194 protein-coding genes, 2 pseudogenes and 2 riboswitches (1 of these 198 running past the window's edge) are annotated in these 227,381 nt (G+C 73.6%); of the genes and pseudogenes, 101 read left to right on the top strand and 95 right to left on the bottom strand.

Annotation, left to right across the window (positions count from 1 at the left end; translation table 11 throughout):
- Nucleotides 1–2,362 carry the 5' portion of a DNA gyrase/topoisomerase IV subunit A gene (locus ACWD3O_RS10955; protein ID WP_451409120.1) on the bottom strand. 95 nt of this gene lie to the left of the window's left edge, so only the first 2,362 of its 2,457 coding nucleotides appear in the window; it begins with the start codon at nt 2,360–2,362; its stop codon lies off the left edge, out of view.
- 133 nt (nt 2,363–2,495) lie between these two features.
- Entirely contained in the window at nt 2,496–2,942 is a 447-nt protein-coding gene (locus ACWD3O_RS10950) for a hypothetical protein (protein ID WP_451415654.1), read from the bottom strand.
- A 271-nt stretch (nt 2,943–3,213) separates the two neighbouring features.
- Here ACWD3O_RS10950 and ACWD3O_RS10945 point away from each other — a divergent pair, with 271 nt between their 5' ends.
- The 4 genes from ACWD3O_RS10945 to ACWD3O_RS10930 all read left to right on the top strand — a co-directional run bounded on the left by ACWD3O_RS10945 (nt 3,214) and on the right by ACWD3O_RS10930 (nt 8,013).
- Nucleotides 3,214–4,566 carry a M16 family metallopeptidase gene (locus ACWD3O_RS10945; RefSeq protein WP_451415705.1) on the top strand — a complete coding sequence of 451 codons (1,353 nt, stop codon included), beginning with the start codon at nt 3,214–3,216 and terminating at the stop codon, nt 4,564–4,566.
- On the top strand, nt 4,563–5,951 hold the full coding sequence (locus ACWD3O_RS10940; RefSeq protein ID WP_451415653.1) for a M16 family metallopeptidase: 1,389 nt from the start codon (nt 4,563–4,565) through the stop codon (nt 5,949–5,951). The genes ACWD3O_RS10945 and ACWD3O_RS10940 overlap by 4 nt, the downstream gene beginning before the upstream one ends.
- A gap of 207 nt (nt 5,952–6,158) precedes the next feature.
- Nucleotides 6,159–6,349, top strand: a riboswitch (cyclic di-AMP (ydaO/yuaA leader).
- Between the two features lie 13 nt (nt 6,350–6,362).
- Nucleotides 6,363–7,121 carry a M23 family metallopeptidase gene (locus ACWD3O_RS10935; protein ID WP_451415652.1) on the top strand — a complete coding sequence of 253 codons (759 nt, stop codon included), beginning with the start codon at nt 6,363–6,365 and terminating at the stop codon, nt 7,119–7,121.
- A 184-nt stretch (nt 7,122–7,305) separates the two neighbouring features.
- Nucleotides 7,306–8,013 (top strand): GntR family transcriptional regulator, encoded by a 708-nt coding sequence (locus tag ACWD3O_RS10930; protein WP_451415651.1) that lies wholly within the window; start codon nt 7,306–7,308, stop codon nt 8,011–8,013.
- Nucleotides 8,014–8,181: 168 nt separating this feature from the next.
- Here the strand turns inward: ACWD3O_RS10930 and ACWD3O_RS10925 are convergent, their stop codons facing one another.
- A complete protein-coding gene (locus ACWD3O_RS10925) occupies nt 8,182–8,478 on the bottom strand; it encodes an HPr family phosphocarrier protein (protein ID WP_451409534.1) in 297 nt (98 codons plus the stop codon).
- A gap of 105 nt (nt 8,479–8,583) precedes the next feature.
- Between ACWD3O_RS10925 and ACWD3O_RS10920 the strand changes: the two genes are divergently transcribed.
- From ACWD3O_RS10920 to ACWD3O_RS10895, 6 genes are all read left to right on the top strand, one after another.
- Nucleotides 8,584–11,670 (top strand): bifunctional acetate--CoA ligase family protein/GNAT family N-acetyltransferase, encoded by a 3,087-nt coding sequence (locus ACWD3O_RS10920; protein WP_451415650.1) that lies wholly within the window; start codon nt 8,584–8,586, stop codon nt 11,668–11,670.
- A 123-nt stretch (nt 11,671–11,793) separates the two neighbouring features.
- Nucleotides 11,794–12,390, top strand: coding sequence for a DUF5998 family protein (locus ACWD3O_RS10915; RefSeq protein WP_451409535.1), 597 nt, complete (start codon nt 11,794–11,796; stop codon nt 12,388–12,390).
- On the top strand, nt 12,390–13,613 hold the full coding sequence (locus tag ACWD3O_RS10910) for an alkaline phosphatase family protein (RefSeq protein WP_451409127.1): 1,224 nt from the start codon (nt 12,390–12,392) through the stop codon (nt 13,611–13,613). Before ACWD3O_RS10915 ends, ACWD3O_RS10910 begins: the two co-directional genes overlap by 1 nt.
- 98 nt (nt 13,614–13,711) lie before the next feature.
- Nucleotides 13,712–14,362 (top strand): thymidine kinase, encoded by a 651-nt coding sequence (locus ACWD3O_RS10905; RefSeq protein ID WP_451409128.1) that lies wholly within the window; start codon nt 13,712–13,714, stop codon nt 14,360–14,362.
- A 176-nt stretch (nt 14,363–14,538) separates the two neighbouring features.
- A complete protein-coding gene (locus ACWD3O_RS10900; protein ID WP_451415649.1) occupies nt 14,539–15,405 on the top strand; it encodes an alpha/beta fold hydrolase in 867 nt (288 codons plus the stop codon).
- A gap of 64 nt (nt 15,406–15,469) precedes the next feature.
- On the top strand, nt 15,470–16,312 hold the full coding sequence (locus ACWD3O_RS10895) for an alpha/beta hydrolase (RefSeq protein WP_451409130.1): 843 nt from the start codon (nt 15,470–15,472) through the stop codon (nt 16,310–16,312).
- 251 nt (nt 16,313–16,563) lie between these two features.
- On the opposite strand, the gene ACWD3O_RS10890 is transcribed toward ACWD3O_RS10895, so the two are convergent.
- Nucleotides 16,564–17,526 (bottom strand): alpha/beta hydrolase, encoded by a 963-nt coding sequence (locus ACWD3O_RS10890; RefSeq protein ID WP_451415648.1) that lies wholly within the window; start codon nt 17,524–17,526, stop codon nt 16,564–16,566.
- Nucleotides 17,527–17,970: 444 nt separating this feature from the next.
- Between ACWD3O_RS10890 and ACWD3O_RS10885 the strand changes: the two genes are divergently transcribed.
- From ACWD3O_RS10885 to ACWD3O_RS10870, 4 genes are all read left to right on the top strand, one after another.
- A complete protein-coding gene (locus tag ACWD3O_RS10885; RefSeq protein ID WP_451415647.1) occupies nt 17,971–19,866 on the top strand; it encodes an amidohydrolase in 1,896 nt (631 codons plus the stop codon).
- Between the two features lie 180 nt (nt 19,867–20,046).
- Nucleotides 20,047–20,709 (top strand): hydrolase, encoded by a 663-nt coding sequence (locus ACWD3O_RS10880; protein WP_451409133.1) that lies wholly within the window; start codon nt 20,047–20,049, stop codon nt 20,707–20,709.
- Nucleotides 20,710–20,758: 49 nt separating this feature from the next.
- On the top strand, nt 20,759–21,283 hold the full coding sequence (locus tag ACWD3O_RS10875) for a DoxX family protein (protein ID WP_451409134.1): 525 nt from the start codon (nt 20,759–20,761) through the stop codon (nt 21,281–21,283).
- Nucleotides 21,264–22,001 carry a YoaK family protein gene (locus tag ACWD3O_RS10870; protein WP_451415646.1) on the top strand — a complete coding sequence of 246 codons (738 nt, stop codon included), beginning with the start codon at nt 21,264–21,266 and terminating at the stop codon, nt 21,999–22,001. The genes ACWD3O_RS10875 and ACWD3O_RS10870 overlap by 20 nt, the downstream gene beginning before the upstream one ends.
- A gap of 621 nt (nt 22,002–22,622) precedes the next feature.
- Here the strand turns inward: ACWD3O_RS10870 and ACWD3O_RS10865 are convergent.
- Complete coding sequence (locus ACWD3O_RS10865) at nt 22,623–23,036, bottom strand: SsgA family sporulation/cell division regulator (protein ID WP_451409136.1); 414 nt, start codon at nt 23,034–23,036, stop codon at nt 22,623–22,625.
- Between the two features lie 217 nt (nt 23,037–23,253).
- On the opposite strand from ACWD3O_RS10865, the gene ACWD3O_RS10860 reads away from it, so the two are divergent.
- A complete protein-coding gene (locus ACWD3O_RS10860; protein WP_451415645.1) occupies nt 23,254–26,103 on the top strand; it encodes an AAA family ATPase in 2,850 nt (949 codons plus the stop codon).
- A 60-nt stretch (nt 26,104–26,163) separates the two neighbouring features.
- On the opposite strand, the pseudogene ACWD3O_RS10855 reads toward ACWD3O_RS10860, so the two are convergent.
- Together ACWD3O_RS10855 and ACWD3O_RS10850 are read right to left on the bottom strand one after the other, a co-directional pair.
- Nucleotides 26,164–26,895: pseudogene (locus ACWD3O_RS10855) on the bottom strand (helix-turn-helix domain-containing protein); the annotation flags it as partial.
- A 202-nt stretch (nt 26,896–27,097) separates the two neighbouring features.
- Nucleotides 27,098–28,186 (bottom strand): helix-turn-helix domain-containing protein, encoded by a 1,089-nt coding sequence (locus tag ACWD3O_RS10850; protein WP_451415644.1) that lies wholly within the window; start codon nt 28,184–28,186, stop codon nt 27,098–27,100.
- Nucleotides 28,187–28,446: 260 nt separating this feature from the next.
- On the opposite strand from ACWD3O_RS10850, the gene ACWD3O_RS10845 reads away from it, so the two are divergent.
- Complete coding sequence (locus tag ACWD3O_RS10845; protein ID WP_451409139.1) at nt 28,447–29,529, top strand: alpha/beta hydrolase fold domain-containing protein; 1,083 nt, start codon at nt 28,447–28,449, stop codon at nt 29,527–29,529.
- Nucleotides 29,530–29,697: 168 nt separating this feature from the next.
- A complete protein-coding gene (locus ACWD3O_RS10840) occupies nt 29,698–32,466 on the top strand; it encodes an AAA family ATPase (protein ID WP_451415643.1) in 2,769 nt (922 codons plus the stop codon).
- Between the two features lie 93 nt (nt 32,467–32,559).
- Here the strand turns inward: ACWD3O_RS10840 and ACWD3O_RS10835 are convergent, their stop codons facing one another.
- The 3 genes from ACWD3O_RS10835 to ACWD3O_RS10825 form a co-directional block, all read right to left on the bottom strand.
- On the bottom strand, nt 32,560–33,531 hold the full coding sequence (locus tag ACWD3O_RS10835) for an AraC-like ligand-binding domain-containing protein (protein ID WP_451415642.1): 972 nt from the start codon (nt 33,529–33,531) through the stop codon (nt 32,560–32,562).
- Nucleotides 33,532–33,592: 61 nt separating this feature from the next.
- Nucleotides 33,593–34,498 (bottom strand): helix-turn-helix domain-containing protein, encoded by a 906-nt coding sequence (locus ACWD3O_RS10830; RefSeq protein ID WP_451415641.1) that lies wholly within the window; start codon nt 34,496–34,498, stop codon nt 33,593–33,595.
- 436 nt (nt 34,499–34,934) lie between these two features.
- Nucleotides 34,935–35,801: a VOC family protein gene (locus ACWD3O_RS10825; RefSeq protein WP_451409143.1), complete on the bottom strand. Its 867-nt coding sequence runs from the start codon at nt 35,799–35,801 to the stop codon at nt 34,935–34,937.
- A 306-nt stretch (nt 35,802–36,107) separates the two neighbouring features.
- Between ACWD3O_RS10825 and ACWD3O_RS10820 the strand changes: the two genes are divergently transcribed.
- A complete protein-coding gene (locus ACWD3O_RS10820) occupies nt 36,108–36,965 on the top strand; it encodes a sulfurtransferase (protein ID WP_451415640.1) in 858 nt (285 codons plus the stop codon).
- A gap of 45 nt (nt 36,966–37,010) precedes the next feature.
- Here the strand turns inward: ACWD3O_RS10820 and sepH are convergent, their stop codons facing one another.
- The 3 genes from sepH to ACWD3O_RS10805 all read right to left on the bottom strand — a co-directional run bounded on the left by sepH (nt 37,011) and on the right by ACWD3O_RS10805 (nt 41,081).
- Nucleotides 37,011–38,060 (bottom strand): septation protein SepH, encoded by a 1,050-nt coding sequence (gene sepH, locus ACWD3O_RS10815; protein ID WP_451415639.1) that lies wholly within the window; start codon nt 38,058–38,060, stop codon nt 37,011–37,013.
- 491 nt (nt 38,061–38,551) lie between these two features.
- Nucleotides 38,552–39,883, bottom strand: coding sequence for a D-arabinono-1,4-lactone oxidase (locus ACWD3O_RS10810; RefSeq protein WP_451415638.1), 1,332 nt, complete (start codon nt 39,881–39,883; stop codon nt 38,552–38,554).
- Nucleotides 39,831–41,081 carry an MFS transporter gene (locus ACWD3O_RS10805; protein WP_451409147.1) on the bottom strand — a complete coding sequence of 417 codons (1,251 nt, stop codon included), beginning with the start codon at nt 41,079–41,081 and terminating at the stop codon, nt 39,831–39,833. Before ACWD3O_RS10805 ends, ACWD3O_RS10810 begins: the two co-directional genes overlap by 53 nt.
- Nucleotides 41,082–41,308: 227 nt before the next feature.
- Between ACWD3O_RS10805 and ACWD3O_RS10800 the strand changes: the two genes are divergently transcribed.
- The 7 genes from ACWD3O_RS10800 (at nt 41,309) to ACWD3O_RS10770 (ending at nt 47,850) form a co-directional block, all read left to right on the top strand.
- A complete protein-coding gene (locus ACWD3O_RS10800) occupies nt 41,309–42,439 on the top strand; it encodes a ferrochelatase (RefSeq protein WP_451409148.1) in 1,131 nt (376 codons plus the stop codon).
- A gap of 170 nt (nt 42,440–42,609) precedes the next feature.
- On the top strand, nt 42,610–43,440 hold the full coding sequence (locus ACWD3O_RS10795) for an inositol monophosphatase family protein (RefSeq protein ID WP_451415637.1): 831 nt from the start codon (nt 42,610–42,612) through the stop codon (nt 43,438–43,440).
- Between the two features lie 327 nt (nt 43,441–43,767).
- Complete coding sequence (locus tag ACWD3O_RS10790; RefSeq protein WP_356133674.1) at nt 43,768–43,941, top strand: hypothetical protein; 174 nt, start codon at nt 43,768–43,770, stop codon at nt 43,939–43,941.
- A gap of 346 nt (nt 43,942–44,287) precedes the next feature.
- Entirely contained in the window at nt 44,288–44,941 is a 654-nt protein-coding gene (locus ACWD3O_RS10785; RefSeq protein WP_356133672.1) for a response regulator transcription factor, read from the top strand.
- 4 nt (nt 44,942–44,945) lie between these two features.
- Entirely contained in the window at nt 44,946–46,202 is a 1,257-nt protein-coding gene (locus ACWD3O_RS10780; protein ID WP_451415636.1) for a sensor histidine kinase, read from the top strand.
- A gap of 381 nt (nt 46,203–46,583) precedes the next feature.
- Nucleotides 46,584–46,880, top strand: coding sequence for a DUF4193 domain-containing protein (locus ACWD3O_RS10775; RefSeq protein WP_005481602.1), 297 nt, complete (start codon nt 46,584–46,586; stop codon nt 46,878–46,880).
- A gap of 244 nt (nt 46,881–47,124) precedes the next feature.
- A complete protein-coding gene (locus ACWD3O_RS10770; protein ID WP_451415635.1) occupies nt 47,125–47,850 on the top strand; it encodes a hypothetical protein in 726 nt (241 codons plus the stop codon).
- A 29-nt stretch (nt 47,851–47,879) separates the two neighbouring features.
- On the opposite strand, the gene ACWD3O_RS10765 is transcribed toward ACWD3O_RS10770, so the two are convergent.
- The gene (locus ACWD3O_RS10765) at nt 47,880–48,428 is read right to left on the bottom strand and encodes a DUF3093 domain-containing protein (RefSeq protein WP_451409152.1); all 549 of its coding nucleotides are present in this window, start codon (nt 48,426–48,428) and stop codon (nt 47,880–47,882) included.
- Between the two features lie 56 nt (nt 48,429–48,484).
- Here ACWD3O_RS10765 and ACWD3O_RS10760 point away from each other — a divergent pair, with 56 nt between their 5' ends.
- The 5 genes from ACWD3O_RS10760 (at nt 48,485) to ACWD3O_RS10740 (ending at nt 51,789) form a co-directional block, all read left to right on the top strand.
- Nucleotides 48,485–49,069, top strand: a complete 585-nt coding sequence (locus tag ACWD3O_RS10760) for a PaaI family thioesterase (RefSeq protein ID WP_451415634.1) — start codon at nt 48,485–48,487, stop codon at nt 49,067–49,069.
- Nucleotides 49,070–49,083: 14 nt separating this feature from the next.
- On the top strand, nt 49,084–49,578 hold the full coding sequence (gene dut, locus ACWD3O_RS10755) for a dUTP diphosphatase (RefSeq protein ID WP_451409536.1): 495 nt from the start codon (nt 49,084–49,086) through the stop codon (nt 49,576–49,578).
- 1 nt (nt 49,579) lies between these two features.
- Nucleotides 49,580–50,344, top strand: coding sequence for a DUF3710 domain-containing protein (locus ACWD3O_RS10750; RefSeq protein ID WP_356133660.1), 765 nt, complete (start codon nt 49,580–49,582; stop codon nt 50,342–50,344).
- A 239-nt stretch (nt 50,345–50,583) separates the two neighbouring features.
- Entirely contained in the window at nt 50,584–50,982 is a 399-nt protein-coding gene (locus tag ACWD3O_RS10745; protein WP_451415633.1) for an OB-fold nucleic acid binding domain-containing protein, read from the top strand.
- A gap of 3 nt (nt 50,983–50,985) precedes the next feature.
- Entirely contained in the window at nt 50,986–51,789 is an 804-nt protein-coding gene (locus ACWD3O_RS10740; protein ID WP_451415632.1) for a DUF3159 domain-containing protein, read from the top strand.
- A gap of 192 nt (nt 51,790–51,981) precedes the next feature.
- Here ACWD3O_RS10740 and ACWD3O_RS10735 read toward each other — a convergent pair whose 3' ends face one another.
- Complete coding sequence (locus ACWD3O_RS10735; RefSeq protein WP_451409156.1) at nt 51,982–52,650, bottom strand: potassium channel family protein; 669 nt, start codon at nt 52,648–52,650, stop codon at nt 51,982–51,984.
- On the bottom strand, nt 52,650–53,321 hold the full coding sequence (locus ACWD3O_RS10730) for an NAD-binding protein (RefSeq protein ID WP_451409157.1): 672 nt from the start codon (nt 53,319–53,321) through the stop codon (nt 52,650–52,652). The genes ACWD3O_RS10735 and ACWD3O_RS10730 overlap by 1 nt, the downstream gene beginning before the upstream one ends.
- A 243-nt stretch (nt 53,322–53,564) precedes the next feature.
- Here ACWD3O_RS10730 and ACWD3O_RS10725 point away from each other — a divergent pair, with 243 nt between their 5' ends.
- The 3 genes from ACWD3O_RS10725 (at nt 53,565) to ACWD3O_RS10715 (ending at nt 58,076) form a co-directional block, all read left to right on the top strand.
- Nucleotides 53,565–55,730 carry an APC family permease gene (locus tag ACWD3O_RS10725; RefSeq protein WP_451415631.1) on the top strand — a complete coding sequence of 722 codons (2,166 nt, stop codon included), beginning with the start codon at nt 53,565–53,567 and terminating at the stop codon, nt 55,728–55,730.
- Nucleotides 55,731–55,986: 256 nt separating this feature from the next.
- A complete protein-coding gene (locus ACWD3O_RS10720) occupies nt 55,987–57,318 on the top strand; it encodes a class I SAM-dependent RNA methyltransferase (RefSeq protein ID WP_451415630.1) in 1,332 nt (443 codons plus the stop codon).
- A gap of 275 nt (nt 57,319–57,593) precedes the next feature.
- A complete protein-coding gene (locus ACWD3O_RS10715; protein WP_451415629.1) occupies nt 57,594–58,076 on the top strand; it encodes a Dps family protein in 483 nt (160 codons plus the stop codon).
- A gap of 171 nt (nt 58,077–58,247) precedes the next feature.
- Here the strand turns inward: ACWD3O_RS10715 and ACWD3O_RS10710 are convergent, their stop codons facing one another.
- The gene (locus tag ACWD3O_RS10710) at nt 58,248–58,829 is read right to left on the bottom strand and encodes a sigma-70 family RNA polymerase sigma factor (RefSeq protein ID WP_451415628.1); all 582 of its coding nucleotides are present in this window, start codon (nt 58,827–58,829) and stop codon (nt 58,248–58,250) included.
- A gap of 236 nt (nt 58,830–59,065) precedes the next feature.
- Here ACWD3O_RS10710 and ACWD3O_RS10705 point away from each other — a divergent pair, with 236 nt between their 5' ends.
- Together ACWD3O_RS10705 and ACWD3O_RS10700 are read left to right on the top strand one after the other, a co-directional pair.
- Nucleotides 59,066–59,611 (top strand): hypothetical protein, encoded by a 546-nt coding sequence (locus ACWD3O_RS10705; protein ID WP_451415627.1) that lies wholly within the window; start codon nt 59,066–59,068, stop codon nt 59,609–59,611.
- A gap of 18 nt (nt 59,612–59,629) precedes the next feature.
- A complete protein-coding gene (locus ACWD3O_RS10700; protein ID WP_451415626.1) occupies nt 59,630–60,463 on the top strand; it encodes an alpha/beta fold hydrolase in 834 nt (277 codons plus the stop codon).
- A gap of 185 nt (nt 60,464–60,648) precedes the next feature.
- Here ACWD3O_RS10700 and ACWD3O_RS10695 read toward each other — a convergent pair whose 3' ends face one another.
- Nucleotides 60,649–63,822: a BTAD domain-containing putative transcriptional regulator gene (locus ACWD3O_RS10695; RefSeq protein ID WP_451415625.1), complete on the bottom strand. Its 3,174-nt coding sequence runs from the start codon at nt 63,820–63,822 to the stop codon at nt 60,649–60,651.
- Nucleotides 63,823–64,243: 421 nt separating this feature from the next.
- On the opposite strand from ACWD3O_RS10695, the gene ACWD3O_RS10690 reads away from it, so the two are divergent.
- On the top strand, nt 64,244–65,401 hold the full coding sequence (locus tag ACWD3O_RS10690; RefSeq protein ID WP_451415624.1) for a serine hydrolase domain-containing protein: 1,158 nt from the start codon (nt 64,244–64,246) through the stop codon (nt 65,399–65,401).
- A gap of 299 nt (nt 65,402–65,700) precedes the next feature.
- On the opposite strand, the gene ACWD3O_RS10685 is transcribed toward ACWD3O_RS10690, so the two are convergent.
- The 4 genes from ACWD3O_RS10685 to ACWD3O_RS10670 form a co-directional block, all read right to left on the bottom strand.
- Nucleotides 65,701–66,042, bottom strand: a complete 342-nt coding sequence (locus tag ACWD3O_RS10685) for a beta/gamma crystallin domain-containing protein (protein WP_451415623.1) — start codon at nt 66,040–66,042, stop codon at nt 65,701–65,703.
- Nucleotides 66,043–66,722: 680 nt separating this feature from the next.
- Nucleotides 66,723–66,938 (bottom strand): hypothetical protein, encoded by a 216-nt coding sequence (locus tag ACWD3O_RS10680; RefSeq protein ID WP_451415622.1) that lies wholly within the window; start codon nt 66,936–66,938, stop codon nt 66,723–66,725.
- Nucleotides 66,939–67,109: 171 nt separating this feature from the next.
- The gene (locus ACWD3O_RS10675; protein ID WP_451415621.1) at nt 67,110–68,519 is read right to left on the bottom strand and encodes a flotillin family protein; all 1,410 of its coding nucleotides are present in this window, start codon (nt 68,517–68,519) and stop codon (nt 67,110–67,112) included.
- Between the two features lie 60 nt (nt 68,520–68,579).
- Nucleotides 68,580–69,083: a hypothetical protein gene (locus ACWD3O_RS10670; protein ID WP_451415620.1), complete on the bottom strand. Its 504-nt coding sequence runs from the start codon at nt 69,081–69,083 to the stop codon at nt 68,580–68,582.
- 362 nt (nt 69,084–69,445) lie between these two features.
- Here ACWD3O_RS10670 and ACWD3O_RS10665 point away from each other — a divergent pair, with 362 nt between their 5' ends.
- Nucleotides 69,446–69,994, top strand: coding sequence for a Uma2 family endonuclease (locus ACWD3O_RS10665; protein ID WP_451415704.1), 549 nt, complete (start codon nt 69,446–69,448; stop codon nt 69,992–69,994).
- Between the two features lie 281 nt (nt 69,995–70,275).
- On the opposite strand, the gene ACWD3O_RS10660 is transcribed toward ACWD3O_RS10665, so the two are convergent.
- Both ACWD3O_RS10660 and ACWD3O_RS10655 read right to left on the bottom strand, forming a co-directional pair.
- A complete protein-coding gene (locus ACWD3O_RS10660; protein WP_451415619.1) occupies nt 70,276–71,025 on the bottom strand; it encodes a sensor domain-containing protein in 750 nt (249 codons plus the stop codon).
- A 14-nt stretch (nt 71,026–71,039) separates the two neighbouring features.
- On the bottom strand, nt 71,040–74,426 hold the full coding sequence (locus tag ACWD3O_RS10655; protein ID WP_451415618.1) for an FG-GAP-like repeat-containing protein: 3,387 nt from the start codon (nt 74,424–74,426) through the stop codon (nt 71,040–71,042).
- A 613-nt stretch (nt 74,427–75,039) separates the two neighbouring features.
- Between ACWD3O_RS10655 and ACWD3O_RS10650 the strand changes: the two genes are divergently transcribed.
- The gene (locus ACWD3O_RS10650; RefSeq protein ID WP_451415617.1) at nt 75,040–82,755 is read left to right on the top strand and encodes a ricin-type beta-trefoil lectin domain protein; all 7,716 of its coding nucleotides are present in this window, start codon (nt 75,040–75,042) and stop codon (nt 82,753–82,755) included.
- Between the two features lie 141 nt (nt 82,756–82,896).
- Nucleotides 82,897–83,271 (top strand): SMI1/KNR4 family protein, encoded by a 375-nt coding sequence (locus ACWD3O_RS10645; RefSeq protein ID WP_451415616.1) that lies wholly within the window; start codon nt 82,897–82,899, stop codon nt 83,269–83,271.
- A 407-nt stretch (nt 83,272–83,678) separates the two neighbouring features.
- On the opposite strand, the gene ACWD3O_RS10640 is transcribed toward ACWD3O_RS10645, so the two are convergent.
- The 6 genes from ACWD3O_RS10640 to ACWD3O_RS10615 form a co-directional block, all read right to left on the bottom strand.
- Complete coding sequence (locus ACWD3O_RS10640) at nt 83,679–84,506, bottom strand: ABC transporter ATP-binding protein (protein ID WP_451415615.1); 828 nt, start codon at nt 84,504–84,506, stop codon at nt 83,679–83,681.
- A complete protein-coding gene (locus ACWD3O_RS10635) occupies nt 84,503–85,567 on the bottom strand; it encodes a FecCD family ABC transporter permease (protein WP_451415614.1) in 1,065 nt (354 codons plus the stop codon). The genes ACWD3O_RS10640 and ACWD3O_RS10635 overlap by 4 nt, the downstream gene beginning before the upstream one ends.
- Nucleotides 85,564–86,637: an ABC transporter substrate-binding protein gene (locus tag ACWD3O_RS10630; RefSeq protein WP_451415613.1), complete on the bottom strand. Its 1,074-nt coding sequence runs from the start codon at nt 86,635–86,637 to the stop codon at nt 85,564–85,566. Before ACWD3O_RS10630 ends, ACWD3O_RS10635 begins: the two co-directional genes overlap by 4 nt.
- A gap of 41 nt (nt 86,638–86,678) precedes the next feature.
- Nucleotides 86,679–86,861, bottom strand: a riboswitch (cobalamin riboswitch).
- Between the two features lie 150 nt (nt 86,862–87,011).
- Nucleotides 87,012–87,983: an alpha/beta hydrolase gene (locus tag ACWD3O_RS10625; RefSeq protein ID WP_451415612.1), complete on the bottom strand. Its 972-nt coding sequence runs from the start codon at nt 87,981–87,983 to the stop codon at nt 87,012–87,014.
- A 151-nt stretch (nt 87,984–88,134) separates the two neighbouring features.
- A complete protein-coding gene (locus tag ACWD3O_RS10620) occupies nt 88,135–88,857 on the bottom strand; it encodes an NUDIX domain-containing protein (RefSeq protein WP_451415611.1) in 723 nt (240 codons plus the stop codon).
- A complete protein-coding gene (locus tag ACWD3O_RS10615; protein ID WP_451409185.1) occupies nt 88,854–89,237 on the bottom strand; it encodes a DUF4406 domain-containing protein in 384 nt (127 codons plus the stop codon). The genes ACWD3O_RS10620 and ACWD3O_RS10615 overlap by 4 nt, the downstream gene beginning before the upstream one ends.
- Before the next feature lie 48 nt (nt 89,238–89,285).
- Here ACWD3O_RS10615 and ACWD3O_RS10610 point away from each other — a divergent pair, with 48 nt between their 5' ends.
- The gene (locus ACWD3O_RS10610) at nt 89,286–90,044 is read left to right on the top strand and encodes a DeoR/GlpR family DNA-binding transcription regulator (protein WP_451415610.1); all 759 of its coding nucleotides are present in this window, start codon (nt 89,286–89,288) and stop codon (nt 90,042–90,044) included.
- Between the two features lie 78 nt (nt 90,045–90,122).
- Here the strand turns inward: ACWD3O_RS10610 and ACWD3O_RS10605 are convergent, their stop codons facing one another.
- Nucleotides 90,123–91,106 carry an ornithine cyclodeaminase family protein gene (locus tag ACWD3O_RS10605; protein ID WP_451415609.1) on the bottom strand — a complete coding sequence of 328 codons (984 nt, stop codon included), beginning with the start codon at nt 91,104–91,106 and terminating at the stop codon, nt 90,123–90,125.
- Complete coding sequence (locus ACWD3O_RS10600) at nt 91,103–92,050, bottom strand: PhzF family phenazine biosynthesis protein (RefSeq protein WP_451415608.1); 948 nt, start codon at nt 92,048–92,050, stop codon at nt 91,103–91,105. Before ACWD3O_RS10600 ends, ACWD3O_RS10605 begins: the two co-directional genes overlap by 4 nt.
- A 59-nt stretch (nt 92,051–92,109) precedes the next feature.
- On the opposite strand from ACWD3O_RS10600, the gene ACWD3O_RS10595 reads away from it, so the two are divergent.
- Nucleotides 92,110–93,492 (top strand): aminotransferase-like domain-containing protein, encoded by a 1,383-nt coding sequence (locus tag ACWD3O_RS10595; RefSeq protein ID WP_451415607.1) that lies wholly within the window; start codon nt 92,110–92,112, stop codon nt 93,490–93,492.
- 41 nt (nt 93,493–93,533) lie between these two features.
- Here the strand turns inward: ACWD3O_RS10595 and ACWD3O_RS10590 are convergent, their stop codons facing one another.
- From ACWD3O_RS10590 to ACWD3O_RS10555, 8 genes are all read right to left on the bottom strand, one after another.
- Nucleotides 93,534–94,283 (bottom strand): lysophospholipid acyltransferase family protein, encoded by a 750-nt coding sequence (locus tag ACWD3O_RS10590; protein WP_451415606.1) that lies wholly within the window; start codon nt 94,281–94,283, stop codon nt 93,534–93,536.
- 150 nt (nt 94,284–94,433) lie between these two features.
- Nucleotides 94,434–95,204, bottom strand: coding sequence for an SDR family NAD(P)-dependent oxidoreductase (locus tag ACWD3O_RS10585; protein WP_451415605.1), 771 nt, complete (start codon nt 95,202–95,204; stop codon nt 94,434–94,436).
- Nucleotides 95,201–96,172 carry a fumarylacetoacetate hydrolase family protein gene (locus ACWD3O_RS10580; RefSeq protein WP_451415604.1) on the bottom strand — a complete coding sequence of 324 codons (972 nt, stop codon included), beginning with the start codon at nt 96,170–96,172 and terminating at the stop codon, nt 95,201–95,203. The genes ACWD3O_RS10585 and ACWD3O_RS10580 overlap by 4 nt, the downstream gene beginning before the upstream one ends.
- A gap of 93 nt (nt 96,173–96,265) precedes the next feature.
- Entirely contained in the window at nt 96,266–97,198 is a 933-nt protein-coding gene (locus tag ACWD3O_RS10575) for a VOC family protein (RefSeq protein WP_451415603.1), read from the bottom strand.
- A gap of 4 nt (nt 97,199–97,202) precedes the next feature.
- Nucleotides 97,203–98,186, bottom strand: a complete 984-nt coding sequence (locus tag ACWD3O_RS10570; RefSeq protein ID WP_451415703.1) for an amidohydrolase family protein — start codon at nt 98,184–98,186, stop codon at nt 97,203–97,205.
- An 83-nt stretch (nt 98,187–98,269) separates the two neighbouring features.
- The gene (locus tag ACWD3O_RS10565) at nt 98,270–99,400 is read right to left on the bottom strand and encodes an FAD-dependent oxidoreductase (RefSeq protein ID WP_451415602.1); all 1,131 of its coding nucleotides are present in this window, start codon (nt 99,398–99,400) and stop codon (nt 98,270–98,272) included.
- 23 nt (nt 99,401–99,423) lie between these two features.
- Entirely contained in the window at nt 99,424–100,386 is a 963-nt protein-coding gene (locus ACWD3O_RS10560) for a cyclase family protein (protein ID WP_451415601.1), read from the bottom strand.
- Nucleotides 100,383–101,384: a fumarylacetoacetate hydrolase family protein gene (locus tag ACWD3O_RS10555; RefSeq protein ID WP_451415600.1), complete on the bottom strand. Its 1,002-nt coding sequence runs from the start codon at nt 101,382–101,384 to the stop codon at nt 100,383–100,385. The genes ACWD3O_RS10560 and ACWD3O_RS10555 overlap by 4 nt, the downstream gene beginning before the upstream one ends.
- A gap of 180 nt (nt 101,385–101,564) precedes the next feature.
- Between ACWD3O_RS10555 and ACWD3O_RS10550 the strand changes: the two genes are divergently transcribed.
- The 8 genes from ACWD3O_RS10550 (at nt 101,565) to ACWD3O_RS10515 (ending at nt 109,641) form a co-directional block, all read left to right on the top strand.
- On the top strand, nt 101,565–102,482 hold the full coding sequence (locus ACWD3O_RS10550) for a LysR family transcriptional regulator (protein WP_451415599.1): 918 nt from the start codon (nt 101,565–101,567) through the stop codon (nt 102,480–102,482).
- A 201-nt stretch (nt 102,483–102,683) separates the two neighbouring features.
- Nucleotides 102,684–103,115, top strand: coding sequence for a hypothetical protein (locus tag ACWD3O_RS10545; protein ID WP_451415598.1), 432 nt, complete (start codon nt 102,684–102,686; stop codon nt 103,113–103,115).
- Nucleotides 103,116–103,135: 20 nt separating this feature from the next.
- Nucleotides 103,136–105,481, top strand: a complete 2,346-nt coding sequence (locus ACWD3O_RS10540) for a hypothetical protein (RefSeq protein ID WP_451415597.1) — start codon at nt 103,136–103,138, stop codon at nt 105,479–105,481.
- 99 nt (nt 105,482–105,580) lie between these two features.
- Nucleotides 105,581–106,213 (top strand): hypothetical protein, encoded by a 633-nt coding sequence (locus ACWD3O_RS10535; RefSeq protein WP_451415596.1) that lies wholly within the window; start codon nt 105,581–105,583, stop codon nt 106,211–106,213.
- 29 nt (nt 106,214–106,242) lie between these two features.
- Nucleotides 106,243–106,914 carry a hypothetical protein gene (locus tag ACWD3O_RS10530; RefSeq protein ID WP_451415595.1) on the top strand — a complete coding sequence of 224 codons (672 nt, stop codon included), beginning with the start codon at nt 106,243–106,245 and terminating at the stop codon, nt 106,912–106,914.
- 182 nt (nt 106,915–107,096) lie between these two features.
- Nucleotides 107,097–107,771 carry a hypothetical protein gene (locus ACWD3O_RS10525; RefSeq protein ID WP_451415594.1) on the top strand — a complete coding sequence of 225 codons (675 nt, stop codon included), beginning with the start codon at nt 107,097–107,099 and terminating at the stop codon, nt 107,769–107,771.
- A 216-nt stretch (nt 107,772–107,987) separates the two neighbouring features.
- On the top strand, nt 107,988–108,629 hold the full coding sequence (locus ACWD3O_RS10520) for a hypothetical protein (RefSeq protein WP_451415593.1): 642 nt from the start codon (nt 107,988–107,990) through the stop codon (nt 108,627–108,629).
- 286 nt (nt 108,630–108,915) lie between these two features.
- Entirely contained in the window at nt 108,916–109,641 is a 726-nt protein-coding gene (locus ACWD3O_RS10515; protein ID WP_451415592.1) for a deoxynucleoside kinase, read from the top strand.
- Nucleotides 109,642–109,731: 90 nt separating this feature from the next.
- On the opposite strand, the gene ACWD3O_RS10510 is transcribed toward ACWD3O_RS10515, so the two are convergent.
- Nucleotides 109,732–111,120, bottom strand: a complete 1,389-nt coding sequence (locus tag ACWD3O_RS10510) for an MFS transporter (protein ID WP_451409202.1) — start codon at nt 111,118–111,120, stop codon at nt 109,732–109,734.
- Nucleotides 111,121–111,231: 111 nt separating this feature from the next.
- On the opposite strand from ACWD3O_RS10510, the gene ACWD3O_RS10505 reads away from it, so the two are divergent.
- The 4 genes from ACWD3O_RS10505 to ACWD3O_RS10490 all read left to right on the top strand — a co-directional run bounded on the left by ACWD3O_RS10505 (nt 111,232) and on the right by ACWD3O_RS10490 (nt 115,783).
- Nucleotides 111,232–111,912: an IclR family transcriptional regulator gene (locus ACWD3O_RS10505; protein ID WP_451409203.1), complete on the top strand. Its 681-nt coding sequence runs from the start codon at nt 111,232–111,234 to the stop codon at nt 111,910–111,912.
- Between the two features lie 345 nt (nt 111,913–112,257).
- A complete protein-coding gene (locus ACWD3O_RS10500; protein ID WP_451415591.1) occupies nt 112,258–113,121 on the top strand; it encodes an alpha/beta fold hydrolase in 864 nt (287 codons plus the stop codon).
- An 11-nt stretch (nt 113,122–113,132) separates the two neighbouring features.
- Nucleotides 113,133–114,842 (top strand): bifunctional 3-(3-hydroxy-phenyl)propionate/3-hydroxycinnamic acid hydroxylase MhpA, encoded by a 1,710-nt coding sequence (gene mhpA / locus ACWD3O_RS10495; RefSeq protein WP_451415590.1) that lies wholly within the window; start codon nt 113,133–113,135, stop codon nt 114,840–114,842.
- Entirely contained in the window at nt 114,839–115,783 is a 945-nt protein-coding gene (locus ACWD3O_RS10490) for a 3-carboxyethylcatechol 2,3-dioxygenase (RefSeq protein WP_451415589.1), read from the top strand. Before mhpA ends, ACWD3O_RS10490 begins: the two co-directional genes overlap by 4 nt.
- 101 nt (nt 115,784–115,884) lie before the next feature.
- Here ACWD3O_RS10490 and ACWD3O_RS10485 read toward each other — a convergent pair whose 3' ends face one another.
- Complete coding sequence (locus ACWD3O_RS10485) at nt 115,885–116,103, bottom strand: hypothetical protein (RefSeq protein WP_451415588.1); 219 nt, start codon at nt 116,101–116,103, stop codon at nt 115,885–115,887.
- Nucleotides 116,104–116,239: 136 nt separating this feature from the next.
- Between ACWD3O_RS10485 and ACWD3O_RS10480 the strand changes: the two genes are divergently transcribed.
- From ACWD3O_RS10480 to ACWD3O_RS10465, 4 genes and pseudogenes are all read left to right on the top strand, one after another.
- On the top strand, nt 116,240–117,418 hold the full coding sequence (locus ACWD3O_RS10480; protein ID WP_451415587.1) for a sensor histidine kinase: 1,179 nt from the start codon (nt 116,240–116,242) through the stop codon (nt 117,416–117,418).
- Nucleotides 117,415–118,086 carry a response regulator transcription factor gene (locus ACWD3O_RS10475; protein ID WP_451415586.1) on the top strand — a complete coding sequence of 224 codons (672 nt, stop codon included), beginning with the start codon at nt 117,415–117,417 and terminating at the stop codon, nt 118,084–118,086. Before ACWD3O_RS10480 ends, ACWD3O_RS10475 begins: the two co-directional genes overlap by 4 nt.
- Before the next feature lie 76 nt (nt 118,087–118,162).
- Nucleotides 118,163–118,495, top strand: a complete 333-nt coding sequence (locus ACWD3O_RS10470; protein WP_451415585.1) for a glyoxalase superfamily protein — start codon at nt 118,163–118,165, stop codon at nt 118,493–118,495.
- Nucleotides 118,496–118,671: 176 nt separating this feature from the next.
- Nucleotides 118,672–118,788 (top strand): annotated as a pseudogene (locus ACWD3O_RS10465) (DUF1203 domain-containing protein); the annotation flags it as partial.
- A gap of 9 nt (nt 118,789–118,797) precedes the next feature.
- On the opposite strand, the gene ACWD3O_RS10460 reads toward ACWD3O_RS10465, so the two are convergent.
- The gene (locus tag ACWD3O_RS10460; protein ID WP_451415702.1) at nt 118,798–119,490 is read right to left on the bottom strand and encodes an ABC transporter ATP-binding protein; all 693 of its coding nucleotides are present in this window, start codon (nt 119,488–119,490) and stop codon (nt 118,798–118,800) included.
- Between the two features lie 343 nt (nt 119,491–119,833).
- Between ACWD3O_RS10460 and ACWD3O_RS10455 the strand changes: the two genes are divergently transcribed.
- The 3 genes from ACWD3O_RS10455 (at nt 119,834) to polX (ending at nt 125,798) form a co-directional block, all read left to right on the top strand.
- Complete coding sequence (locus ACWD3O_RS10455; protein ID WP_451415584.1) at nt 119,834–121,387, top strand: DHA2 family efflux MFS transporter permease subunit; 1,554 nt, start codon at nt 119,834–119,836, stop codon at nt 121,385–121,387.
- A 141-nt stretch (nt 121,388–121,528) separates the two neighbouring features.
- The gene (gene ligA / locus ACWD3O_RS10450) at nt 121,529–123,607 is read left to right on the top strand and encodes an NAD-dependent DNA ligase LigA (RefSeq protein ID WP_451415583.1); all 2,079 of its coding nucleotides are present in this window, start codon (nt 121,529–121,531) and stop codon (nt 123,605–123,607) included.
- 436 nt (nt 123,608–124,043) lie between these two features.
- The gene (gene polX, locus ACWD3O_RS10445) at nt 124,044–125,798 is read left to right on the top strand and encodes a DNA polymerase/3'-5' exonuclease PolX (protein WP_451415582.1); all 1,755 of its coding nucleotides are present in this window, start codon (nt 124,044–124,046) and stop codon (nt 125,796–125,798) included.
- A 21-nt stretch (nt 125,799–125,819) separates the two neighbouring features.
- Here the strand turns inward: polX and ACWD3O_RS10440 are convergent, their stop codons facing one another.
- Entirely contained in the window at nt 125,820–126,458 is a 639-nt protein-coding gene (locus tag ACWD3O_RS10440) for a LysE family translocator (protein ID WP_451415581.1), read from the bottom strand.
- Between the two features lie 98 nt (nt 126,459–126,556).
- On the opposite strand from ACWD3O_RS10440, the gene ACWD3O_RS10435 reads away from it, so the two are divergent.
- Both ACWD3O_RS10435 and ACWD3O_RS10430 read left to right on the top strand, forming a co-directional pair.
- Entirely contained in the window at nt 126,557–127,138 is a 582-nt protein-coding gene (locus tag ACWD3O_RS10435; protein WP_451415580.1) for a sugar O-acetyltransferase, read from the top strand.
- A 185-nt stretch (nt 127,139–127,323) separates the two neighbouring features.
- Nucleotides 127,324–129,807: a tetratricopeptide repeat protein gene (locus ACWD3O_RS10430; RefSeq protein ID WP_451415579.1), complete on the top strand. Its 2,484-nt coding sequence runs from the start codon at nt 127,324–127,326 to the stop codon at nt 129,805–129,807.
- A gap of 35 nt (nt 129,808–129,842) precedes the next feature.
- Here ACWD3O_RS10430 and ACWD3O_RS10425 read toward each other — a convergent pair whose 3' ends face one another.
- From ACWD3O_RS10425 to ACWD3O_RS10375, 11 genes are all read right to left on the bottom strand, one after another.
- Nucleotides 129,843–131,087 carry a hypothetical protein gene (locus tag ACWD3O_RS10425; protein WP_451415578.1) on the bottom strand — a complete coding sequence of 415 codons (1,245 nt, stop codon included), beginning with the start codon at nt 131,085–131,087 and terminating at the stop codon, nt 129,843–129,845.
- Nucleotides 131,088–131,254: 167 nt separating this feature from the next.
- Nucleotides 131,255–131,542, bottom strand: coding sequence for a gas vesicle protein K (locus tag ACWD3O_RS10420; protein WP_451415577.1), 288 nt, complete (start codon nt 131,540–131,542; stop codon nt 131,255–131,257).
- 7 nt (nt 131,543–131,549) lie between these two features.
- Complete coding sequence (locus tag ACWD3O_RS10415) at nt 131,550–131,759, bottom strand: gas vesicle protein (protein WP_451415701.1); 210 nt, start codon at nt 131,757–131,759, stop codon at nt 131,550–131,552.
- Nucleotides 131,760–131,797: 38 nt separating this feature from the next.
- Nucleotides 131,798–132,637 carry a GvpL/GvpF family gas vesicle protein gene (locus ACWD3O_RS10410; protein ID WP_451415576.1) on the bottom strand — a complete coding sequence of 280 codons (840 nt, stop codon included), beginning with the start codon at nt 132,635–132,637 and terminating at the stop codon, nt 131,798–131,800.
- On the bottom strand, nt 132,634–133,011 hold the full coding sequence (locus ACWD3O_RS10405; RefSeq protein WP_451415700.1) for a gas vesicle protein: 378 nt from the start codon (nt 133,009–133,011) through the stop codon (nt 132,634–132,636). Before ACWD3O_RS10405 ends, ACWD3O_RS10410 begins: the two co-directional genes overlap by 4 nt.
- 5 nt (nt 133,012–133,016) lie before the next feature.
- Nucleotides 133,017–134,132 carry an SRPBCC family protein gene (locus ACWD3O_RS10400; RefSeq protein ID WP_451415575.1) on the bottom strand — a complete coding sequence of 372 codons (1,116 nt, stop codon included), beginning with the start codon at nt 134,130–134,132 and terminating at the stop codon, nt 133,017–133,019.
- Between the two features lie 5 nt (nt 134,133–134,137).
- Nucleotides 134,138–134,821 (bottom strand): hypothetical protein, encoded by a 684-nt coding sequence (locus tag ACWD3O_RS10395; RefSeq protein ID WP_451415574.1) that lies wholly within the window; start codon nt 134,819–134,821, stop codon nt 134,138–134,140.
- Nucleotides 134,818–135,114: a gas vesicle protein GvpG gene (locus ACWD3O_RS10390; protein ID WP_451415573.1), complete on the bottom strand. Its 297-nt coding sequence runs from the start codon at nt 135,112–135,114 to the stop codon at nt 134,818–134,820. Before ACWD3O_RS10390 ends, ACWD3O_RS10395 begins: the two co-directional genes overlap by 4 nt.
- 5 nt (nt 135,115–135,119) lie before the next feature.
- A complete protein-coding gene (locus ACWD3O_RS10385; RefSeq protein ID WP_451415572.1) occupies nt 135,120–135,947 on the bottom strand; it encodes a GvpL/GvpF family gas vesicle protein in 828 nt (275 codons plus the stop codon).
- A 5-nt stretch (nt 135,948–135,952) separates the two neighbouring features.
- Nucleotides 135,953–136,573 carry a gas vesicle protein GvpJ gene (gvpJ, locus tag ACWD3O_RS10380; RefSeq protein WP_451415571.1) on the bottom strand — a complete coding sequence of 207 codons (621 nt, stop codon included), beginning with the start codon at nt 136,571–136,573 and terminating at the stop codon, nt 135,953–135,955.
- Between the two features lie 30 nt (nt 136,574–136,603).
- Nucleotides 136,604–136,930: a gas vesicle protein GvpO gene (locus ACWD3O_RS10375; protein WP_451415570.1), complete on the bottom strand. Its 327-nt coding sequence runs from the start codon at nt 136,928–136,930 to the stop codon at nt 136,604–136,606.
- A gap of 147 nt (nt 136,931–137,077) precedes the next feature.
- Here ACWD3O_RS10375 and ACWD3O_RS10370 point away from each other — a divergent pair, with 147 nt between their 5' ends.
- From ACWD3O_RS10370 to ACWD3O_RS10350, 5 genes are all read left to right on the top strand, one after another.
- On the top strand, nt 137,078–137,647 hold the full coding sequence (locus ACWD3O_RS10370) for a DUF2243 domain-containing protein (RefSeq protein ID WP_451415569.1): 570 nt from the start codon (nt 137,078–137,080) through the stop codon (nt 137,645–137,647).
- Nucleotides 137,647–138,486, top strand: a complete 840-nt coding sequence (locus ACWD3O_RS10365; protein WP_451415568.1) for a cytochrome c oxidase assembly protein — start codon at nt 137,647–137,649, stop codon at nt 138,484–138,486. The genes ACWD3O_RS10370 and ACWD3O_RS10365 overlap by 1 nt, the downstream gene beginning before the upstream one ends.
- A 38-nt stretch (nt 138,487–138,524) precedes the next feature.
- Nucleotides 138,525–139,193 carry a dienelactone hydrolase family protein gene (locus ACWD3O_RS10360; protein WP_451415567.1) on the top strand — a complete coding sequence of 223 codons (669 nt, stop codon included), beginning with the start codon at nt 138,525–138,527 and terminating at the stop codon, nt 139,191–139,193.
- Nucleotides 139,194–139,299: 106 nt separating this feature from the next.
- Nucleotides 139,300–139,947 (top strand): phosphoribosyltransferase, encoded by a 648-nt coding sequence (locus ACWD3O_RS10355; RefSeq protein ID WP_451415566.1) that lies wholly within the window; start codon nt 139,300–139,302, stop codon nt 139,945–139,947.
- Between the two features lie 27 nt (nt 139,948–139,974).
- Nucleotides 139,975–140,319, top strand: a complete 345-nt coding sequence (locus ACWD3O_RS10350) for a DUF6343 family protein (protein ID WP_451409227.1) — start codon at nt 139,975–139,977, stop codon at nt 140,317–140,319.
- Between the two features lie 34 nt (nt 140,320–140,353).
- On the opposite strand, the gene ACWD3O_RS10345 is transcribed toward ACWD3O_RS10350, so the two are convergent.
- The 6 genes from ACWD3O_RS10345 to ACWD3O_RS10320 are packed head-to-tail and all read right to left on the bottom strand — an operon-like array spanning nt 140,354 to nt 146,687.
- Nucleotides 140,354–142,018, bottom strand: coding sequence for a SpoIIE family protein phosphatase (locus tag ACWD3O_RS10345; protein ID WP_451415565.1), 1,665 nt, complete (start codon nt 142,016–142,018; stop codon nt 140,354–140,356).
- Entirely contained in the window at nt 142,015–143,781 is a 1,767-nt protein-coding gene (locus ACWD3O_RS10340; RefSeq protein WP_451415564.1) for an ATP-binding response regulator, read from the bottom strand. The genes ACWD3O_RS10345 and ACWD3O_RS10340 overlap by 4 nt, the downstream gene beginning before the upstream one ends.
- A 32-nt stretch (nt 143,782–143,813) precedes the next feature.
- Entirely contained in the window at nt 143,814–145,055 is a 1,242-nt protein-coding gene (locus ACWD3O_RS10335) for an ATP-binding SpoIIE family protein phosphatase (RefSeq protein ID WP_451415563.1), read from the bottom strand.
- Complete coding sequence (locus tag ACWD3O_RS10330; RefSeq protein WP_451409231.1) at nt 145,043–145,468, bottom strand: anti-sigma regulatory factor; 426 nt, start codon at nt 145,466–145,468, stop codon at nt 145,043–145,045. Before ACWD3O_RS10330 ends, ACWD3O_RS10335 begins: the two co-directional genes overlap by 13 nt.
- Nucleotides 145,465–145,842, bottom strand: a complete 378-nt coding sequence (locus tag ACWD3O_RS10325; protein WP_451409232.1) for an STAS domain-containing protein — start codon at nt 145,840–145,842, stop codon at nt 145,465–145,467. The genes ACWD3O_RS10330 and ACWD3O_RS10325 overlap by 4 nt, the downstream gene beginning before the upstream one ends.
- On the bottom strand, nt 145,839–146,687 hold the full coding sequence (locus tag ACWD3O_RS10320) for an STAS domain-containing protein (RefSeq protein ID WP_451409233.1): 849 nt from the start codon (nt 146,685–146,687) through the stop codon (nt 145,839–145,841). The genes ACWD3O_RS10325 and ACWD3O_RS10320 overlap by 4 nt, the downstream gene beginning before the upstream one ends.
- 834 nt (nt 146,688–147,521) lie before the next feature.
- Between ACWD3O_RS10320 and ACWD3O_RS10315 the strand changes: the two genes are divergently transcribed.
- Together ACWD3O_RS10315 and ACWD3O_RS10310 are read left to right on the top strand one after the other, a co-directional pair.
- Complete coding sequence (locus ACWD3O_RS10315; protein ID WP_451409539.1) at nt 147,522–151,760, top strand: HAMP domain-containing protein; 4,239 nt, start codon at nt 147,522–147,524, stop codon at nt 151,758–151,760.
- Nucleotides 151,761–151,999: 239 nt separating this feature from the next.
- Nucleotides 152,000–154,369: a SpoIIE family protein phosphatase gene (locus ACWD3O_RS10310; protein WP_451415699.1), complete on the top strand. Its 2,370-nt coding sequence runs from the start codon at nt 152,000–152,002 to the stop codon at nt 154,367–154,369.
- Nucleotides 154,370–154,459: 90 nt separating this feature from the next.
- Here the strand turns inward: ACWD3O_RS10310 and ACWD3O_RS10305 are convergent, their stop codons facing one another.
- From ACWD3O_RS10305 to ACWD3O_RS10295, 3 genes are all read right to left on the bottom strand, one after another.
- Nucleotides 154,460–154,822 carry a hypothetical protein gene (locus ACWD3O_RS10305; protein WP_451415562.1) on the bottom strand — a complete coding sequence of 121 codons (363 nt, stop codon included), beginning with the start codon at nt 154,820–154,822 and terminating at the stop codon, nt 154,460–154,462.
- Nucleotides 154,819–156,528 carry an aa3-type cytochrome oxidase subunit I gene (ctaD, locus tag ACWD3O_RS10300; RefSeq protein WP_451409236.1) on the bottom strand — a complete coding sequence of 570 codons (1,710 nt, stop codon included), beginning with the start codon at nt 156,526–156,528 and terminating at the stop codon, nt 154,819–154,821. The genes ACWD3O_RS10305 and ctaD overlap by 4 nt, the downstream gene beginning before the upstream one ends.
- Nucleotides 156,529–156,775: 247 nt before the next feature.
- Entirely contained in the window at nt 156,776–157,432 is a 657-nt protein-coding gene (locus tag ACWD3O_RS10295; protein WP_451415561.1) for a pentapeptide repeat-containing protein, read from the bottom strand.
- A 162-nt stretch (nt 157,433–157,594) separates the two neighbouring features.
- On the opposite strand from ACWD3O_RS10295, the gene ACWD3O_RS10290 reads away from it, so the two are divergent.
- From ACWD3O_RS10290 to ACWD3O_RS10280, 3 genes are all read left to right on the top strand, one after another.
- On the top strand, nt 157,595–158,290 hold the full coding sequence (locus ACWD3O_RS10290; RefSeq protein WP_451415560.1) for a hemerythrin domain-containing protein: 696 nt from the start codon (nt 157,595–157,597) through the stop codon (nt 158,288–158,290).
- Nucleotides 158,291–158,396: 106 nt separating this feature from the next.
- The gene (locus ACWD3O_RS10285) at nt 158,397–158,873 is read left to right on the top strand and encodes a hypothetical protein (protein WP_451415559.1); all 477 of its coding nucleotides are present in this window, start codon (nt 158,397–158,399) and stop codon (nt 158,871–158,873) included.
- Entirely contained in the window at nt 158,870–160,039 is a 1,170-nt protein-coding gene (locus tag ACWD3O_RS10280; protein ID WP_451415558.1) for a zinc-dependent alcohol dehydrogenase, read from the top strand. The genes ACWD3O_RS10285 and ACWD3O_RS10280 overlap by 4 nt, the downstream gene beginning before the upstream one ends.
- A 24-nt stretch (nt 160,040–160,063) precedes the next feature.
- Here the strand turns inward: ACWD3O_RS10280 and ACWD3O_RS10275 are convergent, their stop codons facing one another.
- The 4 genes from ACWD3O_RS10275 to ACWD3O_RS10260 all read right to left on the bottom strand — a co-directional run bounded on the left by ACWD3O_RS10275 (nt 160,064) and on the right by ACWD3O_RS10260 (nt 164,480).
- Nucleotides 160,064–161,164, bottom strand: a complete 1,101-nt coding sequence (locus ACWD3O_RS10275) for a cobalamin B12-binding domain-containing protein (protein ID WP_451415557.1) — start codon at nt 161,162–161,164, stop codon at nt 160,064–160,066.
- A complete protein-coding gene (locus tag ACWD3O_RS10270) occupies nt 161,161–162,810 on the bottom strand; it encodes a PP2C family protein-serine/threonine phosphatase (RefSeq protein ID WP_451415698.1) in 1,650 nt (549 codons plus the stop codon). The genes ACWD3O_RS10275 and ACWD3O_RS10270 overlap by 4 nt, the downstream gene beginning before the upstream one ends.
- Before the next feature lie 107 nt (nt 162,811–162,917).
- Nucleotides 162,918–163,223 carry a hypothetical protein gene (locus tag ACWD3O_RS10265; protein ID WP_451409242.1) on the bottom strand — a complete coding sequence of 102 codons (306 nt, stop codon included), beginning with the start codon at nt 163,221–163,223 and terminating at the stop codon, nt 162,918–162,920.
- 18 nt (nt 163,224–163,241) lie between these two features.
- Nucleotides 163,242–164,480 carry a cytochrome P450 gene (locus ACWD3O_RS10260; RefSeq protein WP_451415556.1) on the bottom strand — a complete coding sequence of 413 codons (1,239 nt, stop codon included), beginning with the start codon at nt 164,478–164,480 and terminating at the stop codon, nt 163,242–163,244.
- A gap of 147 nt (nt 164,481–164,627) precedes the next feature.
- On the opposite strand from ACWD3O_RS10260, the gene ACWD3O_RS10255 reads away from it, so the two are divergent.
- Nucleotides 164,628–165,128 (top strand): DUF4383 domain-containing protein, encoded by a 501-nt coding sequence (locus ACWD3O_RS10255; RefSeq protein ID WP_451415555.1) that lies wholly within the window; start codon nt 164,628–164,630, stop codon nt 165,126–165,128.
- 68 nt (nt 165,129–165,196) lie between these two features.
- Nucleotides 165,197–165,385 (top strand): hypothetical protein, encoded by a 189-nt coding sequence (locus tag ACWD3O_RS10250; RefSeq protein WP_451415554.1) that lies wholly within the window; start codon nt 165,197–165,199, stop codon nt 165,383–165,385.
- Nucleotides 165,386–165,438: 53 nt separating this feature from the next.
- Here the strand turns inward: ACWD3O_RS10250 and ACWD3O_RS10245 are convergent, their stop codons facing one another.
- Both ACWD3O_RS10245 and ACWD3O_RS10240 read right to left on the bottom strand, forming a co-directional pair.
- Entirely contained in the window at nt 165,439–166,944 is a 1,506-nt protein-coding gene (locus ACWD3O_RS10245) for a DEAD/DEAH box helicase (protein ID WP_451415553.1), read from the bottom strand.
- A 290-nt stretch (nt 166,945–167,234) separates the two neighbouring features.
- Nucleotides 167,235–167,438 carry a cold-shock protein gene (locus ACWD3O_RS10240; protein WP_108952184.1) on the bottom strand — a complete coding sequence of 68 codons (204 nt, stop codon included), beginning with the start codon at nt 167,436–167,438 and terminating at the stop codon, nt 167,235–167,237.
- A gap of 321 nt (nt 167,439–167,759) precedes the next feature.
- On the opposite strand from ACWD3O_RS10240, the gene ACWD3O_RS10235 reads away from it, so the two are divergent.
- Together ACWD3O_RS10235 and ACWD3O_RS10230 are read left to right on the top strand one after the other, a co-directional pair.
- Nucleotides 167,760–168,455, top strand: a complete 696-nt coding sequence (locus ACWD3O_RS10235) for an ABC transporter ATP-binding protein (RefSeq protein WP_451415552.1) — start codon at nt 167,760–167,762, stop codon at nt 168,453–168,455.
- Entirely contained in the window at nt 168,452–170,107 is a 1,656-nt protein-coding gene (locus tag ACWD3O_RS10230; RefSeq protein WP_451415551.1) for a DUF6297 family protein, read from the top strand. Before ACWD3O_RS10235 ends, ACWD3O_RS10230 begins: the two co-directional genes overlap by 4 nt.
- A gap of 100 nt (nt 170,108–170,207) precedes the next feature.
- On the opposite strand, the gene ACWD3O_RS10225 is transcribed toward ACWD3O_RS10230, so the two are convergent.
- From ACWD3O_RS10225 to ACWD3O_RS10200, 6 genes are all read right to left on the bottom strand, one after another.
- On the bottom strand, nt 170,208–170,825 hold the full coding sequence (locus tag ACWD3O_RS10225; RefSeq protein WP_451415550.1) for a helix-turn-helix domain-containing protein: 618 nt from the start codon (nt 170,823–170,825) through the stop codon (nt 170,208–170,210).
- A 79-nt stretch (nt 170,826–170,904) separates the two neighbouring features.
- Nucleotides 170,905–172,773 carry an ABC transporter ATP-binding protein gene (locus ACWD3O_RS10220; protein WP_451415549.1) on the bottom strand — a complete coding sequence of 623 codons (1,869 nt, stop codon included), beginning with the start codon at nt 172,771–172,773 and terminating at the stop codon, nt 170,905–170,907.
- Entirely contained in the window at nt 172,770–173,609 is an 840-nt protein-coding gene (locus tag ACWD3O_RS10215; protein WP_451415548.1) for an ABC transporter permease, read from the bottom strand. Before ACWD3O_RS10215 ends, ACWD3O_RS10220 begins: the two co-directional genes overlap by 4 nt.
- The gene (locus tag ACWD3O_RS10210) at nt 173,606–174,613 is read right to left on the bottom strand and encodes an ABC transporter permease (RefSeq protein ID WP_451415547.1); all 1,008 of its coding nucleotides are present in this window, start codon (nt 174,611–174,613) and stop codon (nt 173,606–173,608) included. Before ACWD3O_RS10210 ends, ACWD3O_RS10215 begins: the two co-directional genes overlap by 4 nt.
- A complete protein-coding gene (locus tag ACWD3O_RS10205; RefSeq protein WP_451415546.1) occupies nt 174,610–176,772 on the bottom strand; it encodes an alpha/beta fold hydrolase in 2,163 nt (720 codons plus the stop codon). The genes ACWD3O_RS10210 and ACWD3O_RS10205 overlap by 4 nt, the downstream gene beginning before the upstream one ends.
- Before the next feature lie 97 nt (nt 176,773–176,869).
- Nucleotides 176,870–178,507, bottom strand: a complete 1,638-nt coding sequence (locus tag ACWD3O_RS10200; protein WP_451415545.1) for an ABC transporter substrate-binding protein — start codon at nt 178,505–178,507, stop codon at nt 176,870–176,872.
- A 279-nt stretch (nt 178,508–178,786) separates the two neighbouring features.
- Between ACWD3O_RS10200 and ACWD3O_RS10195 the strand changes: the two genes are divergently transcribed.
- Nucleotides 178,787–179,599 (top strand): peptidoglycan DD-metalloendopeptidase family protein, encoded by an 813-nt coding sequence (locus ACWD3O_RS10195; RefSeq protein WP_451415544.1) that lies wholly within the window; start codon nt 178,787–178,789, stop codon nt 179,597–179,599.
- Between the two features lie 140 nt (nt 179,600–179,739).
- Nucleotides 179,740–180,114, top strand: a complete 375-nt coding sequence (locus tag ACWD3O_RS10190) for a DUF2255 family protein (RefSeq protein ID WP_451409256.1) — start codon at nt 179,740–179,742, stop codon at nt 180,112–180,114.
- Between the two features lie 121 nt (nt 180,115–180,235).
- On the opposite strand, the gene ACWD3O_RS10185 is transcribed toward ACWD3O_RS10190, so the two are convergent.
- Nucleotides 180,236–180,652 (bottom strand): TIGR03618 family F420-dependent PPOX class oxidoreductase, encoded by a 417-nt coding sequence (locus ACWD3O_RS10185; RefSeq protein WP_451415543.1) that lies wholly within the window; start codon nt 180,650–180,652, stop codon nt 180,236–180,238.
- Nucleotides 180,653–180,813: 161 nt separating this feature from the next.
- Nucleotides 180,814–181,077 (bottom strand): DUF6087 family protein, encoded by a 264-nt coding sequence (locus tag ACWD3O_RS10180; RefSeq protein WP_451415542.1) that lies wholly within the window; start codon nt 181,075–181,077, stop codon nt 180,814–180,816.
- 280 nt (nt 181,078–181,357) lie between these two features.
- Here ACWD3O_RS10180 and ACWD3O_RS10175 point away from each other — a divergent pair, with 280 nt between their 5' ends.
- Nucleotides 181,358–182,197, top strand: coding sequence for a DUF4396 domain-containing protein (locus ACWD3O_RS10175; RefSeq protein ID WP_451415541.1), 840 nt, complete (start codon nt 181,358–181,360; stop codon nt 182,195–182,197).
- A gap of 102 nt (nt 182,198–182,299) precedes the next feature.
- Here ACWD3O_RS10175 and ACWD3O_RS10170 read toward each other — a convergent pair whose 3' ends face one another.
- Nucleotides 182,300–183,181, bottom strand: coding sequence for an NAD(P)-dependent oxidoreductase (locus tag ACWD3O_RS10170; RefSeq protein WP_451415540.1), 882 nt, complete (start codon nt 183,179–183,181; stop codon nt 182,300–182,302).
- A 95-nt stretch (nt 183,182–183,276) separates the two neighbouring features.
- On the opposite strand from ACWD3O_RS10170, the gene ACWD3O_RS10165 reads away from it, so the two are divergent.
- Nucleotides 183,277–183,639, top strand: a complete 363-nt coding sequence (locus ACWD3O_RS10165; protein ID WP_451409260.1) for a winged helix-turn-helix transcriptional regulator — start codon at nt 183,277–183,279, stop codon at nt 183,637–183,639.
- A 157-nt stretch (nt 183,640–183,796) separates the two neighbouring features.
- Here ACWD3O_RS10165 and ACWD3O_RS10160 read toward each other — a convergent pair whose 3' ends face one another.
- From ACWD3O_RS10160 to ACWD3O_RS10150, 3 genes are all read right to left on the bottom strand, one after another.
- On the bottom strand, nt 183,797–184,201 hold the full coding sequence (locus tag ACWD3O_RS10160; protein ID WP_451409261.1) for a VOC family protein: 405 nt from the start codon (nt 184,199–184,201) through the stop codon (nt 183,797–183,799).
- A 181-nt stretch (nt 184,202–184,382) separates the two neighbouring features.
- Complete coding sequence (locus tag ACWD3O_RS10155; protein WP_451415539.1) at nt 184,383–185,969, bottom strand: alkaline phosphatase D family protein; 1,587 nt, start codon at nt 185,967–185,969, stop codon at nt 184,383–184,385.
- Nucleotides 185,970–186,163: 194 nt separating this feature from the next.
- Nucleotides 186,164–186,802 (bottom strand): TetR/AcrR family transcriptional regulator, encoded by a 639-nt coding sequence (locus ACWD3O_RS10150; RefSeq protein WP_451415538.1) that lies wholly within the window; start codon nt 186,800–186,802, stop codon nt 186,164–186,166.
- Nucleotides 186,803–187,018: 216 nt separating this feature from the next.
- Between ACWD3O_RS10150 and ACWD3O_RS10145 the strand changes: the two genes are divergently transcribed.
- Nucleotides 187,019–188,590, top strand: coding sequence for an MDR family MFS transporter (locus ACWD3O_RS10145; RefSeq protein ID WP_451415697.1), 1,572 nt, complete (start codon nt 187,019–187,021; stop codon nt 188,588–188,590).
- 99 nt (nt 188,591–188,689) lie between these two features.
- On the opposite strand, the gene ACWD3O_RS10140 is transcribed toward ACWD3O_RS10145, so the two are convergent.
- Both ACWD3O_RS10140 and ACWD3O_RS10135 read right to left on the bottom strand, forming a co-directional pair.
- Nucleotides 188,690–189,730 carry an NAD(P)-dependent alcohol dehydrogenase gene (locus ACWD3O_RS10140; RefSeq protein WP_451409264.1) on the bottom strand — a complete coding sequence of 347 codons (1,041 nt, stop codon included), beginning with the start codon at nt 189,728–189,730 and terminating at the stop codon, nt 188,690–188,692.
- 60 nt (nt 189,731–189,790) lie between these two features.
- Nucleotides 189,791–190,558 (bottom strand): SDR family NAD(P)-dependent oxidoreductase, encoded by a 768-nt coding sequence (locus ACWD3O_RS10135; protein ID WP_451415537.1) that lies wholly within the window; start codon nt 190,556–190,558, stop codon nt 189,791–189,793.
- A gap of 288 nt (nt 190,559–190,846) precedes the next feature.
- Here ACWD3O_RS10135 and ACWD3O_RS10130 point away from each other — a divergent pair, with 288 nt between their 5' ends.
- Nucleotides 190,847–192,970 (top strand): SpoIIE family protein phosphatase, encoded by a 2,124-nt coding sequence (locus tag ACWD3O_RS10130; RefSeq protein WP_451415536.1) that lies wholly within the window; start codon nt 190,847–190,849, stop codon nt 192,968–192,970.
- 118 nt (nt 192,971–193,088) lie between these two features.
- Here ACWD3O_RS10130 and ACWD3O_RS10125 read toward each other — a convergent pair whose 3' ends face one another.
- Together ACWD3O_RS10125 and ACWD3O_RS10120 are read right to left on the bottom strand one after the other, a co-directional pair.
- The gene (locus ACWD3O_RS10125) at nt 193,089–194,138 is read right to left on the bottom strand and encodes a YncE family protein (protein WP_451415535.1); all 1,050 of its coding nucleotides are present in this window, start codon (nt 194,136–194,138) and stop codon (nt 193,089–193,091) included.
- A gap of 79 nt (nt 194,139–194,217) precedes the next feature.
- Nucleotides 194,218–196,206 carry a hypothetical protein gene (locus ACWD3O_RS10120; RefSeq protein ID WP_451415534.1) on the bottom strand — a complete coding sequence of 663 codons (1,989 nt, stop codon included), beginning with the start codon at nt 196,204–196,206 and terminating at the stop codon, nt 194,218–194,220.
- Between the two features lie 243 nt (nt 196,207–196,449).
- On the opposite strand from ACWD3O_RS10120, the gene ACWD3O_RS10115 reads away from it, so the two are divergent.
- Nucleotides 196,450–196,878, top strand: a complete 429-nt coding sequence (locus tag ACWD3O_RS10115) for a DUF7144 family membrane protein (protein WP_451415533.1) — start codon at nt 196,450–196,452, stop codon at nt 196,876–196,878.
- Between the two features lie 36 nt (nt 196,879–196,914).
- Here ACWD3O_RS10115 and ACWD3O_RS10110 read toward each other — a convergent pair whose 3' ends face one another.
- The 3 genes from ACWD3O_RS10110 to ACWD3O_RS10100 form a co-directional block, all read right to left on the bottom strand.
- Nucleotides 196,915–198,831 carry a glycoside hydrolase family 15 protein gene (locus ACWD3O_RS10110; protein ID WP_451415532.1) on the bottom strand — a complete coding sequence of 639 codons (1,917 nt, stop codon included), beginning with the start codon at nt 198,829–198,831 and terminating at the stop codon, nt 196,915–196,917.
- Nucleotides 198,828–199,790: a TIGR03885 family FMN-dependent LLM class oxidoreductase gene (locus ACWD3O_RS10105; protein ID WP_451415531.1), complete on the bottom strand. Its 963-nt coding sequence runs from the start codon at nt 199,788–199,790 to the stop codon at nt 198,828–198,830. The genes ACWD3O_RS10110 and ACWD3O_RS10105 overlap by 4 nt, the downstream gene beginning before the upstream one ends.
- Nucleotides 199,791–200,012: 222 nt before the next feature.
- Nucleotides 200,013–200,285: a GlsB/YeaQ/YmgE family stress response membrane protein gene (locus tag ACWD3O_RS10100; RefSeq protein WP_356129614.1), complete on the bottom strand. Its 273-nt coding sequence runs from the start codon at nt 200,283–200,285 to the stop codon at nt 200,013–200,015.
- Between the two features lie 91 nt (nt 200,286–200,376).
- On the opposite strand from ACWD3O_RS10100, the gene ACWD3O_RS10095 reads away from it, so the two are divergent.
- The 7 genes from ACWD3O_RS10095 (at nt 200,377) to mnhG (ending at nt 207,461) form a co-directional block, all read left to right on the top strand.
- Nucleotides 200,377–201,300: a PfkB family carbohydrate kinase gene (locus ACWD3O_RS10095; protein WP_451415530.1), complete on the top strand. Its 924-nt coding sequence runs from the start codon at nt 200,377–200,379 to the stop codon at nt 201,298–201,300.
- Between the two features lie 97 nt (nt 201,301–201,397).
- Nucleotides 201,398–204,340, top strand: coding sequence for a Na+/H+ antiporter subunit A (locus ACWD3O_RS10090; RefSeq protein ID WP_451415529.1), 2,943 nt, complete (start codon nt 201,398–201,400; stop codon nt 204,338–204,340).
- Nucleotides 204,337–204,771 (top strand): Na(+)/H(+) antiporter subunit C, encoded by a 435-nt coding sequence (locus ACWD3O_RS10085; RefSeq protein ID WP_451409274.1) that lies wholly within the window; start codon nt 204,337–204,339, stop codon nt 204,769–204,771. The genes ACWD3O_RS10090 and ACWD3O_RS10085 overlap by 4 nt, the downstream gene beginning before the upstream one ends.
- Nucleotides 204,768–206,288: a Na+/H+ antiporter subunit D gene (locus tag ACWD3O_RS10080; RefSeq protein ID WP_451409275.1), complete on the top strand. Its 1,521-nt coding sequence runs from the start codon at nt 204,768–204,770 to the stop codon at nt 206,286–206,288. The genes ACWD3O_RS10085 and ACWD3O_RS10080 overlap by 4 nt, the downstream gene beginning before the upstream one ends.
- Complete coding sequence (locus ACWD3O_RS10075) at nt 206,285–206,839, top strand: Na+/H+ antiporter subunit E (protein WP_451415528.1); 555 nt, start codon at nt 206,285–206,287, stop codon at nt 206,837–206,839. The genes ACWD3O_RS10080 and ACWD3O_RS10075 overlap by 4 nt, the downstream gene beginning before the upstream one ends.
- On the top strand, nt 206,836–207,102 hold the full coding sequence (locus ACWD3O_RS10070; protein ID WP_451409277.1) for a monovalent cation/H+ antiporter complex subunit F: 267 nt from the start codon (nt 206,836–206,838) through the stop codon (nt 207,100–207,102). The genes ACWD3O_RS10075 and ACWD3O_RS10070 overlap by 4 nt, the downstream gene beginning before the upstream one ends.
- Nucleotides 207,099–207,461, top strand: coding sequence for a monovalent cation/H(+) antiporter subunit G (gene mnhG, locus ACWD3O_RS10065; RefSeq protein ID WP_451409278.1), 363 nt, complete (start codon nt 207,099–207,101; stop codon nt 207,459–207,461). The genes ACWD3O_RS10070 and mnhG overlap by 4 nt, the downstream gene beginning before the upstream one ends.
- Here mnhG and ACWD3O_RS10060 read toward each other — a convergent pair whose 3' ends face one another.
- Nucleotides 207,462–207,689, bottom strand: coding sequence for a twin-arginine translocase TatA/TatE family subunit (locus ACWD3O_RS10060; protein WP_451415527.1), 228 nt, complete (start codon nt 207,687–207,689; stop codon nt 207,462–207,464).
- Nucleotides 207,690–207,917: 228 nt separating this feature from the next.
- On the opposite strand from ACWD3O_RS10060, the gene ACWD3O_RS10055 reads away from it, so the two are divergent.
- The 4 genes from ACWD3O_RS10055 (at nt 207,918) to ACWD3O_RS10040 (ending at nt 213,459) form a co-directional block, all read left to right on the top strand.
- Nucleotides 207,918–208,658: an SDR family NAD(P)-dependent oxidoreductase gene (locus tag ACWD3O_RS10055; RefSeq protein WP_451415526.1), complete on the top strand. Its 741-nt coding sequence runs from the start codon at nt 207,918–207,920 to the stop codon at nt 208,656–208,658.
- Between the two features lie 72 nt (nt 208,659–208,730).
- Nucleotides 208,731–210,431 carry a helix-turn-helix domain-containing protein gene (locus tag ACWD3O_RS10050; RefSeq protein ID WP_451415525.1) on the top strand — a complete coding sequence of 567 codons (1,701 nt, stop codon included), beginning with the start codon at nt 208,731–208,733 and terminating at the stop codon, nt 210,429–210,431.
- A gap of 146 nt (nt 210,432–210,577) precedes the next feature.
- Entirely contained in the window at nt 210,578–211,903 is a 1,326-nt protein-coding gene (locus tag ACWD3O_RS10045) for an MFS transporter (RefSeq protein ID WP_451409282.1), read from the top strand.
- 116 nt (nt 211,904–212,019) lie between these two features.
- A complete protein-coding gene (locus tag ACWD3O_RS10040) occupies nt 212,020–213,459 on the top strand; it encodes a M28 family metallopeptidase (RefSeq protein WP_451415524.1) in 1,440 nt (479 codons plus the stop codon).
- A 16-nt stretch (nt 213,460–213,475) separates the two neighbouring features.
- Here ACWD3O_RS10040 and ACWD3O_RS10035 read toward each other — a convergent pair whose 3' ends face one another.
- The 4 genes from ACWD3O_RS10035 to ACWD3O_RS10020 all read right to left on the bottom strand — a co-directional run bounded on the left by ACWD3O_RS10035 (nt 213,476) and on the right by ACWD3O_RS10020 (nt 216,702).
- A complete protein-coding gene (locus ACWD3O_RS10035; RefSeq protein ID WP_451415523.1) occupies nt 213,476–214,480 on the bottom strand; it encodes an MBL fold metallo-hydrolase in 1,005 nt (334 codons plus the stop codon).
- Between the two features lie 99 nt (nt 214,481–214,579).
- A complete protein-coding gene (locus tag ACWD3O_RS10030; protein WP_451415522.1) occupies nt 214,580–215,212 on the bottom strand; it encodes a hypothetical protein in 633 nt (210 codons plus the stop codon).
- Nucleotides 215,209–215,790 carry a hypothetical protein gene (locus ACWD3O_RS10025; RefSeq protein ID WP_451415521.1) on the bottom strand — a complete coding sequence of 194 codons (582 nt, stop codon included), beginning with the start codon at nt 215,788–215,790 and terminating at the stop codon, nt 215,209–215,211. Before ACWD3O_RS10025 ends, ACWD3O_RS10030 begins: the two co-directional genes overlap by 4 nt.
- Before the next feature lie 333 nt (nt 215,791–216,123).
- A complete protein-coding gene (locus ACWD3O_RS10020; RefSeq protein ID WP_451415520.1) occupies nt 216,124–216,702 on the bottom strand; it encodes a DUF2087 domain-containing protein in 579 nt (192 codons plus the stop codon).
- A gap of 548 nt (nt 216,703–217,250) precedes the next feature.
- Here ACWD3O_RS10020 and ACWD3O_RS10015 point away from each other — a divergent pair.
- From ACWD3O_RS10015 to ACWD3O_RS09995, 5 genes are all read left to right on the top strand, one after another.
- Nucleotides 217,251–219,788 (top strand): ATP-binding protein, encoded by a 2,538-nt coding sequence (locus ACWD3O_RS10015; protein WP_451415519.1) that lies wholly within the window; start codon nt 217,251–217,253, stop codon nt 219,786–219,788.
- A gap of 65 nt (nt 219,789–219,853) precedes the next feature.
- Nucleotides 219,854–220,582: a response regulator gene (locus ACWD3O_RS10010; protein ID WP_451409290.1), complete on the top strand. Its 729-nt coding sequence runs from the start codon at nt 219,854–219,856 to the stop codon at nt 220,580–220,582.
- Between the two features lie 85 nt (nt 220,583–220,667).
- The gene (locus ACWD3O_RS10005) at nt 220,668–221,441 is read left to right on the top strand and encodes a (Fe-S)-binding protein (RefSeq protein WP_451409291.1); all 774 of its coding nucleotides are present in this window, start codon (nt 220,668–220,670) and stop codon (nt 221,439–221,441) included.
- A 71-nt stretch (nt 221,442–221,512) separates the two neighbouring features.
- Nucleotides 221,513–223,147, top strand: a complete 1,635-nt coding sequence (locus tag ACWD3O_RS10000; protein ID WP_451415696.1) for a lactate utilization protein B — start codon at nt 221,513–221,515, stop codon at nt 223,145–223,147.
- Complete coding sequence (locus ACWD3O_RS09995; RefSeq protein WP_451415518.1) at nt 223,144–223,779, top strand: LutC/YkgG family protein; 636 nt, start codon at nt 223,144–223,146, stop codon at nt 223,777–223,779. The genes ACWD3O_RS10000 and ACWD3O_RS09995 overlap by 4 nt, the downstream gene beginning before the upstream one ends.
- Nucleotides 223,780–223,805: 26 nt before the next feature.
- On the opposite strand, the gene ACWD3O_RS09990 is transcribed toward ACWD3O_RS09995, so the two are convergent.
- Nucleotides 223,806–225,263: an aminotransferase class I/II-fold pyridoxal phosphate-dependent enzyme gene (locus ACWD3O_RS09990; RefSeq protein ID WP_451415517.1), complete on the bottom strand. Its 1,458-nt coding sequence runs from the start codon at nt 225,261–225,263 to the stop codon at nt 223,806–223,808.
- 193 nt (nt 225,264–225,456) lie between these two features.
- Here ACWD3O_RS09990 and ACWD3O_RS09985 point away from each other — a divergent pair, with 193 nt between their 5' ends.
- Both ACWD3O_RS09985 and ACWD3O_RS09980 read left to right on the top strand, forming a co-directional pair.
- On the top strand, nt 225,457–226,557 hold the full coding sequence (locus ACWD3O_RS09985; protein ID WP_451415516.1) for a glutamate--cysteine ligase 2: 1,101 nt from the start codon (nt 225,457–225,459) through the stop codon (nt 226,555–226,557).
- 166 nt (nt 226,558–226,723) lie between these two features.
- On the top strand, nt 226,724–227,194 hold the full coding sequence (locus tag ACWD3O_RS09980; RefSeq protein WP_451415515.1) for a MarR family winged helix-turn-helix transcriptional regulator: 471 nt from the start codon (nt 226,724–226,726) through the stop codon (nt 227,192–227,194).
- Nucleotides 227,195–227,381 lie beyond the last annotated feature (187 nt).

The raw sequence follows: 227,381 nt of genomic DNA, 5'->3' as shown, positions 1-227,381 counted from the left end.
CGTTCTTCTGCGTGGCGAGGGCCGGGGCCGGCCCGGCCCAGGCCAGGGAGAGGCAGTCCTCGCCCTTGAGGAAGCGCTGGCAGCGGACGCCGCCGGTGGCCCGTCCCTTGCGCGGGTACTGGTCGAACGGCGTCATCTTCGCCGTGGTCTGCACCGAGTCGTCCAGCGTGCCGCGGGAGCCGGCCACGGTGACCACCACCGCGTCCCGGCCCGGGTCCACCGCGGTGAACGAGATGACCTTGGCGCCGTCCGCCAGCTTGATGCCGGCCACACCGCCCGCCGGGCGGCCCTGCGGGCGCACCAGCGACGCCTGGAAGCGCAGCAGCTGGGCGTCGTCGGTGACGAAGACCAGGTCCTCCTCGCCGGTGCGCAGCTCGGTGGCGCCGACCACGCGGTCGCCCTCCTTGAGGGTGATGACCTCGAGCTCGTCCTTGCCCGCCGGGTAGTCCGGCACCACCCGCTTGACGATGCCCTGCAGCGTGCCGACCGCGAGGCCGGGGGAGGACTCGTTCAGCGAGGTCAGGCAGACCGGCGTCTCGTCGTCCTCGAAGGACACGAACTCGGCGAGGGGCGCGCCGCCGGCCAGGTTGGCCGCGGTGCCCGCGGGGATCTCCGGCAGGAGCGGCAGGTCGACCACGTTGACGCGCAGCAGGCGCCCGGCGGAGGTGACGACGCCGATCTCGCCGCGCGCGGTGCTCTCGGCCACGGAGACGATCGCGTCGTGCTTGACCCGCTTGGCGCCCTTCTGGGCCGGGAACGGGTCGGCGTTCGCCGTGCGGGCCAGCAGGCCCGTGGAGGAGAGCAGCACCCGGCACGGGTCGTCGGCGACCTGCAGGGGCAGGGCGGCCGGGGTGTCCGCGGACTCCAGCAGCACCGTGCGCCGCGGGGTGCCGAACTTCTTGGCGACGGCGGCGAGCTCGCCGGAGACCAGCTTGCGCAGCTCGGCGTCCGACTCGAGGATCCGGGTCAGCTCCTCGATCTCCGCGGTCAGCCGCTCCTTCTCCGCCTCCAGCTCGATCCGGTCGAACCTGGTGAGGCGGCGCAGCGGCGTGTCGAGGATGTACTGCGTCTGGATCTCCGACAGCGCGAAGCTCTCCATCAGGCGCTGCTTGGCCTGGGCGGAGTTGTCGCTGGAGCGGATCAGGCGGATGACCTCGTCGATGTCGATGAGCGCGGTCAGCAGGCCCTCGACCAGGTGCAGCCGGTCGCGCTTCTTGCCGCGGCGGAACTCGGAGCGGCGCCGCACCACCTCGAAGCGGTGGTCGAGGTAGACCTCGAGCAGCTCCTTGAGGCCCAGGGTGAGCGGCTGGCCGTCCACCAGGGCCACGTTGTTGATGCCGAAGGACTCCTCCATCGGCGTCAGCTTGTAGAGCTGCTCCAGCACGGCCTCGGGGACGAAGCCGTTCTTGATCTCGATGACCAGGCGCAGGCCGTGCTCGCGGTCGGTGAGGTCCTTGACGTCGGCGATGCCCTGGATCTTCTTGGAGCCGACCAGGTCCTTGATCTTGGCGATCACCTTCTCGGGCCCCACGGAGAAGGGGAGTTCGGTGACGACCAGGCCCTTGCGGCGGGCGGTGACCTGCTCCACGGCGACCGTGGCGCGGATCTTGAACGTGCCGCGGCCCTTCTCGTAGGCGTCGCGGATGCCGGGGAGCCCGACGATCCGGCCGCCGGTGGGCAGGTCGGGGCCGGGGATGTGCTTCATCAGCGCGTCGAGATCCGCGTTCGGGTGGCGGATCAGGTGGCGGGCGGCGGCGACGACCTCGCCGAGGTTGTGCGGCGGCATGTTGGTCGCCATGCCGACCGCGATGCCGGAGGCGCCGTTGACCAGCAGGTTCGGGAAGGCGGCGGGCAGCGCCACCGGCTCCCGTTCCTGGCCGTCGTAGTTGGGCTGGAAGTCGACCGTGTTCTCGTCGATCGACTCCGTCATCAGGCTGGTCGCGTCGGCCATCCGGCACTCGGTGTACCGCATGGCGGCCGGCGGGTCGTCGTTGCCCAGGGAGCCGAAGTTGCCGTGGCCGTCGACCAGCGGGACCCGCATGGAGAACGGCTGGGCGAGGCGGACCAGGGCGTCGTAGATCGACGTGTCGCCGTGCGGGTGGAGCTTGCCCATGACCTCGCCGACGACGCGGGCGCACTTGACGTAGCCGCGGTCGGGGCGCAGGCCCATCTCGTTCATCTGGTAGACGATGCGCCGGTGCACCGGCTTGAGGCCGTCCCGCGCGTCGGGCAGGGCGCGGGAGTAGATGACCGAGTACGCGTACTCGAGGAAGGAGCCCTGCATTTCGTCCACGACGTCGATGTCGAGGATCCGCTCCTCGAAATCGTCGGGCGATGCTGTCTTCGTGCTGCGGCGGGCCATCGCTGCCGGGCTCCTTCACGGTCTTGCGAGCATGAACGGGGGACTGTCGCGCACCATTGTGGCCCTCGCCGCCGACAGCTCGGACCGCGCCCCCCGCCGGCGACCGCGCGGTGAGCGGGGGGCGCGGGTGATTTCAGTCCCGGCGCAGGGTGTCGATCACGCCACCCCACTCGGGCCCGTCCCACGCGATGGAGACGGCGGTTCCGTCCGACTTGATCTTCAGGGTGCCCTGGGTGCGCTCGGGGTCCGGCTCCGCGCAGTCCAGGGTGATCCGCGGCTTGTCGGTGTTGACGCCCTCGAGCGTGCCGGCGCAGGCGAGCTCGCCGGTGGTGGCGACCTCGGTGCCGGTGATCTCGAGGGTGTCCAGGGGACTGTCGTTGACGGTCCGCCAGGTGCCGTCGATCCCCTTCTCCGCCGGCGCGGGCTGCGAGGACTCCTCGGCCCGCGGGGACTCCTCGGTCCGCGGGGAGGACGCGGCGCTCCCGCCCTTCGCCGCCTCGTCGTCGCCGGAGCCTCCGCATCCGGTGAGCAGCACGGCGCCCGCGACCAGGGCGGCGGTCACGGTCAGGGCCTTGCGCATCGGAACGTCCTTTCCTGTCCCGCGGCGGGGACGTCGGGTCGGTGGGCGCCGCCCATCCCAGCACACTCCCGCGCCCGGCAGGGAGCGGGGTCCGGGCCCCGCGGCGGAGCGCGTCGCCGGATCGGGCGGCAATGTGCCGGACCGGGAACCGGGCGGTACCCCGCCACGGTTGCATACAGTGACAGGCAGTTCGCACTCTCAGCGTTCTCAGAGTTGTCAGCGTTATCAGCGTTATCGGTTCCGAATGTTCGACGCGATCGAAGGGACGTACATGCCCATGGGTCACACGGCCACAGCCGAGGCAGGCTCAGGAGGCCTCACCGCTACCGAGCACCGCCTCGCCAACGGGCTCCGGGTGGTGCTGTCGGAGGACCACCTGACCCCGGTCGCCGCGGTGTGCCTCTGGTACGACGTCGGCTCCCGGCACGAGGTCCGGGGCCGCACCGGCCTCGCCCACCTCTTCGAGCACCTGATGTTCCAGGGCTCGGCCCAGGTGAAGGGCAACGGGCACTTCGAACTGGTGCAGGGCGCGGGTGGTTCCCTCAACGGCACCACCAGCTTCGAGCGCACCAACTACTTCGAGACCATGCCGGCCCACCAGCTCGAGCTCGCGCTCTGGCTGGAGGCCGACCGGATGGGCTCCCTGCTCACCGCCCTCGACGACGAGTCGATGGAGAACCAGCGCGACGTCGTCAAGAACGAGCGCCGCCAGCGGTACGACAACGTCCCCTACGGCACGGCGTTCGAGAAGATCTTCGCCCTCGCCTACCCGGAGGGCCACCCGTACCACCACACCCCGATCGGCTCGATGGCCGACCTGGACGCCGCCACGCTGGAGGACGCCCGCGCGTTCTTCCGCACCTACTACGCGCCGAACAACGCGGTGCTGTCGGTGGTCGGCGACATCGACCCGGAGCAGACGCTCGCCTGGGTCGAGAAGTACTTCGGCTCCATCGCCTCCCACGACGGCAAGCCGGCCCCCCGGGACGGCGCGCTGCCCGAGGTCATCGGCGAGGAGATCCGCGAGGTCGTCCGCGAGGAGGTCCCGGCCCGCGCGCTGATGGCCGGCTACCGCCTCCCCGAGGACGGCACCCGCGCCTGCGACGCCGCCGACGTGGCCCTGACCATCCTGGGCTACGGCGAGTCCTCCCGGCTCTACAACCGGCTGGTGCGCCGCGACCGTACCGCGGTGACGGCCGGCTTCGGCCTGCTGCGCCTGGCGGGCGCCCCGTCACTGGGCTGGCTGGACGTCAAGACCTCCGGCGACGTGGAGGTCCCGGTGATCGAGGCCGCCGTGGACGAGGAGCTCGCGCGGCTCGCCGCCGAGGGCCCCACGGCCGCGGAGATGGAGCGCGCCCAGGCGCAGCTGGAGCGCGAGTGGCTGGACCGGCTCGGCACGGTCGCCGGCCGCGCCGACGAACTCTGCCGCTACGCCGTGCTGTTCGGCGACCCGCAGCTCGCCCTGACCGCCGTCGGGCGCGTCCTGGAGGTGACGCCGGAGGAGGTCAAGGAGGTGGCCAAGGCCCGGCTGCGCCCCGACAACCGCGCGGTGCTGGTGTACGAGCCGATCACCCCGGAGGGCGCGGACGAGGCCGCCGACGAGAACGAGGAGGAGGCCAAGTGACCGAGCTGGCCACGATGGAGTTCCACCCGATGCCGCAGGCCGGCGAGCCCAAGCCGTGGGCCTTCCCCGCCCCCGGACGCGGCGCGCTGGACAACGGCATGACGGTCCTGCACTGCCACCGCCCCGGCCAGCAGGTCGTGGCGGTCGAGGTGCTGCTGGACGCGCCGCTCGACGCGGAGCCCGCCGGACTGGACGGCGTCGCCACCGTCATGGCGCGCGCCTTCGCCGAGGGCACCGACAAGCACTCCGCGGAGGACTTCGCCGCCGAGCTCGAACGGTGCGGCGCCACGCTGGACATGCACGCCGACCACCCCGGTGTGCGGGTCTCCCTGGAGGTGCCGGTCTCCCGGCTGCCCAAGGCCCTCGGTCTGCTCGCCGACGCGCTGCGCGCCCCCGCGTTCGCCGAGGACGAGGTGTCCCGGCTGGTCCGCAACCGGCTCGACGAGATCCCCCACGAGCTGGCCAACCCGGCCCGCCGCGCCGCCAAGGAGCTCTACAAGGAGCTCTTCCCGGCCGGGTCGCGGATGGCGCGCCCCCGCCAGGGCACCGAGGAGACGGTCGGGAAGATCGACGCGGCCGCGGTGCGCGCCTTCTACGAGCGGCACGTCCGCCCCGCCACCTCGACCGCCGTGGTGGTGGGCGACCTCACCGGCGTCGACCTCGACGCCCTGCTGGCCGAGACCCTCGGCGCGTGGACGGGCTCCCCGGCGGACCCGCACCCGGTGCCCGCGGTGACGGCGGACGACACCGGCCGCGTGGTGATCGTGGACCGCCCGGGCTCGGTGCAGACCCAGCTGCTCATCGGCCGCACCGGTCCGGACCGGCACGACCGGGTGTGGCCCGCCCAGGTGCTCGGCGCCTACTGCCTCGGCGGCACGCTCACCTCCCGGCTGGACAAGGTGCTGCGGGAGGAGAAGGGCTACACCTACGGCGTCCGCTCCTTCGCCCAGGTCCTGCGCTCCGCGCCCGACGGCTCGGGCGCGGCCCTGCTGGCCATCAGCGGCTCGGTGGACACGCCCAACACCGGCCCGGCGCTGCAGGACCTCTGGCAGGTGCTGCGCACGCTGGCCGAGGGCGGCCTGACCGACGCCGAACGCGACACCGCGGTGCAGAACCTGGTGGGCGTCGCCCCGCTGAAGTACGAGACGGCGGCCGCCGTGGCCGGCACCCTGGCCGACCAGGTGGAGCAGCACCTGCCGGACGACTTCCAGGCGACGCTCTATCAGCAGCTCGCCGCCACCGGCACCGTGGAGGCCACGGCGGCCGCGGTGAGCGCCTTCCCGGTGGACCGCCTGGTCACGGTCCTCGTCGGCGACGCCGCGCAGATCGCCGACCCGGTCCGCGACCTGGGCATCGGCGAGGTGACGGTGGTCCGCGCGGAGTAGCCGCCCGTACAGGCCGGTTCGGGCCCCGGTGACCGATCTGGTCGCCGGGGCCCGCTTCGTCCCGTTCAACGGGCGTTGCGTGGGGAAGAGTCCGGTTTGCCCTGTGGGATGCGCTACAAAAGCCTTGATCCGTTTGTGATCCGAATGATCACGCCATTAGCTTCGGTCCGGCTGTCCGCCACACTTGTGCGCCGCGCCCGCGGCGCCGGGCAGTCATCGCCTAATCCCCGTACGGCGCGAGCCAGGGGAGCCGGGGACCCACAAGCGGCAACCCCTGGGGTGAATCGGGCGCCTTCCGCACGGCGCGCGCACAACGCGCGCACGGGGGGAGACGCCCGTAGGAGACCTTCCTGCTCCGAACCCGACAGCTAACCCGGCAGGCGAGAGGGAAGGAAAGGACTCAGCCACTTCATGGCGTTCAACTGCGCCTCCGGCAGGCACCGTCGTCCCGGCCGGACCAGCCGCACCACCGCCGGCCTGGCAGGCCTCGCCGCTCTCACCACCACCGGCGTCGTCGGCACCCTGGCCACTCCCGCCTCCGCCGCCGAGACGTCCGCCGCCGAGACCTCCGTCAACGAGACCACCGGCCTGCTGCCGGTCGTCACCATCGGCGACCGCGTGGCCGACCAGATCGACGAGCAGGCCGAGGCCCAGGAGCGGGCGGCCGCCGAGAAGGCCGCCGTCGAGAAGGCCCGCAAGGAGCGCGAGGAGGCCGAGCGCCGCGCCGCCCGCGAGGCCGAGCGCGAGCGCCTGCGCCGCCTCACCATGTTCGTCAGCCCCATCGCCGGCTCCTACGTCTCCACCGGCTACCAGGCCGGCGGCGCCGTCTGGTCCTCCGGCAGCCACACCGGCGTCGACTTCCACGCCGCCGCCGGCACCCCGGTCCGTTCGGTGGGCCGCGGCACCGTGGTCGAGGCCGGCTGGGGCGGCAGCTACGGCTACCAGGTCGTCATCAAGATGCACGACGGCACCTACACCCAGTACGGCCACCTGTCCTCGGTCAGCGTCACCCCCGGCCAGGCCGTGACCCCCGGCGCGCACATCGGCCGCTCCGGCGCCACCGGCAACGTCACCGGGCCGCACCTCCACTTCGAGGCGCGGATGACCGCCGAGTACGGCAGCGACATCGACCCGGTCGCCTACCTCCGGTCCCACGGCGTGAACCTCTGACGCCACCCGCACGCGCGAAAGCCCCCGCCCCGGTTTCCCGGGCGGGGGCTTTTTCGTCGTTCCGGAAGGATTCCGGGCGCACCGGGCGGGCCTCGGCCAAAAATTCCCCGCCCGCGGGGCCTTCCCGTCGGAAATCGCCGTCGATTGCCTTAGAGTCAATTCATTCATCGAGGCGGAGGTCGGCATGCGTATTCCCGCGCATTCGGTATGCACGGCGATCCGGGACGACATCGTCGCAGGCGTCCACGAGCGGGGAAGCCGGCTGACCGAGGAAGTGCTCGCCCGGCGCTACGGGGTCTCCCGGGTCCCGGTCCGCGAGGCGCTGCGCACCCTGGAGGCGGAGGGCTTCGTGGTCACCCGGCGCCACGCCGGGGCCTGTGTGGCCGAGCCGACCGAGCAGGAGGCCGCCGACCTGCTGGAGATGCGGCTGCTGCTCGAGCCGCTGGGCGCCGCCCGGGCCGCGCAGCGCCGCACCGAGGCCCACCTCAAGGTGCTCCGCGGCCTGGTCAGGCTGGGGCAGGAGCGGGCGCGGCGGGGCTACGGCGAGGACCTGCGGTCCTTGGGCGGCTGGTTCCACGAGACGCTCGCGCAGGCCTGCGGCAGCGGCGCCCTGACCTCGTCCCTCACCCAGCTGCGGCACAAGATCGCCTGGATGTACTCGGTGGACCCGCTGCCCGCCCCCACCGAGACCTGGGCCGAGCACGGCGCCATCGTCGACGCCGTGGCCCGGGGTGACGGCGAGCGGGCCCGGCAGACGACCGCCCTGCACACCGAACGCTCGCTCGCCCTGCACCGGCTCCGCATTCCCGGCCAGAACCGCGGAAACGCGGTGCGCCCGGACGTGGTGAGGACTTCGCAACATGCCGTAAACACGGGCGGCCTCTCCACTTAACACCGAGGCCGTATACAAGAGCGGAGGAATTCGATTCCGCATGCCGATTTCTACGGCCCGAGGTGTTTCCCGGGGCTTTCGCGTGCCCGGAAATGCGGGCGGCGCGCACGGCCGAGGGAAAAGCGGCGTTCCGGTCGGCGTTCCGGCCGGTGTTCCGGGCCGACGAGTTCACGGCATCGCGTATCCCGGCCCCCTCGGCGGAGGCTCCGACACCAGCTCCGCGAGACGGCGCAGCACCGCCTCGGCGCCCTCGCCCTCGCAGGACAGCACGATCTCCTCGCCCCCCTGCACCCCCAGGCCCAGCACCTTCAGGATCGACGCCGCGCTCACCGGCCCCGCCCCGGCCCCGTCCGCCCGGGCCACCCGCACCGGCAGCCCCGACTCCTGCGCCGCGCGCACGAACCGCGCCGCCGGCCGCGCGTGCAGCCCGTCCGGCCCCGCCACCCTCACCCGCCGTTCGGCCATCTCCGGCACCTCGCCCTCCTCCTTCTGCTCGTCGTGCACCTGGTCGTGAACCTCGGGGCCCTCCGGACCCGCGCCCGAAGCGGCCACGCGCCGTAGGCTTGCGGCATGCAGAGCCCGTCGGACCGTCACGAGTACCCCGCACACTGGGAAGCCGACGTCGTGCTCCGCGACGGCGGCATCACCCACGTCAGGCCCATCACCGAGGACGACGCGGAACGCCTGGTCAGCTTCTACGAGCAGGTCTCCGACGAGTCGAAGTACCTGCGGTTCTTCTCCCCGTACCCCCGCCTGTCCGCCAAGGACGTGCACCGGTTCACCCACCACGACTACGTGGACCGGGTCGGCCTGGCGGCCACCGTCGGCGGCGAGTTCATCGCCACCGTCCGCTACGACCGGGTCGACGCCACCGGCATGCCCGCCTCCTCGCCCGCCGACGAGGCCGAGGTCGCCTTCCTGGTGCAGGACGCCCACCACGGCCGCGGTGTCGCCTCCGCGCTGCTGGAGCACATCGCCGCCGTCGCCCGGGAACGCGGTGTGCGCCGCTTCACCGCCGAGGTGCTGCCCGCCAACACCAAGATGATCAAGGTGTTCACGGACGCCGGATACGCCCAGAAGCGCAGCTTCGAGGACGGCGTGGTCCGCCTGCACCTCGACCTCGAACCCACCGACCGCTCGCTCGCCGTCCAGCAGGCCCGCGAACAGCGCGCCGAGGCCCGCTCCGTGCGGCGGCTGCTCGCCCCGGGCTCGGTCGCGGTCGTCGGCGTGGGCCGCGGCCGGGGCGGCGTGGGCCGCAGCGTGCTGGAGCACCTGCGCGACGGCGGCTTCACCGGCGCCCTCCACGCCGTCAACCCGTCCTTCCCCGAGGACCTCGCCGAACTCGACGGCGTCCCCGCCCGCCGCTCGCTCGCCGGGATCGACGGGCCGGTCGACCTCGCCGTGGTCGCCGTCCCCGCCGACCGGGTGCCCGAGGTCGTCGACGAGTGCGGGGCGCACGGCGTCCAGGGGCTGGTCGTCCTCTCCGCCGGATACGCCGAGCTGGGACCGGAGGGGCGGGAACGGCAGCGTCAACTGGTGCGCCAGGCGCGCGCGTTCGGCATGCGCGTGATCGGGCCCAACGCGTTCGGCGTGGTCAACACCGCGGCCGACGTCCGGCTCAACGCCTCCCTCGCGCCCGAGATGCCCCGCGCCGGACGGATCGGCCTGTTCACCCAGTCCGGCGCCATCGGCGTCGCCCTGCTCTCCCGCCTCCACCGGCGGGACGGCGGGGTCACCGGCGTCACCGGCGTGTCCACCTTCGTCTCGGCCGGCAACCGCGCCGACGTCTCCGGCAACGACGTCCTCCAGTACTGGTACGACGATCCGGAGACCGACGTCGCGCTGATGTACCTCGAGTCCATCGGCAACCCGCGGAAGTTCAACCGGCTGGCCCGGCGCACCGCCGCCGCCAAGCCGCTGGTCGTGGTGCAGGGCGCCCGGCACAGCGGCGTGCCCCAGGGCCACGCCGTGCGCGCCACCCGGCTGTCGCACGACACCGTCTCCGCGCTGCTCCGCCAGGCCGGCGTGATCCGCGTCGACACCATCACCGAACTGGTCGACGCCGGACTCCTGCTGGCCCGTCAGCCGCTGCCCGCCGGACCGCGGGTGGCGATCCTCGGCAACTCCGAGTCGCTGGGCCTGCTCACCTACGACGCCTGCCTCGCCGAGGGCCTGGAACCGCTGCCCCCACTGGACCTCACCACCGCCGCCACCCCCGACGACTTCCACCGCGCGCTCTCCCGTGCCCTGGCCGACCCCGGCAGCGACGCCGTGGTGGTCACCGCCATCCCCCGCATCGACGAGGCGGCGGGCGACGGGGGCACGGCGGCGGACGCCGCGCTCGCCGAGGCCCTGCGCACCGCGGGGGCCGAGGCGCCGGACAAGCCCGTCCTGGTCGTCCACGTCGAACTCGGCGGGCTGGCCGAGGCGCTCTCCGCCGCCGCCGTCACCGCGCCCCAGGCCCGGGCCGCCGCGGGAGCGCGGCCGGAGGACGCCGCGCGGACCCCGGAGTCCGGGGAGACGGCGCCGGCGGGGGACGGCGCCCAGCAGCCGAACGCCCCGCAGGAAGGTGCCCGGCGGGAGAGTCCCCCACAGCCCGACGAGACCCGTCTGCGGCTGATCCCCGCCTACCCCGCCGCCGAACGCGCCGTCCGCGCCCTGGCCGAGGCCGTCCGCTACGCCGACTGGCGCCGGGACGCCGCCGAGGCGGGCCGGGTGCCCGAGTTCGAGGACATCGACGAGAAGGAGGCCGCCTCCTTCATCGCCACCCTGCTCGCCGACGCCCCGGGCGCCGCCGCGACCGGGCCGGCCGCCACGACGGGGCCGGCCGCCGGCACCGGGTTCGCCGTCGGTACGGGGGCCACCGTCGGCGCCGGGCCCACCGTCGGCACAGGGGCGGGGCAGGACGCCCGAGCGGGGCGGCCCGACGCCGAGGCAGCGCGGCCCGGCGCCGGGGCGGGGCCCGACGCCGGCGTCGAGCTGGGCCCCGAGGAGACCCGCGCCCTGCTGCGCCGCTACGGCGTCCCGGTGCGCCGCGCGGTCCCCGCCGGCTCGGCCGACGAGGCCGTCGCCGCGGCCCGCAGGATCGGTTATCCGGTGGCCCTGAAGACCACCGCCCCGCACCTGCGGCACCGCGCCGACCTCGGTGGCGTCCGGCTCGACCTGGCCGACGAGGAGCAGGTCCGCCGCGCCTTCGCCGAACTGGCCGACCTGTTCGGCGGGGCCGAGCAGGTCCGTCCGGTGGTCCAGCAGATGGCGCCGCGCGGTGTGGACACCCTGGTCCGCGCCGTGATTGACCCCGCCGCGGGCCCGGTGCTCTCCTTCGGCCTGGCCGGCGCCCCCTCCCAGCTCCTCGGCGACCTCTCGCACCGGCTGATCCCGGTCGCCGACCGCGACGCCGCCGCCATGATCCGCTCGGTGCGCACCGCGCCGCTCCTCTTCGGCTGGCGCGGCGCCGCCCCGGTGGACACCGACGCCCTGGAGCGGCTCCTGCTGCGGGTGTCCCGCCTGGTCGACGACCACCCCGAGGTGGTGGCCGTCACACTGGAGCCGGTGGTCGTCGCCCCCCGCGGTGTGAGCGTGCTCGGCGCCTCGGTACGACTGGCGCACCCGCCCGCCCGCGACGACCAGGGACCGCGTACGCTCCCGCAGTACTGACCGGTCCCCCGACCGGCCCCCCCGACCGGCCCCGCACCGGACCCCCGCCCGGCCCGCACGCCGCGCGACGGGGCGAACCGGACCGCTCCAGGGCGGTCCGGGCAGTCCGTGCGCCGCCGTAGGATGGACGTCATGGCCAAGACCAGTACGACGACCCAGGGGCTGCGCGCGGCGATCGAGCGCAGCGGCTACTACCCGGCCCTCGTGGCCGAGGCGGTGGAGTCCGCCGTGGGCGGCGAGCCCGTCCGGTCGTTCCTGGTCCATCAGGAGACCACCTTCGACGCCAACGAGGTCCGCCGCCATGTGACGGTGCTGGTGCTCACCGGCAACCGCTTCATCGTCAGCCACACCGACGAGCAGAACGCCGACAGCACCTCCCCGTCCCCGTACGCGACGACGTCCACGGAGTCGGTGAAGCTGGAGAAGATCTCCTCCGTGGTGGTCAGCCGCGTCGTCTCCGACCCGGAGACCTACACGCCGGGCCGGCTGCCCCGCGAGGTCGTGCTGACCATCGGCTGGGGCGCGGTCGCGCGCCTCGACCTCGAGCCGGCCGCCTGCGGCGACCCCAACTGCGACGCCGACCACGGCTACACCGGCAGCTCCACCGCCGACGACCTCTCCCTGCGCGTCAGCGAGGCCGGCGACGGCCCGGAGACGGTCGCCCAGGCGCTCGCCTTCGCGCAGGCGCTCTCCGAGGCGATCGCGGACAACGGCCGTTGATGTCCCACGCCGCATGGGACGACTGGGAGCGGGCCAACGCCGCCGCCGTCCCCGGTCACCCGGAGCCGCTCCCGGTGGCCTCCGCGCCCGTCCCCGAGTACGGCAGCGGCTCCCTCGCCGACCTGCTGCCCACCCTGGCCGCCGGCATGGGCGTGCCGGGGCTCACCCCGGCCATCACGGAACTCGCCCCCGCCGACCGGGCGTGCGTCTTCCTCGTCGACGGCCTCGGCTGGGAGCAGCTGAAGGCGCACCCCGAGGACGCGCCCTTCATGAACTCCCTGCTGGCCTCCTCGCGCGGCGGCACCGGCCGCCCCCTGACGGCCGGCTACCCGGCGACCACCGCCACCTCGCTGGCCTCGGTCGGCACCGGCCTGCCGCCGGGCGCCCACGGCCTGCCCGGGTACACGGTCCGCAACCCGGAGACCGGCGCGCTGATGAACCAGCTCCGCTGGAACCCGTGGACCTCCCCCGCGCTCTGGCAGCCCCACCCCACCGTCTTCCGCATGGCCGAGGCGGCCGGCGTGCACGCCGCGCAGGTGTCCTCCCCGGCCTTCGAGACCACGCCGCTCACCCAGGTCGCCCTCAGCGGCGGCACCTTCCACGGCCGCCTCGCGGGCGAGGAACGGATGGACCTCGCCGCCGAGCAGCTCGCCGCGGGCGACCGGGCGCTGGTCTACACGTACTACTCCGAGGTGGACGGCGCGGGGCACCGGTTCGGCATCGACTCCGACACCTGGCGCGGGCAGCTCGCCTACGTCGACCGCCTGGTCCAGCGCCTCGCCGAGCAGCTTCCGCCGCGCAGCGCCCTCTACGTCACCGCCGACCACGGGATGATCGACGTGCCGTTCGACGAGGAGCACCGGATCGACGTCGACGAGGACTGGGAGCTGAAGGCCGGCGTCGCGCTGCTGGGCGGCGAGGGCCGCGCCCGGCACGTGTACGCGGTCCCCGGCGCGGCCGGCGACGTCCTCGCCGTCTGGCGCGAGGTGCTCGGCGAGCAGTTCTGGATCGCCTCGCGGGACGAGGCGATCGCGGCCGGCTGGTTCGGCCCGCACGTCGACGAGCGGGTGTACGAGCGCCTCGGCGACGTGATCGCGGCCGCCCGGGACGACGTGCTGCTCATCGCCTCGGAGCGGGAGCCCAAGGAGTCGCTGATGGTCGGCAACCACGGTTCGATGACGCCCGCCGAGCAGCTCGTGCCGCTCCTGGAAGTCCGCACCTGACGGCCGCCGCCGTCACCCGCCTCCCACCCGCCACCCCCGCCCCCCGCACGCTGACCGAAAGGCGCTCGACCTGTCATGCCAGAGCCGGTGTTCCGCTGATGTCCGAGCTGGTGTTCTTCTCCGGGACGATGGACTGCGGAAAGTCCACCCTGGCCCTCCAGATAGACCACAACCGCTCCGCCCGCGGGCTGGAAGGGCTGATCTTCACCCGCGACGACCGGGCCGGCCAGGGCAAGCTGTCCTCCCGCCTGGGCCTGGTGACCGACGCGGTGGAGGCGGGGCCCGGCTTCGACCTGTACGGCTTCGTCGTGGACCGGCTGCAGCGGGGCGGCCGGGTCGACTACGTGATCGCGGACGAGGCGCAGTTCCTCGCCCCGGAACAGGTCGACCAGCTGGCGCGGATCGTGGACGACCTGGAGATGGACGTCTACGCCTTCGGCATCACCACCGACTTCCGCACCCGCCTCTTCCCCGGCTCCCAGCGGCTGATCGAGCTCGCCGACCGCGTCGAGACCCTCCAGGTCGAGGCGCTGTGCTGGTGCGGGGCGCGGGCCACGCACAACGCGCGCACGGTGGGCGGCGTGATGGTGGTCGAGGGCGAGCAGGTCATGGTGGGCGACGTCGCCCACCAGCCGGGTGAGATCGGTTACGAGGTGCTGTGCCGGCGTCATCACCGCCGGCAGATGACCGGTGCGACGGCGCGGGCGGCCTCCCTCTCGCCCGACGTGCTGCCGGTGAGCTCCGCCTGACCGTCGCCGTCGCCGTCGCCGCCGGCCCTCTCCTCACGCCCTTCTCCTGACGCGATCGGCCCGCCGCCGCGATCCTGCAGCAGCGGCACAGTGCTGTGCGTTCCTGGGCAACTGCCCCTCTCCGGCCCGACCTAGCGTGCTCCTGACGGTCCGTGACAGAGCCGAGGAGTGGGCATATGACGAACGAGTTGGGGATCACCCGCCGGGGGATCGTGGTGGCGGGGGCCGCCTCCGCCGCCGCGGCGGGCCTGGGGATGGTCGCCCCGGCACAGGCCGCGCCGGGGCCGTCGGCCAGGCCGTCGCCGGAGGCCGGGGCTGGGGCCGACGGGCACGGATCGCCGCTGATCGTGCTCGTGCACGGCGCGTTCGCGGACGGCTCGAGCTGGGCGCCGGTCGCGCGGCGGCTGCAGGACGCCGGTCACCGGGTACGGGTCGTGGCGAATCCGCTGCGGGGCCTGCCGGTGGACGCGGCCCATGTCAGAAGCGTCCTGGACGCCGTCACCGGACCGGTGGTGCTGGCCGGGCACTCCTACGGGGGCGCGGTGATCACCGAGGCGGCGGCCGGCGCGGCGCAGGTGAAGGCGCTGGTGTACGTGGCGGCGTTCGTGCCCGACGCCGGTGAGGTGCTGGGCGAACTGGCCGCCCGCTTCCCGGGGTCCGAGCTCGAGCCCGCCCTCGTGCCGGTGCCCGCCCCGGCCGCCGACGGCACCCCGGGGGCCGACCTGTACATCCGGGAGGACCGCTTCCGGCGGGTCTTCGCCGGTGACGTGCGCGAGGACACCGCCCGGCTGCTCGCCGCCGGCCAGCGGCCGCTGTCGGCCTCCGCGTTCGGCGACCGGGTGACGGCCGCCGCCTGGCGGACGATCCCCTCCTGGAACCTGGTCGCCACCCTCGACCGGGGCATCCCTCCCGAGCTGCAGCGGTTCCAGGCACGGCGCGCCGGGTCGCACACCGTCTCCGTGCCGAGCTCGCACCTGCCGCTCCACAGCCGCCCCGGCGACGTGGCCGGGCTGATCCGGGCCGCCGCCCGGACCGTCGCCTGACCGCCCCCGCCCGCACCGCGCCCTCCCTTCCCCTCCCCGCCAGCAGCCCACCCTAGGAACAGGCATGCCGACATCACATGACCTCGAACAGATCGACGCCGTCAACGCGAGCGGGCGCCCCCCGGTCGTCTTCGTCCACGGCCTGTGGCTGCTGCCCAGCAGCTGGGACCGGTGGGCGGAGGTCTTCGCCGAGGCCGGATACGCCCCGCTGACCCCGGGCTGGCCCGACGATCCGGAGACCGTGGCGGAGGCCAACGCCCACCCGGAGGTGTTCGCCGGCAAGAGCGTGGGGCAGGTCGCCGACCACTTCGCCGACGTCATCGGCCGCCTGGAGCGGCGGCCGGTCGTGGTGGGGCACTCGTTCGGCGGGCTCATCACCCAGATGCTGGCGGGCCGGGGGCTGTCCGCGGCGTCCGTGGCCATCGACCCGGCGCCGTTCCGCGGTGTCCTGCCGCTGCCGGTCTCCTCGCTGCGCGCGGCGAGCGTGGTCCTCGGCAACCCGGCCAACTACCACCGCGCCGTGCCGCTGACGTACGACCAGTTCCGGTACTCGTTCGCCAACGCGGTCGACGAGGCGGAGGCCAAGGAGCTGTACGAGCGGTTCGCCGTGCCCGCGCCGGGCGAGCCGCTGTTCCAGGCGGCGTTCGCGAACGTCAACCCGTGGACGGAGGTGAAGGTGGACACGCTGGCCGCCGACCGGGGCCCGCTGCTGGTGATCTCCGGCGAGAAGGACCACACCGTGCCATGGGCCATCGCCAACGCCTCCTACCGCCGGCAGGCCCGCAACACCCACGCGGTCACCGAGATCGTCGAGATGCCGGGGCGGGGCCACTCCCTCACCATCGACAGCGGCTGGCGCGAAGTGGCCGGAACGGCGCTGGAGTTCGTCCGGCGGTTCGCGGACTGAGCCCGCCCCCGCTCCACGAGGCCGCGCGCGGCGGACGCCAGGCGTCCCCCGCCCGCGGCCTCCCGGCATGCGCCCGAGGGCGCGCGCCCATACCGCGCGCGCCCGTACGCCGCGTGTCCGGCGTCGCGCGCGCCGGCCGCCGCCGCACGGTGCCCGAGGCCGCGCGTCCGACGCCCCACCGGGCAGCCGGGAGCACCGACGGCCGCGTGGACGGGGGCTGCCCGTCCGCGCGGCCGTCGGCGTGCGCGGGCTCAGTCCCGCCCGTGGAGCGCGGTGCGCAGGGTGTCGACGGCCATCCGGATGGCGCCCTCGGCGGCCTGGGTGCCGCGCAGCGCGTTCAGCATCACGAAGTCGTGGATCGCGCCCTGGAACCGCACCGCGGTGACGGGGACACCGGCCTGGCGGAGCTTGTCGGCGTAGGCCTCGCCCTCGTCGCGCAGCACGTCGGCCTCGGCCGTGATCACCAGCGCCGGGGGCAGGCCGGCGAGCTGCTCGACGGTGGCCCGCAGCGGTGAGGCGGTGATCTGCGCGCGTGCCTCCTCGTCGGTCGTGTACTGGTCCCAGAACCACTGCATGCCGTCGCGGCGCAGGAAGTAGCCGGTGGCGAACGTGTGGTACGAGCCGGTGTCGAAGGCGGCGTCGGTGACCGGGTAGAACAGCACCTGCTGCCGAAGCGGGATCCCGCCGCGCTCCTTGGCCATCAGGGTCAGCGCCGCGGTCATGTTGCCGCCGACCGAGTCCCCGGCCACCGCGACACGGTCGGCGTCCAGCCCGTGGGCGGCGCCCTCGGCGACGATCCACCGCGCCACCGTGAAGTTCTGCTCCACGGCGACCGGGTAGCGGGCCTCCGGCGACAGGTCGTACTCGGGGAAGACCACGGCCGCGCCCGCGCCGACGGCCAGTTCCCGCACCAGACGGTCGTGGGTGTGGGCGTTGCCGAAGACCCAGCCGGCGCCGTGGATGTAGAGGACGACCGGCAGGGTCCCGCGGGCGCCAGCGGGCCGGACGACGCGCACGCGGACGCCGTCGGTGGGTCCGCCGGGGACGGTCACCCACTCCTCGTCGACCTCGGGCTTGTCGATCTCGCCGGACTGCACCTCGTCGACGGCCTTGCGGCCCTCCGCGGGCGGCAGTTCGAACAGGTAGGGAGGCCGCGCCGTCGCCTCGGCGAAGGCGGCGGCCGCGGCTTCCAGCACGGGTCGGGTCTCGGACACGGAGGACTCCTCGGGGTAGCGGGGTAGCGGGGTAGCGGGGTAACCGGGTTCTGGCGTCCGGTGCCGGGCACGCCGGCCTCGGCGGCACGCGCGGGCCTGGCCCGCGCACGGCGCGACCGGGGAGCGCCGCTCGCCCCACGCTAGGCAGGCGGGGCCCGCGCCCGATTGCCCCAAAGCGCACGGCGACTTCTCCCTGGGCGCACGCTCCGCGGCGGTGCACCACCGAGCAACTCGTCGTGCACTTCCGGGACATGCGCGGCCCGTCGACCGTGTTTCGCTCCTGTCGCAGGCACCGGACGAAGCCGCTTCCCGGCGGCTTCCGCCGACCGGTGTCCGCCGCTCCGCCGACCGTGTCCGCCGCCGCGCGACCGCGTCGTCGCCGGCGCAACGCCCCCGTTCCGCCGCCGCGTCGTCGCGGCACGCCCCTCCCGAGGAGTTCCAGAGATGTCGACCATGCCCGTCGGCGGACTCGTTCCGCTCGCCGAGGAGAACGCGGCGGACCTCGTCGTCCGCAACGCGAGGATCCACACCGGGGACCCGGCCCGCCCCCACGCCGAGGCGATCGCCGTACGGGACGGCGTCGTCACGGTCGTCGGCGACGACAAGGACGTGGCCGGCTCGGTCGGGCCGCGGACGCGGGTCGTCGACGCGCTCGGACGACGGGTCGTCCCCGGCCTCAACGACGCCCACCTGCACGTCATCCGCGGTGGCCTCAACTACGTGCTGGAGCTGCGCTGGGACGGCGTGCGCAGCCTCCGCGAGGGGCTGCGGATGCTGCGGGAGCAGGCCGCCCGCACACCGAAGGGCCAGTGGGTCAGGGTGGTGGGCGGCTGGTCGGCGGAGCAGTTCGCCGAACGCCGGCTGCCGACGCCCGCGGAGCTGAACGCCGCCGCCCCCGACACCCCCGTCTTCGTGCTGCACCTCTACCAGTCGGCCGTGATGAACCGCGCCGCGCTGAAGGCCGCCGGCTTCACCCGGGACACGCCCGACCCGAAGGGCGGCCAGATCGTGCGCGGGCGGGACGGGGAGCCCACCGGCATGCTGCTGGCCGCCCCCAGCGCCCTCATCCTCTACTCGACGCTGGCCAAGGCGCCGACGCTGGAGGGCGAGGACCGCAAGACCTCCACCCGCCACTACCTGCGGGAGCTCAACCGCTTCGGCCTGACCTCGGCGATCGACGCCGCCGGCGGCTTCCAGAACTTCCCCGACAACTACGCCACCGTCGTCGAACTCGCCGAGGCCGGGCAGCTGTCGCTGCGCATCGCCTACCACCTGTTCCCGCAGACGCCCGGCCAGGAGGTCGACGACCTCGCCCGCTGGATCGCGACCGTGCGGCCCGGGGACGGCGACGCCTGGCTGCGGCTCAACGGCGCCGGGGAGAACCTCACCTGGTCGGCGGCCGACTTCGAGAACTTCGCCGAGCCGCGCCCGGAACTCGCCGACGGCTACGAGGCGCAGTTCGAGAAGGCGGTCCGGCTGCTGATGGAGAACGGCTGGGGCTTCAGGCTCCACGCCACCTACGACGAGACCATCCGCCGCGACCTGGCGGTCTTCGAGAAGCTCGCCGCGGACGGCCTCTTCCCCGCCGGGAACCGCTGGCTGTTCGACCACGCCGAGACCGTCTCCGCCGAGAGCCTGGACCGGATCGCCGCACTCGGCGGAGCGGTGTCGGTGCAGAACCGGATGTCCTTCCAGGGCGAGGTCTTCCTGCGCCGCTACGGCCCCGGCGCAGCCGCGGACGCCCCGCCGGTGCGGGCCATGCTGGACCGCGGTCTCACCGTGGCGGCCGGCACCGACGCCACCCGGGTCTCCAGCTACAACCCGTGGGTCGCGCTGCACTGGCTGGTCAGCGGCCGCACCGTCGGCGACCTGGCGCTGCGACCCCCGTCCAACCGGGTCGACCGGCGGACCGCGCTGGAGATGTTCACCCGCGCCGGCGCCGCGCTCACCGGCGAACAGGACGTCAAGGGGCGACTGCGCCCCGGCTGCTACGCGGACCTGGCGGTGCTGTCCGACGACTACTTCACCGTGCCCGAGGACGAGATCCCGCACATCGAGTCCCTGCTGACCGTGGTCGGCGGCCGCGTCGTGTACGCCGCCGCGGACTACGAGGGCATCGACGAGGAACTGCCGCCCGTCAGCCCCGCCTGGAGCCCGGTGACCCGCTTCGGCGGCTACCAGGCCTCGGGGCGTGCCCAGGCGCTCTCCGCGGGCGTCCGCCAGGCCGCGGCGCTCGGCGAGGCCGTCTCCGAGTCGCGGGAACACCGGCGGTGGCGCGAGGAGCGCGGTCTGGCGCGGGCCGGCGCGGTCACCCCCTTCGACCCCTGCTTCGACCTGTGAGCGCCCCCACGGAGCACGGCGCGAGACGCCGCCCGCGGTCCGTGCGCCACCCCTGATCCCCGTCCGCGCGCGGACACCCTTCGCGTGCGGACGGACACCCACGGCGCGGACCGGCCGGTCCGCGACCGCACTCACCACCTCACCGCACCTCACCTCACCATCGAGAAAGGCACCATCCCCATGGTCAACATCGCCGACGTCACCGCTGCCCCCAGCCCCGACCTCCTCACCCCGGACAACTGCGCGGTCCTCTTCGTCGACCACCAGCCGCAGATGTTCTTCGGCACCGGCAGCGGCGACCGCACCGCCATCATCAACTCCACCGTGGGCCTGGCGAAGGCCGCGAGCGTCTTCGACGTGCCCGTCGTGCTGTCGACGGTGGCCGCCGAGAGCTTCTCGGGCCCGCTGATGCCGCAGCTCGCCGACGTCTTCCCCGACCACAAGATCATCGACCGGACCACGATGAACGCGTGGGAGGACGTCGACTTCGTCGAGGCGGTGAAGGCCACCGGCCGGCAGAAGCTGGTGTTCGCGGGCCTGTGGACCGAGGTCTGCGTGGTGCTGCCGGTGCTCTCCGCCATCGCCCAGGGCTACGAGGTGTACGTGGTCACCGACGCGTCCGGCGGCGTCACCCCGGAGGCGCACGAGCACGCCGTCCAGCGCATGGTCCAGGCCGGCGCGGTCCCGGTCACCTGGGTGCAGGTGCTGCTGGAGCTGCAGCGCGACTGGGCCCGCACCGAGACGTACGTCCCGGTCGGCGACGTGGTCAAGGCCCACGGCGGGGCCTACGGCCTTGGCATGGTCTACGCCCAGTCGGTCATCGGCGCCCACGCCGCCGGCTGACCGGCGGCGGAACGGCACTCGGCACTCGGCTACGGCAGGCGGGAACGTGATGGACGCTGGACTGTTGATCCTCCGGCTGGTGGTGGGCCTGCTCATCGCCGGGCACGGGGTGCAGAAGGTGAGCTTCCACCTCGGAGGCGGGGGCCTGGCGGGCGGGACGGAGGAGTTCCGCCGCGACGGGTTCCGCGGCGGCCGGCTGACGGCGCTCGCCGCGGGGGCCGGCCAGATCGGTTCCGGTCTGTTCCTGGCCGCCGGGCTGCTCACCCCCCTGGCCGCGGCGGTCGCGGCGGGAGTCATGACCGTCGCGGTCACCGTGAAGCGGCCGAAGGGGCTGTGGGTGCAGAACGACGGCTACGAGTACCCGTTGGTCCTCGTGGCCGTCACCGCCGCCCTGGCCCTCACCGGGCCCGGGCGGTGGTCCGCGGACCAGCTGCTGGGCCTCACCTCCTGGCCGCTGTGGGCGGCGCCGGCCGCCGTCGTGGCCGGTCCCGGGAGCGGGCTGCTCACCCGCCTGGTCCTGCACCGGCCGGCGACGGCGGGGGGAGGGGCCGGGCGTGCGCGGGCTGCTGGGTGACGCCTTCCGCACCCTGTGGCCGCGGGGCGAGGAGACGCACGGCCCGCTGCCTCCCCTCCTGCTGGCGCTGACGGTCGCCACCGGGCTGGTGGACGCGGTGAGTTACCTGGCGCTCGGCCACGTCTTCGTCGCCAACATGACGGGCAACGTGGTGTTCCTCGGCTTCGCCCTGGCCGGGGACGCCGAACTGTCGGCCCTCGCGCCGGTGGCCTCGACGGCTGCCTTCCTCCTCGGCGCGCTGGCCGGGGGCAGGCTCGGTACCCGGTTCGCCGGGCACCGGGCCCGCCTGCTGGCGGCGGCCGCGGCCGGGGAGACCGCGCTGGTCGCGGCCGCCGTGGTCGCGGCGGCCGTCGCGCACGGCCGGGTGACCCCGGGCGTCCAGTACACGCTGATCGCGTTCCTCGGGCTGGCGATGGGGCTGCAGAACGCGGTCGCCCGCCGCCTGGGCGTCCCCGACCTCACCACGACGGTGCTGACGCTGACCCTCACCGGTCTCGCCGCGGACTCCGGCCCGGCCGGGGGCGAGGCGCCACGTCCCGGCCGGCGGGTGCTGTCGGTGGCCGCCATGTTCCTCGGCGCGCTGACGGGCGGGGCGCTGGTCCTCGCCGGGCACCTCGTGGCCACGCTCGCGCTGACGCTGGCGCTGCTGGCGGCCGTCGCCGCGGCCGCCCACCGGTACCGGTCGGCCGACGCCGCCTGGGTCCGGCCGCGTCCCTGACCCGCGCCGCCCCGGCGGCCGGCCGCGACGGGACGCCACCGCGCGGAGGGGCCCAGCACCTGACGGGTGCCGGGCCCCTCCGCCGTCTTCGCGGTCCCTCCGCTGTCCTCCGCGGCCCTTCGGCCGTGCCGCGTGGCGCCTCCGCCGCGTGGCGCCTCCGCCGTGCGGCGTGGCGCCTGCGGGCCGTCCCTCGCGGCCCGTTCGCTCTGGCTGCGTGGCCCTCCGCTGTCCTTCACGGCCCTTCGGCCGTGCCGCGTGGTGCCTCCGCCGTGCTGCGTGGCCCCTGCGTGCCGTCCCTCGCGGCCCGTTCGCTCTGGCTGCGTGGCCCTCCGCTGTCGTTCACGGCCCTTCGGCCGTGCTGCGTGGCGCCTCCGCCGTGCCGTGTGGCCCCTGCGCAGTCCTTCGCGGCCCGTTCGCCGGCTGCGTGGCCCTCCGCTGCCCTTCGTGGCGCCTCCGCCGTGATGATCGCGGCGCTTCGGCCGCGCTGCGTGGCGTCATCCGCCGTCCGTCGCGGCCCCGCGCCGTCCTGCCGTACCTCGCCGCCCCGCCGTCGTCCGCCGTCCGTCGCGGCCCCGCGCCGTCCTGGCCGGCCCTCGCCGCCCCGCCGTCGTGGGGCGGCGCTCAGTCGCGGTCCGCCATGAGGTCGGCGATCACGCCCTCGAGGTCGACGTGCCGTCCCTCCGTGCCCGGCGGCACCAGCCGGCCGGTCCGGCTCAGGAACGCGGTGACCGCGGGCGCGGCGATCTCCAGCACAGCCGCGCCCGCCCTGGACCGCACGACCACCCGCACCCAGGAACGGCGGTCGCGCCGGTGCGGCGACACGAGGACGTCCCCCGCGCCCGCCGGCCTGCGCACCCCCTCCGCCAGCAGGCTGCGGGCGAACACCCAGTGGACCGCGTCCGGGCCGGGCGCACCGACGGACAGGCGCACCGCGTACGGGTCCGTCCGGTCGTAGCGCAGTTCCGCCGTCAGCGGCGTCGGCGGCACGTCGTCCACGACCACGTGCACGACGACCTCGTGCAGGACCTGACGCACAGGGCACCCCCATCGCTCCCGCGCCGGCAGGGCCCGGGGATTCGTCTCGTGCCGTCACGGTAGGGCGCCACCTGGCCGGTTCTTGCCGTCGGACGAACGGGATGTTGTCCCAGAGGGACGAGAGGGACGGGCCCGCGAACCGCCTCCCCGCAGCCGGCGGAGGACACCGGGGCCCGCGGGTACAGTGCACCTCGGTGCGACCGGGGGAGGCGTGCGGATGTCGGGGGCGGGCGAACGCGAACTCGTGGGACGCGGGCGGGAGCTGGCGCTTCTGGACGGGGTGCTGGAGGCGGTCCTGGAGGGTTCCGGCGGCTTTGCGGTGACGCTGCGGGGCGAGGCGGGCATCGGCAAGACGGCCCTGCTGGGCTGGACCACGGCCCGGGCGCGCGAGCGTGGCTTCGAGGTGCTCGCGGCGGTCGGCTCGGTGGCCGAGGCGGAGCTCGCCTTCGGCGCCTTCCACCAGATCGTGTGGCCCCTGCTCAGGCGTCCCACCGCGGTGCCCGACCGCGGGCGGGAGGCGCTGGAGTGCGCGACGGGACTGCGGGACGGCGAACCGCCCGGCGGCGTGATGCTCGGCGGGGCGGCGCTCGACCTGCTCGCCGAGGCCTCCCGGGAACGCCCGCTGCTGATCACCGTCGACGACCTGCACTGGGTCGACACGTCGAGCGCGGCGGTCCTCGCGTTCCTGCGACGGCGCATCAGCACCCTGCCGGTGGTCATGGTGAGCGCGGGGCGCGACGAGGGCGCGGCCGCCGAGGCGCGGGGCGCGGACCTGGTGCACGTCGGCGCCCTGGAGCACGGCGCCGCCGAGACCCTGCTGCGCAGCACCCATCCCGGCCTGTCGGAGGCGGAGTCCACCCGGGTGCTGGAGGAGGCGCGCGGCAACCCCCTGGCGCTGATGGAACTCCCGCGGCGGCTCCACCCCGAGCCCGGCGGCGTCCTCGCCCCCCTCGGGCACCCCGACGGACCGCGGCCCCTCGGCGACCGGCTGGAACTGCTGTTCACCGACCGGATCATGGCGCTCTCGGCCGACGCCGCGCTCACCCTGCTGCTCACCGCCCTCGGCTCCGCCACCGCCTGGGACGGCGTGGCCTGGCTCGGCTCGGCGCCGGGCCTCGACGCCGAGGCGGTCCTCGCGGACATCGAGGCGAGCGGCCTCGCCCGGCTGGACGACCGGGGGACCCTCTCCTTCCGCCACCCCCTGGTCAGCAGCGCCGTCATCTCCCTCGCCTCGCCGCAGGAACGGCGCAGGGCCCACGGCATCCTGGCCGAGGGCCTGGACGCGGACGATCCGCGCCGCCCCGTGCACGAGGCGCTCGCCGCCGTGCGGCCCGACGAGTCGCTCGCCCGGCGGCTGCAGGAGGCCGCCCGCGGCCTCGCCCGGCGCGGCGGCGACGCCGAGGGGGCGGCGCTGATGGACCGTGCGGCCGCGCTGAGCACCGAACCCGGGAGCCACGCCGAACGCCTGGTGTGGGCCGCCGTGATGTCGGCGCGCGGCGGACGGCTCGCCCACGCCGCCCAGTTGGTCGAGGAACTGCGACGGCTCACGATCCCGGCGGACTTCGCCCCGCTGTTCGCCTTCGCCGTCGTGTACGTCGACCAGAGCCACCTGGTCGACTTCGAGTCGTCGTTCACCCTGCTGCCCGAGGCGCTGGAAGCCCTCTCCCGGACCGGCGCCGAACGGTTCGACGGGCTGGCCGAGCAGATGTACTTCAAGCTGCTGCTCGCCACCGCGTACACCGGCGACCCGCGCGGCAGGCGGGCGCTGGACCGGTACGCGGACGAGGTGTCGCCCCTGGCCCGGCTGTGCGCCCGCGCGTGGCGGGACCCGGCGCGCACCGCGCACGGGGTGATCGGCGAACTCGAGGCGCTCACCGCCGCGATGAGCGCGGAGCAGGAGGCCGGCGCGTCCTGGCTGCTGCTGTGGACGGCCTCGGCGGTGGACGCCGCCGACGAGAAGCTGTGGCGCCGATCCACCGGCGAGCACACCTACGCCACCACGGGGTCGATCGCCAAGGCCCGCCTCCACCACGACTTCCTGCGCGGCCGCTGGGAGAGCGCGCCCGAGTGCCTGCAGGAGGCGCAGGCGGCGGACGCCCTCGGCTACCACTGCAACGCCCTGCTGTTCCGGCACTACTACGCGCACGTCCTCGCCGGCCGGGGCGACGAGCGGGGGCTGCGGGAGATCGACGAGCGGATCCGGCCGGCGGCCGAGGCGGCCCGGATGCGCTTCGTCACCGACCACCTCACCCACCTGGGCGCCCTCGCCGCCCTGGCGCACGGGCGGGCCGCCGACGCCTACCGCGTCCTCGCCCGGCTCACCCCGCCGGGAACGCTGCCGGACGGCATGGCCTGGTTCCACCTGCCGTTCCTCGACCTGGTCGACGCGGCCGTGCGCACCGGACGCACCGAGGAGGCCCGGGCGCACGTCGCCGCGGGCCGGGCGGCCCGGATGGCCGGGATGTCACCGCACCACGCCTTCCTGCTGGCCGCCGCGGAGGCCCTGGCGGCGCCCGAGGAGGAGGCCGAGGCCCGGTTCCGCGCCGCGTACGCGGTGCCCGGGGCCGAGCAGTGGGTCTTCCCCATGGCCCGCCTGCGGCTGGCCCACGGCGCGTGGCTGCGCCGACGCCGCAGGGCCGAGGCCGCGCAGACGCTGCGGCGGGCCCGGGAGACGTTCCTCCGGCTGGACGCCGGCCCCTGGGCCGACCGCTGCGCGGAGGAACTGGAGGCGATCGGCGACCCGGCCGCGGCCCGGGACGGCGGGCCGGCGGCGCTGACCGGCCAGGAACTGCGCATCGCCCGCCTGGCCGGGACGGGACTGACGAACAAGGAGATCGGCGTACTGCTGCAGCTGTCCCCGCGGACCGTCGCCGCCCACCTGTACAAGATCTTCCCCAAGCTGGGCATCACCTCACGGGCGGCCATCTCCCGCGCCCTCGGCGACGACCGCGGGCACGAGCCGGGCTCCGCCCGGGGGCACGGCGGCGACGAGCGGGGGCACGACGGCGGGGACGAGCGGGGGCCCGGCGGCGGGGGCGGGCGGGGGCGCGACCGGCTGCCCGGCTGAGGTGACCCCGTCGGCGGGCCGCACGCCCGCCGTCGTGGCCCGCAGGTCCCGCCAGTCCCGGGGCGAGACGCCGTAGCGGGCGCGGAAGGCCCGGCTGAAGTGGGCCGCGTTGACGAAGCCCCAACGGGCGCCGACCGCGCCGACCTTCGTCCGCCGGCCGTCGCCGCGGCCGAGTTCGCGCCGCCCCTCCTCCAGCCGGCGCGTCTGGATCCAGGCGCTGAGCGTCTCGTCGCGGACCTCGAAGAGCTTGTGCAGCCGCCGGACGGAGACGAAGTGGGCCGCCGCCACCGCCGCGGGGTTCAGCCCCGGGTCCGCGAGGTGTTCGTCGACCCAGCCGCGCACCCGGCGCAGGAGTTCCGCGTCCCCGTCCGCCGGCTCCTGCTCGGTCGCCTCGACGACCAGCGCGGCGGTCAGGTCCGCGAGCTGGTTCCGCAGGCGCACCGCCGCGCACTCGGTCCAGGCGTCCGCCTCCCGTCGCGCGAGGGCGAGCAGCAGCAGGCGCAGCAGGGAGGCGGTGCCCCGGGTCGCGTCGTAGGTCCGGCCGCAGGCGTGGGCGAGGCGCTCGTCGGGGCACAGGAGGTGGGGCCGCGGGAGCGACAGCACGGCCACGGCCGCAGCGGCCGTCCCGGTGCCCGCCGGCCAGGGCCGGGCCGAGTCGGCCAGGAGCAGCCGGCCCGGGGCGAACCGGCCGCCGGCGACCGGGCCGTCCGCGCGCTGCCCGGCCGCGGGGGCGTCACCGAGCGGCGCGCAGACGAGGATCCGGCGTTCCCCGGACGCGTGCGCGGCATCCATGACCTCGATGCCCGGCAGGACGTCGAACGGGAGGCGGTTGAGGCGTGGCGCGGGCGCGGGGGCGGGACGCGGCGGGCACGGGGCCGCCGTTGCCGTTCGGGCGGAGGGAATCTGCATGACGTACTCCCCGGCGGGTGGGCGAGCTGGACGGACACGACGTCCGCCCATCCACCGTCGCCGCTCCCGGCAGCGGTCATGTAGGTCATGTGACCGGCTGCCGGGGGAACAGGGCCGGATCGGCCGTCTCCGTCACCGGGACCGCCCGCCGGACGCCGCCCGCCGCGACCGGCGGCAGGGCCGGACCACGGGGCCCGGGGAACACGGGGAGCCCGGTGAGCCCGGTGAGCCGCCACTGCCGGGGCGGCACCCCGAACACCTCCTTGAAGGTCCGGCTGAAGTGGGCGGGACTCTGGAAGCCCCAGCGCTGCGCCACCGCGGAGATCGTCGGGCTGGCCCGCCCCCGCCGGGCCAGCTCACCTCCGCACTCCTCCACCCGGCGCTGCCGGATGAGCCGGCCCACCGTCACCCCCTCGCCCTCGAACAGCCGGTGCAGGTAGCGCACCGATATGTGGTGGACGGCGGCGATCCGCTCGGGGGAGAGGCCCGGATCCGCCAGGTTCTCGTCGATGTAGCGGCGGACCAGCGTCACCAGGTGGTGGCGGGAGTCCCCCGGAGGGACGTCGTCCTGCGGAAGTGCCTCGTCGGCGAGGAGCGCGAGGGCCTCCACGGCGCTCCCGGCCAGCAGTTCCGCCACGGCGGGCGGGACCTGGCGTGCGGTGTGCGGCAGTTGCTCCAGGAAGGGGGCGAGGAGCATCGCCGTGCCGGTCTCCCGGCCGACCGCGCGGCCGGTGATCCCCGCGGCCCGCTCGGCGGACAGCCCCAGAAGACGCTCCGGCAGCACCAGCAGCAGCATGCCGAACGGTTGCCGCTGCTCCAGCGAGAACGCCCGCCGCGGGTCCACGAAGGCGAGGTCCCCGGGGTGCAGGGCGGCGCTCCGCCCGTCCTGGGTGAGCGTCGCGGCGCCAGGCCCCTGCACGGCGAGGGCCACCCGGTGCACGGGGGCCCCGGTGACGAGCCGTGGCGTGCGGTGCACCCGCACCGGGCCCGCCGCCACGGACAGCAGGCTCACCTGGCCGAGCCGGGCCACGGCCGCGGTGGCCTCCGCGCCGGCCGGGGCACGCCACTCGTACCGGGCGGGGGCGACCAGGGCGTCGAAGCGGTCCTGCCAGGAGGCGGGCGCGGCCGGTACGGCACCGGGTCCCGCCGTGGGCCGTTCGGGCCTCTCCTCCATGCGCGCTCCTCACGTCGTCGTACCGGCCCTCGGCTCCACCCTGGGGGCGGCGGACCCGGGGCATCTAGGTCATTCGACGTGCCGCCGCGCGGGCCGGGCGCGCATCGGTACCCGTGCGGATCGGACCGGCTCGGGCAACAGGTGTGCGCGCAGCGGCATGTCCCGTTCACCCAGGTCGGCCGTCCGCCGGGGGCCGGGCCCTAGGGTGGTGCTCCGGTAGCCGTCGATCCGGGCGTCGCGCCCGCGCGCAGGAGTCACTCGTGGACCATCGCTCCGAACCGCCGCCGGTCCTCGAACGGCCGGTTCAGGCCTTCGCCGACGCCTACGGCACCGACACCTCCGGCACCGACGCCCGCGACACCGAGGCCTACGGCACCGGCACCGGCGCCCGCGCCACCGCGGCTCCCGGCGACCGCGACGCGTCCGCCGACCACCGGGCGCCCGGCGACCGGGACCGGGCGCGCGACGCGCGCGACGCGGGCGACCGCACCGCCGCGCTGCTCGGCGAGGCGGAGAGGTCCCCCGACGTCGACGAGGAGTGGCTGGCCCTCCCCGGAGACGACGGCGAACGCGTCCGGGTGCGGATCCTGCGCCCGGCCGGCGCGGAGGAGGCCCTGCCGGTCGTCCTCTACCTGCACGGCCTGGGCGGGGTCCGGACCACGGCCGGCGCCCACCAGCGGCTGCTGGAGGACGTGGTCCTCGGCGTGGACGCGGCCGTCGTCGTCCCCGAGTACGACCTCGCGGGGACCGCCCCGCATCCGGTGGTGCTGGAGCAGGCGTACACCGTGCTGCGCTGGATCGCCGGGCACGGCGCGGAGTGGCGCCTCGACGGCTGCCGGGTGGCCGTCTACGGGGTTTCCACCGGCGCCAACCTGGCCGCCGCCCTCGCCCTGCTCGCCAAGGAACGCGGCGACGTCGACCTGCTGTACCAGGTGCTGGTCTGTCCCGTGGTGGACGCCGGCATGGGCACCGCCTCGCACCGGCTCTTCGCCAGCGGTTACGTCGTCGGCGGCGCGGCCCTGCGCGCCTTCTGGCAGCGCTACCTCCCCGACGGCGCGCCGCGGGCCGCGGCCACCGCCTCGCCCGCCCGGGCGACGGCCGACCAACTGCGCGGCCTGCCACCCGCGTTGGTGCTGACCGCCGAGGCCGACGCGGTACGCGACGAGGGCGAGGCGTACGCGGCGCGGCTCCGGGCGGCGGACGTGCCCGTCGTGTCCGCGCGCTACCAGGGCACGATCCACGGCTTCGTCCTCTTCGACCCGCTGCGCCACAGCTGGGCGAGCCGCGCGGCCCGCGTGCAGACCCTCGACACCCTGCACGTCGCCCTGCACCGGGCCTGGTGAGGGCCCACCCCCCGGTTTCCGTGCTGTGCCCGCACGGTTCTTGCCCCTGCCCGCAGCGCCCGGGACGGCGGGGCGCCGCACGCCTAGCGTCGGAGCCGGAGCCGGAGCCGGTGAGCGGGTGGCTCCGGAGGTGAGGTGCGGGTGCGGCCGGCGGAGGGGTGCGGGCCGATGGGAGGACAGGCCGGCGAGGACGACGGGACGCTGGTGGGCCGCGACGCGCCGTGGGGCGTCCTGCGGGAAGCGGTGCGGGAGGTGGCGGACCGCGGCCGTGCCCTGTGGCTGCGCGGAGAGGCCGGTCTCGGCAAGACCGCCCTGCTGGAGCGGGTGGCGGCGTTCGCCGCGGAGTCCGGGCTGCGGGTCCTGCGGTTCGCCGGCTCCGAACAGGAGGCCGACCTCGCCTTCGGCGTGCTGCACCAGCTGGTCTGGTCGCTGCCCGCCGGCCACCGGGACGCGCTGACCGACTCCCAGCGGCTGGCCCTCGAACGCGCCCTGGGGACGGAGCAGGGGGAGGCCGAGGGCGGACTGGCCGTGGCGGCGGCGACCCTCGCGCTGCTGGGCCGGGCCGCCGAGGACCGGCCCGTCCTGCTGGTCGTGGACGACCTGCAGTGGGTGGACGCGTCGAGCGCGCGGATCCTCTCCTTCGTGCAGCGCCGACTGGCCCCGCTGCCCGTCGTCATGGCCGTGGGCCTCCGCACGGAAGGGGCACTGCCCGGTCCGTCCCGCCTGGACAGCACGGGCGCGCGCCTGCTGGACCTGGCCCCGCTGACCGACGCGGAGGCCACCGCGCTCCTGGAGCGGCGCCACCCCGAGCTGGGCACGGAGGCCCGGGCCCGGCTGCTGCGCGAGGCGGCCGGCAATCCGCTGGCGCTGGTGGAACTGCCCGCCCAGCTGGACCGCTCGCACCGGACGGGGCGGCTTCCGCTGCCGGAGGACCTGCCGCTCGGCGAACGCATCGAACAGGCGTTCGCCGCGCGCCTGGTCGTGCTGGAGGAGCCCACCCGCCGCCTGCTCCTGCTGTGCGCGCTGGCCGGACCCGGGCAGCAGCCCGTGCGGCTCGCGCTGGAGGCGGCCGCCGCCGCGGGCGAACCGCTCCCGGAGACCGCCCTGGAACCGGCCGAGAGGGCCGGGCTCGTGCGCCTGCAGCACGCCCGGCTGACGTTCGGCCACCCCCTGGTGCGGGCCTGCGTGGTCCGCGCGGCCTCCGCCGCCGAACGCCGGCGCGCCCATCGCGCCCTGGCGGCGGCGCTGCCCGACGACGAACGCCGGGACGCCCACCTGGCGGCGGCCGCGATCGGCCCGGACGAGGCCCTGGCCGGGCGCCTGGAACGGGCGGCCGAGCGGACGGCGCGGCGCGGCGGGCACCCGGAGGCCGTGACGCTGCTGACCGGTGCCGCGCGGCTCAGCCCTCACCGTGACCGGCGCGGCGCCCGGCTCACGGCCGCCGCCCACACCGCGTCCGTCGCCGGCCAGGTGACGCTCGCCGCGGACCTGCTGGCCGAGGCCGAGGCCACCGGAGCGCCGACGCGCGGCGACCGCGCCCTGTGGGACTTCACGGACGCCTACGTGCGCTTCCAGCGCGACGGCGACCTGACCCGCGCCGCCGAGGTCCTGCCCGACGTCCTCGCCGCCTTCCGGGGCGGCGAGGACACGGCCGCGCTGCACGGTGCCGCCCGCTTCCTGCTCCACCTCACCGCCACCTGCTCCAACCGGCCGTCGCTCTGGGAGGCGCTCGAGGAGGAGCTGCCGCACTCCCCGCCCGCGACCCGCCTCTCCTTCGACGTCTGGCACGACCCGGCCGCCGGCGGGCACGGCGGCGCCGAGCGGCTGCGCGCCCTCGTCGCGCCGCTCACGCCCCGGCAGGAAGGCGCGGACGCCTGGCCGCTGCTGTGGATCGCCGCGGCCCTGGACGAGGTGGACGAGCACGCCCAGCTGTGGCACCGCCTCGCCCAGCAGGCGCCCTACCTGACCCAGGCCTACGTGGACAACGCCACCTGCCTGGACGACTGGGTCCGCGGCCGCTGGGACCGCTGCCTCACCGTCGCCCGCAAGGGCGCGCGGACGGCCCGGGAACGCGGCTGCGGCTTCCACGCCCGGATGTTCCTGCACGCGGAGGCCCGCGTGTACGCCGGACGCGGGCAGCGGGACGCGCTGGAGGCCGTCGCCGGGCGGATCGAGCCCTGGGCCCGCGCCCGCGGGCAGTCCTACCTCCTGCGGCGCCTCACCGGCATGCGCGCCACCTGCGCGCTGACCCTCGGCGAGTACGACACGGCCTTCGCCCTGGCGGCCTCGCTGACCCCGCCGGGCACCTTCCCGGCGGAGGAGCCCCACCCCCACCACGTCCTCCTCGACCTCGTCGAGGCGGCCCTGGACACCGGCCGCCGGGCCGCGGCGCTCGCCCACGTGGCCGCGGCCCGCGCCCGGCGCCTCGGCGAGATCTCCCCGCACCACGCCTTCGTGCTGGCCGCCGCCGAGGCCGTCACGGCCGGGGACGACGAGGCGGACGACCTGGCCCGCGCCGTTCGGGCGATGCCGGGCGCGGAGAAGTGGCCGTTCGAGCTGGCCCGGGTGCAGCTGCGCCACGGCCGGTGGCTGCGGCGCCGGCACCGGCCCGAGGAGGCCCAGGAGCACCTGCGGGCCGCCCACGCGGTCTTCGGCCGGCTCGCCGCCGGGCCCTGGCAGCGCAGGGCGGCCGAGGAGCTCAGGGCCGCCGGGGCGGTCGTCGCCAGTGCCCGTCCCGCGGGGGAGTGGGGGCTGACCGCGCAGGAGGCCCGCATCGCGCGGCTGGTCGCGTCGGGGCTGACCAACGGGGAGATCGCCGAGCGGCTGAAGGTCTCGCCGCGGACGATCGGCACCCACCTCTACAAGATCTTCCCCAAGGTCAACGTCTCCTCCCGGGCCGCCCTGGCGCACGCCGTGCGGTCGGCCGACGACCGGTGAGCCGCGCCCGCCCGACCCCCGGCCCCCGACCCCCGGCCCCGGCCCGCGGCATCCGCGGCCCCCGGCATCCCCGGCCCGCGGCCCGTGGGTCCCTCAGGCGCCGGGCTCCCCGCGCCCGTGACGGCGGAACTCGCGCGGCGACATCCCGTACGCGGCGCGGAACCGGCGGGCGAACCAACTGGCGTCGGTGATGCCGCAGCGGGCGGCCACGGCCGCCACCGTGAGCGTGTCGTGGCGCGGCGAGGCCAGCAGGGCGCGGGCCGCCCCGAGCCGCTCGGCGATGATCCACTGCTCCAGGGCGACGCCCTCGCGCCGCAGCACCTGGTACAGCTGACGCACCGACACGGAGCACGCCGCCGCGATCCGCTCGGGCGTGAGGCCCGGGTCGCCCAGGTGCTGCCGTGCGTAGCTCATCGCCCGGGTGAGCACGGTCTCGCCCATGACCGACCGCACCGCCGTGTCGTCCCGGTCCCGCGCGGCGGACACCAGCAGGGCCCGCACCAGGTCGGTGGTGCTCCGCGCCAGCGCGTCGGCCGCGGGGTCGGCCTCCAGCCGGCCGGGGTCGCGCCACAGCTCCCGCAGGTGGCCCAGCACCAGGTCGTGCAGGGGGCTGGCCCGCAGCCGCAGGGTCGCCTTCGCCACCAGCTCCACCGGCAGGGCGATGTCGTCGGCGTCGATGAGCATCACCTGCGAGGCCCCGTCCCCGGACCAGCCGTAGACGCGGGGCACCAGTTCGTGGAAGACGGTGACGTCACCCGGCCCGAGCAGCTGCTGCCGGCCGCACATCTCCGCCCGCCCCACCCCCCGGCGCTGCAGGGAGACCGAGATGCCCGGCCTGCTGCGCTGCCGGCGCATGTGCCAGTCCGTCCGGTGCAGGGAGAAGCCGGTGTTGCGGGTGGACAGCAGGGGCAGGCCGCCGACCCACCACGCCTCCATCCGCGCCCGCACGCCTCCGTGGGGCTTCTCGTGCACGATCCGGTTGGGCACGTTGTCGTTGGTCAGGGCGTGGTGGAAGGCGTCGACGCGGTCCTCCGGAGCCACGGTGTCGAGGTCCAGCAGCAGCATGGTGCTCCCGTGTCACTGGGTGTCTGTTGTCGGCGAGGTGGAGCGGTGACGGGGCGGCGGGTCAGGAGCGCCCGGGCCGCCCGGAGCGGGCGAGACGCCGCCAGGCGCCCGGGGAGATTCCGTAGTCCTCGCGGAACCGCCGGCCGAAGTGGCTCGCTTGGCCGAAGCCGCGGCGCCGCGCGACGGCCTCGACCGTGAGGCCGTCGCACGCCGCGGAGGCGAGGTCCTCGTGGGCCTGTTCCAGACGCTCGGTGATGATCCACTGTTCGAGGCTGGTCCCGGCACGCCGGAACAGACCGTAGAGACCGCGCACCGAGACACCGTGCTGCCGCGCGATCATCTCCGGGCCCAGCGCCGGATCCGCCAGGTGCTCGCGGACGAACGCCCGGACGCGGGTGAGGAGGGTGTCGTCCGCCACCGAACGGCTCAGCGGCGGCCGGTCGTCCGCGGCGGCGGACACCAGCAGCGCCCGCACCAGCCCGACCGTCGCCCGGGCCACGTCCGGGGCGCCGGGGTCGGCCGCGACCGCCCCGGGATCCCGCAACAGATCCGCCAGGTGCCGGTGCACGACCGGGTGGAGCGGGCAGGCCTGCAGACGCGGGGCCGCCTTCTCCCCGCACGCGACGGAGACGCCCAGGCGGTCGAGCGGCACGAGCAGCCCCGACGCCGTCCTCCTGCCGGGCCAGGCGCACCGGTGCGGAACCGCCGGGTCGCACACGTGGACGTCGAGCGCTCCGGCCGGCTGCCGTCCACCGGGGACCTCGCGCCCGCCCGCCCCCGTGGTCCGCAGCCCGACGCCCAGCACCGGACCGGTCTCCCGCCGGACGTGCCGCCCGGTGCGCGCCGGCCGGGAGCCGGTGCTCCACGGGGCGAACAGGATCAGGCCGTCGAGGTCCCACACCTCGCCCCGGACGTGCGGACCTCCCGGCGGGGAGACGGGCGACGCGTCCCTGTCCGGAACCACCATGGTCTCTCCCCCGTACGCGCACGATGGGCGACTGAATACCCCAGGCGCGGTTCGGCGCGCAAGACGGCGGCGCGGGGGTCCGCCGCCGTCGGGGTCGGGGTCGGGGCCGGGCAGGCTTCCGCGCGGGGAGGTGCCGCGCCGGCACCGGCGGACGGAGCACCCGCGGGAGATGGCCGGGACGCGCGAACTCCGTGCGCGCAGCGGGGACTTCGCCGCCGTGACGGCACGCGACGCCGCATGGAGCGGCGCCCTCACCCCTCGGACCGCCGCACCCGCGTCCGGGCCCGCCCTGACGCCCGGCCCGCTGCCGAGCGGGCGCGGGCACGGGCACGGGCGCGGCGCGGGCGCGGGTCCGGCGCGGGCGGGCGGTTACGCGGGTGCGGCGGGGGCGAGGGCGGGGACGCGGGTGAGGCCGAGGCGGGCGCCGGGCCTCCGGTCAGCCCGAGCCGACGCCCGTCTCCGGCGCCGTGCTCGTCGCCTCCCGGAGGCGGCGGGCCGGCGGGGTGAGCAGGCCGAAGAAGGTGCCCTCGGGGTCGGTCAGCTGGACCGAACGGCCGTCGGGACCGTCGGCGGGCGGCCGGGTGATCCGCCCGCCGAGTTCCACCGCACGGGCCGCCGCGCGGTCCACGTCCTCGGCGGCGAAACAGGCCAGCCAGTGCGCCCCACCACCGCGGTGGACCGACGGGCCCACGCCCCGGATGCCGAGGACCGGCCGGCCCGCGTGACGCAGCACCACCCGCTCCGCGACCGGCGAGGGGGCGCTCTCCCGCCGCAGGCCGAAGACCGTCTCGTAGAACTTGGCCGCGAACGGCGCCTCCGCCACCACCAGTTCGAGCCAGGTCGGGGAGCCCGGGCGGTCCGGGGCCGGCGGCGGGTAGGCGGGCGGCAGGCGGCGCACCCCGAACACCGCGCCGGACGGGTCGGAGCAGAACGCCAGACGTCCGCCCTCGGCGTCGTCCAGCGGACCCACGCCCACGGTGCCGCCGCACTGACGGATCGCCAGGGCCGCGCCGTCCACGTCGTCGGCACCGAGGAAGGGCGTCCAGACGCTGGGCAGCCGGACACCCGAGGGCAGCAGGCCGATGCCGGCGACCGGGCGGCCCTGGGCCGTGGCGATCAGCTCGTTCCCGCGGTGGCGCGTGCCGGGGAGGAACTTCCAGCCCAGCAGCGGGCCGTAGAAGTCCCGGGCGAGGCCCAGGTTCCGCGTCATCAGACTCACCCAGCAGGGCGCCCCGGGGGCGCCCGGTGCGCGTCCGGTGGTGGAGAAGTCGCTCACGTCGGCCGCCCCCGTTCTGTCCGTCATCGGTCTTTTCATGGTTTCCGTACCCCTTTTTCCGGGGAGTCGGAGGGTTCTGTCTTCTCGGCGGATCCCCGCCCCGGGCCGGAACATGCACCGCTGTTACGCGCGCTGTTCACCTCTGTACGCCGTCCGCACGCGCTGTGCGCGAACGTGCGCGGTGCGTGACCGAAGCCGCCGTGGCGGAGCAGCGTAGCCAACGCGGCGCGGTGTGGCCATCCGGGGCCCCGTCCGGCGTGGCGTACGCAGGGGCCGACCGCTCCGGGCGGGAGCGGCCCGCCGGTTGGCCGGGGCGGCGGCGGGTCGGGCAGGATGCGGGGCATGAACTCTGCACTGGTGACGGCCGCCGAACTGGCCGGACTGCTGGACGGCCCGACTCCTCCCGTGCTGCTCGACGTGCGCTGGCAGTTGAGCGTCGCCAAGGCGAACGGGGAACCCGGGTTCGACGGACGTGCCGAGTACGAGCGCGGGCACCTGCCGGGCGCGGCCTACGTCGACCTGGACCGGGAGCTCGCCGGGCCGCCGGGGGAGGGTGGCCGCCACCCGCTCCCGGACCTCGGCGTCCTGGCCGCGGCCCTGCGCCGGGCCGGGGTGTCCGCGGGGCGGCCGGTCGTCGCCTACGACGGAGGTATCGGCTGGGGCGCGGCTCGGGCGTGGTGGCTGCTGCGGTGGGCCGGCCACAGGGACGTGCGGGTGCTGGACGGCGGCCTGCCGGCCTGGCGCGGGCCGCTGGCGGAGGGGCCCGGACCCGCGCCCGAGGAGGGCGACTTCGTGCCGGAGCCGGGAGGCATGCCGGTGGTCGACGCGGCGGGTGCCGCCGAACTCGCCCGCGGGGGCCTGCTGCTGGACGCGCGGGCGGGGGAGCGGTACCGGGGGGAGGTCGAGCCGGTGGATCCGGTCGGCGGTCACATCCCCGGCGCGGTGTCCGCGCCCACCTCGCTCAACACGGGCCCCGACGGCCGGTTCCGGCCGCTGGGCGAACTGGCCGCTCACTACGCCGAGTTGGGCGCGGCGAAGGAGGGTGCCCGGGTGGGCGTCTACTGCGGCTCGGGCGTCTCCGCGGCGCAGGAGGTCCTGGCGCTGGAACTGGTGGGCATCCGGGCGGCCCTCTATCCCGGTTCCTGGTCCGAGTGGGTCACCGACCCCTCCCGCCCGGTCGCCAGGGGCTGAGCACACCGTCCGGCCGACGCGGCGCGCGCGTCGGCCGGGAGGCGGCTACTCCGAGTTCTTCTTGCGGCGCGTGCCGAAGACGATCTCGTCCCAGCTCGGGACCGCGGCCCGGCGGCCCGGGCGGACCCCGTCCGCCTCGGCCTGCCGGTCGGTCGCCCCGATCAGACGGTCACGGTGGCTGCTGACCGCCCGCGGCATCAGCACGTCCGCGTAGGCGGAACCCGCCCCCGCGGACGCGGCCGGCGGTTCCTCGACGTCCGGCTCCGTGTCGGGTCCGTCGGCCCCGTCTCCGGGCCGCTCCGGCACCACCAGGTCGCCCCGGAAGCTCGGCACCGCCTCCAGCAGGCTGGTGAGCGAGTCCCCGCTCTCCTCCACCGGATCCGACGGCTGCGCCTGCGCCGGCACCACCGCGCGCTCCGGCCGGTCACCGCGGTCCCGGTCCCTGTCCCGGTCACGGTCGCGGTCGCGCGGCAGGCGGGCGATCCGCGGCACAAACGGGTGCGCCGGCTCCGCCGGGCCGAGGTCGTCGGACTCGCCGATCAGCGACCGCGCCTCGTCGTCCACCGCGGTGACCAGGCGGCGCGGCGGGTCGTAGGTCCAGCTCGCCGTGTGGGGCTCGCCCGCCACGCGGTAGACCAGCAGCACTTCCCAGGTGCCGTCGTCCCGGCGCCAGGAGTCCCACTGCACCGTGTCCTTGTCGGCGCCGCGCAGCAGCAGCCGCTCCTGCACCGCCTCGCCCAGCGGGGGGCCGGTGTTCTCGCCCGGGCGTCGCACCGGGGTCTTGCGGGCGCGCTCCGCCATGAAGGCGCGCTCGGCCAGCACGGGGCCCTCGAAACGCCTCACCCGGTCCACCGGGATGCCGGCCAGCTGGGCGACCTCCTCCGCGGTGGCACCCGCCCTTATACGGGCCTGGATGTCGCGGGGGCGGAGGTGGCTCTCCACCTCGATCTCGATCTGTCCGAGACGGGGGCGGTCGCCGCGTACGGCGGCGCGCAGCCGTTCGTCGATCGGAAGCGTGTACTCCGTGCTGTCCGCAGCCTTGAGCACCAGCCGTGTGCCGTCATTGGAGACGGCCACGACACGCAGTTCGGGCATGGGGACCTCCCGGGTGGTGCCTGCCGACGTCACGTGCGTCGCTGCTTCCGCTAGTCGAGTGTGGCCTGCCCGGGTGCAGCCTGCCACAACCTTGCCGAGTTGCCCGGCGTGTCGGGCGCCGGGCCCAGGCACACCGCCATGGCACGGTTACCTGTTTGCAACGTCAAGTGACCCACATCGGTCACCCTGCGCACCAGCCTCCCTCCCCGGCGCTCCTGACGGATCGCGGGCGCCCAGGCGGGAGTCCGGACCCAGGGCTCTGAACACTACTCCATTTGGGCCACGTGCGTGGATTGGCGCGCCGGTCGAATCGGGGCGGGTCGCCCCAAGATCGCCTCGGCCCGACGCTTCAAGGGCCGCAAGGCCCTTGCAACGTGGCGCAGTTCACGCCCCGGTCCACGCCCCTGATCCCTGCCCCGTCCCGCCGGTTCCAATCACCCGCACCGCCGCGGGCCCGCCGGACCGGTCACCGAAGGTCCGCCCCTCGGCCGCTACTCGCCCAGTACCCGCCTCAGGTAGTCGTTCTGGAAACGCCGGTCGGGATCCAGCCGGTTCCGCAGTTCCCGGAACTCACCGAAACGGGGGTAGACCCCGGAGAGGTACTCCGCGTCCCTGCTGTGGACCTTGCCCCAGTGCGGACGGCCCTCGTACGCGGTGAAGATGCGTTCCGCCATGGTGAAGTAGGCCTGGTACGGGGTCCCCTGGAACATGTGCACGGCTATGTAGGCGCTGTCCCGGCCGGAGGCGGTGGACAGCGGTATGTCGTCGGCGGGCGCGGTGCGGACCTCCACCGGGAAGCTGATCCGCAGCCCCGACCGGTCGATCATGGACCGCAGTTCGCGCAGCGCGTCCACCACGGCCTCCCGCGGCAGGGCGTACTCCATCTCCACGAACCGCACCCGGCGCGGTGAGGTGAACACCTTGTACGGGATGTCGGTGTAGGTGCGCGAGGAGAGCGCGCGGCTGGACATCCGCGCGATCGCCGGTATGGCCGCCGGCACCGCCCGGCCGAACCGGTTGACCACCTCGAAGACGCCGTTGGACAGGAACTCGTCCTCGAACCAGGCGCCCGCGCGCCCCAGCGGACGCGGCGGGCCGGGGCTGCGGTTGTTGCGCTTGGTGTTGCAGTTGCCGGTGTGCGGGAACCAGTAGAACTCGAAGTGCTCGTTGCCCGCCCAGAGTTCCTCGAAGGAGGCGGTCACCCGCTCGAAGCTCATCGGCTCCTCGCGGGCGGTGAGCAGGAAGACCGGCTCCACCGCGAAGGTGAGCGAGGTGACCACGCCCAGGGCGCCCAGGCCGATCCGCGCCGCGGCGAACACCTCGGCGTTCTCCTCGCGGGAGCAGGTGAGCACCGAGCCGTCGGCGGTGACCAGGTCGAGGGCGACCACCTGCGCGGCGATCGAGCCGGACTGCCGCCCGGTGCCGTGGGTCCCCGTGCCGACGGCACCGGAGACCGTCTGCTCCATGATGTCGCCCATGTTGGTCAGCGACAGCCCCTCGCCGGCCAGCGCGGCGTTCAGCTGCTTCAGGGGGGTCCCGGCACCGACGGTCACCGTGCCCGCATCCCGGTCGATGCGGTGCACCCCGGCCAGCCGTTCGGGCCGGAGGAGCACGCCGTCGGTGGCCGCGGCCGCGGTGAAGGAGTGGCCGCTGCCGGCCGGCTTCACCCGCAGTCCCCGCTCCGCCGCCCGGCGCACCGTCTCGGCGACCTCCTCGGCGCTGCCGGGGGAGGCCTGTTCGGCGGGGCGGGCGCTGACGTTGCCCGCCCAGTTACGCCAGGTTCCGCTCTGCCTCGCCCGCGCGCTCGCCGTGCTGTTCGACAACGGTGCCTCCCCGCCACGGAGCCGGCCTGAGGAGCCGGCGGTATCCCAGGAAACCGACCGCCACCGCGACGGCCCCGGCGACCGCCGGAACCACGTACCCGGTCCGCGCCCCGGCCGCGTCGATCACCAGACCGGCCGCCGAGGAACCGAGCGCGACGCCGACCGCCAGGCCGGTGCTGATCCAGGTCATGCCCTCGGTCAACTGCGCGCGTGGTACGTGCTGCTCGATCAGGGACATCGTGGTGATCATCGTGGGAGCGATGAAGAGGCCCGCGACGAACAGCGCCACGGCCAAGAACGGCAGGTTCCCGACCAGTTGGAGGGGGATCATACTCGCGGCCATCGCACAGACGCCCACCAGCCAGCGCCTTTCCGGACGGCCCTGCACGCGCAGCACGCCGAAGACCAGTCCGGCGGCGCAGGAGCCCGCCGCGTACACCGCCAGCACCAGGCTGGCCGCCGACTTGTGGCCCAGCTCCTCGGCGAAGGCCACCGTCACCACGTCCACCGCGCCGAAGATGGTGCCCGTCGCCACGAAGGTGACCACCAGGACCTGCAGACCGGGGGAGCGCAGGGCGCTGCCCCGCACGTGCTCCTCCGGCGGATGCGGCCGCGGCTCGGTGGCGCGCTGAGAGGTCAGCCAGAAGACGCCGGTCGCCAGGAACACCGCCGCAAGCAGCGGCCCGGACTCCGGGAACCAGGCGGTGGACAGGCCGATGGAGACGATCGGGCCGACGATGAAGCACACCTCGTCGATCACCGACTCGAAGGAGTAGGCGGTGTGCAGCAGCGGGGTGCCGCGGTAGAGGACGGCCCAGCGGGCGCGCACCATCGAGCCCAGGCTCGGCACGCAGCCGATCAGCGCGGCGAAGACGAACAGTGTCCAGTCCGGCCAGCGGAACCGGGTCGCCAGCAGCAGGCCGGCCGCCCCGGTCAGCGCCACCAGCACCGCCGGGCGCAGCACCCGGCTCTGCCCGAGGCGGTCGACCAGCCGGGATATCTGGGGTCCTAGGAGGGCGGAGGAGAGCGCGATGGTCGCCGAGAGGGCGCCGGCCAGTCCGTACCGGCCGGTGACCTGGGAGATCATGGTGACCACGCCGATGCCCATCATGGACAGCGGCATGCGCCCGACGAGTCCCGCGGCGGCGAAGCTGCGGGTGCCGGGAGACGCGAAGAGGGCGCGGTAGGGCGTGGGCACGGGCTCTCCGGGGAAAAGGGGCGTCGCGGCCCTGGTCACGAAGTGGTTGGCCGATACAGCTTACGGCTGTTTCGACCAGGTGTGCCCGGGTGTACGGGCGGTCCGAGGGGAGCGCGGGGGCAGAGGGGGCGCAGGGCTCCGGACGGTCCGGGCGGAGGGCTCGGCCGGACGACTCGGCCGGGCGGCCCGCTTGCCCCGCCGTCGGTGGCTGGTGGGAAGATCTAGGCATGCCAGATGTGCTCGAATCCTCCCCTTACGACGCATTGCTGCTGCTCTCCTTCGGCGGCCCCGAGGGCCCCGACGACGTGGTCCCGTTCCTGGAGAACGTCACCCGGGGGCGCGGCATCCCCAAGGAACGCCTCAAGGAGGTGGGTCAGCACTACTTCCTGTTCGGCGGCGTCAGTCCGATCAACGACCAGAACCGCGAGCTCCTCGGAGCCCTGCGCAAGGACTTCGCGGAGCACGGGCTGGACCTGCCGGTCTACTGGGGCAACCGCAACTGGGCCCCCTACCTGACCGACACCCTCCGCGAGATGGTCCGCGACGGACGCCGCCGCGTCCTGGTGCTGGCCACCAGCGCCTACGCCTCGTACTCCGGCTGCCGCCAGTACCGCGAGAACCTCGCGGACGCCCTGGCGACCCTGGAGGCGGAAGGGCTCGAACCGCCGCGGGTGGACAAGCTGCGGCACTACTTCAACCACCCCGGCTTCGTGGACCCGATGATCGACGGCGTGGTCGAGGCCCTCGCCGACCTTCCCGAGGAGGTGCGCGACGGCGCCCACCTGGCGTTCACCACGCACTCCATCCCGACCGCGGCCGCCGACACCTCCGGCCCGGTGGAGGACCACGGGGACGGCGGCGCCTACGTCCGTCAGCACCTCGACGTCGCCCAGGTGATCGCCGACGCCGTGCGCGAGCGCACCGGGGTCGAGCGGCCCTGGCAACTCGTCTACCAGTCGCGGTCCGGCGCCCCGCACATCCCGTGGCTGGAGCCGGACATCTGCGACCACCTCGAGGAGCGGCACGCGGCCGGCGCCCCGGCCGTGGTGATGGTCCCGATCGGCTTCGTCTCCGACCACATGGAGGTCCTGTACGACCTCGACACCGAGGCGAAGGCGAAGGCCGAGGAGCTGGGCCTGCCGGTCCGCCGTTCCGCGACCGTGGGCGCCGATCCCCGGTTCGCGGCCGCGATCCGGGACATGATCGTGGAGAGGGCGGCGGTCGAACGCGGGCAGCGGGTGACGCCCTGCGCCCTGGGCGCGCTCGGCCCCAGCCACAACGTCTGCCCGGTGGGCTGCTGTCCCGCGGCGCGTGACCCGAAGCCCGCCGCCGCGGGCGCGGACAGCCCGTACGCCTGACGGGGGCGGACGGGGCGGGGCAGGGCTGGGCGGGTGCGGGACGGCGAGCGCGCCGCCCCACCCCGCCTCCCTCGCACCGTCCCGCACCGCACCGGATCGCACGGCCCGCACCGCACCGCACCGCCCGCACCGCACCGCACCCCACCGGACCGAGAGGACGCGAGGACACCGTGACGGAACCGCACCGGACGGAATTGCGCCGGGAACTGCTGGAGATCGCCCGGGAGGCGGCCCGCCGGGCCGGTGAGCTGCTGCGCGACGGACGCCCCGCCGACCTGGAGGTGGCGGCCACCAAGTCCAGCCCCATCGACGTGGTCACCGAGATGGACATCGCCGCCGAAAAGCTGATCGTCGACCTGATCTCCGCCCGGCGGCCCGAGGACGGCTTCCTCGGCGAGGAGGGCGCCTCCTCCGTCGGCACCAGCGGGGTGCGCTGGGTGGTCGACCCGCTCGACGGCACCGTGAACTACCTCTACGGCCTGCCGTCCTGGTCGGTCTCCATCGCCGCCGAACTCGACGGCGAGACCCTGGCCGGCGCGGTGGAGATCCCGATGCGCGGCGAGGCCTTCCACGCCGTGCTCGGCGGCGGAGCCTGGGTGACCGGCCTCTCCTGGGACGGGGAGCGGAAGCTGGCCGTGCGGCCGTCGCCGCCCCTGGACCAGGCGCTGATCGCCACCGGGTTCAACTACGTGACCGCCGTGCGCACCCACCAGGCCGAGGTGGCGCGCGCACTGCTGCCCCTGGTCCGCGACATCCGGCGCGGCGGGTCCGCCGCCGTCGACCTGTGCGACCTGGCCGCCGGGCGGCTCGACGGCTACTACGAGCGGGGCCTGCACCCCTGGGACCGGGCGGCCGGCGACCTGATCGCCCGGGAGGCCGGGGCCGTCACCGGCGGCCGCCCGGGCGAGCGGCCCTCCGACGACCTCACGGTGGCCGCCACGGCCGGTGTCGTGGAGCCCCTCCAGAGCCTCCTGGAGCGCCTGGGCGCCTGGCACGACTGAGGTGTGAGCTGTTTCACCGCGGGCCCCTCGCGCGCCGCGCCGGGGGCCCGCGGGCCGGTTGACCCGCGGTGACCTGCGCACATGGACCGGAGGTGTCCTGGAGCCGAACCCCTGGCCTATGCCAGATTTTCTTGCCGCCCAAGGTTTCCGTCACGTGACGCGTGGGGAGGACGGTCTCAACCCCGCGATCACGCTCCGCACGTGCCGTAGCACCATCCGGCACGTCACGGCCCCGTCCGGTGTCCCGTTTCCCCGGAGGCACGGCCGGACGCACGGCCCGCGTGATCGTCCCTTCCCGACCCACGACCCAGGACGAGGGGGCGCCGCATGGACGCATTCACCGCAGGGCTTCTCCAGCGCATAAGGGCTGCCGAGTCGCACCTCACGCGGGCCCGCGACGAGGGCGACGAGTTCGCCGCCGAGGTGGAGCAGGGTGAGCTGGACGACCTGCGCCGCCTGGCCGCCGAGCACGGGGTGGAGGTCGGCGCCGCGAGCGCCTGACCGAGCCCCGCCAGGGGCGCCGCGCGCCCAGGTGCCGTCGCCCCGGCACCCGCACCACCCGGCACCGCAGTACCGGCACCACCCGCCACCCGGCGGCATCGCAGTGCCGGCACCACCCCCGGGGGCACCGCACCACCCGCCACCCGGCGGCACCGCACCACCCGGCACCGCAGCACGCACCACCGCACCACCCTGTTCCGTCGACGGGCCCCGGCATCCGCCGGGGCCCGTTCGGCTGCCCGGCAGCCTCCCGCCTTACCTCCGACTTACCGGCCGAAGAGGCAGGATGGAGGCCGGTACCACCGGAAGACGTCAGGCCGGTGGATGTTCAGGAAGGAAGGCCGACGTGCGCGTACTCGTCGTCGAGGACGAGCAGCTGCTCGCGGATGCGGTGGCCACCGGGCTGCGCCGTGAGGCGATGGCGGTCGACGTCGTCTACGACGGCGCCGCCGCCCTGGAGCGCATCGGCGTGAACGACTACGACGTGGTCGTCCTCGACCGGGACCTGCCGCTGGTGCACGGGGACGACGTGTGCCGCCGGGTCGTCGAGCTGGGCGCCCCCACCCGGGTGCTGATGCTCACCGCCTCCGGCGACGTCAGCGACCGGGTCGCCGGCCTGGAGCTGGGCGCCGACGACTACCTCCCCAAGCCCTTCGCGTTCAGCGAGCTCATCGCCCGCGTGCGGGCTCTGGGACGGCGCACCAGCATGCCGCTCCCACCGGTGCTGGAGCGGGCCGGCATCAAGCTCGACCCCAACCGGCGCGAGGTGTTCCGCGACGGTCGGCAGATCCAGCTCGCGCCGAAGGAGTTCGCGGTGCTCGAGGTGCTGATGCGCAGCGAGGGCGCCGTCGTGTCGGCGGAGCAACTGCTGGAGAAGGCCTGGGACGAGAACACCGACCCCTTCACCAACGTGGTGCGGGTGACGGTGATGACGCTGCGCCGCAAGCTGGGCGAACCCCCGGTGATCATCACCGTGCCCGGTTCCGGCTACCGGATCTGACGCCGTGGCCTCCACCCCGCACCCGCCCCCGCCGCCACGGGTCCCGCCGCGGCCCACCTGGGACCCCAAGGAACAGCACTCGTCCTTCCCGTGGCTGCGCCCGACGATCCGGATACGGCTCACGCTGCTCTACGGCGGCATGTTCCTGGTCGCCGGGATCGTGCTGCTGTCGATGATCTACCTGCTGGCCGCCCAGGCGATCTCCACGGGCAACCAGCCGCCGTTCAAGATCGTCGAGTTCAGCGGCCTCAGGGTCTCCAGCGGCCGGTGCCCCGCGGTCAACCAGGGCGAGCTGCCCCTCGCTCAGTTCAACGCGGAGATCGCCCGGTGCATCGACCTCGAGCGCCAGGCCGCCCTGGACAGCCTGCTCAGCCGCTCCCTGCTGGCCCTGCTGGGGCTCGCGGTGATCGCCTTCGCCTTCGGCTACGCGATGGCCGGGCGGGTGCTCTCGCCCCTGGGGCGGATCATGCGCACCGCCCGCGCGGTGGCCGGATCCGACCTGTCCCGGCGGATCGAGCTGGACGGCCCGGACGACGAGCTCAAGGAGCTCGCGGACACCTTCGACGACATGCTGGAGAGGCTCCAGCGGGCCTTCACCGCCCAGCAGCGGTTCGTCGGCAACGCCTCGCACGAGCTGCGCACGCCGCTGGCGATCAACCGCACCCTGCTGGAGGTGCACCTCTCGGACCCCGCCGCGCCGCCCGAGCTCCAGCAGCTCGGCCGGACCCTGCTGGCCACCAACGAACGCAGCGAGCAACTGGTCGAGGGCCTGCTGCTGCTGGCCCGCAGCGACAACCAGATCGTCGAACGCAAACCGGTGGACCTCGCCGAGGTGGCCGCCCGCGCCCTGGACCAGGTGCGCGGCGAGGCCGCCGAGCGGGGCGTGGAGTTCCGCGGCGAACGGTCCTCGGCGGTGGTGCAGGGCAACGGCGTGCTGCTGGAGCGGATCGCCCTCAACCTGGTGCAGAACGCCGTGCGGTACAACCAGCCCGAGGACGGCTGGGTCGAGGTCACCACGGGCGTGGAGCACGGCCAGGCGGTCCTGGTGGTCGGCAACACCGGCCCGGTCGTGCCGGCCTACGAGATCGACAACCTCTTCGAGCCGTTCCGCCGCCTGAGGACCGAGCGGACCGGCAGCGACAAGGGCGTCGGACTGGGGCTCTCCATCGTCCGGTCGGTCGCCCGGGCGCACGGCGGACACATCACGGCAGTCCCCCGGGAGGGCGGCGGTCTGGTGATGCGCGTCACGCTCCCCCTCTGAACGAGTGACGGCGTGTTCGCTCTGCGCTGAATCCCGGAGTGTCGCGTCCGTGGAGGGGGTGTGTGATCGATCACAGGAGTGTCACGGAAAGCATCTACGCTCCGTGACGACAATCGGCTCCGAAAATGAGGAAAATCCGGGTTTTCGGGCGTCCTGATGGCGGGCAGTACACGGAATGACGCCTTTGGACTAGGGCATTCGCAGGGTGTACGGTCCGGTTCGCCATCCGTGCCGATCACTCTTCGGGAGTCCGGTTGGGTGTCGATTGAGTAACAGACCTTGATGTGAGGCAAAATCTCCGCCTCAGGTCGGGCACAAGTCCGGCCTCTCACGCGTTAGTGCGCTGGAGACACCCAAGACCACCCAGAGGGGGAGAGCGACATGGCAACCGACTACGACACTCCACGCAAGACCGACGACGACGTCGACTCGGACAGCCTGGAAGAACTGAAGGCACGCCGGAACGACAAGTCCACCTCCGCGGTGGACGTCGACGAGTTCGAGGCCGCCGAGGGCCTGGAACTGCCCGGAGCGGACCTCTCCAACGAGGAGCTCGCCGTCCGGGTGCTGCCGAAGCAGCAGGACGAGTTCACCTGCATGAGCTGCTTCCTGGTGCACCACCGCAGCCAGCTGGCCCGCGAGAAGAACGGTCAGCCGATCTGCCGCGACTGCGACTGAGGCGGGGTCGGCCGTGCCTGGCTCGACCCCTCCCTGGAAGCGCCGCTCCCGGAAACGGGGAGCGGACCTCGAGCCGCTCGACGGCTCGCACGACGCGCGTGACGTCGACGAGCGGGGCACCGAAGCCGTGACAGGCGAAGGAGCCCCGCTCGAACCGGCCGGCGGCGGCCTCCCGGCGCCGGCCACGCCCGACGAGCCCGCCGCCCGGCGGCGGGCTGAAGGCCGGCTCCACGCCCTTCTCGGCGTGAGCGTCGACCGCATGGTCGCCATGGCGCCCCGGATCCCGGTGCGCGACCTCGCGACCCTGCGACGGCACTTCCCCGGGCTCGGCCCCGAGAAGATCGCCGACCGGCTCGTCGCCGGAGCGGCCAAGGCCACCGCGGTCGTGGGCGCCGGCGTCGGCGCCGCCAACATGCTGCCGGTCCCGCCCGCCTGGGCCGCCGGCATGGCCACCGAGATCAGCGGCGTCGCCGCGATAGAGCTCAAGCTGGTGGCCGAACTCCACGAGGTCTACGGACAGCGCCCCGCGGGCGACCTGCGGACCCGCAGCACCGCCTACCTCGGCGCCTGGGCCTCCGAACACGGGGTCGACCCCGCCCGGCCCACCACCTACCGCCACGTGGCCGACAGCGGGCTCAAGCGCCAGCTGCGCAAGCAGCTCAAGCGACGCGTCATCCGCAACGTCCCGAACCTGCTGCCCTTCATGGTGGGCGCCACGGTGGGAGCCGTCGTCAACCGGCGTGACACCCGGCGGTTCGCCGAACATATCCGCGCCGACCTGCGCACCCGGCAGGTCCCCTGGGACCGGCTGGAGAAGCTGCCCCCGCTGGACAAGCCCGCCGAACCCCTGCAGCTGCCCCTGACCGGGCAGGACGGCACCGGGCAGGACGGCACCGGGCAGGCAGGCACCGGGCAGGCAGGCGGAGGGCCACCGCTGCCCCCCGGAACCGGGGAGCCCCGGCAGGACTGAGCGCGGCCGGTCCCCCGGCCGCGCGACGCTCAGCCGGCCGTCGTACGCGCCGCCTCCACCGCCGCCGCCAGCCGCTCCGGCTCGCGCGAGGACAGGTACAGGTACGGCGTCGGGTCCTGAGGGTCGACGACCACGATCCGCAGCGCCCTCGGCACGTACGCCCGCAGCAGCAGGAACGCGCGCGGATCGGCCTTGTGGGTCCGCCAGGCCCGCGCCTCGGCGGGATCCAGCACCTCCGCCTCGCCCAGCGCGGACAGCGGCACCCGCGCCCCGCCCGCGATCAGCGCGTCGCCCGCCACCCGGATCCGCGCCGAGCCGTAGGAGCTCACCACCATCGCGGAGGCCGCGGCGCCCAGCGCCAGCCCGCCCAGCATGGGCAGCACCCCGAACGGATAGACCACCAGCGCCGCCGCGACGCCCAGCAGCAGGCAGTACAGCCACCAGTGCCAGGGCGCGGACAGCCGCTCGTCGTACGACACGACGGCCCTGACCGGGGCGGCCGGGGACGCCGCGGAGGGCGAGGGGCCGGTGCCCTGCGGAGGGCTCTGACGGGGGCTCTGCGAGGGGGAACGCTCCATGCCTCCAGCTTGGCACGGTGTCGGCCCGTCGCGTACGCGCGGGTAAGGTCTGCGCCGTGAGTGCTACGAACAGGGCTGTGCAACCCCCCGCCGACGCGACCGCCCCGGTGCGGCACCCGGAGGCGCCCGCCCCCGGCGAGCCCATCGGCTCCCACTACGCGAACTGTTTCGGCTGCGGCTCCGGTCAGCCCCACGGCCTGCACCTGGCCGCCCGCGCGGGCGAGGGCGTCGACCTCACCGCCGAGTTCACCGTGCGGCCCGAGCACCAGGGCGCGCCCGGCCTCGCCCACGGCGGCGTCCTGGCCAGCGCGCTCGACGAGGCGCTGGGCGCCCTCACCTGGCTGCTGCGCACCATCGCGGTCACCGGCCGGCTGGAGACCGACTACCTGCGCCCGGTGCCGGTCGGCAGCGTGCTGCACATCGACGCCGAGGTCACCGCCCGGGCCGGCCGCAAGATCTACGCCACCGCCGAGGGGCGCCTGGACGGCCCCGACGGCCCCGTGGCGGTCCGCGCCGACGCCCTGTTCGTCGAGGTCAAGGTGGACCACTTCATCGAGAACGGCCGCGAGGAGGACATCCGCGCGGTCATGGACGACCCCGACGTGCGCCGCCAGTCCCGCGCCTTCGAGGTGAACCCGTGAGCGGTCCCCTCGAGGTGCTGATCCGCCGTATCGACCCCGAGGTGCCGCTGCCCTCCTACGCCCACCCCGGCGACGCCGGGGCCGACCTGCGCACCACCGAGGCGTGCGAGCTGGCCCCCGGCGAGCGGGCCGTCCTGCCCACAGGGGTGTCGATCGCCCTCCCCGAGGGGTACGCGGCCTTCGTGCACCCGCGCTCCGGTCTTGCCGCGCGCTGCGGTGTGGCACTGGTGAACGCCCCAGGGACGGTGGATGCCGGGTACCGTGGGGAGATCAAGGTGATCGTGGTGAATCTCGACCCGCGCGAGTCCGTGCGGTTCGAGCGCTTCGACCGGATCGCGCAACTGGTCGTCCAGCAGGTCGAGAGGGTCCGCTTCCAGGAGGTGGCGGAACTTCCCGGCTCGGTACGGGCCGCGGGGGGCTTCGGGTCCACCGGCGGTCATGCCGCGGTGGGCGACTTGGCGGGTGGGAATCGATACGGTTCGGTCGTATCCGACCGGGAAGGACAGTGACGTGTTCGGACGTCGCAAGAAGGGCACAGCCGCCGACGGCGCGGCGGGCGAGGCCGAGCAGGTCGTCGGCGGTGTCGGCAGCGGGGCGGACGAGGCCGAGCAGGAGCGGGTGCGGCTGGAGCCGGCCCCGCGTCCCGACGGCCCGTGGGACAGCTCCGAGGTCCGTGAGCCGGGCGAGGGCCGGGTCGACCTCGGAGGCCTCTTCGTGCCGGGAGTCGACGGCATGGAACTGCGCGTGGAGGTCGCCGGTGACGCCATCGTCGCCGCGACCGTCGTGCTGCGCGACAGCGCCGTCCAGCTCCAGGCCTTCGCCGCACCCAAGCGCGAGGGCATCTGGGGCGAGGTGCGCGAGGAGATCGCCTCCGGCATCACCCAGCAGGGGGGCATCGTCGACGAGGTCGAGGGGCCGCTGGGCTGGGAGCTGCGGGCCCAGGTGCCGGTGAAGCTGCCCGACGGCACGGGCGGCTTCCAGGTCGTGCGGTTCGTCGGCGTCGACGGCCCGCGCTGGTTCCTGCGGGGCGTGATCTCCGGGCAGGGCGCGGTGCACCCCGAGGCCGCGGGGCTGCTCGAGCACATCTTCCGCGACACGGTCGTGGTGCGGGGCGAGGGGCCGATGGCGCCGCGCGACCCGATCGTGCTGAAGCTGCCGAACGACGCGCAGATGGTGGCCGAGGGGATGCAGGCGCCGGCCGAGGACCAGGGGTCCCGGTTCGCGGGCGGCATCGGCCAGCTCCAGCGGGGCCCGGAGATCTCCGAAGTCCGCTGACCCACCCCGAGCCGCGCCCCCCATGGGGCGCGGCTCACTTCTTTCGCCGGGGCCCGCAGCGCGGCCTGGCCACCCCCACGGCCCCGGCGGCACGATTCCCCGCAGGGGCGCGGGCGAGTGCGGCGGTGCGGGAACGCGGGGCAGGGGCCGGGCGTTGAGGGGGGTGGGCCCAGGAGCGTGGGGAAGGCCGCGTTCCGCTTGGGTTCCGGGCCCTCCCACACCCCCGGTAGGCTGCAGACATGAACGCTGTCCCCCGTTCCGACAAGCCGGTGGGCCGCTTCCGCCGCATGATCGACCGGCTCTCCTCGTCCCAGGAGGACCTGGAGTCCGAGGAGCTGCGGGAGGAGACGGACACCGCGGGAATGACCCGAATAGGTGACTGCAGTGACCGTGAAGTGGTCACGGTCACTGGTACCTTGCGCACGGTCACCTTGCGCCCGCGGGCCGGGGTCCCGGCCCTGGAGGCGGAACTGTTCGACGGTTCGGCCTCCCTGGACCTGGTGTGGCTGGGCAGACGTTCCATCGTGGGCGTGGAACCCGGCCGCAGGCTGATCGCGTCGGGGCGGCTCACCCTGATCCACGGCCGCCGCGTGCTGTTCAATCCGCATTACGAACTGAGACCCCTCGGACGGGAGTAGCCGGTGACGTCCCTCGACAAGCCGACCGAAGAGGCACCGCAGACGGAGCAGGACTCACGCGCGGTGACCCAGGCCGCGCTCGGCGAGGCGTTCGGCGGCGTCCGCGGCATGATCGAGACGGTCGTGCCCGGCCTGATCTTCGTCACGATCTACACCGTCAACCAGGACCTGCACAGCTCGGCGATCGCCGCCCTGGCGGTGTCCCTGCTGCTGGGCGTGGTCCGGCTGGTGCGCAAGGACACCGTGAAGCACGCCTTCAGCGGCGTCTTCGGCGTGGCCTTCGGCGTCGTGTTCGCCATGATGACCGGCGAGGCCAAGGACTTCTACCTGCCCGGCATGCTCTACACGCTGGGCCTCGCGCTGGCCTACCTGGTGTCGACGGCGCTGGGCTTCCCGCTGATCGGCGTGATCCTCGGGCCGCTGTTCAAGGAGAACCTGTCCTGGCGCCACCGGAACCCCGGGCGCAGGAGGGCCTACTCCAAGGCCAGCATCGCCTGGGGCCTGATCCTGCTCGCCAAGTGCGCCATCCTCTTCCCGCTGTACTGGTGGGCCGACACCACCGAACTCGGCTGGGTGCTGATCTCGCTGAAGATCCCGCCGTTCCTGCTGGCGGTCTGGCTGACCTGGGTCTTCCTGGCCAAGGCGCCCGCCCCCATCGACGTCTTCGCCGAGATGGAGGAGCGCGAACGGGCCGAGGCCGAGGCCGCCGCGGCCGTCGACGCCGCCGCCGAGGCGCGGACGGACGCCGAGGACCCCGCGACCGAGGGCGCGTCCGAGCGGGGCGGACGGCACCGCCGGGACGCCTGACCGGTCTGAGCGGGCCGAGTGGGCCGAGTGGCCTGACCTGCCTGACCGGCGCCTGAGCGGCACGCCATCCCCGCCACCACCCAGTCACCACCCCAGGCACCACCGGCGAAGGGCCCGGTAACCGTCCCCTGCCGGGGAGGTCACCGGGCCCTTCGCCGTTCCGTGGTCCGCGTGCCGCGGGACTCGCGGGACTCAGACGCTGTTGCGCACCGAGAGCAGGCTCTCCAGCTGCTCCTCGCGGTCCTGCGCGGCCACGAAGAGGAGCTCGTCGCCGGCCTCCAGCGAGTCCTCCGGGGACGGGGCCAGCACCCGCGAGCCGCGGATGATGGTGACCAGCGAGGTGTCCTGCGGCCAGGCCACGTCCCCCACCCGCGTGCCGGCCAGCGCCGACTCCGGGGGCAGGGTCAGCTCGACCAGGTTGGCGTCGCCGTGGCTGAAGCGCAGCAGGCGCACCAGGTCGCCGACGCTGACCGCCTCCTCCACCAGCGCGGACATCAGTCGCGGCGTCGAGACGGCGACGTCCACGCCCCACGCCTCGTTGAAGAGCCACTCGTTCTTCGGGTTGTTCACCCGGGCGACGACGCGCGGCACCCCGTACTCGGTCTTCGCGAGCAGCGAGACGACCAGGTTGACCTTGTCGTCGCCGGTCGCGGCGATGACCACGTTGCAGCGCTGCAGCGCCGCCTCGTCCAGCGAGGTGATCTCGCAGGCGTCGGCCAGCAGCCACTCCGCGCGGGGCACCCGCTCCACGGAGATGGCGGTCGGCGCCTTGTCGATCAGCAGTACCTCGTGGCCGTTCTCCAGCAGCTCGCCCGCGATCGAGCGGCCGACGGCACCGGCACCGGCAATGGCGACCCTCATCAGTGACCGGCCTCCTCTTCGGGACCCTTCGCGAACGCGGCCTCGACCTCGGCCACGTCCTCGGTCCGCATCATGACGTGGACCAGGTCGCCGTCCTGGAGGACGGTCTGCGAACTCGGGATCATCGTCTCGCCGAACCGGGTGAGGAACGCCACGCGCACCCCCGTCTCGTCCTGCAGCCTGCTGATCCGGTGGCCGATCCACGCCGGGGAGGTGTGCACCTCGGCCAGCTGGACGCCGCCGGTGGGGTCGCGCCACAGCGGCTCCGCGCCCGAGGGCAGCAGCCGGCGCAGCATCTGGTCGGCCGTCCAGCGGACCGTCGCCACCGTCGGGATGCCCAGACGCTGGTAGACCTCCGCCCGCCGCGGGTCGTAGATGCGCGCGGCGACGTGCTCGATGCCGAACATCTCACGCGCCACCCGGGCGGCGATGATGTTGGAGTTGTCGCCGCTGGAGACGGCGGCGAAGGCGCCGGCGTCCTCGATCCCTGCCTCACGCAGGGTGTCCTGGTCGAACCCCACGCCGGTGACGCGGCGGCCCCCGAAGCCGGAGCCCAGCCGGCGGAAGGCGGTGGGGTCACGGTCGATCACGGCGACCGTGTGCCCCTGCTGCTCCAAGGTCTGGGCGAGAGCGGCGCCTACGCGTCCGCAGCCCATGATGACGATGTGCACGACCGTCCTTCCGGTGTCGCGATTGTCGCTCTGCACGTGTGTCGAGCTGTCCGTTCGCCGGCCGGCGTGCCCGGTCGACAGGAACAGGGTCTCAGACAGCCGCCCAAGGTACACACGCAGCGTCCGGAGCAAACCACCCCCCGCACCGGCCGGGTAAAGCCTTGGCGATGTTTTGCTTCCCTTAACGCGATCCTGATGTCCCTGGCTGGGTCCGCCCACCCGGCGGGCCTACGATCCTCTGTCGTGTCCAAACTGACCGACGTGCCCAAACGCATCCTCATCGGGCGCGCACTGCGCAGCGACCGGCTCGGGGAGACCCTCCTGCCGAAGAGGGTCGCCCTTCCCGTCTTCGCCTCCGACCCCCTCTCCTCCGTGGCCTACGCCCCGGGAGAGGTGCTGCTCGTCCTGTCGATCGCGGGTGTGTCGGCGTACCAGTTCAGCCCGTGGATCGCCGCCGCGGTCGTGGTGCTGATGTTCACCGTCGTGGCCTCCTACCGGCAGAACGTGCACGCCTACCCCAGCGGCGGCGGCGACTACGAGGTCGCCACCACCAACCTGGGCCGCCGGGCCGGCAAGGCCGTCGCCAGCGCCCTGCTGGTCGACTACGTGCTCACCGTGGCGGTGTCCATCTCCTCGGGCATCGAGAACCTGGGCTCGGCCGTGCCGTTCGTGGTCGAGCACAAGGTCGCCTGCGCGGTCGGCGTGATCGTGCTGCTGACCCTGATGAACCTGCGCGGGGTCAGGGAGTCCGGCAAGCTCTTCGCCATCCCGACGTACGTCTTCGTCACCGGCGTCTTCGCCATGATCCTCTGGGGCGCGTTCCGGGGGATGTTCCTCGGCGACGAGCTGCGGGCGCCCACCGCCGACTTCGAGATCCGCGCCGAGCACGAGGGGATCGCCGGCTTCGCCCTCGTCTTCCTGCTGCTGCGCGCCTTCTCCTCCGGCTGCGCCGCACTGACCGGCGTGGAGGCCATCTCCAACGGCGTCCCCGCCTTCCGCAAGCCGAAGTCCCGCAACGCGGCGACCACGCTGCTGCTGATGGGCGCGATCGCCGTCACCATGTTCTGCGGGATCATCGCCCTGGCGATGGCCACCGGGGTCAAGATGGCGGAGTCGCCCGCCCACGACCTGCTGGAGAACGGGCGGCCGGTGGGCGGCGACTACGTGCAGCACCCGGTGATCTCCCAGGTCGCCGAGGCGGTCTTCGGGCACAACACCCTGCCGTTCCTGATCCTCGCCGGGGCCACCGCCCTCGTCCTCTTCCTCGCCGCCAACACGGCCTACAACGGCTTCCCGGTGCTCGGCTCGATCCTGGCCCAGGACCGCTACCTGCCGCGCCAGCTCCACACCCGCGGCGACCGCCTCGCCTTCTCCAACGGCATCGTGCTGCTGGCCGGCGCGGCCGCCCTGCTGGTCGTGGTCTACGACGCGGACTCCACGCGGCTGATCCAGCTGTACATCGTGGGCGTCTTCGTCTCCTTCACCATCAGCCAGATCGGCATGGTCCGGCACTGGAACCGCCACCTGGCGACCGAGCGGGACCAGACCGCCCGCCGCCGGATGCACCGCTCCCGCGCCATCAACGCCTTCGGCGCCACCTTCACCGGCCTGGTGCTGGTCGTGGTGCTGCTCACCAAGTTCACCCACGGTGCGTGGGTGGCCCTGCTGGGCATGGTGATCTTCTACGGCGTGATGACCACGATCCGGCGGCACTACGACCGGGTCTCCGAGGAGATCGCGGCCCCGGAGGAGCCGGGCGACGAGAGCCGGCGGCCCTCCCGCGTGCACTCGGTCGTCCTGGTCTCCAAGGTCCACAAGCCGGCCCTGCGGGCGCTGAGCTACGCCCGGATGATGCGCTCGGACACCCTGGAGGCGCTCACCGTCAACGTCGACGCCGCCGAGACCAGGGAACTGCGCGCCGAGTGGGACCGGCGCCGGATCGGCGTCCCGCTCAAGGTCCTGGACTCGCCGTACCGGGAGGTCACCCGCCCGGTCGTCGAGTACGTCAAGAACCTCCGCAGGGAATCGCCGCGGGACGTGGTGTCCGTCTACATCCCGGAGTACGTGGTCGGCCACTGGTACGAGCAGCTCCTGCACAACCAGAGCGCGCTGCGGCTCAAGGGCCGGCTGCTCTTCCAGCCCGGTGTGATGGTCACCTCGGTGCCGTACCAGCTGGAGTCCTCCGAGATCGCCCGCCGACGGGCCCGGAGGCGGGCCGACTGGAACGCCCCCGGTGCGGTGCGGCGCGGGCCTGCCATCCCTTCCCGCAACGGCGAGCGACGCGACCGCAACGGCAAGGGCGGTGGCGGTGGCGGTGACGGCCGTGGCAACGGCACCGGCGGTGGCAAGGGCGACCACCGTGGTGACGGCAGCGGCCCGGGCAGCGGCGGCGGGGACGCGTCCCGCTGATCGCTCCGGGCCGACCGGTTCGGCCGACCGGTCCGGCGGAGGTCCAGCCGACCGGTTCGGCTGACCGGTCTGGCGGAGGTCCAGCCGACCGGTTCGGCTGACCGGCCCGGCCGACCGGTTCGGCCGACCGGCCCGGTCGGCGGTCCGGCCCGGGCGGTGCGTCCCGCGGACCGCGTAGACTGGTGGGCTGTTGTCCGGGCGCGCACCACCGGTGCCCGCGCCCGATTCGTCACCGAGGTTGTGGAGTCACCCCGCCATGCAGGCACAGGAGAAGAAGTCGCTGGTGGGGGAGGAGTACGAGGTCGAGATCGGCCCCGTCGCCCACGGTGGGCACTGCATCGCCAGGACCGACGAGGGCCAGGTCCTCTTCGTCCGGCACGCGTTGCCCGGTGAGCGGGTCGTGGCCCGGGTCACCGAGGGCGAGGAGGGCGCGCGGTTCCTGCGCGCCGACGCCGTGGAGATCCTCGACGCCTCCAAGGACCGCGTCGAGGCGCCCTGCCCGTTCGCCGGCCCCGGGAGGTGCGGCGGCTGCGACTGGCAGCACGCCAAGCCGGGCGCCCAGCGGCGGCTCAAGGGCGAGGTCGTCGCCGAGCAGCTCCAGCGGCTGGCCGGGCTCACCCCCGAGGAGGCCGGCTGGGACGGCACCGTGGTGCCCGCCGAGGGCGACAAGGTGCCGGCCGGCGAGGTCCCGTCCTGGCGGACCCGCGTCCAGTACGCGATCGACCCCGGCACCGGGCAGGCGGGCCTGCGCAAGCACCGCTCGCACGAGGTGCAGGTCATCGACCGGTGCCTGATCGCTGCGGAGGGCGTCAGCGAACTCGGCGTCGAGCGGCGCGACTGGTCCGGCATGGAGAGCGTCGAGGCGATCGCCGCGTCCGGCTCCCAGGACCGCCAGGTCATCCTCACCCCGCGCGAGGGCGCCCGGCTGCCGATCGTCGAGCTGGACCGTCCGGTCTCGGTAATGCGCGTCGGCGAGAAGGACGGCGGCGTCCACCGGGTGCACGGCCGCCCCTTCGTCCGCGAGCGGGCCGACGGCCGCACCTACCGCGTCGGCAGCGGCGGCTTCTGGCAGGTCCACCCGAAGGCCGCGGACACGCTGGTCACCGCCGTGATGCAGGGCCTGCTGCCGCGCAAGGGCGAGACCGCCCTCGACCTGTACTGCGGCGTCGGCCTGTTCGCCGGCGCGCTCGCCGACCGCCTCGGCGACGAGGGCGCGGTGCTGGGCATCGAGTCCGGCAAGCGCGCGGTGGAGGACGCCCGCCACAACCTGGACGGCTTCGACCGGGTCCGCATCGAGCAGGGCAAGGTCGAGTCCGTGCTGCCGCGCACCGGCATCACCGAGGTCGACCTGATCGTCCTCGACCCGCCCCGCGCCGGCGCCGGCCGCAAGACCGTCGCCCACCTCGCCTCCCTCGGCGCCCGCCGCATCGCCTACGTGGCCTGCGACCCGGCCGCCCTCGCCCGCGACCTCGCCTACTTCCGCGACGGCGGCTACCGGGTGCGGACGCTGCGGGCGTTCGACCTGTTCCCGATGACGCATCACGTGGAGTGCGTGGCGATCCTGGAGCCGGCGAAGAAGGGCGCCTGACCCGCGGGTCCTCTGTTGCGCGTCGGTCTTCGGACGTGTTTCGCCGTGTCCGACTCCTGGCCGGTGCACGTCCGGCGGCATCGGTGACGACCGGGCGTCGTGCGACATGCACGACCGTTCGCCGGAGGAGCTGAACCCCTCGGGGCCCGTGGCCGTACATGGCGACGAGGCCGTCGGTGCTCCGGGTGGATGCGCGCGACGGCCGGTTCATCCACACGGCAACCCGTCGGCCTCCTTGCCAGGATGCCAACGCCATCCCGAAGGACTACAGACCTATGACGACGATCAACAGCCCGCTGCCGGCGGGCGACAGCGAGGTCGCCGGCGCGGCCCTCCAGGCGACGCTGGTCGACCTGCTCGACCTGGCCCTGGTGGCCAAGCAGGCGCACTGGAACCTGTACGGCCCGCGTTTTCGATCAGTCCACGTCCAGCTCGACGAGGTTGCCTCGATCGCACGCGACCACGCGGACAGGGTGGCCGAACGCGCGGCTGCGCTGGGCGTGAGCCCGGACGGACGGGCGGTCACCATCGCGGACACCAGCGGCGTGCCTGCTTTTCCGTCAGGCTGGACGAAGGACGGCGACGCTGTCGACGCCCTGGTGCGTACGTTCTCCGCTGTCATCGGGCGGGTGCGGGACCGGATCGAGGAGACTGGTCCGGTGGACGCCGTGAGCCAGGATCTCCTCGTCGGACTGACGGCCGAACTGGAGAAGCAGAGCTGGATGTTCCAGGCGGAGAACGCGGAGAACAGGGTCTGACGACACTGGACCCGTGCTGACGGGGTGACCACCGACGCCCGGCCCTGCCCCGTTCGGAAGGTCGCCCCGGGCCGAGCGGAGCCGCCCGGGGGAGCGGTGCCGGACGGCGCGTCAGGCGGCGGTGGCGCGGTCCGTGGAGGACCGGAACGGCATGGCCTGCCCGTGCCGTGACTACACGCCGAACACGCCCTGCTTCTCCAAGGACTTGCGCAGCGCCCGCACGGCGTAGAAGGCACGGCTCTTGACGGTGCCGGGCGGGATGCCGAGATGCTCGGCCGCCTGCGCCACGCTGCATTCCAGGTAGTACATGAGCCGGATGACGGTGCGGTGCTGCTCCTTCAGCTCCCGCAGCGCCTCCAGCACCGCGTGGGAGGTGATCGTGGACTCCGTGCCGTCCCGGAAGGCGCCCAGGTCCTCGACCGCCATCAGATCCAGCGGCCGGACCTGCCGGGCCCGGTGGTGGTCGATGACCAGGTTCCTGGCCACGGTGAACAGCCACGGCCGGATCTGTTCGCCGCGAGTGCTCAGGAGCCGGGCGTGTTTCCAGGCGCGGGCCGCGGTCTCCTGGAGGATGTCCTCCGCCCTGTGCCAGTCACCGTCCAGCAGCCGCGCGGCGTACCGGACGAGCAGAGGGCCGTACTGCTCGTAGATGTCTCGTACGAACGCGTCGCGGTCGGTGTCCGAAGCGACGTGCCGGACGTGTGCCCGAGTCGGGGCGAGGGTGGCCGTCCCCGTCTCCGTGGTCCCGTTCATGGGTGCTGCCCAATTCTGTGCAAGTGTTCCGTGGCGTGCTCTCCCACATGCGCGGGTGAGTGGCTCAACACTCGGCGGGCCCCCTTCGCCGAACCTTGTCGTCTCCTTGTCGCCCGGCTTGCCGACCTGAGACGGGAAGTGCCCGACGCGCTCGTCGACACTCCACTCGTGCTGGGGCACGAGGCGGTCGCCGACGCTGCCATCCGCGCAGCGTCGTCGAGCACAGTGACGGCCCGGTGGTCCTGGTCGGGCACGCCTACGGGGGCACTGTCATCAGCCAGGGCCATTACGGCCCGGGCGAGAGCTCGCTGGGGCTGATGGGCAAGTTCCCCGGCAGCACCCTCGGTCAGGTCGTAGCCCGGGAACAGTTCGCCGCGGACGTGGCGGCGGACAAGGCACGGCTCATGGCCACGGAGCGGCGTCCGATCGCCGCCGCCGCGCTGGAGGAGAACTGCACCCGTGCCGCCTGGAAGACGCTGCCCTCCTGGTCGCTGGTCACCACCGAGGGCCGGACCATCCCCGTGGTGGCCCAGCGCTTCCGCGGGCCGAGCACCGGGCGAGCCGGGTCGGGCACCGATGCACCGGGCTCGCTGCGGATCCGCGCCCACGCGGTCACCGACGCCCTGCCCTCCCGCCGCGTCCGCAGTCCTTCTTCCCCGGACGGTGAACCGCGCTCAACCCCTCACCGTTTCCGGGATGCAGGTACGGACGCCGGACACGCGAGCCCGAGGCCGCACGGACCGGCGGGCCCACCCGGGCACCACCTCGCACCACAACCATGACGAGAGGCAGCAACCACCATGCCGTTCATCACCGTCGGCCACGAGAACTCCACCATCATCGACCTGTACTACGAGGACCACGGCACCGGACAGCCGGTCGTGCTGATCCACGGCTACCCGCTCGACGGCCACTCCTGGGAGAAGCAGGCCGCGGCCCTGCTGGAGGCCGGTCACCGGGTCGTCACCTACGACCGGCGCGGATTCGGCCGCTCCAGCCGGCCCACCACCGGCTACGACTACGACACCTTCGCCGCCGACCTGAACACCGTCATGGAGACCCTCGACCTCCACGACGCGGTCCTCGTCGGTTTCTCCATGGGCACCGGCGAAGTCGGCCGCTACCTCGGCACCTACGGCTCGGCCCGGGTCGCCAAGGCCGCCTTCCTCGCCTCGCTGGAGCCGTACCTGCTCAAGACCGACGACAACCCCGACGGCGTCGACGGAAGTGTCTTCGAAGGCATCAAGCAGTCCGTCACCGCCGACCGGTACGCCTACTTCAGCGCGTTCTACCAGGACTTCTACAACCTGGACGAGAACCTCGGCTCCCGGATCAGCGAGGAGGCCGTCCGTAACAGCTGGAACGTGGCCGCCGGCGCTTCCTGGTACGCCTCGCTGGCCTGCGTCTCCACCTGGACCACCGACTTCCGTGCCGACATCCGGAAGGTCGACGTGCCGGCACTGATCCTGCACGGCACCGCCGACCGCATCCTGCCGATCGAGGCCACCGGTGAGCTCTTCCACAAGGCGCTCCCGCAGGCCGACTACGTCGTCGTCGAGGGCGCCCCGCACGGCCTGCTGTGGACCCACGCCCAGGAGGTCACCGACGCCCTCCTCGCTTTCCTCGCCAAGTAGGGGCGGAGGGCGACCGAACACGGGCCGGGGGACGGCGACCCGCACGCCACCGTCACCGTTCGACGGTGGCGGTGGCGCCGTCCTGGCAGCACGGCAATCATGAAGGCCGCTTCTTCGCCGGCCCGAACAGCACGTTCCTGGGCGGCAGTCGTACGACGGCCGTACCACTCGCTCCGGAGCCGGACTCAGCGGACGGCGGACGAGTGACCATCCGCCGAGCCGTCCCGCTCGGACGTCCGACGCACGGGGTCGCCATTCCTCGGGGCCGGGAGCCGATGGCTCCCCTCCGCCCTCTCCGGGGCGGGTGGAGCGGGATCCGTGTCCATGTCCAGGGCGGTGAGCCGGTCGCGGACCTGCTGGGCGCTGTACGACATGGCCCGCGCGTCGGCGCTCGCGAGGGCTTGGACCCAGTCCGCCCGCGCGCCCTCCCGGTCGCCCTGGGCAAGCCGGGTGTCGCCGAGCCGCATCAGCGTGCCGATGGCGTTCCTGCGGTCGCCCAGTTCCTCGAACGCCCGCGTCGCCCGCTGGTAGGTGGCCACCGATTCCTCGTAACGGCCGAGCATGCGGAGGTTGTGGCCCAGGATGTCCCAGGCCTGGGCCAGCTGCCACGGCGCGCCGAGGCGCTGGAACAAGGCGATGCCCTCCTCGCTGTACCGAAGGCTTCTCTCGAGATGCCCCAGGTTGGAGTGGAACCAGGCGAGCTCGACGAGGCACTCGGCCAGCCACAACTCCTCACCCGTCTCCCGGGACAGCTCCAGTCCCCGTTCGGAGTACGTCACGGCATCCTGGGTCCGGCCGAACAGGAACAGCACGCACGCCGTGACGTAGTGGGCTCGTGCCTGCTCACCGGTGGCGTCGAGCTCCTCGAAGATCGTGGTGGCGCTTCGCAGGTGGTGAAGGGCCTGCTCCTGGTGGCCGAGGTAGCCGTGGATGTGGCCGAGGTGGCGTAGGCAACGGCCCTCTTCGAGGCGGTTGTTCCGACGTCGGGCCACCTCGAGGGCGGGTGTGAGGGCGGTGATGGCCTCGGGCCAGAACTCCTGGCGGTTGAGGTGCTCCTTGAGGGACCAGGCGAGCCCGGTGGTGTGGTGGTCCAGCTTCCGGCCGACGGCGGTGTGGAGCAGTTCGGTCAGCACCCGGTGTTCGGCGGCGAGCCATCGGGTCGCCTGCTGGACGGTGGTGAGCGTCTCCGGGGTGACGCCCGGGGCGGGTGCACCGAGGTCGAGGTCGGGCGGTGTGTCCTGCTTGAGCAGCTGGTTGGCCTCGTGGGCGGTGAACATGTAGTGGTCCAGAACCCGGAGGGTGGCGTGGTCGCGTTCCTGGACGGTGTCGTGGGTGCGGGTGAGTTCGGTGGCGTAGCCCCGCAGGAGGTCGTGCAGGCCGTAGCGGCCGGGCAGCGGTTGTTCCACGAGGCAGGCACCGGTCAGGCCGGCGAGTGCGCGGCGGGTCCGGGGGAGGGGGAGGCCGGCGAGGCTCGCGGCGGCGGGCGCGGTGATGTGGGGACCGGGGTGCAGGGCCAGGAGACGGAGAAGCCGGGCCGCGGACTCGTCGAGGGACCGGTAGGACCAGGAGAAGACGGCGCGTACGTCGGTGGTGGAGTCGGAGCCGGTGAACGCGTCCAGGCCGTGGGCGTGTCGCAGGTCGTCGACGATGGAGTGAAGGGGGAAGGAGGGATCGAGTTCGGCACGGGCGGCGACCACCGCCATGGCCAGGGGAAGCCGTCCGCACAGACGGATGATGTCGGCCGTGGCCGCGGGCTCGGCGGCCAGTCGAGCGGCGCCCAGGCGCCGCTCGAGGGCTTGACGGGCCTCCACCTGTGAGGGCAGGGGGAGGGTGAGGGTCCTGGCGCCGTCGGTGGTGATCAGGCCGGGAAGCCGGCTGCGGCTGGTGATCAGTGTGAGGCAGCCCGCTCCGCCGGGGAGCAGGGGGCGCACCTGCTCCTCGTCCCGGGCGTTGTCCAGGACGAGGAGGATCCGCCGGTCGGCGAGGAGGCTGCGGAAGAGCGTGCTGCGGCCCGGGGTGTCCTCGGGGATGTGCTGGGCGGGAACGCCGAGGGCGGTCAGGAAGCCGTGCAGGGCCTGGCCGGGATCCAGGGCGGGCGCGTGGGGATGGAATCCGCACAGGTTGACGAAAAGCTGTCCGTCGGGGAAGTCGGAGGCGATGCGATGGGCGTGGTGGACGGCGAAGGTGGTCTTGCCGACACCGGGAGCACCGCTGATGACGACGGCCGAGGCAGCGGTCGCTCCGGGGCGGCCCGGCGTACCGCTCACGGCCGACAACCAGGTACCTTCGGCCTCCCGTCCGGCGAACACCGCGAGGCCGCGCGGCAGTTGCGCCGGACAGGTCCGGGGCGGCGACGCGCCTGCGTCGAGATCCGCGGCCTGGTCGTGCATCGCATCGGACCGATCGGCGGTGTCGGCCGGTTCGGCGTCCGCCAGGCAGAGGGAGGCGGCCGTCCCGGCCTCCTCCGGCGTCCCGGAGGCGCTCGGCCCGAGCGGAGCGCGCCGGTGACCGGTGCCTCCGCCGGAGACGGATCCCGCGCCGAACCCGGCCATCTCAGCAGTTGGATGGAGGGGTGGCAGGTCGTGGTGGAGGATGCCGTGGTGCAGCGCACGGAGGGACGGGCCGGGTTCGAGGCCGAGTTCGTCGGCGAGGTGCCGGCGCAGGTCGGCATAGCGCTGCAGCGCCTCGGGGTGCCGACCGGCCTGGTACAGGGCGCGCAGCAGCAGGGCCCAGCCGGTTTCCCGCAGGGGATGCTCCGCGGTCATCTCCTGCGCCGAGTCTAGGGCCTCGCCGATCCGTCCTCGCAGGAGCAGGGCTGTGGTACGGATCTCGCGGGTGGTCTGCCGCAGTTCTTCCAGGCGCGCCGCCTCGTTGACGACGAACAGGTGGTGCGCGGCGTCGGCGAACGGGGCGCCGCGCCACATCTCCAGGGCTGTACGGGTCTCCTCCACGACGTGTTCGGGCCGGCCCTGGTCCATGAACCGGCGTGCCCGGGCTAGGGCCCGCTCGAAACGCACGGTGTCACGGCTCTCGGGCGGCACCCGCAGGGCGTAGCCCAAGGGCTCGGTGACCAGTACCTCGCAGATGCCCTTCCGGCGCAGGTGCCGGGGTTCCAGGATCGCGCGTACCTTGCTGACGTGGGCGTGCAGGGAGGCCACCGCCCCGCCCGGCGTCCGTCCCGGCTGCTGCGGCCACAGCTCCTCGCACAGCGTCTGCGGGGCGACCGCCCGGCCGTCGGCGAGCAGGAGGCGGACCAGCAGCAGGCGCTGCCTGCGCCGGCCCGGATCGAGGTCCGTGCCCGCCCGCCGTACCGTCAGCGGTCCCAGCAGCCCGAAGTCGAGATCCTGCCCAGCCGTCACCGTACCCACCCAGCATTCCGCTCGACGGCTTCACCATCGGAAGCACACATGACCAGGACCTTGGGAAGTGTGGGTGACCCACAGCCGCTGTGACGAAAACTGGGCCCGGGCGACTCTCGTCGCGGTGACCTGTCCGCCGCGATGGAGGCGAGGCGATCGGAGCGACGAGGACCCCGTCGTCCGCTTCCCGCATACCGGGCAGGACATTATCAGGACGCCACTCGGCCTGAGGAACGTGCCGGCGGCGACGGGCCGGACGGCATCCTCCTCGGCCCGTCCTCCGCGGATGATGCCCGGAAGTGACCTCCTGCCGGCCGGGCGTCCACCGGACAGGCGCTCCTCACCTGCGGCGACGCGTGAACCAGCGTGACGTTCGTTCCGTTGACCGATCGAACGGTCGTCGTCAGAAATGGAGAAGCACATGGTCGGTGTCGTCAGTGTCGAGGGAAAGAACACCGCCCGGTTCGCACCGGTCCGGGCGGCGCTGGCAGCGCATCTGGAGTCCGGAGAGGAACTGGGGGCGTCGATCGCCGTGGACGTCGACGGTGTCATGGAAGTGGATCTGTGGGGTGGGCACGCCGATGCAGCGCGTACCGTCCCGTGGCGCCAGGACACGCTGGTCAACCTGTGGTCGACCACCAAGACCCTGAGCAGTCTGGCGGCCCTGGTCCTCGTCGACCGGGGGGCACTGGACCTCCACCGCCCGGTCGCGCACTACTGGCCCGAATTCGCCGCCCAGGGCAAGCAGGACATCGAGGTGCGGCACGTCCTGGCACACACCTCGGGACTCTCCGGCTGGCAACAGCCCTTCACCCTGGACGATCTGTACGACTGGCCGACCGCGAGCGCCCGGCTGGCCGCGCAGGCGCCCTGGTGGGAGCCGGGCAGTGCCTCCGGCTATCACGTGCAGACGCAGGGCCAGCTCGTCGGAGAACTCGTCCGGCGGGTCAGCGGTCGTACCCTGACCGAGTTCGTCGACACGGAGATCGCCGGGCCGTCGCAGGCCGACGTCCAGATCGGTGCGCGGCAGGCCGACTGGCCGCGCATCGCCGAGCTGGTGGCCCCGTCGCCGCTCTCCGGAATACCCGCCGGCCTCGATCCCGAGGGGATCTTCATCAGGACCTTGCTCGGAAGTCCCGCCAGGGACGAGCACGTCGACACCCCGCAGTGGCGCCGCGCCGAGCTCGGCGCCGTCAACGGGCACGGCAACGCCCGCGGCATGGCCCGGGCGCTCTCGGTGATCTCACGACGCGGCCAGGTGAACGGCCACCGCCTCCTCTCCGAGGAGACGGTGGAGAAGGTCCTCGACGTACAGGCGGACGGAGTCGACCTGTTCCTGGGAGTTCCCGTGCGCTGGGGCATCGGCTTCGCGCTCGCCGATGCGAGGACGGTGCCGCACATGCCCACGGGAAGGGTCTGCTTCTGGGTCGGCCGGGGCGGCTCGATCGTCATGATGGACCTCGATCGGCGCGTCACGTTCTCGTACACGATGAACCGGCTGGGTGACGGACTCCTCGGCTCGGAGCGCACCCACGACTACATCAGGCATGTCTACGAAGTCCTGGACTCCACCGGCTGAGGCCTGTTGGGCGCGATGTCCGTGGAGCGGTGACGGTAAGGAGTCGTGATCCCGATGCCGCACCGCACCGCCCGGGCGGGGCCGAGGGCGTGGGGAGGGGTGGGCAAGCGCGCGAAACTCCTGGCAGACACGGGGAATTGATCGGGAACCCGTCTACCAGGAGTCTCGTCGCCGCGCAGGCGTGTTCAGCGCACGGTCAGCACCGTCGGCCCGGAAATGGCTCACGGTTGGTCGCGGAAGCGCGTGCCTGCGCCGTCAGTGGCGACGACCCGCCGGCACCTGGTTCATGGCGGCGAGGACTACCAGATCCTGATCTTCGTGATCTTGTGGATGGGTTCGCCGGGGCTGCTGCCGAAGTGCCACTTGTCGACGGTCGTGCTGGTCGCCGGCGCGCCCAGCCTCGGCACGTAGTCCAGGGTGACCTTGTTGTTTCCGGTCCAGATCTGGTCCACACCGTAGATCGCCACGCTCTGCACGCCCGCGTTGGCGAAACAGAGGGAGCCGCCTGCGTTGTGCAGTGACAGGAGACCCAATTGATTGCAGTCGGTGCGGTTGATGGCGGACGCCGACGAAGCAGGCAGCACTACGGCCATGGCACTGGCCGCCGCGACTATCGCGAGGCGTGTGATGAGGCGCTTCACTGGTGAGTTGTTCCTTCCATGGTGGTGTGGTGCCGCCGCGGGGCACAGCGCACGGCGGCATCGCAGGGACGCACGGGCGTCCAGTGATCGCAACGTGGGAATGCGTGCTCCGGTTCACCACTTGAGCGCCTTTCCCCGGACGCGGCGGCGCTGTCCCTCGGTGGCTGTCGGCCTCTCGGCCGAGGGCGGCCCTCCACGTCCCGGAAGAAGGGCAGGAAGACCTGCGGCAGAGCGCTGCTGGCATCGCGTTGTGGGCCGGTCCGGCGCTGGGAGGAGTGATCGGTACCTGGGCCGGCTCCAAGAACTCTGCGAAGTAACGGCTGGATGCCCCTTCACGGGAGGCGAGCCAGGAGCGGAGGAAGAACGTCCTCAGACAGTGCGCAGACGGGTGGCGAGCGCGGCTACGGAGTCAGGGGCGTTGGTCCAGCAGCAGGTGGCCGGCTTTGGCGAGGACGAATGCGTCGGTACCCGACAGGAGCCGGGCGGCAGGGACGAGTCGTGCCGAGGGCAGGAAGATGTCGTGGGCGCCCACAGCCACCGCGCACGGCGCAGCACGGGCATGTTGCCGTACGTGTGCGGGCAGGGGGCCGGCGTGCTGCGGCAGTTCTCGCCGACCGGCGTCATCCAGGGGACGACGTGCTCAGGGACTGCGCGGCCAGGGCGATCGCAGCGCTCAGCGATCACCCGACGACGATCGCCGGCCCTGAGACCACCTGGTCCAGCGCTTCGGCCAGGCGGCGCCCCTTCCCGTGCCTGCCGGCCATCAGCACATGCGTGAGGCTGGCATCGGTGGCCACGTGCCGGCGCTGATGCGGAACGTCCCATGCGTCCAGCCGTGCCGCGCGCCGCACCCGCACGCGCTCCCGGCCTGCCGGACTGCGGTTCGCCGAAGCCATCGTCTTCGCCTTCCTTCGCCGCTCGTCCGGTCAACGGGGCGTTGCCTGTGAGAAGGGCGACCAGGCCGGCCGCGACCACCTCCGTCCAGCCGGTGGCGCGCGCGGCGCTGCATGCCGTGCCGGGCAGGCCTTTCATGACCGGCCTGCCCGGTCGCCCCGTGGACCGGTGTCTCAGCCGGAGATCTCGACCGCCGTGCCCGGTGTCGGGTCCGTCTTCTTCCGGGTGATGTCCTGGAGGAGCGCGGCGAGGTCGACTCCGGTGGCGGAGGAGAGGAGTTCCATGCCCTGGGTGACGTTGTCGGTGACGGTACGGGTCAGCCGGCTCGCGCCGTCGGTGGAGACGACGGTCAGCTTGTCGACGGCGGCGAGCGGTTCGGCGGCCTTGGCGACGACCTGCGGAAGGACCTCGACGAGCATCTGGAGGACGGCGGCGTCGCCGTACTGGGCGAAGGCGTCGGCCTTCTGCCGCATGGCTTCGGCCTCCGCCGCTCCCCTGGCGCCGATGGAGGCGGCCTCGGCCTCGCCCTCGAGACGGACGGCGTCGGCGAGTGCGGCCCGCTGGGCCTTCTCGCCCTCACCGGTGAGCCGGGCCCGCTCGGCGGCTGCCTCCGCCTCCTTCACCAGCGCGATACGGCGGGCCTCGGCCTCCTGCTCGGCCTGGTAGCGGGCGGCGTCGGCGGGCTTGCGGACCTGGGTGTCCAGTTGCCGGTCGGTGAGGGCGGCCTGGCGGGCGGCGACCTTCTCCTGCTGCGAAAGGACCTCCTGCTGCCTGGCCGCCTCGGCCAGTGGGCCGGCGGCGTTGGCCTGGGCGGCGGCCTCGTCCGTCTGGGCCTTGATCTCGGCCTGCTTCAGGTAGAGGGTCCGCTGCGCGACGGCGATCTCCTCCTCCGCCTTCAGCCGGGCCTGCTCGGCCGCCCGACGGGCGACGGCCTCGGCGATGTCGGCCTCCTGCTTGGCGCGGGCTGCCTCCGGCCGGCCCAGGTCCTCCAGGTAGGAGCCCTCCGTGGTGATGTCCTGTATCTGGAAGGCGTCGAGCACCAGACCCTGCCCCGACAGGCTCGCCTCGGCCTCCTCCGCGACCTGACCGGCGAACGCCGCCCGGTCACGGATGATGTCCTCGACCGACATGCGGCCCACGATGGAACGCAGGGCGCCGGACAGCACCTCCTGGGTGAAGCCGACGATGCCGTCCTGCTGCATCAGGAAACGCTGTGCCGCGGCCCGGATGGAGTCCTCGGTGCCACCCACCTTCACGATGGCGACACCCTCCAGGTTGGCCTTCACCCCGCGCAGGGTGACGGCGCCCCGGACCGCGACGGGAATGTGCCGGCTGGACAGGTCGAGGCTGAACTTCTGCTGGACGAACGGCACCACGAAGACGCCGCCGCCGACCACGACCTTCTGGCCACTGGTGTCCGTGAAGACGCGGCCGGTCTCCGGGTCGGTGGTCCTCTTGCCGCGCCGGCCGGTGATGACGAACGCCTCGCTGGGACCCGCGACCTTGTAGCGCGTGACGACGACGAGGCCGAGCAGCACCAACAGGACGACGATGCCCACCGCAGCGGTGAGAACAGGGCTCATCACGAGACCCCCTTCGATCGGAACTGAGAAAGGTTGGAGGAGCATGAGGCAGCGGGAGCGTCAGCGTTCCACCGGACGGACCGTGACCGACGTCGCCGAGAGCAGGGACTCGACCCACACCTCGGTGCCACGGGCGACCGGCGAGGCGGACTTCGCGGCGTACTTCACCGGCTGCCCGGCGAGGTGCAGCAGCACCTCGCCGAAGCCGTCGGCCGGAATCGCCGTGATCACCGATCCCGGCGTCCCGGTCAGGTCCTCACCCCGAGGTGCGGGCGCACCGTCGCGCATGAGCACCCGGCCGAACCGCCAGGCCACCCATCCCACGGCGCCTCCCGCGACCGCGCCCGCCCCGGTGGCGACCCCTGTTCCCGCGCCGGTGGTCCCCGTGACGATCGCCCCCGTGAAACCGAGCGCCGACAGGAAACCGGCGATCACCGGCAACGACAGAACCCCGTCCAGCCCTCCGCCCATGCCGTCCAGGACTCCCTCCAGCACTCCGCCGAAGACGAGGGACAGAGCCAGCAGCACCACACCGATGATGCCGAGACCAAGAAACCAGACCATGTCCCCGCCCCTCCGGATTCCGGGTGCTTCCACCGTCCGAGGCATCGTCACACCGGACCGCACGCCAGTTCACTGCCGGACCCCGGCAGTCTTCGCGCTGCTTCCATGCCGTCCTCGTGCGCGATCCTTGGGACGCTTTGCGACGGTGCGACGTGAGGGGACTCCATGTTCCCCGTCCGCCCGCCTTCCTGCGGCGGGCGGACGGCGTCGTTCCGGGCAGAGAGAGCGCCGCGCGGTCCGCAGGCAGTTGTCGATTACGCTGATGCCAGTTGTGCGGCCCTGCCCGTTTGCCGAGTACGGGCCCTGTGACTGTCTTCCGTAGGCGTCTGGAGGAAGCCGTGACCGCCGAGCTGCCCGACTGGATGATCCCGCCGAGGCCCAGCGGCTGGGAGGCCGATGACCTCGACCACCTTCCGCAGGCTCCCCGGCACACGGAACTCATCGACGGAGCACTGATCTTCATGATGTCCCCGCAGCGGTCCTGGCATGCCAGGCTGGTGGAGAACATGACCTTCACGCTCCGGCGTGAGGCTCCGGCGGGCTTCGAGGCGGAGCGGGAGATGACCGTCCGCCTGGACAGGAAGAGCCGTCCGGAACCGGACATCCTGGTGTCCACCGCTGCCTACGATCCCGACCGGACCTGGTACGCGCCCGATGAGGTCATGCTGGTCGTCGAGGTCGTCTCGGAAGAGTCCGCGGACCGTGACCGGTCGCTGAAGCCGTTCAAGTACGCCCAGGCCGGGATCGCGCACTTCTGGCGTGTCGAGGACGAGGCGGGGGCGCCGACCGTCCACACATACGAGCTCGACACGATGACCAGGACGTACGTCCCGACGGGTATCCACCGCGGCAGGCTGAAGGTCTCCGTACCCTTCCCTCTGGACATCGACCTCGACGGCCTGGTGCCCTGACCGGCTTCAGGGCCTGCGCCCGCATCCTCTGCGGGAGGGCTCCCCGGGCAGTGGCTGAGGGGCCGGTCACGGATTCGGCAGGTGCCAGTGAAGGGCAAGCCCCGACGCTCGGTTGACGCTCCGATCGTGAAAGCGGCCATCCGGCGCTCGCGAAGGTGCCTCCGACCACACCACATGGGGCGGGACAGACCCGCCCCATGTGCTGCTTGGCCGTCCGCCGGATGCACGCGCCTGCGGCGTCGCCATCAGCGACTCGCCCACCTCACCGTGTAGGACACGGTCTACTGGTTCAGCTTCAAGAACTGTGTCTCCACGAGGCCGTCGGGCAGCTCTGCCGTGTCGCCGGTCGACGTCACCGTGATGTGGACAGCGGTCGCGCCCTTGCGGGCGAGGGTGAGTGACACGGGCCTCTTCGACTTGCCGATACGGGCAGTCAGGGTCATGGCCTCGTCCGCCCCCTGGGGAGCGAGAACACGTGTGATCTCGCGGTTCCTCGCCTGAGTACCAGGTGCCTCGTAGGTGAAGCCTTCCGCGCAGTCGTTGGCTGCCCGGTCGAGCGCCGCGGTGACCTTCTGGGCGGCTTCTTCGGACGCGTAGGAGGCCAGAGTGATGCGGGCGGTCAGTCGCGTGGAGGCGTCGTTGTCCGCCCTGCCGGTCCAGGTTCGCCGCACGACGGTGATGGGCGCCCCGATGACACTGCCCGCCTGCAGAAGCGCGACGGGGCGGCACTTGTCCTCGGCGCGCACGGTCTCGGGCTTCGGGAAGTCCCCCGGGCCGGCCTTGGAGCTGATCACCCCGGAGGGAAGGTCAGGGCCGGTCAACGCGGCCTGTTCGAGCTGCACGACGCTCAGGGGCAGGGCACCCTTGCTGCCCGGCAGGGGCATGGCAGACGCGCCGATGCCCAGGCTGGTCGAAGCGCCGTCGGCCGGCCCGTCCTCGGCCCCCGCGCAGGCGGCGAGCAGCGGGAGGGCGAGGAACAGGCCGACGGCGGCCCGGTACGCGCGCCGCGTGTGAGCGGGCGACGTGAACATGGCGGTGTCTCCCGTCATCCGAAGCTCAGCTTGGTCTGGTCCCATTCGCTGCCGGCGCTGATGACGGTGGTCGCGGTTCCGAGGGTGGTCTTGCCGCCCTTGTAGAACGCGATGCTGCCGTCGGCGGTCATGGTCCAGATGTCGGGGATGCCGTCCTTGTTGACGTCGGGTGTGCCGCGGAGGAAGCGGGTGGGGAAGTCCGTGGTGTTCCAGCCGCTGGCGTAGGTGGCGTCGGTGCCGTCGCGTGAGCCGGCGGAGGTGGTCAGGGACTCGATGGTGGCGCCTCCGGTGGTTGCCTTGACGCCGTAGCGGATGCGCAGGTTGTCGGACTCGGAGCGGAAGAGGAGGTCGGGGGCGCCGTCGAGGTCGATGTCGCCGACGGTGACGAGGTCCCGGTCGAGCCAGGCCGTGGAGGCGATCTGGGTGGCCGAGGTGAAGGCGACGCCGGTGTAGCCGGTGAAGGCCCACATGCCGCCGGTCTTGGTGGTGACGAAGAGGTCGGGTCGCTTGTCGAGGTTGTAGTCGCCGACGATCATCTGGTCGAAGGTCGCGGGGGACGGCGAGCTCTCGGGCAGGAGGACCAGGGTGCGTTGGGTGATGTCGGTGCTGCCGTATCCGTCGCCCCGGTACGCGTAGAGCTTGTCGTCGGGCATGCGGGCGAAGAAGTCGCCGAGCCCGTCGCCGGGCATGATGTCGCCTCCGTGGGCGATCAGCGCGGGATCGCCGCTCGGGCTCTTCCAGTAGCCGGGCAGGAGGATCTCTCCGTCGCCGTCCGGGTCGCTGCCGAGGAGGGTGCCGTCCTCATGGGCGCCGAGGAGGGACCGGTGGATGTCACCGGCGGAGTTGGAGGGGTAGAGGCGCAGGTTGCCGTCCGTGCCGATCGCGTAGAGGTCGGGGACGGCGTCGCCTGTGACGTCACCGGGCCCGTCGGCCTCCTTGCGGGGGGAGACGTAGAAGACGTAGTCGGTGGGCTCGGAGAGGTTGCCGGCGCTGTCCTTCGCGCACACGTACAGGACGTTGGGGCCCGCGTACTGCGGCTTGACGCTGACGGTGGCGGAGGCCCCGGCGGCCACCGGCACCGGTGTGCTGCAGGAGCTGGAGTTGACCGCCCAGCCGAAGCCGGTCACGTCGGTGTTGCCGTCGGGGGCGAAGGTGAAGGTGCCCGTGTCGCCGGGGTTCAGGTCCGACCAGGCGTCTCCGTTGTCGTTCTCCTGGGGGAAGTCCGTGGAGCTGACCTTGGGCGAGTTGGGCTTGGTGCTGTCGAAGGTGAAGCGGCAGGTCGGGTCCGCGTCCGTCTTGTTCAGGGGGGCCCAGGAGGAGACCGCGCCGCTGTCGTCGACCGCCTGCACCTGCCAGGAGTAGGTGTAGCCGTTGGTCAGCCCGGACAGCGGGAAGTCCGCGGACGCGATGCCGTCGCTGTTGGTGGCCTGCTTCTTGGTCACGGTGGTGGTGTCCTGGTAACCGGTGCGCCACATCTCGAATCTGAGGTGGTTCAGGTTGTCGTCGGGGTCGGAGCTCTTGGCCGAGAGCGTTACGTCCCGCTTGCCGACCCGGATGTAGGGGGAGGAGCGGTCACAGGTGTCACCCGGGATCTGCTTGAGGCTGCTGGGGGTTGCGGGCTTGCGGTTGTAGTTGACCGTGATCTTGGGTCGGCTGTTCCCTTCGGCCTTGAACTTCTTCCAGGTGTAGGCGGAGCTTTCGTTGTCGGCGCGCAGGCCGATGGTCAGGCTGGTCCAGCCGCCGTTCGCGGCGTCCTGCGCTACGGACTTGGCGTCGAAGGTCACGTAGTCGTCGGGGCAGGAGGAGTTGTAGCCGTGGGCGACGTCCTTCGAGCCGATCTGTTTGATCCAGCTGGGCTGGTTGCTCCAGGTCGTCTTGGACGAGACGGATCCCGTGCGCCACAGCTCGACCAGTCGCCCGTCGCAGGACCAGGCGTACGTCTCCAGCAGTTTGATGCTGGCTGAGGAGACGGCGGCGCCCTTGATGTTGTTCAGGGGCAGGCGGAAGAAGGAGCGGGCCGTGCCCCACGTGTCGGACTCGAAGCCGACGCGGGCTTCGGTGGTGCCGCTGTTGTAGTTGGCGCCGTCGTAGAAGCTGGAGGAGGGGTAGCGGTTGTAGGCGGTCGTCCAGTTCGTGGAGGAGAGGCTGAAGGAGGGGTCGACGAAGAGAGGCCACTCGGTGTCGTCGCCGTTGACCAGGTGGCTGTCCGGAACGACGGTGAGCACGCTGGAGCCGCTTCCCTCTCCGTCGAGCTCTGCGTCGGCGACTGCGGCATGCGCGCCGGGCACGGGGCCGCCGATGCCCTGGAGAGCCAGAACGTCGTCGTCCGACAGCGATGCCGGCGTGAACGCCGCAGCCCGCACCGCTGTGGTTCGGCCGTTCGACGAGCTGGACCGCACGGAGAAGTCGGCGACCGGATCGGCGCTGGGCGCGTCGGTGTCGTCCGAGTCCGACGGAGCGTCGGGGTTCTCGGAGTCTCCGTCCTCGCCGGAGTCCCCTTCGCCCGGTGCGGGCGTCGTGGACGGCTGCGGGTCGTCCGAGGGTGGAGCGGGTTGCGGGTCCTCGCCCTGTGTGACGTCGGGAGTGCCCGCGGAGTCCCACATGTACGGCGTCGGACTGACCGCGACCTCCTTTCCGTCCTCGTCCCGAGCGGTGACCGTCTTGGTCACCTTGTCGATGTGGAACGTCAGGCCGGGAGAGGACAGACCGTAGGTGATCCCCTTCAGCTCCGGAGCCTGGGCCGCCTCCTTGGTGTGCACGATCAGCACATGGCTGAACCCGCTGTCCCGGGCGGTCAGCAGAAGGTCCGTCTCGGGGAGGATCGACCGGTACAGGGCCTGGTCGCCGTGGACCACGGGCTCGGGCACGGGACCGGGCCAGCTCACCGTGATCTCGTGACCGCCGTCGACGAGCGTGACCAGTTCGTTCATGTCGGCGGGGTCGGCAGCGGTCTGAGCATTGATCGTGGTGGTGCTGCCACCCCGGTGGACAGCCGTGGTGATCCCGCCCGTGGCACGCGCGACCGCGGGAGAGGCATGCGCGGACGACCTGCTGCCATCCGTGAAGAAGACCCGAGCTGGGCTCGCCTTGGGACGCCATCCGCGGGCGGTGTGTTCGAGCGTGGTGTCGATCGGCTGCCAGGTGCCGTTGACCTTGGCCCGGACGGGCCCCGCGTAGGAGACCAGGTCGAAGCTGCCGTCCGGCAGGGCGTAGGTGGTGGTGGATTCCGTCCGAAGCGCCGTCACCTCGACCCGCTTCTTCGTCGAGCGGGCCTGGGCCTGGGCGGCGTCTTCGTCCAGTGCTCGCGCGGTGTTCCGACGCGGAGGCGACTCGTTCCCGTCCGAGGTCCACTGCGGGGCGAGCAGACCAACGGCGATCGCGACCGCTGTGGTCGCGGCCACCGTGCTGATGTGGCGCCGACGCACGCGCCGGCCGAGGACACGACGTTCCACCGGGAGGAGCTCCCCACTTGTAGAAGCCCTGACAGCCCGGAGGCTGACGCTGTGGCGGAGGCCGGCGAAGACCCGGGCCGCGCCCGGCCGACAGGGCCAGGCGGGCGTATGGACCGCCTGATCATCAGCGATGAGGAGCTCTTACGCCACCCTTACGTCCGCGCCCAGGCGGTAACCGAATTGTGATGATCCGGTGTGCCCGTCCTGTGGATTGGTGCATTTATCGACAAAGCGCGCCCGCAGGGGAAAGGTTCATTCGGCATCGATCCACTTCTCCAGCGATCGCACCTTTTAGGGTCGCTCATGCTCTCATCCACCTCATTCGCCAGTGACGGGGATCACATGGCGTTGTCGGTGGGGAGTTGACCTGCGCCTTTCCGCCGCTGATGATCCGGCAGTCATTGCTCTTCGTGCGGACGCTTGCTGACGGGTCACCGGGTGACCGCACCCATCGTGTGGGGACTCAAGCGCCGTGTCCGGTTTGATGTCTTGGTGTGGCCGCGGTCGTCTGACGCGTACCGCGCGGCAGCGTGCGCGCAGGGCACGTCTGCAGCTCGCCGTCGTGGCGACGCTGTTCCTTTCCCTGTGGGTGCAGACGCTGCAGGGCACCGCCGCTGCCGTGCCGCCGGCGGACACGCGCAATGACGTGAGCCTGGTCGACATACCCGAGGCCGAGCCGGTGGATGCCGCGGAGGACAACGCCCTCGACGAACTGACCACCGGCGATGCCTCGCCTCCGAAGGAGTACGACCCGACAGCCACGGCGGCACCGGCCGATCCACAGCCCGCGAGTGCGGCCGTGGACACCCTGACCGCGGGCGAGTTGGTGCCCATCGGCAATCTCCCGGTCGAGGTGGGTGCTCCGGCCGATGCCACGGCTGAGGAGGCCGCGGCCTTGGAGGGCACCTGGCAGGCCGCTGTGGCCCCGCAGGCGGAGGTCGAGGCGAGCGGGCTCGGCGGCATGGTCTTCACGGTGACGCCGCCGGCCGACGCCACCGGTGAGGCCGCGATCTCGGTGGACTACACCCGCTTCGCCGAGCTGTACGGCGCCGGCTGGGCGAACCGCCTCGACCTGGTGCAGTTCCCCTCCTGCTTCCTCACCACCCCGGACGTCGAGGGCTGCAGCGATCCGGTCGAGGTGGACACCGAGCAGTCGGTCGCTCCTCTCGAGGAGGACGTGCCCGGCGACGGCGTGATCGACGGTGAGCGTCGCATCACCGCCACGATCGACGTCAGCGCCCTCACCCAGCCGGCCACCGCGGCCCCGACGACGGCCCGGTCCGCCGGCAAGGGCACGACGCGCGACGCCGTTTACCGCAAGACGGCGGACGCCCCGCTGAAGACACTCCTGCAGACGGCCGATTCGGGCAGCAGCCCCACCCCGCTGGCGATGATCTCAGGAGGCAGCGGCTCACAGGGCGACTTCAGCGCCACACCTCTCGCCAGCTCCGGTACGTGGTCCGCCGGCGGATCCTCCGGCGCCTTCACCTACACCTACGGGCTGACCACGCCGACGGTCCCGGCCGGTCCGTCGCCGAACGTGAGCTTCGGCTACAACTCCCAGGTGGTGGACGGGCGCACCTCATCCACCAACAACCAGGCTTCCTGGGTGGGCGACGGCTGGGACTACAACCCGGGCTCGATCACCCGCACCTACAAGACCTGTACCACCGACCGCGAGGGCGGCAACAACGCCGAACGCAAGACGGCCGATCTCTGCTGGGGCTCCTACAACGCGGTGATGACGCTCGGCGGCACCACCACCGAGCTGGTCAGGAAATTGACCGTCAGCACACAGGCCGACGTCGAGGCGTACTACACGGCCAACGGCGACGGCACGCGCGTGGAACTGCTGCGGAACACCGGTGTCGCCAACGGTGACGCCGACGGCGAGTACTGGCGGGTGACCACCCGGGACGGTTCCCGCTACTACTTCGGCAAGTCCGATCTGACCGAAACGGTGGCGGACAACCCCGTCACCAACTCCGCCCTGACGGTGCCGGTGGCCGGCAACCAGCCCGGTGAGCCGTGCTACGCGGCCAAGTTCGAGGACTCCTTCTGCCACCAGGCATGGCGCTGGAACCTCGACTACGTCGTCGACGTCCACGGCAACTCCATGTCCCTGTGGTGGGAGAAGGAGAAGAACTACTACGCGAAGAACAACGCCTTCAAGAAGCCGGTGGTCTACGACCGGGCCGGCTACCTGACGCGCATCGACTACGGGCAGCGCCACAGCACCCTCTTCACGAAGAAGCCGCTCGCCCAGGTCGTCTTCAAGACGGACGAACGCTGCTTCCAGGAAGGGCAGCTGACCTGCTCGGAGGGCAACTTCACGTCGGAGCACTCGTACCAGAACCGCATCTGGTACGACACGCCGACCGACCTGCGATGCGAGGCGGAGAAGGAGTGCTACGTCCCCACGCCGACCTTCTGGACCCGCAAGCGGCTGGCCAAGGTCACCTCCCTCGCCCAGCGTGTGCGCGGTGACGAGGAACCCAAGCCGGTGGACTCCTGGACGCTGGGGCAGACACTTCCCCGGGACCGGACGGACGAGGGCACCGCGCTGTGGCTGTCCTCCATCAGCCGGACCGGGTACGGCACCGACGGCAGCACCAAGACGCTCAACGCCATCGAGTTCCTCCCCAACACCGAGCCGATGCCCAACCGCGTCGTGCGAGGGTCCGACGACCCGCGCCCCTTGTTCGACCGACTGCGGATCCAGCGCATCGTCAACGAGTACGGTGGAGAAACCCTCGTCAAGTACTCCAAGCCCACCGGCGCCTGCGCCACGGGCAGTGGCTTCCCCAAGCCCTCGGCCAACCAGGGCCTGTGCTACCCGGCGTACTGGCACCCGGACCCCGACAAGGCCGACGAGTCGATCGAGTGGTTCCACAAGTACGTCGTCGAGCAGGTCCAGGAACTGCCCAGCATGGTCGGCGTTCCCGTGGAGACGACCTCCTACGAGTACGTCGGCGACGCCGCCTGGGCTCTGAACCAGAGCGAGTTCTCCAAGAAGAAGACCCGCACCTACGACCAGTGGCGTGGCTTCGAGGTCGTGCGCACCGTCACCGGCGCGACGTCCAGCAGCCAGTACACCTCCACCCAGAGCGGCATGTCCGAGACCCGCTTCTTCCGCGGCATGGACGGCGACCCGATCCTCGACGACGAGGGCAAGGTGGTGGGCAAGAAGTCCGTCGAGCTCAAGGACTCCGCCGGGCAGCTCATCGCGACCGACCACCTCGCCTACCAGGGGCGGGTCGCCGAGTCGCTCACCTACAGCAAGAAGGACGGCGAGGTCCTCACCCGCTCCGTCGACGTCCCCAACACGCCGCAGATCCTCGGGTCGCGGGGGCGCGACGGCGGCGTCCCCGACCTGTACGCCTACCGCGTCACCACCGACCACACGGTCGTGCACTCCCGGACCTCCGGAGCCCTGAACAACGGTCCCTCCGCGTTCAGCACGGTCCGTACCGACACCACCTACGAGCAGACGTACGGTCTGCCCACCAAGGTCCAGGTCAAGGCGGACGCATCCGGCGACGGCCAGGGCATGGAGTCCTGCACCACCACCAGCTACGTCCACAACACCGACAAGAACCTCATCGGCCTGGCGAACCAGACCCTGACCACCGCCGGCCTGTGCTCGGAAGCCGCGTCGGCCACGGCCGAGGACTGGATGGGCGGCGCACGCACCGCCTACGACAACGGCAAGCCCGGTGACACGCCGACCCACGGCATGCCCACCACCACCTACGCCGTCAGCGGCGAGGGCGGCGGCTGGGTCGCCAACGCCACCTTCGCCTACGACGCCTACGGCCGCGCCACCGTCAGCAAGGACGCCGAGGACAACGAGCAGAAGGTCACCTATGACCCGGCCGAGGGCCAGGTCTACGGCGTGGTCACGACCAACGCGCTCGGCCACAGCTCCTCCCAGAAGGTCGACCCCGGCCGGGGCACCGCCCTCAGCCAGACCGACGCCAACGGGCACACCACCCACATGGCCTACGACCCCCTCGGCCGCACCACCATGGCCTGGGAGTCCGGCCGTTCCACCTCCCTCAACCCGTCCGTCCGCTACGAGTACTCCACGCGTCAGGGCGAACCGGTCCACATCACCACCTACACCCTGGCCCGCGGCGCCGAGGACACCGGCCTCGTCGAGGAGACGGAGGAGAACGCCGGGGAGTGGAAGAAGCACTACCGGCCCAGCGTGGTCTTCTACGACGGTCTCGGCCGTGAGCGCCAGCGCCAGGTCGAAGCCGTCGGCGGCGGCCGCCTGATCACCGACACCCTGTACAGCGAGGCAGGAACGGTCAAGCGGACCAACAACGCCTACTTCGCCGAGGGGAGCCCCAGCGGCGAGATCTTCGACTACGCCTCCGAGACGGAGATCCAGAACGCCACCCTCTACGCCTACGACGGCCTCGGCCGCGTCGTCTCGGAAACCCCGAAGTTCAACGGCGACGAGGATCCGGCGAAGGCCAGCCGATACGAGTACGGCTACACCCACTCCACGGTCGTCGAACCCGCCGGCGGCACCTCCCAGCGCTCCCACACCGACGCCCTGGGCCGCACCGTCAAGGTCGACACCTTCACCGACGCCCTGCGCGCCAACGCGCGGACGATGACGTACGAGTACGACGCCCGCGGCTACCAGGTCAAGGCGCAGGACAAGGCCGGCAACGTCTGGAGCTGGGACCACGACGCCCGAGGCCGGGTCACCACGGCGACCGACCCGGACACCGGCACCACGAAGACCACGTACGACGACCTCGACCGCCCCGTCACCACGACCGACGCCCGCGGCGTCACCGTGCACACCTCGTACGACGAGCTCTCCCGCCCCATCGACCAGCACCTCGTCACCGACACAGGCGAACTCGGCGAACAGCTCACCCACAACGAGTACGACACCGCACTCGGTGGCCTCGGCCTGCCCAAGGCCACCACCCGCTACACCGACGGACTCGGCTACACCCTCGCCATCACCAGCTACAACCAGGACTACCAGCCGACAGGGCAGACCCTGTCCCTGCCCCCGCAGATCGCCGACGCCTACGGCTTCGAGGACACGTACACCTACACGTACGAGTACACGAAGACCGGTGAACTCCAGTCGATGACCCTGCCCAAGGCAGGCACCCTGGACACCGAGCGCGTCATCACCCGCTACAACCAGGACGGTCTCCCGGTCTCCACCTCCGGACTCAACTGGTACGCCTCGGACGTCGCTTACGACTCCTGGGGCCAGGTCGTCCGCTCCGTGGCCGGCGAGCACGGATCCCGGGTCTGGACCACCAACCTCATCGACGCGGCCACCGGCGCCCTCACCCGGCAGGATGTCAACCGGGAGTCGACGTCGGACGGTACGGGTGTTCTGGGCGGCAGGGTCAACTCCCGCACCTACGAGTACGATCCGGCCGGCAACATCCTGGAGATCACCGACAAGGCGGACACCCGGACCGACCGGCAGTGCTTCGTCTACGACGGCCTGGGGCAGCTCACCGAGGCGTGGACCTCACCGAACGTCGGCTGCAAGCCCTCCAACGAAACCCTCCGCCAGCCGCAGTACAGCAGCGGCACCACGAATGTCACTGCTGCTGAGCGGGGTTACTGGCACTCCTACACCTACGACGAGCTCGGCAACCGGAAGAAGCTCGTCGAACACGATCCGGGCCTGAACACGGCCAAGGACGTCACCACCGACTACCACTACGGTGACCCGGCCGACCGGACGAAGCAGCCGCACACGCTGACGTCGATGGACCGGACCTACACCTCGGGCAGCAGCCAGATCGTGTCCCGCTCCACCGTCGACTACGACGCCGCAGGCAACACCACGACCCGGGTCACGGACGGCGACACCCAGACCATCGACTGGACCTGGGACGGCAAGGTCGCATCCGTCACCGGCTTCGGAGACGAGGGCTCCGGCGAGTTCGTCAACACCTCGTCAGGCCTGTGCCTGGACCTGAGCAACGGCTCGACGACGGCGGGCAACCCGCTCCAGGTCTACGGCTGCAACGGCACCAAGCCGCAGAAGTTCCGCCTCGACCCCAAGCCCGGTGCCTCGGCGGCCACCGGCGCGCTGAAGGTCGTCGACCACTGCGTCGTTCCCAAGGACGGAGCGACGGCGGACGGTACCCCGGTCGTCATCGCGGCCTGCTCGGGCACCGCCGCGCAGGAGTGGACAGCCACCTCTGCCGGGCAGCTCAAGCACGTCTCCTCGGGCAAGTGCCTCACCACCCCGGCCACGGCGGCCGGCACCGACCTCCAGCTCAAGACCTGCACGGCCGGCGCCGCCGGCCAGGTGTGGGACCCGGCCGACAAGACCCGCTACATCTACGGGCCCGGTGGGCAGCGCCTGATCTCCGTCTCGGACAGTGGTCACAGCCTGCACCTGGGTGAGACGACCGTGGCGACGACCGCGGGCGGCGCCGCCAAGTACACCGAGCGGTACTACACCCAGCCCGGCACGTCCACGGTCATGCGGCATGCCGAAGGGACGGCGAAGGACACGCTGCAGGTTCTGGTCGCCGACCAGAACGGCTCGTCCTATGTGAGCGTCGAACTCGCGCAGGGCAACCGGGTGCAGTTCTCCAAGACAACCCCGTTCGGTGCACCCCGGAGTGAGTCCTCGACCTGGGCCTCGCACCGCGGGTACGTAGGCGGCGAACGTGACGCCAGCGGCCTGGTGCACCTGGGCGCGCGGGAGTACGACCCGACGACCGGCCGGTTCATCTCCGCCGACCCGATCCTGGACCTCGCCGACCCGGTGCAGTCCAACGGCTACGTGTACTGCGAGAACAACCCCGTCACGTATGCGGACCCGACCGGCCTGACCTCCGCGGACGACTTCTACGAGGGCCCCAGCGACGGCGAGATCGCCGACGCCAAGACCACCCTGGGCACCACGATCGGCGACATCATCCTGTCCGTCGGCTGGGCGGTCTTCAAGGAATTCGTCGGCTGGAACGACATCGTCTCCTGCTTCGGCGGCCGAGACATGTGGGCCTGCGGCAGCCTCCTCATGGATGCCATCCCGTGGACGTCCGTGTTCAGCAAGGGCAAGAAGATCTGGAACGCCGTCCAGGCGACCATTTCCGCCATCGACACCCTGCGCAAGGCACAGGACCGCGCGCGCAAGCTCATCGCCCAGGCCAAGGCCGCCCAGCGGGCCGCGGAAAAGGCTGCGGCGGCGGCGAAGGAAGCTGCCAAGCGCGCCGCGCAGGCGGCCAAGAAGAAGGCGAAGGCCGCACAGGAATCCGTCACTCGAAGCTCGAAACGCCAGAACAAGCAGACCGGTAACGCGACACAGAAGGAAGCCCGCGCCGAGGCCAAGGACACCGCCGGTACCGGCCGTTCCACCACCGCCCGCCGCCAGGCCGAGGGCGGCGACAGCGACGGCCACGCACGCCAGACCAACGAAGGCGAAGCAGCCAGCGCCAGCGGCAGTACTCCGCCGTGCCACAGCTTCCTGCCCGGAACCAAGGTCCTCCTCGCCGACGGCACCACTAAGCCCATCGAGGACATTCAGCCCGGTGACGAGGTCACCACCACCGACACCGAAACCGACGAGAGCACCACCCGCGAAGTCGCCGCCACGATCAGCACCCCCGACGACACCCACTTCACCGAACTCACCATCCGTACCGAGGGCGGTGAGGAGAAGCTCACCGCCACCGACACCCACCCCTTCTGGGTCCCCGAACTCGACGAATGGGTCGAGGCTGGTGACCTCAAAAAGGGCCAGTGGCTCCGCACGAGCGCCGGCACCCACGTCCAGATCACCGCGATCAACCGGCACGCCAACCAGCCCACCACGGCCCACGACCTCACGGTTAACGGCATCCACGCGTACTATGTGCTGGCAGGTAGCAGTCCGGTACTCGTTCACAATTGTGATGCCAGCGTCAGCTCTGAAATTCCTACTCGCCAGCCGGCGAGTGTGGGGAGTGGTGGGGCAAAGGACTATCGCGACACCTTCTTCAAGGCTAATCCTGGCCTAAAGGCAAGTGACTACGTCGTGCATCACGCCATCGAGCGGCAGGTTCTGAAAAAATATCCGGGCCTCTTTACGGCAGACGAATTGAATTCTCTGCCTAATCTGCGAGGTATTCCCAAGTCGGCGAACTCGGACCTCCATCTGAGTCGTATCCGGGTGCTTTGGAACGGGTTCTACAAGACAAATCCGAATGCCACAAGGCAGCAGGTTATGGACCATGCGACATTTATAGACGACTTTCTTGGAGGTGAGTTCGTGCCTCGAATAAGGTAGTCTCGTCGTAGTTGATGCCCAGGGGAACGCCTCCGGGGCATGCGATCCATTGGTTGGCCCCAGCACCCTTACGGAGTGGGTATGTGGAGAGAAGTGGCTGTCGAGGTACTTCCCGGGGTCGGGTTCGCGGATCCTGTCAGCGTGGAGGCTCTCGCTGACGCCGAGCGGCGTCTCGGGCGCTCCCTGCCCGACAGCCTGCGTGCGTTCCTTCTCGAGAGTAACGGTCTGCTCGGTCACTCAAGTGTCGAAGCAGTCTGGCCCTTGGAGCGCATCGTGGCTGCAAATATCTACTTCCGCTCTGACGCGGCGATGCGGGAGCTCTACATGCCCTTTGATGCGCTCCTGTTTTTCGGCGACAACGGCGGTGGTGATCAGTTCGCCCTCGTGGAGCAGCCGGATCGACCAGACATCTTTGTATGGGAGCATGAGAGCGACAGTCGCAGGTGGGTGGCGAACGACCTCCGCGACTATCTGAGACGCTCGCTCGCCCAGGGCGGGGACGAGTGGTACGAATAGCCTGCTCGGCAATACGTGGAAATTTCTAAGGAGCCTCGATTGCGGTCGGGGCTCTTCGCATTCCCCTTCTGGTCCGAGTCTGAGCGTAAGCCTTGTCCATCGGCAGTCGGGCGGCTTGCGCGAGGCGAGTGGTGCTGGGTGGTTGAGCAACGGATGATGGGGAGGAGTTGCCGGGACTTGAGTATGGCGACGGCCTCCTCGACGGGGGGGGCGAAGCGAACTCGCGATGGCATGCGATTGGAGGGGGTCTCTCGGGCGTGGAGAGCGAAACAGCGGAACGGCCCTCTTGCGCCTGGTGATCTCGTTTCCTGATTCCTGACGCTTTCCCTGGGGACGACAACGGCTCCGGCCGCCGTGCACGGCTGGAGGGCGCCGGGGCCTGGCTGCGGTGGCCTTGATGGCCCCGGTCAGGTTCCGGTCAGCGTGCCCAGGAAGCGGATGTGCGGGCGGTTGCCGGGGCCGGGGTGGGTGACCTCGGCGCGGACGCCGTAGACGTCGGCGATCAGGGTCTCGGTGAGCGTGTCGGCGGGAGAGCCGGCGGCGACCACGCGGCCTTCGCGGAGGACGACGAGCTGGTCGCAGTACATGGCCGCCAGGTTCAGGTCGTGCAGGGCGACGACGCTGGTGACGGGGAGTTCGGCGACCAGGTTCAGCAGGTCGAGCTGGTGCTGGACGTCGAGGTGGTTGGTGGGCTCGTCCAGCAGCAGCTCGCGCGGCTCCTGGGCCAGGGCGCGGGCGATCTGCACCCGCTGGCGTTCGCCGCCGGAGAGGGTGTGCCAGGGCCGGTCCGCGCGGTCGGTGAGGCCCGTGCTCGCCAGGGCGGCGCGCACGGCGGCCTCGTCGCGCGCGGTCGCGGGGGTCCAGGCCCGCCGGTGCGGGATGCGGCCGAGGCGGACGACGTCCAGCACGGTCAGCTCGACCAGGGTCTCGGCGTGCTGCTCGACGACGGCCACCCGCCGGGCCACCGTGCGGCGCCCCCACTCGCCGAGCGGGCGGCCGTCGAGGACGACGACGCCCGAGGTGGGGGCGAGGACGCCGGCCAGCAGCCGCAGCAGTGTCGACTTCCCCGAGCCGTTGGGCCCGAGCAGCCCCGTCACCGAACCGGGCCGGGGCGCGAGGCTGACGCCGTCGAGGACCAGCCGCCCGTCGAGGTCGCGGCTCACCCGGTCGGCGGCGAGGGTGGGTTCCGCGGTGGGCGGCGTGCCGGCGGGCCGCCGCCGGACCGGGGCCGTCATCGCGTCCTCCTGGTGCGGTACAGGACCAGGACGAACGCCGGGACGCCGACCAGCGAGGTGACCACGCCCACCGGCACCTCCTGGGGGTCGAGGACGGTACGGGCGAGGGTGTCGGCCCAGACCAGGAACACCGCCCCGGCGAGTGCGGTGACCGGCAGCAGCCGGGCGTGCCCCGGGCCGACGAGGGCGCGGGCGGCGTGCGGGAGGACCAGGCCGACGAAGCCGATCGCGCCCGCCGAGCTGACCAGCGCGGCGGTCAGCAGCGCCGTCACGGACAGCAGCACCAGCCGGGTCCGGGCGACCGGGACACCGAGCGTGGCCGCGGCGTCCTGGCCGAAGGCGAAGGCGTCCAGACTGCGCGCGTGGCCCAGGCACACCACGAGGGCGAGCGCCAGGACCGCGGCGCACAGCCCCACCTCGGTCCAGCCGGCCCCGCTCAGCGAGCCGAGCAGCCAGAACAGCACGCCCCGGGTGGTCTCCGCGTCGGCCGCCGTCGTCACCACGAACGAGGTCAGCGCGGAGAACAGCTGCATCGCCGCCACCCCGGACAGCACCACCCGGTCCGTCGTCCCGCCGAGCGTGTGGCTGAGCAACAGCACCAGGGCGAACGAGCCGACCGCGCCGAGGAAGGCGCCGCCGGACAGGGACAGGACACCGCCGCCCGCGCCGACGACGATGACCAGGACGGCGCCGGTGGACGCCCCGGAGGAGACGCCCAGCACGAACGGGTCGGCGAGCGGGTTGCGCAGCAGCGACTGCATCACCGCGCCGCAGACCGCGAGCCCGGCGCCGCACACCGCGGCGAGCAGGGTGCGCGGCAGCCGCAGGTCCCAGACGATGCCCTCGCGGATCGCGGTGAGGTCCGACGCGCCCCCGCCCAGGCGGGAGGCGACCACGGACCAGACGTCGCCCACCCCGACGGACGCCGGGCCGATGGTGATGGCCACGGCGACGGACAGGGCGAGCAGCGCCAGTCCGCCGCCCACGCCGGCCACGACGGGCAGCGCCCCGGTGGCCCTCCGCGTCGCGGGGACGGGGGAGGGGCGCAGGGACGTGGTCATCCGGCGAGCCCGTGCTCGCGCAGCGCCGCGGCCACCTTCTCGACGCCCTCCACGGTGCGGATCGTCGGGTTCATGGCCTGCCCGCTGAGCAGCACGTACCGCTTCTCCCGCACCGCCTTCAGGTTCCTGGTCGCCGGATGCGACTCCAGGAAGGCGATCTTGCCGGCGGCCGACTCGGCGGTCTGCGACCTGCGGGTGAGGTCGCCGAGGACGAGCAGGTCGGGGTCGCGGTCGGCGACGGTCTCCCAGTTGACCTGGGGCCATTCCTGGGTGCTGTCGTCGAGGACGTTCTTCGCGCCGAGCGCGTCGGTGATGACGCCGGGGGCTCCGCAGCAGCCCGCCATGTAGGGGGACTCCTGGTTCGCGAACCAGTACAGGACGGTGGTGTCCCCGGCGTCGATCCCCGAGGAGGCGTCGGCGACACGGCTCCGCAGCCGGTCGACCAGCCGCTCGCCGCGCTCCTCCACGCCGAAGACGCGGGCCAGTTCCCGCACCTCCCGGTAGACCGTGTCCATGGTCAGGGGTTCGGTGCGTGCGCCGTCACCGCCGCCGCTGTTGTCCTTGCCCTCGCAGTCGGCGGGCGACAGGTACGTCGGCACGCCGAGCTCGGTGAACTTCTCGCGGGGGGCCACGCCGCCCTTGCCCAGGGTGGACGTGAAGGAGGCGGCCACGAAGTCCGGTTCGGCGTCCAGTACGCGCTCGAAGGACGGCTGGTTGTCGGCGAGCCGGGGCACCCCGGTGCCGGCCTTCTCCAGTCCCTTCATGACCGGATCGGTCCAGGTGGCGGTTCCCGCCATGCGGTCCGCGAGGCCGAGCGAGAGCAGGATCTCGGTGGTGCCCTGGTTCAGGGACACGGCCCGCCGCGGCGGAGCCTCGACGGTCACCCGCTGCCCGCAGTTCTCGAACGTGACGGCTTCCGCGCCGGAGCGGGCGGAGCCGCCTGACCCGGCGGACGCGCCGGAGCCGGTCCCGGAGGCGGAGTCGGAGGCGGGGCCGGAACCGCAGGCGGTGAGCAGGAGCGCACCGGTCAGGAGCAGGGCGGAACGGCGGGCGGGGCGTGACAGATGCACGGCAGAGGCTTCCTCGGCGTCGGACCCATACGCGGGGTCGCGTGGACGTTCGGTCGCCAGCAGGTCTTCGGACTCGGGATCACCCCGGCGAGGCGCCTTCCCGGACCCGGCCGTGACCGTCGTCCAGTGGCTGCTGCCTCGCCCGTCACCCTTACCGCTGCGCGTCAGTTCCGGTCTCTCACCGGATTCCCTGACCCGTGGACGCGGACGACCGCGTCCACGAGTGCGACTGGCGTTCGGAAGCTACCACGCCGCGCTCGAGCGGCCCGCGGCGCCCTGGGCGAACCCGCGCCGCGACGCGTGGTTCCCGCGGCCGAGGCGCCGGCAGCCCGCACGAGACGGAGGCGGAGTGGCGGGCCCCGGCGGGGGAGGGGTCAGCTCTCGTGGAGGGCCTTCTTCAGGGCGTCGACGGCCAGGTGGCGGGCGACGTTCGCGGCACGGGTGTCGCGCAGGCTGTCCAGGAGCAGGAAGTCGTGGACCATGCCGGCCACGCGCACGGAGGTGACGTCGACGCCTGCCTCGCGGAGCTTGTTGGCGTACTTCTCTCCCTCGTCGCGCAGGACGTCCGCCTCGTCGGTGATGACGAGGGTGGGCGGCAGGTCCTTGAGCTGCTCCAGGCTCGCCCGCAGGGGGGCGGCGTACGGCTCGGTGCGCTGCGAGGGCTCGGAGTACTGGTCCCAGAACCAGATCATGCCGTCCCGGGTGAGGTAGTAGCCCTCGGCGAACTGGTGGTACGACGGGGTGTCGAAGTCCGCGTCGGCCACCGGGTACAGCAGGACCTGCGCCTTCAGGTCGATGCCGCCGCGCTCCTTGTTCATCAGGGCGAAGACGGTGGACATGCAGCCGCCCACGGACTCGCCGGTGACCGCGACACGGGAGGTGTCCAGGCCGTGGTCGGAGCCGTTCTCCAGCAGCCACTGTCCGACGGCGTAGTTCTGCTCCACCTGGGTCGGGTACTTCGCCTCCGGGGCCCGGTCGTACACCGGGAACACCCCGGCCGCGCCGGCGCCGACGGCCAGTTCGCGGAAGAGCCGGTCGTGGGTCTTCTCGTCGCCGAAGACCCAGCCGGCGCCGTGGATGTAGAAGACGACGGGCAGCGGGCCGGTGGCGCCCTTGGGCCTGATGATGCGGGTGCGGACCGTGCCCCACTCGCCGGCGTCGACCTCCACCCACTCCTCGTCCACCTCGGGCCGGGGCACGCTCGCGTCGCTCTGCAGGCCCAGGAGGATGTCGCGGCCCTGCTCCGGCGGCACCTCGTAGATCCGGGGGTGCGGGTCGGTCGCCTCGGCCAGTTCCTTCGCCGCCGGTTCCAGGAAGGGCGTGACGGGCGCGGGCAGATCGCTCATGCGGACTCCAGGTGCTCGGGCGTCCGGCGGCCACGGGGTGGTGGTCCGGACGCGCACTCCCCCCTGCTCCTCCTCCATGATCCCGGCCGCCCGCCCCCACGCAACCCGGCCGGGCGCCCGCGGACGCGGGGACCCGGCCGGGCGGTGGACGTCAGCGGCGCGCGGGCGTGGTGGGGTCCGTGTCCGCCGGGGGCAGGGCGGAGGGGGAGGCGGAGGGGGCGAAGGGGCCGTGGAGGGCAGCCCACTGCAGGAGCAGCACGGTCTTGCCGTCGGTGATGCGCCCGTCGAGGGTCATCGCGAGGGCCTCCGTGAAGGGCAGTTCGAGGACCTCGATGTCCTCGCCCTCCTCCTCCACGCCGCCTCCGGCTCCCGTGCGGTCGCCGGGGGTGTAGGGGGCGGCGAAGAAGTGGAGGCGCTCGGTGACCGAGCCGGGGCTCATGTACGCGTCGAGCACGTGGGTGAGCGGACCGAGGACGACGCCGAGTTCCTCGGCGGCCTCGCGGCGGATCGCCGTCTCCGGGTCGTCCGCGTCGAGCAGCCCCGCCGCGGCCTCGACGAGCATGCCGTCCGGGTGGTCGTTGACGTAGGCCGGGTAGCGGAACTGACGGGTGAGCAGGACGCGCCCGCGCCCGGTGTGGTAGGGCAGGACCACGGCGCCGTTGCCGCGGTCGTACGTCTCGCGCACCTGTGTCTCCCAGCGGCCGTCGCGGCGCCGGTAGTCGAACGTCGTGCGGCGCAGGACGTGCCAGCCCCGCGAGGTCAGTTCGACGTCGCGGACCCGGACGCCGGGGTTGCGGTCGAGGTGGCGTCCCGCCCGGTCGAGGCCGGTCCGGCCGCGGTGGTCGGGGACGTCCACCCCGGGCCGGGGCGTCACGCCTCCACCCGCCGGCCGAGGACCGGGATCTCCGCCACGTCGTGGTAGACGGGCAGGCCGCGGCGGCGTGCGAACGCGACGTCCTGGTCGGCGCCGACGGACTCGCCGGGCAGCCGCAGCACGGCGTCGCAGCGGGCCAGCAGGCGCTCGGCGGTCGGGTACAGCACCTCGTCGGCGAGGGGGTCGGTGGGGCCGGCGCCGGCCGAGTGCAGCACGGGCAGGGCGATCCACTCGCCGATGACGGGAAGGTGTCCGGCGGCGAACACGGGCCAGGCGGCCGCTTCGAGGCGTTCGAGGTTGGCGGCCATGGCCGCCGGGTCGCCACCGGTGCCGGAGCGGTAGGGGCCGGCGATGAGGATGAGGAGCGGCTTGTCGGTCATGGGCGCTACGATACATGCAGAAACGTGCAAGAACGGGAGAGAACAAGGATGCTGGCTGCCGAACGACGGGACCACCTGCTGGATCTGCTGGCCCGGCGGGGCAAGATCGTCGCCAAGGAGGTCGCCGCCGAGCTGGGCATCTCCGAGGACTCCGTGCGGCGTGACCTGCGCGATCTGGCGAGTGAGGGGCTGTGCCAGCGGGTCTACGGCGGGGCGCTGCCCGTCTCGCCGGCCGTGGTGGACTACGGCGCCCGGCAGAGCGTGGCCCCGGACGGCAAACGCAAGGTCGCCGCGGTGGCCGCCGGGCTGGTGCGGCCGGGCGGCGCGGTGATCCTCGACGGCGGCACCACCGCGCTGGCCGTCGCCCGGGCGCTCCCGCGCGAGCTGGACTGCACCGTGATCACGCACAGCCCGACGATCGCCGTCGCCCTGCTCGCCCACCCGCGGACCGAGGTCTTCCTGCTGGGCGGCCGCCTCTTCAAGCACTCGGCGGTCGCCTGCGGCGCGGCCGCGGTCGAGGCCGCGCGGAACGTCTCCGCCGACCTCTTCCTGCTCGGCGTCACCGGCGTGCACCCCGAGGCGGGGCTCACCACCGGCGACGCCGAGGAGGCGGCGATGAAGCGGGCCCTGGCGGCACGGGCCGCGGACACCTACGTCCTCGCCTCCTCCGAGAAGATCGGCACCGCCTCCCGGTTCCGGGTCCTGCCCTGGGAGGAGATCAGCGGACTGGTCACGGACCGGAGCGCGGACGACCCGGTGCTCGAGCAGCTCACACGGAGCGGGGTCGAGGTCCTGCCGGCCGGGTGACGGCAGGCGGGGTGACGGCGGGGTCGGTGACGGCGGGGTCCGCCTGGCGGATCCGGGCTTCTGGGGGCCGCCCGGAGGTCATCGGCCCATTCCTTCCAGCAGGGCGAGGGCGGTCTCGGCCGCGGCGAGGTCCTGCGGACCGATACCGATGAGCTTGGCGACCGTGATGTCGTCCGGTGTCCGCCGTCCGGGGACCAGGCCGGCCAGGACCTCGCCGATCTCGCCGTCGACGCGGCCCCGTGTGACCTCGCCGCGGGTGACGGCCGCGTGAACGTCGCCGAGGCGGAGGGCGAGGTCCCGGCTGTCGACGAGGACCCGAGTGGCGCGGCGCAGGCACGCGCCGTCGAGTTCACGCTTGTCCGGGTCGTCGGCGCCGAGGGCGGTGACGTGCTGGCCGGGGCGCAGCCAGGAGCCGAACAGGACGGGGGTGGGGCTCGCGGTCGCGGTGACGACGATGTCCGAGTGGCCCACGGCCCGCTCCGGATCGGAGGTCGCCACGACGTCGACGCGCGGCAGGTCCCGGCCGAGGCGATCGGCGAGGGCGACCGCACGGCCGTGGTCGCGGCCCCAGACGTGGAGCCGGCGGACCGGGCGCACCAGGGCGAGCGCGCGGGCCTGGAGTTCGGCCTGTCTGCCGGTGCCGAGGACGGTGGCGCGGGTAGCGTCCGATCGGGACAGGGCGCGGGCGCAGACGGCTCCGGCGGCGGCCGTGCGGAGGTCGGACAGGTGATGCTCGTCCTCCAGAAGGGCGGTGACGGCACCGGTCGAGGCGTCGAAGAGCGCGACGAATCCGCCGCCCTCCGGCAGGCCGCGTGTCCGGTTCCCCGGGAACCAGTTGGCCACCTTGACGAGGAAGTGGCGGCCCCCCGGCAGGTGGGCGGCCTTGACGTGGGCGTCGCCGCCGTCGGCGACGGGCAGCACCATGACGGGCGCCCGGGCGCCTTCGGTGGTGCTGAACGCGGTGAAGGCGTCGGCGACGGGTTCCACGAGGTCGGCGAGGCCCACGGCCGCGCGGATGCGGTCGGCCGGGTAGTGGCGGAAGCCGGGCATGGTGGTCCTCACTCGGGCAGGGTGTCGAGGACGCCGCGGGCCACCGGGCTCACGTCGCCACCGACCCGCACGTTGTGCAGCGCGTCGGGGTGTCCCTGCGGCAGGACGGTGAGCCGGCTCGGACGGCCGGTGAAGCGTCCCTGTCGCAGGACGAACTCCTTCTCCACGGGTACGACGCCGTACCGGGCCAGGTACGCGCCGACGCAGCCGGCCGCGCTGCCGGTCGCCACGTCCTCCAGGACACCGTCGTTGTTCCAGTGGCGGCCTTCCAGCGCCTTGACGTCGAGCAGGTAGGCGAACTGCGCGCCGTACCGCCCGACCAGGGCGGCGAAGTCGCGACGGACGATCCTCGCCCCGGCCAGGCCCATGGTCACCGGCACGACCAGGTACCGCAGCCCGGTGGAGACGACGGCCGGGGGGAGACCGGCGAGGACCTCCACCGGCAGGTTCAAGGCTGCCGCGACCTCCGCCCTCTCCTCCGCCGGCACGGTCGCGAGGAACTCGGGCGCTCCCTGGTCCAGCTCCGCGTGGAAGCCGGTGGCGGTGCGCCGGGTGGACACCTCGACGGTCCTGCCGGGCAGGTGGAACGTCCGGCGCAGGGGGCCGGGGGCGCCGTCGCGTTTGTGGAGGACGGCGGCCGCGCCCAGGACCGGGTGTCCGGCGAAGTCCAGTTCCTCGAAGAGGTCGAACACCCGGGCGGTGGTGCGGGTTCCCTCCGTGCCGCTCAGGAAGATCGTCTCGAAGTGACGGAGTTCCCGGGTGACCGTGAGCATCTGCTCGGCGGACAGGCCAGGGCTGTCGGGGAAGACGGCGAGGGAGTTGCCGGTGTACGCCTGGCCGGCGAACACGTCGACATGGCGGTAGTGCAGGGGCATGGGCAGGTCCAGGAGGTGCGGGAGCGGGCTGTACGCCTCGACGCTAGGCGGCGCCGACTCCGCCGTCGTGGTCCAATCCACGTAAGGTGGCCCACGTGGATCGTGTGGTGCGGCGTGTGCCGGCGTCGAGGTTCCCCCGGTTGCTCGGTGACTGGCGCGCCGGTGAGGGCACGCTGCCGCGCAGGCTGGCCGACGCCCTGGAGAAGGCCGTCCGGGACGGCCGGCTTCCGCTGGATGCGGGGCTTCCGGCCGAGCGCCTGCTCGCCGACGAGCTGGGCCTCGCGCGGGGGACGGTGGCCGCGAGCTACCGGATCCTGCGCGCCGAGCGGCTGATCGTCACCCGGACGGGCTCCGGCAGCACCGTCCGTCTGCCGCCCCGGCTGCACGACCGCCTCGCGCCGTGGGCCAGCGACCGGGGGGAGGAGGGTCGGGACGGGGCGCCGCTGGACCTCACCGTCGCGGAGCCGGCCGCCCCCTACGACGAACTGCTCCAGGCCGTGCGGGAGGCGACCGACGCCCTGCCGGCCGCGCTGCTGGGTGACGCCTCTGGGGCCGACGGCCCGTCGGGGCTGCGCACGGACGTCGCCGACCTCCACACCGCCGAGTTCACGACCGGCGCCGGAAACATCCTGCTGACCAGCGGTGCCGACGCCGCGCTGAGCCTGCTCGGCGCGGCGTACCTGCGGCCCGGCAGCAGGATCGTCCTGGACTCCCCCACCTACCCGGGCGCGCTCACCCTCTTCCGGAGCGTGGGCGCGCGGCCGATCTCCCAGCCCCTGACCCCCACCGGCTGGGACGTCCCCGCCCTGGACCGCACCCTCACCGCGGCCGGGCCCTCCCTGACCTACCTGATCCCGGACTTCCACAACCCCACCGGCCTGCTGATGGACGACGACGCCCGCACCGAACTCGGGCGGCGACTGCGCTCCCACGACACCCTGGTCGTCCTCGACGAGACCATGCGCGACCTCGACCTGCGCGGGGCCGCCGCACCGCCGCCGCGCCTCGCGGCACGCGCCGGGGACCGGCACCTCGTGTACGTGGGGTCCCTGAGCAAGTCGTTGTGGCCGGGCCTGCGCGTGGGCTGGATCCGCGCCCACCCGGATGTCGTCCGCCGCCTGGCGGCGCTTCCACTCGCCGCCGCGCTCGCCCCGTCCCCGTTCGACCGGCTCGTCGCCGCCCGCCTCCTGGAGCGCAGACAGGCGGTTCTCGAGCGCCGGCGAGTCCAACTGGCTCTGCAGCGCGACCACTTGGCGGCGCGGCTCTCGGCCCTGCCCTGGTGCCGTTTCCGGGTACCGGACGGAGGGCTGTCCCTGTGGCTCGAACTTCTCGACACCGACTCGCGGCGCCTGGCCGATCAGGCCGCCGGGCACGGTCTGGCCCTCACCCCGGGCTTCCACTTCTCCCCGGACGGTGCCCTGGACCACTACCTGCGTCTGCCCTTCACCCTGCCGCCCGAGGCGCTCGACACCGCGGTCGACCGGCTCGCCGCGGCCCGTGCCGCCCTGCGGGACGGGCACTGACGGCTCGGCGACGTCCTGGGCCGCCGCCGGGCCCGGTCGCGTCAGTCCTGGCCGAGGCGGGACTTGGCCGCCGGGCGGGGTTCCTCGCGGAGCTCCTCCAGGAGGGTGGTGATCGCGTCCATGATCCGCAGTCCGGCCTCCTCGAGCACCGGTGCCGTGATCTCCAGGCCGCGCAGGTCGGAGAGGTCCACGGGCGGGCCGGCCATCACCCGCAGCACGGTCCGCCGGTACCAGGGCCGGGAACGGCGCACCACGCTGCCGGCCGCGGGGATGAGCTCGTGCGCGTTCCACTGGGCGACCGGGACGACCGGCGCCCCCGTCTCCAGCGCCAGCCGGGCCGCGCCGGTCTTGGCCCGGGACGGCCACAGACGCGGGTCGTCGGTGAAGGTCCCCTCCGGGTAGACGGCCACGCAGCAGCCCCGGGCCAGCGCCTCCTTGGCGTGCACCAGCGCGTCCGAGGCCCGCTCGGTGTTCCGGTGCACGGGTATGTGGCCCATGCTGCGCAGCGCCGCCCCCAGCACGGGCACCGAGAACAGCGGCGCCTTGCCCAGGAACCGGGCGGGCCGGCCGCTGTGGTACTGGAACAGGCCGTAGGAGAACGGGTCCGCGTATGAGGTGTGGTTGACCGCGGTGATGTAGCCGCCGGACGCCGGCAGGTGGTGGACGCCCCGCCAGTCGCGCCGGGCGACGGCCCGGACGAGGGTCCCCGCCAGCACGGCCGTGAACCGGTACACCGGCCCGGTCTCGTCGCCGGTCCGTGGGCCCCCGGCGGATCGTTTCTCCCCTTGCATGGAGCTGTTGTACATGACAGACGGCGGCGCGGACATCCCCTTTCCGCGCCGCGGGCACCTCGGCCGGGCGACGGCGCGGCGTTCACGCGGACCCGGCGTTCACGCGGACCCGGCGTTCACGCGGACCCGGCGTTCACGCGGGCGCGGCGTTCACGCGGACCCGGCGTTCACACAGCCCCCCTCGCGCAGCGCGTCGGAGACCGACTTGACCCCGCCGTGCGCGGTGAGGCCGCCGTCGACGGGGATCTCGGCCCCGGTGATGAACGACGACTCCTCGGACAGCAGGAAGACCACCAGCGGGGCCACCTCGTCGGCGGTTCCGGTGCGGCCGAGAGGGGTCTCGCGGATGTTCGCCGCGCGGAAGGCGGGCGCGGCGGAGGCGGTCATCTCGGTCTCGATGTAACCGGGGTGGACGGTGTTGACCCGGATGCCGCGCGGACCGAGCTCCAGCGCGGCCGCCCGGGACAGCCCGCGCAGTCCCCACTTGCTGGCGGTGTAGGCGACCGGATAGTGGGCCGTCAGGGCCGCCGACGAGCCGACGTTGACGACGGAGGAGCCCGGCGGCATCAGCGGGGCGAGGTGCTGCATGCCGAGGAGCGGCCCGGTGACGTTGACGGCGTGGACCCGGGCGAAGTCCTCGGGCCGTACGGCGTCGAGACGGGCCCGCCAGGTGATGCCCGCGTTGTTCACCAGGCCGTGCACCTGCCCGTACGTCTCCTTCAGCTCGGCGGCCAGCTCCGCCCAGTCGTCCTCGCTGGTCACGTCGAGGCGGCGGCAGCCGCCCTCGGGCCGTGCGTCGGTGGCGACGACATGGGCGCCCTCGCGGGCCAGTGCCTCGGCCTCCGCGGCGCCCTGGCCGCGGGCGGCACCGGTGACGACCACGACCCTGCCCGGCAGCCGCCCGGGGCGCGGGCCGGTCACGGCCGCTGCCGGGAACGGCGCCGGCCCGCCGGCAGCGGCACCGGGTCCGGGCCGGGCACGACGGTGTTGGCCACGGTCCCGACGCCCTCCACCGTGAGGGTGACGGTGTCGCCCGGCTTCAGCGGCGGCGGGACCCGCTCGCCGCGCAGGCCCCACAGTTCGGCGAGGCAGCCGCCGTTGCCGCAGGTGCCGGAGCCGAGCACGTCGCCCGGCACGACCCGGGTGCCGCGCGAGGCGTAGGCCACCATCTCCTCGAACGTCCAGCTCATGTTGGACAGCAGGTCCCGGCCGACGACCTCGCCGTTGACCTCGGCGGTGAGCGCCAGGCGCAGGAAGCCGTCGGCGTCCCGGTGGGGCTCCAGCTCGTCGGCGGTGACCAGGAAGGGGCCGAGGGTGGTGGCGGTGTCCTTGCCCTTGCAGGGGCCGAGGCCGACCTTCATCTCCGCGGACTGCAGGTCCCGCGCCGACCAGTCGTTGAAGACGGTGTAGCCGACGATGTGGTCGCGGGCCTGTTCCGGGGTCAGGTCGCGGCCCTCGCGGCCGACGACGGCGGCGACCTCCAGCTCGAAGTCGAGGACCGCCGAGCCGGGAGGCATCGGCACGTCCTCCCGGTGCCCGTAGAGGGCGTGGGGGTTGGTGAAGTAGAAGGTGGGGGCGGCGTACCACTGCTCGGGCACGCCGGCGGTGCCCTCCACGGACCGCCGTACGCCCTCGACGTGCTCCTCGAAGGTGACGAAGTCCCGTACGGAGGCGGGCTCGACGGGCGGCAGCAGCCGCACCTGGGAGACGTGCGGGCCGGGCGGCGCCTCGCGGGCGGCCGCCCCGGCGGCGAGCAGGCCGGGCAGACCGCCGGTCTCGCGCAGCAGGGCGGTGAGCGAGGTGACGCCGGGCAGCGGGAGCAGGACGCCGTCGTCCTGCACGACGGCCACGTGGCGGCGGTCTCGGTGTTCGTAGGCGGCGAAACGCATGGGACGGCTCCGGGGCAGGCTGGGGGCCGGGGCGCGGCCCGCCCCGTCAGGGGAGTGACGGAGCGGGCCGCGCACCGGGCGGCGGGGGTGGGATCAGACCGGCGGGGCGACGAACACGCCGCGGTCGGGGTCGTTGAACGACTCCTTGGCGACGAGTTCGTTCATGGGGTTGGCGGTGCCCCACTGGTCGGTGACCTCGGGCTGCGAGAAGTCGTAGACGTGCGGGTGCCAGGTGTCCTCGTCGAGGTTCTCCAGCTCCGTCGTGTACTCGACGGTGTTGCCGTGCGGGTCGAGGAAGTAGGTGAAGGTGTTGTCGCCGGCCATGTGGCGGCCGGGGCCCCAGATCTTCTTGAACCCGGCCCGGATGACGCGGCCGGAGCCGCGCATGTACTCGTCGATGCCGCGCATCTCGAAGGAGATGTGGTGCAGGGAGGTGTGCGGGCCCTTCGCCAGTGCCATGGAGTGGTGCTGGTTGGAGATCCGCATGAAGTGCATGACCTCGCCCATGTGCGGGGAGCTGAGGGTGTCGGAGAGGCGGAAGCCCAGGTGCTCCTCGTACCACTGCCGGGTGCGGTTCAGATCGGGCGAGTTGAGGACGACGTGGCTCAGCTTGACCGGGATGGACTCCTTCTCCTCGATCCGGCGGTGCCGCCGCACCTCGACGTCGGCGGAGACCTCGATGGTGCGGCCGTCGACGTCGAAGAAGCGGAAGCCGTACCCGCCGCCGGGGGTGTCGACCGTGCCCGGCCGGGTGATCAGCTGGACGCCGCCGGCCAGCAGCCGCTCGGCGAGGGTGTCCACGTCGGCGGCGGAGGCGGCGCCGTAGGAGACCAGGTCGAGGCGCTTCTCGTCGGCCTTGCGGAGCCGGACGACGTACTGCTCCGGGGAGCCCTCGGCGGCCAGGAAGGAGATGCCGGAGTCCTCGGCGACCTTGGTCAGGCCCCAGATGCCGGCGTAGAAGTCGAGCTGCTTGTCGTAGTCGGGCACGGCGAGGTCGACGTGCCGCAGGTGGGTGAGCAGACGCATGGGATCACTCCGTGAAGAGGAGGGCGGCGGCGTTGCCGCCGCGTACGGCGTGGAAGTCGGCTTCGGGCAGGCCGGCCGCGCGCAGCGCGCCGACCGGGTCGTCGGAGCCCATGTCGAAGGGGAAGTCCGAGCCGAGCAGCACCCGGTCGGCCCCGGCGACACGGACCAGCTCCCGCAGCACGTGCGGGTCGTGGACGAGGGAGTCGAAGTACAGCCGCCTCAGGTAGCTGCTGGGCAGGTGGGCGCAGCCGGCGCCCGCGTCGGAGCGGGCCGACCAGGCGTGGTCGGAGCGGCCGATGTGGGTGGGCAGGTAACCGCCGCCGTGCGCCGCGATGAGCCTCAGGCCGGGGTACCGGTCGAGGACCCCGGAGAAGATCAGGTGCGAGAGGGCGACGGCGTTCTCGGTGGGCTGGCCCACCGTGTTGGACAGGTACCACCGGTCCAGGCGCTCGTCGAGCGTGCAGCCGAAGGGATGCAGGAAGACGAGCGCGCCGGTTTCCTCGGCCCGGGACCAGAAGGGCTCGTAGGCCGGGTCGGACAGCTCCCGCCCCGGCGCGTGGCTGGAGATCTCGACGCCCAGCAGGCCCTGCTCCAGGGCGTGGTCGAGGGCGCGCACGGCCTGCCCGGGATGCTGCAGCGGCACCAGGCCGAGCCCGCGGAGCCGGTCCGGCGCGGCCGAACAGTGCGCGGCGGTCGCCTCGTTGGCCAGCCGGTACGCCTTCTCGGCGGTCTCCTCGTCGGTCCAGTAGTGGTAGTGCGACGGGGACGGGCTGACCAGCTGCACGTCCACGCCCTGGGCGTCCATCGCGGCCAGCCGCACGGCCGGGTCGGTCAGGCGCGGGACGCGCTCGCGCACCATGGGCCCGCTCACGGCGAGGGCGTCCGGCCCGTTGCGCCGCGCGTCCAGGGCCTTCGCCTCCGCGTGTCCCGGGAGGCCGGCCACCAGCGCGTCCACCTCGGGCAGCAGCAGGTGGGCGTGGACGTCCACGGTGGGGGTGGTGGCCGCGTCCGGGCCGGTGGTGACGGCGTCGGTGGTCGCGGACGGGCCGGTGGTCGGGGTGGGGTCGGTGGTCACGGCAGCTCCCGCAGCATCGCCATGGTGCGGCCCATCAGGCCCGGCACGTCCGCGTCCCGGACGCCGTCGAGCTGCCACCGGCCGATCTGCACGGACGCCTCCACGACCGGCCGGACCCGGGCGATCCGCCGCTCGTAGTACGCCTGGAGGAGGGCGTCGTCCCAGGTGTCCGCGGAGGTCAGCAACTGGGTGAGCACCCACGCGTCCTCCAGCGACAGCGCCGCGCCCTGCGCGAGGGTGGGCGGGCAGCAGTGCGCGGCGTCGCCGACCAGCACGACCCGTCCGCGGTGCCAGGAGCCCTCCACCAGCAGGCGGTCGAACCAGGTGTAGTTGACCTTCGCCGGGTCGGTGATGTGCTCGGTGATCTCCGGCCAGAAGCCCCCGTAGGCGGAGGCGAGGCGCCGCATCTCCCCGGCGTACGACTCCGGCGGGATGGATGCCCGGTCCCGGTTGGCCTCGACGACGTACGCGTACACGGTGGTGTCGCTGGTGGGGCAGTAGCCGGCGATGTAGGCGGGGCCGCCGTAGGCCAGGTCGGTGCGGGTCACACCGGCCGGGCGGGGAGCGGCGACCCGCCAGATGGCCATGCCGGTCGGCTCCGGCTTGTCGGCGATGCCGATCGCCGCGCGGGTGGCCGAGCCAAGGCCGTCGGCGGCGACGACCAGGTCGTACCGCCCCTCGCCGCCGTCGGAGAACCGCACCGAGACCCCGTCCGCGTCCTGGCCGAGGATCTCTGCCGTGGTGCCGAGCCGGACCGTGGCGCCGCTGGCCCGGACGGCGTCGATCAGGATCTGCTGGAGCCGCGGTCGCTGCATGCCGACCGTGGCGGGCAGGTCGTCGCCGCCGGTGCGCAGGTCCTCGGCGACGTGCAGGACGGTCCCGTCGGGGGCGGTGATGCCGACCGCGCCGAAACCGAAGCCGGACGCCCGCACCTGCTCCCAGACGCCGAGTTCGCGCAGCACGCGCAGGGCGTTGCCCTGGAGGGTGATGCCGGAGCCGGCGGTGGCGTTCCAGTCGTCCCTGGCCTCGATCAGGTCGACGGTGAGGCCTGCGCGGCGCAGCAGGACGGTCGTGGCGTTGCCGGCGGCGCCACCGCCGATCACCAGGACCGTGCGGGGTGTGCTCATGGGGAACTCCCTTGTTCCGTGGGTTACTTGACGGCGACCGGGTTGACGGGGGAGCCGACCGCGCCGGTGATGGGCAGGGGCGCCGCGGTGAGCCAGAACGCGTACGCGCCGTCGGCCGCACAGTCCTCGGCCAGCGCCTCCAGGTCCCACATCTCGCCGATCAGCAGCCCGATGTTGGGGATGGCGACCTGGTGCAGGGGCTGGAAGGCGTGCTCGAACTCGTTGGGGCGGACCTCGAAGCCCCAGGTGTCCGTGGCGATCGCGGCGATCTCCGTGGAGTGCAGCCAGCCGGCCGTGGTGAACGACAGGCCGGGCGCGGGGCCGCCGGCGTAGTCGCCCCAGCCGTCGCGGCGCGCGCGGGCCAGCTGACCGGTGCGGACCAGCACGATGTCGCCCCGGCCGACGGCCACCCCGTGCGCCTCGGCCGTCGCCGTCAGGTGCTCCTCGGTGATCGCGAAACCGTCCGGCAGTTCCCCGTCGTCGCCGACCACCCGGCCGACGTCCAGCAGGACACCGCGTCCGGCGACGTGCGGGGCCATGTGCTCGATGCCGGTGACCAGGTCGCCGTCGGAGGTGACGACCTTCGCGGCGTCCCGGCCGTTCCACGCCTTGCCGTGGTCGAAGATGTGGCCGAGCCCGTCCCACTGGGTCGAGCACTGCAGCGGCATCGCGATCACGTCGTCGGCGCCGCCGATGCCGTGCGGGAAGCCCTGGTTGCCGAGGGCGGCGTCGGTGCCGGTGTCCAGCATGGTGTGCACCGGGTTGGTGCGCCGCCGCCAGCCCTTCTGCGGACCGTCCATGTCGAACCGCTGGGACAGCGAGAAGCTGACGCCCCGCCGGACCAGGGCCGCGCCCTCGCGGCGCTTGGCCTCGTCGAGGAAGTTGAGGGTGCCGAGCACGTCGTCCTCGCCCCAGCGGCCCCAGTTGGAGTACGCCCGGGCGGCCTTCGCTATGGACCCCTCGGGGTCGGTGCGGTCCGGGGTCACCGGGCCTCCTCCGCGACGCAGCGGGTGCGCTGGGCGCCGAGCCCGGTGACGGAGGCGTCCATGACGTCGCCGTCGCGCAGCAGCCGGCCCCAGTGCATGCCGTTGCCGGCCGGGGAACCGGTGAGCACCAGGTCGCCGGGGAGCAGGCGGGCGGTCTGCGAGGCGTAGGAGACCATCCGGGCGACGTCGAAGATCATGTCCTTGGTGGACTCGTCCTGCATGGTCTCGCCGTTGAGCTTCAGGGTCAGGCGCAGGTCGCCCGTGTCCGGGACCGAGGCGGTGGGCACGATCCAGGGGCCGAGCGGGGTGAAACCGGGCGCGTTCTTGCTGCGCAGCCAGTCGGTGCCGATCTGCGGCATGTCCCGGCGGAAGACGGTGGCCCGGTCGGTGAGGTCGTTGGCGATGGTGTAGCCGGCGACGTGGTCCAGGGCCTCCTCGACGGAGACGCGGTGGGCGGGGCGGCCGATCACCGCGGCGAGCTCCAGCTCCCAGTCCGGCTTCTGCGCCCAGGCGGGCAGCACCACGTCGTCGTACGGGCCGGTGATCGCACTCGGCAGGCCGATGAAGACGTACGGCAGGTCCTCCGCGGCCCGCCGGTCCATGATCTCCGCGGCCTCCGCGCGCCGCTCCTCCTCCGGCCGGTCGTCACCGGGGGCGCGGTGGGCGACGTGCAGGTCGATGACGTGCTGCCGGTAGTTGGCGCCCGACTGGAACACCTGGCGCGGCTCCACCGGAGCGTGCACCCGCAGGCCGGCGAGGGCCGTGCGGGGCGGCTCGGCGTCGGCCGCCAGTTCGCGCAGGCGCGGCAGGGCCGTCTCCCAGCGCTCCAGCAGGTCACGGGTGGTCAGCCGGGCGTCGCCGAAGGCGTCCCGCAGATCGAGGGCCTGACCGTCGGGGGTGACGAGAGCGGGGAAGGGGGGCCCGTCCGGGGCGGAGAGGGTGGCGAGGGCGAACGGGCCGGCGAAGAGCGCGGACGCGGGTTCGGGTTTCACGGACATGTCCTCCTGATTGCGGTGGGACTAATCTGGACCCGCCGTCCGTGATCAGGGAAATAGATTCTGTGGATGGCAGGCATCCACCGCGTTTATTTTCCCCGCTCGTCGCCCCTCTCCTAGTCGCCTCCCGCTCGCTCGTCGTCCGCCCGCCCGCTCGTCGCCCGTCCCGCGAGGAACCGCACCGTGAACCTGGCCCGTCTCGACCTCAATCTCGTCGTCGCCCTGCGTGCTCTGCTGGAGGAGCGCAACGTCACCCGGGCCGGGCAGCGCGTCGGGCTGAGCCAGCCCGCCATGAGCGCGGCCCTCGCCCGGCTGCGGAGGCACTTCGCCGACGACCTGCTCGCCCGCGTCGGCGGGCACTACGAGCTGACCGCGCTCGGCCAGGTCCTGCTGGACCGCACCTCCACCGCCTACGACGTGCTGGAACGCCTCTTCTCCAGCCAGGCCGAGTTCGACCCCGCCGCGGAGAGCCGGGAGTTCCGGCTGATGGCGTCCGACTACGCGGTCGCCGTCTTCGGCACCGAACTCGCCCGCGTCGTGCACCAGGAGGCGCCCGGGATCCGGCTCCGCTTCACCCAGACCCAGCCGGCCGTCGTCGACGACACCGCCACCCTGCTGAGCGCCACCGACGGCCTGCTGATGCCGCACGGTGTGATCAGCGACTTCCCCGCCACCGACCTCTACGACGACCGCTGGGTCTTCCTCGTCGCCGACGATCACCCGGCCGTCGGGGACCGCCTCACCCGGCAGGACCTGGCCCGGCTGCCGTGGGTGACCTACCAACGCACCTACGACGCGCCCGCCGTACGGCAGTTGGGGATGCTCGGCATCGAGCCGCGCGTCGAGGTCTCGGTCGACAGCTTCCAGCTGCTGCCCCTGCTGGTCACCGGCACCCGGCGCATCGCCCTCGTCCAGGCACGACTGGCGCGGCTGCTGACGCCGATCGCCGCCGTGCGGGTGATGGAGCCACCCTACGAGGCGGTGCCGCTGCGCGAGGCACTGTGGTGGCACCCGGTCCACACCCACGACGCGGCCCACATCTGGCTGCGCGAGACGGCCGCGCGGGTCGGCGGGCGCCTGGCGGGGACCGCGGAGTCGTGAACCATGGGGTGGCGCCGCGTCGTCGTCGACCGCGGGGCGGCCGGGATGTGACGGTCTCGTCCGGGCTTCGGGGAAGGCATTCCCTGCGGCCCCGGGAACGGGCGATGATACGAGGGACAGGTGATCAGGCCGGTGGCCGCGTGAGTACCTGAGTACGTGAGTACGGTGGAGTGGCCGGCCCGGATGGAGTTGGGGGAGAGCGTGACGTTCGAGCAGGAATGGGCCCAGCTGCGCGCGCAGGCGGCCGAGCGGTCGGGCATGCGGCTCAACGGCCTGCCGGCCGAGGGCGGCGGCGGTGGCGGCGGCGGGGACGACCTGGTCGTCAACCGCGACGACCTCGGCGCCATCGGCAACGAGGCGTACGACCTGCTGGGCCGGCTGGGCAAGGACGGCGACATCGCCCGCGCCTCCACGTTCACCGCGGCGACGGCGCTGACCAACGGGAACTTCGTCAGCGGCTCGGCCGTGCTGAAGGTCCACGACTTCTGGCAGAAGCACCTGCGGACCCTGCTGGACTCCTGCGCGCAGATCTCGAACCACCTGGACTACAGCAAGGCCCAGCACGCCAAAGACGAGGCGAAGATCGAAGGGGACCTGACGCGGGTCTCCGTGCTCTCGGAATACATGAAGTAAGGCTCGGGGGAGCGCTCACCATGCTGAAGTACGAGGACATAGTCGACGCCCCGGTGGCGAAGCTGAAGACCGCCGTCGACGACTGGGCGGAGATGGCGGGCAAGCTGGAGAAGCTCGCCACGGACGCCACCGACGGGATGAAGGCCAAGGCCGAGAAGGCCTCCTGGAACGGCGTCAACGCGGGCGTCACCCGGGAGTTCATCGGCAAGACGGCCAAGGAGTTCGCGGACGCGGCGGCCGAGGCCAAGGGTGTGCGGATGATCCTGGAAGAGGGTCACGCCGCCATCAAGAAGGCCAAGGACGACCTGGTCAACATCCGGGACAACGAAGGGCCCGCGGCCGGTGTCCGCGTGGGGCCCACCGGCAAGGTCACGGCGCTCCACCCGCTGTCCGAGCTCCCGCCCAACGCGAAGCGCGACCCCGACTTCCCGGAGCTCCTGCGGCAGGAGAGACAGAACATCGAGTCGTGGCAGAAGAGGATCGACCTCATCGTCGACAACTGCAACGACACCGACCTCGCCCTCAAGAACTCCCTCGAGGCGAACGTCACCGACCGCAAGGACTTCAACGCCCCGACGTACACCAAGCTGGACCAGGAGGAGGCCGCCCGCGCCGCCGCCCTCGCGGCCAAGGGCCGGGACCTCACGCACGCCGAACTCCAGCAGCTCAACGAGCTGCTCAAGGACAACAGTTCGTCGGTGGACTTCTCCAAGGGCTTCTACGAGAAGCTCGGCCCGGAGAAGTCGCTCGCGTTCTTCGGCCAGCTCTCCACGGACACCTACGAGTACGGCAAGGTCGACAAGCAGCGCCTCGAGGACGTCCAGGAGCTGCAGCGGAACCTGGGCCTCAACCTGGCCACCGCCTCGCACGACAAGGAGTTCTCGGACAAGTGGGGTCCGGAGCTGCGCAAGTTGGGCACGGAGCGGATCCCGCTCGCCAAGCACGACTACGGCGGGCCGTTCGGATACCAGCTGCTCGGCGGCATCATGCGCTACGGGAACTACGACGCGAAGTTCCTCAACCCGATCGCGGAGCACGTGGCGCAGCTGCACGCGAAGGACCCGTACATGTTCGCCGAGAACAAGGTGGTGAACAGCCCGTTCAAGAACCCGTTCAACCCGTCCGGGGTCAACGGGGCGGGCTACGACCCGTCCATCGCCATGCTGGAGGCGCTCGGCAACAGCCCGGAGGCGGCGAAGAAGTTCTTCACCGACCCGCCGACCGCGTACAACGAGGACGGGACCGTCGACCACGGCGCCACGGCCGATCTCGGCAAGGACAAGGACGGGCAGAAGATCGGCAACTACCTCGACTTCTTCACCAACGAGAAGTGGGAGACCTTCGGCGACGTCAACTCGCTCGACGAGAAGGAACTCAAGGCGTCGCTCGACCACATGCCCGACGCCCTCGGCCACGCCCTGGAGGCGGCCACCCTCGGCTACCCGGCCGGCCACCCGGACGCCGGCGTGGTGCGGGACGCGGACAACGCGGCGGTCATGCAGCAGGTCATGGAGAAGTACGCCGACGACCCGAAGCTGCTCAAGGAGCACCACGAGGCGATGGTCGACAGCCTGGGGGTCATGGGCGCGGGCTACATCGACGACATCAACTGGGCGCTGGACAAGAACCGTCCGGACAGCTTGTTCGCACCGGGCAGAAACCCGGAGGGCCACGTCGACTTCGCAGACACGGAGGACGGAAACGGGCGGAGCGTCGTCCGGGGCTTCCTCAGCACCCTGGGGCAGCACCCCGACGCCTACGCGACGGTCTCCACCGCGGAGCAGGTGTACACCCGCAGCGTGCTGGAGGGGACGGTGGGCCCGGACGGCAAGATCGACGAGGGCGCTGCCAGGGCGACCGTACGCGTGGGCGCCGAGGTGCAGGGCATGCTCGACCAGTCCCGGGCCGATCAGGTCGAGGCGACGAATCTCAAGACGCACGAGGACTACCAGAAAGCGGTCGAGAAGCGGGCCGGCTGGGTCCAGTTCGGCGCCGCGGCGGGCATCGCGGCGGGCGTGGCCTTCCTCCCCGCCACCGCGGCGGTGGGCACGGCCGCGGTGCTCGTCCCGCTGGCGACCGACATCGGCAGCGGCGCGCTCGAGCAGGTCGTGGGGCAGGTGGTCGGCGGCATCTCCGAGAACTCGGTGGACGAGCACAAGGAGAAGGTGGACGAACTCATCGGTGACGAGAGGAAGGCGATCTACTCCGCCGGTGAGAGCTTGGCCGAGGCGCCGATGGAGGACTTCATGCTGCGGCACGGTGTTGGGACCGACTTCGCCGAGGACATGGAGCAGGCGATGCTGATCGGCTACGGGGAAGGCAACGACCGGGAGAACCAGCAGGGCAACGACCCGGAGGCCGGCTGAGCCGCTGGCCAGCCGAAGAAACGTACGTAAAGGACGCGGACAGTGCGTAGTGGTAGGTCGGCACGTCGGGGACTCTTCGCCGCGGCCGTGGCAGGTTCGTTGCTTCTCGGTGCCGCGGGCTGCGGTGGGGACGGGGAGCCGGAGGGGGGCCAGAAGACTCCGAAGGACTACAAGGTCGTCGCGGGGACGGAACTGTGCGGGGGCAATGCGATATCCGCCGACGCGTCCCGTGCACTGGAGGTGATCACGGGGGAGCCGCGGTTCGAGGCGTCGGGGGAGAGATACACCGTCGAGCAGGCCGCGGCGAGCCTCGTCAAGGCATGGCCGTACCCCACCTCGCGGGAGGACGCCTGCCGTGTCTACACACCCCTCGGCACGTCGGACGTCGAACTCCGCATCAGGTGGAGTCTGGTGGAGTACCCCACGACGGACGACCTGGGCCCGGACTTCACCGTGCTGAAGATGGGGACGTTGGCCGGGGCGAAGCCGGAGAGCGCGTTCGTCCGGTTCTCCTGCAGGAGTGAAAGGTTCCCCAACCAGACGCAAGCGGCCAACGTCGAAATCCACGTGAGGCGCTGGGGCATGCCGAAGCCGGTCGATGGCGACGACGTCGATGCGCTGAAGGACGCCTACGCGACCGTGGCGCACTCCTACTCGCTGGCCATGGCCAAGGAACTGGGCTGCGAGAAGAACGGCGGGCTTCCCGAGAAGGCGGTGCTGGACCGCGCGTGATCGCTGAACGACGGACAAGGACGCGGACCATGGTCGGTCGCAGGTCGGCACGGGCCGGGTTCCTCGCCATGGCGGCCGTCGCCTCGCTGCTTCTCGCGGCCACCGGTTGTGGCGGGAGCGGGGGCGGGGAGGCCGCCGCCGAGGACCTGGCGGGGACGGAGCTCTGCGGCGGCGACGCCGTGTCCACCGAGGCGTCCAAGGCACTGAAGGTGATCACAGGGGCGTCGCGGTTCGGGACGACGGCGGAGACGTCCACCGTCGCCCACGCCGCCAAGGGCCTCGTCGAGGCATGGCCGTACCCCACCGGCGGGCGTGACGACATCTGCCGCGTCTACACGGCCGCCGGCTCGCCGGAGTTCGAGCTCCGCGTCACGTGGGGACTCGAAGGTGGCGCCCCCACCGGGAGCACGGCCTCGGACCTCGTCCGGCTGAGGATGGGGGAGGAGACCCTGGCCGGGGAGAAGAGTGCCTCGATGGTGTTCGCGTGCCGGAGCGACAGGTTCCCCGGCGCGACGAAGCCGGCGCACGTCCGCATCGGTGTGGAGCGCTGGGGCATGCCGAAGCCGGTCGAGGGTGACGCCGAGGCGCTGCGGAACGCGTACGCGACCGTGGCGCACTCCTTCTCGCTGGCCATGGCGAAGGAACTGGGCTGCGAGAAGAACGGCGGTCTGCCCGCACAGCCCGTTCTGGAACCCGCGTAGTCACGCACCAGGCTGGCAGGCGGCTTGCCCAGGCGGCCCTGCCTCTTCGGAGGGAGGGCCGCCGCGTCGCCGGCGCACGAACGAGGACGTGCGGCAGGAGGAGGGAAGCGGCGACCCGGGGGAGCGGCCGGGCAACGCCCGGGAGCCCGGCCGAGGCCGGTGCTGGTCGAGGGAACGTGAGGATGCGAAGAGTGCTCAGTCGTGGACCGGTGCGCGGACGGCTCCTTGCCGCGGTGGTGGCCGGCTTCCTGTTTCTCGGGGTCACAGGTTGTGGAGGTGACGACGAGGACGATGCCCCGGTCTACGAGCCCGTGGCGGGGACGGATCTCTGCGGTGGCAACGCCCTGTCGGCCGAGGCGTCCACGGCGCTGAAGGTGATCACGGGGACGTCGCGGTTCGAGGCGTCGGCCGAGGAGTACTCCGTCGAACAGGCAGCAGCCATCCTTGCCGAGGCGTGGCCGTCCACCGAGTGGGACGAGGACATCTGTCGCGTCTACACGCCCGATGCGCCGGGCTTCGAGCTGAGGATCACCTGGAGTCTGGTCGACGGCCCTCCGACGGGCACCCCCGCCCGAAAGTTCACGCAACTGCCGATGGGGGAGAGGGCCGGGGCAGCGGCCAACAAGGCGTACGTCCAGTTCGCGTGTCAGAGCGACAGGTTCGTCGACGCGGCGGCCGAGGCCCACATCGTGATCGACGTGGAGCACCGGACGTCGAGGGAACCAGAGGATGACAGCGAGGCGTTGAGGGAGGCCTATGCGACCGTGGCGCACTCCGTCTCGCTGGCCATGGCGAAGGAACTGGGCTGCGAGAAGGACGGCGGGTTGCCCACCGAGCCCGTGCTGGAGCCTGCGTAGTCACGGACCTGGCTGGGGAGTGGCCCTGACTCTGCGGAGGGAGTGCCGCCTTGTCGCCGGCATACGCATGAGGTGCTGCAGCACGGCGACCGGGAGATCCAGCAGGGCAGTGACCCGGAGGCCGGCTGAGTCGCCGGCAGACCGAGGACACATACGTGAAGGATGTGGACAGTGCGCAGTGGTAGGTCGGCACGTCGGGGACTCTTCGCCGCGGCCGTGGCAGGTTCGTTGCTTCTCGGTGCCGCGGGCTGCGGTGGGGACGGGGAGCCGGAGGGGGGTCAGAAGACCCCGAAGGACTACAAGGTCGTCGCGGGAACGGAACTGTGCGGGGGCAATGCGATATCCGCCGACGCGTCCCGTGCACTGAAGGTGATCACGGGGGAGTCGCGGTTCGAGGCGTCGGGGGAGAGGTACACCGTCGAGCGGGCCGCGGCGGACCTGGTCGACGCTTTCGGGACCCCTGACGTGTGGGAGGGGGACGCTTGCCGTGTCTACACGCCTCTCGGTACGAGCGACTTCGAGCTCAGAATCACCTGGACGTGGCTCGACGGCCTGCCGAAGGGAAAACCCGCTCAGAAGTTCACCCTGTTGAAGATGGGCGAGGAGACCGGGGCGGCGGCGAACGAGGCATATGTCCTGTTCGAGTGTCGAAGCGACAAGTTGGCCGGCTCGTCGACAGCGGCCCACCTGATGATCAGCGCGGAGCATCGTACGGTGAGCGAACCCGAGGACAATGTCGAGGCGCTGCGGGACGCGTACGCGACCGTGGCGCACTCCTTCTCGCTGGCCATGGCGAAGGAACTGGGCTGCGAGGAGAACGGCGGGCTCCCGGAGGAGGCCGTGCTGGAGCGCGCGTAGCACCGGACGGGGCCGCCGCGGTGGTGACGGGCCGGGCCGGAAGCGTGGCGTCGGCCTGGCAGGCGGGTCGGGATTCCTCATTTATTATTCAGGGCGGCCGCAGGGGCGGCGGCGGGTCGTTCGAGGGCGGCAACTGCGGAACGGCCGGTCCGGCCCGCCGGTAGGCGCGGCTCACGTCGGGACCCGTTCGGGCGGGGGCGACATGACGCCGATCATGGACATCTCGGGGATTCGAGTGGCCCGGCCCACCATCCGCGAACGGTAATCCCCAGGGGAGAAGTGAGGTATGCCAGTGATCTGCGTCGGAGGCATGATCGGGACCGGCAAGACGAGCGTGGCCGAGCTGCTCGCCAAGGGGCTCGGGAGCCAGGTCTTCTACGAGAGCGTGGCCGACAACCCGATCCTCCCGCTCTTCTACACGGCGAGCCCCGAGGAGATCCAGGCCAAGCGCTACCCCTTCCTCCTCCAGCTCTACTTCCTGCAGACCCGCTTCGCCTCGATCAAGGAGGCCTACCGGCAGGACGACAACGTCCTGGACCGTTCCATCTACGAGGACTGGTACTTCGCCAAGGTCAACCACGACCTGGGCCGGATCAGCTCGCTCGAGATGCAGGTGTACGAGGGTCTGCTGGACGAGATGATGCGCGAGATCGACGGCCTGCCGTACCGCAAGGCGCCCGACCTCATGGTCTACCTCCGGGCGGACTTCGACACCGTGCTGCGCCGGATCGGGATGCGCGGCCGCGACTTCGAGCAGGACGAGAGCCTGGTGGAGTACTACCGGACGCTGTGGTCCGGCTACGACGACTGGGTGCAGCGGCACTACTCGGCCAGCGAGGTCTTCGTCATCGACATGGACCGCACGGACGTGGTGAACAACCCGGAGGACGCGGCCCGCGTGCTGCGGGAGGTCGAGGCGGCGCTGACGGAGGTCAGGGCCCGGGCGGCCGGCGGCGTGGCGCCGGTGCCGTCGGGCGCCACGGCGGTGCCGTCGGGCGTCGCCGCGAGCTGACCCGCACCGCGGTACGGGACGACCGTGCGGTCCGCCAGGAGGGCGGACCGCACGGTCGTATCCGGACACGGCCCCGCGCCGCCCCGGACGTCAGCCGACGGCCGTGGGGGTCCGGTCGGTCCCGGCCGCCGGGGGTTCCGCGGCGGAGGCGTCCTCGGCGTCCATCGCGTCCTCGCGGTGCCGGCCCCGGTAGGTGAGGTGGAGGGCCGTGACGGTGACGGCGGAGAGGACCATCACCACGCCGTAGAGGCGGTAGAGCCCCTCGGGCGTGAAGCCGCGGTCCTCGAGGAAGGTCGCGATGTTGGGGGCGAAGAAGGCGACGATCCGGCCCACGCCCATCATCAGGCCGACCGCGGCGGTGCGGATCGCGATCGAGTAGATCGAGGGACTGATCGCGTAGTACGCGGCGACGCCGCCGTTGACCGCCAGGCCGATCAGGACCGCGAGGACCAGGACCGCGGTCCGGTCGTCGAAGTAGGCGGCGAAGACGAAGAAGACCACGAAGCCGACGACGCCGATCAGGGCCGTCACCAGGCGCGGGTGGATCTTGCGGGAGACGGCGGCGAAGAGCAGCGCGCCGACGACACCGCCGGCCGCGACCAGCGCCTGGGCGCGGATGCCGAAGTCCGGGTCCCCGGTGGTCTGGGTGACCAGCTTCGCGGTGAGGCCGTTGGCGAAGTAGAACGCGCCGATCACCAGCGCGTAGGACGTCCACAGCAGGAGCGTGCGGGGCAGCATCACGCCCTGCCACATGCCGCTCGCGAACGTCACCTTCCCGGCGGCCCCGGTGGGGGCGGGGAGCGCGGCGGCGGCCGGGACGCCGAGCCGGGCGGCGATGCGGTTGTAGTCCCGCAGCGCGTGGGCCGGGCGCTTCTCGACCAGGTGGCCGACCGACTCCGGCAGCGTGACGGCCGCCAGCACCAGGAGCAGGGCGGTGACGATCGCGGCGAAGAAGTACGGGCCGCGCCAGCCGAAGGCGTCGATCAGCCACACGGAGAGGAAGCCGCCGATGGCCGCGCCGAGCGGCAGGCCGATGCCGTAGACGCCCATCACCACGCCGCGGCGGTGCCGGCTGGAGTACTCGGCGCAGAGCACGCTGATGCTCGGCACGATCGCCCCGAGGAACAGCCCGGCGAAGAACCGGAAGGCCAGGAACATCTCGAAGGACGTGGCCAGACCGCTGAGGACCATGCCCGGCACGATCAGCGCGAGCGAGCCGAGGATGTGGCGGCGGCGGCCGATCCGGTCGGCGACCGGGCTCAGCAGGGTCGCGCCGACGCCCATGCCCAGCGTGCCGAGGGAGGCGACGAGGCCCTGCTGCCCCTTGCTCAGCGCCCAGTGGTCGGTCAGGGCGGGCAGCGTGTACGAGGTGATGAGGATCTCGTACCCGTCGATCATCGTGAGGAGGATGCAGAGCGCCACGACCACCCATTGGAAGCGGGTCATCGGGTTGTTCCGGATCGCGTCTCTCAGGTCCATCTGGCTCTCCACCCTGCATGCAAATAGCGCACTTCCTCGTGCATTTAGAGAAGGCTGGACGGTGGAGGGTGAGCTGTCAAGGGTTGTCCGTGCTGCCCTTAGGCTCAGGGCATGGCTGAGACCTCCCGCGCCGCCGGCGCCCAGACCCTCGCTCGGGGCCTCCGCGCGCTCGAGTTGGTGACCGCAGCCCGTGACGGACTCACGGTGCAGGAAGTCGCGGACCAGCTCGACGTGCACCGCTCGATCGCCTCGCGTCTGCTGAGCACCCTGGCCGACTTCCGTCTCGCCGTCCGGGGCGGTGACGGCCGCTACCGCGCGGGTGTCGGCCTGGCCGCGCTGGCCGGCGGCATCCACGCCACGCTGCGGGCCGAGGCCGAGCCGGTGATGCGGGAGCTCGCGGACGAGTTGGGGGCCACGATCTCGCTGCTGGTCACCGAGGGGGCCGACGCGGTGGCGCTCCTGGTGATGGAGCCGCCGGCGGCGAGCTGGGTGCTGTCCTTCCGCACCGGCAGCCGGCACCCGCTCGGCCGGGGTTCCGCGGGCGTGGCGCTCATGGCGGCCCGTCCTCCGGCCCCCGGGGACGCGGAGGCCGTGGTCCGGGCGCGGGAGCGGGGTTTCGCCGCGACCTTCGGTGAGGTGGAGCCCGGCGCCCACGGGGTGGCCGTGCCGATCGGGGCGCCGGGGCTGCCGCCGGCCTGCCTGAACGTCATCACCTACCGCGCCGAGGTCGCCGAGAAGGCCCCCGCCGCGCTGATCGCCGCCGCGGCCCGCCTGTCCCAGCGCCTCACCTGACCCACCCGGCGGCGCGTTCGGCGTTCCGTCTCCGCCCCGGTGAGTGGCCGTCCGGTTGTCCGGGGTCGCCCCTCGGCAATGCGGCGTCCGGTGGAGCCGTCGTCCGCGGCCGCGTGGGCTCCGTCGTGAGTCCGCAGCCGCGTGGGCCCCGTCGCGCGCCCCGCGCTGTCCTCGCCCCCCGGCGGATCGGTGCGGGTTCCGCGCCCGGTCGGGCGGCGGTGGCGGGCGGCTCGGCTTCGTACCGGTCGGTATTGACTTCCGCGGTCGATGGTGGTGCCATGGCGTGCAGCAAGGCGTGCATATAACGCCTGAGGGCGTGCACATTCAGCACAGGAGATAGGCGTTGTGACTCTCACCAAGGAATCCGCGGCCCGCGACATCACGCTCCCGTCGGGCACCCACCTGCGCTACTACGAAGCCGGTGACGCCTCGGCGCCGCCGGTCGTGATGCTGCACGGCTCCGGGCCGGGGGCGACCGGCTGGTCCAACTTCTCCGGCAACCTGGAGGCCGTCGCGCGCGGCGGATTCCGCGTCCTCGCCCCCGACATGCCGGGGTGGGGCGACTCGGACGCGGTGCGGACCGTCGACATGGACCACGACGCCGACCTGATCGCGTTCCTCGACGCCCTCGGCATCGGGAAGGCGGCGCTGATCGGCAACTCGATGGGCGCCCACACGGCCGTCCGGTTCGCCACGCTGCACCCCGAGCGCCTCAGCCACCTGGTCACCATGGGCGCCTCGCTCGGCCGCGGCCCGGTGAAGAACCTGTTCTCCGCGGGCGACGGCCCCAGCGAGGGCCTGAAGGTGATCGCGCGGGCCTACCGCGACCCCAGCCCGGAGAACATGAAGGCCCTGGTCGAGATCATGACCTTCGACAAGGCGCGGTTCGCCACCCCGGAGCTCACCCGGGCCCGCTCGGAGGCCGCCCTGGCCCGCCCCGAGCACCTGACCAACTACCTCGAGGGCCTCGCCCACGGCGCGCCGATCCCCCGCCGGGTCGACCGCGACCTGATCCCGGACATCCAGGCGCCCACGCTGCTGATCCACGGCAAGGACGACCGGGTCCTGCACTTCGAGGTCAGCCTGTGGCTGACCGCCAACATCGCCGACTCCCGTCTGGTGCTCCTCAACCGCTGCGGGCACTGGGCCATGATCGAGCACGCCGACGAGTTCAACCGTCTCGTCGTGGACTTCCTCTCGCACAACTGAGGCCGCCGCACATGTCCACCCCCACTCTCGACACCGACGTCGTCGTCATCGGAGCCGGACCCGTCGGGCTCACCCTCGCCAACCTCATCGGCGTGCGCGGCCACCGCGCCATCGTCCTGGAGGCACGCCAGGAGCTGATCGACTACCCGCGCGGCGTCGGCCTCGACGACGAAGCGATCCGCACCCTCGCCACCGCGGGGCTGTGGGAGCGGGTCAAGCCCTTCACCGTGCCCCACCACGTGGTGCGGCTCGTCAACGGCACCGGTCAGGTGCTCGCCACCAACGACCCCACCACCGAGGAGTTCGGTCACCCGCGCAAGCACGGGTTCATCCAGCCGCTCGTCGACCAGGAGCTGGCGGCCGGGGTCGGGCGCTTCCCGGAGCACGAACTGCGCTTCGGCCACCGGGTCACCGGCCTGGAGGACCGCGGTGACCACGTCGTCGTCACCGCCGAGCGCCTCGACGCCGACGGCGCCGTGCGGGAGACCGTCACCGTCACGGGCCGGTACGCCGTCGGCTGCGAGGGCGGCAGCTCCTTCACCCGCAAGTGGATGGGCGTGGAGTTCGAGGGCAGGTCGCCCTCCACCCGCTGGGTCGTCGTGGACGTCGCCGACGACCCGATCGGCACCCCGTCGGTCTACCTGGGCGCGGACCCCCGCCGCCCGTACGTCTCCATCGGCCTGCCGCAGGGGATCCGCCGCTGGGAGTTCATGCTCCACGACGACGAGCCCACGGACCTGGTCGAGGACCGCTCCTTCATGGACGGCCTGCTGCGCCGCCACGTGCCGGACCCCTCCGCGCTGAAGATCATCAACCAGCGCACCTTCACCCACCACGGCCGGGTCGCCTCCAGCTTCCGCAAGGGCAGGGTGTTCCTGGCCGGGGACGCGGCGCACCTGATGCCGGTGTGGCTCGGCCAGGGCTGGAACTCCGGCATCCGCGACGCCACCAACCTCGCCTGGAAGCTCACCGCCGTGCTCGGCGGCGACGCGGGCGACGCCCTGCTCGACACGTACACCACCGAGCGCCGCAAGCACGCGGCCGACATGATCGACGTCAACATGACCGCCGGGACGGTCATGAAGATGCGCCCCCTCGGCGGCTGGGTCCGCGACCGGGCGGCCACCGCGCTCAACCTGGTGCCGACGTGGAAGTCCTACTTCAGCGAGCTGCGGTTCAAGCCGATGCCCCGGTACGCCGAGGGCGTCGTCGTCGACCAGGTGACGCTGCGGCCCGGTACGGCGGACGCCGGCTTCAAGAAGGGCAAGCTCCTCCCGTTCGTCGACTCGCCCGGCTCCGTCTCGCCGGTCGGCCTGCAGTTCGTCCAGCCGCGCGTCACCACCGCCGACGCCGAGAACGTCCTGCTGGACGAGGTCACCGGCGACTGGTGGACCCTGGCGTCCTGGGGCGGCAACCCCACCGCCCATCTGACCCCCGCCGACCTGGCGTTCGTCAGGCGGCACCGGATCCGGCTCGTGTCGTTCGTGCCGGAGACCCAGCGGGAGTGGGCCGAGAAGCGGTTCGCCGGCTCGCCGGAGCCGGTCACGGTGGTCGGCGACCCGTCCGGCGCGCTCAAGCGGTGGTTCGACGTGCGCGCCTGCGGCACCGTCGTCCTGCGCCCCGACCGCTTCGTCGCCGCCGCCTGCCTCAGCCAGCAGACGTCCACGGCCCTCGCCGCGCTCCGCCGTGCCGGCGCCCTCGCCGAAGGAGTTCCCTCGTGAGCCTCGCCCTCGTCACCATGTCCCACTCGCCGCTGCTGGAGTTCAACGATCCGCCGGCGGAGGTGAAGGCCGAGGTCGACGCCGCCTTCGAGCGGGCCCGGGCCTTCGTCCGGGAGTACGACCCCACCCTGGTGGTCGCCTTCGCGCCGGACCACTACAACGGGTTCTTCTACGACCTGATGCCGCCGTTCTGCATCGGCTACGAGGCCCTCGGCGTGGGCGACTACGGCACCGCCGAGGGACCGCTCGACGTCCCCACGGAACTGGCCGAGCGGCTGGCGCAGCACGTGCTCGACCGTGACCTCGACGTGGCGATCTCGCGCCGGACGGAGCTGGACCACGGGGCGATCCAGCCGCTGGAGATCCTCTTCGGGGGCATCGCCACGGTGCCGACGATCCCCGTCTTCGTCAACGGCGTCGCGAAGCCGTTCACCTCGATGCGCCGGGTGCGGCTGCTGGGGGAGGCGGTCGGCTCGTTCCTGACCACGCTCGACGAGCGGGTCCTGGTGATCGGCTCCGGCGGACTCTCCCACGACCCGCCGGTGCCGCAGTGGGCCACGGCGGACGAACAGGCGCGCGCCCTGCTGCTCGACGGCCGCCACCCCACCGCCGCGGCGCGCGACGCCCGCCAGCAGCGGGTCATCGACACCGGCCGGGCCTTCGCGGCGGGCACCGCCGCCATCCGCGACCTCAACCCCGCCTGGGACCGGGCCCTGATGGACACCCTGGCCTCGGGCGACCTCACCCCCGTCGACGCCATGACGCCGGCCGGCATGGCCGAGGCGGCCGGCAACTCCGCCCACGAGGTCCGCACCTGGGTGGCCGCCTTCGGCGCGCTCGGCGCCGCGGGGCGGTACGAGGTCGGCACGCGGTTCTACAAGCCGATCCGGGAGTACATCGCCGGGTTCGGGATCATGACCGCGAAAAGCGTGACCGTGTGACGGCGTGACCGCCTGACCGCACGCCGCACGCCGCGCGCCGCCTCCGCCACCGACCGGCGGGGGCGGCCGCGTGTGCCCCGGCGCCGTTCCGGCCGGTCGGCCTACCCCCTGCGTCCGGCCTCGCCCGCCCTGCCCGCCGCCACCGCCACGGCCGCGCCCAGGGCCAGCAGGGCGATGCCGATGTAGATCTCGTAGCCGTCGACGTAGACGTACCGCATGAACCCCATCACCGGGATCCAGGTGCCGAAGAACTCGTGGACGAGCCCCTGCACGCCGCCGGCGACTAGCACGAAGCTGAGGAAACCGAGGAAACCCTTCATGGCCCCAGTCTCGGAGCGCGGGCCGGGCGGGGGCGTCGGGCGTCGGTATCGGACGCGGGCCGCGATGTCGTCCGAAAGTATCGGTCCGGGGACGGGCGTCGCTCCGACCGGCCGGGTCGCCCGTACATTCGATGCCATGCGTACCCGCCGCGACCTGTCCGTGGACATCGCCTGCTTCCTGTTCGCCGTGGTCTTCTCCGTCGTCACGGCCGACGCCGCCTACCGGGGCGACGTGTCCGCCGGTGTGCCGGTGGCCGAACAGGTGGCGGGGGCGGTCGGCTGCGCCGCGGTCTTCCTGCGGCGGCGGTGGCCGGTGCCGCTGGCGGTGCTGCTGATGCTCGCCGGCACCCGGTTCCACTTCCTCACCGGGGCGATCCTGGTGGCCCTGTTCACCGTCGCCGTGCATCGTCCGCGCCGGGTCACGGCCTGGCTGGGCGGCTTCACGCTGGTGCAGTTCACGGTCTTCCTGCTGCGGGACCTGGACCGCGGCGAGGAGGTCGTCGGCTCGGCCCTCACCTACTTCACCCTGGTGGCCTGCGCGCTCGGCTGGGGGCTGTACATCCGCTCGCGGCGGGCACTGATCGCTTCCCTCGCGGAACGGGCCGTGCGCGCGGCGGACGACGCCCGGCGGGAGGTGCGGGAGGAGATGGCCCGGGAGATGCACGACGTCCTCGCCCACCGGCTGTCCCTGCTGAGCGTCCAGGCCGGGGCGCTGGAGTACAACCCGGGGGTCTCGCCGGAGGACCTCCGCCGCGCCGCCGGGGTGATCCGCGACAGCGCGCACCAGGCGCTGGAGGACCTGCGCGAGGTGATCGGCGTCCTGCGCGGCTCCGGCGGCGCGCGGACGGAGGACGCGCGGGGCCCGCAGCCGGGTCTCGCCGCGGTCGACCGGCTGCTGGACGAGTCCCGCGCCGCCGGCATGCGCGTCACCTACCGTCTCGACGCCGCCGCCGTGGAGACGCTGCCCGCCACCGTCGGCCGCACCGCCGCCCGGGTGGTGCAGGAGGCGGTGACCAACGCGCGCAAGCACGCGGGTGGCGCCGAGGTGACCGTCACCGTCACGGGCCGCCCGGGCGCCGGTCTCGTCGTCGAGGTGGCCAACCCGGTGAGGACCAGGAACCCGGCGGCGGTCGGCGCCCGCGTCGCCACGCCCGTCCCCGGCGCCGGGCAGGGACTGATCGGCATGGCGGAACGGGTCGCACTGGCCGGCGGCCGGCTGGACCACGGCGTGCGCGACGGCCGCTTCACGGTGCGGGCGGACCTGCCGTGGCCGGGGACGGACGGGCGCGCCGAGGCGGAGGGAGCAGCGGCATGAGCGGCGCCGTCCGGGTCCTGCTGGTCGACGACGATCCGCTGGTGCGGTCCGCGCTCCGCCTGATGCTGGGCGGCGCTCCCGACCTGGAGGTCGTCGCGGAGGCCGCCGACGGGGCGGAGGCGTCGGCCCAGGCGGCACGGCACCGTCCCGACGTCGTCCTGATGGACATCCGCATGCCGGGGGTGGACGGCCTGACCGCCACCGCGGCGCTGCGCGGCGGCCCCCGGCCGCCCGAGGTCCTCGTGCTCACCACCTTCCAGGCGGACGAACTGGTCCTGCGCGCCCTGCGCGCGGGCGCCGCCGGGTACGTGCTGAAGGACACGCCGCCGCAGGGCATCGTCGCGGCGGTCCGGAAGGTGGCCGCGGGTGAGCCGGTGCTGTCGCCGGCCGTGACCCGGCGGCTGATCGCCCAGGTCACCGACGGGGCGAGTGACCGCGACGCCCGCGCGGTCCGGGCCCGGCGGCGCCTCGCCCTGCTGGCCGACCGCGAGCGCGAGGTCGCCCTCGCGGTCGGCCGGGGCCGCAGCAACGGGGAGATCGCGGCCGAACTGCACATGGCGCTGCCGACGGTGAAGACCCACGTCTCCCGCGTCCTCGCGAAGCTGGAGCTCAACAACCGCGTGCAGATCGCCCTGCTCGTCCACGACGCGGGCGCCGGCGGGGAGTGACGTCCGCACGGAGGCGAGGAGGCAGGGGACGAGGAGGCAGGGGGGCGAGCCGGCACGGCGGTGCGAGGATGACGCCATGAACGAGGAAGCCATCCCCGTGCTCCGGGTCGAGGACGCCGCGGCGGCGGTCACGTGGTACGAGCGGCTGGGGTTCACCCGGCAGTGGGAGCACCGCTTCGAGCCGGGACTGCCCGCGTTCGTCGAGGTCGCCCGCGGCGAGGTCCGGCTGTTCCTCTCGGAGCACCACGGCGACGCGCGCCCCGACACGCTGGTCTATCTCCGCGTCCGGGACGTCGACGCCGTCGCCGCCGCGTTCGGGGTGGAGGTCACCGACGCGCCCTGGGCACGAGAGATCGAACTCCGCGACCCCGACGGCAACCGCCTGCGGATCGGCACGCCGACGGAGTGACGCCGCGACGCGGAACTGGGGGCGTGGTCCCGGCTTTGCCGTCGCCGACGACTCACCGGAGGCGGTGGATGCGGGGCGCGCCGCAGGTGGCCGGTACCGGAGGGGCGCGGTGGTGATGTCGTGGCATGTACAGTGCCCTCCTGCGGTGGCCGGGGCGGGGTGACCCGCGCCCGTCCGCGTTCGCCGACCCGGCGGTGGCGCTCGTGCACGTCCGGGCGCTGGAGTACGGATGCTTCCACTTCGAGGTGCGACGGCCCTCCGCGGGGGAGCCGGCCGCCGCGCCCGCCGCCTGAACCGGGCGGCTACACCTCGGAGACGGCGCCGTCCTTCAGCTCCAGCACCCGGTCGGCCAGGTCCAGCAGGGTCGTGTCGTGGGTGGCGACCAACGCGGTGATCCGCTCGCTGCGGACGACCGCGCGCAGCAGCTCCATCACCGAGTGCCCGGTCTCCGCGTCGAGCTGGCCGGTGGGCTCGTCGGCCATCAGGATCGAGGGACTGTTGGCCAGCGCGCGGGCGATGGCGACCCGCTGGCGCTGCCCGCCCGACAGCTCGCCGGGCCGCTGCGCCGCGTGGTCCGCCAACCCCACCAGGGACAGCAGCAGTTCGACCCGTTCGCGCCGCTCGCGCGGGTCCGCCCGGCGCAGCCGCAGCGGCACGCCCACGTTCTCGGCGGCGGTGAGGACGGGGATGAGGCCGAACGACTGGAAGACGAAGCCGATGCGTTCCCGGCGCAGGGCCAGGAGCGCGGCCTCGTCCTGCTCCGCCAGGACCAGCCCGTCGACGCTCACGTGCCCGCGGTCGGGCTCGTCGAGCCCGCCGACGATGTTCAGCAGCGTCGTCTTCCCCGACCCCGACCGCCCCTTGAGCGCGACGAGTTCACCCCGGGGCACCTCGAAGGAGACGCCGCGCAGCGCGTGCACGGCGGCCACCCCCCGCCCGTACGACTTGTGCACGTCCGTCACCCGCAGCATGGCCGCGGTCCCCACCTGGCCCATCACGCCCCCGTCGACTCCGCCGCCCTGGCGGCGCGCAAGTCTCTCACCCGGGCACGGGGCCGACAAGCGACGCCGGGGGACGGGATCGCGTCCCCCGGCCGGGCGCCCAACTCCGGTGGCCCGTCTGATTAATCCCGATTTTGCTGGTACTTCAATCTTGTTACCATCTCGCGTTGGCGAGACCCGAGAACGTGGACGTCGGTGATCGCCGGTGAACCGCCCGGAGAGTCATGACGCGGCGTGGGGGGCGCGACGGAGCGCCGCGGGTCGACCGACCTGTGCCGGTCGTGCCCGGGTTCGCGCTGCCCGGCACCATGACAACTGAGACGAGGAACCCCTTCTCATGAGCACTGACACAGGCTCGCCACCGGCCGGGGCCGCCCCCGGCCCGCAGTCGGCGGACAAACTGGACCGTGGCGTCCTCAAGATCGCCGGCGTCGTCGTCATCGCGGCGATCATGTCGATCCTCGACGTCACCGTGGTCAGCGTCGCGCTGCCGACCCTGCAGCAGGAGTTCGGCGCCAGCTACGCCACCGTCGCGTGGACGATGACCGCCTACACGCTGGCCCTGGCCGCGGTCATCCCGATCACCGGCTGGGCCGCGGACCGGTTCGGCACCCGGCGCCTGTACCTGACCTCGATCGTGCTGTTCGTCGCCGGATCGGCGCTCTGCAGCTTCGCCTGGGACATCGGCCCGCTGATCGCGTTCCGTGCGCTGCAGGGCCTCGGCGGCGGCATGCTGATGCCGCTGGGCATGACGATCATGACGCGCGCCGCCGGTCCGGAGCGGGTCGGCCGGGTCATGGCGGTACTGGGCGTCCCCATGCTGCTGGGCCCCATCGGCGGGCCCATCCTCGGCGGCTGGCTGATCGAGGCGGCCAGCTGGGAGTGGATCTTCCTGATCAACGTGCCGGTCGGCGCCATCGCCCTGATCGCCGCCTGGAAGGTCCTGCCCAAGGACAACCCGCAGCCCTCGGAGGCGTTCGACTTCATCGGCATGCTGCTGCTGTCGCCCGGTCTCGCGCTGTTCCTGTACGGCGTCTCCACCATCCCCGAGGAGGGCACCGTCGCCGCCGCGAAGGTGCTGGTGCCGGGCCTGGTCGGCCTGGTGCTGGTGCTGGGCTTCGTGGCCCACGCGCTCCGCAAGGCGAACGCGCTCATCGACCTGAGCCTGTTCAAGAACCGCAACGTGACCGTCGCCGTGGTCACGATGACCCTGTTCTCGGTCGCCTTCATGGGGTCGATGCTGCTGTTCCCCAGCTACTTCCTGCAGGTCCGCGGTGAGGGCACCCTGGACACCGGCCTCCTGCTGGCCCCGCAGGGCCTGGGCGCGATGCTGACCATGCCCATCGGCGGCCGCCTCACCGACAGGATCGGCCCGGGCAAGCTGGTCGTGACCGGCATCGTGGTGATCAGCGCCGGCATGGCGGTGTTCACCCAGGTAGGGGCCGAGACCTCCTACGTCGTCCTGCTGGGCAGCCTGTTCGTGCTCGGCATGGGCATGGGCGTGACGATGATGCCGATCATGTCCGCGGCGCTGAGCACGCTCACCGACCACCAGATCGCCCGCGGCTCCACCATGATGAACATCGTCCAGCAGACCGCTGGATCGATCGGCACCGCCGTCATGTCGGTGATCTTCACCAACCACGTCCTCGACAACCCCGCGGCCGGCGCGTTCAGTGCCGTGGCGCAGGGCGCGACGCCCGCGGACCAGGTGCCGCCGGCGCTGCTCGCCGAGGGCAGGTCGGCGCTCGCCGAGGCCTTCGGCAGCACCTACATGGTCGCGCTGTTCCTCATCGTGGCCTGCCTGGTCCCGGCGCTGTTCCTGCCGCGGCGGAAGACCGTCGCCAAGGACGGCCAGGCGCCGGGCGCCCCCGTGACCGCCCTGCACTGAGCCGGTACCCCGGCCCCGCCGAGGCCGCCGTCGGGACGGACCGCGTCCCGACGGCGGCCTCGGCCGTGGTCCGCCGGGTGGTGGCTGAGCCGTGCGTCGTCGGGCCTGGGCGTTGTCAGACCCGTGCGGAAGAGTGTTCGCATGACGACTTCTCCCGCCGTCGAGGCGCTGTCGACCCCTGCCCAGTACGAGGCCGCGATCGCCCGGGTGCGCGCCGCCGCCCGCGCGTACTACGGAGGCGACGGCGACACCGCCGCCGAGAGCGTGATGGACGACGCCACCTACGACCGGGAACTGCTCGCGATAGCCGCCTACGAGGAGGCCCACCCCGGCGAGACGTCGGCGGACTCCCCGACGCACCAGGTGGCGGCGGGCGCCGCCCCGGTCGGCGACGTCGCCCACACGGTGCCGATGCTGTCGCTGGACAACGTGTTCTCCGCCGAGCAGCTCGCCGCGTGGGGCGAGAGCCTGCAGCGGCGCCTGGGCCGGCCGGTGGAGGGCGGCTTCACGGTCGAGCCGAAGCTGGACGGCGCGGCCGTCGCCGCCCGCTACCGGGACGGGCGGCTGGTGCAGGTCGTCACCCGCGGCGACGGCCGGTTCGGCGAGGACGTCAGCCATGTGATCGGCACCGTCGAGGGACTCCCGGAGCGGCTGGAGACCCCGGCCACCGTCGAGGTGCGCGGCGAGGTGCTGTTCACCCAGGCCCAGTTCGAGCGGGCGAACGCGATACGGACCGAGCACGGCGCCAAGGTGTTCTCCAACCCGCGCAACGGGGCGGCGGGCACGCTGCGCGCCAAGGACCGGCCCTACCGGCTGGCCATGACGTTCTGGGCGTACGGCGCCGTCCCCCTCGACGACGGGTCGTTCCTGCCCGAGGGTGCCCCGCACTCCGAGGTGCTGGCCCTGCTGTCGCGGGCGGGGGTGCGGACCACCCGCGACAACCCGGCCGCGCTGCTGCGCGTGCGGACGGTGGAGGAGGCCTGGGCGCGGGTCGAGGAGATCCAGGCGATGCGGCCCGGCCTGCCGTTCGGGATCGACGGTGTGGTGGTGAAGGCCGACGACGCCGCGGAACAGCGGGCCGCCGGCTTCGGGTCCCGCTTCCCGTACTGGGCGATCGCCTACAAGCTGCCGGCGGTCGAGCGGACCACGCGGCTGCTGGACGTCGAGTGGAACGTGGGCCGGACCGGGGTGCTCGCCCCCAGGGCACGGCTGGAGCCGGTCGAGATCGACGGCAGCGTCGTCGAGTACGCCACGCTGCACAACCCGGCCGACATACGCCGCCGCGACCTGCACATCGGGGACACCGTCACCGTGTACAAGGCCGGCGACATCATCCCGCGCGTCCAGGCCGCCGTGGTGACGCTCCGTCCCGCCGACGCCGTGGAGGTGCCGTTCCCCGAGGCGTGCCCGCACTGCGGCGGGGCCGTCGACAGGAGCCAGGAGCGGTGGCGGTGCGAGAAGGGAGCCGCCTGCCGGCTGCCCGCGCTGATCGGCTACGCCGCGCAGCGCGACTGCCTCGACATCGACGGCCTGGGCGCCACCTACGTCAACGCGCTGGTCGCCTCCGGCGCCGTCGCCGACATCGCCGACCTGTACACCCTCGACCGGGAGACGCTGACCACGGCGTCCGGGAGCGCCAAGCGGGGCGCGAGCCTCCTGGCGCAGATCGAGGCCGCCCGCGCCAGACCGCTCAGCCGGCAGCTGTGCGCGCTGGGCATCCGCAACACCGGGCGCCGCCTGTCGCAGCGGATCGCCGCCCACTTCCGGACCATGGACGCCGTCCGGGCCGCGGACGCGGAAGCGATGCGGGAGGTCGAGGGCATCGGCCCGGAGAAGGCGCCCGGCATCGTCGCCGCCCTCGCCGAACTCGGCCCGGTGATCGACAAGATGGCCGCCGCCGGGGCCGCCATGACGGAACCGGTGGACCCGGGCGCGGGCGAGGGACCCCTGGTCGGCGAGGACGGGCGGCCGATGAAGGTGGTGGTCACGGGGAAGATGACCGGGCCGCTCGCCGACCTCAGCCGCACGGGGGTGAAGGACCTGATCGAGCGCGCGGGCGGGCGGGCCGGCGACACCGTCACCGCGGAGACCGCGTACCTGGTGGCGGCGCCCGCCGCGGGCGGCAAGCTCAGCAGCAAGGCCGCCAAGGCGCAGAAGCTGGGGGTCACGGTGCTCACCCCGGAGGACTTCGCGGAACTCGTCGCCGACCACCTCGCCTGACCTCACGCGACGGCGGGACGCGCGGCCCGCCCGCGCCCCCGCCCCCGCGCAGCAGGCCAACACACCCCGCGCCGCCCGCGGCCGCCCCGGCGGCCCACCCCCGCGCCCCGGCCGCTCCGTGCGGGCGGCCCTGGCCGCCGTCCGGGCTCGTGCGGGCCGCTCGCCTGGTACAAGGCGTTCCCCCCCGGCGAGCCGCCGTGCTCGTCGGCCGGCTTCGCGGCGCGGGGCGCGCCTCCTCCGCGGCTGCCACGGCGGCTCATCCCCGCGCCCCCGGCCGGGCGGCGTCGACCAGGCGCTGCCCCGCGCCGTCCCCGCCGCGCCCGCCAGGTGGTCCCGTACCGCTCGCCAGGTGCTCCCGCGGCGACGGTGAGCCCCCGTACGGGTCGGGGCGGCGGCGCGTGTGCATGAAGCCGCCGTTCCTGCACACTCGTGCTCCATGGCCAGGTCCAACGACGAGGTGGCCGCCCTCCTCCAGGAGTACGCCGACCTGATCGCGATCACCGGCGGGGACGCCTTCAAGGCGCGGGTCTACGAGAAGGCGGCCCGCGCGATCGGCGGGCACCACGCCGACGTCGCCACGCTCGACGCCAAGGGGCTCCAGGAGATCCCCGGCGTCGGGAAGTCGATCGCGGAGAAGGTCACCGAGTACTTCGGCACCGGCTCCGTCGCCGCCGTCGAGAAGCTCCGGGCGAAGATCCCGGCCGGGGTGCGGCGGCTGACGGCCATCCCGGGGCTCGGCCCCCGGAAGGCGTACCTCCTGCACCAGGAGCTCGGCATCTCCTCCGTCGAGGAACTCGTCGACGCCATCCACGACGAGCGGCTGCGCGACCTCAAGGGCTTCGGGCCGAAGACCGAGGAGAACATCCTCCACGGCGTGGACCTGCTGAAGTCCTCCGGCGACCGGGTCCTGATCAACGAGGCCCTGGACCTCGCCGAGGACGTCGTCGCCCGCCTCTCGCGGATCGACGGCTGCCTGCGGTGCGAGTACGCCGGGTCGCTGCGCCGGGGCCGGGAGACCATCGGGGACGTCGACGTCCTGGTCGCGGCGGAGGAGTCCGAGCCGTTCATGCGGGCCTTCGCCGAGCTGCCGTACGTCTCCGAGGTGATCGCGCGCGGCCCGTCCAAGACCTCGGTGCGCACGACCCGGGGCCTCGCCGTCGACCTGCGGGTCGTCCCGCCCGGCGCCTGGGGCGCGGCCCTGATCTACTTCACCGGCTCCAAGGCGCACAACATCCGCATCCGGGAGACCGCCGTCCACCGGGGGCTCAAGCTCTCCGAGTACGGGCTGTTCGACGCCGAGAGCGGCGAGCTGATCGTCTCGGAGACCGAGGAGGAGGTCTACGCCCGGCTCGACCTGCCCTGGATCGCGCCGCAGCTGCGGGAGGACCGCGGCGAGATCGAGGCCGGGCGGGAGGGCGAGCTGCCCGCGCTGATCGAGGAGTCCGACCTCCGCGGCGACCTGCACACCCACACCGACCTCACCGACGGCCTCGCCCCGCTGGAGCAGATGGTGGCCGCCGCCGCCGAGCGCGGCCACGCCTACTACGCGGTCACCGACCACGCGCCCAACCTGTACATGCAGCAGATGACCGACGAGCGGATCCTGGCCCAGCGCGAGCAGGTCAGGGCCCTCGACGGCGCCTTCGGCCGGCGCGGACGGACCGCCCGGGGCGGCGGCATGCGGCTGCTGCACGGCGTGGAGCTGAACATCGACCCCGACGGCGAGGTGGACTGGCCGGGGGAGTTCCTGGCCGGCTTCGACCTCTGCGTCGCCTCCATCCACTCGCACTTCGGGCAGAGCCGCGAGGAGCTCACCCGCCGGCTCGTCCGCGCCTGCGAGAACCCGCACGTCAACATCATCGGCCACCCCACCACCCGCGTCCTCGGCAAGCGGCCGGGCATCGAGTTCGACGCCGACGAGGTGTTCGCCGCGTGCGCGCGCACCGGCACCGCCATGGAGATCAACGCCCACCCCAACCGCCTGGACCTGCGCGACGAGGACATCCTGCGGGCCCGGCGGCACGGCGTGCGGTTCGCGGTCGACAGCGACGCCCACTCCGTGCCCGACCTCGCCCACCTGAGGTTCGGCGTCGCCACCGCCCGGCGCGGATGGCTCACCCCGGACGACGTGATCAACACCTGGCCGCTCGCCCGGCTGCGGCGCTTCCTGCGCAAGGGCCGCCGCGACTGACGCGCACCGCCCGCCCCGCGCTCACGCGGCCACCGCGAGGCCCACGCCGATCGCGATGAACAGCCAGCCGGTCGTCACCTCCCACCGGTGCCGCACCTTCGGGCGGGTGAGCAGCGCGCGCAGCGGGGCCGCGACGGCGACCAGGGCGAACCAGAAGACGACGCCGATCACCACGTCCAGGACGCCCAGGAGGAGGATCTGCCGGACCGGCGAGCCGTCGCCGTCACCGTCGCCGACGAACTGCGGCAGGACGCTGAGGAAGAACAACGCCGCCTTCGGATTGAGGACGTTGGTGAGGAACCCCTCCGCGAAGCCGGAACGCCCGCCGCGGCCGCCGCCGCGGCCGCGCGCCGGTTCCGGTCCGCCGGACGGGCTCCCCCGGCGGGCGGCGAGCAGCGCGCGGACGCCCAGGTGGACGAGGTAGGCCGCGCCCAGCAGCCGCACCGCGTCGAAGACCGCCGGGTGGCGCACCGCCACCAGCGACAGGCCGGCCGCGGCGGCGAGCAGGTGCACGCACAGTCCGGTCTGGGCCCCCAGGGCCGCCGCCCGGCCCCGCGCGGGGTGCTCGGTCGCCGACCGGACCACGACCAGGAAGTCCGGGCCGGGCACCAGATAGGCGATCAGCACCACACCGACGAACCCCAGCAGGTCGACCGGCATCCGCTCTCCCTCCCGAGGCGACGGGAGCGCCGGGTACCCCGGCCCGCGGCGTCCGCACGGGATTTCCCGCAGGGCCCGCGATGAGGTAGCAAGTTCCCATGACCAAGGACTACTTCGCCGGTGACCCCCGGACCAACCTGGAGCGGATGCTCGCAGGCGACCTCTACATCGCCGACGACCCGGAGATCGGCCGCCGGCAGCAGCACGCCCTGCGCACGGCCGCGCGCTACACCGCCGCCTACGTGGAGGACGCCGCGCAGGCCCGGCCCCTCCTGGCCGAGCTGCTCGGATCGGTGGGGGAGGGGGTGGACGTCCGGCCGCCGCTGTACGTGGACTACGGCAGCAACATCCACATCGGCGCCCGCACGTTCGTCAACTACAACCTGACCGCGCTGGACGTCGCCCGGATCACCGTCGGCGAGGACTGCCAGATCGGCCCCAACGTCCAACTGCTCACCCCCACGCACCCCGTGGAGCCCGACCCGCGCCGCGACAAGCTGGAGGCGGCGCTGCCGATCACCATCGGGAACAACGTCTGGCTCGGCGGCGGGGTCATCGTGTGTCCGGGAGTGACCATCGGCGACAACTCCGTCGTCGGGGCGGGCTCGGTGGTCACCAAGGACATCCCGGCCGACGTCGTCGCCGTGGGCAACCCCGCCCGCCCGGTCCGCAAGCTCTAGGGGACGGGCCGGTCGCCGCCCCGCCGGAACCCTGTGCGATCTTTTCCCCGATGTCAGGCGCCGTCAGGCACTGAAAGGCACTGCCGAGCCCCGCTGAGCCCCGCCGAGCACCGTCGGCGGGCGTCGTCGGCGGGCACGGGTCGCGAGGCCGCCGCGGGGAGCGGCGGCCGGGGGGAGAGAGCAGCGTGGTGGGACGATTCGGCCGCCGGAGACGTCAGGACGTCGAGGACGCGCACCCCGCCGGCCCCCCGGGCCTGGACGGCCCCGTGGTGGTCGGCGAGGCGCCCGACCTCGCGCCCGCGCCGCAGCACCGGGCCGCCGCGTGGGAGACGGCCGGCAAGGCGGCCGGTTCCTGCCTGGTCGTCACCGGCCCGGCCGGCGTCGGCAAGACGCAGTTCGCGGCCGCGCTCGCCCTGGACCTGTGGGAGGAGGGCCTCGACCTCCTGGTCTGGGTCGACGGCTCGGACCTGACGGAGGTCGTGGAGGTCTACGCGGAGACGGCCCGCCTCCTCGGCCTGCCCGGTGCGCCGCCCGGCGACCCGCGGGCCGCCGCGGAGGTGCTGCCGAAGTGGCTGTCGGTGACCCGCCGCCGCTGGCTGGTCGTCCTCGACGGTGTCGGCGACCCGGCGGACGTCGCTCCCTGGCTGCCCCGCGGCCACGGCTCCGCGGGCCGGGTCGTGATCACCACCCGTGGCGAGGACACCGCGCCACCCGCCGACGACCGGCTGGTGCTGCGCCTGGGACCGTTCATCGAGGACGAGGCGACGGCGTACCTGCGCGACCGCCTCACCGAGGCCGGGGCGGGCGAGCTCCACGAGCCGGAGGCGGCCGCGGAACTCGCGCGGGCCCTGGACCGGTGGCCGGCGGCCCTCGCCCTGGCCGCGGCCCACCTGATCGAGGAACGCCGCGGGGCCCGCGAGTACCTCGGCCTCCTGCGCGGCACCGGCCCCGGCCCCCTGCCCGGGCAGGAGGAGGCGGGCCGTGCGACGGCCGCCGCCACGCTGCTGGCCCTGCGCGCCGTCGAGCGGGCGGACCGGACCGGCTTCGCCCTTCCGCTGGTGCGTTTCGCCGCCCACCTCGCGCCCCAGGGCCACCCGTCGGAGCTGTGGGCCGTCACGTCCCTCTCCGACCGGCTGCACGCCCGCCGGGGCCGCCGCGACGCGCTGATGCGCAAGCTCCGCCCCGTGCTGGTGGCCCGGCGGATCGCCGACGCGCGGTCGCTGCTCCGCGCCCACGGCCTGGTCGTCCTCGACGGCGTGCCGGGGCCGCGCGAGGTCCGGACGCAGGCCGCGGTGAACGCCGTGGTCCGTGCCACCGTCCCGGAGGAGGAGTCGGCGGAGACGGTGCGCCTGGCCGCCGACGTCCTGGACGAGGCATGGGACGTGTGGGCCGGGGACGAGGACCGGCACCCGCTGTTCCGGGCGGCGATGCGCGCCAACGCGCGGACGGTCGCCGCGCACGGCGGCCCGCACCTGTGGACGCCGGAGGCCCACCCGTGCCTCGAACTGGTCGGCCACAGCCTGCTCGAGGACTGTCTGCCCGCCGAGGCCGTCGACGCGTCCGGGAGCCACCTGCGGCGGGCGACCGCGCACCTGGGGGAGCGGCACCCCCAGGTCCTGGCGGCACGCGCCGTGCTGGCCACCGCGTACGAGAGCGCCGGCCGCCCGGCCGAGGCGCTGGAGACGCTGCGCGGACTCCCCGAGGAACAGGCGCGCGTGCACGGCCCCGACGCGCGGGAGGTCTGGATCGCCCGGTACGCGCTCGGCCGCGTCTGCTGCGGGCTCGAGCGGGGCGAGGAAGCCGTCCGGCACCTGACCGAGGCCGTCGACCGGGCCACCGCCCTGTTCGGCGCCGACCACCCGGACACGCTGGCCGCCCGCCACACCCTCGCCCTCGCGCACCGGACGTCCGGCAGGCCCCGGCAGGCGATCCGGCTCTGCCAGGAGGTCCTGGCCGACAAGGAACGCCTCCTGGGCCCCGACGACCCGCACACCCTCGCCGCCCGCCACGACCTGGCGCTGCTGCACCACGCGGCGGGCCTCACCGGGCAGGGCGTCCGGCTGATCGAGCAGGTCCTCGCGCACTGCTCCCGTGTCCTCGGCCCCGACGACACCGTCACCCTGATCGCCCTCGCCTCCGCCTGCGGCCTGCACCGGGCGGCGGGCAACGTCCGTCAGGCGCTGCGGTACGGGGAGCAGAGCCTCGCCGGGCTGGAGCGCGTCGTCGGCCCCGACCACCTGCTGACCGCCGTCCCCCGCAGCGAACTCGCCTTCGCCCGCCAGGAGTCCGGGCAGACCCGGGAGGCGCTCGAACTGAGGGAGCGGGTCCTCGCCCGGTACGAGCGCGGCCTGGGACCGGACCACCCGAACACCCTGGCCGCCCGCCACGAGCTGGCCTGCTCGCACAGCGGGGACGGACGGCACGAGGAGGCGCTCCGGCTGCACGAGCGGGTCCTCGCCGACCGCGTGCGCACCCTGGGACCCGCCCACCCGGACACGCTGCTCTCCCGGTGCGAGGTGGCCGCCGGGCACCACGCCGCCGGCCGCGTCGAGGAGGCCGTGCGGCTCGCCGGCAGCCTCCTCGACGACCAGGAACGGCTCCTGGAGGCCGGCCACCCGGACACCGCCCGGACCCGGCGGCTCCTGGCCACCTGGCGCACCACCGGGTGAGCGGACGCCGCCGGAGAGCGGGGCGGGCGGGCCGGTCAGCAGACCGACTGGCTGCTGTTGACCAGCGTGTTGTTGCGGAAGGTGGTGTTGGTGCCGCACGGGCTCTCACGGATCGCCGAGTTGGTGACCGTGAGGTTCTGGATCCAGATGTCGGAGTTGTTCGGGAACTCGGAGCGGGCCGCCAGGCGGATCTCGCCGCCGCCGCTCACCGTGCCGCTCTGCGCGGCGAGGGTCACGTTGTAGCAGTTCTCGATCAGCACCGCGTTGTTGCCGGTGTGGGAGAGGGTCACCCGGTCGATGACCGCGCCGCCGCTCTCCGAGACGCAGAAGACGCCGCGCCCGCCGCCGCGGGCGACCACCTCGCCCACCCGGATGTTGGTCGGGTACGAACTGCCGACCCGGCCGTTGCGGTTGGCCATCCGGAACGCCGCGTAGCCGGTGCCGGTGCCCGCGTTCTCCGCGTCGACCCGGGTGACCGTGGCGTTGACCGTCTGGTTGAGGAGCAGGCCGGACTCGCCCACGTCGCGGGCGGTGACCGTGCCGACGGTCAGGCCGTCGACGCCGTAGGTCTCGACGGCGTGGCTGGAGGCGCCGGAGACGTAGACGTCGTCGATGCGGACGTTGCGGGTCCACTGGCTGGTGTCGCCCCGGTTGTCGATGCGCACGCCGAGGCCGGAGGACAGCCGCATGTCGATCCGGCCGAGGACGACGTTCTGCACGTTGCGCAGGAAGACGCCGTACAGCGGGGCGCCGGTGACGTTGAGGTGCTGGACCTCGATGTCGCGGGTGCCGCGCGAGTACACCGGGGCCTGGTCGCCGGTGCCGCTGCCGGTGACGTTGATGGTGCCGCACACGTCGAGCACCGTGTAGCTGGGCAGGGAGATGCGGGAGCCCGCCGACATGGAGCCGGAACCGCGCACCACCACGCGCTCCTTGGCGGTGCGGCCCGGGGTGAGGCTGTTGACGGCGGCCTGCACGGCGGCGCGCAGGTCGGTGCCGGTGTACACCGTCGAGGAACCGCGTCGCGCGGTCCAGGTGCCGCCGTTCAGGACGGCCTCGGCCTGGAAGGCGCCTTCGCCGCAGGCCGCCGCGGCCGCGGCGGGGGCAGGAGCGGTGAGGGCCGGAGCGGCGGGGGCCGCGGAGGCCGGGGCCTGGGGCGGGACCGCCGCGACGGCGCCCAGGGCCAGCGCGGCCGCGGCGAGGGCGCCGGTGCGGCGGCGCCTCGGCCCGCGACCGCCGGACAGCGGGCGGGCTAACGGGAGCTCGGAACGACGTGCCATGGATGACCTCCGCTCGGGGCGAACCGGTCAGGGGGGAGCCGGCTCGGCACTGGTGGGGATCGTGAGTCTGGTGAGGACGGGCCGCGGCGTCAACGACGAGTTGAGCCAGATCGGGCACGCGCGGTGGTCCGCGCCGCGGCGCCCCCGCGCCCCCGTGTCCGGCGGAGTCAGAGCAGGGAACCCAGCGGTCCCAGGTCGAGGTTGAGGTCGTCGCGGGTCAGCCCGTGCTGGGCGCACAGGTCGTCCATGCGGCGGTCCAGCAGCATCAGGGCCGTGCCGAGCCGGTCCTCCTGCTCGGCGGTGAGGTCGCCCTCCTCGAAGCGGTGGACCGCCTGCTTCTCCATCAGCTGGCGCAGCAGTTCGACGACGGTGAGGACGAGCTGCGCCAGGCCGTCGCCGACGCGTTCCGGGTCGAGGTCGAGGGTGGGGCGGCGGGGAGCGGGTGCTGGATCCATGGGGTCCTCACAGGGGGCCGCTGTCGGCCCAGGGGGAGGGCGTGCGGGCGGAGACGGAGGAGAGCAGGGCGTGCAGGGAGACCCGCACCAGCGGGACGTCGGCGATGGCGATGACCAGGTCGCCGCTGACCACCACGCCCGTGCTGAGCACCCGGTCGAGGAGGTCGACCAGGGGCAGGCCGATCGGCGCGTACGGCTCCTCCCCGTCCCACGGCACGGTGGGCGGGAGGCCGTCCTCCCGGGAGTCCGGCAGGATCACCGGGCCCCCTCTCCGGCCGCCGCCGCGAGGGCGGTGGGCACGGGCTCGTCCAGGCGGGCGAAGGAGTACGGCACCCACGGCCCGGACCAGGTGACGTCCACCTCGGCCAGGCGGTCGTCGGACCGCAGCCGGCGCAGCTCGGCGAGGAAATCGTCCCGGCGGTCGTCGTCGACCAGATAGGCCGCGTTCAGCAGCTGCGGTGCCTTGCGCCCGGTGAGCTGCTCGCTCTGCGGGCGGTGCGACGTGGCTCCGGCGGCGTGCGCGCGCAGCGCCCGGTCGACCGTGCGGGCCACGGCGCGGGCCGTCTCGTGCCGGTCGCGGTCCCTGCGCTGCCGGGCGCTGGCGCGGCTGAGGTAGCTCCGGCCGCCGCCGGTACCGCCCTCCCCGGAGGAGGCGGGCGGCTCGGGGGCCGTCCCCGGGGCGGCGGCGTGCACCTTGACCGCCCACTCGGTGCGGCCCGTCAGGCGCGCGAAGACGTCCAGGACCGTCCGTTCCTGGGAGGCCACGGCCGCCACCGCGTTCCCGTCGTTCAGGTAGACCGTGGCCAGCGGCAGCGGCACCACCGGCCCGTAGGGCGCGGCCGCCGCCACGCCCCGGTGGTGGGCCAGGGCGCAACGCTCCAGTTCCTCGGGCCGGTTGAGCCGGTCGGTCAGTGCCTGCCGGTCGAACGCGGCGGCCGGGACGTCCTGCACCACGAGGTGGACCCGCCCGGCGCGCAGGGTGCGCAGGGGCCCGCCGCCGGGGTGCCCGGCGACGGGGGAGAGCGCCTCCTCGGGCGGGCGGGCGGCGCTCAGGGCGAAGAGGTAGGTGACGGTGCCGGTGTCGCTGCTGCTCATCGGGTGCGGCTCTCCGTGGTGCTCGTGCTCTCCGTGCGGGTGCCGGTGATCCGGTCGTCGAGACGGTCCTCCAGGGCCGCGAGACGTTCGCGGAGCATCTCGTTCTCCTGGGCGAGGGCGTCCCGGGCGGCGCGGGAGGACATCGCGGGGTCGGTCTCCCACCAGTCGATGCCCGCCTTCTTCGCGGTGTCCACCGAGGCGATGAACAGGCGCAGACGGATGGTGAGGAGCTCGATGTCCAGCAGGTCGATCTTGATGTCGCCCGCGATGACGATGCCCTTGTCGAGGATGCGTTCCAGCAGGTCGGCCAGGGTGCTGTTGTTGGGGCCCGGGATGTGGACCGTGCCGTCCGCCGGATCGGCCCACGCGGTCACGTCCGTCACGACGCTCCTTGCCTCCGGCGCCGGCGGCGGGGAGGCGCCTCGTCCTCCGGCCCGTCGTCGGGCTCCTCCTCCTCGTCCTCCTCGAACTCCTCGTCGTCGACGTCGTCCTCGTCCGCGTACTCGTCGTCGTCCGCGTCGTCGTCCTCGGCGTCCTCGTCGTCGTAGCCGTCCTCACCGCCCTCGCCGTAGGGCTCGTCGTCGAGTTCGTCCTCGTCCTCGTCCCTGTCCTCGTCCTCGTCCCTGTCCTCGGCCGCCTCCTCGTCCTCCAGCGCCTCCTCGTGGCTGCGGACGACCTCGCCCTCGCGGATCTCGCCGCGCCACCCCTCCAGCTCCTCGTCGCCGTGCAGCGTGACGTGCCGGGCGAAGTGCTTGAGGTCCAGGCGCAGACGGCGCCCCTGGGCACGCCACAGGTTGCCGGTCTTCTCGAAGAAGCCCGCCGGGTAGTACTCGACGACCAGCACGATCCGGGTCAGGCGCGGGGCGAGCTCGTGGAAGGTGACCGCGCCGCGGGTGCTGCCCTTGGGGCCCTCGGAGGTCCACACGATCCGGTCGTCGGGGATCTGCTCCTGGACGGTGGCCTTCCAACTGCGGCTGGACGGACCCACCTTGACGTTCCAGTCGGAGGTGATCTCGTCCTTCTGGCTCACCCCGCGGACGCCCTTGGTGAAGCCGCTGAACTCCTCGAACTGCGTCCACTGGTCGTAGGCGGTGCGCAGCGGGACGGCCACGTCGAGGACCTCGACGATGTTGGTGGCCTTGACGCCGCCCCCGCCGCCCTTCCCGCCGCCTCCGCCTCCGCCGCCCCCGCCGGTCAGCTTGTCCTTGACGGAGTCCTTCACGCCCTTGACCTTCTCGGACACCATGGCCTTCGCCGGGGAGTCGCCCTGGGCCACGCGCCCCGCGATCCGGCCGAGGCCGCCCGCCTTGCCGCCCATGCCCTCCGCGGAGTCCAGAAGGCGGTCGGTGACGCCGCCGAGCCGGTCACCGGCCTTGGCCACCAGGCTGCTGCCGAGGGCCCCCACCAGATCGCCCAGGGCGTCCTTCAGCTCGTCGATGGGCAGACCCTCGTCCTGCCGGCCGCGGCCGCCGCGTTCCTGCCGTCCGTTCGCCATGTCGCTCACTTCCCTCGCCGGGCGCCGGAGCCCGAGGTGGTCGCGGACCTCTTCTTCACCGCGGCGTTGGCCATCGCGGGACCGGTCGCCGCCGCGCGGCGGACCGTGGCCCGGCGGGCGGTGCCCCGGCCCGACGCCGAGGACCGCAGCCCCGCCGAGCCCGCCGAGGTCCGCCTCGGCGAGCCGGAGCCCGCCGCCGGGCGGTCGTCGATCTCGTCCTCCGGCTCGTCCTCGTCCTCGTCACCGCCGGAACCGCGGGAGTCGCCGGAGCCGCGGGAGTCGGCGTCCTCGTCGTCCTCGTCGTACGCGTCGGCCGGTTCCTCGTCGTCGTAGCCGTCGTCGTCGGCGGCGTCCTCGTCCCCGCGGCGGGAGGCCGCGCCGGACAGGCGCTCGCTCTGGTCGCGCAGGGAGTCGCTGAGGTCGAGCAGCTTGCGGCGGGCGGCGGCGGTGACCGCCGTGCGTCCGGCGTTCAGCAGTTCGTGACGCACCTGGTCGGTGAGGTCCTGGAACTGCGGCGTCTCCTTGAGCTTGCCGAGTCCCTCGGCCGCGAGCCGGCCGGGGGACATGCTGAAGCGCCGCCCGGCGATGTAGGTGCCGACGGCCAGCGCCAGCTTGGCCTTCTTGGTGCGGCCCAGGAGATAGCCACCGGCGACGGCGGCGGCCATCGCCGCCTTGCAGTTCTGGTTCATCGAAGTCCCTCGGGATCGGGAGTACGGGTGCGGGCGGGAGCGCCGGGTGGGCGGCCGCCCACCCGGCGGACCGGGTCTTCCAGCAGCCTCAGGAGGCGGTCCTCCTCCTTCTCGAAGGCCGCCTCGTCGATCGCGCCCTCGTCCAGGGCACGGTGCAACGCGGCCAGCCGCGCCTGCACCTGACGCGGGTCACGGGCCTGCCGCTCCGCCTCACGGGCCACCTGGTCGGCGATCCACAAGGTGCCCCGGACGGGGGCGAACGGCAGCAGCAGGATCTCGGTGAACAGCCCCACGGGCGCTACCTCCCCGCCGGGCCGGGAGCGGCGGTCGTGGGGGCGTCCACGAAGCTGTAGCAGGGGAGCGGCCCCGTCACGCTGAGCCGGATCCGGGTGCCGTGCCGCCGGGCCTGCTCCTCGACGGCCCGGCGGAAGTCCTGTTCCGCGTCCTCGGGCACCAGGAAGGAACCGCTCAGCACCACGGTGTCGTCGACGTCGCCCTGGGCCGTCCGGCGGGCCAGCGGCGTGAGCCCGGCGAGCACCTCGCGCGCCGCGCGGCGGCCCTCCCGGGTGACCGCGCGGGCCAGCGCCTCGCCCAGCCGGACGTTGGCGTCGTAGTCGGGGCGGCGGCGGGTGCGCCGGGCCAGGTCCCGCAGCTTCTCGTCCCGCAGGACCAGGTCCTCGAAGCAGCCGGGAAGCGTCTCGCCCTTGACGTTCATCTCGACGCAGCCGCGGATCCGCTCAAACTGCGCCTCGAAATGGTGGCGTTGCTGGCCCAGATAGGACACCAGGGTGTCCTCGTCCTGGGCGAGCACGGCGAACCGCATGGGCAGGACGGGGCCCTGCCGGACCAGTTCGGCCAGCACGGTCTGGTGCGCCAACAGCTGCCGGCGGCGGGCGCGGATCTCGGCGGGCGCCGCCGACACCGCGGCGGCCAGCCCGGAGGACACCAGCAACCGGACCCGGGCGCCGTCCACGCCCTCCGCGCGGGGGGCCCGCACGCCGGCCTCGGTGACGCCGTACACGTACAGCGAACCGGTGGCGACCGGCCGGCCGGCCGAGGCGGCGCGCGCACCGCCGGGGGAGGCGGAGTACGGGGCGGAGGACAGGGGGGAGGGGGCGGTGGCCACGGCGATCAGGCCTCCGCGCGGCGCCGGGCACGCGGCCGGTCGCGGTCACGGTCACGGTCACGCACCCGGCCGGGGTCGCGCCCTCGGTCACGGTCGCGGTCGCGGTCTCGGGAGACCGCGACCGGCCGCCGCCGCTCCGGTGCGCGCCCGCGGCTCCGCCGCGGCCGGGGCCGCTCCTCGTACTCCTCGTCGAGGTCGTCCTCGGCGTACCCCTCCGCGCCCTCGAGCTCCTCCTCGCCCTCCGCCTCCTCGGTGCGGGCGCCGTCGTGTCCGAGGACACCGCGCACCCGGTCGCCGAGGGAACGGCCGGCCTTGCGCGCGCCCGCCTTCACGACCGTCTTGCCCATCGAACCGCCGCCGAAGAGCTCCGGCACGGTCTTGCTGCGCGAGGTCCGCTCCAGGTCGAGCCGGTTGCAGGCCTCGGCGAACCGCAGGTAGGTGTCGACGCTCGCCACGACGATCCGGGCGTCGATCTTGATGATCTCGATGCCCACCAGCGAGACACGGACGAAGACGTCGATGACCATGCCCCGGTCGAGAATCAGGTCGAGGACGTCGTACAGGGTGCCCGCCCGCGGTACACAGGCGAGCTCGTCGGCGTACGGAGACGGAGTGACGACGGTCATCAGCGTTCCTTCCGGATGGGGTGCGTGCGCCTACTGGTCGGCGCCCCCGCGCCGGTAGCGAGCGGTGCGGCAGTACTGGAGCATCCGGCCCTCGGCGTCCAGTTCCACCTCGTAGGTCGCGAGCAGGCTGGTGGTGTCGGGGATGCGGGCCAGTTCCAGCACGTCGAGGACGACGGTCCAGCCACCCTCCTCGGTCCTGCGGACCGCCGACACGCCTTCCTGGGGATGCCGGACGAGCTCGGCCAGTTCCTCCGAGGCGCACCGCGCCGCGTCGGCCGCGGTGCGGACCTCGCGTCCCCGCGGAGCGCGCCGGGTGGCCGTGGCCGTGGCGCGTCGCCGTTCACCGTTGTCTGCCATGGGACCACCTTTGCCGCACGATCCGCCGTGCCGCCTGCGCAGTTGGGCCGACCGGGTCACCGCCCGCACCGGGCGGTTCGGAAGGGACCGGGCGGGAAACCGTGCCCGAACGGCGCGACGCCCCTGCGACGGAACGGACAAGAACGTATGGCCACGGAAGACGGCGCGCGGGCGCTCACCGCGACGCCCAACAGCCTCCGGCTGCCCGGCATCCTGCTGGGCGCGGGCCTCGGAGGCTTCGTCGACGGCATCCTGCTCCACCAGATCCTGCGCTGGCACCACCTGCTCTCCAGCACCGACCAGGACCGCGTCGGGGTGAAGTTCTACGACCCGCGCACCGTCCCCGGGCTGGAGATGAACACCGTCTGGGACGGCTTCTTCCACGCCCTGTGCTGGATCCTGGTCCTGGCGGGCCTGGGCGTCCTGTACGGGCGGGTGACGCACGAGCGGCGGGCGGTGTGGAGCTCCCGGGTGCTGTGGGGGTGGGTGCTGATCGGCTGGGGTCTGTTCAACATCGTCGAGGGACTGCTGAACCATCAGATCCTCGGCATCCACCACGTACGCGCGGGTGACCACCAGGGCTGGTGGGACGCCGCGTTCCTGGTGCTCGGCGTCCTGCTCCTGGCCGTCGGCCACCTGGTGCGGCGCGGCGGACGCCCCGTCGACCCCTCCGCCCCGCGCGGCGCGGAGCGGACCGCCCGGGGCGGCCGCGGCTGATGGAGCACGGCCCTCATCACCGGCACCACGGCTCCGGCCTCCCCGACCTGGCCGGGCCCGCCCTCACCCTCCTGGTCCTGGCGGCCCCGGCAGGCGGCTACCTGCTCGCCGCGCGGCGGGCCGGGCGGCGCAACCCGGCGCGGCGGTGGAACGCCTGGCGCTCGGCCTCCTTCCTGACCGGGCTGGCGCTGCTCGCCCTGGCCCTGCTGCCGCCGCTCGGCCCGGCCGGGCACACGGACTTCCGGGCCCACATGGCCCAGCACATGCTGATCGGCATGTACGCCCCGCTCGCCCTGGTGCTGGCCGCCCCCGTCACCCTGCTGCTGCGCACCCTGCCCGCCCACCGGGCCCGCCGGGTGACAGCCCTCCTGCACAGCCGGCCCGTGCGGGCCGTGTCGCATCCCACGGTGGCGCTGCTGCTGAGCACCGGCACGCTGGCGCTGCTGTACTTCACGCCGCTGTACGGGGCAGCCACGGCCCACCCGGCCGGGCACTGGCTGCTGCACCTGCACTTCCTCGCCTCGGGCTGCCTCTTCGCCCACGCGATCGCGGGCCCCGACCCCGCGCCGTCCCGCCCCGGCGTGCCGGTCCGGCTCGTCCACATCGGCATCGCCGTCGCCGCGCACGCCCTGGTCTCGCAGGCCCTCTACGGCGGGTTCTCCCCGTACGTCCACGCCCCGGCCGTCGAACTCCGGCAGGGCGCCGAGCTCATGTACTACGGCGGGGACCTGGCCGAGCTCCTGCTGGCGGGCGCCCTGGTGGCGACCTGGCGGCCCGGGCGCCGCCCCGCCGCCGCACCGGTACGGGGGCCGCGGCGGCGGGTACCCGGGACGGGATGACGGCCGGCCCGCAGCAGACCCGAGGGAGATGAGCGGACATGGTCTCCGAGGAAGCCGTCGAGATCCCCTCCCGGGGCGTCAGCCTGCACGGCGACCTGGCCGTCCCTCCCGGGGCGCGCGGGGTGGTGCTGTTCGCGCACGGCAGCGGCAGCTCCCGCCACAGCCCCCGCAACCGGGCGGTCGCCGCCGGGCTCCGCGACGCGGGATTCGGCACGCTGCTGATGGACCTGCTGACCCCGGTCGAGGAACGCGAGGACGACGTCACGGCCCGGCTGCGGTTCGACGTCGGATTGCTGGCCGGGCGGCTCGCGGACGCCGTCGACCGGCTGGCGGACCGCCCGGACACCGCCGGCCTGCCGGTGGGCCTCTTCGGGGCGAGCACCGGTGCCGCCGCGGCCCTGGTGGGCGCCGCGGAGCGGCCCGCACGGGTGGCCGCGGTGGTCTCCCGGGGCGGGCGGCCGGACCTGGCGGGCGACGCGCTGCCCCGGGTCGCCGCACCCGTCCTGCTGATCGTCGGCGGCGACGACGAACTCGTCCTCGGCCTCAACCGGGAGGCCGCGCGGCTGCTCCCGGGCGTACGCAGCGTCCACGTCGTCCCGGGCGCCACGCACCTCTTCCCCGAGCCGGGCGCGCTGGAGGAGGTCACCGCCGTCGCCGGGGACTGGTTCCGCGAGCACCTGACCGGCGAGGACCGCCCCGCCGGGTGAGGCGCCGCCGTTTCAGGGCGCCGGGCGGCAGGAACCCGGAGTTTCCGGAAGCCGGCCGACGCCGGCCACCGAAGTGCCGGCCACCGAGGGAGAGGCACACCAGGTCATGCGATTCCACAACCGCCGGGAAGCCGGACAGGAACTCGGCCTCCGCTTCATGGAGTGGGCCTCCGACGGAGAACTCTTCGAGCCCGTGGTGCTGGCGCTGCCCCGCGGCGGCGTGCCGGTCGGCGCGGAGGTCGCCCGGGCCCTGGGCGTGCCGCTGGACGTGCTGGTGGTGCGCAAGATCGGCATCCCGGGCCACCGGGAGACGGGCATCGGCGCCGTCGTCGGGGACGACCCGCCCCTGTTCGACGGGAGGTCGCTGGAGATGCTCGGGCTCACCGAGGAGCGCCTCGCCGACGACGTGGCCCGCGAGCGGGAGGAGCTGCGGCGGCGCTCCCGGCGCTACCGCGGCGACCGTCCCGCGCCGGACGTCCGCCGACGCGCCGTGATCCTGGTCGACGACGGCCTGGCCACCGGCGCCACGGCCCGGGCCGCCCTGCGCCACCTGCGCCGCCGGGACCCCTCCCGGCTGGTCCTCGCCGTGCCGGTCGGCGCGCCCGAGGCCGTCTCCGCGCTGCGGGCCGAGGCCGACGACGTCGTCTGCCTGCGGCAGCCCCCGGACTTCCGGGCGGTCGGCCTCTGGTACGACGACTTCGAGCAGGTGAGCGACGAAGAGGTCGTCGACCTCCTGCACGCCCACCGGAGCTAGGGCCCGACGCGGAGAGGAGAGGACGTCATGGACAGGAAGAACACCGGTGACACCGGTCGCCGCGAGGAGGAGCCGGTCACCCGCAGGAACTCGGGGACGATCGGCCGCCGCAGTCCCCGGACCGGCACCGAACCGGTCACCGCCCGCAGCGCCCTGGGGCTGCGGCTGCTGCTGTCCGCGGTCTTCCTGCCGGTCTTCGTCGCCCTGACCGTCTTCTTCGCCGTCTGGGCGGCGGACGCCGGCCCGGGGGAGAGCCCCACGCGCGGCACGCTGGTCGGCACCACCGTCGTCTGCGCGGTGGTCGCCCTGCTGGCGGCGCTCGATCTGCTGGTGGTGCTGCGACGGCGCCGGCGCGAACGGGGCGGCCGCTGACGACCGGCGCGGAGGTCGACGCGACCGGCGCGGATCAGCCGAGCCGGGCGGCCAGGAGGGCGATGTCGTCGGTCTTCTCCCGGCCGAACCGCTCCAGCAGCGCGTCGCACAGGTCCCCGATCGCGCCCGGCGCGTCGGTGAGGGCGACCGCCAGCTCGTCCAGGCTGTCGCCCAGGTCGGTGCCCGGTACCTCGATCAGCCCGTCGGTGAGGAGCAGCAGGGTGGAGCCCTCGGGGACCTCGTGGGTGACACCGGACGGATGCCGCACGTTGAGCCCCAGCAGCGGGCCGTGCTCGGTCAGGTAGCGGGTGGAGCCGTCCGGGTGCCGCAGCAGGGGCGGGATGTGCCCCGCGTTGGCGACCTGGATGCGCCGGGCGCCGGGCTCCACCAGCACCAGGCAGACGGTGACCGTCGTCGACGGCCGCAGCCGCGTCAGCAGGGCGTCCAGCCGGTCCAGCAGGGTTCTCGGGTCGTGGCCCTCGATGGCGTAGGCGCGCAGCGCGTGCCGCACCTCGCCCATGACCATCGCCGCCTCCAGCGAGTGCCCCGCCACGTCCCCGATGGCGAGCAGCAGCCCGGCCTGTGTCTCGATGACCTCGTAGAAGTCGCCGCCGATCTCCGAGTCGTCGGCGGCCGGCGCGTAGCGCACCGCGAGGTCCACGCCGGGCACCTCCGGGAGACGGTCCGGCAGGAAGGTGCGCTGGAGGGTGAGGACCAGCGCGTGCTCCTCGCTGCGCGACCGCAGCGCCTCCAGCGCCAGCGCGCAGGCCTGGGCGAGCTGGGAGAGCAGCTCCCGGTCGTCCACCCCGGCGACCGCCTCGCCGCTCACCGCCAGCGCCACCGGCGGCCGCCCCTTCTTGGTGCGGGCCAGGATCAGCGCCACCTCGCCGGCGAACACGTCGGCCTCCGCCCCGTCCTCCCGGCATACCAGCGCCCGCCACTCCGCCCCCGGCAGCACCGCCATGGCGGTGCCGGTGCCCTCGCCGAGCATCCGGCCCGCCAGCAGGTCGAGCAGCCGCGGTTCGGCCTCCGACATCTTCACCGGCGCGACGTCCCCGGCGGCCGGGTCCGCGCCCGGCGCCGGCGCCCGGTCGACGGCGGCGACGTGCAGCGTCCGGTTGTCCGGGCTCAGGGCGACCGCCACCGCCGGCGACAGCATCAGCGCGGCCGCGCCCGCGGCGGCCGCCTCGGTGAACGCGCGGCCGTCCCGCGCCCCGTACACCGCGAGCGTGCTGCTGTTGAGGGCCGACACCCGGGCGGCGAGCCGCTCCGCGCGGCGGCGGGCGCGGGCGTAGCGCAGCGCTGCGGTGACCGTGGCCAGCAGCTCGTCCGGAGCGATCGGGTCGGTGAGGTAGGCGTCCGCGCCCCGGTGCAGGCCCTGGGTGCGGTCGCTGACCTCGATGGCCGTGGCCGAGATGTGGATCACCGGCAGCGAGGCGGTCCGCGGGTCGGCCTTGATCTGCTCGCAGACCTCGAAGCCGCTCATGTCGGGCAGCCGCACGTCGACCACGGCCAGTTCCGGCAGCTGCCCGTCCGGGGACCCGGCGAGCAGGGCCAGGCCCTCCCCGCCGTCGGCGGCCTCGACCACCGTGTGCCCGGCCCGGCGCAGCCAGCTGCCGATGATGTACCGCTTGGTGTCGTCGTCGTCGACCACCAGCACCGTGGCGACGGCGCTGTCGTTCTGGAAACAAGGGCTCACGGCCGTGGGTCCTTCCTGGTGACCCCCGCTGTCCCGCTCGTCCCCCGCGTCCCCTCCGTCCCCCGCCCGGCGGGCGTCACGTGCTCCGAGAACGCCGCCGCCAGCCGGGCCGGCGTCAGCGACGACTTGTCGAGCACCGCCCGGGCGTGCCGGAGCCGGCCGCGGTCCACGCAGTCGCCGGGCGCCGACGTCACCACGATGACCGGGACGGCGCTGAGCCCCGGGTCGGCGGCGAACTCGGCCAGCACCGCGTAGCCGTCCACGTCGGGCATGTGCAGGTCCAGGAGGACGGCGTCCGGCCGCTCCGCGCGGACCACCTCACCCGCCCGGCCTCCCCGGTCGACCTCCACCACCCGCCCGGCGAGCCGGTCCAGCAGCGGGCGGATGCTCGCGCGGAACGCCGCGTCGTCGTCCACGGTCACCAGGACCGTGATCAGCGGCCCCGCCGGACCGTCGTCACCGGGGGCCGGACGCGCGGGCAGCCGCACGGTGACCTCGGTGCCGGCGCCCGGGACGCTGGTCAGGGTGAGGGAGCCGCCCAGCAGCTCGGTCAGCCGCCGCGCGTACGGCAGGCCCAGCCCGGTGCCCGAACGGCCCCGCTGGTGCGGGCCGCGCACCTGGTAGAACTCCTCGAAGATCTGCTGCTGCTCCTCCCGCGGGATGCCCACCCCGGTGTCGGTCACGGTGAACACGACCTCGTCCGCCTCGGTGGCGACGTCCAGCCGCACCGTGCCCGACTCGGTGAACTTCAGGGCGTTGGAGAGCAGGTTCCGCAGGATCCGGGTGAGCATCACGTCGTCGCTCACGATGTGCAGCTCCGGCTCGGCGACGACCAGCTCGGCGTCGCCGTGCCGGGCATAGCCGCGCAGGGTGCCCCGCAACTGTCCGAGCAGGGCCCGCAGATCGACCGGCCCCCAGGTCGGCTCCAGCCGGCCGGACTCGGCCTTGGCGACGTCCAGCAGCTCGTCCACCAGCGCCAGCAGCGTCGCCCCGGAGGCGGAGATCAGCTGCACCTGCCGGTGCTGCTCCTCGTTGAGCCGCTCCACGTCGAACTCCAGCAGCAGCCGCGCCAGTCCGACCACGGCGTTGACAGGGGTGCGCAGTTCATGGCTGACGTTGGCCCAGAACCTGGTCTTGGCCTCGCTGGCCTCCCGCAACTGGTCGGACTTCTCCTCCAGTTCGGCGTAGAGGGCGACCACTCCCCGGTTGGTCTCCTCCAGTTCCTCGGAGAGCTCCGAGTACAGGGCCATCACCCCGCGGTTGGTCTCCTCCAACTCGGCGTTCAGGCGGCTGAGTTCCTCACGCTGGGCCCGGGACTCCTCCAGCGCCGCTATCAGGTCGGCGGTCTGCGCCCGCGCGTCGTCCAGCGCGGTCGTCCCCTTGTGGGCGCCGAGCGCCTCCCGGGCCCGCTCGACGAGCTCGGGCGGGAGCGCCCCCGCGCCCAGCGGCTGTTCGATCACCACGCCCCGCCCTTCGGCCGTGCGGTCCACGGACACCAGCCGGGAAGCCGCGGTCAGCGCCTCCCCGCCGGGACCCGGGCCGTCCTTCCAGATCAGGGTGAACCGCAGCGTCGGCCGCGCCGCGTGCACCAGGACGCAGCGGACGGTGAGCCCGCGGGAGGCGAGCAGGTCGCGGCCCAGCTCGCTCAGGGCGGTCGCCAGGCGGATCTGGTCCTGCGGCTCCACGCCCAGCGCCCCGGCCACCGTCTTCCCGCTGCGGCGCAGCACGAAGACGTCCTGCTCGGTGGTGAGGGAGAGTGACATCAGCGGGTCCGTCGCAGAGGGCCCGGGCGCCTTCACCACGGCCCCTTGGCGACGACCACGCCCGCGTCGTCCCGGCGCACGCCCGCCTCCCGCAGCAGCTGCGCGGCGGCCACCAGCGGGGTGTGGTCGAGGAACCCGGGCATGCCGGAGGCCTGCCAGCGTTCGGTGAGCCCGTCCGAGTGCATGACGACCACGCCGCCCGGTGGCAGGTCCTGGCGCACGGTCCGCAGGGTCGGCATCTGGTGTCCCACGATGCCGGGGGCGGACGGCAGGGAACGCCGGGTGCCGGTCCCGGGGTCGACGACGAAGGTGCTGATGTTCCCGACGCCGCAGAAGTACACGCTGCGGGTGCTCGGCTCGATCCGCACCACGGCCACGGCGCCCCCGCGTCCGCCGCGCAGCGCCTTGTGGAGGTCGGCGAGCATCGCCTCGGGGTGTTCCGCCGTGGAGGACCGGAACGCGCTCACCGCGGCCTGCGCCGCGCGGCCGGCGAGGGGCCCGTGGCCCAGGCCGTCGCAGCACATCACCAGCAGCGCGCCCTCGTCGCCCGGCCCGCCGTCGGCGGGCCGGGCGGCCGGCCGCCCGGGGAGGACCCGCACGTCGTCGTGCGCGGGCCGCAGCCCGGTGAGCTGTGCCCAGCCGAGCGCGGCCGCGGGCCGCTCAGGACGTGTGCCACGTCCGTCGGCGGTGTCCCCGGGCACGACGGACGGCGCGGGACCGCTGCCGGCCGCGGGCGCGCCGACGGGGCGGGCGGCCCAGGCGTCGCCGCAGACCTCCTCGCCGGTGATCGTCCGTGTCAGGCCGTCGACGAGTGGGGCGGCGGAGGCCAGAGCGCGCCGGTCGGCGGTCGTGGCCCAGAAGCGGGCCGTCAGGACGGTGCCCCGGCCCGGCAGGGAGTGCAGGCGGAAGGTGTCGGCGAGGCGGGAGATCGCGCCCAGGCCGATGCCGAGCGTGCCCGCGGTCGAGGTGCCGTCGGTGAGGGACCGCGACACGTCCGCCATGCCCGGGCCGGCGTCGGTCGTCACGAACTCCACCCCGGCGTGGTGCGGGGTCCGCACCACCCGCACCAGCAGCGCGCCGTCGACCGCGTGCCGGCGCAGATTGGTGGCGGCCTCGCTGACCGCGAGGGCAACCTCGGCGCACCGCTGCTCGTCGAAGCCGATCCGCCGCGCCACCGAGACGGCGGCGATCCTGGCCGCCGCGGGGAAGGACTCCTGGTCACGGAGCCAGACCACGTCCTCCGCGTCCAGGACGACCGGGGTCAGCGCGCCCATTTGGTCACCGCGACCCGGGTGCCGCCACCGACCTCGGTGTCCAGGGTGAACTCGTCCACCAGGCGGCGGGCGCCGCTGAGGCCGAGCCCGAGGCCTCCGCCGGAGGTCCAGCCGTCGGTGAGCGCCTGGTCGATGTCGGCGATGCCGGGGCCGGCATCGTCGAAGATCGCGCTCACGCCGGTGCGGCCGGCCCGCCGGACCAGGCCGATGCGCAGTACGCCGCCGCCCCCGTAGACCAGGGTGTTGCGCGCGAGCTCGCTCGCGGCGGTCACCAGCTTGGTCTGGTCGACCAGCGACAGCTTGCAGCGCTGGGCGAGGGTGCGCACCAGCTGCCGGGCCCGGACCACGTCGTCGTTGGAGGCGATCGGCATCGTCTCCTGGGCCTCGTCGAGGTCCGGCAGAGGACTGTTCATCGTCGTGCCGGACGGTCGCCGTCCGGCCGGGCGAGCATGGCCAGGCCCTTCTCGAGGGAGAGGGCCGTCCGCACGCCGCCGAGCGACAGGCCCAGTTCCACCAGGGTGATCGCCACGGCGGGCCGCATGCCGACCACGACCGTCTCGGCGTCGAGCATCCGGGAGATGGCCGCGGTGGTGGCCAGCATGCGTCCCACGAACGAGTCGACGATCTCGACGGCCGTGATGTCGATCACCACGCCCCGCGCCCCGGAGTCCACGATCCGGGCGGCCAGGTCCTCCTGGAGGTCCAGCACGATCTGGTCCTCCAGGTCGACCTGGATGGAGACCAGCAGCACGTCGCCGATCTTGAGGACGGGTACGCGCTCGCTCACGCCCGACCGCCGGCGGTCGTGGTGAGGTCTGCGGACCGCCGGGCCAGGGCGTGGCTGAGGGCGTCCGCCAGCGAGGCCTTGGTGACGATGTCCCCGAACTGGATGCCCAGCGCGACGATGGTCTGCGCGATCTGCGGGCGGATGCCGGAGATGATGCACTCGGCGCCCATCAGCCGGGCGGCCACCACGGTCTTCAGCAGGTGCTGGGCCACCTCGGTGTCGACCGCGGGCACCCCCGTGATGTCGATGATCGCCTGGTCGGCGTCCGCGTCCACCAGGGCCTGGAGGAGCTTCTCCATCACCACCTGGGTACGGGCCGAGTCCAGGGTGCCCACCAGCGGGACGGCGACCACGCCCTCCCACAGCTTCACCACCGGCGTGGACAGCTCCATCAGCTGCTCGGCCTGGGCGCTGATGATCTCCTCACGCGTCCGCGCGTAGATCTCGAGGGTGAACAGAGCCAGGGCGTCCATCAGCTTGCCCAGCTGCAGGTACGCGTGGATGTCGTCGGCCGCGGTGTCCACCGTGGGCGCGAGGACGTCCTTGCACGCGAGCACGCTGGTCGCGGTCTCGGTGGGGGTGAAACCCTGACGGGCCCGGCTGCGGGACAGCTCGGCGAGCAGCGCCCGCAGTTCCGCGTAGGCGTCGCCCTGCCAGTCCAGGCCCCCCTTGCGCAGCCCGTCCACCAGGGCCGTGTACAGCTCGTGGAGTTCGCGCTCGAGCTCCGCCAGCGACATGCGGCCGCGCAGCGTGCGGGAGACCGCCTCCACCCAGCCCGAGGCGAGCCGGTCGTCATTGTCCGTCAGCAGCTCGACCAGCCTGCTCGACTCTTCCTGCCCTGCCACCCGCTGAACTCCTTCGGTACGCGCCCTGACGACCGGCGGTGACCGGGCGGGCCCACGGGCGCCCGCGCATCCGTGGGACGGCGGGCCGGAGGGCCGCGCCGAGGAGCGCGGGACCAGAACGACAGAAAACAACAGGCTTCCGCTACCCCGGCCCGGGACGCGCACACCTGCGAAACTTCCGCGCGGGTGTGGTGTCCGCCACGTCCGCTGCGCGGGGTGCGGGGGCGGTTTGCTGGCGGAGGAACCGGCCCGGCCGTACGGTGGGCGGAGGGGGCGGACATGAGGACGGCTGGAAATCGCGCCTGTCGACCCCCTGGGCGGCGAACGGCGTTTTCACTTCCTTCACACGGTGAAGTAGCCTCCCAAGCTGTCGTTCGGGAAGGCCGGATGGCGCGGGCATGAGACGGGGAACCCCGGGTATCCGTGGAGTTCGCCGTGCGGCCTTTCGTCATGGCGCTCCCGCGTCATGACAACGAGCAAGGAAAGAGGTCGGTCGTGGCTGAGGCGGCGGCGGTCGAAGGTACGCGTGGTGCGTCGCGGTCGCGGTCCTCGCGTGGGGGCGGCAAGATCGGCGACGCGGAGCTGAGGCAGCTCCTGGCCGGTCTCACCGCCGTGCGCGACGGCGACTTCGGAACCCGGCTCTCCGCCGAGGACGACGGTCTCCTCGGCGAGATCGCGACCGTCTTCAACGGGATGGTCGACCAGCTCTCCCTGTTCACCTCCGAGGTGACCCGGGTGGCCCGCGAGGTCGGCACCGAGGGAACGCTCGGCGGTCAGGCGGAGGTGCCCGGCGTCTCCGGCACCTGGGCCGACCTCACCGACTCGGTCAACGCCATGGCCGGCAACCTCACCACCCAGGTCCGCGACATCGCCCAGGTGGCGACCGCGGTGGCCAAGGGCGACCTGTCGCAGAAGGTCGACGTGGACGCCCGGGGCGAGATCCTGGAGCTGAAGAACACCGTCAACACGATGGTCGACCAGCTCTCCAGCTTCGCCGACGAGGTCACCCGCGTCGCCCGCGAGGTCGGCAGCGAGGGCCGCCTCGGCGGGCAGGCCCAGGTCCCCGGCGTCGGCGGCGTCTGGCGCGACCTGACCGACTCCGTCAACTTCATGGCCGGCAACCTGACCGACCAGGTCCGCAACATCGCCCAGGTGACCACCGCGGTCGCCAAGGGCGACCTGTCGCAGAAGATCACCGTCGACGCCCGGGGCGAGATCCTGGAGCTGAAGAACACCATCAACACGATGGTCGACCAGCTCTCCTCCTTCGCCGACGAGGTCACCCGCATGGCGCGGGAGGTCGGCACCGAGGGCATCCTCGGCGGCCAGGCCGACGTCAAGGGCGTCTCCGGCACCTGGCGCGACCTCACCGACTCGGTGAACTCCATGGCCGGGAACCTGACCGCCCAGGTGCGGTCCATCGCCCAGGTCGCCACCGCGGTCGCCAAGGGCGACCTGTCGCAGAAGATCACCGTCACCGCGCGCGGCGAAATCCTGGAGCTGAAGAACACCATCAACACGATGGTCGACCAGCTCTCCGCGTTCTCCTACGAGGTCACCAGGGTGGCCCGCGAGGTCGGCACCGAGGGACGCCTCGGGGGCCAGGCGGACGTCAAGGGCGTCTCCGGCACCTGGAAGGACCTCACCGAATCGGTCAACGTCATGGCCGACAACCTCACCGCGCAGGTGCGGTCCATCGCCGAGGTCACCACCGCGGTCGCCCAGGGCGACCTCACCCAGAAGATCCGGGTGGACGCCCGCGGCGAGATCCTGGAGCTCAAGGAGACCATCAACACGATGGTCGACCAGCTCTCCGCCTTCGCCGACGAGGTCACCCGCGTGGCCCGCGAGGTGGGCACCGAGGGCAACCTGGGCGGGCAGGCGACCGTGCGCGGCGTCTCCGGCACCTGGAAGGACCTCACCGACAACGTCAACGTGATGGCCTCCAACCTGACCGGTCAGGTGCGGTCCATCGCGCAGGTCGCCACCGCGGTCGCCAAGGGAGACCTCTCGCAGAAGATCACCGTCGAGGCCAAGGGCGAGGTCGCCGCGCTGGCCGGCGTCATCAACACCATGGTCGACACCCTCTCCGCCTTCGCCGACGAGGTCACCCGCGTGGCCCGCGAGGTGGGCACCGAGGGCCAGCTCGGCGGCCAGGCCCGGGTCCCCAACGTGGCGGGCACGTGGAAGGACCTGACCGACAACGTCAACTCCATGGCGAACAACCTGACCAACCAGGTGCGCAACATCGCCCTGGTGACGACCGCCGTGGCCCGCGGTGACCTCTCCAAGAAGATCGACGTCGACGCGCGCGGCGAGATCCTGGAGCTCAAGACCACCATCAACACGATGGTCGACCAGCTGTCCTCCTTCGCCGCCGAGGTCACCCGCGTGGCCCGCGAGGTGGGCAGCGAGGGCCGCCTCGGCGGCCAGGCCGAGGTCGAGGGCGTCTCCGGCACCTGGAAGAGGCTCACCGAGAACGTCAACGAGCTGGCCGGCAACCTCACCCGCCAGGTGCGGGCCATCGCCGAGGTCGCCAGCGCCGTCGCCGAGGGCGACCTGACCCGCTCCATCACCGTCGACGCCTCCGGCGAGGTCGCCGAGCTCAAGGACAACATCAACTCGATGGTGGAGTCCCTGCGCGAGACCACCCGCGCCAACCTGGAGCAGGACTGGCTCAAGTCCAACCTGGCGAAGTTCTCGTCCCTGATGCAGGGCCACCGCGACCTCGCCGTCGTCGCCGAACTGGTCATGGACGAGCTCACCCCGCTGGTCTCCGCCCAGTACGGCGCCTTCTACCTCGCCGAGGAGCACGACGGGAGCACCGAGCTCAGCCTCGTCGGCTCCTACGGGCGGCCCACCGCCTTCGAGGGCCACTCCCGCTACCGGCTCGGCGAGTCGCTGGTCGGCCAGGCCGCGCGCAGCCGCCGCACCATCGTCGTCCAGGAGGTGCCCGCCGACTACGTGGCCATCTCCTCCGGACTCGGCGAGTCCACCCCGTGCAGCCTGGTCGTGCTGCCGATCGTGGTGGAGGAGCAGGTGCTCGGCGTCATAGAGCTGGCCTCCTTCTCCCCGTTCAAGCACGTGCACCAGGCCTTCCTGGAGCAGCTCATGGAGACGCTCGGCGTCAACGTGAACACCATCGTCGCCAACGCCCGCACCGACGAGCTGCTCGACGAGTCCCAGCGGCTCACCGCCGAACTCCAGGCCCGCTCCGCGGAACTCCAGGTGCAGCAGGACGAACTCCAGCGCTCCAACGCCGAGCTGGAGGAGAAGGCCGCCCTGCTGGCCGCGCAGAACCGGGACATCGAGACCAAGAACCTCGAGATCGAGCAGGCGCGGCAGGAACTCGAGACCCGTGCCCAGCAGTTGGCGCTGGCCTCGAAGTACAAGTCGGAGTTCCTGGCCAACATGAGCCACGAACTGCGCACCCCGCTCAACTCGCTGCTGATCCTGGCCCAGCTGCTGGCGCAGAACCCGACCCGCAACCTGACGCCCAAGCAGGTCGAGTACGCGGGCATCATCCACTCGGCCGGCTCCGACCTGCTGCAGCTGATCAACGACATCCTCGACCTGTCCAAGGTCGAGGCGGGCAAGATGGACATCAACCCCGAGCAGGTGCCGCTGCGCCAGCTCGTGGACTACGTCGAGGCCACCTTCCGGCCGATGACCACCCAGAAGAACCTCGACTTCACCGTCACCACCGCGCCCGGCGTCCCGCAGGAACTCCTCACCGACGACGCCCGGCTGCGGCAGGTGCTGCGCAACCTGCTCTCCAACGCGGTCAAGTTCACCGAGCACGGCAGCGTGGAACTGCGCATCGAGACCGCCACGCCCGAAGAGGTGCCGCCCTTCGTGCACCGCGGCGGTCCGGTGCTCGCCTTCCAGGTGAAGGACACCGGCATCGGCATCGCCGAGCAGCACCTGGAGGCCATCTTCGGCGCCTTCCAGCAGGCCGACGGCACCACCAGCCGCAAGTACGGCGGCACCGGACTCGGCCTGTCCATCAGCCGGGAGATCGCCCACCTGCTCGGCGGCGCGGTCACCGCCCGCTCCGCCGTCGGCGAGGGCAGCACCTTCACCCTCTACCTCCCCGTCGCCCGCGGCGACTGGGAGAACGCCCTCGGCGCCGCCGCCGCGATGCCCGCCCTGCGCGCCGCCGCCGACCCGGCCACGCCCGCCCCGGAGAACCGTCCGGCCCCCGAGCCCCGTCCCCGCCGGCGCCTGCTGGTGGTCGAGGAGCGCAGCCGCGGCCTGCTGTCCCTGGTCGCCGAGAGCGCCGTCGGCGACCTGGCGGGCAGCGCCGCCATCGGCAAGCCCGCCGGGGACATAGAGGTGATCACCGCGGTGGGCGCCCAGGAGGCCGCCGAGAGCCTGGCCGCCGGCCCGTTCCACTGCGTCGTCCTCGAGATCGACATGCCCGAGGAGGAGGCCATCCGCTTCCTGCGGGCCATGGACGGCGACAGCGCGCTGACCAACGTGCCGGTGCTGGCGCACAACAGCCGGCGCCTGGAGGTCGCCCAGGAGCAGCAGCTGCAGTTCCTGTCCCGGATGCGGCCGCTGGAGCTGATCTCCAGCCTGGACGAGCTGCGCGAGCGGATCACCCTGCACCTGTCCGCGGAGGAGCCCGGCGACGTGGTGCCCCTGGTGCGCCAGGAGGAGAGCCGCCGGCAGCCCGCGCGGACCGTGGCCGGCAGCCTGGCCGGACGGACCGTGCTGGTGGTCGACGACGACGCCCGCAACCTGTACGCGCTGAGCGGCATCCTCGAGCTCCAGGGCATCGAGGTGCTGCACGCGGAGAACGGCCGCAAGGGCATCGAGTCGCTGCACGCCCACCCGGAGATCGACCTGATCCTGATGGACGTGATGATGCCGGAGATGGACGGGTACACGGCTACCGCGGCGATCCGGCAGGACCCGCGCTACACGGACCTGCCGATCATCGCGGTCACCGCCAAGGCGATGCCCGGAGACCGGGAGAAGAGCCTGGCCTCCGGGGCCAGCGACTACGTCACCAAGCCGGTGGACGCGAACGACCTGATCGCCTGCATCGAGCGCTGGCTGTCAGAATGACCGGCCGGCGCGGGGGCGCCGCCGCGTCCCCGCGCTCCGGTCCCGACCGTGACCGACCCCGACCGCGACCCGACCAGCCGACCGAGGAGCACAGCAGCACCGTGAGCACTCAGGAGAACCCCGCCAACCCCGTGCCGGTGGACGCGTCCGCCGACACGGAGGGGTCGCTGGTGCCCGCTGCCAGGACCGGACCGGGCACGGTGGGCGCCGACGCGCCGGACGCGGAGACCGCCGCCGGCATGGGGCGGCTGGCGGCCACCGTGGCGCGGCTGCGGGACGAGATCCGGGCCGCCCAGGCGGCGGCGGACGGCCGGGCGCTGATCGAGCTGGCCAAGGGCGTGCTGATCGAGCGGCTGGGCTGCGGGCCCACCGCGGCGGGCCGCCAGCTCGCCGCGCTCGCCGAGGAGTCCGGCCTCTCCCAGCTGGAACTCGCGGCCGACATCGTCAACCAGGCCGCCCGCGACCACGTCACCGAGGTCGCCGCCGACTTCGTGCGGCGCGCGACCGCGGCCGGGGACGACGACCATGACGAGGACGCCGCGGACCAGGACGTCCTGGAGGCCGAGGACGCGGCGTCCGTCGCCGTCCGCCTGCGCACCGCCGAGAGCGGCGCGGCCGCCGCCGGGGACACCCAGGCGGTCGCCGAGTCGCTGCTCGAGCACGCCCTGACCCCGCTCGGCGCCACCGCGGTCGCCGTCTGGGCGGCCGGCGCCGACGCGTCGCTCTCCCTGGTCGGGCACGCCGGTTTCGCCGCCGACGAGGCGGGCCGCTGGCGGTACGTGCCGCCGGGCGTGTGCACGCTGGCCCGGCAGGCGCTCACCGACCGGCGCACCTTCCGCGCCGAGACCCAGCCGTCCTCCGCGATGCCGTCCATCGGCTGGTCGCAGAACCCGCGCGGCGGCCGGATCGCCGTCCCGGCCGGGACCGGCGGCCGGATCCACGGCATCCTGGAGATCTGCTGGCCCGGGCCCCTCGAGCAGCACCCCCCGCAGATCCTCCGCCAGATCGAGGCGCTCGCCGAGCTGTGCGCCCACACCCTCGAGGGCGGCCCCGGCGCCGCGGTCACCCCGCCGGTGGACACCTGGCGGGTCCCGCAGGACCTGTCCGAGCTGGTCGACCTCGCCGAGGGCCTCTACGACCCGGCGCTGGTCCTCACCCCCCATGTGTGGCCCGACGGCCGGCTCGCCGACTTCCGGATCCACCACGTCAACAGCTGCTTCACCGACCCCGCCGGACGGCCCCGCAGCGCGGTCGGCGGGACGCTGCTGCTCGAGTCGTACCCGCTGGCCATGGGGGAGAGCGGGCTCTTCGAGAAGATCGAACGGGTCTACGCGACCGGTGAGGCGTTCCGCTCCCGGGGGATGACCCTGACCACGCTGGTCGACCAGGTGCCGCTGGACACCACCGTCGACATCAGCGTCAGCCGGCACGGCGGCAGTGTGCTGCTCATCTGGCGCGTCGAGGACGACACGGCGCGGCTGGCGAACCTGCTCCAGCACGCGCAGCGCCTCGGCCGGATCGGCGGGTTCGAGGAGAACGTCCTCACCGGCGAGATCGTCTGGAACGACCAGCTCTTCGACCTGTACGGGCTGCCGCACCACACCCGCCCGGTGTCGCTGGAGGAGATGGCGGCACACGCCCACCCCGACGACGCCGTGGCCATCGGACGCTTCGTCCGCGCGGTCCTGCACCACCGCAGGGCCGCCTCGGCCGCTTTCCGCCTCCAGCGGCCCGACGGCATCACCCGCCACATCCGGGTGGTCGCCGAGCCCGTCCTCGACGAGGACAACCGGCTGCGCTCGGTCCGCGGCGCCTACCAGGACATCTCCGCCCAGCACTGGACCGAGGTGGCGCTGGCCGCCACCCGCGACCAGCTCGCCCACACCGAGCAGCAGGCCGCCGAACGCAACCGGCTCACCCTGCAGCTCCAGCACGCCATCATGCCGCCCAGCCACTCCGGGATGCAGAGCCCCGGCCTGCAGGTCGCGGTGCGCTACCGGCCCGCCGAGTCGGAGTCCATGGTCGGCGGCGACTGGTACGACGTGGTGGTGCTGCCCTCCAAGCAGGTCATGCTCTGCGTCGGCGACGTCGCCGGGCACGGCATAGAGGCCGCCACCAGCATGGTCGTGCTGCGCAACGCCATGCGCGGCCTCGCGGTGACCGGCGCCGGCCCCGGCCAGCTGCTGGCCTGGCTCAACATCGTCGCCCACTACCTCACCGAGCACGTCACGGCCACCGCCGTCTGCGGCCTGTACGACCCGGAGACCCGCACCCTGCGCTGGGCCCGGGCCGGACACCTGCCGCCGGTGCTGGTCCGCGGCGAGAAGGCGTCGCCACTCCAGCCGGCCGGCGGCATCCTGCTGGGCGCCCTCTCCGAGGCGACCTACGAGGAGGCCGAGCTCCAGCTCGACCCGGGCGACACGCTGCTGATGTACACCGACGGCCTGGTCGAGCGCCGCGACGAGTCCGTCCACGACTCCCTGAGCCGCCTGCTGTCCACCGCCCGCAAGCCGACCGCCGGCCTGGAGCAGCGGCTGGACGGCCTGCTCACGCACAGCAAGTCGGACACCGACGACGACACCTGCCTGATCGGCATCCGGGTGCTCTGAGCCCGTCCTCGACACGGCCGTGGGCCCCGGCTGTCCGAGCCGGGGCCCACGTCTGTGTGTTGCGGGGCAGGCGGCCCCGTCCGTGCGGGGTCAGCGGGCCGCCAGCAGGGTCAGGGACCCCAGGCCCGCCGCGCAGGCCAGCGTGGCGCAGGCGGCCGCCGCGTGCCGGCGCAGCAGGGCGCGGCGCAGCTCCCGGTAGCGGGCCTCGTACTCCTGGCGGAGCTGGTCGGCGCGTTCGGTGACCTCCCGCAGCATGCGGCGGCTGAGACCGAGGCGCAGCGGCACGTAGTGGCGGGCGAGGTCCTCCGCCTGCGCGGTCGTCAGCCACGGCATGCGCGCGCACAGCTCCCGCGCCTCCTGCCGGGCGCGCTCGCTGTGGGTGTGGGCGATCAGGTGGGCCTCCATCTCCACCGACGGCGGCACCTCGCGCCCGCCCGGCGTGCGCAGGCTCATGTCCGCCGCCCGCGGTGGCTCGCCGCGTCCAGGACGTCCCTCTTGCCGTCGTTCTCGTCCTCGTCGAACGACGCCAGGTCCGGGTGGTGCAGGTCGAAGGCGGGGGACTCGGAGCGGATCCGGGGCAGCGTCTCGAAGTTGTGCCGCGGCGGCGGGCAGGAGGTCGCCCACTCCAGGGAACGGCCGTAGCCCCAGGGGTCGTCCACCGCGATCCGCTCGCCGCGCTGCGCGGTGCGCCAGACGTTGTAGAGGAACGGCAGCGTCGACAGGCCCAGCAGGAAGGCGGCGATGGAGGAGACGGTGTTGAGGGCGGTGAAGCCGTCGGCGGCCAGGTAGTCGGCGTAGCGGCGCGGCATGCCCTCGGCGCCCAGCCAGTGCTGCACCAGGAACGTGCCGTGGAAGCCGACGAACAGCGTCCAGAAGTGCACCTTCTCCAGGCGGTGGTCGAGCATGGTGCCGGTCAGCTTCGGCCACCAGAAGCTGAATCCGCCGAACATCGCGAACACGATCGTGCCGAACAGCACGTAGTGGAAGTGGGCGATCACGAAGTAGCTGTCGGTGACGTGCCAGTCCAGCGGCGGCGAGCCGAGGACCACGCCGGTCAGCCCGCCGAACAGGAAGGTGACCAGGAAGCCCACCGACCACAGCATGGGCGGTTCGAAGGACAGCGAGCCCTTCCACATGGTGCCGATCCAGTTGAAGAACTTCACCCCGGTCGGAACCGCGATCAGGAAGGTCATGAAGGAGAAGAACGGCAGCAGCACACCGCCGGTCGCGAACATGTGGTGCGCCCACACGGCGACCGAGAGGCCGGTGATGGCGATGGTGGCGCCGACCAGGCCCATGTAGCCGAAGATCGGCTTGCGGGAGAAGACCGGGATGATCTCGCTGATCACGCCGAAGAACGGCAGCGCCAGGATGTAGACCTCGGGGTGCCCGAAGAACCAGAACAGGTGCTGCCACAGCAGTGCCCCGCCGTTCGCCGGGTCGTAGATGTGGGTGCCGAACCTGCGGTCCGCCTCCAGCGCGAACAGGGCGGCGGCCAGCACCGGGAAGGCCAGCAGCACCAGCACCGAGGTGAGCAGCACGTTCCAGGTGAAGATCGGCATCCGGAACATGGTCATGCCAGGCGCGCGCAGGCACAGGACCGTGGTGATGAAGTTGACCGCGCCGAGGATGGTGCCGAAGCCGGAGAGCGCCAGGCCCATGATCCACAGGTCGCCGCCGAGGTACCCGGTGTGCTCCCTGCCGCTGAGCGGGGTGTACGCCGTCCAGCCGAAGTCGGCGGCGCCGTTGGGGGTGAGGAAGCTGGTCAGCACGATCAGGCTGCCGAACAGGAACAGCCAGAACGAGAAGGCGTTCAGCCGGGGGAAGGCGACGTCGGGGGAACCGATCTGCAGCGGCATGATTGCGTTGGCGAACCCGGCGAAGGTCGGGGTGGCGAACAGCAGCAGCATCATCGTGCCGTGCATGGTGAACGCCTGGTTGTACTGCTCGTTGGAGATCAACTGCAGCCCCGGGCGCGCCAGTTCGGCACGGATCACCAGGGCCAGCAGGCCGGCGAGCAGGAAGAAGACGAACGAGGTGATCAGGTACAGGTTGCCGATCTTCTTGTGGTCGGTCGTCGTCAGCCACGAGACGATCACGCGTCCCGGTCCGCGGCCCTTCACGGGCACCGGGGCAACAGGTTCGGTATGGCTCGCCATCGGTCTCCTCGGTGCATGGCGATCGATGCGTTCGACGCCTGCGGCGGATGGAAGGGACCGGCGAACCGGGGGTCCCCGCCCTCCGCCTCACCGGTCCGGCCGAAGGTAGCCGTGACCTCTACCCGCCACGGCGCGTCACAGCCGTGCCGGGGAGCCGAACGGCCGGTCCGATCCACCCTTCCGGGCGATGGGCCGTGGGGGAGTTGGGGCGGCGGGCCGCGGGCCGGCGTCGGCGCGCGGCCCGGCGTCAGCGCTCGGCGACCGTGACGCCCAGCGCCTGGGCGAACGCCGGGGCCAGGTCGAGGAGCTGACCGTGGTCGACGACCGCCCCGCGCAGCGCCTCGACGCCGTCGGCGATGCCGAGCGACGCCGCGCCGCGCAGGTCCACCGTGGCGAGCCGGGCGCCGCGCAGCCGGACGCCGTCGAGGGTGGAACCGGGGAAGGAGACGTCGGTGAGCGTGGCCTCCCCGAAGTCCACGTCGCGCAGCAGGCAGTCCACGAAACGGACCTCCCGCAGCGCCGCCGACCGCCAGTTGACCGAGTCCAGCTTGCAGTGGGAGAAGGTCACCCGGCGCAGCGTGGAGCCGAAGGCCTGCGCCCCCGCCAGCATTCCGGAGACCAGCGAGACGTCCATCCAGGACGACTCGGCCAGGTCGGTGCCCACCCAGCGGGTGCTGTGGCACCACACGTCGGTGAACCGGGCCCGCCGCATCGCCCCGCCCTCGAACGCCACCGAGGTGAAGGCGCACTCCACGAACCGGGCGCCGCCCGCACGGGGCTCCAGGAACTCCCGCTCGTCGGCGTGGACGGTGTCGTACACGCCCTCGGTCTCCAGCTCCCCGCGCAAGGGCTCCAGGTACCCGGCGTACGGCAGGTCGCCGAGCTCTCGGGGGACGGCCGTCATGTGCACCTCGCAGACGTACGGGAGGGGCCGACTCTACCGGGACCGGCGCCCCGGGCCGGGAGGCAGGCGGCCGTCCGGCACCGTCCCCGGGATTGACGGGCGGGTTCCGGGCCACTCGCACGACGACACCGTCCGGCCGCGACCCCGCCTGCGAGGCCTCCCATGACCGCTTCCTCCGCATCCGCCGCCGAGCTGCCCTCCGTGGCGGAACTCGACACCGACGCACTGGGCGGGGAGGGCAGCGTCCTGGCGCGGCAGCGCCGTGACCACGACGCACTCGACCGGATGATGAACGCCTACGAGCGGGCGGCGGCCGGGGACCCGGAACGGGAGCGGCTGTGGCGGGACATCGTGCAGCTGACGTTCAGCCACGCGTTCGCCGAGGAGACCGTGCTGTGGCCGCTGCTGCGGCGGCTGGCCGTGGACGGCGAGGAACTCACCGCGGAGGTCGAGGAGGAGCACCAGGCGATCAACGAACTGGTGGCCCGTGTCGAGGAGGCCGGCCCGGACGACCCCCGGCGCGAGGGGTGGATCGCGGAGGCCTTCGCCCTGATCCGGCAGGACATCCGCGACGAGGAGGACGTCCTGCTGCCCCGTCTGCGGGCGGCGCTCGACGACCGGCGGCTGCGCCGGGTCGGCGCGGCCTGGGAGGCGGTGCGGCTGACCTCGCCCACCCGCCCCCACCCGGTGGTCCCGCGCCGCCCGCCCGGCAACGCCGTGCTCGGTGTTCCGCTCAGCGGCTACGACCGGCTGCGCGACCTCGGGGCCCGCCGCGGCGGCGCACTCGCCGGGGCGCTGCTGGCCGCCGCGGCGACGGCGGTCGTCCTGGCCCGGCGGGGCCTGGGGGCAGGGCGTTGAGCGCGCCCCCGCCCGGCCGGCGCCCCGGGTGCCGTTTCGAACCGGTCCTGCCTGGTACCCCACCGCCCACGGGGACGGACACCGAGCGCTGGGCCGGGAGGACCGGATGAGGAAGATCGTGTGGGGGCTGCCCGCCCTCGCCGCCGGGGTCGTGGCGGTGCGCAAGGCCCGGTGCCGGGGCCGGGAGGACCGCGAGGCGGAGGGGCGGGCGGGGAACCGGTGGCTGACCGTCACCGTCAACCTGCCGCCCGAGGAGGTCGGCCGGGGCGGTGCGCTCCCGCCGCCGCTGGACCGGTTCGCCGACCGGATCGACGTGAAGGTGACCCCGGCGCCCGGTGACCGCGGCACCGAGCTGGCCGTGCTGCTCAAGGACCCGCCCTCGCGCCTCGCGTCGTCCCTGCCGGGACGGCTGGCCGGCGAGGACCCGCGGCAGGAGCTCCGGGTCGCCCTGCGGGAGGCCAAGTCGCTGCTGGAGACGGGCGAGGTGATGCTGCCCGACACGCCGCCCACCACGCACGACACGCCGGGCGGGAAGGTGCTGGGACTGCTGAGCCGGAGGTCCGGCGGGGAAGGAGTGCTGTGAAGGCGCTGTGCTGGGAAGGCGTGAACGAGCTGGCCGTGGAGCAGGTCCCCGACCCGGAGCTGCGCAACGACCAGGACATGATCGTGCGGCTGCTGGCCGGCACCACCTGCGGGTCCGACCTGCACCTGATCGGCGGCTACATCCCCGCGATGCGGGCCGGCGACGTCATCGGGCACGAGTTCGTGGCCGAGGTCGTCGAGACCGGGCGGGGGGTGCGGCGCCACAGGCCGGGCGACCGGGTGGTGGTGTGCTCCTTCGTCGGCTGCGGCCGGTGCTGGTACTGCGCCAACGACCTGTGGTCGCTGTGCGACAACACCAACACCAACCCGGGCATCGGCCAGGCCCTCTTCGGCTACGAGACCGGCGGCATCTTCGGCTACTCGCACGCCATGGGCGGCCTGCGGGGCAGCCACGCCGAGTACGTGCGCGTGCCGTTCGCCGACCACGGGGCGTTCCCGGTGCCCGAGGAGGTCGACGACGTCAGCGCGCTGTTCGTCTCCGACTCGGTGCCCACCGGGTGGATGGGCGCCGACCTCGGCGGGGTGAAGCCGGGCGACGTGGTCGCCGTCTGGGGCTGCGGTGCGGTCGGGCAGATGGCCGCGCGGGCGGCCATCCTGATGGGCGCGGAACGGGTGATCTCCATCGACCGGATCCCCGAACGGCTCGCCATGACGGAGCGGTACATCGGGTCCGAGACCATCGACTACACCCGCACGGACGTCGCGGCGGAACTGCGGGAGCGGACCGGCGGGCGGGGACCGAACGTGTGCGTCGAGGCGGTGGGCCAGGAGGCGCACGGCGACGGGATCGCGCACGTGTACGACCAGGTCAAGCAGCAGCTGCGGCTTCAGACCGACCGGCCGACGGCGGTCCGGGAGGCGATCCACGCCTGCCGCAAGGGCGGCACGGTGTTCGTGCTCGGTGTCTTCGCCGGGGGCGTCGACAAGTTCCCGCTCGGCGCCGTCGTCAACAAGGGCCTGACGCTGCGCGGTGCGCAGATGCACGGGCAGCGGTACATCCCGATGCTGCTGGAGCGGGTCGCCGCGGGGGACATCAGCACGGCCCACCTGGCGACCCACACCTTCCCCCTGGACGAGGCCCCGCAGGCGTACGACCTGTTCAAGCACAAGAAGCAGGGCTGCGTCCGCTCCGTCATCCGCCCCTGAACCCCGGAGCCCGCGAGGGGCGGGTCAGTGCTGCGGGGCGGGGGCGAGTTCCCGGTGGCCCGCGGTGAGGACGCGGTGGGTGCGGGGGGTGCCGGGCGGGAGGGCCGCGGCGAGGAGGTCCAGCGTGGGGACGAGGCTCGCCGCGGGGACACCGCGGGCGGTCAGGACCTCCGCGGTCCAGGAGAGGAACTCGGTGAAGAGGGCGTCGTCGTCGACGTAGACCGCCGCCGCGAGGTGGTCCACGATGTGCGCGACGTCCTCCGCCGTGCGGTCCCGCTGCCCGTCCGAGTACGCCCGCATCGGCGGGAACCGCTCCTCCAGCCCGGCCAGCGCCGACCGCACCAGGTCCTGCCGCGCCCGCGACACGACCGCGTGCTCCTGGTCCGCCAGGTGCGGCAGGTCGTCGACGGGCCGGTGTCCCGGCCGCGGCAGGCTTCCGGCGAGGCCGGTCGCCAGCACCTCCGCCGCGCCCTGCGCGTTCGGCGCCCACCCGTCCGCGCCGAGCGCCCGCGCGTACCGCCCGTCCGTCCCGAACGCCCGGCCGCCGGCGAGCACCGGGAACCCGGCGTCCTGGCAGGCCGCCACCACCCGGTGCGCGGTGGGCAGATGGCGCGGCATCGAGCAGGACAGCGCCACCGCCCGCGGGGCGGAGGAGTGCAGCTCCGCGACCAGGTGCGCGGTCGGCACGTGGGCGCCGAGGAACCCGACCTCCCAGCCCCGCCGCCGCAGCACCTCCGCGACCAGCCGGGCCGGCAGCGCGTGCCACTCGCCGTCCACGCAGGCCACCGTGATCCGCCCGAGGTGCGGAGCGGGCGGCCGGTGCGCCGGGTGGTGGGCGAGCGCGGCCATCACCCGCTCGTTGACCGCGGTCGCCGTGTGCTCCTGGGCCACCGTGATCCGGTTCGCGGCCCACTCGGCCCCGATCCGCACCTGCACCGGCGCGATCAGCCCGAGGAGCGCGTCCTCCACGCTCAGACCGTCGTCGACCGCGTCGAGGACGACCGCGGACGCGGCGTACTCGTCGCCCTCCCGCAGCGCCTCCCACAGGCGCTCGTGGACCGCCAGGGGCACCTTCTCCCAGGGGGCCGGGGCCGCGCCCGGGTCCTCGGGGTGCTGCTGCGTCATGCTGTGGGGCCTTCCTGGGGCGATGTGCGGTGCGGGGCGCCGACGGCCACCACCGCGATGTCGTCATGATCGTTCCCGCAGAGCCAGTCGGCCACCAGCATGTGCACGTGAGCGGCCAGCGCGTCGACCGGCATGCCCGCGCACTCGGCCAGCGCCGCCTCCAGCCGCCGCTGCCCGAACATCTCGTTCCCCAGCGGCCCCCCGCGCGCCTCGGTGACGCCGTCGGTGAAGAACACGCAGGTCTCGCCCGGCTCCAGGACCACCTCGGCGGTGGTGGAGCTGATCTCGTGGACGGCGCCGACCAGCGTCCCCCGGGTGGGTGCCTCCTCCACCGCCCCCGAGCGGCGCACCACCATCGGCGGGGGATGACCCGCGCTGGTGACCCGCAGCCGCACCAGCGGGCCGTCGCGCACCACGGAGGCCAGGGCCAGGGTGGCGAAGCGCGGGTTGGCGGGGGTGAGCAGGGCGCCGTTGAGCAGGCCCAGCAGCCGCTGGTGGTCGTCGGCGAGCGGCAGCAGCGCCTGCAGGGTGTTGCGTATCTTGCCGGTGAGGACGGCGGCCTCCAGCCCCTTGCCGCACACGTCGCCCAGCACCACCAGCGTCTCGTCGCCGGCGCCGGAACCCGGATGGACGTCGTAGAAGTCGCCGCCCACCCACTCGCTCGCCCCCGAGGCCCGGTAGACGCCGGCGTACTCCACGCCGTGGACCGCCGACAGCCCGGGCGGCAGCAGGCCGCGCATCAGGGTGGCGGTGATCGCCGCCTGGTCGGCGTGCAGCCGGGCGGCGGAGAGGGCGGCGCCCGCCCGGCTGGCGAAGAGGCGGGCGAAGCCGGGGCCGGGACGGGCGTCGTCGGCGCCGTCGGAGGCGCCGGTGTCGAGCAGCAGCAGCGCCCCCGCGGGCATGCCCTGCCCCGGCAGGGGGGTGAGCGTGGCGCGGGTCACCGGCCCCGTCAGGGATTCCGGCACCGCCCAGTCGGGCAGCAGCGCGGGGTCGAGGGCGACGGTGGAGGGCGACGGCAGGCGCCCGAGCAGCGCCTCCTCCAGGCTCGGGACCGCCGCCGGTTCGGCACGCAGCAGCTGGTGGGTCGCCACGCCGTCCGGACCGCAGCGCGCCACCGGCAGACCCCGGCCGAGCACGGGGGCGACGACCACCGCGGCGTCGGCCAGGTGCTCGGCCGCCAGCCGTGCGGTGAGCTCCAGGCAGCGTTCGGGGTTGAGGGTGGCGAGCAGCGCGCCGGAGGCCTCGGCGAGCACGCCGGCGAGCCGCCGCTCCTCCGCCAGGAGGCGTTCGGCGGCGTGGCGCGCGGTGTCGTCCAGCAGCCACCAGCCGACGCCGCCGTCCGGGGCGAAGACCGGGTGCGCACGGAACCAGCGGTCGTCGACCGGACCGTGGCAGGTGGCCGGGGCGCCCTGTGACGCGGCGGCCCGGCAGGCCCGCTCGTGGGCCCTGACCAGCCAGGAAGGGGCGGCGTCGCGCAGCTGGACACCGGCCGCGGCGCGCGGCAGGAGCGCGGCGGCGGCCGGGTTGAGCGAGGTGACGACACCCATCGGGTCCGCGGTCAGAAGCGGGAAGGGGGCCGTGCGGGCCGCCTCCCGTTCGAACGCGGCGGCCGAGGGGTTGTCGTGAAGTGAGTACGAGGGGTCCATCACCGGCGTGACCGAAACACGCCGACCGCCCTTCTGAAGACATTGGTCCTACCACCTTCCCGCGCCGGGGCGTCGAGGAGCAAGTACGGGCCCGGATGTGTGCCGAGTCACGGCCGCGGCCTGGTCCGCTGCCAGCGGGGCCGGGCGTCCGGGCCGCGCCGCCCGGCCACCGAGGCGCACCGCGGGCACACCCGCCGGACCTGGTCCGCCGCCCCGCCGGACTCCGGGAAGGTGTCCTGCCAGAGCACCCCCGGGAAACGGGTCAGCTCCGAGCGGCTGATCGAGAGACCACAGACGGTCTGGTTGGTCCCCGGCTCCCAGGCGTGCACCTCGCCGGCCGGGAGCCGCCGCCCGTCCTCCTCGTCGGTCCACCGTCCGGACGCCGCCACGGCGTAGCGCCTGGGCCTGGCCATCGTCGTCCCGTCCCCTCGTCACGTGCCGGTCACCGAGATGCGGATGCCGCTGCGGGGCCGGGCCGGCATCCGGTGCAGGGAGATCCGCAGGTCCTGGTCGGGCACCCGGTGATCCAGCCGGGCCAGCCGCAGCGTCAGCGCCTCCAGCAGCGCGATGGTGATCGCCTCGCCGGGGCAGCGGTGGCCGTGCGCCGGGTCGCCACCGCCCTGCGGCACCAGCTCGTCGCGCTCCACCGGCCGCTCCAGGAACCGCTCCGGCCGGAAGACGTACGGGTCGCCCCACAGCTCCTCGTCGTGGTTCTGGCCGAAGAGGTCGAGCAGCACCATGCCGCCCTCCGGGATCCGCTCGCCGCCGTACGACACCCCCGCCGGGGCCTGTCCCCCGATCAGCGGCGCGAACGGGTAGAAGCGGCGCAGCTCGTGGACGAAGGCCGCCAGGTAGGCGGCGTCGTCCGTCCACAGCCGGTCCCGCACGTCGGGCCGGTGGTGCAGCAGGTGCCCGGCGAAGGCGACGAACCAGGTCACCGCGACCGTCGGGCGCAGCACGTTCAGCAGTTCCACGCCGGCGACCCGCGGCTCCAGCGGCAGGCCGTCCGCGTCGCGGTGCCGGGCGATCACCTCGAGCGCCGAGCCCTCCGGCGGGGCCAGCGCGTCGTCGCGGACCTCCTCGACGACGCCCGCCGCCCAGAACTCGCGCCGCGCGCGGGCCCGCCGGGCCCGCCAGTGCCGCGGACCCGCGGTGGCGAAGCCGTCCACCATGGCCACCAGGTCGCGGGCGAGGGGACGGACCTCGTCGTCCTTCAGCGGCACCCCGGCCCACCGGCACACGCCCTCGGCGAGGACCACGGCCGCCTCGTCGAACAGCACGATCTCGTCCCGTGCGGCCCAGCCGGGCACCGCCCGCTCCCAGGCGTCGGCGACCTGCTCGGTGAGGTCGGCGATCTGCCGCGGGTCGGTCAGCAGGGACAGGAACATCGCCTTGCGCACCCGGTGCGCCTCGCCGTCCAGGGTGTGCACGGCGCCCTTCCCGAAGAGCGTGCTCAGCACGGGCTCCGGCAGGGCGGGCCCGCGCACCACGTGACGCTCGTCGTACACGAACCGGACCGCCTCCGGGCCGCGCAGGGCCACGGTGGGGCGGCCCGCCAGCCGGGTGCGCAGCGGGGTCCCGTACTGCCGGACCAGCCCGGGGAGCCAGGTGTAGCCCTTGAGCAGGAGCGCGGCGGTGCGGTCGGCGAGCGGAGAGGGGTTGCTGGACATGGCGGGCGAGTGCCCTGGGGGCGGGCCGGAAAACTCCCTGCTCCGCCGGGTGGGTGAGCGCCGGACTGGCCCCGCCCGGTCCGGGCACCGGGCGCAGCACAGGCGGGAGCCGAAGGACGGAGTCCGCCGTGAGGAGGTGGTACGACGATGACCACGAACGACGCGCGCCCCGCCGGGGCCCGCACCCCGCTGCAACGGGCCGCCCAGGCGGTGGGCCTGGTGTTCGTCCTGGTGGGGCTGCTGGGCTTTGTGCCCGGCATCACCACGAACTACGGCGACCTGCAGTTCGCCTCGCACGGGTCGGGCGCCGAGCTCCTGGGCGTCTTCCAGGTGTCGATCCTGCACAACCTCGTGCACCTGCTCCTCGGCGTTCTCGGCCTGGCCCTGGCGCGGACCGCGCCCGCCGCCCGCGCCTACCTGATCGGCGGCGGCCTGGTCTACCTGGTGCTGTGGGTCTACGGGCTGGTCGTCGACCACCACAGCAGCGCCAACTTCGTGCCGCTGAACAACGCCGACAACTGGCTCCACCTCTTCCTGGGCCTCGGCATGATCGCCCTGGCCATGCTGCTGACCCGCGGCCGCGGCGGCGCGGGGACGCACCGGGCCACCGGCGGACGCGGCGACGGCGGGGCGAACCTGGCGCCCTGAGGGGTTGGCGCGCGCCCGGCGGGTGACTCGCCGGGGTGACACGTCCGGGCGACCACGAGGAGGCCCCCATGCCCGACCCCCAGGACCGCGACCAGGCCGACAGCCCGCTGGAGCAGGTGACCGGAGAGCGGGACGTCCACCCCGAGGAGGAGCGCGCCCGCCAGGACGACGAGCAGCCGTCCACCACGGACGAGGACGGCGGCGACCGACCCGCGCGCCCCTCGGGCGACGCACGAGGCCCCCGTCCCGTTCGGTGAGAACGGGACGGGGGCCTCGGTCGTGCGGGTGAAGCGGGGACCGTCGCGCCGGGTCAGCGGGCGGAGCCGCCGCCCGGCGTGCGGCGGCGACCCTGCGCGGGACGGCTGCGCCGGCCCCGGCGGGAGGCCGCGGAACGCGCGGCGGGAGCCGCCGCGGCCGGGGCCTGGATGACCACCGGCACGCCGGACGGGGCCTGGGCGCCGGTGATCCGGGTCAGCTCCGCCTCGCCCGAGCGGACCCTGGCGATCCGCGGCGTGATGCCGGCGTCCGCCATCAGCCGGTCCATCTCACGGCGCTGGCTGGGCAGCACCAGGGTGACGACCGTGCCGGACTCGCCGGCGCGGGCGGTGCGGCCGCCGCGGTGCAGGTAGTCCTTGTGGTCGGCCGGCGGGTCCACGTTGACGACCAGGTCCAGGTTGTCGACGTGGATGCCGCGCGCCGCCACGTTGGTGGCGACCAGCACGTTCACCAGGCCGTCCTTGAACTGCGCCAGCGTCCGGGTGCGCTGCGGCTGGGACTTGCCGCCGTGCAGCGCCGAGGCGCGCACGCCCACCGACAGCAGGTGCTTGGTGAGCCGGTCCACCGCGTGCTTGGTGTCCAGGAACATGATCACGCGACCGTCGCGGGCGGCGATCTCCGTGGTCGTGGCGTGCTTGTCCGCGTCGTGCACGTGCAGCACGTGGTGCTCCATCGTGGTGACCGCGCCCGCCGACGGGTCCACCGAGTGGACCACCGGGTCGTGCAGGTAGCGGCGCACCAGCAGGTCCACGTTGCGGTCCAGGGTCGCCGAGAACAGCATCCGCTGCCCGTCCGGGCGCACCTGGTCCAGCAGCGCGGTCACCTGCGGCATGAAGCCCATGTCGGTCATCTGGTCGGCCTCGTCGAGCACCGTGATCGACACGCGGTCCAGCCGCACGTCGCCCCGGTCGATGAGGTCCTTCAGCCGACCCGGAGTGGCCACCACGACCTCGGCGCCGCCGCGCAGGGCGCCCGCCTGGCGGCCGATCGACATGCCGCCGACGACCGTGGCGATGCGCATGCGCAGCGCCTGGGCGTACGGGGTGAGCGCGTCGGTGACCTGCTGCGCCAGCTCACGGGTGGGCACCAGGACCAGGCCCAGCGGCTGCTTGGACTCGGCGCGCTGCCCGGCCAGACGGGCCAGCAGCGCCAGCCCGAAGGCCAGCGTCTTGCCCGAGCCGGTCCGGCCGCGGCCCAGGACGTCACGCCCGGCCAGCGAGTTCGGCAGCGTGGCCGCCTGGATCGGGAACGGCGCGGTGACCTCCTGCGCGGTCAGCGCCGACAGCAGCGCCGCCGGCAGGTCCAGCGCGTCGAACGACTCCACGGCCGGCAGCGCCGGGGTGAGGGTGGCGGGCGGCGCGAACTCGCTGGAACGGGCCGGGGAGCCCGGGCGGCGCGTGCCGCCCTTGCGGGACGGGGCACCCTGACGGCCGGCCCCGGAGCCCTGCGAGCGGTACCGGCCGCCGCGCGAGCCGGAGCCCGAGCCGTCGGACGGGCGGCGGTCGGGACGCGAGCCGTTGGAGCGGGTGGTGCGGTTCAAGGCGGAACCTTCCTCGATGCGGCACACGTATCGAGGAATCCCCCGGGCGGGCGAGCGCCGTGCGGGTATTCGCAATACTTGAGCCGGTGGGTGGGCGAAACAGCGCCGGCCGGAGAAGGCGGCGGCTGCGCCGGAAGAATGAGCCGGACGTGTACGGGAGATGAATGTCCGTACCGAGTGCGTCCGGAAGGGGCGGCGGGGCGCCGCCCGGGCGTCCGCGCGGCAGGAACCGCACGGGAATGGGGCCCGCACTGCGTAGTGCGGGCCCCGGTCCGTCGAACGCGTCAGCGTCAGGCGGGAACGATGTTCTCGGCCTGCGGGCCCTTCTGGCCCTGCGTGACGTCGAAGTTCACCTTCTGGCCCTCCTGAAGCTCACGGAAGCCGGAGGTGGCGATGTTCGAGTAGTGGGCGAAGACGTCGGGGCCGCCGCCGTCCTGCTCGATGAAGCCAAAACCCTTTTCCGAGTTGAACCACTTCACGGTGCCAGATGCCATATTGAATCTCCTTCTGGGCATGCCCGGATCCACACCGCGTGGAACCGGAGTCGCTGCGATGATTTCCCGTCCGGAGATCCCCGGCAAGCGGTGAAACTGCCGAAAACAAAAAGAGTGCTCGTCGACGAAAGGGTCGGAAGAGCACTCGAAGCCTCTGGGAACCAAAACTGCAACTTCTGCGACCGTAGCACAGAAGAACCGTCCGCGGGTCTACCGACGGCTTCCGGATGAGGTACGTCACCGGTCCGGGGACGCCGTTCGTGGTCTGATGACCGTGCGGAAGGGCCGGTGGCGGGCACGGGCCCGGGGAGGAACGGCGGGGTGGGGACGACGACGTTGCTGACGGCCGACGGAGTGAGCCGGAGCTACGGGGAGCGGGTCGCGCTGCGGACCGTGCGGCTGGAGATCGCCCGCGGCGAACGGGTCGCGCTGATGGGGCCGAACGGGTCGGGCAAGTCCACCCTGCTGCGGATCGCCGCCGGGCGGGACCGGCCGGACGCCGGAACGGTTCTCCTCGACGGGGCGCCGATGACCGAGGACGACCCCCGGGTCCGCGCCCGGGTCGCCGTCGTCGCCGACACGCCGAGCTGGTACCCCGACCTCACCGTGCGGCAGCACCTGGAACTGGTGGCGGTCGGCCACGGGGTGGCGCGGGAGCGGATCGACGACGTGCTGCGCGAGATGCGGCTGGACGCGCACGGGGAGTCGCTGCCCGGCGCGCTGTCCTCCGGGCAGCTCCAGTCCCTGCTGCTCGGCGCGGCCCTGCTCAGGCCCCGCGACCTGCTGGTGCTCGACGAGCCCGAGCAGCGGCTCGACCCCGGCGCGCGCCGCCGCCTCGCCGGCCTGGTGCGCGCCGAGGGCGACCGGGGCACCGCCGTCCTCTACGCCACCCACCACCACGAGCTGGCCCGCGCCGCCCACCGGGTGGTGCTGATGCGGGACGGCGAGGTGGTCGCCGACGGGCCCGCCGAGCGGGTGCTCGCGGAGGCGGGGGCGGAGGCGGGGGCGGAGAAGTGAGCGGCATCAGTGGTACGAGCGGTACGAGCGGTACCAGGACGCCGGTGGACGGGGAGCGGGCGGGCGGTCCGGAGCGGGCCCCGGACCGGACGGCCGAGGTGCGCGCCTGGCTGAGGGCCCGGCGCGGGGCCGAGGCGCGACGGCGGTTCGTCTCCCGCCTCTACACGGCGGTGGTCCTGCTCGGGGGCTGGTACGGCCTCTTCCTGGCGGGGCTGCTCGCGGAGTCCGGGCAGCGGCCGTTCGCCGTGCACGCCGCCGTCACCGAGGCCGTGCTGCCCGCCGGGCTGACCACGGCCGCCGCCCTCGTCGTGTGGGCCACCGTCCGCGACGCGCTGTGGCGGGGACCGGTGACCCCGCCCGCCCCCGTGGTCGACCTGCTGCTGACCCTTCCGGTGCGGCGGCGGACCTTCCTGCTGCCCTGGTTCTGGCTGTCCGCCGGGATCTGGTCCACCGCGGGGCTGCTGCTGGGCCTGGTCGGGGCGGGGCTGCTGACCGCGACCGGGCTCGGCGACCTGGGCCCGCTGGCCGCGGCCTGCCTCTGCTGCGCCCTGTGCCTGGCGCTGCTGGCGGTCTCCGTGGCGGCGGTGGTGCAGCGTTCCCGCCGTGCGGCGGACGCCGTGCACCGGGTCACGCCCTGGGCGGTGGCCGCGCTGCTGCTGGGCGGGGCGCAGGCGGTGGCGGCGGCGCGAGGGGGTGACCGGGTGCGGTGGCTGGAGACGGCGGAGCTGTGGTCGGGGCCGTGGGGCTGGGCGGCCCAGCCGGTGCTGGCGGCCGCGGGCGGCACGGCGCCGGGCTGGCCGGTGGCGGCGCTGCTCCTGACGGCGGCCACCGCCGCGGCCCTGTGGACGGCGCTGCGGTGCGTGGGCGGCATCCCCGGCGAGACCCTGCGCGCGCGGGCCCGGGCGGCCGACGGGGTGCTGGCCGGGCTCCTGGCCGCGGACGCGCGGGTGGTGCGGCTGGCGACGGCCCGCGCCCGCGGGGACCGGGGCCGGGGACGGCTCGCGCGGTGGGCCGGGCGGCTCGCCGCGCCCGGCTCCCCGAGCCTGCTGGTGGTCTGGCGGGACGCGGTGTCCCTGGCCGTTGCGCCCCGGCGGACCGGTACGGCGCTGCTCCTGCTGCTGCTCGCCGTGGCGGCGGCCGGACGCGGGCCGCTGGCGACGGTGGCGGCCGCCCTGGCCGCGTACGGCGCGGCGGCACGGCTGCTGGAGCCGGCCCGGCTGGACGGGGACGACCCGCGCCGGGCGGCCTGGTCGCCCCGGCCGTTCGAGCGGATCGCGGTGGCCCACGCGGTGGTGCCGGTGGCGGTGCTGACGGCGGTGGGCGTCCTCGCCGCCGCGGCCACGGGCGGCGGGCCGGTACCGGGGTGGCTCCTGGGGGCGGTGCCGGTGCTCGTCGCGGCCGGTCTGGTCGGCGCCTACCGGCCCGCCACGCCCGCCGCGCGGCTGTACGGATCCCCCGCCCTGGCCGGGGCGGGGCCGATGCTGGCCCTGCTGTGGAACGCGGCGGGACCCGTGGCCGGCGTCCTGACCGCCACGGCCGCGGCGGGCGGCGCCCAGGGCCCCGGGCCGGTCCGGCTCCTGGCCTGCTGGGCGGTGGCGGCGGCGCTGCTGCTGTGGGCCCGGCGCCGGGCCCGCGCGCTGGCACGACCGTGAGCCGCGCGCCGCGCGACGCGGTACTGCCGGCCGGTCGGTGTGGCCGTCCGGTCGGTGTGGCTGTCCGGTCGGTGCCCTCGTGCGGCGCCGTGCTGTGCCGTCAGTGGCGCGGGTGGCCGACCATGGTGAGGGTGACGGCGGGGGCCGCGTCGGTGGTGTAGAAGTGGCTGCTCAGCCCGTCGAAGCGGGCGCTGTCGCCGGTGCCGAGGTGGTACCGGCGATCGTCCACCGTGAGGGTGACCTCCCCGGCCAGGACCACCACGTACTCCACCGAGCCCGCGCCGTGCGAGCTCAACTGGCTCTGCGCGTGCGGGTGGAGGCGCGTGCGGTACAGCTCGATCCGGCCCGGCTCGTGGCCGGCGAACAGCTGGTGCACCGAGGTCTCGTCCGGCGGCTCGGGAAGGTCGGCGGCGCGGACGATCTCCGGGTGGAGCAGCGGGCGGCGCAGGAGCTCGTCGCAGGTGGTCTCCAGCGCGTCCGCGACCCGCACCAGGACGTCCACCGTGGGGTTGGCCTCGGCGCGTTCGATCTGCGACAGCAACGCCTTGCTGACGCCGGTCGCCGCGGACAGCTCCCGCAGACTCAACCCCCGTGCCAGGCGACGCCGGTTGACGTTCCCGGCGAGCGAGGCGCGGGTGCCGGACGCGGTCGGCGCGGCGGACTCCGGCACGTCGCCGGCCTGGCGCGGGACCGCCGCCCGGGTGCTCGTCCCGGTCACCGTCGGCCTCCTTCGTCGTCGCGGGTCAGGGTCGCAGGTCAGGGTCGTAGGACAAGGTGCAGGTCAGGGGTGCCCGACTTTACCGTGGGGCGGGGACGGCGGCGAGCAGCCGCCGGGTCTCGGGATGCTCGGGGGCGTCCAACACCCGTGCCGCCGGGCCGGTTTCCACGAGGCGGCCGTCGTGCAGCACCGCCACGTGGTCGGCGATCTGCCGCACCACGGCGAGGTCGTGGGTGATGAACAGCACCGCGAAACCCTGGTCCCTGCGCAACTCGTCGAGCAGGTTGAGCAGTTGCGCCTGCACCGACACGTCCAGCGCGGCGACCGCCTCGTCGCAGATCAGCAGCCGCGGCCTAGCGGCCAGTGCCCGTGCCACGGCGACGCGCTGGCGCTCGCCGCCGGAGAGGGCGGCGGGCCGGCGGCCGGCGTACCGCTCGGGCAGGCCGACCCGGGCCAGCAGCGACTCCACGGTCTCGGCGCCGCCGCGTCCGCCGCGCCGGGCGGCGTCCAGGGCCTCGCGGAGGGTGGCGCCGACGGTGCGGAGCGGGCTCAGCGAGGCGTAGGGGTCCTGGAAGACGATCTGCGCGTGCGCCGCCAGGCGGCGACGGTCCGCGGTGGACGGGCGGCGGCCGCGCGGGAGTTCCACCGGGCCGGTGCGGACGGTGCCGAAGTCGTAGGACTCCAGGCCGATGGCGATCCGCGCCAGCGTGGTCTTGCCGGAGCCGGACCGCCCCACCAGCGCCGTCACCTCGCCGTGCGGCACCGTCAACGACACGTCCGCGAGCGCCTGCCGGTCCCCGCCGTCCGACCCGAACCGGCGGCCCACCCCCCGGACCACCAGCGCGGCGTCGTCGGCGGTGTCGGGCCCGGCGCCCCCGTCTTGCGCCTCCGGCCGGACCCCGGCCGGGACGTCGTCGGCGGGAGGGTCGAGCCGTCCGAGCTCGGCGGCCCGCAGGCAGGCGGTGGCCCGTCCCTGGGCCGCGGCGTCCTCGCCGGCCGGCGCGAGGGAGACCGGGGTCGTGCGGCAGGCCGGGGCCGTGAAGGCGCAGCGTTCGGCGAAGGGACAGCCGGGACCGCGCTCGCCGGGGGCCGGGACGGAGCCCGGGACGGTGGCGAGGCGGGGGCGGCGCTCCTGGGCCGACGGCTCGGAGGCCAGCAGGGCCGCCGTGTACGGGTGCCGGGGTTCGGCCCGCAGCTCCGCGGAGGGGCCGTGCTCGACGACCGTCCCGGCGTACAGCACGTGCACCCGGTCGCAGGCGGAGAAGGCGACCCGCAGGTCGTGGGTGATCAGGATCAGCCCCATGCCGCGGCTGCGCCGCAGGCCGCCCAGCAGGTCCAGGACGGCGGCCTGGGTGGCCGTGTCGAGGGCGGTGGTCGGCTCGTCGGCGATCAGCAGTTCCGGGTCGCCGGCCAGCGCGGCGGCCGTGGCCACCCGCTGGAGCATGCCGCCGGACAGTTCGTGCGGGTGCCGGTCGGCGACCGACGGGTCGAGTCCCACCTCGGCGAGGCGGCGCTCCACCTCGGCGCGCCGCGCCGCGCGGACGGCACGCCCGCGGCCGTCGAAGCCGCGCAGCCCGTCGGCGATCTGCCGGCCGCAGGTGAGCTGGGGGTGCAGCATGGCGAACGGGTCCTGCATCAGCAGGGCGATGCGGCGGCCGCGCAGCGCGGCCCGGGCGCGGGGGGCGAGGCCCAGGACGTCCTCGCCGTCGAGGCGGACCGTGCCGCCGGTGACGCGCAGGCCCTCGGGGAGCAGACCGGCTACGGCCCGCACGGTCAGCGACTTGCCGCTGCCGGACTCGCCGACCACCCCGACGCACTCGCCGGGCGCCACGGTCAGCGACACGCCGTCCACGACGACGGCGCGCGCCCCCGCGTCGGCGGCCACGGACAGGCCGTCGACCTCCAGCAGCGGGGTCGTCGCGGTGAGGGATGCGGTGGTGGTCGTCACGACTTGCCTCGCTCGGAGAAGGCCTCCAGGACACGGTCGCCGAGCAGGTTGAGCACGACGGCCGAGAGGACGATGAGAACGGCGGGCGCGAGCGCGGCGCTCGGGTTGGTCCACAGCAGGTCGCGGTTCTCGGAGAGCATCCGGCCCCAGTCGGGCGCGCCCGGCGGGACGCCGAGGCCCAGGAAGGACAGCGAGCTCAGCGAGACCACGGCGCCCGCGAAGTTGAGCAGCGTGTTGGCGACGACCACCGGCAGGGTGTTCGGCCAGATGTGCCGCAGCATCACCGTGCGCCGGGACAGCCCCAGTGTCTCGGCGGCCTCCACGTACGGCAGGTGCCGCTGCTCCAGGACCGCGGTGCGCACCAGGCGGATGTCGGACGGTGAGGTCAGCACGACCAGGGCGCAGACCGCGAGGGTCCAGCCACCGCCGCCGATGCCGGCCACCACCAGGGTGACCAGCAGCGCGGGGACCGCCAGCAGCAGGTCGGCCCAGCGGCGGACCAGGACGTCGGTCCAGCCCCCGAGGTAGCCGGCGAGCAGGCCCAGGACGCTGCCGATCAGCATGGAGCCGACGGCGACCAGTGCGGCGCCGGTGAGCGTGGAACGGGCGCCGGCGATCACCATCTGCGCGATGTCGCGGCCCAGTTCGTCGGTGCCGAGCAGGTGTCCGCCGCCGGGCATCCGGGCGCCGGCGGTGATGTCCTGGGCGTCCCAGTGCGGCAGCAGCGTCTGGCCGAACGCGGCGGCCGCCAGCAGCAGCACGGCCACCAGGGCGCTCAGCGCGGTCAGCGGACGGATCCGGCGCGGCCGGGCGGTCACGGAGGCGGGCGCGGTCATCGGGGCTCCCCGGTCTCCCGGAGGGAGGAGCCGCCGGACGGAGACCCGGTGCGGCGGGGCGTGGCGGCCACCGGACGCAGGCGGGGGTCGACCAGCGGCTGGGCGAGGTCGGTGAGCAGGCCGGCCAGGCAGACCAGCACCGCGATCAGCAGCGCCTCCGCCTGCACCAGCGGGACGTCCCGGTAGGTCACCGAGTCCACCAGCAGCGAGCCGAGACCGGGCAGGGCGAAGACCTGTTCCACCATCACCGTGCCGGCCAGCAGGTAGGCGACGACCAGCCCGACGCCGGTGAGCACCGGGACCAGCGCGCCGCGCAGCACGTAGTGGACCAGGATCCGCCGCTCGGGGACCCCGCGGGCCCGCGCGAACACCACGTGGTCCTTGTCGAGTTCCCGGATCACCGCGGCCCGGGTCAGCTTCAGCAGCACCGCGGTGACGCCCAGCGCCAGCGCCACCGAGGGCAGCACCAGGTGGAGCAGCCGCTCGCCGCCCTCGCCGGGCCCGTACGCCGGGAACCAGCCGAGCATCAGCGAGAAGACGTAGATCAGCACCAGCCCGCCCGCGAACGCCGGGGTGGAGAGCGCGACCAGCGAGGCGGTCTGCACCGCCCGGTCGGTCGCCCGGTAGCGGCGCAGCGCGGCGAGGACCCCGCCGGGCACGCCCAGCAGCAGCGCGATCGCCAGGCCGAGTCCCACCAGTTGCCCGGTGAGCGCGAGCCGTCCGCCGATGGTGGCGGCCACGGACGCCCCGGTGCGGATCGAGGTGCCCAGGTCCAGCCGGAGCGCGTCGCCGGCCCAGCGCAGGTACTGCACCGCGAACGGCTGGTCGAGGTGGTGCCGGGCGCGTACGGCGGCCAGCGCGTCGGGGGTGGCGTTGCGCGGGCCCAGGAGGGTGCGCGCCGGGTCGCCGGGCGCCGCCTGGAGCAGCGCGAACACCGCCACCGACAGCACGAGGAGCAGCACCAGCGTGCCGCCGAGCCGGCGCAGGACGTATCCCGCGGTCATCTCTCGCCTCCCTTGGGTGTCTGGGGTCCGCCGGGTGCGTCGCCGGACCCGCCGTCGGCCGGGGCACCGCCCCGCAGGTGTTCGGCCAGCCAGGCCTCGACGCGGCCCACGGCGTCCAGGACCCGGTCGGGGCCGGTGAACTCGTGGCCCTCCTCCGGGTACACGTAGAGCTCGACCGGGGCCCGTCCCGCGCGGCTCAGCGAGCGGTACAGCTGGTGGGCCTGGCCGACCGGGGTGACCCGGTCCTCGGCACCGTGGACGATCAGCGTGGGCGTGCCGGGGCCGCCCTCGGCGGCGACCGCGGAGCGTGTGCGGGCCTGCGGCCGGATGCCGTACGTGTCGTCGTAGCCGCCGCCGATGTTGCTGGTGTCCCGGAAGCTGACCCAGTCGGCGGGCGCGGAGACCACCACGGCGGCGCGGAACAGGCCGGTGCGGCCGGCGGCCAGCGCGGCCAGATGGCCGCCGTAGCTGTGGCCCAGCACCGCCGTCCGGTCCGGGTCGGCGAGGCCGGCGTCGACCAGGTGGCGCACGCCCGAGAGCACGTCCTCCAGGTCGCCGCCGCCGACGTCGCCGACCACCGCGCGGGCGAAGTCCAGCCCGCGCCCGCTGCTGCCGCGCGGATTGGGCAGCAGCACCCGGTATCCGGCGGCGGCGAGCGCCGGGGCGAGGCCCAGCACGTCGCCGGGGGTGTGGGCGCGGGTCCAGAGCCAGGACGGGCCGCCGTGCAGCAGCACGGCGAGGGGGAGCGGGCCGGCGGGGGCGTGCGGGGCGTCCAGCAGCAGGCCGTGGACGGGGGTGCCGTCGGCGGAGGTCCAGGTGGTCGTGGAGGTGCGGAAGCCGTCGACCCGCAGGCCCGCGTTGAGGGAGGTCACCGGACGCCAGTTCCAGGCGTCGGGGCCCTCGGTGGCGGCGACCACGGCCTCGGCGGGGCGGCCGGGGGCGTCCAGCACGGTGGCGGCGGTGCGGCCGTCGGCGCTCAGCGAGAGCGCGGGGGCGAAGCCGGGGCCGGTGAGGGTCACCGGGCCGTGCCAGCCGGTCAGGGGCTCGCCGCGGTCGGTGACGCGGCCGACGCGGGAGCCGAAGCCGTCCCAGCCGGCGTGCCACAGGCCCGGTCCGCCCACCGCGGCGGCGGAGCGGGATCCGGCCGGCCCGGGCCCGGGCTGCTCGGACCCGTGCCCGCGCTCCGGCTGATGCCCCTGCTCCTGCCTCTGCCCCTGCCCCTGCACCTGACCGGGACCGGGACCGTGGGCCGGCTCGGCGAACCGCAGCCAGGTCAGGTCCTCCAGGCCGGCGGGGCGGGTGACGGCGCCGGTGGCCAGGTCGATCAGCAGCGGGCGTCCGGCCACGATGGAGATGCCTTCGACCACGGCGGCGCGCCGGCCCTCCGCGTCGATCGCGGGCGCGGTGAGCTGGCCCTCGGGCAGGTGCAGGGTGCGCGCGGTGCGGGTGGTGAGGTCCAGGGCGGCGAAGCGGGCCCCGTAGTAGCCGGCGGGCAGGGTCTCCTCGGAGACGGTGGCCACCGCGACGTTCCCGCCGCGCCAGGCCGCGTTCCAGACGGTGAGCCCCTCGGGGCCGACCTCGCGGGCGGCGCCGGTCGCGAGGTCCACCAGGTGCAGCCGGCGGCGCCCGAGGCCGGGCGCGAACCGCTCCGGGTCCGGGGCGGGGCCCAGCCGCACGGGCAGGCCGAGGCTCATCCCGTCCCGCTCCGCGCCGTCGTCCGCGGTGAGCAGCAGGGCCTGCGCGCCGTCGTCGGCGAGCAGCAGGTCCTCGACCTCGCCGGGGGCGCGGAGCAGGGTGCGGGCCTCACCGGTGACCGTGTCGAGCAGGGCCAGATGCGGATGATGGTCCGCGTCCTCGGGGTGCGCGACGTGCAGCAGGGTGCGGGAGTCGGGCAGCCAGCGCGGGGTGTGCCGCCAGGTGGTGGTGCCGTGGCCCGCGGCCCGGTCCGCAGGCGACGGGTCCGCGGCGCCGTGGCCGGTCACCGGGGCGAGCACGATGCCGGTGTGGTCCGGGGCGGCGGCGGTGACCGCCACCGTGGTGCCGTCCGGGCTGACGCGGGCCTCGGCGGGGTGGACCAGCCGCAGCATGGCTTCCCGGACCCGCCGGACGGCGGCGGCCGCGGGGCGCTGCGGGGACGGGGGAGTGTCGGGGCTGTGCATGCGGGAGTCCGTGTCTGGAGGGAACGTGCGGGTGGGCGGGGACGGCGCGGGGGCCGTCGTCCCCGCCCACCGGTCAGGGGGAGGAACCGCGGGCCGCTCAGGCGGCCTTGCGGATCCGGGTCGCCCAGGGGCCGACGAAGGCGAACGGTCCGGGCTCCTGGAGGACGATGTCCCGGGAGAGCGCCGTCGCGGTCCGCGCCCACCACAGCGGCAGGTACGGCAGGTCCTCGGCGGCGGTGGTGACCGCGGTCATCAGCTTCCGGCCGCGGCTCGCCGGGTCGGTGTCCGTCCTGGCGGCGTCCAGCGCCTCGTTGACGGCCGGCTCGTCGTAGTGGGCGATGTTGGTGGCCGTGGCGGCGGCGTTGAGGTAGGCGTCGGCCAGCTCCGCCGGGTCGCCGGTCACCGGGAAGTACCAGAGGAACTGCAGCGGCTGCTTGCCGGAGCCGAGTTCGTTCACCCAGGCCTCGAGGGTGATCTCCTTGACCTTCAGGGTGATGCCGAGCTTCTTCAGCGAGTCGGCCAGCGCCAGCGCGGCCTTGCCGACCTGGGGGCCGCTCGCCGGGTAGTGCAGCTCGGCGGTGAACCCGTCCGCGTGCCCTGAGAGGGCGAGCTCCGCACGGGCCTTGTCCAGGTCGAACGGGTACGCCGGGATCCGGGAGTAGGCGGCCTCGACCTCGTCGGCCGGCATCAGATCGCCCCACATGGCGGGGGAGACCAGGGCGTCGGCGACCTCTGCCCTGCCCTGCAGGATGCCCTCGACCATGCCCTCGCGGTCGGCGGCGTGCGCGACGGCGCGGCGCACGTGCGGGTCGTTCCAGGGCGCTTTGGAGGTGTCGAAGGCCAGCGAGACCACGGAGCGGTCCGCGGTGTAGGCGACCTCGGCGGCCGAGTCCCAGCCCTTGGTCTCGTCGGAGGCGAGCGCGAGCGCGCCGTCCACCGAGCCGGACTTCATGGCGACCAGGCGGGTGCCGGCGTCCGGGACGAAGGTCAGCTTCAGCTCGGACACCGCGGGCTTCTCGCCCCACCAGCGCGGGTTGGCCTCCAGCAGCACGTGACTGTCGGCGGCGAACTCGGTGATCCGGTAGGCGCCGGTGCCCAGCAGCAGGGTCTTCTCGGTGCCGATCCGCCCGCGGTTGGCGCGCAGGAACTTCTCGCTGCCGACCGGCAGGCAGCCCGGGGCGACGCTCCACAGGAAGGCGCCGTCCGCGGCCTTGAGCCGGACGGTGACCTCGTGGGAACCGGTGGCCTCGACGGACTTCACGCCGGCGAAGGCGTAGGCGAGCACCGAGGCGTTCTCCGGGGCGCGGATCTCCTCGACGGAGGCGACCACGTCGGCGGCCGTGAACGGCGTGCCGTCGCTGAAGACCACGCCGCGGCGGAGCGTGAACACGTACGTGGTGGCGTCCGGCTGCTTCCAGGAGGTGGCCAGGCCGGGCTCGAGCGCGCCGGCCGGGGTCACCGAGAGCAGGGACTCCTGGACCAGGGTCGCCACCAGGTAGTTCAGCACGCCGGACTCGCGGCCGACGTCCAGCGAGGAGATGGAGGAGGGGAGGGCGAAGGTCAGCTCGCCGACCGGCCCGTCCGCGCCCCGTGCCCCACCCTTGCCGTCCTGGTCGGCGGCCTGCGGCGCGCACGCCCCGAGCAGCCCGGAGGCCGCGAGCACACCGGCTCCGGCCGCGGAAAGGCCCAGCAGTCTGCGACGGCTCAGCGCACCGCCGGTCTCCGAGGCCGCCATGGGGCCACCGTCCTCACTCCGTACGTCCGTACGTCTCGCTCTTCCGGTCGCTTGTCCACCAGAAGTGTCCACTTGGGCGGTGACAGTAACCGAAAGATTTTGGCCACGTCAAAGGGCGCCTTATACGCGGACACCGGCGCCGCCCCCGGCCGGTGCCGGAGGGCGGCCGCTCCGGTTGCGGGAGGTGGCCGGAAGGCCGGAAGGCACTCTTGTGGCGGGCGGGGCGGCGGCCCTACGTTCCGGGCGTCGAGCGTCGTTCCCCCCAGCGAGGAGGACTCCTTGTCCCTGCTCAGACGTCTGCCCGCACTGCTCTTCGTCGCCCTGCTGTCCCTGACCGGCCTGTCCGCGGCCCCCGCGCAGGCGGCGCCGGCCGAGACGGCCGTGATCGCCGCCGCCCCCAACTTCAAGGCGCCGTTCCCGTGCGGCCAGCGCTGGACGTACAGCCACCACTCGGCCGAGGTGCGCCGTGCCCTCGACTTCGTCCGCGCGGACGGCGGCGCCACCGCCGGCGCCCCGGTCCTCGCCTCCGCGGCCGGCACCGCCACCCGCCACTCCCAGGCGAGCGGCGCCGGCAACTACATCGTCATCGACCACGGCGGCGGCTGGCGCACCTACTACTTCCACCTCGCCGCCTACTCGGTCCCGAGCGGCGCCTACGTGAGCCAGGGCCAGCAGATCGGCACCACCGGCTCCACCGGCAACTCCTCCGGCGCCCACATCCACTACGAGCAGCTCTACAACGGCACCGGCCAGAACATCGTCATCAACGGCGCCGGGCTCTCCTACCCCGGTTCCTACCACCAGGCCTACCTGACCAGCGACAACGGCTGCGGCGGCAGCGGCGGCGCCGCCTTCCGCACCTGGGGCAGCGGCGTCAACGTCCGCGCCGACGCGCGGCTGAGCGCGCCGGTGGTCGCCACGCTGGGCGGCCCGACCTCGGTGTGGGTGGTCTGCCAGAAGCAGGGCGACACGGTCAACGCCGAGGGCTACACCAACAACTGGTGGAGCAAGCTCCGCGACCAGAACGGCTTCGTCTCCAACATCTACATCGACCATCCCTCGGCACAGCTGCCGGGCGTCCCGATCTGCTGACGGGTCGTCGCCGGCACCCCGAGGCGTCCGGACGGTGCGCGCCGTTGGCCCGTCCGGACGCCCACGGGTGGCGGGGGCTCCGGCCGGGCGGTCCGCTGGGAGGAAGGCGCGCACCGACCCCAGCGAGGAGCCGAGAAGTGATGACCACGTGGACCAGCACCGAACTCACGGGGATCGGCGAGGCGGAGGAACTGGAGATCGCCTCCGTCGCCGAGGACGGGGGGCTGAGCGACTGGCGCACGATCTGGGTGGTGCGGGACGCCGACGACCTGTACGTCCGGTCGGTCTACGGCCCCGCGTCCCGCTGGTACCGGGGCACCCGGGCCCGCCACCAGGGCCGCGTCCGCGCCGGCGGCGTCGAGAAGGACGTCACCGTCGTCGACGCCGACCCGGCGGTCAACGAGCGGGTGGACGCGGCGTACTACGCCAAGTACGAGGGCTACCCGGCCTCCCTGGAGGCCATCCTGGGCGAGTCCGCCCGCTCCACCACCATGCGGCTCGACCCGCGCGACTAGGCAGTTTCCTACGGATCACCGCGCGGGACGCGAGCTGTTGGTGGTGTGACGGCCTCATGCGACCTGAGCACATCGGCCCACCGCTGTACGGATCAGGGATCGCTCGGTAGCCGAGTCATCCCTACCAGCCGGAGGGTTTGATGGGTCCCAGTGCGCGGGTGATGGTGATCTCGATGACGACCCGGTTGGGGTTCACGCGCGGGGTCTTGTACCGCTCGGTGTAGCGGCGCTCGGCGTCGGCGACGGCGGCGGGGTCGTCCTTGATGACGGCGGTGCCTTCGAGGGTGGACCACCGTCGGCCTTCGGCCTGACTGACGTTGACGCGGGCTTCGACCCCTGCAGCCAGGGCGGCACGGACGTTGCGGACCTTCTTGTTGTAGCCGTCGGTGATGACGCGGGCGATCCGCGTCTCGGGGTCGTAGGTGACGCCGACCGGGGTGGTGTGGGGGGAGCCGTCGGGGCGGAGGGTGGTCAGGAAGCAGGTCCGGCGCTCCTGCCAGAACAGGTCTCCGTCGGTGGGCAGGGGGGCGGTGTCCAACGGTCGGTCTCCTCGGTGCGATGGCTCGGATGCCGGGACGGCGCCGTGCAGGTCGTTTCGACCGTAACGCGGAGCGACCCGCGTCAGAGGGGCGGGTGCTGCGGCCGAGAGAGGCGGCTTCGAGATGAGCGAAGGGTGCGAGGCCGGGACAGACCTCGCACCTACTGGTCCCGAACCTCAGCAGAGGACGGCTTCCGGTGCCGGCCGCGCCCCTCGCCCATGGCGGGCCGGTCCCACTGGGCGGGCTTCTCCTGTACGGGCGGCGGCGGACAGAACAGGGTCTTCGCGGCGGCCAAGTCGGGGTCTACGTGGGCCCCGCGGTGCGGGCCGTCACCGAGCGGCACCGCGCGGCGTCTGCCCTTCGAGGCGGCCTGGCGTGCATCGCGCCGGCGAGCCCACTCCTCCAGCGGTTCGTCATCCTGCATCAGGGCATCGCGGGCGTCTTCCTGTGGTCAGCCATCTGATCCGACAGGAACACCTCACTCGTCTAGGCGGGTGCGCTGGAATGGACGCCGGGTGGGTCGTGTGCTGGAGTCGAATGCGTTCCGGTCCTGAGGAGGTTGCGCTGGTTCGCCGGCGCTGGGAGGCCGCATGCTGCTCGACGGTGTGATGCTGCTGTGGTTGCTCCAGGTCGCGATCGCCGTCGTGTACGTGGCCGTCGACATCCGTACGACGCCCGAGGCCACGGTCATGAAGTGAGGCTTCGTGATCATCACCGCGTTCAGCGGTCTGTTCGGAGCCCTGCTGTACGTGCTGAGCTGCCGCGAGCCGCTTCCGGGCACCCACGAGCAGTACGTCGCGGCGAAGTGGCGGCAGGTCGTCGGCTCCACCATGCACTGCGTCGCCGGCGACGGCGTCGGCATCCTGGCCGCGGCCGTGGTCACCTCCGCGATCGGGATCCCCATGTGGGCCGATGTCCTGTGCGAGTACGCCTTCGGCTTCCTGTTCGGCTGGACTGTCTTCCAGGCCCTCTTCATGAAGAGCATGTTCGGCACCTACCGGGAGTCCCTGAAGCGAACCTTCGCCTCCGAGCTGCTGTCCATGAACGCGGTCATGGGCGGCATGACCGCCGTCATGGTGCCGTGGATGACCCATGACATGGCCGCCATGCACCCCACCGGTGCCCGCTTCTGGTTCGTCATGTCGATCTCCCTGTGCGCCGGCTTCCTCGTCGCGCTGCCGATGAACTGGTGGCTCGTCGACCACGGCCTCAAGCACGGCATGATGACCGTCCGCCACGGCGACGCCCCCGTCCCCCAAGCCGCCGCGATTGCCCTCGCCGGCGCCGCGCTCACCGGGCATCAGCACCACCGGCCGGACTCGCACAGCGCACCCCAGCACACCGGCACGGTACACGGGCCTCACACCGGCGCGTCCGGACACGAGTCTCACGAAGCCACCGCCCGCACCGGCCACGAGCAGCACCCTATGCAGCCCACCGCGAGCCGCACCCAGCTGCTCCTCATGACTGCCGTCAGCTTCTTGATCTTCGGAGCCGGTTTCCTGGTGGCAGGACTCTTCGGCAACCTCGCCATGCACCGCTGACACTCGTCGGCCGGGCACAGCGCTGGAGCCACCTTGCCGGCCAGGGGCGCCGCGCGGTGCCTCCGCGCGGCCCTCGTAGGTGGCCGGGCGCCGTGCCGGGGCTCAGCGCCGCAGCAGGTCGACCACCCCGCTCAGGCCCTCGTCCCCGCTGCCCCGCTCCAGGCGGCGGCGCATCAACCCGAAGTAGGGGGCGAGCAGTTCCGGGCTGACGCCCTGCTGCTCCGCGGTGCTCAGCAGGGTCTGCGTCCCGGCGACCTGCATGGCGAGCGGGGAGACGACGCCCTCGCGGTAGTCACCGGACGCCAGGTGGCCGGCGGTCTCGTGGGCCGCCGGGGCCATGGCGACCAGCCAGTCGACGAGCATCGGCGCGAACGCCGCGGGGTCGACGCTCTCCTCGCGGACGAGGGCGAAGGCGTGCGCGATGCCGGCGAACATGCCGTACATGGCGCTGAGCAGGGCCACGTCGTGGAGGGCCGCGAAGCCCGCGTCCTCGCCGACGTGGACGGTGCCGGCCGGAACGGCCAGGGTGCGGCGGTGCGCCTCGAACACCTCGCGCGAGCCGCTGTAGAGGACGTGGCCGCCGGCCTCCGGGACACCGATCATCGGCGGAACGGCCATGATGCCGCCGTCCAGGTACCGGGCGCCGCGGGCCAGGGCCCACTCGGCGCGGGCGCGGGCCTGTGCGGGCGTGCCGGTGGTCAGGTTGACCACGTCGCGGCCGGTCAGGTCCACGTCGGCCAGCGTCTCGCCGACCGTGTCGTCGTCCAGCAGGCAGACGACGACCAGGGTGTTGGCCGCGACCGCCTCGGCGGCGTCGCCCGCGACCGTGGCCCCTCGGGCGGCGAGCGCCTCGGCGCGGGCGGGGGTGCGGTTCCAGACGGTGAGCCGGTACCCGGCGGCGAGCCAGCTGCGGGCCAGGGCGGAGCCCATCGATCCGAGGCCCAGAAGGGAGAGCGCGGTTTTCCCGGCGGTGTCCTGTGTCATGACGATTAGGCTGGCCGCAGGCCGCGGGGTGATCAAGTACGCACTTCCGAGTGGGTGGTTACCCCGGGGTGAGCGAGCACGTCGGAAGGGGTGGGATGACCACGTCGAACCGTCCGGTCACACCGGACGGACACGTCTGCGGGATCGACACCGCCATGGAGGTGATCGGCGGCAGGTGGAAGGTGCTGATCCTCTGGGCGCTGCACGAGCGGCCCTGCCGCCGCTTCGGCGAACTGCGCCGACTGCTTCCCGGCATCACCGAGAAGGTGCTGGCCTCGCACCTGCGCGAGATGGAGGCGGACGGCGTGGTGCGCCGCGTCTCCTACGACGAGGTGCCGCCACGCGTCGAGTACTCGCTCACCGAGGACGGGGTGCGCCTCAACCGGGCGCTGGAGCCGCTGGCCGACTGGGGCCGGAACCGGACCCCCCGGCTCGCCGGCCCGCGCTCGCCCGGCTGATCCGGGCCTTGCGTGCGCGGCAGGCGGCGGCCCGGTCCGGGGGAGACCCCACCGGGCCGGGCCGGGCCGGGCCGCGCCGCTGTCACCTCGCCGCGCCGCTGTCACCCTGCCGCGCCGTCGCTGCCGCCGCCGGAGCGGGTGGCCGTGCGGACGCCGGTCACGTGACGGGGCCGGACTCCCCCCAGCCGCCGTACGGCACGGTGATCAGCTCCATGGCGTGCCCGGACGGGTCGAGGAAGTAGACGCCCCGGCCCCCGTCGTTGTGGTTGATCTCGCCGGGCAGGGTCTGCCGCGGGTCGGCCCAGTGCTGGACGCCCTCGGCCCGGAGCCGGGCGTAGGCGGCGTCGAACTCCTCCTCGGAGACGAGGAAGGCGTAGTGCTGGGTGGCGATGTGGTCCTCGGGGACGGTGGCGAAGTCCAGGGTGACGCCGTTGTCGAGGGCGACCGCGACGAACGGCCCCCATTCGGCGGTGATCTCCAGGTCCAGCAGCTCCGCGAAGAAGCGGGCGGACTCCCGGTTGTCCCGGGCGTGGACGATGGTGTGGTTGAACGAGACGGACAAGGTATGCCTCCACGGGCATATCCCGGCACCTCCATGCCCCGCCCGGACGGCGGCCGGCACGCGATGCGACCGCCGATTCTAGGTCGGAACCGGTGCCACCGGAAGAGGCCGCCACCGGACGTCCGGGGAGGAGGGCCCGGGCCGCGCCCGGGCGCTCCCCCCGGCGCCCGGGGCGGTCACCTCACATCCGGACCCCCGGAACCCGGTCCTCGACCACCGCCGTGGCGCGGGTGGTGACCGGGGCGCCGGGGCGCTGGACGTAGGGGACGACGCGGAAGTCGGTGGTCCAGCGGCGGTGGTCGACGCGGACGCGGGCGTAGCCGCGCTGGGCGTTGAAGAACCTCATGTGCGGGTTGGCGGCGAGGAACTTCTCGCCGTCGGCGTTCATGTCGGCGCCGTCGCCGCCGCTGGTGATCGAGGTGCCGACGAACTCCGCGCCGACGGTGGGGGATTCGGGGTCCTGGTAGTCCCGCTTGAGGTCCCAGGCGTAGTTCTGGTGCCGGTCCCCGGTGACGACGACCAGGTTGCGCACGCCGCGCCGGTCCGCCTCGGCGAGGAGCCGGTTGCGGTCGGCGACGTAACCGTCCCAGGGGTCCAGCCAGACCAGCTCGGCCGGACCGGGGTCCTTGTCGGTCTGGCCCATGGGGGCCTGGTTGCCGAGGATCTGCCACTGGGCGGGGGAGCGGGAGAAGTTCCGGAGCACCCAGTCGCGCTGGCGGGCGCCGAGGATGGTGCGGTTCGGGTCGAAGCGCGCGGTGCTGGTGGCGGACTCGCCGTCGCCGTCGGGCTGGTCGTCGCGGTACTGGCGGGTGTCCAGCATGGTGAGGTCGGCGAGACGGCCGTACGGGATGCGGCGGTAGGCCCGCATGTCCGGGCCCTGCGGCATCTGGGTGTGGCGCAGCGGCTGGTGCTCGTACAGGGCCTGGAACGCGGCGGCGCGGCGGGCCCGGAAGACGGCGGGGTCCTGGTCCGGCTCGGTGTCGGCCTGGGAGAGGTCGCGGGCCCAGTTGTTCTCCACCTCGTGGTCGTCGAAGGTGACGACCCAGGGGAAGCGGGCGTGGGCCTTCTTCAGCGGCTCCTCGGACTTGTAGAGGCCGTACTGGAGGCGGTAGCGGGCCAGGTCGAAGGTCTCGCCGTGGAACCGGGGGTCGGTGGTGACGCCGCGCCGGTTGCCGCGCACGCCCGACTCGTAGAGGTAGTCGCCGAGGTGCACGACCAGGTCGAGGTCCTCCTCGGCCATGTGGTCGTAGGCGGTGTAGTAGCCGTCCTGCCAGGCCTGGCAGGAGGCGAAGGCGAACTTCAGGTCCGCCGGCTTGGCCTCGGCCGGCGGGGTGGTGCGGGTGCGGCCGACGGGGGAGATGTGCCCGGCGGCACGGAACCGGTAGTAGTAGACGCGGTCCGGGAACAGGCCGGAGACCTCGGGGTGGACGGAGTGCGTGAGCTCCGGCGTGGCGACGACGCTGCCGCGGCGCACCACCCGGCGGAAGCGGCGGTCGGCGGCGACCTCGTACTGGACGCGGACGGGCGTCGGCGGCATGCCGCCCTGGCCGTCGACGGCGAACGGGTCCGGGGCCAGGCGGGTCCACAGCACGACGCCGTCCGGGCGGGGGTCGCCCGAGGCGACGCCGAGGGTGAAGGGGTCGTCGGGGACGGCGGCAGCGGACCAGGCGGTGTCCGTGCTCCAGAGTCCGGTGCCGAGCATCAGGGCGGCGGCGCCGGCGGTGCCGTAGCCCAGGAGGTGTCTGCGGGACGGATGCAGGTCGGCCATGGTGCCTCCTCGGAGGTCGGGCTGGGACATCCGGAAGGCTGCTCCCCGGCGATGACACGGTGAGGGTGCCGGGGTGACCGAGACATGAATTGCCGTGACGCGCCGGGCCGGAAGGGTTTGCCGGGGCGTCGATTGACGGCGCGTCAGCCACCGCGGCCGCGTGCGGAGGCGTACGCGGTCACGCGCCTCGGTACCTAGGCGCGGGGGTCCTCCTCGAAGGGGCGGGCCATGAGGTCCATGACCTCGTCGATGAGGTCGAGCGGTTCGCCGGGGTGCTCGGTCTCCACCCAGGCGCGCATGGCGGTGCGCAGGGAGGCGAGGAAGGCGGCGGCCAGGACCCGGGCGCGGAGCGGGGCGAGGCCGCGGTCGGCGAGTACGGCGGCCATGTCCTGCTCCAGCCGTGCGTGGGTGGCGAGTTGACGGCCCAGCAGCGAGGGGTGGCGCAGGGCCAGCCGGGTGCGGGTGACCGTCTCGCGGTCGACGCGGTCGGGGCCGGGCCCGACGCCGGCGATGGTGGCGTGCAGGGCGGCGCGCAGGGCCGTCCAGGGCGTCTCCCCGGCGGGGCGGTCGCGGACCGCGCGCAGCAGGGCGGCGACCTGCTGCTCCTCGCCCCACAGGACGGCGTCCTCCTTGGTGGCGAAGTAGTTGGAGAAGGTCCGGCGGGACACTCCGGCCTCGTCGGCGACGGCCTCGACGGTCACGTGGTCGAGGCCGTGCTCGACCGTCAGGCGCAGCGCGGCGCGGTGCACCGCCTCACGGGTGGCGGCCTTCTTGCGCTCGCGCAGACCCGGCTGAGCGTCCGGGGTGGCGGCGGTGGGGTCGGTGGTGTCCATCGGAGGCCATGGTAAGGCCCGGGCAAGAAAAATGCTCAGTGCGCAAAATTGCACAGTGCGCATGTATGGTGGAGGTCATCCCCTTCTCCCTCGCTCCGAGGGCATGCCTTCTTCCTGTTTCCCCCGTTTTTCCACCTTCTCCGGAGGTCCTTCTTGAGCGCGCCCGTCGCCGACGCCACCGATGTCACTCCACCGGGTGCGGCCCCCGTACCGCGGATGGAGCACCGGGCCGTCCTGAAGGCCATGAGCGGCCTTCTCCTGCTGCTGTTCGTCACGATGATCAGCGGCACGATCGTCTCCGTGGCGCTGCCGCAGATCATCGGCGCGCTGGAGGGCACGCAGTCGCAGTACACCTGGGTGATCACCGCGATGCTGCTGACCTCGACGGCCTCCACACCGATCTGGGGCAAGCTGGCGGACCTCTTCGACAAGAAGGTGCTGCTGCAGATCGCCATCGTGCTCTTCTTCGTGTCGTCGCTCGGCGCCGGCCTCTCGGAGAACACCGGCACCCTGATCGGCTTCCGGGCCCTGCAGGGCCTCGGCATGGGCGCGCTGCAGATCCTGGTGCAGGTGATCATCGCCGCGATGATCAGCCCCAAGGAGCGAGGCCGCTACAACGGCTACCTGGGCGCGGTGATGGCCGTCGCCACGGTCGGCGGCCCGCTGCTCGGCGGCGCCATCGCCGACGCCTCCTGGCTCGGCTGGCGCTGGTGCTTCTTCTTCGCGCTGCCCTTCACCGCCCTGGCGTTCGTGATCCTCTCCCGCACCCTGGTGCTCCCCGCGGTCACGCGTACCGGCCCGAAGCCGAAGGTGGACTACCTGGGCGCGGCGCTGATCGCCGTCGGCGTCAGCGTGCTGCTGCTGTGGGTCACCTTCGTGGACAACGAGTTCGCGTGGATCTCCTGGGAGTCCGGCGCCATGGTCGGCGCCACGGTGGTGCTGCTGGGCCTCGCCCTGCTCGTGGAGTCGCGGGTCTCCGACCCGGTCGTGCCGCTGCGGGTCATCAAGCGCCGTGACCCGGCGCTGGCCATCGTCGCCAGCCTGGCCGTCGGCGTGGCCATGTTCGGCGGTGCGGTCTTCCTCGGCCAGTACTTCCAGATCGGCCGCGGCTACTCGCCGACGAAGGCCGGCCTGATGACCGTCCCGCTGATGCTGGGCGTGCTGCTCTCCTCGACGATCGCGGGCAAGCTGGTCTCGAAGAGCGGCAAGGTCAAGCCGTACATCGTGACCGGCACCGTCGTCCTCACCCTCGGCTTCCTGAGCCTGGCGGGCATCGACCACACGACGTCGATGTGGTACGTCTTCGCCGGCATGTTCCTCATCGGCGTGGGCGTCGGCATGTCGATGCAGAACCTGGTCCTGGTGCTGCAGAACACCGTGCCGCTCTCCGAGCTCGGCGCGGCCAGCGCCTCGATCACCTTTTTCCGTTCGCTGGGCGGCACCATCGGCGTCTCCGTGCTCGGCGCGATCCTCGCCAACAGCGTCGCCACCAAGATCGCGGACGGGCTGCGGAGGATGGGCGTGGACACCTCGGGCGGCGGCGCCGCGGCGGGCGGCAACCTGGACATCGCGGGCATGCCGGCGCCGGTCCAGGAGATCGTCCGGGCGGCCTACGGCGAGGCCACCGGCCAGATCTTCCTGGTCGCCGCGGCGGTCGCGGTCGTCGGCGTGGTCGCCACCTTCTTCCTCACCTCCACCAAGCTCCGCGACAGCGTGGACCTCCAGCCGGAGCACCCCGAAGGCGAGAACGCCGCGGGCGCCGAGGGCGGGGCGGCGGCCAAGGTCTGATCCCGCTCCCGGCCCGCCGGGACGGACCGCGGGGCCGCCCTCCGGCGAGGAGGGCGGCCCTACGGGCGTGTCCGGGACGGCTCCGGCCGGCCGCTCCGGTCAGCCGTGCGGCAGCACGACCGCGCGGCCGTTGACCCGGCCGTCGTGGAGGCGGGCGTACGCCTCGGGGGCCTCGTCCAGCGAGAACTTCTCGGTGTGGACGGAGATCGCCCCGGAGCGGGCCAGGTCGAACACCTCGATCAGCTCGCCGCGGCTGCCCCAGTAGGGCGCGGCGACCGACACCTCGAACGGCAGCAGGCCGAAGCCGACCGGCAGCCCCGCCCCGGCGATGCCCACGATGGTGATGTCGCCCTCGATGCCGACCGAGGCGGCCGCGGTCCGCACGGTGGGCTCCGCGCCCACGAAGTCCAGCACCACCTGGGCGCCCAGCCCGTCGGTGAGCTCGCGGACCTTGGCGGCGGCGTCGGCGTCCGACAGCACCGTCTCGTCCGCGCCGACCGCGCGCGCCAGCTCCAGCTTCTCCTCGCTGACGTCCATCACGACCACCCGCGCCGGGGTCAGCACGCGCAGCAGCTGGATGGCGACGTGGCCGAGGCCGCCGCTGCCGATCACCACCGCGGTGGAGCCGGGCACCAGCTTGTGCAGCGAGCGCTTGATCGCGTGGTACGGCGTGAGGCCGGCGTCGGTCAGCGGCACCACCTCGGCGGGGTCGAGGCCGTCGATCGGCACCAGGTGGCGCGGCGAGTCGACGATCATGTACTCGGCCATCGAGCCCGGCTCGCCCAGGCCGGGCGGGTTGATGCCCCGCTCCCGGGCCACCAGGCAGTAGTTCTCCTTGCCCTCCGCGCACTTGGCGCACAGCCCGCAGCCCCACGGCCCGTACACGGCGACCAGGTCGCCCTCGGAGAGGCCGGTGACGCCGGCGCCCAGGGCGGCGACCGTGCCGACGCCCTCGTGCCCGAGGGTCAAGGGCAGTCGGTAGGGGAACTGTTCGGCGGGCCACTCCATCACGGCGATGTCGGAGTGGCAGACGCCGGCGGCGGCCACCTTGAGCAGGACCTCGCCCGGTCCGGGCTCGGGGTCGGCGACCGGCACCACCTCGGGTGCGGAGCCGATGGTGCGGTACTGGAGTGCCTTCATGGGAAACGGCCTCCTTCCGTGGAGGGGGAGAGACCCGGGTACCCCGAGGCGGCGGATCGTTCAGAGGGAGGTGTAGCCGCCGTCGACCAGGTGGTAGCTGCCCGTGACGAACGAGGCCCGGTCGGACAGCAGGAACGCCGTGACCTCCGCGACCTCCTCGCTCCGGCCCAGGCGTCCGATCGGGTGAAGCCCCACCAGGGCGTCCCGGGTCGCCGTGTCCATGTTCGCCAGCAGCGGCGTCTCGATGAAGCCGGGGCCGACGGAGTTGATCCGGATGTCCTTGGGGGCGTACTCCACGGCGGCGCACTTGGTCAGGCCCAGCACGCCGTGCTTGGCGGCGACGTACGCGGAGGAGCCGCTGAAGGCCACGGAGCCGAGGATGGAGGCGACGTTGACGATGGAGCCGCCCGTGCCGGAGCGCTCCATCTCCTGGATCTCGTACCGCATCGAGAAGAAGACGCCGTCCAGGTTGACCCGCACCACGCGGTCCCAGTTCTCGAGCGTCTGCTCGCCGGTGGGGGCGCTCTCGCCGCCGATGCCGGCGTTGTTGACGCCCAGGTGGAGGCCGCCGTAGGTGTCGACGGTGAACCGGACCGCGGCCTCGACGGAGGCGGGGTCGGAGACGTCCACCGTGACGGGGGAGGCGTCGAGGCCCGCCGTGCGGAGGTCCGCCGCGGCGCGCTCGGCGCCGTCGGTGTTGTAGTCGGCGATGACCACCTTGGCGCCGCCCTCGGCGAGGCGGCGGGCGATGGCGAGCCCGATGCCGGAGGCCGCGCCGGTGACCAGGGCGGCGCGTCCGGCGAACTCACTGGCGTAGTCGGTGCTCACAGGCGGGTGCTCGCTTTCCTGGTAGGCGCTTCCCGGGTGCGGCTTCCTCAGCCCTCCGTGACGCCACCCCGTCCCGGGCGGCTCGTACGGACCGGTCCGGAACCACCGTATGCCGGGCGGGATCGGCAGGCATGTCGGATTCCTCCGTGCCCCGTGCCCCGTGCGGGCGGGGGAGAGGGGGTGACCACTGGTACGGTTATATGTGAACCAATCGGTTGAATGGGGCGAAGGCGTACCGAAGGTGACGCCCGTCCCTCCGCCGGTTCCGGTGACTGCCGGAGGACAGGGATGACCGACGCCGAGATGGGGCCCTCCGCGGCGAGAGACATGGACGCGCTGGGGCGTCCTCTGGCGACGGTGATGCGGGACACCGCCGCCTCGATGGGCACCGTCTTCCTCGCGTCCCCGGAGGAGAACCTGCTGCGGCTGTCCGTCGTCTCCGGTGGGACGAGCACCCTCGCCGACCCGTGGCTGAAGGTATCGATGGACGATCCCGCCCCGGTGGCGGACGCCTGGCGCCGCAGGGAGCTGGTCTGGCTGCCCGACCAGCAGGAGATGGCCCGGCGCTATCCGGCGCTCGGTCTGGTCCTGCCGTACGAGGTGATGCTGGCCGCCGTCCCCGTGGTGGGCCAGGAGGCCTGGGGAGTGCTCTCGGTGCTGCTGCCGATCACGCGAGAGGCGCGACTGACCCCGGCGGAGCTGGGGTCGCTGCGGTCCGCCGCGCGCGCCCTCGCGCGCGTCCTCGACGAGCGGCGGGCGTCCGGCGCCGGACCGCTGCGCGTCGACGTGCCCCACCGGGTTCTCCCGCTCCAGCGGGAGAAGGCGGACCGGGAGGCCGCCCAGGCCGCGTACGACGTCCTGGAACGGGTTCCGGCGGGCTTCTGCGCCCTCGACCGGGACGGCCGGGTCGCCTACCTCAACCCGGCCGCCGAACGGATGCTGGAGGTCGACTCCTACGCGGCACTCGGGCACCGCCCCCAGGCCCTCGTCCCTTGGCTGCTGGACCCCGTCTTCGAGGCCCAGTACCGCGCCGCGGTGCTCACCCGCCGCGCCACCGGCTTCAACGCGAGCACGCCCTCGGGGCGCCGGCTGGGTTTCCAGCTCTTCGCCCACGAGGCGGGGGTCGCCATCCGGATCATGGACGAGGACGTGCCCGATGCCCCGGCCCTGCTCCCGGACCGGAACCCGGGCGAGTTCTCCCGGGCGGAACCGGCCGACATCTACCATCTGACGCACGTCTCTGCCCGCCTCGCCGCGGCGGCCTCGGCCGGGGACGTCGTCCGGCTGGTGCGCGAACAGGTGGTCCCCGCCCTGGGGCCGAGCGCCTTCGTCCTCGCCCGGGTCTTCGAGGGCCGGGTCGACGTCCTCGACACGATGGGCGTGAACGAGGCCGGAAGCCGGCACCTGGAGGGCCTGTCGGTGACCGCCGACGAACCCGCGGCGCGGGTCCTCGACGACCTCCTGCCGCGCTTCTACTCCTCGGCCGAGGAACTCCTCCGGGAGGCGCCCCGGTCCCGGCAGGTGCGCGACGGGATGGCGGCCTGGGCCGTGATGCCGCTGGTCTCCCACGCGCGGGCCATGGGGTGTCTGGTCCTCGGCTACGCCGAGCCGCACCTGTTCACCCGGGCGGAACGGAGCATGCTGCTCGCGCTGGCGGGGCTCGTCGCGCTCGCGCTCGACCGGACCATGATCTCCGACACCGAGCACCGGCTCGCCCTGGAACTGCAGTCCGCCCTGCTCCCCCGCCGGCTGCCCCGGGTCTCCGGTCTCACCTTCGCCGCGCGGTACCTGCCCACCACCCGGGGTTCGGGCATCGGCGGGGACTTCTACGACGTGATCCGCTGGGGCGACGGCCGGGAGGCCGCCGTCACCGTCGGAGACGTCCAGGGGCACGACACGGAGGCCGCGGCGCTGATGGGGCAGGTGCGCACGGCGGTCCGCGCCACCGCCGGCGCGCCCCCGGACGAGGTGATGCGGCGCGCCAACCTCCTGCTGGTCAACCTGGAGGCCGAGCGCTTCACCAGCTGCGCGTACGCCCATGTCGACCTGCGCGCGGGTGAGGTGGCCATGGCCAACGCGGGACACGTCCCGCCCCTCCTGCGCCATCCCGACGGGCACACCGAGGCGGTCGCCCTGCCGCCGGACCTGCTGCTCGGGGTGGAGGGTGACCAGACCTACCGGACACGGACCGTCGGCCTCGAGCCCGGAGCGGTGCTCGCCCTGTACACCGACGGCCTGGTCGAGCAGTCCGAGGAACCGCTCGACGTCAGCATCGAGAGACTGGCGCGCAAGCTCTCCGACGCCGATCCCGCCGACCTCGACCTGATGGCGGACGACGTGCTGCGGCACGCGCACGCCGACGGGCCCCGGCACGACGACATCGCCCTCCTGCTGGCCCGGTGCGACGGCTGAGCCGTACGGGGCGGGCGTCCTGCCGGAAGGGCGGAGCCCCGCAGCCCGGGGGAGGGGGCGGCTGCGGGGCTCCGTCGTCGGGTGACCTGTGGGTGACCCCCCGGGGGAAGGGGCAGGGTCAGTGACCCAGGTCGATCCGGTAGCCGAGGTCGAGGCCCTCGGCGCCGGCGCCCGACTTGTCGAGCACGTAGGCGGTGTCGTCCACGATGGTGACGTGGTTGGGGTTCTTCTGCGTGACCAGGTCCTGCACGGCGCCGGTCCACGGGTCGACGACCGAGACGGTGGCGGCGACGCGGTTGGCGACGACCAGCTTGCCGGTCCGCTCGTCGGTGGCCACGGAGAGCGCGCCGGCGCCCGTCGGGATGGTGGCCTTGAGGGTGCCGGTGCTCAGGTTGACGACGGAGACGGTGCCGTCGGTCTGGTTCGTGGTGTAGGCGGTGCGGCCGTTGCGGGAGAGCGAGATTCCGATCGCGCCGGCGCCGGCCGGGTGGAACTTGACGGCCTCGTCCTTGTACGGCGAGAACTGCACGATGCGCGGGTTGTTGAGGTCGGTCGCGTAGACCTTGCCCGTCCGCTCGTCCAGGGCGACGCCCATGAGGCCGGCGCCCTCGACGGCGATGCGCTTCTTCTCCTCGAAGGTGTCCGTGTCGAACGCGACGATCTCGCCGGTGTTGTACGAGGTGGCCCAGGCCAGGTCGCGCTTCTCGTCGACGACGACCTCACGGGCGTGGCCCACGTTCGGCAGGAAGGCGAGGTGCTCGCCGGTCCGCTGGCTGTAGACGGCCACGCCGTTGTCGCGGGTGTTGGTGACCCAGACGGTGTTGTTCTCGTCGTCCACGTCGATGCCGTAGACGGCCTCACGGGCGCCGGTCGTCTCGTTGACCACCGGCGGGGTGAAGCTGCCGAGGACCTCGAGGGTGTCGGGGTCCAGCTTGAGCAGCGCGGTCTGGGTGACCGGCGGGCGGCCGGTGGAGGCGGTCGCCCACAGGACGTCGTTCCGCTCCGAATAGGCGGTCTGGTACAGGCCCTTCCACACCGGGGTGGTGCTCTCCATCGTCGCCGGCTCCGGCTGGTGCGGGTGGGCGGCGGCGGGAGCGGTCAGCGTGAGGCCGGCGGCCGCGGCGACGGCGACGGCAACGGTCAGGCGCAGGTGACGGGTCGAGCTCATGAAGGGTCAATCTCCTTGTGAGGAAGGCGCGTGCGCGCTACGAGATCGAAAAAACGGGGGGACGGGGAAGTGGTGAGGGTCAGCCGGCGGCGGGGGTGCCGGTGCCGGCCGGGTCCGCCTTCGGACGGGAGCGGCGCAGCACCAGGTAACTGGCGGCCGCGGCGCCCGCCGCACCGCCGACCACGCCGCCGGCCGTGGACCAGCCGATGGTGGCGTAGGAGACGGGGGAGGCGGCCGTCGTGGTGGCGGCCGGGGCGCCGTCGAGGGTCTCGGCCTGCGGGGCGGCGGTGGAGTCGGTCGCGGCCGGGGTGCTCTGTCCGGCGGCCACCACGGTGAAGTCGACCTTCAGGCTGGTGGGCGGGTTGGGCGCGAGGAAGCGGAACCAGTGCTCGCCGGCCGGGGTGTCGGCGGGGACCTCGATGTCGCCCTCGTAGGAGCCCTCGGCGTCGGTCTTCCACTGGCCGAGGATGCCGTCGTCGTCCAGCTTGACGGTGACGGTCTCGTTCTTCGGGAACTTGGTCACCTTGAAGTGGATCGTGCCGCCCGGCTGGACCTCGCTGGCGGTGATCTTCGCCGTGGCGCCCGCGGAGTTGGAGGCCGAGGCGGGGGAGCCGGTCGCGGCGGGCACCTCGCCCGTGCCGCCCGCGCCGCCCGCGCCCGAGCCGCCGGTGGCGGCGGAGGCCGGGTCGGCGCCGTCGGTGACGGTGAAGTCGGCGCGCAGGCTGGTGGACGGGTTGGGGGCCAGGAAGCGCAGCCAGTGGGCGCCCTTGGTGGTGCCCTCGGGGACGGTGACGCTGCCGGAGTAGGAGCCGTCGGCGCCGATCGTCCACTGGCCGATGATCTCGGAGTCGTCCAGCTTCACGGTCAGGCGCTCACCGGCCGGGAAGCCGGTGACGCGGAAGGAGACCTTGCCGCCCGCCGTGACGCTGGAGCCGGCCGTGATGGACGCGGAGGCGCCGCTGCTGGTGCCGCCGGTGGACCCGCCCGTTGACCCGCCGGTCGAGCCGCCGGTGGACCCGCCCGTCGAGCCGCCCGTCGAGCCGCCGGTGGACCCGCCTGTCGAGCCGCCCGAGCCGGAGCCGCCGCCGGAGGTCACCGTGAAGTCGGCGCGCAGGCTGGTGGACGGGTCGGGGGCCAGGATGCGCAGCCAGTGGGCGCCCTTGGCGGTGTCCTTGGGCACGGTGACCGTGCCGGAGAAGGTGCCGTCGGCGCGGACCGCGTTCTCCCACTGCTTCAGGATGGCGCCGTCGTCCAGCTTGACGGTGATGTTCTGGCCCTTGACGAAACCGGAGAGCGTGAACGACACCTTGCCGCCGGCCGCGACCGAGGAACCCGCGGTGACGACCGCCTTCGGCCCCGCGGGCGCGGGCTTGGCGGTGACCTTGAAGGGGGAGCTCTTCACGCTGGTGTCGGCGGCCAGGAACCGCAGCGAGTGGTCGCCCGCCGCGGTGTCCGCGGGGATGGCGATGCTGCCGGAGAACGCGCCGTTCGCGTCGGTGGTGAAGGGCTTCGAGGTGAGGAGGGCCGCGTCGTCGAGCTTGATGTTCAGCGCCGCGTTGGCCGGGAAGCCCGAGACGCGGAACGGCACGGAGCCGCCGGCCTGCACGGAGGAGGCCAGGAGTTCGGCCGCTGGGACCCGGACGGTCACCGCGACCGGTATGCCGGGCTGTCCGGGCACCAGGAAGTACAGCGTGTGCGCGCCCGCCGTGGTGCCCTCGGGGACGGTCACGCGGCCGGCGGCGGAGCCGTCCGCGCCGACGGTGAAGGGCTCCGGGGTGAGCAGCGTGACCTTGTCCAGCTTGACGTTGAGCGTCGCCCCGGCGGGGAGCCCCGTCGCCGTGAACGAGACCTGCGCGCCCGCCGCTACGGAGTCGGACCCCAGCGACACCGCGGGGGCGGCGTCGGCGGTCGTCCGCGTCGACAGGCCGGCGGCCTCGCCGCCCTGGCCCGCGCCGAGCGCCGGGGAGGTCAGCGCGCCGATGGTGAGCGCGGCTCCGGCGGTGGCGGCGGCGATCCTGCCGAGACGGCTGTGGGGACGCGGGGCGCGGTCGGCTCTGTAGGGGGACATGGCTGAGGAATGCTCCTGATGGGGCGAAGGGTATGAAAAGCCCAAGAAGTAGGCGACTGCCCAGGACTGATGCCCTGTGCGGCGTGCTTAGGTTAGCCTAACCAAAGCAGATGTGTGAGAGGTGAGTGAGGGCCGATGCACCGGACCCGCGCACCGTTAGCCCGTCCGCCTGCCACCGCGTGCCGGGCACCCGCCTCCGGCGCACGCTCGTAGGGACCAGACCCCACGGCGGAAGGACCGCGCATGAGCGGGCAGGCGGGCTCCGGGAAGAAGCAGCTGCTGGCGGCGGGCGGCACCACGTTCGCGGGCGTGCTGCTCGGCGTCTCCGGCGCGGTGACGGTGCTGCAGGGCATCGCCGCGATCGCCGGGGACGACGTGTACGGCCGGATCGGCTCCTACGTCTTCGAGTTCACCCTCACCGGCTGGGGCGTCGTCCACCTGGTCATCGGCGTGCTCCTGCTCGTCACCGGCGCCGGGCTGCTGAGCGGCAAGGAATGGGCGCGGGTGGCCGGTCTGGTGCTGGCCGTGCTGAGCCTGATCGAGCAGTTCGTGTTCCTGCCCTACGCGCCGGTCTGGTCGGTGCTGCTGATCGCCCTGGACGTCTTCATCATCTGGGCGCTGGCCACCTACCGGACGGACGACCGGACGCACGCGCGCGAGGGCGTCCTCTGAGCGGGAAGCGCACCGCCCGAGCGGGGCGCTCGCCGCTCAGGCGGTGCGCTCCGCCCAGGCGCGCAGGGCCTCCTCGTCGTCGGCGGCGTCCAGGTTCACCGCCGCGTCGATCTGCGCCAGGTGGGTGAAGGCCTGCGGGTAGTTGCCCAGCATGAGGCCGTCCGCCGTCATCTCCTCGGAGAAGAGCCCGAACCGTCCCGCGCGGGCGCAGAGTTCCTCGTACCGGCGGCGTGCCTCGTCGGCCCGGCCGGCCAGCACCAGCGCCGAGACCATGGCGAAGGAGCAGAGCAGGAAGCCGCCCTCGGGTCCGCCGACGCCGTCGTCGGTGGCGGCCGGGTCGTAGCGGTGGACCAGCCAGCCCCCCTCGCCCAGCTCCCGGTCGACGCGGTCGATGGTCGACACCATCCGGGGGTCGGTGCCGTCCAGGAAGCCGAGCAGGGACAGGGACAGGAGGGAGGCGTCGAGGTCCGTGGAGTCGTAGGTCCGGGTGAAGGCGCCCACCGACGCGTTCCAGCCGCGGGCGAGGACCTCCTCGCGGACCTCGTCGCGCTGCCGCCGCCAGTGGTCCAGGTCGGGCCGGTCGTCGCCGGTCAGCTCCGCCAGCCGCAGGCCGCGGTCGAAGCAGACCCAGGCGTACACCTTGGAGATGGTCCAGTGCCGCCTGCCCCGGCGCACCTCCCAGATCCCCTCGTCCGGCTCCCGCCAGCGCCGCGCCGCCTCGTCGACGACGGCGTAGGCGGCGCTCAGTTCCTCGGCGGTCAGCTCCTCCTCGGTGCCGAGCGCGGCCTGCTGGTGGACGAACGCCGCGTCCAGCACCTGCCCGTAGACGTCGAGCTGGTGCTGGGCGAAGGCGCTGTTGCCGACCCGGACGGGCCGTGAATCCCGGTACCCGCCCAGGTGGTCCAGGACGGTCTCCTCGCCCTCGGCCCGCCCGTCGAGGTCGAGCATCGGATGCAGCGCTCCGGCCTCCCGGACGCTGTGCGCCAGGAGCACGCGCAGGTACCGGCTCGCCTCCGCCCGGTGTCCCAGCCGCATCAGCACCAGGACGACCAGGGCGGCGTCACGGTGCCACAGGAACCGGTAGTCCCAGTTGCGTTCCCCGCCGATCCACTCCGGCAGCGAGGTCGTGGCGGCCGCGAGCAGCGCCCCGGTCTCCGCGGTCATCAGCCCACGCAGGACCAGCGCGCTGCGCCGGACCTGCGCCGCGCCGAAGCCGTCGTACCGGTTGCGCGCGTCCCAGGCCCGCCAGGCGTGCAGCGTCTCGTCCCGCATCCGGTGGACCAGGTCCATGGTCAGCGGCCCGTGCGGCGCGCCGTCGTAACCGAGGACGACGGCGAACGACCCGCCCTCGGCGAGGGTGGTCTCCACGGTCACCGGCCCGTCCTCCGCGCCCCGGAGGGCGGGCGCGCCCCCGCGGTCGTCGACGGCCCCCAGCCACAGCCCCGCCACGGCCTCCCGCAGGGCGCCCCGCTCGCCGGTCGGCGACCAGCGCGGCCGGGCGCGCGCGTGGTCGGGCCGGGCGTCGACCCGGTGCCGGACCGTCACCCGCCCCTCGGCGCAGCGCAGCAGGCGCACCAGGACACCGCGCGAGGCGACGCCGCCGGCCTCGTCCGCCGCCGGGGGGTCGTGGACGGCGAGGAAGTCCTCGCCGAGGAGCGTGCCGCCCGGCGCGGACCAGCGGCTCTCGACCAGCAGGGTGGCGTCGCGGTACCGCTGCTCGGGCGGCGGCGCCCCGTCGACCAGGAGCTCCCAGGCGCCGCCGATCCGCCGGTCCAGCAGCCGGGCGAAGACCGACGGCCCGTCGAAGCGGGGCGCGCACAGCCACTCCACGGCGGCGTCCGGGCCGATCAGGGCGGCGGTGTGGCAGTCCGAGAGGAAGGCGAGCGACCCGATGGGCGGCCACCCGCCGGCCGCCCCGCCGTCGGCTCCTTCCCCCCGCGGCGGGGCGGTCACGCGTTCAGCTCCGGCAGCACCTCGGCGCCGAAGGTCTCCACGAACCGCAGCTGGTGGTCCTTGGCCACCTGGTGCAGCATCACCTCGTCGAACCCGTGGGAGCCCTGCCGCGCCAGCCAGGCGGCGTGGCGGCCGAGGTCGGCGGAGACGAGGACGGGGCCCTCCAGGCGGTGCGGCTCCGTCCCGGCCGCGGCCTGCTCGAAGTGCTCGGGCAGCGGGATCTCCCAGCCGACGTCGCTGCCGAGGGCGGCCTCCCGCCACTGGTCGTACGCGGCGTCCAGCGCCTCCTGACCGGTCGGCGCCCACGACAGGTGCGCCTGCAGGACGGCGGGGCCGCGGCCGCCGGCGTCACGGTAGGCGGCGAGGGTGTCCCGGTGCGCGTCGCCCGGCTGGTTGACGGTGACCAGGCCGTCCGCCCAGGCGGCGACCCGCCGCGCCGTGGCGGGGGTGACGGCCGCGCCCAGCAGGATCGGCGGGCGCTCCGGCAGCGACCACAGCCGCGCCCGGTCCACCCGGACCAGACCGTCGTGCGAGACCTCCTGGCCGGCGAACAGCGCCCGCATCACGTCCACGCACTCCTCCAGGCGGCGGGTGCGCTCCTCCTTGGAGGGCCAGCGGTCCCCGGTGATGTGCTCGTTGAGCGCCTGCCCCGTGCCGAGCGCGACCCACAGCCGCCCCGGGTGCATCTGCGCGAGCGTGGCCGCCGCCTGGGCCAGCACGGCGGGGTGGTACCGCTGCCCGGGTGCGGTGACCACGCCCATCGGCAGCTCGGTCGAGGCCAGGGCGGAGCCCAGCCAGGCCCAGGCGTGCCCCGAGTGGCCCTGCCGGGAGGACCACGGCGCGAAGTGGTCGGAGCACATGCCCGTCGCGAAGCCGGCGTCCTGGGCCGCCCGGAGCAGCTGCAGCGCCTCGGCGGGGGAGAACTGCTCGTGCGAGACGTGGAATCCGTACGCGGTCATGGCGGCGTGCTCGCTTCCTGCTCGGGTGGCCCGGCGCCCCCTGGGGACGGAGCGCGGACGGGCCGCTCGTGCCCTCCGCAACCCTCACCCCGTCACGGGCCGTCCGCCGACCCGGGTTGCCCCGATCGGGCCGGCCGCCACCCGGACGGGTCCCCCCGCCCGCTCCCCGCCGCGGCCCGGACGGGTCCCCGCCCGCTCCCGGCCGCCGCCCGGCAGGGCCGGTCAGCCGCGCTCGCGGGAGTGGCCGAAGAGGACCCGGTAGGCGATCAGCAGGACCAGCGCGCCGCCGATCGCGGACACCCAGGTCGCCGGGTCGTAGAAGTCCTGGTCCACGGGCCGGTCGAAGAACCGCGCGGACAGCCAGCCGCCCAGGAACGCGCCGACCACCCCGATCAGGGTGGTGCCGATCAGCCCGCCCGGATCCCGGCCCGGCATCAGCACCTTGGCCACCGCCCCGGCGACAAGCCCCAGTACCACCCACGCCACGACGCTCATGTCCCGCTTCCTCCGCTTCCTTCCCGTCCGGCCCCCGGGCCGGTAGGGGGTTCCTGCCCAACGACCCGGCAGGTCACGCCAGGATGGGCGGATGCAGCGAACGGACGACGACTTCGACGTACTGGTCCTCGGCGGCGCGGGCGTGGACACCATCGTGTACGTGCCCGAACTGCCCCTCCCGGACGCGGACAGCCGGCTGGTGGACGGGGTGCAGGCCAGGGCCGGGCACACCGGCGACTTCGTGGCCCTGGGCCTCGGCAGGCTCGGCCTGCGGGTCCACCACCTCGACGTGGTGGGCGACGACCCGGAGGGCGACCTGGTGCGGGCCTTCCACCGCGACCACGGCATCCCGCTGACCGCGCCGCACGCCCCGGACGGCACCCGGCGGGCCGTGAACCTGGTCGGCCCCGACGGCCGCCGCGCCTCCCTCTACGACGGCGGCCGCGGCGGCGGCCACTACCCCGAGGAGACCGTCGCCGCCCTGGCGTCCAGGTGCCGCCACGCCCACGTCTCCATCACCGGCCCCTGCGAACAGGCCCTGCCCGTGCTCCTGGAGGCGGGCGTCACCGTCTCCACCGACCTCCACGACTGGGACGGCGAGGCCGGGCACCACCTGCCGTACGCGCTCGCCGCCGACGTCGTCTTCCTGTCGGCCGCCGCGCTCCCCGCGGACCCGGAGCCGGTGATGCGCCGGATCGCCCACGAGGGCCGCGCCCGGGCCGTGGTCGTCACCGCCGGTGCCGAGGGGGCGCTGCAGCTCGTCGACGGAACCCTCACCCGTATCCCGCCCGCCGCCCCGCCCGGGCCGGTCGTCGACTCCAACGGCGCGGGCGACGCCTTCGCCGCCGGCTACCTGTACGGCATGCTGCGCGGCGAACCGGCCGAGCGGTGCGGACGGTACGGCGCGGTCGCCGGCGCCTACGCCTGCACCGTGCCGGCCACCGAGGCGCGCGCCGTGGACGCCACCGGGCTGCTGGCCGCCGTGGACGGCCCGTCCTGCGGGGGCGGACGCTAGGCCATGTAGGGCAGCGCGGCGGGCGGCGGCCGATCAGGGCGTTAAGGGTGGAGCGAACAGGGAACCGGAGGCTCACCGCCCAGCGCCCGGAGGTCGCGTGCTCGTCGTCGTGCTCTCGCAGCTCGCGTGCGCCGCCGCCCTGCCCGCGGCCGCCCGCCGCATCGGCCGCGGGGTGTGGGCCGTCGCCGCCGTGGTGCTCGCCGCCTCCCTGGTCTGGCTGCTGACCCGGACGGCGTCCGTCCTGGACGGCGGGACGTACACCGAGACCTACGCCTGGGCGCCGACGCTCGGCCTGGAGATCGCGTTCCGCCTGGACCCGCTGGCGCTGCTGATGGCCCTGGTCGTCACCGGCGTCGGCGTCTGCGTGATGACCTACGGCGCGTACTACCACGACACCGGCCACGGCCGGGAGGCCGGCCTGCTGCTCGGCTTCGCGGCGGTGATGCTGGGGCTGGTCCTCGCCGACCACCTGCTGCTGCTCTACGTCTTCTGGGAACTCACCAGCGTCGCCTCCTTCCTGCTGATCGCCGGACGGCGCGAGGGCGGCGACCGGCGGCGGGCCGCCGAGCAGGCGCTCCTCACCACCGTCGCCGCCGGACTGGCCATGCTGCTGGGCCTGGTGATGCTGGGCCAGGCCGCCGGCACCTACCGGATCTCCGCGATCCTCGCCGACCTGCCGGAACCCGGCCCCCTGGTCACCAGCGCCCTGGTGCTGATCCTGGTGGGCGCGTTCGCCAAGTCGGCCCAGTTCCCGTTGCACGCCTGGCTGCCCGCCGCGATGGCCGCGCCCACCTCGGTCAGCGCCTACCTGCACGCCGCCACCATGGTGAAGGCCGGCGTGTACCTGGTCGCCCGGCTGGCCCCCGGCTTCGCCGAGACCGCCCCCTGGCGGCCGCTGGTGCTGACGGTCGGGCTGTACACCCTGGTCGTCGGGGCCTGGCGGGCGCTGCGCGAGACCGACATGAAACGGCTGCTGGCCTACGGCACCGTCAGCGAACTCGGCATGATGATCGCCCTGTTCGGCATGGGCACCCGCACCGCCGCCCTCGCCGGGGCGGTGCTGCTGCTGTCCCACGCCCTCTTCAAGGGCGCGCTCTTCATGGTCGTCGGCGTCGTCGACCACCAGACCGGCACCCGGGACCTGCGGAAACTGTCCGGACTGGCCAGGACGCTGCCCGTGGTCACCGCGGTGGCGGTGCTGGCCGGCGCGTCGATGGCCAAACTGCCGCCCACCGTGGGCTGGATCGCCCAGGACGGCGCCCTGGAGGCCCTGCTGCACGGCGAGGTCACCGGCACGGCCTGGGCGGCGGCCGCCCTGTGCCTGGGCTCGGTGCTGACCGTCACCTACACCGCGCGGTTCCTCCAGGGCGGGTTCGGGACCAAGGCGAGGACCAAGGCGGGGACCAAGGCGAGGACCGAGGCGGGGACCGAGGCGGGGACCAAGCGCGACGACCGCCCCCCGCGGCCCGCGCGCCCGTCCCACCCGGCCTTCCTCGCCCCCGCCGCCGTGCTCGCCGTGCTCGGCCTGGCCGCCGGCCTCGCCTACCCGGCGGTCGACGCGCTGACCGCGCCGTACGCCGACCTCTACCCCGAGCCCTCCGGCAAGCCCTTCCACGCGGCGCTCTGGCACGGCTGGACCGCCCCCCTGTGGCTGGCGCTGCTCATCGTGGTGCTGGGCCTCGCGCTGCACGCCGCCCGCCGGCCCTTCTCCCGGCTGCTGGGCCGGCTCCCCCGGCTGCCCGACGCCGAGTGGTGCTACCGGCGCCTCATGGTCGCCCTGCACCACGGCGCGGTGGTCTTCACCCGCCGCACCCAGGTCGGCTCCCTGCCGCTCTACCTGACGGCCGTGCTGATCACCGCCGTGGTGCTGCCGTCGATCGCCGTGCTGCACACCATGCCCCCGCTGGGCCAGGTGCGGGCCTGGTGGACCCCGGCCGAACTGCCGCTGGCGCTCACCGTGCTGATCGCCGCCTTCGGCGCCGCCGTGATCAAGCACCGGCTGGCCGCCGTCCTGGTCACCGGCGCCGTCGGCTACGCCGTGGCCGGCCTGTTCGTCGTCCAGGGGGCGCCCGACCTCGCGCTCACCCAGTTCCTGGTGGAGTCCCTCACCCTGGTCGTGGTGGTGCTGGTGCTGCGCCGCATGCCGGCCCGCTTCACCCCCGGGTCCCGGAGCCGGCTGGGGCGCTGGGCGCGCGCCTCGCTGGCCCTCCTGGTCGGGGCGTTCGTCGCCGGTTTCGCCCTCACCGCCCAGCAGGGACGCCAGAACCCGGGCCCGGCCGGCGACTACCTCCGCCGGGTGGGGGAGACCGGCGGCCAGAACGTCGTCAACGCGATCATCGTGGACTTCCGTGCCCTGGACACCCTCGGCGAGATCGCGGTGCTGATGGTCACCTCCCTCGGCGTGATCAGCCTGATCCGGCTCGGCACCCGCACCGACACCGGTCCCGGGAGCGGCTCCGCCGACTGGGCCCGGCCCGGCGAGGAGGAGGGGCCCGTCCCCACGGCCGCCCGCTGGGACGAGCCCCGCGAGCACTGGCTGCCCGGCAGCACCGACCTGCTCGGCGCCGAGCGCTCGGTGCTGATGGAGGTCGTCACCCGGCTGCTCTTCCCGTCGATCCTGGTCGTCTCCCTGTTCCTGCTGCTGTCCGGGCACTACCGCCCCGGCGGCGGCTTCGCGGGCGGCCTCGTCGCCGGCCAGGCGTTCATCCTGCGGTACGTGGTCGGCGGAGCCGCCGACGTCGAGCACGCCGCCCCGGTCCGCCCCGGACACCTGATCGGCTCCGGCCTCATCCTCGCCGCCACCACCGCCATCGTCCCGCTCGCCTTCGGGAGGCCGCCGCTGACCAGCACCCTGTGGACCTGGAACCTGCCCGTGCTGGGCGAGGTGAAGACCGCCAGCAGCCTGGTCTTCGACGTCGGCGTCTACCTGCTGATCCTCGGCGTCATCCTGACCCTCCTGTCGGCGGCCGGCAGCTCCCTGCGCGCCCCCGTGCCGAAACTGGGCACCGGACCCGGCACGGTCGGAGGGCGGTCCCGATGACGACGGCCAGCCTGGACGTCACCATGGCGCTGGTCGTCGGCGGGCTCTTCGCCGCCGGCGTCCACCTGCTGCTGCAGCGCTCCCTGATGCGGATCGTGCTCGGCATCATCCTGCTCGGCCACGGTGCCAACCTGCTGCTCCTGGAGGCCGGCGGGCCGCTCGGCGAGCCGCCCATCACCAGCGGCGGCGAGGCCGTCGACGTCTCCGCCCACTCCGACCCGCTGCCGCAGGCCATGGCCCTCACCGCCATCGTCATCACCTTCGGCGTCACGACCTTCCTGCTGGCCCTCTCCCACCGCTCCTGGCGGCTCACCGGCCACGACGAGGTCCAGGACGACCCGGAGGACCGGCGGATCGGCGACGTCGCCGAACGCGCCGACGACGACCCCACGCCGCACCTGCCGCCCGACGACCGGGAGGACGCCGGATGATCCTCGCCCTGGTCGTCCTCCCCGTCCTGGTCCCGCTGCTCGCCGCCGGGCTCTCGCTGATCGTCTCCGCCAGCACCGACCGGCAGCGCACCGTCACCCTCACCGCCCTGACCCTGGTCCTCGCCGACGTCGTCGCCCTGCTGGTCGTCGTCGAACGGGACGGCACCGTCGTGGTGCGGGCCGGGGACTGGGCGCCGCCCCTCGGGATCGTGCTGGTCGCCGACCTGCTCGCCGCGATGCTGCTCGCCCTGGCCGTGCTGGTCGCCCTCGCGGTGCTGCTCTTCGCCGTCGGCCAGGACAACGCCGACCGCGGGCCCGGCATCACCGTGCCCTACCACCCGTCCTACCTGGTGCTGGTGGCCGGGATCGCGCTGGCGTTCCTGGCGGGAGACCTGTTCAACCTGTTCGTCGCCTTCGAGATGCTGCTCTCCGCGTCCTACGTGCTGATCACCCTGGACGCCGGCCCCGCCCGGATCCGGGCCGGCATGACCTACGTGATCACCAGTCTGACGTCCTCGCTGCTCTTCATCACCGCCCTCGGCCTCGTCTACTCGGCGCTCGGCACCGTCAACCTCGCCGACCTGGCGGTGCAGGCCGAACGGCTGCCGCCCGGACTGCGCACCGCGCTCAGCCTGATGCTGCTGGTCGTCTTCGGCATCAAGGCCGCCGTGGTGCCGCTGCACTTCTGGCTGCCCGACAGCTATCCGACCGCCCCCGCCCCCATCACCGCGGTGTTCGCCGCCCTCCTCACCAAGGTCGGCGTCTACTCCATGGTCCGCACCGAGAGCCTGGTCTTCCCCCGCGACGGCGTCTGGTGGGTGGCGGCGGTCCTGGCGGTGGCCACCATGCTGGTGGGCATCCTGGGCGCGGTCGCCCAGGACGACATCAACCGCCTGCTGTCGTTCACCCTGGTCAGCCACGTCGGGTTCATGATCTTCGGCCTGGCGCTCTCCGACGTCGCCGGACTGACCGGCACCATCCTCTACATCCTCCACCACATCACCGTGCAGGCCACCCTCTTCCTGGTCTCCGGACTCATCGTCAACGCCGCCGGGACCGCGGAGCTCTCCCGGATGGAACGCGGCGACGGTGCCCGGCGGGTGCACGGCGTCACCGGGCTGCTCTTCCTCGTCGGCGGGCTCAGCATGGCCGGCGTCCCGCCGCTCTCCGGCTTCGTCGCCAAGTTCGCCCTGCTGCGGGCCGCCGCCGCCCACGGCGGGGTCGCCGCCTGGATGCTCGCCGGGGCGGCGCTGGTCACCAGCGTGCTCACCCTCTACGCCATGGTCCGCGTGTGGCGCGGCGCGTTCTCCCCGAAACTCGGTGAGCCGCTCCCGCTGCGGCGGCGGCCCGGGGTGATGCTCACCATGTCCGCCGCCGTCGCCATGACCCTCACCGGCCTCGGCCTCGCGGCGGCCGCCGGACCGCTGTCCGACATGGGGGAGCGGGCCGCCACCGAACTGATCCGGCCCGGCGGGTACCGGGACGCGGTCCTGGTCGAAGGAGGGCCGGGCCGGTGAACCGTTCCCTGCTGCGGAGCCTGCCCGCACTGCTGTGGCTGTGGCTGCTGTGGATCCTGCTCTGGTCCACGCCCAGCGCGCTGGTCGTCCTCGGCGGGCTGCTGGTCGCCCTGGCGGTCCTCGCCCTCTCGCGCTTCCCCCGCGTCTCCCGGCAGATCACCGTCCGCCCGCTGCGCCTGCTCGCCCTGTGCGTGCGGATGGCCGGCAACCTCGTCGTCTCCGCCACCGCGGTCGGCTGGGCCGCCCTGCGGCACGGCCCCCGGGTGCGCGCCGCCATCGTGGAACTCCCGCTCGACGCCGACAGCGACCTGCTGGTGACCCTGGCGACGCTGCTCACCAACGTCTCGCCCGGCAGCCTGGTGCTGGAGATCGACCGCCACCGACGGGTCCTCTACGTCCACGTCCTGCTGGTCGTCGCCTCCGACGACGTCACCGAGGCCCGCCGGGAACTGCTGGCCAACGAACGCCGGCTGGTGGCCGCGCTCGGCCGCCGCCAGGACACCGACCCCGCCGCCCCCGCCGCCCCCACGTCACGGAAGGACGACGCGTGACCGCCGTCTACTTCGTCGTGTTCCTGCTCCTCGGCCTGTCCGCGCTGCTGACCGTGGTGCGGCTGGTGATCGGGCCCGGAGTGCTGGACCGGATCGTCACCCTCGACGTGCTGGTCACCCTGTTCGCGGCCGGCATCGCCGCCGAGGCCGCCCGCCGGGAGGACGGCACGGGGCTGCCGGTGCTGCTCGCCGTCACCCTGCTCGCCTTCGTCGGCTCGGTCACCGCGGCCCACCTGGTCGAGGAACGGGAGGGGATGCGGTGAGCACCGCCCTGGACGTGATCTCCGCGGTCCTGCTGATCGCCGGGGCGGTGTTCTGCCTGCTGGCCTCGATCGGGGTGCTCCGCTTCCCCGACGCGGTGGGCCGGCAGCACGCGGCGGCCAAGGCGCAGACTCTGGGGCTGCTGCTCGTCCTGCTCGGCGCGGCGCTGCAGAACGCGCCCCGGTACGCGGTGCCGCTGGCCCTGGTCGCCCTGTTCCAGCTGCTGACCATCCCGGTGACCGGCCAGATCGTGGGCCGCACCGCCTACCGGACGTCCGCGCTGGCGGAGAGCTCGCTCACCGAGGACGCGCTGGCCCGGCGGCTGCCGCCGGAGGAACGGCGGCCCGACCCGGACGACTGATCAGGCCCCGGCGGTGCGGTCCTGCTGCCCGCCGGTGCCGCGGTCGACGACCTCGCCCCGCACGACCTGGGTCCCGCCCGGCGCGGGCGCGTCCTTCATGGCGCGCGACTCCGCCTTCAGGATGCGGGCCGACTTCCCCGCCGAACGGGCCAGGTCGGGCAGGCGCTTCACCGCGAGGACGGCGGCGACGACGAGCAGGACGACGGCGAGCTCGCTCAGTCCGAACATGGGATCCCGTTCTGTGGGCGGTGGTCGGTGGGCGGGGTGGGTCGGGGTGCGGCTGGGTGGGGCGGGAGCGCGGCGTGCCGTGCCGTGCCGTGCCGTGCCGTCGGAGAATGTACCTGGCGGTCCGCCCCCGTGCCCATGCCCCACCGCCCTCCGAGCGACCCGGTGGCGGGCCGGTGCCCGGGGGACCCTCGCCCGGGACGCGGGCGGGGGCCGGGGAGAATGACCGGCATGACAACACATCAGGGCAGGATCACGATCGTCACCGGGGGCAGTCGCGGCATCGGGGCGGCGGTCTGCCGGCGGCTGGCCGCCGAGGGGCACGACATCGTGATCGGTTACCGGTCCGGCCGGGACGCCGCCGAGGCGGTGGCGGCCGAGGTCGCCGCGGCGGGGCGGCGCGCCCTGACCGCGGCCGTCGACACCGCCGACGCCGCCTCGGTGGACCGGCTGTTCGACGCGGCGGCCGCCGGGCTCGGACCGGTCACCGGGCTGGTGAACAACGCGGGCGTCAGCGGCCCGCTGGGGCGGCTGGCCGACGCCGACCCCGAGGGCATGCGGGACGCCCTCGGCGTCAACGTCCTGGGCTACCTGCTCTGCGCCCGGCGCGCGGTCCGCGAGATGACGGCGGGGCAGGGCGGCGCGATCGTCAACATCTCCTCGGCGGCGGCCACGCTGGGCAGCCCCGGCGAGTACGTCCACTACGCGGCCGCCAAGGCCGCCGTGGACACCCTGACGGTGGGGCTGGCGAAGGAGGTCGCCGCCGACGGCATCCGCGTCAACTGCGTCGCCCCGGGCACGGTGTGGACCGAGTTCCACCAGGACCCGCAGCGGCCCGCCTGGGTGGGTGAGGCCACTCCGATGGGTCGCTCCGGGCAGCCGGAGGAGATCGCCGGTGCTGTGGCCTGGCTGATGTCCGACGACGCCTCGTACACCACCGGCGCGGTGCTGCGGGTGGCGGGAGGGCGGTAACCCCCCGGCCGTAATCCGCGTCACAGCGGCGGGCCTTACGGGCGGAATCCGGTCCTGCCTAGGCTGTCGCCCATGCAGCACGAGCCGCCGGGCGGCGACACCCTGGGCACGCCACTGGAGCGCATCGCCGGGGCGCTGGGCGCCCGCCTCACCCACTCCCGCGACGACGGCATCAGCGACGTGGTCATCGCGGAGCCCGGCGACGCCCTGGTCGGCATGCCGGGCGTCCTGGTGCTGGCGGTGGGCGTCCGCGAGGACGAGGCCCCGGCACTGATCGCCGCGGCGGGAACGGCGGGCGCCTCCTGCGTCGCCGTCCGGGCCGGCGCCGACGGCGGCCTGTCACCGGCCGTGCGGGACGCGGCCGAGGCGGCCGGGACACCGGTGCTGGGCGTGCCCGTGGGCGTGCGGTGGGACACCGTCGAGGCGGAGGCGCGGCGGGAGTTGATCCGCGGCGGCGTAGGGCAGCAGGGCGACCTGTACGCGCTGGCCCAGACCGTCGCCACCCTCACCCACGGCCTGGTCAGCATCGAGGACACCGCCCACCGGGTGATCGCCTACGCGGGCCCCGGCGAGGAGGCCGACGAGCTGCGCCGGCGGTCCATCCTGGGCCGCACCTGCCCGGAGCCGTACCTGGCGATGCTCCGCGACTGGGGCGTCTACCAGCGCGTCCGCAAGGGGGAGGAGGTGGTCGAGGTCGCCGCCGTGCCGGAGAAGGACATCCGCCGGCGGATGGTCGCCGGCATCAACGCCGGAGCCCGGCCGCTCGGCACGATCTGGGTGCAGGAGGGCGGCCGCCCGCTCGCGCCGGACGCCGAGGGCGCGCTGCGCGGCGCCGCGCGCATCGCCGGGGCCCAGCTGATCGACCACTACTACCGGGGCGACCCCGCCGCCCGGCTGCGCTCCCGCGAGGAGCTGGCGCACGGCCTGCTCACCGGGCGGTTCAACGCGGCGGCCCTCGCCGAACACCTGGGCATCCCCGCCGACTCGGGCGCCTCGGTGGTCGCCTTCGACCTGCGGGACACCGCCGCCCGCGCGGACGGCACCTGGCGCGACGCCCGGCTGGCCGAGGCGGCCGTGCTCGTCTCGGTGCACGCCGCCGCCCACCGCCGCAACGCGCTGGTCGCCCAGGCATGCGGGCAGATCTACGCGATGCTGCCGGAGCCGACCGGACCCACCGCCACCGCCACCGCCTCCTCCGCGGCTGCCGCGGCTGCCGCCGTCTCGGCCGCGGACACCGCCGCGACGGCCGCCGAACCGGCGCTCGTCCGCTGGGCGGAGCACCTGGTGGCCGCACTGCGGCAGCACACCCGGAGCCCCGTCCAGGCCTGCGTGGCCGGCACCGCCGCCCGGCTGGAGGAGATCCCCGAGGTCAAGCTCCGCGGTCACCGGGGGCTGAGCATCCTGGCAGGGCACCCGGAGCGGACGGTGGGCGCGTACAGCGGGCTGGTGTCGTCGATGCTGGTGCGCGAGACCGTGGAGCTGATGGCCGCGCGCGGCAGCGTCCGGCACCCCGGGCTGACCGCGCTGGTGTCCCACGACGCCGAGCACGGCACCGAGCTGGCCCGTTCGCTGCGGCTGTACCTGGACGCCTTCGGCGACGTGGGGCCGGTGGCCGAGGTCCTCAACGTCCACCCCAACACCCTCCGGTACCGGGTCCGCAAGGCCGCGACGGTCGCCGGGCTCGACCTCGGCGATCCCGAGCACCGGCTCGCGGCGATGCTCCAACTCAGGCTCCCGGCCCGTGCGGAGGAGGCTCCGGGCCCCGCCTTCTGACAGCCGCGCGGCGCATTGTCCGGGCGGACAGCACCTGGGCCCGATCACTGTTCCGGGGGACGAGAAACGGCCGGGCCGGGCCGCCCTACATTCACCTTCCGGCCCGCCCCCTGCGGGCTTTCAGCCATCTTTCCCGGAGCAGCCCCATGAACAGCACTGCCCCGCCCTCCTCCCCGGACCCGGCCGCCACCACCGCCGAGTCGCCCCAGGGCATGCGCAAGATCGCCACCGCCAGCTTCGTCGGTACCGCGATCGAGTTCTACGACTACTACATCTACGGAACGGCCGCCGCCCTCGTCCTCAACGAGGCCTTCTTCCCGGAGCTCTCCAAGACGGCCGGCACCCTGGCGACCCTGTCCACCTTCGCCGTCGGCTTCGCCGCACGCCCCATCGGCGCGGCGATATTCGGCCACTTCGGCGACCGCGTGGGCCGCAAGGCCGTCCTGGTGGTCTCGCTGCTGATGATGGGCCTCTCCACCGGCCTGATCGGCCTGCTCCCCGGCTACGACACGCTGGGCATCCTCGCCCCCGTCCTGCTGGTGCTGCTGCGCCTGATCCAGGGCCTGGGCCTGGGCGGCGAATGGGGCGGCGCGGCCCTGCTCGCCGTCGAGCACGCGCCCCGGAAGAAGCGCGGACTGTACGCGGCGGCCCCCCAACTGGGCTCGCCGGTCGGGTACTTCGCGGCGACCTGCACCTTCCTGCTGCTCGGCGTGGTGATGCCGGACGAGACGTTCGAGAGCTGGGGCTGGCGGATCCCGTTCCTGCTCTCCTTCGTGCTGGTCGCCGTCGGACTGGTGATCCGGCTGCGGATCTCGGAGACCCCCGCCTTCGCCAAGGCGATGGAGCGGCACGGGTCCGCCAAGGCGCCGCTCGCCGAGGCGTTCCGCAAGCACCCCAAGGAGATGCTGCTCGGCGCGGGCATGATCACCGTCGTCTACGTGATGTTCTACACGGCCGCCACCTACTGCATGACCTACACCACGGGCACGTTGGGCATCCCGAAGAACGACATGCTCGCGCTGACCCTGGTCGCGGTGGTGGTGCTCGGCGTCTCCACCTACCTGGTGGCGAAGTGGTCGGACCGGGTCGGCCGTCGCCGGCTGATCATCGCGGGCGCCGCCTTCGGCGTCGTCTGGGGCGCGCTCATCTTCCCCCTGCTGGACACCGGGAACTACGTGCTGATCGCCCTGGCCCTCAGCGGCGCGCTGCTGTGCATGGGCATCATCTACGGCCCGGCGGGCGCATACATGCCGGAACTCTTCGCCACCCGCCTGCGCTACTCGGGCGCCGGTTTCTCCTACAACCTGGGCGGCGTCCTCGGCGGCGCGGTGGCCCCGCTGGTCGTCACCGCCCTGGCGGAGACCTACAGCCCCTCGGCCGGCGGATGGTTCATGAGCGCCATGGCGCTGCTGTCGCTGCTCTGCGTCCTGGCCCTGCCGGAGACGCGGGAACGCGACCTCGACCAGGTCTGAGCCGGGCGGCCCGGCGACCGGTTCCGGAGCCGCGGGGAGGCGCCCTTGTGGGTGGTTGAGGCGTACACAACCATGACCCTCGTCCGTCCCCCCACCGCTCCGGACCCGGAGGTGCCATGTCGCCGCAGCACGACCAGCCCACCACCACCCCCAGCAGGAGAACCGTCCTCACGGCGGCGACCGCCGTGGCCGGCGCCGGAGCGGCCCTGGCGGTCCCCGGTTCCGCCGCGGCCGAGCCGGCGAACGCCACCGGGCGGGCGGGCGGCGGCCCGCCGCCCGCCACCCGGCAGCGCCCCGGCCGCGAACTGCGGGCACTGCTCGCGGAGATCGACCCCGACCGCATCGAGGCCACGGTCCGCAAGCTGGCCTCGTTCGGCACCCGGCACACCCTCTCCGTCCAGGACGACCCGGAGCGCGGCATCGGCGCGGCCCGCGACTGGATCCACGAGCGGATGCGGTCCTACGCCGAAGCCTCCGGCGGCCGGATGACGGTGGAGCTCCAGTCGTACGTCCAGCAGCCCGCGTCCCGCATCCCGGCGCCGACGCGGATCACCAACCTCGTGGCCACCCTGCGCGGTTCGGTCTCCCCCGAGCGGGTGTACGTGGTCTCGGGGCACTACGACTCCCGCGCCACCGACGTGATGGACGCCGAGTCCGACGCGCCGGGTGCCGACGACGACGCCTCCGGGGTGGCCGTCGCCATGGAACTCGCCCGGGTGATGGCCCGCCGTCGCCCCGCCGCCACCATCGTCTTCGCCGCCGTGGCGGGCGAGGAGCAGGGCCTGTACGGGGCCGCGTACATGGCCGAGCGGTACAAGCAGGCCGGCACCGACGTGCAGGGCATGTTCACCAACGACATCGTGGGCAGCCCCAAGGCCGACGACGGCACCGTCGACCCGCACACCATCCGCCTGTTCGCCGAGGGCGTGCCCACCTCGGAGACGCCCGCGGAAGCCACCCGGCGCCTCTCCGTCGGCGGCGAGAACGACTCCCGCTCCCGCCAGCTGGCCCGCTTCGTCCGGGACACCGCGGACAACGACGCCACCGGGATGCACGTCCGCGTCGTCTACCGCCGCGACCGGTACCTGCGCGGCGGCGACCAGATCCCGTTCCTCGAACGCGGTTACGCCGCCGCCCGGTTCACCGAGCCCACCGAGGACTTCGCGCACCAGCACCAGGACGTGCGGGTCGAGGACGGCAAGCAGTACGGGGACCTGCCGGAGTTCTGCGACTTCGCCTACATCGCCCGCGTGGCCAAGGTCAACGCGGCCGCCCTGTGGACCCTCGCGCAGGCGCCCGGCACGCCCACCGGGGTGCGGCTGCTGACCTCCTCCCTGACCAACGCCACGCAGATCGTGTGGGAGCGGGGCGGCGACCCCGACCTGGCGGGCTACGAGGTGGTGTGGCGGGAGACCACGGAGCCGGAGTGGACCCACGTCGTCCCGGCCGGGGACGTCACCGGGTTCGAGCTGGACCTCTCCAAGGACAACGTCTTCTTCGGCGTCCGCGCCGTGGGACGGTCCGGGCTGCGCAGCCCGGTGGCGTTCCCCCGGTGACGCCGGCCCGGCGGTGTCAGTCGGCGTCGCCGGAGGGGGCCGAGGGGTCGCCGCGGAGGTCCCAGGCCAGCTGGGCCACCTGCCGCATCACCGGCAGCATCTCGGGGCGGCCGTCGCCGTCCAGCGCCCGGTACTCGCTGCCGATGGTGATCACCAGCCGCTCGGGCAGGCCGAGTTCGGGGTAGTTGCCCTCCGCGATCACCCGGCGTGCCGCCTCCGCGGGCGGCACGCCGGCCCCGTGGAACGCGTGGGCGCGTTCGGCGACGTACTCCAGGTACCCGATGTGCTCCTTGAGCCCGGCGGCGTCCAGCACCGGGCCGTGCCCGGGCACGAAGGTCCGCGCCCCGGTGGCCAGGAACCGCTCGCACGCGGTGATCAGGTTGCTCAACGGCCCCACCCAGTGCGGCGGATGGTCCCCGGGCTGCGCGGCGGTGCTCCCGAACACCGCGTCCCCGGTGAAGACCACGCCCTGCTCCGGCAGGTGCGCGAACAGGTCCCCGACCGTGTGCCCGGGCGGCAGCGAGCCGAGCAGCACCGGGAACTCCCCGACCCGCAGCTCCAGTTCGCCGGTGAACGTCCTGGAGACCGCCGGGACCTCGGTGGCCGACCAGTCGAAGCCGCCGAAGTGGTGCCGCACGTAGGAGCCCCACGGCGTGCCCGGGTGCGCCGACGCGGCCAGCGCCCGCAGTTGGCCGGGGGTGGGCTCCCCGCCCAGGTGCTCGCGGGCCGCCTCGGTGGCGAGGACCTCCGCGTCCGGCAGCACGCAGGCGCCCCACAGGTGGTCCCCGTTGGCGTGCGTGACGACCACCCTCTCCACCTCGGCCCCGGCCGGCAGCAGCTCACGGCTGGCGCCCAGGAACGCCTCGGCGAGGCCCCGGTCGTAGGGGCTGTCGATCCACAGCGCGGTGGACCCCGACACCAGCAGCCCGCAGTTGGCCAGGCCCCAGCCGCGCCGCGGATGCAGGAGGGCGTGCAGCCCCGGTCCGATCTCCGTGAGGGCCGCTCCGCGCGTGATCGTCATGCCAGGCGATTATGCAGACCTGGCCCACTTCCACCAGCGCGCCGCCCGCCCGTTGGCCGGAACTCATCCCCACCGCACCCGCACCTCACGCCCCACCCGTCACCTGTCCACCCCGGACGGCATGGTGCATTGGGCGTCGCGGTGGGCGTGCAGGGCGGAACTCTTGGCGAGGGCGATCAGGGCCTTCCTGGTCCGCGACTCGCCGGAGCCGCCCGGCTCCTCCAGGTGGACGACGACCCCGAGGTTGTACTGCCCGCCAGGAGCCACACCCTGCGGCGTGCACGGGACGTAGACGGCGGCGACCACGTCCGAGGCGACCGCCCTCTCGCCGGCGGCGAACGGGGTGGGGTTCCCCTCGTTGTCGACCTCCTCCAGCACGTGGTCCTCGAGCCACACCTCGGGCGGATCGCCGGCAGCAGTGTCGTGCTGACGCTGAGGAGCGTGCGGTCCTCCCCCTCGACGAGACAGCTCGCGGAGTACCAGGTCCCCCGCTCGCTCGCGGGGCTGCGTGTCGTCGCTGAACCGGTAGGACGCCTCCTCCGGCAACACGGACCGAAGCGCCTTCACCGCCTCCGGCGCCGGCCCGAGTGTCTCGCACACAGCGGCCTCGCCGATCGCGCCGGCCTTCTTGAACGGCGGAACACCGAGCAGGTAGCCGGCGGTTGCCGACGCTCCGAGCGCAGCCAGGAATACCGCGAGCGCGACGCGGCGCTTCCGGCCCCACGGAGTCACTGCTGTTCCCCGACATCGGACGGCATCGTGCAGTCGGCTCGTTCATGGGCGGAGGCCGCGACACTCCTGGCCAGAGTGATGAGGCCGGCCCGCCTCTGCCCGGTGGACACCTCCCCCGCCTGCTTCAGACGGACCAGGACGCTGAGGTTGTGCTGACCGCCGGGGAGCGCACCGCGAGGCTCGCAGGGAACGAAGATGGCTGCCATCGAATGGGACGCGACGGCCCGGATGCCGGCGTCGAACCGGGTCAGGGAACGCGAGGGGTCCCCCAACGCCACATCCTCCTCCCACATGTCGGGCGGCGCGTCCGGCTGGAACAACGCCCGCACACTCAGCAGTTGCGAGTCGTCGCCGTCGACGAAGCAGTACGCCGCGAATGCGTCGTCCTGCTTGTTTCGGCGGGGGACCGTCTCGTCGTCGAACCGGTAGGAGCCCTGTTCCGGCAGGATGCTTCTGAGCGCCTCCACGGTCTGCTCGGAGGGGCCCAGCGACGCACAGACGGAACTCTCCTCGATCGCGCCCACCTTCTTGAACGGTGGGATGCCGAGCACGTACGCGCCGCCGGCCAGCGCGGTCACCGAAGCGACGGCAGCCAGTGTCGCCACATACCTGGATCGACGCAGACCCATGTCCGTCACCCCTGTTCCAATCGCCGGGGGATCCCCTGGCCGTCGATGGCTTCGCGCACATGCCTGGCCCCGAGGGTGAAACCGTCGTTGGCTCCCCCGGCAGCGGCGTCCACAAGCAGCGACGAGTGCGTGTGCCTCCCCCGTGGGCGAAACGGGTCAGCAACCTATCAAGCGGGCAGGTTTCGCCCGGCCGGTGGAGAGGAGGCGGTCTCACCGCACGCGCACAAAAGGGGCGGAGTGTCGCAGGACCACTCCGCCCCGTGGCCGGAAGTGTGGGGCCGGTCAGCTCGCCAGGGTGCCGGCGGTGGGGGTCTCCGACGGACGGCGGTAGATGCCGTCGCGGCGGTCGAGGTGGCCGAGGTCGACGAGGTAGCGGCGGAGGGTCACATGGTCGACGGGGGCGTCCTCGGCGCACCAGGCGGCGAGGTGGTCGTTGACGGTGCGCTCCGGGTACTCGACGCCGGGCTCGAAGGTCCGCTCCGCGATGTGGCGCAGCACCTGCCGCTTGCGGTCCCAGCGGGCCGGGAGGCGGACCAGGCGGCCGTTGCGGACGAAGGTCTCCAGCAGGGCCTCGGTGGCCGGATTCCCGGTGCCGTGGTCCACGGAGGGCGCCGCGGGACGGCGGGCGGCCTCGCGGAGGCGGGCGTACGCCACGGCCAGTCCCGCCTCGTCCTGCACCAGCGCCCCTCCGTCCACCAGCCGCTGCACGGCCTGCAGGGCGTCCTTCGGCCGCACCCCCGCCCGCTCGGCGGCGTCGGCCGCGGTGCGTGCGCCGAGGGTCACGGCGGCGAAGATCCGGGCGCGGGTGACGTCGGCGAGGAGACGGGTCAGGTCCGGGGCGTCGGTGGGGTCCGGGAGCATGTGGGGGCCTTCCTGGCGAGGGGCGGACGGGCCGCCGGGCGGTCCGGGCGGTCCGAGCGGCCCGCGTGGTCCGGGTGTCCGGGCGGTCCGGGTGGTCGACCGGTCCGATGATGGCCCGTCGGTGACGCCGGGCGCTTCCCAATTTCCGTGGGCGCCCGCGTCGCCCGCGCCGCCCGCGCCGCTCCGCGGCTCGATCCCGCCCTGGCGGTACCGGCCTCACGCCTGTGGGCCAGGCCCAACCCTGGCGGTACCGGCCTCACGCCCGTGGCCCATACCCAGCCCCGGCGGTACCGGCCTTCCGCCGGTGGGCAGGCCCAGCCCTTGCGGGCCCGGCCCTCCACCCGTTGGCCCGGTCCTCCCGCCCGTAGGGCAGGCGCAGGCCCCCGCGGTCCCGCCCCGCGCCCCCCCGGGGGCCAAGCCACGGCTGCCGCACGGCACCCCCGGTGACCGGCCGTCCACCCCCCACCCCCACCCTCCCCGCCCGCTCCTCCGCCTCCACACTGGGACGGACAGACGCCACCCAGCGAAGGACAGAGGAACCGGTCACGATGACCCCCGCCCGAGGGAAGCTCCGCATCTACCTCGGCGCCGCCCCCGGCGTCGGCAAGACCTGCGCGATGCTGGAGGAGGCCCACCGCCGGGTGGAACGCGGCACGGACTGCGTGGTCGCCGTCGTGGACCACCGCGACCGACCCCGCACCGAGCGGCGGCTCGACGGGCTGGAGGCGGTCGCCCGGCGGCCCGACGGCGAGGTCGACGTGCCCGCCGTGCTGCGGCGGTCGCCCGCGGTCGCCCTGGTGGACGACCTGGCGCACACCAACGCCCCCGGCGGACGCAACGCCAAGCGCTGGCAGGACGTCGTGGAACTCCTCGACGCCGGGATCGAGGTGATCACCACCGTCAACATCCAGCACCTGGAGTCCCTGGGCGACCTGGTGAAGTCGATCACCGGCGTGCGGGAGCCGGAGACCGTGCCGGACGAGATGGTCCGCCGCGCCGACCAGATCGAGCTGGTCGACATGTCGCCCCCCGCGCTGCGCCGCCGCCTCGCGCACGGCAACGTGTACCCCCCGGACCGGATCGACGCGCAGGTCTCGCACTACTTCCGCCTCGGCAACCTCACCGCGCTGCGGGAGCTGGCGCTGCTGTGGGTCGCGGACCGGGTCGACGAGTACCTGACCCGCTACCGCAGCGAGCACCGGGTCTCCGCCGTCTGGGGCTCCCGCGAACGCATCGTGGTCGGGCTGACCGGGGGACCGGAGGGCCGCACGCTGATACGGCGGGCCGCCCGGCTCGCCGAGAAGGGCGCCGGCGGCGAGGTCCTCGCCCTGCACGTCACCAGCCGCGACGGCCGCCTGCCGCCCGCGCCGCCCCGCGAACTGGCGCTCCAGCGCACCCTCGTCGAGGAACTCGGCGGCACCTTCCACCACGTCGTCGGCGAGGACGTGCCCACCGCCCTCCTGGACTTCGCCCGCGGGCTGAACGCCACCCAGATCGTGCTCGGCGTCTCCCGCCGCAAGGCCTGGCACCACGTCCTCGGCCCCGGCGTCAGCGCCACCGTCGCACGCGACTCCGGGCCGGACATCGACGTCCACCTGGTCACCCACGCCGAGGCCGGCAAGGGCCGCGGCCTGCCGATCGCCCGCGGCAGCCGGCTCGGCCGGTCCCGGACGGTGGCCGGCTGGGCGACCGGCGTGGCCGGCCCCGCGCTGCTCACCCTCCTGCTGCTCGGCGTCGGCGGCAGCATCGGCCTGGCCAACGAGATGCTGCTCTTCCTCGCGCTGACCGTCGCCACCGCGCTGCTCGGCGGGCTGCTGCCCTCCCTCGCCTCCGCGGCCGTCGGAACCCTGCTGCTCAACTGGTACTTCACCCCGCCCGAGGGCACCCTCAGCATCTCCGAGCCCCGCAACGTGCTCGCCCTCGCCGTGTTCGTGTCCGTCGCGGTCTCGGTCGCCTCCGCCGTCGACCTGGCCGCCCGCCGCGCCCAGCAGGCGGTCCGGCTGCGGGCCGAGGCGGAGGTCCTCTCCTACCTCGCCGGCAGCCTGCTCCGCGGCGGCTCCGGACTGCAGGCGCTGCTGGAACGGGTCCGGGAGACGTTCTCCCTGGAATCGGCCGCCCTGCTGGAACGCGAGGACACCGACGCCCGCTGGACCTGCGCGGGCAGCGTCGGCCCGGGACCCGCGGCGGCCCGGCCCGAGGACGCCGACGTGGAGGTGCCGGTCGGCGACCGCATGGTGCTCGCGCTGTCCGGCCGGGTGCTGCCCGCCGAGGACCGGCGGGTACTCGCGGCGTTCGGCGCGCAGGCCGCCGTGGCGCTGGAGCACCAGCGGCTGCGCCGCGAGGCGGAACGGGCCAGGGAACTGGCCGAGGGCAACCGGATCCGCACCGCGCTGCTCGCCGCGGTCAGCCACGACCTGCGCACCCCGCTCGCCGGGATCAAGGCGTCGGTGTCCTCCCTGCGGTCGGAGGACGTGGAGTGGTCGCCGCAGGACCGGGCGGAACTGCTGGCCGCCATCGAGGACGGCGCCGACCGGCTGGACCAGCTGGTCGGGAACCTGCTGGACATGTCCCGGCTGCACACCGGCACCGTCACCCCGCTGATCCGGGAGGTCGACCTCGACGAGGTGGTGCCCAGGGCCCTGGGCGGGGTGCCGCAGGACCAGGCGGGGCGGGTGGCGCTGGACGTGCCGGAGTCCCTGCCGATGGTGGCCGCCGACCCGGGCCTGCTGGAGCGGGTGCTCGCCAACGTGGTGGAGAACGCGGTGAAGTACAGCCCGGCGCCCGCCCCGGTGCGGGTGTCGGCCAGCGCGCTCGGGGACCGGGTGGAACTGCGGGTGGTGGACCGGGGGCCCGGCGTGCCCGAGGAGACCAAGGAGCGCATGTTCGAACCGTTCCAGCGGCTCGGGGACGCCCCGCGCGGCGTCGGGGTCGGCCTGGGGCTCGCGGTGGCGCGCGGATTCGCCGAGGCGATGCGCGGGGCGCTGACCGCCGAGGACACCCCCGGCGGCGGGCTCACCATGGTCCTCACCCTGCCGGCGTCCCGCAGAGGGGTGGCCGGGGAAGCGGTGTCGGCACGGCGCGCGTAGTCTCCCGGAGGGCCGGTGAGGAGCACCGGCGCGACGCACGAGCGACACGGAGAGAGGCGACCGTCATGCCGCGCAGCACGGGGGACGGGGCCCACCGGGCGGGACCCACCCGGGTTCTGGTGGTGGACGACGAACCGCAGATGGCGCGGGCCCTGGTCATCAACCTCAAGGCACGGCACTACGCGGTGGACGTGGCCGCCGACGGCGGGCAGGCGCTCCGGCTGGCCGTCGAACGGCACCCGGACGTGGTCCTGCTCGACCTGGGCCTGCCCGACATGGACGGCGTCGAGGTGCTGCGCGGGCTGCGCGGCTGGACCCGGGTGCCGGTGATCGTGCTGTCGGCACGGCACAGCAGCGACGAGAAGGTGGCGGCCCTGGACGCCGGCGCCGACGACTACGTGACCAAGCCGTTCGGCATGGACGAGCTGATGGCGCGGGTCCGGGCGGCGGTCCGGCGCGCCGAACCGGTCGGAGCGCCCGACTCCGGCGGCGAGGGCGTCGTCGAGACCGGCGACTTCACCGTCGACCTGATCGCCAAGAAGGTCAGCCGGGACGGCCACGACGTGCGGCTCACCCCGACGGAGTGGCACCTGCTGGAGATCCTGATCAGCAACCCGGGCCGCCTGGTGAGCCAGAAGCAGCTCCTCCAGGAGGTCTGGGGGCCCACGTACACCAAGGAGACCAACTACCTGCGGGTGTACATGGCGCAGCTGCGCCGGAAGCTGGAGGACGACCCGTCCCACCCCCGGCACTTCATCACCGAGCCGGGCATGGGCTACCGCTTCGAGCTCTGAACGGCCCGCGGCCGCGGCACGGGGGGTTGCGGGCCCGGCCCGGTATCCGATCTCGTGGGGGCCGGACCGTACGACGGGAGGTTCCATGCGGATCGGACTCTTCGCCACCTGTCTGGGCGACACCCTCTTCCCCGACGCGGTGAAGGCCACCGCCGTGCTGCTCACCCGGCTGGGCCACGAGGTGGTCTTCCCGCCGGGTCAGACCTGCTGCGGCCAGATGCACGTCAACACCGGCTACCAGCGTGAGGCCGCGCCCCTGGTGCGCGGCTTCGCCGAGCAGTTCGGCGATCCCTCGCTGGACGCCGTGGTCATGCCCTCCGCCTCGTGCGCCGGCTCGGTCCGCCACCAGCACGCCCTCGTCGCCGAACGCCACGGCGACGCGGCCCTGCGCGGGCGGGTGGCCGCCGTCGGGGCGAAGACCTACGAGCTGTCCGAACTGCTGGTCGACGTGCTGGGCGTCACCGACGTCGGCGCCCACTTCCCGCACCGCGTCACCTACCACCCCACCTGCCACTCGCTGCGGATGCTCCGGGTGGGGGACAGGCCGCTGCGGCTGCTGCGGGCGGTGGAGGGCATCGACCTCGTGGAACTGCCCGAGGCGGACGCCTGCTGCGGCTTCGGCGGCACCTTCGCGCTGAAGAACGCCGAGACCTCCGCGGCGATGCTGCGGGACAAGACCGGCCACGTCCGCGCCACCGGCGCCGACGTCTGCACGGCGGGCGACTCCTCCTGCCTGATGCACATCGGCGGCGGACTCTCCCGTGCCGGGGCCGGCACCCGCACCCTGCACCTGGCGCAGATCCTCGCCGCCACCCGCACCTCCCCCTGCCCCCTCCCGCGACCGGAGGCCGCCCGATGAGCAGCGATCCCGCGCGCCCGACGAGCGGCGGCCCCGCGCGCCCGGACCGGTCCGCGGGCGCCTTCCTCGGCATGCCCGCCGTCCCGCCCCGCTCGCCCCACGGCACCGGCAACCTCCGCGGCGACCGCCCGTTCCCCGAGGCCGCGCACGACGAGCTCCGCGACGGGCAGCTGCGCCGCAACCTCGCCCGGGCCACCCGCACCATCCGCGGCAAGCGGCTGGCGGTGACCGGCGAGCTCCCCGACTGGGAGGCGCTCCGCGACGCCGGGGCGGCGATCAAGGCCGACACCATGAACCGGCTCCCGGAGCTGCTGGAGGAGCTCGAGCGCAAGGTCACCGAACGCGGCGGCACCGTGCACTGGGCGCGCGACGGAGTCGAGGCCAACGAGATCGTCACCCGGCTGGTCCGGGCGACCGGCAGCGACGAGGTCATCAAGGTCAAGTCGATGGCCACCCAGGAGATCGGCCTCAACGAGCACCTGGAGAGCCAGGGCGTCGCCGCCCACGAGACGGACCTGGCCGAACTGATCGTCCAGCTCGCCGGCGACCGGCCCTCGCACATCCTGGTCCCGGCCATCCACCGCAACCGCGAGGAGATCCGCGACATCTTCCGCGCCCGTCTCCCCGGCGTCGACCCCGCACTGGACGCGGTGCCCGCGCACCTGGCGGCGGCCGCCCGCGCCTACCTGCGGGAGAAGTTCCTGACCGTGCCGGTCGCCGTCTCCGGCGCCAACTTCGGCATCGCCGAGACCGGCACCCTCTCCGTCGTCGAGTCCGAGGGCAACGGCCGGATGTGCCTGACCCTGCCCCGCACGCTGATCACCGTCATGGGCATCGAGAAGGTGCTGCCCCGCTACCGGGACCTGGAGGTCTTCCTCCAGCTGCTGCCCCGGTCGTCCACGGGGGAGCGGATGAACCCGTACACCTCGCTGTGGACGGGCGTGACCCCCGGCGACGGGCCCGAGGAGTTCCACCTGGTCCTCCTCGACAACGGCCGGACCGCCGCGCTGGCCGACCGGATCGGCCGCGAGGCGCTCCACTGCATCCGCTGCTCCGCCTGCCTCAACGTCTGCCCGGTGTACGAGCGCACCGGCGGCCACTCCTACGGCTCCACCTACCCGGGCCCGATCGGGGCGGTGCTCACCCCGCAGCTCGCCGGGATGGACGCCGCCCGGAAGGACCCCAACAGCTCGCTGCCGTACGCGTCCACGCTCTGCGGCGCCTGCTTCGACGCCTGCCCGGTGAAGATCGACATCCCGTCGCTGCTGGTCGAGCTGCGGCACCAGCACACCGAGCAGGCAGGCCCCACGGCGGAGAAGCTGGCGATGAAGGCGGCCGCCGCCGTCATGAAGCACCCGAGGCTCTTCACGGCCGCGCAGAAGGCGGCCGCGCCGGCCCGTCTGGCCGCCGGGCGGGACGGGGTGATCTCCCGCCTGCCCCCGCCGTTCGACGGCTGGAGCGACAGCCGCGACCTGCCCGCCCCGCCCCGGCGGACCTTCCGCGACTGGATGGCCTCCGAGGAAGGCGCCGCCACCCTGCGCGCCGCCGCCGAGGAGGGCCGCCGCACCCGCGGCGACGACCCCCGCGAGTCCGCCGCCCCCGAGAACGGAACCCACGCCGACGCCGAGCACGGCGACCGCGCCGAGCACGGCGACCACGACGACCGCGCCGAGCACGGCGACCACGACGACGAGGAGACACGGTGACAGCGAGCGCGCGTGACACGGTGCTCGGCCGGATCCGGGACGCCCGCGCCCTGGCCGGCGCGCGCGAGGTGACGGTCGAGCGCGCCTACCGCACCGGCCGCACCCTCCCCGACGACGAGCGGCTCGCCCTCCTCACCGACCGCCTCGTCGACTACAAGGCGCGGGTACGGGTCTGCACCGCCGACCGCACCGCCCGGACGGTCGCCGAGGCACTGCGGGAGCGCGGCGCCCGCCGGATCGGCGTGCCCGCCGGGCTCGACCCGTCCTGGCTCACCGCCCACGACGGGGAGGTCCTGCGGGACCGCGCCGACATCCCCGCGCCCCGCCTCGGCGACCTCGACGGCGTTGTCACCGCCTCGGCCGTGACCTGCGCGGAGACCGGGACCATCTTCCTCGACGGCTCCCCGGACCAGGGCCGTCGCGCCCTGTCGCTCGTGCCCGACCTGCACGTGTGCGTGGTGGACCTGTCCTCCGTCGTCGTCGGGGTGCCCGAGGCGATCGCCCGGCTGGTGCCGGAGCGGCCGACGACGCTGATCAGCGGGCCGTCGGCCACCTCCGACATCGAGCTCGAACGGGTCGAGGGCGTGCACGGCCCCCGCACCCTCGAGGTGATCGTCCGCACCGACGCGTGACCGGCCCGGGCCGCCGCGAAGCACTCCTAGGCGACCACGCGGAAGGTCTCCAGCTTCCCGTCGGCGGCGTCCGGCAGCAGCATCCCCGCGGCCACGCCGCTGCGGAGGTAGTCCACGACCTCCTGGGTGATCACCTCGCCGGGCACCACGGCCGGCACACCCGGCGGGTACGGCGTGATCGTCTCCGCCGCCACCCGCCCGGCGGCCCGGTCGGCGGGGACGTGGTCGACGGTGCCGAAGAAGGCGTCGCGCGGCCGGATCGCCTGCTCCAGCTCCAACCCGCCCGCCGCGGGCAGCAGCACCCGCGGCGGCCGCTCGATGCTGTCGGCGTCCTTGACGAGCCGCCCCAGTGACTCCACCAGCAGGGCCTCGGTGCGGTCGTCGTCGCCGTGGGTGATCTGCGGGCAGATCCGGAGGGTGTCGGCGGACCCGACGTCGACGTGACAAGTGGCGCGCAGCCATTCGGCGGCCTGCATGCCGGTGATGCCGAGTTCGCGGACGTCGATGGTCATCTTCAGCGGGTCGTGCTCGTGGGCCAGGCGCTGGTGGACGATCTCCTCGCCCATCACCGACAGCCCGGGCATCGCGTCGACCGCCTCCCGGATCCGCCGGGCCCGGGCCAGCGCGGTGCCCAGCAGGTCACGGCCCTGCTCCACCATCTGCCGCCGCCAGCCGTCCAGCGTCGCGTAGACCAGCGAGGAGGAGCTGGTGGTGCCCAGCAGGTCCTCGCGCTGCGCGAGCACCTCCGGGGAGATCCGGTCGCCCTTGAGGTGGAACACCGAACTCTGCTCGATCGCGCCGCCCATCTTGTGGACGCTGGTGACCACCAGGTCGGCCCCGGCGTCCATGCCCCAGGTCGGCAGCTCGGGATGGAACGGCAGGTGCGCGCCCCAGGCCTCGTCGACGATCAACGGGACGCCGAACTCGTGGCAGACGTCGGCCACGCCCCGGATGTCGGCGCAGGACCCCCAGTCGGTGGGCGTGATCAGCAGCATCCCCTTGGCGTCCGGGTGCTCCTCCAGCCTGCGGCGCACGTCGTCCGGCTCCGGCGGATGGGCCAGGTGCCGCTCGGCGTCGAACTTGGGGTGCACCCAGATCGGGGTCACCCCGTTGATGATCACCGCGGCGATCACCGACTTGTGGGAGTTGCGGGAGATCAGCAGCTTCTCCCCTGGACCCGCCACCGCGAGCATCCCGGTCTTCACGGAGAGGGAGCTGCCGCAGGTGGAGAAGAACGCCTGGTCCGCGCCGACCGCGTCGGCCATCAGCTCCTGGGCGTCGCTGAGCACGCCCTGGGACAGGCGGCGGTCGTCGAGGCCGTTCATGTTCAGCACGTCGGAGGCGAAGACGCCCTCGCCGAGGATCTTCTTGACCCGCGGGTCGGCGCCGCGGCCCTGACGGTGGCCCGGCGGCCCGTAGACGACGTCCCCCCGTCGACGGAACTCCTCCAGCGCCTCGAGCACGGGCACGCGTGCATGATCCACGGGTCCTCCTCCTTCACGTCCGGCCGGCGGGTCGGGTCACCGTGTACGGGTCGCCCCTGGCCCCGGGCGCAAACGCGGGGCGCCCGCGTCCCCGCGGGTGAGGACTGATCGCGGGAACCTCCGGGAACACGTGGGAAACCGCTCGCTCGAGAGCTCACCGAGGGACTCGAGAGCTCACTAGAGAAAGGCCCCCGTGCGCACCGTCGGCGTCGAAGAAGAACTGCTCCTGGTCGATCCGGAGACGGGGGACCCCCGTGCCCTCTCCGCGGCCGTACTGGCCCGGGCGGAGCGCGACCCCGCGGACTCCGACGTGTTCGAGAAGGAGCTCCACGGCCAGATGCTGGAGTTCGCCACGCATCCCCAGTCCTCCCTCGCGGAGCTCGAGAAGGAGATCGTCCGCTGCCGGGCGGACGCCGCCCGGCACGCCGCGTCCACCGGCGCCGCGGTCGCCGCGCTGGCCACCTCCCCGCTCCCGGTGAGCCCCCAGGTCAGCACCAACGAGCGCTACCAGTGGATGGTCGACCGCTACGGCCTGCCCACCCAGGAGCAGATGGTGTGCGGCTGCCACGTCCACGTGTCGGTGGAGTCGGACGAGGAGGGCGTCGCGGTCCTCGACCGGATCCGCAACTGGCTGCCCGTCCTCACCGCGCTGAGCGCCAACTCCCCGTTCTGGCAGGGCAAGGAGACCGGCTACCGCAGCTACCGCCGGCAGGTGTGGGAGCGCTGGCCCTCGGCCGGCTCGACCGAGCCGTTCGGCAGCCCCGAGGAGTACCACCGCCGCACCGACGCGATGGTCGCCACCGGCGCCATCCTCGACCGGCACATGGCGTACTACGACGCCCGCCTCTCCGACCGGTACCCCACGGTGGAGATCCGCGTCTCCGACGTCTGCCTGGACGCCGACACGCCGGTGCTGATAGCCGCCCTCGCCCGCGGCCTGGTGGACACCGCGGCCGCGCAGTGGCGGGCCGGCGTGGAGCCCGCCGCTCCCGCGAGCGTCAGCCTGCTGAAGCTGGCGGCCTGGCAGGCGTCCAGCTCCGGCCTCGAGGGCGACCTGCTGCACCCGCTCACCTTCCGCCCCGCACCGGCCCGCGAGGTGGTCACCGCCCTCCTCGAGCACCTCGACGACGCGCTCGGCGCGAACGGTGACCGCGACCTCGCCCACCGCACGGTGGAGCGCCTGTTCGCCGAGGGCAACGGGGCGCGGGTCCAGTACGAGGTGTGGGAGAAGACCGGCAGCCTGCGCGACGTCGTCCTGGAGGCCGTCCGCCGCACGGCCGCCGGCACCCCCTGAAGCACCCCCCGAACCGGCGGATCCGCCCCGCCGCCGCGAAGCCCCCGGCCCGCCCCGTCCGGGGGCTTTCGCCTGCCCGGGGGCGGGGGACGGGGGCGGGGGGACCGGTTGAGCCGGGGGATAGGTCTTTTGACATAGCTATCGTCCAGTACCTATCCTGTTCGTCATGTCCGATTCCAGCGCGCGCTCCCGGCGCACCGACCGCGTGGCCTTCGGCCTCGCGGCGTGCCTGCCCGCGCTGCACCGGACCCTCGAGCGGCGGGTGGCACGCGAGTACCACGTGCCCAAGCCCTCCGAGGCCCAGCTCGCCCTCCTGCGCCACGTCGAGCGACACGACGGCGCCACGGTCCGCGAGGCCGCCGAGGCCCTGCAGATGAAGCCCAACAACGTCAGCGCGCTGGTGTCGCAGCTCACCGAGCAGGGTGAGCTCGAGCGGCGCCAGGACGGCGTCGACAAGCGCATCGCCCATCTGCACCTCACCGAGACGTCGCGCCGCCGTATCGCGGAGGTGCGGGAGCTCGAGACCGGTGTGCTCGGCGAGGCACTGCACGCGCTCACGGACGGCGAGCTCGACGCCCTCGGCTCCGCGCTGGGCGCCCTGGCCGCCCTGGAGCGCGCCGTCCGCGACGGCGGCTAGTACCGGTCGGTCCCGGCCGCTCCGAGCGGGCCGGTATCGGCGAGGGCCCTGCCGCCCTCCGGCGGCCCTCCCTCAAGGGCGTCGTCCCCCGCCCCCGTTATCTTCTTCGCGGTCCTGCAAGAGGGCCGCTGGCCTCCGGGCCCGGCATGACTGTTGCCCCCTGTCGAACGGATGACCTGGGGGGTGG

This window comes from Streptomyces sp. NPDC002640 (assembly GCF_053592575.1).
Note: the sequence above shows the minus strand (reverse complement) of the source record. Positions and strands in the feature narration are given on the sequence as shown.

What these genes read in the sequence shown, in the direction of transcription:
- ACWD3O_RS10425 (WP_451415578.1), bottom strand. Translation starts at nt 131,087, where the DNA reads ATGGCACGTCGTTCCGAGCTCCCGTTAGCCCGCCCGCTGTCCGGCGGT.
- ACWD3O_RS10455 (WP_451415584.1), top strand. Translation starts at nt 119,834, where the DNA reads ATGAGCACTGACACAGGCTCGCCACCGGCCGGGGCCGCCCCCGGCCCG.
- ACWD3O_RS10315 (WP_451409539.1), top strand. Translation starts at nt 147,522, where the DNA reads ATGGCCGGCAACCTCACCACCCAGGTCCGCGACATCGCCCAGGTGGCG.
- ACWD3O_RS10575 (WP_451415603.1), bottom strand. Translation starts at nt 97,198, where the DNA reads ATGCGTCTGCTCACCCACCTGCGGCACGTCGACCTCGCCGTGCCCGAC.
- ACWD3O_RS10625 (WP_451415612.1), bottom strand. Translation starts at nt 87,983, where the DNA reads ATGAGCGATCTGCCCGCGCCCGTCACGCCCTTCCTGGAACCGGCGGCG.
- ACWD3O_RS10945 (WP_451415705.1), top strand. Translation starts at nt 3,214, where the DNA reads ATGCCCATGGGTCACACGGCCACAGCCGAGGCAGGCTCAGGAGGCCTC.
- ACWD3O_RS10530 (WP_451415595.1), top strand. Translation starts at nt 106,243, where the DNA reads ATGGTCGGTCGCAGGTCGGCACGGGCCGGGTTCCTCGCCATGGCGGCC.
- ACWD3O_RS10635 (WP_451415614.1), bottom strand. Translation starts at nt 85,567, where the DNA reads ATGACCACGTCCCTGCGCCCCTCCCCCGTCCCCGCGACGCGGAGGGCC.
- ACWD3O_RS10270 (WP_451415698.1), bottom strand. Translation starts at nt 162,810, where the DNA reads ATGGACCCCTCGTACTCACTTCACGACAACCCCTCGGCCGCCGCGTTC.
- ACWD3O_RS10440 (WP_451415581.1), bottom strand. Translation starts at nt 126,458, where the DNA reads ATGCCGGTCGACCTGCTGGGGTTCGTCGGTGTGGTGCTGATCGCCTAT.
- ACWD3O_RS10460 (WP_451415702.1), bottom strand. Translation starts at nt 119,490, where the DNA reads ATGGGCCAGGTGGGGACCGCGGCCATGCTGCGGGTGACGGACGTGCAC.
- ACWD3O_RS09980 (WP_451415515.1), top strand. Translation starts at nt 226,724, where the DNA reads ATGTCCGATTCCAGCGCGCGCTCCCGGCGCACCGACCGCGTGGCCTTC.
- ACWD3O_RS10680 (WP_451415622.1), bottom strand. Translation starts at nt 66,938, where the DNA reads ATGGCTTCGGCGAACCGCAGTCCGGCAGGCCGGGAGCGCGTGCGGGTG.
- ACWD3O_RS10055 (WP_451415526.1), top strand. Translation starts at nt 207,918, where the DNA reads ATGACAACACATCAGGGCAGGATCACGATCGTCACCGGGGGCAGTCGC.
- ACWD3O_RS10080 (WP_451409275.1), top strand. Translation starts at nt 204,768, where the DNA reads ATGATCCTCGCCCTGGTCGTCCTCCCCGTCCTGGTCCCGCTGCTCGCC.
- ACWD3O_RS10330 (WP_451409231.1), bottom strand. Translation starts at nt 145,468, where the DNA reads ATGAACAGTCCTCTGCCGGACCTCGACGAGGCCCAGGAGACGATGCCG.
- ACWD3O_RS10050 (WP_451415525.1), top strand. Translation starts at nt 208,731, where the DNA reads ATGCAGCACGAGCCGCCGGGCGGCGACACCCTGGGCACGCCACTGGAG.
- ACWD3O_RS10265 (WP_451409242.1), bottom strand. Translation starts at nt 163,223, where the DNA reads ATGGCCAGGCCCAGGCGCTACGCCGTGGCGGCGTCCGGACGGTGGACC.
- ACWD3O_RS10665 (WP_451415704.1), top strand. Translation starts at nt 69,446, where the DNA reads ATGATCCCGCCGAGGCCCAGCGGCTGGGAGGCCGATGACCTCGACCAC.
- ACWD3O_RS10000 (WP_451415696.1), top strand. Translation starts at nt 221,513, where the DNA reads ATGCCCGCCGTCCCGCCCCGCTCGCCCCACGGCACCGGCAACCTCCGC.
- ACWD3O_RS10555 (WP_451415600.1), bottom strand. Translation starts at nt 101,384, where the DNA reads ATGTCCGTGAAACCCGAACCCGCGTCCGCGCTCTTCGCCGGCCCGTTC.
- ACWD3O_RS10340 (WP_451415564.1), bottom strand. Translation starts at nt 143,781, where the DNA reads ATGTCACTCTCCCTCACCACCGAGCAGGACGTCTTCGTGCTGCGCCGC.
- ACWD3O_RS10925 (WP_451409534.1), bottom strand. Translation starts at nt 8,478, where the DNA reads ATGGCCGAACGGCGGGTGAGGGTGGCGGGGCCGGACGGGCTGCACGCG.
- ACWD3O_RS10830 (WP_451415641.1), bottom strand. Translation starts at nt 34,498, where the DNA reads ATGGTGGTTCCGGACAGGGACGCGTCGCCCGTCTCCCCGCCGGGAGGT.
- ACWD3O_RS10920 (WP_451415650.1), top strand. Translation starts at nt 8,584, where the DNA reads ATGCAGAGCCCGTCGGACCGTCACGAGTACCCCGCACACTGGGAAGCC.
- ACWD3O_RS10510 (WP_451409202.1), bottom strand. Translation starts at nt 111,120, where the DNA reads ATGGACCTGAGAGACGCGATCCGGAACAACCCGATGACCCGCTTCCAA.
- ACWD3O_RS10515 (WP_451415592.1), top strand. Translation starts at nt 108,916, where the DNA reads ATGCCAGTGATCTGCGTCGGAGGCATGATCGGGACCGGCAAGACGAGC.
- ACWD3O_RS10690 (WP_451415624.1), top strand. Translation starts at nt 64,244, where the DNA reads ATGGTCGGTGTCGTCAGTGTCGAGGGAAAGAACACCGCCCGGTTCGCA.
- ACWD3O_RS10165 (WP_451409260.1), top strand. Translation starts at nt 183,277, where the DNA reads ATGACCACGTCGAACCGTCCGGTCACACCGGACGGACACGTCTGCGGG.
- ACWD3O_RS10190 (WP_451409256.1), top strand. Translation starts at nt 179,740, where the DNA reads ATGACCACGTGGACCAGCACCGAACTCACGGGGATCGGCGAGGCGGAG.
- ACWD3O_RS10745 (WP_451415633.1), top strand. Translation starts at nt 50,584, where the DNA reads ATGAACGCTGTCCCCCGTTCCGACAAGCCGGTGGGCCGCTTCCGCCGC.
- ACWD3O_RS10015 (WP_451415519.1), top strand. Translation starts at nt 217,251, where the DNA reads ATGACCCCCGCCCGAGGGAAGCTCCGCATCTACCTCGGCGCCGCCCCC.
- ACWD3O_RS10850 (WP_451415644.1), bottom strand. Translation starts at nt 28,186, where the DNA reads ATGGAGGAGAGGCCCGAACGGCCCACGGCGGGACCCGGTGCCGTACCG.
- ACWD3O_RS10155 (WP_451415539.1), bottom strand. Translation starts at nt 185,969, where the DNA reads ATGGCCGACCTGCATCCGTCCCGCAGACACCTCCTGGGCTACGGCACC.
- ACWD3O_RS10525 (WP_451415594.1), top strand. Translation starts at nt 107,097, where the DNA reads ATGCGAAGAGTGCTCAGTCGTGGACCGGTGCGCGGACGGCTCCTTGCC.
- ACWD3O_RS10540 (WP_451415597.1), top strand. Translation starts at nt 103,136, where the DNA reads ATGCTGAAGTACGAGGACATAGTCGACGCCCCGGTGGCGAAGCTGAAG.
- ACWD3O_RS10305 (WP_451415562.1), bottom strand. Translation starts at nt 154,822, where the DNA reads ATGAGCCTGCGCACGCCGGGCGGGCGCGAGGTGCCGCCGTCGGTGGAG.
- ACWD3O_RS10800 (WP_451409148.1), top strand. Translation starts at nt 41,309, where the DNA reads ATGCCAGATGTGCTCGAATCCTCCCCTTACGACGCATTGCTGCTGCTC.
- ACWD3O_RS10370 (WP_451415569.1), top strand. Translation starts at nt 137,078, where the DNA reads ATGGCCACGGAAGACGGCGCGCGGGCGCTCACCGCGACGCCCAACAGC.
- ACWD3O_RS10930 (WP_451415651.1), top strand. Translation starts at nt 7,306, where the DNA reads ATGCGTATTCCCGCGCATTCGGTATGCACGGCGATCCGGGACGACATC.
- ACWD3O_RS10715 (WP_451415629.1), top strand. Translation starts at nt 57,594, where the DNA reads ATGACGACGATCAACAGCCCGCTGCCGGCGGGCGACAGCGAGGTCGCC.
- ACWD3O_RS10950 (WP_451415654.1), bottom strand. Translation starts at nt 2,942, where the DNA reads ATGCGCAAGGCCCTGACCGTGACCGCCGCCCTGGTCGCGGGCGCCGTG.
- ACWD3O_RS10700 (WP_451415626.1), top strand. Translation starts at nt 59,630, where the DNA reads ATGCCGTTCATCACCGTCGGCCACGAGAACTCCACCATCATCGACCTG.
- ACWD3O_RS10610 (WP_451415610.1), top strand. Translation starts at nt 89,286, where the DNA reads ATGCTGGCTGCCGAACGACGGGACCACCTGCTGGATCTGCTGGCCCGG.
- ACWD3O_RS10200 (WP_451415545.1), bottom strand. Translation starts at nt 178,507, where the DNA reads ATGGCGGCCTCGGAGACCGGCGGTGCGCTGAGCCGTCGCAGACTGCTG.
- ACWD3O_RS10840 (WP_451415643.1), top strand. Translation starts at nt 29,698, where the DNA reads ATGGGAGGACAGGCCGGCGAGGACGACGGGACGCTGGTGGGCCGCGAC.
- ACWD3O_RS10875 (WP_451409134.1), top strand. Translation starts at nt 20,759, where the DNA reads ATGGACGCTGGACTGTTGATCCTCCGGCTGGTGGTGGGCCTGCTCATC.
- ACWD3O_RS10565 (WP_451415602.1), bottom strand. Translation starts at nt 99,400, where the DNA reads ATGAGCACACCCCGCACGGTCCTGGTGATCGGCGGTGGCGCCGCCGGC.
- ACWD3O_RS10040 (WP_451415524.1), top strand. Translation starts at nt 212,020, where the DNA reads ATGTCGCCGCAGCACGACCAGCCCACCACCACCCCCAGCAGGAGAACC.
- ACWD3O_RS10150 (WP_451415538.1), bottom strand. Translation starts at nt 186,802, where the DNA reads ATGGACACCACCGACCCCACCGCCGCCACCCCGGACGCTCAGCCGGGT.
- ACWD3O_RS10105 (WP_451415531.1), bottom strand. Translation starts at nt 199,790, where the DNA reads ATGACCGCGTACGGATTCCACGTCTCGCACGAGCAGTTCTCCCCCGCC.
- ACWD3O_RS10710 (WP_451415628.1), bottom strand. Translation starts at nt 58,829, where the DNA reads ATGAACGGGACCACGGAGACGGGGACGGCCACCCTCGCCCCGACTCGG.
- ACWD3O_RS10505 (WP_451409203.1), top strand. Translation starts at nt 111,232, where the DNA reads ATGGCTGAGACCTCCCGCGCCGCCGGCGCCCAGACCCTCGCTCGGGGC.
- ACWD3O_RS10285 (WP_451415559.1), top strand. Translation starts at nt 158,397, where the DNA reads ATGAGGAAGATCGTGTGGGGGCTGCCCGCCCTCGCCGCCGGGGTCGTG.
- mhpA (WP_451415590.1), top strand. Translation starts at nt 113,133, where the DNA reads ATGTCCACCCCCACTCTCGACACCGACGTCGTCGTCATCGGAGCCGGA.
- ACWD3O_RS10010 (WP_451409290.1), top strand. Translation starts at nt 219,854, where the DNA reads ATGCCGCGCAGCACGGGGGACGGGGCCCACCGGGCGGGACCCACCCGG.
- ACWD3O_RS10835 (WP_451415642.1), bottom strand. Translation starts at nt 33,531, where the DNA reads ATGCTGCTGCTGGACCTCGACACCGTGGCTCCGGAGGACCGCGTCGAC.
- ACWD3O_RS10580 (WP_451415604.1), bottom strand. Translation starts at nt 96,172, where the DNA reads ATGCGTTTCGCCGCCTACGAACACCGAGACCGCCGCCACGTGGCCGTC.
- ACWD3O_RS10660 (WP_451415619.1), bottom strand. Translation starts at nt 71,025, where the DNA reads ATGTTCACGTCGCCCGCTCACACGCGGCGCGCGTACCGGGCCGCCGTC.
- ACWD3O_RS10275 (WP_451415557.1), bottom strand. Translation starts at nt 161,164, where the DNA reads ATGACGCAGCAGCACCCCGAGGACCCGGGCGCGGCCCCGGCCCCCTGG.
- ACWD3O_RS10255 (WP_451415555.1), top strand. Translation starts at nt 164,628, where the DNA reads ATGACCACGAACGACGCGCGCCCCGCCGGGGCCCGCACCCCGCTGCAA.
- ACWD3O_RS10435 (WP_451415580.1), top strand. Translation starts at nt 126,557, where the DNA reads ATGACCAAGGACTACTTCGCCGGTGACCCCCGGACCAACCTGGAGCGG.
- ACWD3O_RS10005 (WP_451409291.1), top strand. Translation starts at nt 220,668, where the DNA reads ATGCGGATCGGACTCTTCGCCACCTGTCTGGGCGACACCCTCTTCCCC.
- ACWD3O_RS10250 (WP_451415554.1), top strand. Translation starts at nt 165,197, where the DNA reads ATGCCCGACCCCCAGGACCGCGACCAGGCCGACAGCCCGCTGGAGCAG.
- ACWD3O_RS10180 (WP_451415542.1), bottom strand. Translation starts at nt 181,077, where the DNA reads ATGCAGGATGACGAACCGCTGGAGGAGTGGGCTCGCCGGCGCGATGCA.
- ACWD3O_RS10120 (WP_451415534.1), bottom strand. Translation starts at nt 196,206, where the DNA reads ATGTCCCCCTACAGAGCCGACCGCGCCCCGCGTCCCCACAGCCGTCTC.
- ACWD3O_RS10360 (WP_451415567.1), top strand. Translation starts at nt 138,525, where the DNA reads ATGGTCTCCGAGGAAGCCGTCGAGATCCCCTCCCGGGGCGTCAGCCTG.
- ACWD3O_RS10130 (WP_451415536.1), top strand. Translation starts at nt 190,847, where the DNA reads ATGACCGACGCCGAGATGGGGCCCTCCGCGGCGAGAGACATGGACGCG.
- ACWD3O_RS10590 (WP_451415606.1), bottom strand. Translation starts at nt 94,283, where the DNA reads ATGCAAGGGGAGAAACGATCCGCCGGGGGCCCACGGACCGGCGACGAG.
- ACWD3O_RS10820 (WP_451415640.1), top strand. Translation starts at nt 36,108, where the DNA reads ATGCGGGGCATGAACTCTGCACTGGTGACGGCCGCCGAACTGGCCGGA.
- ACWD3O_RS10420 (WP_451415577.1), bottom strand. Translation starts at nt 131,542, where the DNA reads ATGGATCCAGCACCCGCTCCCCGCCGCCCCACCCTCGACCTCGACCCG.
- ACWD3O_RS10125 (WP_451415535.1), bottom strand. Translation starts at nt 194,138, where the DNA reads ATGAGCTCGACCCGTCACCTGCGCCTGACCGTTGCCGTCGCCGTCGCC.
- ACWD3O_RS10290 (WP_451415560.1), top strand. Translation starts at nt 157,595, where the DNA reads ATGACCGCTTCCTCCGCATCCGCCGCCGAGCTGCCCTCCGTGGCGGAA.
- ACWD3O_RS10775 (WP_005481602.1), top strand. Translation starts at nt 46,584, where the DNA reads ATGGCAACCGACTACGACACTCCACGCAAGACCGACGACGACGTCGAC.
- ACWD3O_RS10895 (WP_451409130.1), top strand. Translation starts at nt 15,470, where the DNA reads ATGCCGACATCACATGACCTCGAACAGATCGACGCCGTCAACGCGAGC.
- ACWD3O_RS10790 (WP_356133674.1), top strand. Translation starts at nt 43,768, where the DNA reads ATGGACGCATTCACCGCAGGGCTTCTCCAGCGCATAAGGGCTGCCGAG.
- ACWD3O_RS10035 (WP_451415523.1), bottom strand. Translation starts at nt 214,480, where the DNA reads ATGACGATCACGCGCGGAGCGGCCCTCACGGAGATCGGACCGGGGCTG.
- ACWD3O_RS10475 (WP_451415586.1), top strand. Translation starts at nt 117,415, where the DNA reads ATGAGCGGCGCCGTCCGGGTCCTGCTGGTCGACGACGATCCGCTGGTG.
- ACWD3O_RS10170 (WP_451415540.1), bottom strand. Translation starts at nt 183,181, where the DNA reads ATGACACAGGACACCGCCGGGAAAACCGCGCTCTCCCTTCTGGGCCTC.
- ACWD3O_RS10640 (WP_451415615.1), bottom strand. Translation starts at nt 84,506, where the DNA reads ATGACGGCCCCGGTCCGGCGGCGGCCCGCCGGCACGCCGCCCACCGCG.
- ACWD3O_RS10085 (WP_451409274.1), top strand. Translation starts at nt 204,337, where the DNA reads ATGACGACGGCCAGCCTGGACGTCACCATGGCGCTGGTCGTCGGCGGG.
- gvpJ (WP_451415571.1), bottom strand. Translation starts at nt 136,573, where the DNA reads ATGACCGTCGTCACTCCGTCTCCGTACGCCGACGAGCTCGCCTGTGTA.
- ACWD3O_RS10670 (WP_451415620.1), bottom strand. Translation starts at nt 69,083, where the DNA reads ATGGTCTGGTTTCTTGGTCTCGGCATCATCGGTGTGGTGCTGCTGGCT.
- ACWD3O_RS10935 (WP_451415652.1), top strand. Translation starts at nt 6,363, where the DNA reads ATGGCGTTCAACTGCGCCTCCGGCAGGCACCGTCGTCCCGGCCGGACC.
- ACWD3O_RS10480 (WP_451415587.1), top strand. Translation starts at nt 116,240, where the DNA reads ATGCGTACCCGCCGCGACCTGTCCGTGGACATCGCCTGCTTCCTGTTC.
- ACWD3O_RS10860 (WP_451415645.1), top strand. Translation starts at nt 23,254, where the DNA reads ATGTCGGGGGCGGGCGAACGCGAACTCGTGGGACGCGGGCGGGAGCTG.
- ACWD3O_RS10720 (WP_451415630.1), top strand. Translation starts at nt 55,987, where the DNA reads ATGCAGGCACAGGAGAAGAAGTCGCTGGTGGGGGAGGAGTACGAGGTC.
- ctaD (WP_451409236.1), bottom strand. Translation starts at nt 156,528, where the DNA reads ATGGCGAGCCATACCGAACCTGTTGCCCCGGTGCCCGTGAAGGGCCGC.
- ACWD3O_RS10145 (WP_451415697.1), top strand. Translation starts at nt 187,019, where the DNA reads ATGGAGCACCGGGCCGTCCTGAAGGCCATGAGCGGCCTTCTCCTGCTG.
- ACWD3O_RS10100 (WP_356129614.1), bottom strand. Translation starts at nt 200,285, where the DNA reads ATGAGCGTCGTGGCGTGGGTGGTACTGGGGCTTGTCGCCGGGGCGGTG.
- ACWD3O_RS10615 (WP_451409185.1), bottom strand. Translation starts at nt 89,237, where the DNA reads ATGACCGACAAGCCGCTCCTCATCCTCATCGCCGGCCCCTACCGCTCC.
- ACWD3O_RS10115 (WP_451415533.1), top strand. Translation starts at nt 196,450, where the DNA reads ATGAGCGGGCAGGCGGGCTCCGGGAAGAAGCAGCTGCTGGCGGCGGGC.
- sepH (WP_451415639.1), bottom strand. Translation starts at nt 38,060, where the DNA reads ATGCCCGAACTGCGTGTCGTGGCCGTCTCCAATGACGGCACACGGCTG.
- ACWD3O_RS10095 (WP_451415530.1), top strand. Translation starts at nt 200,377, where the DNA reads ATGCAGCGAACGGACGACGACTTCGACGTACTGGTCCTCGGCGGCGCG.
- ACWD3O_RS10395 (WP_451415574.1), bottom strand. Translation starts at nt 134,821, where the DNA reads ATGAACCAGAACTGCAAGGCGGCGATGGCCGCCGCCGTCGCCGGTGGC.
- ACWD3O_RS10825 (WP_451409143.1), bottom strand. Translation starts at nt 35,801, where the DNA reads ATGACGGACAGAACGGGGGCGGCCGACGTGAGCGACTTCTCCACCACC.
- ACWD3O_RS10880 (WP_451409133.1), top strand. Translation starts at nt 20,047, where the DNA reads ATGGTCAACATCGCCGACGTCACCGCTGCCCCCAGCCCCGACCTCCTC.
- ACWD3O_RS10335 (WP_451415563.1), bottom strand. Translation starts at nt 145,055, where the DNA reads ATGGGCGCGCTGACCCCGGTCGTCCTGGACGCGGAGGACGTGGTCTGG.
- ACWD3O_RS10045 (WP_451409282.1), top strand. Translation starts at nt 210,578, where the DNA reads ATGAACAGCACTGCCCCGCCCTCCTCCCCGGACCCGGCCGCCACCACC.
- ACWD3O_RS10485 (WP_451415588.1), bottom strand. Translation starts at nt 116,103, where the DNA reads ATGAAGGGTTTCCTCGGTTTCCTCAGCTTCGTGCTAGTCGCCGGCGGC.
- ACWD3O_RS10060 (WP_451415527.1), bottom strand. Translation starts at nt 207,689, where the DNA reads ATGTTCGGACTGAGCGAGCTCGCCGTCGTCCTGCTCGTCGTCGCCGCC.
- ACWD3O_RS10400 (WP_451415575.1), bottom strand. Translation starts at nt 134,132, where the DNA reads ATGGCGAACGGACGGCAGGAACGCGGCGGCCGCGGCCGGCAGGACGAG.
- ACWD3O_RS10240 (WP_108952184.1), bottom strand. Translation starts at nt 167,438, where the DNA reads ATGGCATCTGGCACCGTGAAGTGGTTCAACTCGGAAAAGGGTTTTGGC.
- ACWD3O_RS10355 (WP_451415566.1), top strand. Translation starts at nt 139,300, where the DNA reads ATGCGATTCCACAACCGCCGGGAAGCCGGACAGGAACTCGGCCTCCGC.
- ACWD3O_RS10470 (WP_451415585.1), top strand. Translation starts at nt 118,163, where the DNA reads ATGAACGAGGAAGCCATCCCCGTGCTCCGGGTCGAGGACGCCGCGGCG.
- ACWD3O_RS10205 (WP_451415546.1), bottom strand. Translation starts at nt 176,772, where the DNA reads ATGCACAGCCCCGACACTCCCCCGTCCCCGCAGCGCCCCGCGGCCGCC.
- ACWD3O_RS10905 (WP_451409128.1), top strand. Translation starts at nt 13,712, where the DNA reads ATGTCCGAGCTGGTGTTCTTCTCCGGGACGATGGACTGCGGAAAGTCC.
- ACWD3O_RS10310 (WP_451415699.1), top strand. Translation starts at nt 152,000, where the DNA reads ATGGGGCGGCTGGCGGCCACCGTGGCGCGGCTGCGGGACGAGATCCGG.
- ACWD3O_RS10140 (WP_451409264.1), bottom strand. Translation starts at nt 189,730, where the DNA reads ATGAAGGCACTCCAGTACCGCACCATCGGCTCCGCACCCGAGGTGGTG.
- ligA (WP_451415583.1), top strand. Translation starts at nt 121,529, where the DNA reads ATGACGACTTCTCCCGCCGTCGAGGCGCTGTCGACCCCTGCCCAGTAC.
- ACWD3O_RS10675 (WP_451415621.1), bottom strand. Translation starts at nt 68,519, where the DNA reads ATGAGCCCTGTTCTCACCGCTGCGGTGGGCATCGTCGTCCTGTTGGTG.
- ACWD3O_RS10765 (WP_451409152.1), bottom strand. Translation starts at nt 48,428, where the DNA reads ATGGAGCGTTCCCCCTCGCAGAGCCCCCGTCAGAGCCCTCCGCAGGGC.
- ACWD3O_RS10900 (WP_451415649.1), top strand. Translation starts at nt 14,539, where the DNA reads ATGACGAACGAGTTGGGGATCACCCGCCGGGGGATCGTGGTGGCGGGG.
- ACWD3O_RS10350 (WP_451409227.1), top strand. Translation starts at nt 139,975, where the DNA reads ATGGACAGGAAGAACACCGGTGACACCGGTCGCCGCGAGGAGGAGCCG.
- ACWD3O_RS10020 (WP_451415520.1), bottom strand. Translation starts at nt 216,702, where the DNA reads ATGCTCCCGGACCCCACCGACGCCCCGGACCTGACCCGTCTCCTCGCC.
- ACWD3O_RS10410 (WP_451415576.1), bottom strand. Translation starts at nt 132,637, where the DNA reads ATGAGCAGCAGCGACACCGGCACCGTCACCTACCTCTTCGCCCTGAGC.
- ACWD3O_RS10365 (WP_451415568.1), top strand. Translation starts at nt 137,647, where the DNA reads ATGGAGCACGGCCCTCATCACCGGCACCACGGCTCCGGCCTCCCCGAC.
- ACWD3O_RS10215 (WP_451415548.1), bottom strand. Translation starts at nt 173,609, where the DNA reads ATGACCGCGCCCGCCTCCGTGACCGCCCGGCCGCGCCGGATCCGTCCG.
- ACWD3O_RS10915 (WP_451409535.1), top strand. Translation starts at nt 11,794, where the DNA reads ATGGACGTCATGGCCAAGACCAGTACGACGACCCAGGGGCTGCGCGCG.
- ACWD3O_RS10210 (WP_451415547.1), bottom strand. Translation starts at nt 174,613, where the DNA reads ATGACCGCGGGATACGTCCTGCGCCGGCTCGGCGGCACGCTGGTGCTG.
- ACWD3O_RS10260 (WP_451415556.1), bottom strand. Translation starts at nt 164,480, where the DNA reads ATGTCCAGCAACCCCTCTCCGCTCGCCGACCGCACCGCCGCGCTCCTG.
- ACWD3O_RS10735 (WP_451409156.1), bottom strand. Translation starts at nt 52,650, where the DNA reads ATGAGGGTCGCCATTGCCGGTGCCGGTGCCGTCGGCCGCTCGATCGCG.
- ACWD3O_RS10295 (WP_451415561.1), bottom strand. Translation starts at nt 157,432, where the DNA reads ATGACGGCCGTCCCCCGAGAGCTCGGCGACCTGCCGTACGCCGGGTAC.
- polX (WP_451415582.1), top strand. Translation starts at nt 124,044, where the DNA reads ATGGCCAGGTCCAACGACGAGGTGGCCGCCCTCCTCCAGGAGTACGCC.
- ACWD3O_RS10910 (WP_451409127.1), top strand. Translation starts at nt 12,390, where the DNA reads ATGTCCCACGCCGCATGGGACGACTGGGAGCGGGCCAACGCCGCCGCC.
- ACWD3O_RS10885 (WP_451415647.1), top strand. Translation starts at nt 17,971, where the DNA reads ATGTCGACCATGCCCGTCGGCGGACTCGTTCCGCTCGCCGAGGAGAAC.
- ACWD3O_RS10375 (WP_451415570.1), bottom strand. Translation starts at nt 136,930, where the DNA reads ATGGCAGACAACGGTGAACGGCGACGCGCCACGGCCACGGCCACCCGG.